Origin of the sequence: Bacteroides sp. 2_2_4, from assembly GCF_000157055.1 — a bacterium.
In the GTDB taxonomy this organism is placed as follows: domain Bacteria; phylum Bacteroidota; class Bacteroidia; order Bacteroidales; family Bacteroidaceae; genus Bacteroides; species Bacteroides ovatus.
This window is the reverse complement of record NZ_EQ973364.1, coordinates 1-192,899: the sequence shown is the minus strand read 5'-3', so window position 1 is coordinate 192,899 and position 192,899 is coordinate 1. Positions and strand designations below refer to the sequence as shown.

Sequence of the window (192,899 nt, the reverse complement as noted above, 5' to 3'; positions counted from 1 at the left end):
CTACAATGACATATTCACCTGCTTTAGCTTCCAGTGCCACAGTCTCGTCCCACGTTACGGGAACTTGTGTGATGAAACGGGTACAATCTTCATTACGATAATAAAGAGTAGGATTATCCGCCAACATCTGCAGACCACTTTCAAAAACCACAAAGAGTGCCAACTGATAAGCGCGTGTTCCGATACTTGCAGCATTGGGACGTTCCGACCGATACACATTAGGCTGCATACTAATCATCGCTCCGGGAGTATAATCCATCGGACCGACAGCATTACGCATAAACGGTAAATATAGACTATTATCCGGATAACAACCGCCCATTTGTTCCATGCCACGCACTCCTTCGTAAGACAGCACATTCGGATATTTATATTCCAGTCCGGCAGGTTTGAAAGAGCCATGAAAATCGACAAACAAATGATGTTTGGCTGCTTCTCGGGCTACCCGTTCGTAAAAGTTGACCATCCACTGATCGCTTCTGTCCATGAAATCAATCTTAAGTCCTTTTACTCCCCATTCATTGAAAGTCTTGAAGAGATCAAAATTGTTTTCTACCGTCAACCACGTCAACCAAAGCACAATCCCTACATTTTTTTCTTTGCCATAACGGATCAACTCGTGCAAGTCTACTTTGGGATTAGGCGTATAAGGATCACGTGTACTTTTAGCCCAGCCTTCATCCATAATGATATATGGAATACCAAATTTAGAAGCAAAATCAATGTAATACTTATAAGTATCCAAGTTATAACCGGAAACAAAATTCACATCCGGTCCGTAAGGAGAAGCGTCATTCCACCATTCCCAGCTCACCTGTCCCGGCTTAATCCATGAAACATCCTGAAGTTGATTCTTTTCAGCCAGTTTATAAGTCATTGTATTCTCAATCAACTGCTTATCATTTTTACTTATCACAAAGTAACGCCAAGGATAATTTCTCGTACCTTTTGTTTTAGCAATGTAATCAGCTTCTTGAGTAATCTTCACACTACGATCACTGTTTTCGGCAAACGCAAGCGGAGCTTTAGGAAAAACAGAGATTGCTCCGTTCGTCCCCGTTCCTTTGAGAAACATACATGGATAATCAGCCAGATCCGACTCGCTGATTAATATTTTATAGTCTTTTTGTGTGTCAATCAATACCGGCAAAACAGCTATCCGTTCTTCAGGCTTCCACGCATTACTTTGAACATGTGTGTAAGGTTCCTCATAAGCTGTATGGAAGCCTCCCGGTTGTTGCAAGTGAAGAAGATAATCCGACGGGAAGTTGATAGCAAACTCTTCGTTCATTACTTCAACATCACCTTTTTGTGAGGTAATAAACCGGTAAGCAACTCCATCGTCAAAAGCACGGAATTCTACTGAATAATCTTTAAAGGTCAGTAGCAATTGATTATAACGATTATTGACTTTCGCATATTTCAAAGGAACAATAGGAGTTAATTGCTCGTCGACACTCGTACGTTTCTGACGGCGCAGTTTGGGATTTCGTCCCAACACCTGATTCCTCAATGTCAACTGAAGGGTATTGTCCTTCAACAATACATCTCCGTTATAATCTATACTATAATAGATTTTATCCGAGAGATTCAAGAACACTTTCAGCTCTCCATTGGGAGAAATTAACTCTAACTTATTCTGTGCACGAAGTAGTGATGCCAAGCACAAACACACAACTAACAGGAAATATCTTCTCATGGTTTAGATATTTAATTAATAATCGTTTTACAATGGCAAATGTAATAAAAACATCACTTCGTACTATCAAACGGACTGGGTAATACTCCTTCAAAAGTCATTTTCACTGGTTTGATATACCCGTTTTCATCAAATTAGCCTGATATTTCATTGTCTTTCCAGGCAACGACAAAGAAGGAGCTACTGCTTCATCTGATACCGCACGCTTATAGTTCGGTTTATTGCTCATGACAAAACGTAGTTTCACGCCATCACGTATATCCTCATATTTCAAATAAGATTTGTCATACTTCTTGCCATTCACATACAATTCCTTTACATACACATTCTTCGGCGACCAATTATCTGCTACCATTTCAATAACTTTTCCGTTGCTCATCCGAACTGTTATTGCCTCAACGCAAGGAGAACCGATGTTATACATATTGCTTGAAGGAGCCACCGGGTAAAAGCCAATGCAATTGAACATATACCAAGCCGACATCTGTCCGCAATCGTCATTGCCACTTAATGCATCCGGAGTATCGCCATAGAAACGGTCAACAATCGTACGGACCCACTTCTGACATTTCCAAGGTTCTTTCAAGTAATTATAAAGATACGCTACATGATGGCAAGGTTCATTTCCATGCCAATAGGCTCCGATACGGCCTTGAATATCATGTGCTCCCGGAATGTCATCCGGCAACTCTACTGTGAACAGTTCATCCAACCGGTTGCGGAACCAATCTTCGCCAGCTTCGTTCATATATCCTTGTACATCTTGTGGTACGTACCAGGTATATTGTACAGTAAAGCCTTCCGTAATATCCCCCCATCCATTTACAGATCCGGGTCCCTGATAAGCTACCGGAGTAAACGGTGTACGCCAGTTTCCCTGACTGTCCTTGCCACGCATATACTTCGTTTCCGGATCAATCAAAGTCTGATAAGAGAGTGCACGATTCAAGAAATAACGATAATCATCCTCTTTACCCAAAGCCTTGGCAGCCTGTGCCATGCAATAATCATCATACGCATATTCCAATGTCTTAGATACTGACTCCGCCTCTTTATCGAAAGGCACATATCCCATCATACGATATTCCGGCAAACAGTCATAATTCGGATTCATCGCCGTGGTCTTCATAGCCTCATACGCACGTTCGTAATCGAACCCTTTTACTCCCTTCACAATCATGTCAGCCAATACGGAAACTGCATGATAACCAATCATACACCAAGTCTCATTTCCATAAAACGACCAGATAGGCAGCATTTTCTCCACACTTTTATCATAATGAGCCAACATGGAATTGGCAATATTGGCATTCACTTCCTGTTGAACCAGATTGAACCAGGGATGCAAAGCCCGGTAGGTATCCCAAAGAGAGAATACCGTATAGTTGGTAAATCCTTCGGCTTTTTCTATATTTTTATCTAATCCTCGAAACTGCCCGTCTGCATCCTGAAAGATGAACGGATGCAAAGCCGCATGATAAGCCGACGTATAGAATGTTCTTTTCGTTTTACGGTCGGCAGTAAGGGTATATTTTCCAAGTTCTTTTTCCCATAGTGCTTCTCCTTTAGCTTTCAGGTCATCGAAAGCGAGTCCGGCAAGTTCCGCCATATTGTTTTTTGCCCCGTTTGTGCTGACCGATGAAATAGCAGTTTTTACAATCACTTCCTCTCCGGCTTTTGTATCAAAAGAGATGCAAGCCATCAGATTCTTTCCCCAAGCCTCATAGCTGCTACGAAACCGTGAGGTATTGTAAATCACTGGCTTCTTATTCTGCATAAAGCGCAAGCCGGTCAACTTTTTAGAGAAAGTAGCCGTGAAATAGATATGCCGTTCCGGTCCCCAGCCTTTTACCAGTTTATATCCGGTGATGGTAGAATCATTTTCCATGCGCAGATTCGCCCATTCACAAGATTGCCATAAAGTATGGTTCATATCGATCATAATAAAAGCTTTATCCGATTGAGGATAGGTGAAGCGAAACATACCACTACGTACCCCTGACGTCATTTCAGCCTTTACTTCATAATCTGCCAGTTCCACCGCATAATAATTAGGTGATGCCCATTCCTTTTCATGAGAATAACGTGAACGGTATCCCTTTTCCGGCTCCTCACGTGTCCCCGGATCCAGTTTCATCTCTCCTGTTCCGGGAATAAACAAGAAGTCTCCCAAATCAGGTATACCAGTCCCGCTTAAATGAGTCAGACTGAACCCCAACAAGGTGGAATGATTATATTTATAACCGGAAGCCGCATCATAGTATTTACTATCCGTGTCCGGACTCATCTGAATTCCTCCGAAAGGAATCTGCGCACCCGGATACACATTACCATAACCATCTGTTCCCACAAATGGATTCACATAATCAATCAGTTTCTCGGTTTGAGCCATGCCTGGCAAAATACTCACCAGACACGACCAAACCAAAAACAATCTCTTTTTACCCAATCTACTAGCCATATTTATTCTTATTGTGCTTGTACATCTCCTACCGCAACTTGATATTCATGCCACAGTTCATCAATATTATATTCGTCTCCCAAAACATGCTTGATAGCTCCATCAAACGACCAAGGGATAACCTCCAATGTACTCCGGTTAAACTTACGCAGGAATTCAGGATCTTTGTTGTCACGTAACCACACGAAGAAATAACCCGCCGTACGGTATCCATCCATATAATTTCCACCTTTCGGACGGGCATTCGGTCCGTCAAATCCTCCATTGGCAACCCGCACAGCATCTGCCATTCCCTCGATAAATGCCCAGAACACACGATTGGTTCCATAAGAGCCGATTCCCTGTGGCTCCAGCTGATATGCGTGCGTCAATTCATGCAAGAGCACCCCGCGTGTTTCAAAAAACAACTTCGCCGTATCATTCGCTGCAAAAGATTTTTCAATGTGACGTGTACTGTAGAAAATCGTCACATCACCATTACCACCACCTTTCGCAGAAATACCGTTGATATCTTCCAAAGTATAATGTATCTTGTGCACTGCGGGAATACTATCTTCCGGAGAATTGTAAAGAGTAGCTAATACAGTACGTGCCTGTTCCTTGATATACGATTCAGCATCGGGAATGATCCGGTGGTAAATGTCCGATCCCAGCGTTTCCGGTGCTTTATCCTCAAACAATACAGCACCTGTATTGTACTCTTTCCATACATCAGAATTATCCTTCACCTGTTTTTGCACACTTGCAGCACAAGCCCCCATACCTACCAGCAGGCAGGCTGCATAGATTAAATGTATCTTTTTCATACTCCTTTATTGATTATTCGTTGATTCCGTTAGTTAATGAATAAGGTTTATCCTCCGGTGATAATCCGCGACGTTTGTTAGGTGACGCCCCCATCTTGAATTCAAGCACGCCTCCTTTCAAAATGTCTTCATGTGTAATGTACATCTTGTCGTATACCTTACCGTTCAATTTCAGCGACTGCACGTAACGTTTCTTATCGCTGACACCCGGCGCTTTGATCTCCAATGTCTTTCCATTAGGAAGCGTCATCTTCAGATAAGGCAGGTAGGGCGCTCCCAATACATACTGGTCTGTACCAGGACAAACCGGATAGAAGCCCATCACGGAGAAAAGGTACCATGCTGACATCTGTCCGCAATCATCATTTCCACCCAATCCGTTAATATCATTCTTATACATCTTATTCAGAATCTCACGCAGCCAGTACTGTGATTTCCACGGCTGGGAAGTCCACGCATATAGATAAGGAACATGGTGGCTCGGTTCATTACCATGCACATATCCGCCGACCAAACATTCTTCCGTAATATCCTCATTATGCTCATAGTACTTCTCCGGCAGATGCATGGAGAACAGTTCATCCAGTTTCTGCACGAACGTCCCTTCTCCTCCCATCAAGTCGATCATGCCAAATACATCGTGCGGCACATGAAAAGAGAAATTCCATGAATTGCCTTCGATAAAACCTTCACCATAGGTTTGCAATACATCAAACTCTTTCTTGAAAGAACCGTCACTATAACGGGGACGTGCAAAACCAATACTTGTATCATAGATAGTACGATAATTGAGGGCACGCTTTCGGTAAGTCTCCGCTATTTCCTTGTTACCTGCCTTCAAAGCTGTCTGATAGATAGTCCAATCGTCGTATGCATACTCCAAAGTAGAAGAGGCTGCTGTACCACTTTTGTCAAGCGGAATATATCCCAGCTTCATATAATCAGCTATACCTTCATAATACGGAACGGTGGATGTACTGACCATTGCCGCCAATGCCTCATCCACATTCGAAAAGACGCCTTTGGTTATTGCATCCGCCAGTACAGACACAGCATGATAACCGCTCATACACCAGTTTTCATTTCCCATCAGACTCCATATCGGCAACATTCCGTGCACGCTTTGTTGCTCATGTTTAATCATAGATTCCACCATATCCGCATTGCGTCCCGGTTTCACCAGGTTCAGGAAAGGATGTTCCGCACGATAGGTATCCCAAAGGGAAAATATAGTATAGTTGGTGAATCCTTCCGCCCGGTGTATGTTATGATCCAGCCCACGATAGGAACCGTCTACATCCATATACACAGACGGATTAATCATGGTGTGGTAAAGAGAAGTATAGAACATTGCTTTCTGATCGGGCGTACCTTCGATCTCGAAATGCTCCAGTTCACTATTCCAATCTGTACGAGCAGCTTCCGCCAACTGTTCGAAACTCTTTCCGGAAGCCTCGGCATGCAGATTCTTAATGGCCCCTTCCGTACTGACTGCCGACAATGCCACTTTTACAACCAGTTCCGAATTGTTAGCGGTATCGAAGTTAAAGTAAGCCACGATTTTTCGACCTGTGATTTCGGGGAAGTTCTTTTCCAACTTAAAACGACGCCAAAAGCCATTGTACAATACTTTTTCCTTATCCTTATATCCGTAGTCTTTAATCGGCTGTGACAAAGAGATAGCAAAATAGGTATAATTCGTACGCGCCCATCCATTGGTGATACGATATCCGGTCAACAGAGTATCGTTTTCGACTCTCAAATTGGCCCATAGAACTTTGCCGTCATAATTATAAATACCATGCACCAGATCCAAAATCAAATGACCATCTTTTCCTTTCGGGAAGGTATATTTATGTATACCCGTCCGTTGTGTTGCTGTCAGTTGGGCCTTAATGCCATAATCGTCCAGTATCACTTCATAATATCCGGGAACAGCTTTTTCTGTAGCATGGTCAAAACGTGAACGGTATCCCTCTTCCGGATAATCCGCCCGACCGGGATTTAACTTCACATCGCCAACAGCAGGCATCAACAAGATGTCTCCCAAGTCAGAATGTCCCGTACCACTAAGATGAGTGTGACTGAAGCCAACAATGGTCTTGTCCCTATATTGGTAACCAGCACAATACTCGTAGGCATTTTTCTGATAAGCTCCATTTATATTATGCGGAATTGTGTCTGTGTCCGGACTCAACTGTACCCATCCGAAAGGAGTGCAAGCACCGGGAAAAGTGTGCCCCATCCCATTGGTCCCGATAATCGGATTCACATAGTCTACCGGCTGTTGAGCTATGGCGGACAAAGTTACTGCCGCCATAGTCATCATCAATACTTTCTTTCTCAAATTATTCATATCAGCTTACTTTGCGTCACGAGAGAATGAATACGGGAAGTCTGATTCGTTGATACCTCTTCCCTTATTCGGTTTGTTATCCATATCAAACACCAGACGACCGCCTTTCAACAGATCGAAATGGTTCAGATAATTCTTTGTATAATTCTTGCCATTATAATTCAATGAACGAATATAACGATTATCATCGTTATTCTTCGGGGCGGAGATTTCCAATTTCTTGCCGTTCTCCAGTGTAATCGTTGCTTTCTTAAAGTAAGGAGCTCCCATCACATATTCATTGCTGCCCGGACATACCGGATAAAATCCCAATGCAGTAAATACATACCAAGCCGAAGTCTGACCGTTATCTTCATCTCCACAATAACCGTCCGGAGTAGGAAGATAGAGGCGGTTCATCGTCTCACGCAACCAATATTGGGCTTTCCACGGTTCGCCGGCATAGTTATACAAGTAGATCATGTGCTGGATAGGTTGGTTGCCATGTGCATAGTTACCCATGTTAGCAATTTCCATTTCACGAATCTCGTGAATCACTCCTCCATAATAGCTATCATCAAATACAGGAGGAAGATTGAATACAGAATCAAGCATACTGACAAACATCTTCTTGCCGCCCATCAGGTCAACCAGTCCTTGTACATCGTGGAATACCGACCATGTATAATGCCAACTATTTCCTTCCGTAAAGGCATCTCCCCATTTAAAAGGATTGAAAGGAGTCTGGAAAGTTCCGTCGGAATTCTTTCCCCGCATCAACTTAGTTTCCGGATCGAACAGATTACGGTAGTTCTGACTCCTTTTCTTATAAACATCCAGTTCTTCTGCCGGACGGCCTAATTTTTCACCCATACGGTAAATGCACCAGTCATCGTATGCATATTCCAATGTGCGTGCCGCATTCTCATTAATTTTCACATCGTATGGCACATAGCCCAGTTTGTTATAATATTCATATCCACGGCGTCCGGTAGTAGAAACTTTCGGATGTACGCTATTGGCCCCTTTCAGTAGGCCTTCGTACATTTTTTCTGCATCCGCTTTGGTTACATTCTTCATGAAGGCATCCGCCACTACAGAAGCTGAATTGTTCCCAACCATACAACCACGATGGCCCGGGCTTGCCCATTCAGGAAAGAATCCACTTTCAAGATAGGTATTCAACAGGCCTTCCTGCATCTTCTCACCCATTGAAGGATATATCAAATTAACAAATGGAAACAAGCAACGGAAAGTATCCCAGAATCCAGTGTCGGTAAACATATATCCCGAACGGATTTCACCATTATAGGGGCTGTAATGCACAGTTTCTCCCTTACCGTTTACCTCGTAAAACATACGGGGAAACAACACCGAACGATACAAGCAAGAGTAGAACGTACGCATACGGTTCTCATCGCTGTCTTCAACCTTGATACGCCCCAAGACATTGTTCCATGCCTTACGACCGGCCTCTTTTGTCTGTTCAAAAGTCTTATTACCAATTTCCTTCAAGTTCAGTTCCGCCTGTTCGGGGCTGATGAATGAGGATGCCACTTTTGCATGCACTTGTTCTCCTTTTTTCGTCGAAAATCCGATAGCAGCACCCACGTGATTGGATTGTAGTTCGAGATGTGTTTCAACCAAATGATAGTCTGCCCATACTTTATTGAAAGTAAAAGGCTTGTCGAACTCTATCACAAAGTAATTTTTAAAGTTTTGAGGAACACCGCCACTATTGCGTGTCGTATAACCAACTATTTTATTTTCTTCGGGAATCACCTTCACATACGAACCACGATCGAAAGCATCTATTACCACATAGGCATCGGAGGTTTCAGGGAAAGTGAAACGAAAATGTGCACAACGTTCTGTCGGAGCTATTTCAGTTGTCATGTCATACTCTGACAAATAAACACTATAATAATAAGGAGTGGCTTTCTCTGCTTTGTGAGAGAACCAGGAAGCACGACTATCCTGATCAATCTTCAACTGTTTAGTCATCGGCATGATTGAAAACTGACCGTAGTCATTGATCCACGGACTGGGCTGATGGGTTTGCTTGAAACCTCTGATTTTGTCGGATGCATAAGTGTAAGCCCAACCGTCACCCATCTTTCCGGTTTGTGGCATCCAAAAATTCATTCCCCAAGGCAACGCAATGGCGGGATATGTATTTCCATTGGATAGTGATATTTTCGAATCAGTCCCCATTAAAGGATTCACATAGTCTACCGGTTGCTTTTGTGCAAAGGTAGAGGAAACTCCCAATAGCAGGGCTATTGCGAAAGATAGTAGTTTCTTTTTGTTCATGGTCTACGAATTAAACTATTAATACTAGATTATCAAGTCTTTTTTATTTATGTTACAAATTAAAGCATCTTTCAGCAATTATCAGTCCTCTGATACGCCAAAATAAGAAAAAATAGCAGTATAGTCAACCAAAGGAAACGAGTGTCAACGAGAGTACAAGTTAAACAACTGAGAATCAAAACATAATATTTATGTGTATACAATGAGAGTACAACCGAAAGACTAACCGTTTAAGCAATAGAGAGAGGATAATTAGCCTTTACCCTCTCTCCAATTCTATCAGAAACAAATATTTATTATTACCTAATTAATTCCATCCCGGGTTCTGATGTCCTTCCAACGCAGGATTAGCCTGAATTTCATCTAACGGGATAGGCCATAACAAAGCATATTCAGGAATGGCACCGGCTCTTGTGCTTCCATCTGGCTTGTTTTGGATTTGAGCCGATGCAAGAGCAGTCCATTTCAATTTTCCTGATTCTGTAGATGCTTCCGGATACAAACGAGTACGGCGAATGTCGTCCCAAATCTTAAATTCCAACGGTAACTCATGTAAACGTTCAGTCAAAATCGATTGTATTAAATCATTTCCTGTAGCCGTCTCATCTGCCAATCCAGCACGTTTACGCACTTGATTGAGATAATATTTAGCTCCACCGACAGCATTATCTTCATGATTTGTACGTGCCAGACCTTCGGCCGCAATCAGCAAGACTTCCGCAAAACGGAATACCGGCATATTATAATCACCGTCGTGACCGCTAATCAAAGCATTTTCATCAAACCACGCCCAGTTGCCTGCATTGTTCAAAGTATAAGTCTTTCCTGCAGCATCGGTATATTTCTTAAAGAAGAACTGTTTCTCATGTCCTCGAATATCATTAGAGGCATAGCTGTTAAGCAACATATCACAGGGAAGGTATGCATTATACAGCACGTCTCCTCCCGGATGGAACACTCCCCATTGGAAAGCATCTGTACCAATAGAACGACAAGCATAAGAGTTACCTACACTATAATCACTATAATTATATTCTTTAGCATAAATGATTTCTGCAGAACTTTTCGTAGTCTTGATTACATTATATGCCGAGCTCAAATCATCAGTCGTTCCATTTGGATGAATAAGTTCGTGAGGACTATCATTGATCACTTTCAAAGCCATCTGCGCTGCTTTTCCATAATAGTCTGTTCCACCGTTTAACGGTGCACCAGCCCATTGCAAATAAACTTGTGCCAGCAAAGTCTGCGCCATTGCCCTAGTGACATAACAGCCATTATCATAAAACGTTTTATTCGGCAATGCATCCCCGTTGACAATATCCAGCAAGTCGGCTTCAATTTTCTTATAAACCTCTTCAGCAGAAAGACGTTCTTTGTACATACCTTCTGTAGATGTGTAAGGTTCTGAAATATAAGGAACACCACCAAATTCTTTGACCAGCCAGAAATATCCATATGCACGGAAGAATTTACCTTGAGCCACATAATTATTAATAGTAGCTTCATCCAGCACACCGGTCATTGTCGGAATATTGGCAATAACAAAGTTGGCACGTGAAATACCTTTATAAAACTCATGCCAGTATTTCATTGCAATATCATCAAAAGATTCAATATTGAAATTACACCCTTCGGATGCCGTAGTAAATGTTCTATCCTTACGCTTATCAACGTACAATCCGGACACAATACCACCCCACATTGTCGCTTTAGGAGTCCAGCCACCGCCTACATCAGTGTTGTGTAAATAAGGTACACCACCGAAATACAATGCGTTCACACCCGACTCCGCATCAGCTTTCGTCTTCCAGAATTGGTCAGATGACTTCATATCCAATGGTTCTTCTTTCAGGAAATCGTCGCATGAATTCAGCAACACAGAAAGTGAACACATACAAAATGCAGATATATATACTTTTAATAGTTTCATAATTCTTATAGTTTTTATAACGGTGAATTAAAATGCTACATTAAGACCGAACGTAAACGTTCTCGGACGCGGATAGGTGAAGAATTGGCGGTTAGCCCCCCATTTGTTGTCACCTAAACGAGATGAGTTATCCGGATCATATCCGTTATAGTCCTTAGAAGTAATCAGGAATGCGTTATTCACATTCGCATACAAACGCAATGAAGACAGACCGATCTTCTTAATCAGTGTCGGATTGAAGGTATATCCGAGCTGAATCATGTTACAACGCAAATAAGAACCATTGCAAACCCAGTCATCATCTGCCTGGTTATTAGCTCCCTGACCAAAGTTATTCAGACGAATTGCCTGTTCTTTACCCGACGGATTGAGAGTTGGATGCCATGCTTCCTTATAAAGACGGTCTATACCGTTAGTTAGGAAACGGGCTACAGTAGAGTGATAATATTCTTGCATCACGTCCACCCCCCATGTAAACTGGAAGTCTAAAGTCAAATCAAATCCTTTATAATTGAAGGTATTGATGAATGAGCCCATCCAGTCAGGTAATCCGTTACCGATAATTTCGCGTTTCTTATAAGTTACCTTTTCACCAATAGTGGAAGGTATGTTCATTGTCTCCGGATCCCAGTTAGACGGAATACCATCGTAAATACCGGCACGCTTATAACCATAGAAAGAGGAAAGCTCTTCACCTTCACGAATCAACATATCGTAACCCACAAAACCGTCGGTCGTAATCTGACGCTTACCGGTGACAGGATCAACAGATGCACTTTCATCCAACTTCTCTACACGGTTTTTGTTGAAACCTAAATTAAGAGTGGAAGTCCACTGGAAATCATGTGTCTGAATAGGATATGCTGTAACCAGAATATCTACACCACGATTGGAAACGGCTCCAATATTATCCATAATGGAAGAGTAACCTGTTGATTCAGGAACCGGACGGTCGAGCAACAAATCCGAAGTATACTTATAATAATAGGAAATATCGAAATTCAGTCTGTTATTGAATAAACCCAACTCGAATCCTAAGTCCCACTGTCCTGTCTTTTCCCATTTCAGGTCCGGATTAGGCATATTGTCCAGATAAGACACTACATGCAGAGCATCACCAATGATCGTATTCGACTGGCTCACCGTAGCCAATGATTTATATGTACCAATTTCCGAATTACCTGTCAGACCGTAAGAAGTATGTAATTTCAGCTTGCTGATCAATGAGTTATCTTTCAAAAAGTCTTCATTAGAAATCATCCAACCCAAGCCGACTGACGGGAAAAATGCATATTTATTGTTCTGTCCGAATTTGGAAGAGCCATCATAACGACCGGTTACGGTAGCCATATACTTGTTGTCATAAGAATATGCCAGACGCAAGAAATAAGAGTTCATCGCCCACTTGTCGTAATCATTGCCTACAGAAGGACGGTTCGTTCCGGAACCTAAATTATAATATCCGTAGAAGTCATCAATATACTTACTGTCGGAAGCTTCGAATTTGGTATAATTATACTCTTGCCAAGACATACCCGCCATTGCATTAATGTGATGTTTGTTTATATCTTTCACATAAGTCAAATAGGTTTCTTCCTGCCAATACAAAGAGTTGGAGTTATTTGCAGAAGCTGCTCCCTCGGAACTTTGATTAATCATCGGACGCGGAGTGAACGGCGTATAGTTAGCATCACGATTATTGTGGTAGTCGATACCGAACTGGGTCTTCAAATCCAATCCTTTCATGAGATGGAAAGTCAAAGCAGCATTACCAAAAATCTGCGTACGATATTGCATAGCCTGCATCCGTTCGAGCAACTCAACGGGATTACCTACACCTTCCGGGCTGAATCCTTGTTTTCCGCTATTAGGATCAGTCTGATTATTGAGAATAGAGCTTGTATTAATAATGTTCGTCTGCGTATATTCACCATCCAGCTTAACCGGTAAGAAAGGCAACTGTTCGATCATCGTACGCAATGCGCCTTGTCCGTAAGGGTTATCAGAAGTTCTATTACCCCAAGTATGATTTACTAATAAATTAGCGGAAGTAGACAGCCAATCAGTCGGTTTGTCATCATACGCCAATTTTGCATTGATACGTTTGAAGTAAGAATTCAACAAAATACCCTGTTGATCGGTATAATTGATGAATGCTCCGATAGAAGATCCTTCTCCTGTACGTTGGATACTGATCTGATGGTTATGAGAGATGGCAGTGCGGGATGCTTCATCCTGCCAGTTGGTATTATATTTCGGAGAACCGTCTGCATTGAACAAACGTTCGTCTGTGAATATCTGTGACAGATCAGTTGTGAAGTTCTTGCCTTGAAATTCGTTGGCATTTTCCAATCCCTGCTTGAAGGTAGACATCCATTCGTTAGCATCCATTACATCTATTTTTCTAGCCATCTTACCGATAGACAATGAACCATCATAGGAAACATGGACTCCTTTTCCTGCATTACCGCGCTTGGTAGTCACCATGATAACACCATTCGCACCACGGGCACCATAGATGGCAGCAGAGGAAGCATCTTTCAATACTTCGATAGATTCGATATCATTCGGATTAAGCAATTCGAAGTTTGACATCACCACTCCATCTACTACGTACAGCGGTGATGCCGACGCGTTGATAGTAGAAATACCACGAATGATGACACGCGATTCTCCACCCGGCTGACCGGTATTAGAGAAGATATTCACACCGGCCACTTTACCCTTCAATCCGTCAAGCGCATTGAATGATTGTGCTTTCAGCATGTCTTTACCTTTGGCTGTGGAAATGGAACCCGTCAAGTCTGATTTGCGCATGGTACCATAACCTACAACGACTACTTCGTCCAGTGCTTTCGTATCCGATTGCAGAACTACGTTCAGAACATTACTCTTTAATTCCGAGACTTTAAATTCTTGTGTGATATAACCAATATACGAAAACACCAAGGTGGCATTGGAAGGAACAGAGAGAGTGTATTTACCGTTAATGTCAGTGATTGTTCCTGTACTACCGTTTTTAACTTTCACCGTACCACTGATAACCGCCTCTCCCTGATCATCGGTTACCGTACCGGAGATTGATTTTACAGATTGAGCATTCATGCCCAAACTCAACATCATACCTATTACAAATAAGGTAAGATACTTTAGTTTTTCATTCATAATTCCTTTAAATTTGATTAGTAATAAGGTTAATTCCCTTTAAAAAGATTGTTGCAAATAAAGGCTATTCGAATAAAAGTCCAATGCTCTACCTTGCCAAAAAAACGGCAAAATAAAGACACATATCTAAAGCACAGAATGGTAAATTAGAGCACAGATTAACACACTAATAATCAATACAATAAAATCGACAAAAGGAATTTAGAGCACAAGGTTGTGACAAACAAATAAATAATAATGTTTCCCAACTAATCACCTATACGAAAGAATTTAACCTGACAATCAGCATACCTTTCGCTGTTCCCGATAATCTTTCGGTGTCATCCCGAACCGACGGGTAAACTCTTTATAAAAATAAGACCGGCTGGAAATACCGACCTCCATAATAACATCTTGAATAGAAAGTTCTTCATCAAGTAACAGGCGGGCTGCCTTTTCCATACGGTAACTCTTTATTAAATCACCGGGAGCAGTATTGGAAATTTCCTTGAATTTACGATAGAACTGACGGGAACTCATTGCCATACGATCAGCGATCAACGTTGAGCCCAGTTCTTCCTTGTCCAGGTTTTCTTCAATCACCTTTAACAATTTACGAATAAAATCAGCTTGTTCGGTAGTTGTACAGACAATCTGTCCCGCCAAATCTCCCAGTTCCTCCATATATATCTGCTTCGCTTCCCGCTTTCCATAAATAGCATTATGGACAACTTCCCGCAAGAATAATATATCATAAGGAAGTACAATATAAGAATCAGACCACAAGATCAGTTCCCGCTGAATGGCCGAACCAACTTTCCAGGTTAACAATGGAATAAAAGCTGTCTTTGAAAGCAGAGTACGATTCCGGCTAACATACTCCATAAAAGTACTTTCAGCATTGGCATACATTGTCATATCCACTAATAATAGAGCCGGAGCCGACCGACGAATTTCGTCAAAAGCAAGCTGCACACTCTTTACTTGATGAACCACGTATTCATCAGCCAGGAAATTACTAATCAACCAAGTCATTTCATCTCTGTCTTCCAACAAAAGCACAGTTTTTTTCCCTTGTTCACCTGCTACTGTCAAGACCGCCGGTTCAAAGATAATCGTCAACCGACTACCACTCTCATCATCATCATAACGAAGAACGGCATGAATACGTTCCAAAGCTGACCGTACAAAACCTAAAAGTAAATGCACAACAAACACATGATCGGAATCTTTCTCCGTCACTGAAGAAGCTTTATCTGAAAGATATTCATACAACGCTTTCGCAGTAGCATCTTTAGAAGAAAAATGTAGCTGCATCTTACCATCCTGTTCTGACATTTCTACTATTACGCCATGAGTACCCTTCATTTCAGTAATCCGGAGATAGCAGCAATAAAGAATACTGTATAACGCATTCTTGTAAACTGGAAATGTTAAGTGTTCCGGAATCATTGACGATATAGAAGAATGATCAATCCCTTGTTCTTCCAACGTACGCAACACCTCTTGAGAAACTCCCTGTATACTCATACGCGCAGAAACAATAAACCGATCCGGAAAGAATTGTTTAAGTTCTTCCAAAAACAGAGCGTCAGGATTAAGAAGTGCGCTCATCACAGTTTCGCGTATCAGTGACACTTTCTCAAGACATTGCTCATAAGAAAGATTCTCTGCACGCAATTGGTCACAATAATTATAAATAAGAGTAAAATCTTCAAGCATCCTACGGTTTGTATATACAGTCTCGGATTTCCGGCAACTTTCTGTCCCCATCAGTGTTTTCATCATCCGTTCCTGAAGGTAGTTTTTACGTAGCAAATATATCACGTACCCTAACAACAACAAAAAAATGATCAAATAAACAAAATAAGCCGCCACCGATCGATACCAGGGAGAAAGGATATATACCGGAATAGAAAAATGCCGATATTCTGTATCAAATACATCCCTCTTATAGCGTACCTTAAAGATATAATCACCTGCCGGCACTCCTGTATATGAGGCTTCATTAATACTACTAAAAGAGGTCCAATCCTTATCATATCCTTCCAACTGGTAAGAATATTCTATATCTTCTCCTGATAAAAAATCCGGAACAACAAAAGAAAGTGCAAATGAAACCTCCGTCCCCTTCAACTGTAATGCCTTACCATCGTCTGTATAGTAATCTCCATCCCCCTGAACCACTTGCGTATGTCCAACAGTCAACTTACGTAACAAAATATCCGGATAAAATTCCGGAGCAGCCTGCACCTCTTTATCCAAATAAAGCAACCCGTCAATCCCACCGAAAAAAAGCTCCTGTGTATATGGACACATGTAATAAGCATCATCACTAAACTCACCGATTTGAACACCTGCACTGTAAAAGTAGGCATGTGATGAGCCATTTATCGGATTATATTTAATCAGCCCCCGATTCGTACCAAGCCATAAGAGTCCGTTCTCATCTTCAAGTACACCATGAATCATATCATTGAGCAAACCTTGCTCCCGTCCGATATAGGTAGCTTTCATCTGTTTGCCATTAGAATTCAAACATACCAATCCTGATGTTGTCCCTACATATAACAACCCTTCTTTGGTCCGATACAGGCTGAGCACATCGTCTACCGACTTATGAAGCATTTCTTTCAAAGAAATCACTTTATATTCTTCAGTCCGCTTATCAAACCGTACGAGTCCTTTCTCCCGACTGCCAAGCCACAAAATAGAATCCCCTTCGGGCAACATTGGATAGAACATCGTAATTTCTCGCTGACCGTGAAAAAAATGATAACTTTTCTGCGACTTGAAACGAATGGTACCTGCCTGCTTCTCAAGTATTAATTTATGAAAACCGGAACCGGCTGTCACCACATAAAGTACACTATCATTTTCCTCATAAATGCCATGTATCTCGGTGGGTTGTGCCGGCAGATTCTCCACAGAATGCAAAGCTTTGTCTTCAAAAGAATAGTAAAATAGTCCCGGATCTCCAGATCCTATCCAAAAGCCATCCATATAACGGCTTTGAACCAATTTATAAACAGGAAATTCTTTATTCCATCGTATATAAGACACAACATTTTGCTTTCCTTCAGGAGAGTAAACTGTAACGGCAGAAGCCTCCTCATTCTCACGATAATCCGGTATATGCAGCAGTCCATCACCTTTCGTCCCGAACCATAGTCCACCACTATCGTCTGTCATAACAGAACGTACCTGCCTGCTTAAGTTAGATGACAGTTGATTGAGCATCAAATTGGTGGCAATAGAATATTTCTTAGCATACATAATCGTTCCTTGTCCGTCCGAAGCAACCCATAAGACATTCTGATGAGGATCTCGATAAATACTATATATACGTACATTCCGGTCGACCACTTCTTCTTTATATTTTTGTGAAGTACGGAGACGGACTAACCCATTCGTTCGAAAACCAATAATAATATCTTCATAGAAAAGGGCTATTCCTGCAATAGTTCCATTCTTCTGCACTAATGAAGAAAGGTTACGAATATAAATTTTAGATTGTCGGGAAATATCATAAACATAAAGATCATGCTCACTATCGATAAAACAAAGAACGCCATTCTGATAAAAGACATCTTCAATAGGTTTCGCATGAAAATCAGTAGATGAAACAGTTGAATGAATTGATAATGTGTCACAATCAAAAGCATCCTGCGAAACCTGTAACAGCTCCCCTGTTTGTTGAGTGAAAATCCACAAAACACCATCATCCGTTACGAATGCCCGTTTATCCATATCTTCTACGGGTACTTTCAGATTCTTAATCTGTACAAATCGTTTATAAGATGTATTATAGTAGAAAATTCCACCATGACTCACCACCCATGTGTTTCCTTTAGAATTGGAATGTAGATAATAATCATCTGTAAAGTCATAATATCCGACAACTTGCCGCGAATCCTGTGAAAGACGATTGATACCCAAATGTGTAGAAATCCACAAACAATTATTATCTGCCTGCTGAATAGAATGGATTACATTATTACTCAAAGCTTTGGGGGCTGAAAAATCAGAACGAAAAACTTCCATGTTTCGGCCATCATAACAATTGACACCATCGTATGTACCAAACCACATCAACCCTGTATTGTCTTGAAAAAGACAAAGCACAGCACTATTGGATAATCCTTGCTGATAATCTACTTTCCGGAAGATATATGAATCTTTACCGCCATCTGCTTGACAGACCAATGAATAAATCAATAAAACAAAAGACAAAATCAAGCGTATTTTCATTGTGTTAATCATTAATATCATCTATTAAATATCAGGCAATCGCTTATATGTTCTGTTTCGTAGTGCGAAAGAAAATAGCCATTAATAATCGATGTCTTTAATTCTCTTTACACAAAGATACGTTTTTATACGGAAAATGCAACTCTATTTTATCAAGTACCTCTATTTTTCAGCAACTACTTCACTACTAATTCGCACAATCCAAGGATTCCGCCTCTTTCATTCTTGCCAATTCCCATCCGCGAAACAGCCAATCTTTGCCTCCGTCTCACCACCCCACACCGGAAAAAAATCCTGCCAATTAAAATTATCTGATACAAGAATCCATCGGCTGTTTGAACAACGAACACTGAACCATAATCTACTTTTGGAAAGAAATAAGTATCATTATCAGCTACGGCAGCCAACGATCCCATCATTATAAATAATGCAATCAGTTTTATTTTCATGTCGTACGTTTATCAATAAGCTGTTCAAAACCTGTTAGGTCTCTTGCTGATACTGTTACGGACATTAGCAACATTACTGGCAACACTTGTACTGTTTGTATGTTTTTCAATTTATTAGTTCCTTCCTAGTCTCAACAGAAGTGTATACACAAAAGAAGCGCGAGACCGCTAAACTTATATCCAAGTGCAGGTTCTGAACTACCTCTGTGTTGGATACAAGCAAAAACAGCTCACGCCCTTGACTGTATATCAGTACCTAGATGCAACATACAAACCAAAGGAAGAACGTTTTGTTTATTTCCTCAACACAGCTCGAATTGTCCAGATTCGCACTTGAGAAAAAGCACTAAACGCTTCCTTAATAATAAAGACGCCTCAAAGAACAGTACAAATATACTACAATTTTCCCTCAATTGTGCTTTTCATATATCAATTCTGTATAATTAAGCCATGTGTTTATCATTGATATAAGACCTATAAAGTTTTGTATATCAATTGATATTCTTGTGGCGTATCTATTCTAACGAAGTAGAGAAGTAAGCTATATAGATTAGTTTCCTCTCAATACTGCTTACTTCTCATGTAATCTATTAATAGAAAAGTTGCTCTTGATTAAGTCCAAACTTTCTTTTTATTAACAGTAAAGTTGCTTTTCATCCCTTCCAATCTATAAATGCAAGCTTCATTTATAAAAACAAAGGTTCCGTTTTTAAAAACAAAACTTGCATTTATAAAAATGAAGCTTGCATTTTAAGTTTGTAAATAACAAAAGAGAAGTTTACTATTGGACGAAAGGAAGTTTAGACTTAATCAAAAGAAACTTTATTGTTAATACTCAAGGAGAAGAGTAACTATCATTATTCAGTGGATATCATCCTAATAAAAAGTCTCGTATATCAATGAGACAACTTATTCAGTTATCTTTATGATATACGAGACTCAAATGTTATAAATAAAATCCTATTTTACAGGATATTATTTTGCTAATTCATTAATCACATCCATTATCTTCTGACCGATTTCCTCGGCAGCTTCCATAGTAGAAGCTTCACTATACACACGGATGATCGGTTCTGTATTACTCTTGCGCAAATGCACCCATTTGTCGGCAAAGTCTATTTTCACACCGTCGATATCGTTGATTTCTTCGTTCTTATAGATTTCCTTCACTTTGGCAAGGATAGCATCTACATCGATTTCCGGAGTCAAGTCTACACGGTTTTTAGCAATGAAGTAAGGAGGATAAGTAGCACGGAGCTCGCTAACCTTTTTTCCTTCGTGAGCCAGATGGCTAAGGAATAATGCGATGCCTACCAATGCATCACGTCCGTAGTGACTAGCAGGATAAATTACTCCACCATTTCCCTCACCGCCGATAACGGCATTGGTTGCTTTCATCTTCGTTACAACATTTACTTCGCCTACGGCAGAAGCGCTGTATTCCATTCCATACTTGCGAGTTACATCACGCAAAGCACGAGTAGAGCTCAAATTAGAAACAGTGTTACCGGGGGTATGTTTCAGTACATAGTCGGCAACAGTAACCAGTGTATATTCTTCACCGTACATTACGCCATTCTCGCAGATCATTGCCAGACGGTCAACATCGGGGTCTACAACAAAAGCTACATCGGCCTTTCCACCTTTCATTAAGTTCATGATGTCACCGAGGTTCTTTTCAAGCGGTTCGGGGTTGTGTTGGAAATTGCCGGTAGGTTCACAGTAGAGTTTTTCTACATGTTTCACACCCAAACGTTCAAGAAGTTCAGGGAGAATGATACCGCCTACAGAGTTCACACAGTCAATCGCTACACGGAAATTGGCTTTCTTGATAGCTTCTACATCTACCAGGTCGAGAGCCAATACACTGTCGATATGTTTCTGATTATAAGTCAGGTCTTTGCGGTAAGATCCCAGATGGTCGACATCGGCATAGTCAAATTCTTCAGCTTCAGCAATACGAAGTACTTCGTTGCCTTCGGCTGCATTCAGAAATTCACCATGTTCATTCAGCAATTTCAGTGCGTTCCACTGTTTCGGGTTATGAGAAGCTGTCAGGATAATACCGCCACAGGCGCCTTCCATTGTTACAGCAAGTTCTGTGGTCGGGGTAGAAGCAAGATCAATGTCTACTACATCCCAGCCCATTCCCATCAATGTGCCGACTACTACGTTTTTTACCATTTCACCGGAAATGCGGGCATCACGTCCCACAACAATCTTATTACTCTTTGCCTTGCAAGTTCTACGAATCAAAGTAGCATAAGCCGAGGTGAATTTTACAATGTCAAGCGGGTTCAGTCCTTCTCCCGCTCCTCCGCCGATAGTTCCGCGGATTCCAGAGATAGATTTGATTAGAGTCATAGGTTCTTTAGTTAAAGATTTGATTTATCTAATGTTAGTGCTTTAGCTTTTTGCTTTCTCGAACTTCCGGATATCATAGAAATAAGGATTGACATATTGTTGTGCAGTTGTATGTCCCATCTTAGAAGGCACAATCAGGCGTACATGCGCATTATTACGCAAATAAGGTAAGGCAATCAGCCATCCGGATGGAATTGCAGTTCCATAACCTTTACTATTCCATAATAAATCGTAATCCAAACTACCGGATAAAACGATTCCATAAACAGTAGACGTGTTTTGCACATAACGGAATGTTAATGGAAACTTATAATAATCAGGAACATCCATCCATCTTTCCAAAGGAACATTGAAACATGTAGTATCTCCTGTCATCATATCCTGTTCTACATAGCGGGTACAAATGACATTATTGTTAGCAAAAGTATCTATCTCATTAATAACTTCAACTCCATTCTTATCCTCTTTTCCTCCACGATCTACGATCTGCATATATACGCCATTGGAGAAAGCAACGTATTCGTCATATCCATTCCCCGCTTCTTTAGAAGCTGTAATCGTATCCCGTTCAAACTCTTCCAATGAAATGACACGAATATCATTATCTTTGATGAACTTATTCACCGCATTTTTCTCGTCTTCCAGCATTTCTGCATAAGTCTTCGAATTGTCGCATGCCTGGAACAGACTTCCGGCGGTTAACAAAGAGAGAAATAAAAATACAAGTTTTTTCATTATCTGTTATTTAGCTATATTCCGCACAAATGTATCTCAAAATCATTAAAAGTTGAAAGGGGGAAGTTGAAAGTTCGTATCTTTTAACCTTTCCATATTCACTTTTAACCTTCCATCTTTAGCTTTTCGCTGTTAGTAAAGGTTTATATTTCTCAAGCGCCTTTTCAAAGACCGCTTTTGCCTCTTCCATCGTTCCGAAAAATTCACCGCCTGAAGCATTCAAGTGACCTCCTCCATGGAAGAATTCGGCAGCTAACTGATTGCATGGGAAGGTTCCTACTGAACGAAGGGATATTTTAATCATCGGTTTCTCGGTATCTTCCCTCAAAAAGCAAGAGAAACAGACATTTTTAATGGAAAGAGGAATATTAACAAAGCCTTCGCTATCGCCTTTTATATAGTTGAATTTACTTTGCTCTGCTTTTGTCAGGGTGATTAAAGCCGAATTATAATCCGAATACACAGTCATGTTCGATAATACATATCCCATCAAACGTAAACGGCTCTCCGAATAGGTGTTGTACACCTTACGATAAATATCATCTTTATCGATTCCTTTAGAAAGGAGTTCGCTAATGATAAAATAAATCTCCCGGTTGTTCGAGTTATAGGTGAACCCACCGGTATCTGTCATCATCCCTGTGTAGATACATTCTGCGCCTTCCTTAGAGATATCACTGAAATATCCCATACGGCAGATGAGACGGAATATCAGTTCGGAAGTAGAAGATATTTTGGGATAGGACATTACTATCTTACAGAAATCTTCGGGATATAAATGATGATCGATCATTATTTTACGTGCCGGAGAAGCGGCCACAGCATCTGCCATATCGTCGATACGCTTCAGTGCATTGAAATCGAGGCAACAGATGACGTCTGCTTCGGCGATCAATTTATCTGCAAAGTCTTTGTAACGGTCATACAACAGGATATCCTTACTGCCCGGCATCCACCGCAGAAAATCGGGAAAAGCATTCGGCACAATTACGTTTACTGTTTTCTCTTGTGAATCTAAAAAATGATATAATCCCAATGAAGAACCGATAGCATCGCCGTCAGGAGAAACATGAGATACAATTACTATTTTGTCAGCTCGTTCAAACCATTTGGTAAAATGGTCTATTTTGGCTTGTTCAATTACTTTCGTCAACATACTCTTATACTTTATCAAGGTGCAAATGTACGATAAATCTTTGTACTTAGAGCAAAAAGCGGACAGAACCTTCGTCGGATAGCGAGATAAACCGCAGACCGGATTGCTTGCATTCGCTTTCAAGGAGGTGTCTGCGGTATTCCGAGAGAGATGCGTCCAATATGACGTAAGAGAAAGAAAAGATTCGGGTGAGCTCTTCCAGATGTCCGTCATATCCTTTGCATAAGTAAAGATACTGAATATATAACGGAGAAACGGTGGTTTTGTTCCGCCAATGGTTATCATTTATTACACAAATATGACAGCCATGATAGGATATAATCTGCTGCTGACGATTAAGTACCATATACCGGCAATCGCCAGTTATTTCTTTGGGAGGCAGAAGGTGATGATGCTTCCAATAGTTAGCAGTCATGCGTTTCAGACGTTTTTCATTGGGGATAGTATCTACATAGTTTATCCAGGAACGTCCATCGCTCTCAATGCAATGTACTGCAGGGCAACCGCGCACGTTATAGAAGACCAGACTTGTCCGGGGACGATCTAGCCAATATAATGTTGCATGATAAGTCCCTAGTAATAAGATAGTAAAAAGACAAATCAATAAATTCCGGTATCGACGGTTCATGAAATAATAGGTTAACAAAAAGCCAACGATATAGATACCCAATATTTCTGACTGATAAAGCCAGATTCCATCTATAGAAGCGTAAGGAAGCTGTTCCACCCATCGGACGAAGAAATTAAGTCCTTCCAATAGTTTCTTAACACCTTCGGCCACTACGATCTGAAGCCACGAAAGAGGAGTCAGAAGAAGCATAATGACAGCAGCATACAGGATAATCGTAATGAAAGGAATAACAACCAAGTTCGTCAATAGAAAATGTACAGAAAACCGGGAGAAATAAAACATGACAAGCGGAGCTGTTCCTATTTGTGCAGCAACAGACACACTTATCAGTCCCCAAATATATTTTCCTATTCTACCTTTCACCGTAATCAGGTGATAGATTGGCTTTTGAATCAATAGGATGGAAGCAACAGCAAGGAAAGAGAGCTGGAAACCAACATCAAACAACCATGCCGGATTGCAGAATAACATCAACCATGCAGCTGCCGCCAATGTATTTAAAGATAGCGGTTGGCGACCAACCATATCTGCCATTGCTAAAATCGAAAACATACTGACCGAGCGTACTACCGAAGGAGAAAGTCCTGTGAAAAAGGCAAAAGCCCATAATAGGATAAGAAGAAGAACAGAACGTATAACTCTACCTATATTTCCTCTTCGGGCAATAGGTTTCAGTATGAAAAAAAGCAATGTATATAAAAGCCCGATATGCAAACCGGATAGAGCTAGAATATGACTTGCACCGGCCACCGAATAACTTTCACGAACCGAATCACTTAATTCCGTTTTGTCTCCTATGGTCAGTGCTGAAAGTACAGCCAGTTCATCGCCGGAAAACCCTAGTTTCTGATAAAGTGAAATCATCTTTCTTCGGCAAGAGCTGGCTATACTTTTGAGATCAAGGTTATTCATTCCGTCCTGTTTTGTCCATTTCCCGGATGCAACATATCCTGTTCCACTGATTCCTTTCCGCATCAGGAAGCGGGCATAATCAAATTCATCAAAGTTGCGATTGTTGAGAGGGGGAGAAATACGGGCAGAAATCAGCAGTTCATCTCCACTTTTCAACCGGGTGACGGCCGAATCTTGCTGTAGATAAAGGATTGCAGTACGTTCTATCGGATATGTGCCGGCAGTATCACGACGTTCCTTTAATAATGTCTGGCAGAGGTAGGTATGTTCTTTCGCTTGAGGTGCATCCGTTATTAAAACCCGATACACTGTTTCTTCTTCCGGAAAAGAGTAGACAGCGTGTTGTAATTGCCAAGTTATTCCAAGCCATCCTCCTATAAAACAAAGGATAGAGACTGCTAATCCAAAACACCATCGCAAAGAATGGCGTTTCAGGAAATAAAGCACAAATAATAAAGCAATACAAAGTCCAAGGGCTAGAATACTCCAAAAAAGTTCCCATGAACGGTCAAAAAAATGATCTCCACAAAAAACGCCTGTTATCCAAGGGATAATCAGGCGTATATAGGGATATCGATGGATGTAAAAAGTACTCAACTGATGAGTTACAGTTCGTGCAACTGACTAATCATCGCTTCCGGATCGGGTGCCGCAAAGACAGCATTTCCAGCCACCAGCGCATCGGCTCCCGCCTCAACCAAGCGGGCACCTGTTTCCAGATTCACCCCACCGTCTACTTCAATGAGCGCTTTCGAACCTGTCCGTTCAATCAGGGCACGCAGCTCACGAACTTTTTCTACTGAATGTTCGATAAACTTCTGTCCGCCAAATCCCGGATTCACGCTCATGATAAGCACCATATATACATCCCGGATAATATCTTGTAAAAGAGCTACAGGAGTGGCTGGATTGATAGTTACAGCAGGCTGCATCCCAGCTTCTCTGATTTGTTGAATCACCCGATACAGATGCGGGCAAGCTTCATAATGTACATTCATCGTATGAGCGCCCAACGCTTTTACCTCCGGAATAAACTTTTCCGGATTCACAATCATCAAATGCACATCCAGCGGTTTCTGGCTTAACTTCGCCACATATTTCAGTACCGGAAAGCCAAATGAAATGTTCGGAACAAATACTCCGTCCATAATATCAATATGTACCCACTCCGCTTCACTGCGGTTTACCATTTCAATGTCCTTTGCCAAATATCCAAAATCGGCAGAAAGAATGGAAGGAGCGATAATCGGTTTCATAATTCTTTTATTTTAGGTTCTAGCCGTCTCTTATTCGGGACGTTTTATTCTATTTATAATCTAATGGCTTGCTCGTTTTATTCTGCTCATCCGATTAATTACTTCATCAGACAACCATCTTCCAGGTGATATCCACGAAGCAATTCATCTATTTTCAGACGTTTTTTACCGGGAAGCTGTAAAGAAAGAATAGATACAAATCCATCCGGTACAGCTACTTTCATGAATTTTTTTCCATCGGTCACAATTGTTCCTGTAGCTAATTGATGTGATTCATAAATCTTCTCGCTTTCAAATATCTTCACGACCACTGCTGCTCCTTCTTCAGAAGTAATCAGTTCACTCCAGGCAGCAGGATAAGGTGATAATCCACGGATAAAATCATATATCTTCTTCACCGGCTGATTCCAGTCAATCCGACAGGTTTCTTTAAAGATCTTCGGAGCAGGACGAAGTTCACCGACAACCGCCATTTCTTCTTGAGGAATCGGTTTTACCGTTCCATTCAATATAGCGTCTACCGTTTCAAGAACCAGTTTTCCTCCCAGTACCATCAACTTATCATGTACCACTTCCACATTATCCGTATCTGCAATAGGTACATGTACTTGCTGAATGACTTCTCCGGTGTCTATCTCGTGTTTCAAAAAGAAAGTAGTAATTCCTGTTTCCGTATCACCATTGATAACCGCCCAATTAATGGGCGCAGCTCCACGGTATTGAGGAAGCAAAGAAGCATGAAGATTGAACGTACCCAGTCGTGGCATATTCCATACCACTTCCGGCAACATACGAAAAGCAACTACAATCTGCAAGTCCGCCTTCCATTCACGCAATGCTTCTACAAAAACCTCATCTTTTAACCTTTCCGGTTGAAGTAACGGTAAATTTTGTTCAAGCGCATATTGCTTTACAGGAGAATACTGAATCTTATGTCCGCGTCCGGCAGGCTTATCGGGCATTGTAATCACACCCACTACATTATAACCGCCTTCTACTAATTGACGCAGGGCCTCTACCGCAAAATCGGGAGTCCCCATATATACTATTCTTAAATCTTCTTTTTTCATAATCGTCTTATAATCTGCATAGCAACCTGTTATCTGCATAACCCCGGCTCCGGCATCTTGCCGATTGTCGGTTAGTCTTCAGAGAAATGTACCAAAACTTGCCGGTATGAATTAAATATCTTCGATTTAGAAACAAATCCCTGATATCGCCCTTCTTCATCCACTACCGGAAGATTCCAGGCTTTCGTATCATCAAACGTCTGCATCACCTGCTCCATTCCATCCGTATCGAATATCTTGGCAGGGGCAGATGTCATTAATTTATTAACAGTGAAACGGTGATAAAGTTCTTGCCGGAACATAATGTTACGAATGTCGTCAAGAAGTACAATACCTAACAATTCACCTGTTTTTTTATCTGTCACCGGGAAGACATTTCGATGGGAAGCAGCAATTGCTTTCACTAATTCGCCCAAATCCATTTCCGGATGTACGACAACGAAATCTTTCTCCACCACATTCTCCATCTTCATCAACGTCAACACAGCTTTATCCTTATGGTGTGTAAGCAACTGTCCCTTCTTAGCTAAACGCATCGAATAGATACTATGAGGTTCGAAAGCTATAATGGTCAGATATGAACTTACAGATACAATCATCAACGGAAGAAATAAATCATATCCCCCTGTCAATTCAGCGATCAGGAACACTCCTGTCAACGGAGCATGCATAACGCCACTCATCACTCCCGCCATCCCCATCAATGCAAAATTCTTTTCCGGCAAATAAGCGGAGAAAGCAAAGTCATTGCTAAAATGAGAAAAGACAAACCCGGCGATACATCCCAGATAAAGCGAAGGTGCAAAGATACCACCACAACCACCGCCACCATTCGTTGCACTGGAAGCAAAGACCTTCAGCAGAATAATCAGCATCAGATAAACCAGCAGCAAATTGCCATAACCATAAAACATAGAATTGTTCATGACCGTATCCCACTCTGCCGCAGACGTTCCATTCAGCAAAAGATTAATGGTATCATATCCTTCACCATAAAGAGGCGGGAAAAGGAAGATCAATATACTCAACATCACACCACCGAAAGCCAGTTTCTTATAAGGGTTGTTGAGTTTACCAAAGACACCTTCCACCGAATTCATGGCACGCGTAAAGTACAATGAAATCAGTCCGCAAAAAATTCCCAGTAAAATAACGAAAGGAATACGTTCCAGTTCGAATGCCTGATCTAAATGAAACTTAAACATAGCCTCCGTACCGGTGATTATATATGAAACGGTTGCCGCTGTCACGGCAGAAATCAGCAGGGGAAGTAAAGAGGACATGGTCAAGTCGATCATCAAGACTTCCAATGTAAATACCAATCCCGCAATCGGAGCTTTAAAAATGCCGGCAATCGCACCTGCCGCGCCACAGCCGACGAGCAACATCAGCGTGCGGTGCTCCATCTTGAATACACTCCCTAAATTGGAACCGATTGCCGAACCTGTCAGTACAATCGGCGCCTCTGCTCCAACCGATCCACCAAACCCGATGGTGATCGCACTGGCAATGGTAGAGGACCAGATATTATGTCGCTTGATACGTCCCTGTCTACGGGAAATAGCATATAGAATTTTGGTGACTCCATGACTGATGTCATCCTTAACAATGTTACGAACAAACCAACCTGCAAGAAAAATCCCGACTACCGGATATACCAAATACAGGTAGTTAGCTTCCGTTGCATTAAAATTATCAGTTAGGAAATTCTGTATCTGATGGATAAAGAATTTCAATATTAATGCGGCAAACGCTGTGAAAATTCCGACCAGGAAACTTAATATCAGAATAAATTGCTTCTCCTTTATATTCGCTTCCCGCCATTTGATGCAACGCTGTAATAAACTAAGTTTTTCTCCCTTCATTTATTCGCGAATTATCTTTATCACTCCACCTTTTTCCAACTTAATAATACTTGAGGGTCTCGGCCGGCTCATATCGTCCTGGCGAAAGCCAACGATATAATCTACCGCCGATTTGATTTCATCACTGATTTCGCTAAAATTAGCCGCACCCGGCTGCCCGCTGACATTAGCCGAAGTAGAAACGATTGCTTTACGGAACTGCTGACAGAGTCGTCTGGAAAAATCTTCATTCGTCACCCGAATCCCTACACTACCATCCTCGGCCAGCAAATTCGATGCTAAGTTACGTGCTCCGGAATAAATAATCGTCAACGGCTTGTCGGCAACTTCAATCAAATCCCATGCAACATCAGGCACATCCTGTACATAAAAATCTACTTTAACCGGAGAGTCTACCAAGACCAGCATAGCCTTGCTGTCAGCGCGCTTCTTAATCTCATACACGCGGCGTACAGCCTCTTCATTAGTCGCATCACAGCCTATACCCCATACGGTATCGGTGGGATAAAGGATCACTCCTCCTTCATTCATCACCTGACAGGCTTTTTTAATATCTTCTATCATTTCTTGATTAATTTCCGTTAAGAACAAGATGCAAAAATAACACTTTTATTCCATTTAGTGAAATCTAGCCCGACGTTTTTAAATTCCCCTTTCAAATCAGCTATTCGCACACAAGACAAGAGTTTAACTATCGAACAATGATATAGGTTGATACCACAAGCCATACAAAAAGAAAGAACGATGTAATCCATTGTGAGAATCTACATCGTTCTATAAAAAACAGATCATTCAATAAGTCATACTAAATACTGTCAGTTTTTCCAACTGTTATCCAGGTTCGGATTTAAAATCACGTCTTCATAAGGATAAGGAACATACATCTTACTGTCATCCCAAGTTCCTGTGACTGCTACAGCTTCTTTCCTGAAAACATCGTGCGCCACCTCAATAGGCTCATTTAGCTTACGGGATTCAAAATGATCCTTATAACGGTACATTCTAAACATATCCCTGGCTCTGCTGGCGATTCCTCCCCAATAGTATCCCGCCATTTCCCAGCCATGTTCATCGTAAGCCGCTTCCGCCAGTTTATCAGGAGACATATCCGTCGTATATTTATCAGTATCTTCACCATCTGCCCTGTTGCGTACCTCGTTTAGAACTTTGACCGCCTGATCATTGATCTCTCCCGCACGCCCTGTCGCTTCGGCATACCAGCAATATACTTGCGAAAGACGTAACAACTGGAATGTTTTCTCACCCGACGCATTGACTACGGTAGGATTTGTATAATCAAATTCTGTTCCACGCACCGCTCCTTCTGCAGTTTTCATAAAGACGGGGGCGACTACTTCACGAGAAGCAGGATCGGTATCATACCACCAATCATATAGTTTCCCGTCGCTAAACATGATTTTAGGGAAATACGTAGCATCTTTACGAGGGCCTTCAGGAAAGTTCTTCCAAAATTTGATTTCCCCATTCGTATCTCCCCAACCGGCCTGTTTCATATCCTGAAGGAAATCAGTTAAAGGAGCGGCCTGCCCCATCGCATCCCTGTTATAGTAGATACCTAACAGCAGCTCCGTATTCTTATTATTGTACTCCCACGAATATACCTGACTATATTCCGGTAGCAGTTTATAATAATAAGTGCCATTATCTGCACCGTCTATCACTTCTTTGGCTTTAGCGGCAGCCAGTTTATAATATTCAACTCCTTTATTAAGCGGCCACCCCGCCATACACATATAAACATAAGCCATTGTTGCTTTCACAGCTCCTTCACTTACGGCAATATTCATTCCGTTTCTGGCATAAGGTTCTTTTGTATACATTGCGGGACAACCGGTTTCGGCTATTTTCAGGTCAGACAGGATCAGTTCGTACACTTCTTCCTCTGTCTTTAAGGGAGCATTATAATCTATTTCTTCTTTCAGCATAATGGGAACTCGTCCCCAAGTCGTCACCAGATAAAAATAAGAGTAGGCTCTCCAATAATGCGCCTGTGCAATAGCCACCTTAATATCCTCTTTCGACACCTCCGGCGTACGCTCCGCATTATTAATGATAAAATTAGCGGCCTTGATAACTTTGAAACGCTGTTCCCACATACTGGACAACCACGAGTTATTGTCTTTCACATCAAACTGATCATGCTCACGGAGAGGCTGCTTATTACTTGAAGGATGAGTGGAAATATCGTCTCCCACCAAGAAGTTCGTACCACAAAGGTTATTACTAGCCTGTGAACTTGCTATCACGGAATAGAGAGCCGTCAGTGAAGCATCCAAATCTTCCTTGTTGCTGAAATAGGTATCCGAAGGCAATTGTCCTTTCGGATCTTCTTCCAGGAAATCACTACACGAAGTCCAACACAAAGCTGCCAGAAGAGCAGGCAAAACTTTCATTATAAAGGTATATGTTATTTTCATACGGTTATTGTCTTAATAGGTGGTTTAAAATCTGATTTTAGCACCGAAAGTAATCGTCCGCGGAATCGGATAAGCGCCATAGTCCAGTCCGTCATAACTGGTATACACTTCGGGATCCATTCCTTTATAGCGGGTGATCGTAAAGAGATCCTGTGCGCTGACAGACAATTGTACACTTGCAAACTTTAATACACGGCGAGGAATGCGGTACGAGAGACTGATATTCTTCAACTTAATAAAAGAAGCATCTTCAAGCCAAAAATCTGAATTGGCATAACTCTTGTTATCGGTGTTAGTGAGACTCGGATAAAGGGCGTCAGCTTTGTTAGCAACATGATCCCAGCCTTTGAAGTAGGCATCGCGCAAGGTAATAAAACGAGAGACTCCAGTCATGGATGCCGCCATAAAACGACTGATATTCAGCCGGTCATATCCTGTGGCAGCATTGAAAAAGACATTCAGCGTCCAGTTTTTCCAAGTAACAGTGTTATTCCAACCTACTGTCCATTTGGGACTTGCCTGTCCTTTCACGACCAGATCATCGGAAGTCGGATTCGTTGTCAGACTACCATCTGCTTTCTGATAAAGATTGGCGCCTTTATCATCGAATCCTTTCCACTGATAAACATAGAAAGATCCCATAGGATAACCGGGCTTCATAATCTGCAGAGGACCTCCCAAATCGCTATAGTTAGCAGTGAGTACAAAGTCATCTCCTGCGAGGTCTGCTACTTCATTCTTCACATAAGAAGCATTCAGACTGGTTTCCCATGTCACAGCCCCCTTTACAGGGAAAGTGGTAAGGGATAATTCGACTCCGGTATTGTTCAGTTTTCCTTGATTCACCCAATAAGTACCACCTCCGTTATATTTAGGCACCTGTTTCTGAAAAAGCAGATCTTTCGTTTGTTTCTTGAACCAGTCCACTGTAATATTAAAGCCTCCGATACTCATATCCAATCCCAAATCATATTGGTAAGTTTTTTCCCAGGTAATGCCGGGTGTAGCAAACTGATATCCCCAATATCCCGTAGAGGAAGTGGAAGTTCCCCAGCCGTAAGATGCCCCCGACAACATACCTAATGTGCTGTAAGCAGCAATATCCTGATTTCCGGTGACACCAAAGCTGGCACGCAGCTTCAGCTGATCGAGCACGTGCTGGTTGCTCATGAAAGATTCTTGTGCAATATCCCAAGCCACAGCTGCGGAAGGGAAATATCCCCATTTGTTGTCTCCCTGAAATTTAGAAGAACCGTCAGCTCTTAATGCAGCAGTAATAAAATATCGTTTCTTATAATCGTAATTAGCACGCACGATGCCGGAAGCCAAAGAAAATTCCGTATATGAATTGCTCGCATCTCTGATAGCAGCATTGCCAAGATTCCAGTACCCAACACTTTCATTGTTCAGATTGGAACCGGTTCCCTTTAGTTGTGAGTCCCACGAACGACTTATTTCCCATACACCCATGGCAGTGAAGCTATGATCTCCGAATTGCTTTTGCCAGGTCAGATTGTTAGTATTCTGCCAATAGTTATGCAATGCGTTGGTATTGCTTGCGCTATTGATAGCACCCGGTGAATCCAGTTTCGACCGGAAAGAATAAGAAGGACTATTATCGTAGTCATAACCTCCCTGAACGGAAAGCGTCAGTCCTTTCATGATCTTAAACAGCAATGTCAGGTTGGCGTTTAAATTATAGCTATAGCTATCGCTATTGTTCACTATCATTTCACCGTAAGGGCTGGAACCGATCATATTATACGGGTCTGTATTGTACACGCCGGTTTCGGGATCTTTCAGCTCCATGGTAGGCGAAAAGTTAGTGACATGCAACCAGTTCGCCCCACCTTCATTGTGTTTGTGAAGACTGGATGCGTTTAATTTTGCAGAGATTGTCAACCAGGGTTTCACTTCCGAGTCGATGTTTGCCCGAATTCCATAGCGTTTATAATCGGACATGATCGTGATGGCTTCCTGATCAAGCACATTTCCCGAAATAAGGTATTTCACTTTTTCATTTCCTCCGGATATGGCAAGCCGATAATCCTGAGTGATACCTGTACGAGTCAGAAGATCAGTCCAGTTGATTCCTTTCGTTCCATTTTTATAAGCCTCAAGGTCTTCGGCAGAGATAGTGGACGATCCGCGAATATCATTCAGTGCAGTTGCATATTCATAGGCGTTCAGCAGGTCATACTGTTTTCTGACAGTCGAAAGCCCGATCGATGCATCGAATGTTACCTGTGCTTTTCCCTCACTACCCTGTTTGGTGGTTATCAGGATAACGCCATTCGAACCACGGGAACCGTAAATGGCAGTGGAGGAAGCGTCTTTCAATATTTCCATCGACTGGATATCAGAAGGGTTAATACCGTCCAAGCCACTGGAAGAGATGATACCGTCAATCACATATAAAGGATCACTGCTTTTATTAATAGAGGTAGTTCCACGAACGCGCACCTTCATACTTGCTCCGGGCATACCACTCGTAGCAGTGACTTCTACACCGGGAGTACGACCCTGGAGTATATTTTCAACCCGTTGTACTGGTTGATTTTTGTATTGTCTGTTGGATACACCGGACACAGCACCCGTAAGGTCACTCTTTTTGACGGTTCCGTATCCTACCACTACCACTTCATCCAATAACTGATTGTCTTCTTTCAACACAACACGAAGAAGAGATCTCTTTCTGACTTTCACTTCCTGCGTATGATAGCCGATGTAAGAGATCACTAAAATCGCTCCTTCCGGAGCTTCGAGAGTAAACCTACCATCCATATCACTGGTAGTTCCGGTGTCTTCACCTTTGATAATGACGGAAGCACCAATGATTGTCTCTCCCTGTTCGTCGTTAATCACTCCTTTGATTGTCTTTCCAGCATCCCCGTCGGTATTAGTATCGCTGTTTGTCGTAACTTCATTGTTATTTTCCGGGGCTTCCTGTGTTTCTGTCTTCTGTTTTTCAAGAGGAGGAGCAACCTGCGCGAATAATCCGAAAGGCAGAAACAGCATTAAAAGAATGCATAATAGCCATTTGTTTTTCATTATTACTTCCATTATTGTTCTAAAATTAGAATAGTTATTAGGATAGATTACCATCAATATTGGGCAATTTATGTGCCAAAAGCATAACAAAAGACTGATACAACGAGACTTATCAAGTTTAACAAAAGAGATTATATCACTAATTTTCAAATACATAAACAATTTGCAATAAAGAAAAAAAGCATTAATAACCAGATTAAGTTTCAAGCACGATCCTGTGCAAAAATTCCACAGAAATGTGGACATATTCCACAAGATAATAAGTTAAGAATAATCCGTATTTAAAAGTTCCTTTCCATCCTTCTGATTGTTTCCACATATCAGAAGTCAGAATAAACGTTCCAAAACTCCAGTTTAAACGATTATTAACTAATTTCTCCCCCGTCTCCGAGAACAGAATCATCAGAAATATCTATCTTTGCCCCAATTTCAAGCAAGAAAGCAAAAGTGCTATTTTTGTGTCGAATTTAAAACGTTTAAGAGAAAACAATGGAAGAAATCGTATTTCATCACACATTACCTATCCAATTGCGATTCAATGATGTAGACAAATTTGGTCACGTCAACAACACAGTTTACTTCTCCTTTTACGACTTGGGAAAGACTGAATACTTCGGTTCGGTATGTCCGGGAGTAGATTGGGAAAAGATTGGCATTGTCGTTGTTCATATTGAAGCGAATTTCGTTAAGCAAATTTTCGCATCGGACCACATCGCTGTACAAACCGCCGTCTCTAAGATAGGTACCAAAAGCTTTCATCTGGTTCAACAAGTCATTGACACGAAAACCAATGAGGTGAAATGTGTTTGCAAGTCCATCATGGTTACTTTCAATCTTGAAAGACATGAGTCCATGCCACTAACCAAGGAATGGATAGAAGCGATCTGCAAGTATGAAGGACGGGATTTGCAAAAAGCATAGATTGATTCCCCCCCACCGATGAAGACACCCTCCGGCACCAATGAAAGCATCGAGCGGTACCGGGGAACAAATCTCCCACGAATAAGAAACAAAACAAGCAAAACCAATTCCTTAGAAAAAGTTTTATCCTGATTCATGTCCGCTATATAACAGAAATTGCCTATTTTTGCACCTTATTATTAAGGTATAAAATATCTAGTACAGAAAATGATAGCTGACAAAAGTATAAATTTAGATACCCTTCATAAAGTATTGTTTGATAATGAGAAGCTGGAACTCTCTGAAGAATGTATTCGAAAAGTAGAGGAAAGCTTCGATTTTCTGCAATCCTTTTCCAGCGATAAGATTATTTATGGTATCAATACGGGGTTCGGCCCAATGGCACAATACAGAATAGAAGATCAGTCATTGATCGACCTTCAGTATAATATCATCCGAAGCCATTCCACCGGTGCCGGCAAACCGCTTCCCGAACTTTATGTAAAAGCAGCTATGATTGCCCGTTTGTACACTTTTCTACAAGGGAAGTCAGGAGTGCATCTGGAACTGGTTTCTCTCCTCTGTGAATTTATCAACCGCGGAATTTATCCGTTCATACCCGAACACGGAAGTGTAGGTGCCAGCGGCGATCTCGTACAACTGGCCCATATCGCCCTGACGTTAATAGGGGAAGGGGAAGTTTTTTATCAGGGTAAATTGTGTAACGCAGCTACGGTGCTTCAGGAAAACGGCCTGAAACCTTTTTCCATGCGTATTCGTGAAGGTTTATCCGTTACAAACGGTACTTCTGTAATGACAGGCATCGGTATTGTCAATCTGATTTATGCAAAAAAACTACTCCGTTGGTCGGTGGCTGCCTCTGTAATGATGAATGAGATTGCCGCCTCTTATGATGATTTTATGGCACAGTCATTAAACGAGGCCAAGCATCATAAAGGTCAACAAGAGATAGCTGCTATGATGAGAGAATGGGTGGCAGGCAGTAAATGCGTGCTTCAAAGAGAGAACGAGCTATACAACCAGGTGCATAAAGAGAAAATCTTCGAACACAAAGTACAGCCCTATTATTCCTTGCGATGTGTTCCGCAAATACTCGGTCCTATTTACGATGAACTGGAGAATGCGGAAGAAGTATTAATAAACGAAATAAATTCCGCCTGTGACAATCCGATTGTCGATCCGGATACACAAAATATTTATCATGGCGGCAACTTCCACGGAGATTACATTTCTTTCGAAATGGACAAGTTGAAAATTGCCGTGACCAAGCTGACTATGCTTTGCGAAAGACAGATTAACTATCTGTTCCACGACCGTATCAATGGCATCCTGCCTCCGTTTGTAAATTTGGGAGTGCTTGGATTGAACTATGGTTTACAGGCTTCACAATTCACTGCAACCTCCACCACAGCGGAATGTCAGACATTATCAAATCCGATGTATGTACACAGTATCCCCAACAACAATGATAATCAGGATATTGTCAGCATGGGAACCAACTCGGCTCTATTAGCAAAAACAGTCATTGAGAATTCTTATCAGGTGATGGCTATCCAGTTTATGGGAATGGCACAAGCTATCGACTACCTGAAAATACAGGATCGCCTAAGTTCCAAAAGCAGGCAGGTTTATGAAGAAATACGCAGTTTCTTCCCTGTATTTACCAATGACACACCTAAATATAAAGAGATAGAAATGATGATAGACTATCTCAAAAAAGAAGATAAATAAAATGAAATATGCATTAGTAACCGGAGGAAGCCGAGGTATCGGCCGTGCTGTCAGTTGTAAACTGGCGGAAATGGGCTACTTTATACTGATAAATTATCAGAATAATGACGCAGAAGCGGAGAAAACGTTGCAGTTAGTACAGGAAAAAGGAAGTAATGGCGAGTTGATGAAGTTCGATGTGACCGACCCTGCCGCTATCACCCTTGCTTTGGGCAACTGGGCTTCCCAACACCCTGACGAATATATCGAGGTACTGATAAACAATGCAGGTATCCGCAAAGACAACCTGATGCTCTGGATGACAGGAGAAGAATGGAGCAAAGTGCTCGATATCAGCCTGAACGGATTCTTCAACGTGACACAGCCTTTATTGAAGAATATGCTGGTCAAACGTTATGGACGTATCGTAAATATCGTGTCATTGTCGGGCATTCAGGGAATGCCCGGCCAAGCCAATTACTCCGCAGCCAAAGGTGGCGTAATAGCTGCTACCAAAGCACTGGCACAGGAAGTTGCCAAGAAGAAAGTAACAGTCAATGCAGTAGCTCCGGGATTCATCCGTACGGATATGACGGAAGGAATTGATGAGAACGAATGGAAGAAACATATTCCCGCGGGACGTTTCGGCACTCCGGAAGAGGTTGCCGACCTGGTCGGTTTCCTGGCATCTCCAGCCTCATCCTACATCACAGGAGAAGTGATTTCCATCAACGGAGGACTATATACTTAAAATAAAAGCATAGAATAGACAAAATAATGAAAAGAGTTGTTATCACGGGAATGGGGATTTACTCTTGCATCGGCAAGAATCTGGATGAAGTAAAAGACTCACTATATAATGGGAAATCGGGAATTGGCATAGACCCAGTACGGAAAGAATTGGGTTATTTTTCTGCATTAACGGGGATATTGGAACGTCCCGACTTGAAGAAGTTGTTGGACCGCCGTAAACGTCTCTGTCTACCGGAGCAGGGAGAATATGCTTATCTCGCTACATTAGAAGCTTTCCGTAATGCCGGTATTAATGAGGATTTTCTCGAAGCCAATGAAGTGGGTATTTTGTATGGCAATGATAGTAGTGCCGCTCCTGTTATTAATGCAGTGGACATCATTCGTGAAAAGAAAAACACTGCACTGGTAGGTTCCGGTTCTATTTTCCAGTCGATGAATTCCACCGTGACAATGAACCTGTCAGTTATTTTCAAACTAAGAGGGGTCAACTTCACCATTGCCGGAGCCTGTGCAAGCGGTTCTCACGCTATTGGTATGGGTTACCTGCTTATAAAATCGGGATTACAGGATTGTATTCTTTGCGGTGGCGCACAAGAAGTCAATCCTTATGCAGTAGGAAGTTTCGACGGACTAAGCGCATTTTCCACCCAGGAAGCAGCCCCCGAGAAAGCCTCGAAACCTTTTGATAAACGACGTGACGGACTGATTCCGAGTGGAGGAGCCGCCAGTCTGGTATTAGAGAGTTATGAATCGGCTGTAAAAAGAGGAGCTCCCATTTTGGCCGAAGTCATCGGTTACGGTTTTTCATCCAATGGAGATCACATCTCCGTGCCTAATGTGGACGGTCCGAAACGTTCTCTTCAAATGGCTATCAAAGATGCAGGGATTGCACTCGAACAGATCAATTATATCAATGCACACGCCACTTCAACTCCGGTAGGTGACTTGAACGAAGCGAAAGCCATTGCGGAAGTATTTGAAGGGCATCACCCGTATGTGACCTCCACAAAGTCTATGACAGGACATGAAATGTGGATGGCCGGTGCCAGTGAAGTGATCTATTCCACCCTCATGATGAACAACGGTTTCATCGCTCCCAACCTCAATTTCGAGGAACCGGACGAGGCCTCTGCACAATTAAATATACCTACCCAACGGGTAAACCTGGAATTTGATACGTTCCTTTCCAACTCATTCGGATTCGGAGGAACCAATTCCACGCTAATCATACGTAAAATCAATCCATAATTTACTAAAGAAATCAGATATATGACAAATGAAGAAATCATCGAGAAGATAAGAACCACTCTGGCAGAAGAGTTTGAAGTAGACATCGACGTCATCCAGCCGGATGCACCGTTAATGGAAACTCTTGAACTGGACAGCCTGGACTTGGTCGATATGGTGGTACTGGTAGAAAAGAACTTCGGCTTCAACGTAACCGGACAAGATTTTGCGGGTATCAAAACCTTCCAGGACTTCTACGATCTCGTTATCACCCGTATGCAGGAAGCCAAGTAAATATGTCGACGTGGAAAGGCAAAACCCGGGGAGGAACATTCGGATACTTATTCTTTATTTACCTGATTAAGTATCTGGGCATTACTGCCGCTTATATATTTCTAAGTCTGGTAGTATTGTACTTCGTACCGTTTGCTCCGAAAGCCACTAAAAGCACCTGGTTTTATGCCCGCCACATTCTGAAATACAACCGAATACGCTCTTTGGGTATGTTGCTGCGCAACTATTACCGGTTAGGGCAAATCCTGATTGACAAAGTAGCTATTGGTAACGGAAAAGTCGATCAATACCGGTTTGAGTTCGAACGGTATCCGGAATTTCTGCAATTGCTGAACAGCGAACAGGGAGTAATTATGATTGGTGCCCATGTGGGAAACTGGGAAATAGGCGTTCCTTTCTTCGACGATTACGGAAAGAAAATCAATATCGTGATGTATGATGCCGAACATCGTAGAATCAAAGAGATATTGGAGAAAAATGGTCAGGACAAGGATTTTAAGATTATCCCCGTCAACGAAGATAACCTGACACACGTTTTCCGTATTACCGAGGCGTTAAACAAGAAAGAATATGTATGCTTCCAGGGCGACCGTTATCTGAATAAAGAGAAACTGCTGACAGGAACACTCCTGGGACAGAAAGCTCCTTTCCCTGCCGGTCCTTTCTTGCTTGGTTCGCGAATGAAAGTTCCGGTGGTATTCTACTTTGCCATGAGAGAGCCGGGCAGAACCTACCGTTTTCATTTTATAAGGACGGAACCAGTCATACGAACCAAAGAAAAGAAAGCAGAGATCGCTCTGCTCGAACAATATACGGCCGCTTTGGACCAAATACTGAAACGCCATCCGGAACAATGGTTCAACTATTACTCATTCTGGAAAACCACGAGTGACGGTTCGCCCTCCAAAGGATTGAAATAAAGATATAACAAAATAAAGATGCAACAGAATCAATATGATAAGGAACCGTTGACCGCGGTAGAGGCACAACGCTTGGCACAAGAAATAGCTTTCGGGCCCATCGTGTTTCAGGTATCACGCCTTATGCTCAAATTCGGTATTTTCCAGTTACTAGCCGACGAACGTGCAGGCATGACACAAGAAGAAATCAGCAAGGCTTGTGGCCTGTCTTCTTATGCAACACAAGTTTTGCTGGAAGCCTCATTAACGATCGGTACCGTATTGCGGCACGAAAACCTTTACCGCCTTGCCAAAGCCGGATGGTTCCTGCTCAACGACAGGATGGTACGTGTCAATATGGATTTCAACCACGATGTCAACTATCTGGGAATGTTCCATCTCGAAGAGGCTCTCACCAACGGACGTCCCGGAGGGCTGAAAGTATTCGGCGAATGGAGCACTATCTATGAAGGGCTGTCAAGCTTGCCCTCACAGGTACAAAAGAGCTGGTTCGGTTTCGATCATTATTACTCGGATTGCTCGTTTGACGAAGCTTTGGCAATTGTTTTCGCCCGTCATCCCAAGACTTTACTGGATGTGGGAGGTAATACCGGTCGATGGGCGACCAAATGCGTAAGCTATGACGATGCAGTGGAAGTAACTATTATGGACCTTCCGCAACAATTGGAGATGATGCGTCAACAAACTAAAGACCTACCCGGAGCAATGCGTATTCACGGGTATGGCGCCAATCTGCTCGATCCCGAAGTACCTTTCCCGACAGGGTTCGATGCTATCTGGATGAGCCAGTTCCTTGATTGTTTCTCGGAAGAAGAAGTAACCAGCATACTGACCCGTGCAGCCCGTTCTATGAGTGGGGAGAGTCGCCTCTATATCATGGAAACTTTCTGGAACCGGCAAAAGTTTGACACAGCCGCTTATTGCCTGACACAAATCAGTCTTTATTTCACAGCCATGGCAAATGGTAACAGCAAAATGTATCATTCGGATGATATGGAACGGTGCATCAAAGCAGCGGGATTGGAAGTTGAAAAGATAGATGACCATTTAGGAATGGGACACAGCATTGTACAATGCAGATTGAAATGAACAACAGGGAAGTTATCATACAAGGAGAAGGAATACTCAATTTGATTCCACAGCGTCCGCCCATCGTGATGGTGGACAGTTTCTTTGGTATCGAAAAGAATCATTCTTATTCCGGACTGACTGTTACTGCTGATAATATTTTCTACGAAACCGGAAAACTGCAAGAGGCAGGAATTATTGAACACATCGCTCAATCAGCAGCGGCACGTATCGGATTTCTTTATACCCGGCAGGGTGAAAAAGTACCGTTAGGGTTTATCGGCTCGGTAGACAAACTTAAAATCTACGATTTGCCAAAGAACGGGATGAAACTATTTACGGAGATTACCGTTGTACAGGAGGTATTCGACATTACATTGATTTCTGCACAAGTGAAAGTGGAAGACAAGCTGATAGCTGAATGCAGGATGAAAATATTTATAAAAAAAAGAATGAAACGGAAAACGAATCAACAGGTTGCAGCTTTGACTAACCGGACTACCTTCAGAGTGCGGTTCAGCGAAATAGACTCCATGCAGATTGTATGGCATGGTGAGTATGTGCGCTATTTTGAAGATGGAAGAGAAGCTTTTGGCAAACAGTATGGTTTGGATTATATGAGTATTTACCGGGAGGGATACATGGTTCCTATCGTGGATTTAACCTGTCAGTTCAAACAATCACTATCTTTTGGTGAAGAAGCGATTGTCGAAACGCGCTATATTGCCTGTGAAGCAGCCAAGATAAAATTTGAATACATTATCTACCGGGCTACCGACCAGAGTATAGTAGCCACCGGAAGCACCATACAAGTGTTCCTGAACCTGAATAAAGAATTGGAGCTTATGAATCCTCCGTTTTATCTGGAATGGAAAAAGAAATGGAATATCCTTTAAATATATACATCACAGCCCATACGCTGATTAGTTCGTTAGGTTTCGGCATCCCGGAAAACCTGGAGGCCATCCATAACTACCGAAGCGGAATCCGTATGCAAGAAGCCGGCCTAATTTCCGATCATCCCCTATTGGCGGGAATGATTGATTCTGTGGAATTGGAAAAACGGGCGAAGCTGATGCAGATTACGGATTATACCCGAATGGAGCAATTATTCATACTGGCTATCCAAGAGGTTATTTCTCAATCGGGAGCCGACTTGCGGGAGCCGGATTGTACCTTGTTATTATCTACCACTAAAGGAAATATAGATTTATTGAGTGAATTACCTGCTGACAGTCCGGTTTTTCTTTGGAAAATGGCGGAACGAATCGGAGATTTCTTTGGAGCGACAAATCAGGTAGAGGTCATCTCCAATGCCTGTATATCAGGAGTCTCGGCACTAATCGTCGCTAAGAGATGGATAGAATCAGGACGTTACAAACGAGTGATTGTGGCAGGTGGGGATATTCTTTCTCATTTCATTACCAGCGGCTTTCTATCGTTTCGATCTGTCAGCGCACACCTTTGCCGACCATACGATATACAACGGGATGGATTAAGTCTGGGCGAAGCCTGTGGAGCTGTTCTTTTAGAAACTCAAGGAAACGCGAATCATATTATTCTCTCCGGAGGAGCAATCAGCAATGACGCCAACCATATATCCGGTCCTTCCCGAACAGGGGACGGTTTAGCTCTAGCCATTAATCAGGCAATGGAAGAAGCCGGAGCACTCCCCGAAGACATTAGCTTTATCAATGCACACGGAACAGCTACGGTTTACAATGATGAAATGGAATCCAAAGCCATACATCTGGCGGGATTAGCTGCAGTTCCGGTGAATAGCCTCAAGCCCTATTTCGGTCATACATTAGGAGCTTCGGGCATTATCGAAACCATACTTTGCATAGAGCAACTAAAAGAAGGAAGATACTACGGAACTTTAGGGTATGAAACACTCGGTGTTCCCATGCCTATCACTGTCTATACCACTCATCAGCCGATGCCGATGAAATGCTGCATCAAAACCGCTTCCGGTTTCGGAGGCTGTAATGCCGCACTGGTATTATCCCTCCCCGATGCTCACCTGAAACAGAAAGTAAACTTGCAGGCAACCGACAAAGCGAGTGCTCCGTCAGTTTGCAAAGCAGTGGTGGAATCGGGCAACATGGTCACAATCAGGCCAGGAGCAGTAGAAAGTAAAGGAACAACTGTATTCAGCTCTTCGGAAACTGACTTTGCACCGTTCATCCGGGAAGCATACAAGCATCTGGGAGAAAACAATATGAAGTTCTATAAGATGGACAACCTCTGTAAGCTGGGATATGTAGCTGCCGAATATTTACTGAAAAATACACACCACCGTCCGGAAGAGATTGGAATCATTCTTGCCAATGCTTCTTCCTCTCTGGATACGGACTGCAAACATCAGGCAATCATCAGTAAAGAAGGGGACAAAGCAGCCAGTCCTGCCGTGTTTGTCTACACTCTCCCCAATGTAGTATTGGGAGAAATCTGTATCCGGCACAAGATTCAGGGAGAGAATACATTCTTTGTCCGTCGGCAATCCGATGCTGCCTCATTAGAGGATTATGCAAGGATTGTGATGGCAAAAGGCAAGTTACGCACCTGTATCATAGGCTGGTGCGAACTACTGGACGGACATTATCAAGCAGAATTTAAACAACTTAATAATATATCAACGATTTATGGATAATTTAGATCAAACCAAAAGAGAACTGATGGACGAAGTGAAAGGGAAACTAATCGAAGAGTTGAACCTTGAAGAAATCACTCCGGAAGATATTGACAATGAAGCCCCTCTGTTTGGCGACGAAGGTCTTGGCCTTGACTCCATTGACGCACTCGAAATCATCCTGATTCTGGAACGCGAATACGGTATAAAGATAGAGAACCCCAGTGAAGGAAAACAAATCTTCTACTCGGTACGTACACTGGCAGACTACATCATTGCTAATCGCAAAGCTTAACCGATGAAGATATACGTCACCGGATTGGGAGTTGTTTCGGGCATCGGTATCGGAGTTTCCGAAAATATAGAAGCGTTGAGACAAAGAAAGCATGGCATCGGAAAAGTAACTCTTTTTCCGACTGCTCTCGATGTGCCCGTATCCGAAGTGAAACGTAGCAATGAGGAACTAAAGCAACTGATCTCTTTACCTCCGCAACGCACTGTATCACGTACGGCCTTGTTGGGAATGATAGCAGCCAAAGAAGCAATGAAAGATGCGGGACTCACACCACCATTACGTATCGGTTTTATTTCCGCCACTTCCGTTGGCGGCATGGATTTGAGCGAGCACTTCTATGAATCTTTCAAGAAAAACCCGGGACAGGGACGGTTACGGGAAGTAATTTCACACGACTGCGGAGCCAGTACAGAATTGATTGCTTCGTATTTGGGTATCAATGATTTTATAACCACCATCAGTACAGCCTGCTCGTCAGCAGCCAATGCCATCATGCTGGGAGCAAGAATGATTAAACACGGGCTACTGGATGCTGCTATCGTGGGAGGTACGGATGCACTTTGCCGGTTTACGCTCAATGGATTCAACTCCCTGATGATTTTGGACAAAACACATTGCCGTCCCTTTGACCGCTCACGTACCGGATTAAATCTGGGAGAAGGTGCCGGTTACTTAGTGCTTCAATCGGAAAGTTCACTCCAAAGAACTCCTTATTGCGAACTTAGCGGTTACGCCAATACGAATGAGGCTTATCATCAAACAGGAAGTTCTCCTGAAGGGGACGGTGCCTTTCTGTCAATGAGTGAAGCTATCGCTTCCAGTGGTATTTCCCTTGAAAAAATCGATTATATCAATGTACATGGAACAGGTACTCCCGGCAATGATGCGTCAGAAGGCATGGCGCTCCGAAGAATCTTTGGAGAACACGTTCCGCCATTTAGTTCGGTAAAAGCTTTTATCGGACATACCTTAGGAGCTTCCGAAGGAATTGAAGCTGTTTACTCCGTTCTTTCAATAGATAAAGGGCTGATTTATCCCAACCTGAACTTTACGGATGCGATGCCGGAAACAGGACTGATACCGGAAACCTCTTTTCAAGAAGGAATCCCCATCCGACATGTGTTATCCAACTCTTTCGGTTTCGGAGGAAACGATTCATCGCTCCTCTTTTCCGCAACGAATTTTCCAGCATAAACGCACCTTTAAGTATTTAAGCCTATGCAGCCAGTTTATATTCAACGCATCGCTTCCATTCATCCGCCAAAGGATCATTCACCAGGAAATAATCGCCCTTATCTTCAGGCTTGCGAACCCGATTATAAGGATATTATCACCAATGCGACCTTGCGCAGACGCATGAGCCGTATCGTAAAAATGGGGGTGGCTTGCGGATTGGAATGTATGGGTGAACTATCTCCTGAAAAGATACAAGGAATCATCACAGCAACAGGATTGGGCTGCTTGACAGATACGGAAAAATTCCTGAACAACCTATTGGATAATGAAGAGCGGATGCTGAATCCTACTCCTTTTATCCAGTCGACATTCAATACAATCGGTGCACAAATAGCTCTGATTCATCAAATACATGCCTACAACATGACTTATGTCCACCGTGGACTTAGTTTTGAAAGTGCTTTATTGGACGCTATGATGAAAATAGAAGAAGGAAGCGAGAATATACTTGTGGGAGCCATCGATGAAATGACAGAAACCTGTTACACGATTCAGCAACGGCTGGGAATGCTGAAAGGGATAGCAGCCGGAGAAGGTGCTCAATTCTTTCTGTTAAGTCGGGAAGCCGGAGAGCATCCGTTGGCTGAAATACAGGGAATCGAAACTTTCATCAGGAAACAGACTACAGAAGAAATCAGCTCCCGAATCATCCGTTTTTTGCAACGAAATGGTTTAGAATGTCAGGATATTCAGTGGTTGGTTACCGGGAAAAACAAGAAGCCACACAATCAAGATGACTCTCACGAGCAAACTGTCGACAATGGCAACTCTATTTATGAAGAGCTTGAAACAAACCTTTTCCCGGAAAGTGTTCATCTTAGTTTTAAGAATGAATGTGGTGAATATCCTACCGCAACATCGTATGCGGTATGGAAAGCAGTGAACGAATCGGTCAACTGCACTACCTCGACCCATATATTGATTTACAATCATCACCACTCCATCAATCATTCATTGATTCTAATCCGGAAAAGCGTATGATAATCGTTTGCCTCCTTCTTTGCTTGCTCTTGCTCCTGTCTTTTCTCGTTTATGCCTCTTATAGCATTCAATCGGGAATTTACCTCCGGTCATTTTGCAAAAAGCATACTGCGGAAAAGATTGTCGCCCTGACTTTTGATGACGGCCCCGACTCCCTACAGACTCCCAAAGTTCTTCAGGTACTAAAAGAATATCAGGTAACCGCCTGTTTCTTCTGTATCGGTCATAAGGTAAAAGGGAATGAAGCAATCTTGCAAAAAATGGTGGCAGAAGGTCATCTGATTGGAAATCATTCGCATACCCATTCCGGTTTATTCCCGCTATACGGGCTCTCCAAGATGAAAAAAGACTTGCAAACTTGTCAGTGTGAACTAGAACGAGTAACTTCGCAGCCGGTTAGTTTGTTTCGTCCGCCGTTCGGTGTCACTAATCCAACGATTGCGAAAGCCGTTCGACAGTTAGGATATACCCCTATAGGATGGAGCATCCGTACACTGGATACACAACAAGCACCGGATAAAGTCCTTGCCAGGATTCGGAAACGTCTTGAACCGGGAGCCATTATTCTGTTGCACGACCGGATGCCGGACAGCGACCAGCTAGTGAAACAAATCTTGGATTTGCTGAAAGAACAAGGATATACCGTTGTCCGTCCGGACAAACTATTGGCATAAAATAAAAAAAGGTATGAGAACTTTATTAATATATTTATCGCTTTTCTTCTTGTCAATAGCCTCTACCCATGCCCAGGGCATGAAAAAGATGGCGCAAAAGACAGAGTTTGAAAGCCGCCTGGCAAAGGAGGCGCAAACCGTAGAGTCCATCGAAAGCGATTTCACCCAAGTGAAATATCTCGATGTATTCGATGAGAAGGTTACTTCCAAAGGGAAGTTCTACTACCAGAAGACCCATAAAATCTGCATGGAATATTTCCGCCCGATGGATTATCTCATCGTGATAAATGGCAGTAAGCTCAAAATCGTTTCGGATGGCAAGAAAAGCATCATGAATCTTAGTTCGAACAAAATGATGGCACAGATGCAGGATATGCTGACCGCGTGTATGATAGGCGACCTGTCTAAAATGTCGTCCAACTACCTGCTGGAGTATTTTGAAGACGCACGATACTATCTGGTTAAAATAAAACCGACCAACAAAGCGGTACAAGCCTATATTGCCGGTATAGAAATCTATCTGGACAAGAAAGATATGTCGGTACACAAACTCCGTCTGTCCGAAACAGCCACAAACTATACAGAATACGAATTCTATAATAAAAAGTTCAACTCCCTGAAGAATGAGACGAAGTTTGCGATTCGTTAGTCTGATGGTTCTGCTGTTCTTATGGATACAGATCCAGACTTCCTGCTCTCCACGGATGAGCGGGGAAGGAAGTACTGTGCTCCCCGCTATCGAACTAACACAAGGAGAAAGCTCGCAAAAATACAATATCCAACTGGATTTCATGAAACATCACATGAGCGGTATGCTAATAGTACGCCGTATGCCTGATAACGAAATCCGGATCGTAGCGTCTACCTACTTCGGACTAAGCCTTTTCGATTTTTCTCTTCGCAACGATCAGTTTACTGTCAACAGTTGCATTGAACCCATGAAAAAGGAAAAGGTGCTGAAACTTCTGGAGATGGATTTCAGACGTCTGTTCTTAAGTGGGAAAGATATTCGTGTGAAAACGACTAAAGACAGTGCTACTGAAAAAAGAACCAGTGGAAAAGGCTTTGGAAAGTCAGTGGTCTACATCATTGGCAATACTCCGGGCGATCCCGCACAAATAAAAATCAAACATCCGTGGATTCGGTTAACGATCCGTCTGGACAAACTATCTAAAGAGATTTAATATATGCTACTTGATAACTTCTATACCATCCTTTCCTCCGAATCATCGGACTCAACGATCTGGACTATCCAGGTAAAGTTGAATCCCGGGCATCCTGTTTATCAGGGACATTTCCCCGGACATCCGGTAGTTCCGGGAGTTTGCCTGTTACAACTTATCAAGGAATGTGTAGAAGACATTCGCCAGCAAAAATTGCAAGTAACACAAGTGTCTTCCTGCAAGTTTCTTTCGGCTATCAATCCTATAGAAACACCGCATATTTCGGTGGCACTGACTTTTAAAGAGACAGAAGAAGGTACACTTCAGTTGCAAGCGGAAGGGACTATAAAGAAGGAAGCTGTAAAAAAGAGTACTGTGAAAGAGAGCACTGTAGAGGAAAATACCGTAAAGAACGAATGTTTCATCAAACTAAAAGCTGCACTTACCCCGACAGTATGAAGGAACAAATAAGTACAGCCTATTGGCACGAGAAGTTGAAACAATTAGGGATCATCGTTATCATCCCAAGTTACAACAATGGAAAGACACTGGCGGACGTCATAGAAAGTGTACGTTTCTACGCCCCCGATATCCTTGTTGTCAACGACGGTTCTACAGATGAAACTGCCGAAATACTTAGCCGGGAATCTAACTTACATACCATCACCCACCCTGTCAATCAAGGAAAAGGAGTAGCTTTGAGACATGGACTATCCTTTGCCAAAAAGCAAGGATTCCGGTATGCTATCACCATTGATTCTGACGGACAGCATTTCGCTTCGGATATCCCTGCATTGATCGAAGCCATAGAAAAGGAACCGGACACATTATTGGTAGGTGCCCGTAACCTCGCCTCGGACAATATGCCGGGAAAGAATACATTTGCCAATAAGTTTTCCAACTTCTGGTTTACCCTCGAAACAGGTATCAAACTGCAAGATACTCAATCCGGCTACCGCCTGTACCCCATCCAACGAATGAATGTGGACAAGTGGTATTACACCGCCAAATACGAATTTGAGTTGGAAGCACTTGTCTTTGCTGCCTGGGGAGGCATTACCGTTAAAAACATTCCGGTACATGTTTATTATCCGCCACAGGAAGAGCGAGTTTCTCATTTCCGACCGTTCCGCGATTTCACCCGTATCAGTATCCTGAACACAGTACTGGTGCTCGTCACTTTCCTTTGGATCATCCCCCGGAACTTCTTCCGTAAACTGACCTGGAAGAACTGCAAGCAGTTTTTCTCGGATCATGTCACCCACTCCCCCGAATCTAATCTGCGGATCACGGCTGCCATCACACTCGGCGTATTCATGGGGATCGTTCCGGTATGGGGATATCAAATGCTAATCACGTTATTTCTGGCACATTTGTTCAGACTGAATAAAGTCATAGCTATTGTAGCAGCCAATATCAGTATCCCTCCGATGATTCCATTTTTGCTGTACGGCAGTTACGTAACCGGTTGCAAAGTGCTGGGAGATCCTGTCAATCTGCATTTAAACGAACTTTCTTTTGAAAATGTAAAATCAGTCATAGAGCAATATTTAATAGGAAGTGTTATCTTTGCAGTCGGTTGCAGCATACTGGCAGGAACCATCGCGTTCATTCTGCTCACGGCGTGTAGGAAAAAAAAGATATGACCCAGTTTTTTATCGGACTATATGATTATTTCGAGAGGCACAAGATTCTGTTCTATTTGTCACTCATCAGTTGTGTCCTGTTAATGGGATTCTTTGCCCTGCAAGTAAGGTTCGAAGAGAACATCACACAATTTTTCCCCGACACTAAAGATTCCCAGAACACAATCAAAGTATTCGACAATCTCAAGATTAAGGATAAGATTATCATTATGTTATCCTCGGCAGATACCTGCCACCGCGTAGAACCCGACTCCCTGATAGAAGCAGCCGGACAACTGCAACAAACCCTGACTGAAAAAGCCGGAGGAAAACTGATTAAAGGAATTCTCGCACAGGTAGACCAAAGCCTCATCCAAGGAGCCACAGACTTCGTTTATGAACATCTTCCGCTTTTCCTGACAGATACGGACTATCAACGCTTCGATTCCTTACTGACGGATAAAGGGATACAGGCTGTCATGCAAAAGAATTATACCAATCTCCTCTCTCCTGCCGGAATTGCATTAAGAAGCTATATTCTCCGGGACCCGCTCGGACTGGGAAGCGAAACCCTGAAACATTTGCAAGATTTCCAGTTGGAAGCCAACTACGAGATTTATGACGAACATATCTTCTCCAAAGACGGTTCCACCTTACTTATGTTCATTACCCCGGTATTCAGTACAGGCAGCACCGGAAAGAACGACGAACTGATAAAGATACTCGAAGAAGAGCTCAAGCACGTACAGGGAGAATCTCCTACCATTCGAGCTGAATACTTCGGCGGTCCCTCCGTGGGAGTCTACAACGCCCGTCAGATTAAGAAAGATACCATCCTGACCTCCTCTCTGGCACTGCTTATCATCATTGTATTCATCTCACTCGTTTTTAAACGAAAGAGATCGATACCGTTGATTATTACTCCAGTACTGTTCGGAGGATTATTTGCCCTGTTTCTCATTTTCTTTATCAAAGGAAGTATCTCCGCCATTGCAGTGGGAGCTGGTTCGGCAGTGATGGGTATTGCACTAAGCTATTCCATTCACATGCTGGCACACCAGAACCATGTTTCCACCGTTCAACAACTTATTAAAGAGATAGCCTATCCGCTTACGGTAGGTAGTTTCACCACTATCGGCGCATTTCTGGGATTGATATTCACCAGTTCCGATCTGTTACGCGACTTCGGATTGTTTGCCTCTCTGGCATTGGTGGGCACCACCCTCTTCTGTCTCATTTACCTGCCTCATTTTCTGAAAGGACAGGCAGACGTCAAACAGGGACGCATACTACGCATCATCGAGAAAATAAATGCTTATTCTTACGAAAAGAATAAATGGCTGGTAGGCGGCATCCTCCTCATTACAGTGATCTGTTTGTTTACTTCGCAAAAGGTAGGCTTCAACAACGATATGATGAGTCTCAACTATGAGCCCCGCCATCTCCAACAATCGGAAGAAAAATTACTGCAACTCTTCGACAACGACGAAAAGACCGTGCTTTTTGTCAGTGTGGGCAAAGACATGAATCAGGCTACCGAAATTTATGCAACGACCAATCAGAAGTTATCGGCACTGAAAGAGCAGGGACTCATCAAAGAGTATGCCTCCGCCTCACAGTTTCTGATCTCTCCGCAAGAGCAGCAAAAACGCCTGAAGAAATGGAAAGATTACTGGACGGATGAAAAACAGCAACAAGTCCGTGAACAGTTGGAAACAGTTGCCGCCGAATATCGTTTCCGCCCGGGAAGCTTCGAACCTTTTTATCAATGGATGAACCAGCCTTTCGGTGAATATCATTACACCGCGCAAGAAGACGATTTATCCGGCAAGCTATTGAATGAATGGCAAACCTCTGCCGATTCCATCACCATGCTTATCAGCCAGATACGGATCAGCGAACCGAATAAGGAAGCTGTGTACCAGAACTTTAATAAAGACCCGAATGTAGTCATCTTCGACCGTTCCTATTTTGCCAACAAATGGGTATCGGCCATCAATGACGACTTTTACCTGATTCTGTACATCTCTTCTTTCCTCATATTCTTTGCACTATGGTTCTCCTACGGACGTATCGAACTTACCCTGATGAGCTTTCTCCCAATGCTAATCAGCTGGGTAATCATCTTGGGATTGATGGGAATTCTGGGGATTGAGTTCAATATTATCAACATCATCCTGTCCACCTTTATCTTTGGCATTGGAGATGACTTCAGTATCTTCATTATGGACGGGCTACAAAACAAATACCGTACAGGTCAGAAGGTGTTGAATTCCCATAAAACAGCCATCTTCTTCTCCGCCTTCACCACAGTGGTCGGTATGGGAGCACTTGTGTTTGCCAAACACCCGGCTTTGCAATCCATTTCCCTGATTTCCATTCTGGGTATGATAGCAGTGGTACTGGTGGCTTATACCATTCAGCCACTCATTTTCCGGTTCTTCATCGCAGGCCCCGCTTCCAAAGGATTACCGCCTTATACGCTTATCGGATTGATACGTACCGTGTTGCTCTTCCTGCTTTTCTTTATCGGCTGCATCGTCCTCCGTATATTGATTATCCTGCTTTATCCGGTGCCTGTGCGCAAAAGCAGCAAGCAGCGTTTGGTGTGCCGCCTGATACAAATCACCTGCAAAGGAATTTTGCTACTGGCCACCGCCGTCAAAAAAGAACATATCAACAAAGCCAACGAACGCTTCCGGCATCCGGCAATTATCATTGCCAACCACCAGTCGTTCATCGACATTCTGGTATTGCTGTCTCTTTCATCTAAAATCCTGATGGTAACCAACCATTGGGTATGGCACTCTCCTTTCTTCGGAGCCATCATTCGTTATGTCGACTTCTATTATATAGGCGAAGGATACGAGCAATATATGGAACGGATGCGGAAAAAAGTGAAGGAGGGCTACTCCATCGCCATTTTCCCGGAAGGCACACGTACCTATAACGGAAAGATGAAACGTTTCCACAAAGGAGCATTCTATCTGGCAGAAGCATTGAAACTGGATATTCTGCCGATCCTGCTTTACGGTAATAACAAAATCATTGCCAAAGCACAGCCTTTCAATATCCGGAAAGGAATCATCTATACAGAAATACTTCCCCGTATACCACTAGACGATCTGTCTTTCGGAAGTACTTATCAGGAGCGTACCAAACGCATATCCGCTTACATGAAAGAGGTTTATGCCCGTATCTGCCGTGAACAGAACACGACGGACAATCCGGCGTTCTACGAAGCTCTTATCCAGAACTATATCTATAAAGGTCCCGTCGTAGAATGGTATATCCGTATTAAAGTAAAGATGGAAAAGAATTACCGGCTATTCAACCGGTTGATTCCCGTCCAAGGGCAAATCACAGACATCGGTTGCGGCTTCGGCCCGTTATGCTATATGCTGTCTCTGCTTTCCGAGGACCGGGAAATCCTGGGTATTGATTACGATGAAGACAAGATAGCGCTGGCGCAGCACGGATGGTTACGCAACGAGCATCTCCAGTTCAAGCATGGCAATGCATTGGAATATCCCCTGCCGGAAAGTGATGTCTTTATCCTGAACGACATGCTTCACTATATGAGCTACGAACATCAACAAACCCTATTGTTGAAATGTGCCGGTCGCTTGCGTTCACAAGGAATGATTATCATACGCGACGGAAATTCAGCCAACGCTTCCAAGCACCGGTTAACCCGGTTCACGGAATTACTATCCACCCGTATCTTCAACTTCAACCGGACAACCGGAGAGCTGTATTTCACCACTGAAACCCAATTACGGGAAATAGCAGTCGCCTGTGGAATGGCTGTCGAAATCATTCCTAATGACAAATATACATCAAACACCATTTACATATTTAGAAAACCGAACTAGTATGAGCAAATATGACATCATCATTATCGGCAGCGGCCTTGGCGGACTGGAATGCGGAGCGATTCTTAGCAAAGAGGGATTCAACGTATGCGTAGTAGAAAAAAATGCGCAATTCGGCGGATGCTTCCAGACTTACCAACGAAAAGGGCATCTGTTGGATACGGGTATTCATTATGTAGGAAGCCTGGATGAGGGTCAAGTGATGAACCAGTATTTCCGCTATTTCGGTATCATGGACAAGCTGAAAATAAAACGCTTGGACGATGCTGCTTTTGATACGATCTACTATAAAGGAAAAACATACGATTATGCAATGGGATACCCGCAGTTTATTGAAACCATCTGCCGTTCCTTCCCGCATGAGAAAGAAAACTTGAAATGCTATGCCGAACAGCTTCAGGCTGTCGGAAACCTGATTAGCGTAGACCACCTGAAACAAGGCACACTCGCTTTGGAGGGTATGAAATACTTTTGTACCTCTGCCGCCCATCTGATTGCGGATATCACTCCGGACCCCGCCTTACGAAATGTACTGGCAGGTTCAGCTTTACTCTACGGAGGTTTGAAAGATGTCTCCACTTTCTACCAGCATGCCATGATTAATCACTCCTATATTGAAGGCGCCTACCGTTTTGTAGACGGAAGTATGCAAGTCAGTCTGGAGCTAATCAATGTAATCCGGGCAAACGGAGGGACCGTGCTCAATAACAGTGAAGCCACCCGCATCATCGTTGAAAACGAAAAGGTACAAGGGGTTATCATCAATGGAGAAGAGCGACTGGAAAGCGACTTCGTCATCTCCAATATGCATCCCCAACGGACATTGGAGATACTGGATAAAAACCGTAGCATCAAGAATGCCTATATTTCCCGCATCCGTTCGTTGGAAAATACCTACGGCATTTTTACGCTCTACCTGGTAATGAAGAAAAAAAGCACTCCTTATCAGAACCGCAACCTGTATCTGCATGCGAACAATAAAGTGTGGTATGACAAACTGCTCTATCCGGGACGGACCACCAACTGTATGATTTCCATGCAAGCGTCTTCCGAGGACAGTCAATATGCCAGTGTCATTTCCATCCTGACACCTATGTATATAGATGAACTGTCTGCCTGGAAGGACACGACTCCCGAACATCGGGGAGAAGACTACCAATCCTTCAAAAAGGAGAAAGCAGAACAGATTCTCCGCTTCATCCGAGGACATGGCATTGACCTTTTAGAAAACATAGAAGAGATGTATGACACTACTCCATTAAGCTATCGGGACTATACAGGAACAGTGGATGGTTCCGCGTATGGGATCATCAAAGATTATAAATGTCCGCAAATTGGTTTCGTATCTACAAGAAGCCGCTTGGGAAATCTCTTTTTCACCGGGCAAAACCTGAATGTGCATGGTGCATTAGGGGTAACACTAACTGCCATGCTGACTTGTGCGGAGTTTGTAGGACAAGAATATCTGGCTAAAAAAGTAGGAAATGCATAGAATAGTCAAAAAGACACTCCAATACACGGGCTTCCTTTTCCTGTCGCTCATCGTTCTATTGATAGCCGGAATCAGCTATCTCTACTTTTCTGCGGATATGCAAACGCCCAAACATGAGCAAAGCATGACCACAGACAAAGTGATTGATATAGACAGTCTCCACCTCCGGTATTATGGAGATAACTTTCTCCGGCACAGCGACAGCGGCTTATGGGAATTATTTGTGAAAGGGGATGCTTTCCAGAGAGGAGAAGCTATCGGGCAACTGTCTTCCGACCTGCTCCACTATCAAGAGAAAGTGTTCGTGGATCAGATTCGTGAGATTGTTCCTTCAGACAGTTATCTGAAATTCCTCCGGTTCTTCATTGTATTATTCAACCGTAATCTGGGTGAGAACGTCCTCGAAGAATACCGCGACGAGATCTACGGAATCTCGCTATCATGTACGCATGAATACGACTTCATCGGCACTCCTTACGAACGCCAGTTGAATTACCATTCGGCACACGACCTGGGACATGCCATGCAAGATTATATGTTAGTGGGATGCAGTTCGTTCGCCACTTGGGGAACACAAAGTGCAGATTCATCCCTGCTGATCGGACGTAACTTCGATTTCTACGTAGGAGATGCCTTCGCAGAGAACAAGCAGGTGGCTTTTTATGTACCGGAGCAAGGATACAGGTTTGCTTCCGTGGGATGGCCGGGTATGATAGGAGTGTTATCCGGCATGAACGAGACAGGTCTTACCGTGACAATTAATGCTGCCAAATCTGCTGTCCCGACAGGTTCCGCTACCCCCATTTCCATCCTGACCAGAGAGATTCTGCAATATGCAGCCACTATTGATGAAGCCTTTGCCATCGCCCAAAAACGGGAAACATTCGTCTCCGAATCCATATTGATAGGTTCTGCCAAAGACGGCAAGACCGCGATTATCGAGAAATCTCCGGAGAAAACTGTGCTTTTCACCGGAAAAGAAGCCAATCGGCTCATCTGCACCAACCATTACCAATCGGAAGAATTCAGCAAGGACGAACGAAACATGGAAAATATCCGCACTTCCGACAGCCCATACCGTTTTGCACGATTAACGGAACTCATTAATGAGAATCTTCCGATCAATGTCTCCAAAGCCGCCTCTATCCTGCGTGACCACAAAGGCCTGCAAAACACAGACCTGGGACTGGCCAACGAAATGGCCATCAATCAGTTTATTGCCCATCATTCCGTCATCTTCCAACCGGAGAAACGGCTGATGTGGGTATCGACCTCTCCTTGGCAATGTGGGAAATACGTAGCCTATGACCTGAATAAGATATTCAAGGACACGATTGATTGGCAACACGAAATATACAGTTCCGACCTGACCATTCCGGAAGATAAATTCATCGACACACCGGAGTTCCAGCATCTTCTCACGTATAAGAAACTGACTCCGCTTTTATTGAAGAAAATCAGAAAAAAGGAAAAGATAGAAGAATCTGTTTTAAAAACATACCAAGCCTCCAATCCTTCCCTATACTATGTATATGAAGTAATAGGAGATTACTACGAGGGCATGCAGCAACCTCAACAAGCTATTGCATACTGGCAACAGGCATTGAAGAGACCTATTCCCAAGTTGCAAGAGAAAGAACGTATCCAACAGAAAATTCAAAAACAATCCAAAGATGGAAAAGAATCCTGAAATTCAGTTCCGCTCACCGGAAGATATCAAAAGCTATCAGGAAGAACAGTTAGCCAAAGCGTTAGCCTACCTGCAAGCACATTCCAAGTTCTATCAACAGATGTTTGCCGAACATCACATTGATATCAATCAAATAAAGACGATTGAAGACTTGCAACAGATCCCCGTCACTACCAAGACGGACCTGCAACTCCATAACGATGATTTCATCTGCGTAGACAAAGAGAAAATTATCGACTATGTGACGACTTCGGGCACATTGGGAGATCCGGTCACTTTCGTTCTCACCTCTGAAGACCTGGACCGTCTTTCTTACAACGAATACTTATCTTTCACCACCACCGGATGCACCAAGCAAGATATTCTTCAATTGATGACTACCATCGACCGCCGTTTCATGGCAGGCTTGGCATATTATATGGGAGCCCGCGAACTGGGTATGGGAGTGATCCGTGTAGGCAACGGCATCCCGGAACTGCAATGGGACACAATTCGACGGATACATCCGACTTGTGGAATGGTAGTCCCCTCTTTCCTTATCAAACTGATAGAGTTTGCCGAAAAGAATCATATCAGCCATAATACCTGTTCCATGCAGAAGTGCATCTGTATCGGAGAAGCATTGCGCAATCAGGAATTCCAGTTGAATACGCTCGGACAGAAAATACACGATAAATGGCCTGCCTTGCAGTTGTATTCCACTTATGCCTCCACCGAAATGCAGTCGTCCTTTACCGAGTGTAATGAATTCCACGGAGGGCATTTGCAACCGGAACTTATCATTGTAGAGTTTCTGGATGATAACAATCGTCCTGTGGAAGAGGGAGAAGCAGGGGAAGTGACGATCACGACGCTCGGAGTCAAAGGTATGCCGTTGCTCCGTTTCAAAACAGGTGATATTTGTTACCACCACACCGATCCCTGTGGTTGCGGGAGAAATACCATCCGCCTAAGCTCCATCCTCGGCCGGAAAGGACAAATGATTAAATACAAAGGAACGACGTTGTATCCGCCTGCATTATTCGACATTCTGGATAATATACCTTCGGTAAAAAACTATATCATTGAAGTTTATACCAATGAATTGGGAACGGATGAGATTCTGATTCGTATCGGAGGCGAGAACCGTAGCGAAGCCTTTGCCAAAGAGATTAAAGATCTGTTCCGTTCGAAAGTCAGAGTGGCGCCAAGCATCAATTTTGAATCGGCAGAGTACATAGCCAAGATACAAATGCCTCCGATGAGTCGAAAAACGATAAAATTCATTGATTTACGATAATTATTTTCTACTTTTGGAAGTTAGTAACCAACTATATCACTTTAACATTAACGTATATGAAAAAACTTATTCTATTCTTATTCTTGAGCACGAGCCTGTTCTGTTTCGGACAAGGCAAGAGTGCATTGAAAGACATTCAGTCTATTAAGTTCTATGGGGTAGACTACTCCCAAGTAAAAATTTTCGGTGCAGATGAATCACCGGCACAATTCAAAGATGCTTTCAGACGTATCAATGAACTGTTCATCACAGAAGCTAAGAAGTATAACGTAGGAAAACAATTGAAAAAAGAAGTGACAGAGATTTCACTGGATGCCGTTAATCAGGTGAACGAAAACATCGACCTGGCCGAGCTAATGACTGCTAAAAGAGAATATACTCTTAGTAAAGAGCAAATCAAAGCAGCCATCAACGCATTGCCTATCCAGAAAACACCCGGAGTAGGTATGGTGTTTATCGCACAGTTCCTGGACAAATCAAACAATAGAGGTACGTATGAAGTCGTATTCTTCAATACCGAAACAAAGGAAATCATTGAAGAATGGATTACCGACGGCAAGGCACGTGGTTTCGGATTGCGCAACTATTGGGCAGGCTCTATCTATAGCGCACTCAAGAAACTATAAACAATAAAAATACAAGTATGAGAAAACTACTATTAGTACTGACCTTATTATTAAGTATCAGTACGTATGTCGCAGCACAGAATTACACAGAAGTAGTGTATTTAAAGAATGGCAGCATTATTAAAGGAGTAATCATTGAACAAGTGCCCAATGTCTCTTTAAAAATCAAAACAGGTGATGGCAGCCTCATCATCTGTCAGATGAGTGATGTGACTAAAATCACAAAAGAAGAGCGGTACACAAGAGATTATCGTAAGGATACCAACGACCGCAAAGCCGCAAGAAATACATTAAAAGGCTATAAGGGTTTCGTAGACTTTGCATATATTGGCGATGTGAGCGACTACAATGCCTCTAAAATTGAATTATCAACCACACATGGTTATCAATTCAACAATTATTTCTTTGTAGGTGGTGGCGTTGCTTTCAACTACTATACCGATGCAGATCTTTATGCAGCCCCCATCTATGCTAACTTCAGAGCTAACTTCATCAACAAAAAAGTGACTCCGTTCGCCGACGTAAAAGCCGGATATGCTGTAGGAGACATAGAAGGAGCGTATGCTTCAATAGGAGTAGGAGTACGTTTTTCTTTAAAAGGGAAAAAGGCCTTGAATTTAGCTTTGATGTATAACTTCCAAGATTATGACGCCACAACAGATTATAGTTACAGCTATGGAGGGCATTATTATCATAACAGTTGGAATGATACATGGGAGTTACATGGAGTAGGAGCGAGATTCGGATTTGAATTCTAAGCCTGTTTGCAATACAGATAAATTTCTTACCCTACTATTGCTTTTCACTAATTAATTTTGTATCTTTAGTAATTTTCATCCTTTTGAGGATAGCTAGTCACCTTATAGAATGATAAATGTCACCCTATAAGGTGACATTCGTCTTTTTATAAAGTGCCCATTGTCCCGTTACAACAGGACGACTACCCGACTGCATAAAAAGTCACTAGTTTCTGCACTGAAAAGTCTTAATCTATGCACTGAAAGACCTTAAATACAATGAAGAATAATGGAAACGTTATTGATGCGTTATATAAAGAATATTAGGAACTTTCCGTTCTCCGGCATGGTCAAACCGCCCATTGTCACAAGGATAATTAACGACTCCATTATCTGATGCACCAGACAACCAAAGAGTAGTAGATCCACCTCCATCCAAATTTAATGCATCCTCACCTCCTAAAACCCGGATCAGATGTGCCAATTCCGGAATATTCACTCCTCCTGCTTGTTCAGGAAAACGCCCGTCTACCGTTATCAACAGTATTTTTCCATCCTTAGTAGTAGCAACAGCACTACGAGGGTGCTTCGTCCGGATAAAATTCGGTTCACACGAGTTCCAATCACAAACCTGTCCGTCTTTCAACATTAACGGACCGGAAGCTAGTATCGTACCTGCTTTGCCTTTATAATTCTTTTCTATCTGTTTGTTCCAAGGAATTAATTTCATTCCCCTTTTGCGCACACTAATGGCTCCTGTGACACGCTGTTTAAACTCACTCTGCAGCGTTGTATCAATAACTTGGCGATCCGTCTTCAGGAAACAGACCGAGTTTCCCCGTTTCATGTCAAAATAGGAGCCATTAATGGCTGCAATGGCGTTATATTCAGAAGCAATCTTACTTGTTTCTTTCATTTTATCCGAAACGGCAACATCAACTTTCAAGCCCGCACCGGGATCAACTTCTATCAGACTAACAGACTGGGGTCCCTGATACAATCGGGGGATAGAAGCATACTTATAAATGAGTCCTTTTTGAGGACTTTCCACCTTCCATTGGGCAGATACGATTGCCAAAGAATCGGATGCGGTTTGCCCTTTCAATGTTCCGATAGAACATAAAATCAAGATAGCAATTAACAAGTTTCTTTTTATCATAGATAGAGAAATGAATCATTTAGGCCGCTAAAGCTAGTTAATAATCGCCATTCATCCAAAAATCCCTGTAACTTTCCGCTCGCTCCATTTTCTCTACCTCCCTTTTTTACTATCCAGATAATCCATATCTTCTGACTGCATCTAATTCAGAGTGAGCAACAGAGCTTTAAGTCAACTTTTAATAGCTTCTTATTTTTGATATTGCAGAGTTTTTCCTATCTTTGTTTTCGGAAGGTAATACAAATGAAGAAAGGAGAACCATGATGTCTCGCATAGAGAAAAACAAATTGAATTTTACTGTAGCTTTAATCGCAGAGTTCGCAGCGACTTATCAAATCAAGCAAAAACAGGCATTCAACTATTTGAATCGTTTTAAAGGCCTTGTTTTTTTACAAAAACACTATGAAGTAATGCACACACAATCTTTCGAAGATTCTATTGAAGCTTTATCAATGGTATGCCGTAGAAATGGAGGACAACTGTAATGAAGCTATACCATGGTTCAAATATGGAAATAGACAAGCCGGACCTATCTCGTTCAAAGCCCTTCAAAGACTTTGGCCAAGGATTTTATCTTTCTCCCGGTTATGAACAGGCACATGCCTTAGCCAAACAAAAAACCGATCAATTACAATCCGGAGAGCCATGTGTGACCATCTTCGAACTGGAAGATCAAATAATAAAGACTTCAGATCTGCAAATAAAAATATTCGATGATTACTGTGAAGAATGGGCACAGTTCGTTTTACTCAACCGCGACCGTAGCCATACACATCCTGCACACACTTACGATATAGTCATTGGTCCTATTGCCGACGACGGAGTAACCTATCAGTTACGTCGTTACAGCATGGGAGACATTTCAATGAGCAGATTGATTGAAGAACTAAAATATGCCAAAGGGTTGACCATACAATATTACTTCGGCACTGAACATGCCCTTTCATACCTAAAGAAACTATGAAGCTGACGAATACACAAATAGAATGTATGATTGAAGATTTAAGTAGTGAAATCATACGGATACTCATGGAGGAATGGCAGTATAATATGACGCAAGCAATGGAAATCTACTACAATTCCGACACCTTTGAGCGTTTGAGTGATCCGACTACGGGACTTTATTACCAAAGTGCCGGTTACGTGTACGACTTTCTAAAAAAAGAACTGACCACAGGACAAGTTAGTTAGAATAGAGTTTCACACTTGCTTGTCAGCATCCCATATCTTTCACAAGTAAAAAAGCTACCTTTATCAAACCTCTGTTTTCTACAGCCTTGAAATATTTTCGTCTTATCTACTATACACTTCCGCTTTTTTTCGTACTTTTACCCCTTGTTGGAAAGAAGTGCCTTTTCAACCCTTGAGAACAGAAAAAGAAAAAACAATATATAAAATGAATCACAAATGGAATTATCGACCCATTACACCCGAACAGGCAGAGACAAGCCAGACATTGGCCCAGGAACTAGGGATTAGCCCGATACTTGGACAACTTTTGGTGCAGCGGGGAATTACAAAGGCAGCAGATGCCAAGAAGTTTTTCCGCCCGCAATTGCCCGACCTGCATGATCCGTTCCTGATGAAGGATATGGATATTGCAGTAGAACGTCTGAACAGGGCGATGGGAAAGAAAGAACGTATTCTAATTTATGGAGATTATGACGTAGACGGTACTACTGCCGTAGCATTGGTCTACAAGTTTATTCAACAGTTCTATTCGAACCTTGATTATTACATACCCGACCGATACAATGAAGGGTATGGCATTTCTAAAAAAGGAGTGGACTACGCCGCAGAAACCGGTGTAGGACTGATTATTGTACTCGATTGTGGAATTAAAGCAGTAGAAGAAATCACTTATGCCAAAGAGAAAGGGATTGATTTCATCATCTGCGATCATCATGTACCGGATGATGTGCTTCCGCCTGCCGTAGCTATTCTGAACGCCAAACGCCTGGACAATACGTACCCGTACACTCACCTTTCCGGTTGTGGAGTCGGTTTCAAGTTTATGCAGGCATTCGCTATCAGTAACGGTATCGAGTTCCACCACCTGATTCCTTTGCTGGATATTGTAGCTGTGAGTATTGCATCGGACATCGTTCCGATTATGGGTGAAAACCGTATCCTCGCCTACCACGGTCTGAAGCAACTGAACAGTAACCCGAGCATTGGTATGAAGGCTATTATCGACGTATGCGGACTTTCTGAAAAGGAAATCACCGTCAGCGATATTGTGTTTAAAATCGGACCGCGCATCAATGCATCAGGACGTATTCAAAACGGAAAAGAAGCCGTAGACCTGCTGACGGAAAAAGATTTCTCGGTAGCACTTGAGAAAGCCGGACAAATCAACCAGTACAACGAAACCCGGAAAGACCTCGACAAGAGTATGACGGAAGAGGCAAACAACATCGTTGCCAATCTGGAAGGATTAGCGGATCGCCGCTCCATCGTGCTCTACAACGAAGAATGGCACAAAGGCGTGATCGGCATCGTAGCTTCCCGTCTGACAGAAGTGTACTACCGCCCTGCCGTGGTACTGACCCGGACGGATGATATGGCAACAGGTTCCGCACGTTCAGTTTCCGGCTTCGACGTATATAAAGCAATCGAGCATTGCCGCGACCTGCTGGAAAACTTCGGGGGACATACATACGCCGCCGGACTGTCGATGAAAGTGGAAAACGTGAATGCCTTTACCAAACGATTCGAAGAATACGTTTCACAGCATATCTTACCGGAACAAACCAGTGCCGTTATCGAGATTGATGCTGAAATAGATTTCAGGGATATTTCATCCAAGTTCTTCAGCGACCTGAAAAAGTTTAATCCTTTCGGTCCTGATAACACGAAACCTATTTTCTGCACTCATCATGTTTATGATTACGGAACAAGTAAAGTGGTGGGACGCGATCAGGAACATATCAAACTCGAACTGGTCGATAATAAATCGAATAATGTAATGAACGGTATCGCGTTCGGACAGAGCTCACACGTACGTTATATCAAAACGAAACGCTCGTTCGACATCTGTTACACCATTGAAGAAAACACGCACAAGCGTGGTGAAGTACAACTTCAAATCGAGGATATAAAGCCGATTGAATAAGTATCAGGAGATATTAAAGCAATATTGGGGATATGACTCCTTCCGCGACTTGCAGGAGGAGATCATCACCAGTATCGGCGAAGGCAAAGATACACTGGGACTTATGCCGACCGGAGGCGGTAAGTCCATCACTTTTCAAGTGCCTGCTCTCGCCCAGGAAGGGATTTGCATTGTCATTACTCCTCTCATCGCCCTGATGAAAGATCAGGTGCAAAACCTGCGTAAACGCGGCATCAAGGCGCTTGCCATCTATTCAGGCATGACACGGCAGGAGATTCTCACTGCTCTTGAGAATTGCATCTTCGGTAATTATAAATTCCTCTATATTTCTCCAGAACGTCTGGACACGGACATATTCCGTACCAAACTGCGATCAATGAAAGTCTCCATGATTACGGTCGACGAAAGTCACTGTATCTCACAATGGGGATATGACTTCCGTCCTGCTTACCTGAAAATTGCCGAAATACGGACATTGCTACCGGGAATTCCGGTACTGGCACTTACGGCGACCGCCACTCCGGAAGTAGTGAAGGATATTCAAGCTCGCCTGGATTTCCGTGAAGAGAATGTTTTCCGCATGAGTTTCGAACGGAAAAACCTGGCATATATCGTCCGGCAAACGGATAACAAAACTCAAGAGCTGTTGCATATCTTACGAAAGATACCCGGCAGTGCCATTATCTATGTCCGCAACAGACGACGCACCAAAGAAATCACCGAGTTACTGGTAAACGAAGATATTACCGCCGACTTCTATCACGCCGGACTGGATAATGCCGTAAAAGACCTCCGGCAAAAACGCTGGCAAAGCGGAGAAGTTCGTGTAATGGTAGCGACAAACGCCTTTGGAATGGGGATTGATAAACCCGACGTGCGCATCGTATTGCATCTCGATCTCCCCGACTCTCTCGAAGCTTACTTCCAGGAGGCCGGTCGTGCAGGAAGAGACGGTGAAAAAGCGTATGCTGTGATCTTATACACCAAAACGGACAGAACGACGCTGCACAGGCGCGTTGTGGATACTTTTCCCGACAAAGAGTATATTCTCAATGTCTACGAACATCTGCAGTATTACTATCAGATGGCAATGGGCGACGGTTTCCAATGTGTCCGCGAATTTAATCTGGAAGAGTTTTGCCGGAAGTTCAAATACTTCCCGGTTCCGGTGGACAGTGCACTGAAAATACTGACTCAAGCCGGTTATCTGGAATATACGGACGAACAGGATAATGCCTCCCGTATTCTTTTCACGATTCGCCGGGACGAACTATACAAATTGCGGGAAATGGGAACGGAAGCCGAAGTACTGATACAGACGATTCTCCGCTCTTACACCGGAGTATTCACCGACTATGCCTATATCAGCGAAGCAACCCTGTCCATACGTACCGGACTGACCCGTGAACAAATTTACAATATACTGGTCACGCTTACCAAACGTCGCATCGTGGATTACATCCCGCACAAAAAGACACCTTATATTATATACACCCGCGAACGGCAGGAACTTCGTTTTGTGCATATTCCTCCTTCCGTCTACGAAGAACGCAAAGCCCGGTATGAAGCCCGCATCAAAGCGATGGAAGAGTATGTCACTTCGGAGAATGTGTGCCGGAGCCGGATGCTGCTCCGTTACTTCGGAGAGAAGAACGAGCACAACTGCGGACAATGCGATGTTTGTCTTAGTCACCGTGCAACTGGTGCCCTGACCGAGAATTCTTTCGATTTCGAGGAACTGAAAAAGAAAATATCAGAATTACTTACCCAGAAACCGCTGACACCGGTAGAAATAGCCGATAAGATAGAAGCGGAGAAAGAGAGCATCAGCGAAGTCATCCAATATTTATTGGAGGAAGGTGAATGGAAGATGCAGGATGGAATGATACATATTTCAAAATAAGTTACTACCTTTGCAAGGTAACTCAAAAATAACACACCATGCCGAACTTTTTTAAATCTTTCTTCTCCGGTAAGTCGGAAACTCCGGAAAGTGAAAAACAGAAAAACGATCAGAAAAATTTCGAGATCTTCAAATACGACGGTTTACGTGCGCAACGCATGGGACGTCCGGATTATGCAGTAAAATGTTTTATTGAAGCTCTTGCCATCAAGGAAGAGTTTGAAACAATGGGCTATCTTAGCCAACTCTATATCCAGATGGGGGAAATGGCAAAGGCCCGCGAATTATTGGAAAAGATGGCTGCTATGGAACCTGATGTCACAAGTACTTTCCTGACACTGGCCAATGTATGCTTCATCCAAGAAGATTATCAGGCAATGGAAGAAGCTGCCAATAAAGCGATTGCCATCGAAGAAGGAAATGCCGTGGCTCATTATCTGTTAGGGAAGGCCCGCAAGGGACAGGATGACGACCTGATGACTATTGCCCATCTCACCAAAGCAATCACTTTGAAAGATGATTTCATTGAAGCTCGCCTATTACGTGCGGAAGCATTGATGAACCTGAAACAGTATAAAGATATGATGGAAGATATAGATGCTGTGCTCGCCCAGAATCCGGAAGAAGAGACAGCCATGCTCCTGCGCGGAAAAGTGAAAGAAGCAGACGGCAAGGACGAAGAGGCAGAAGAGGACTACAAACTGGTGACGGAAATAAACCCGTTCAACGAACAGGCATACCTTTATTTAGGGCAACTTTATATCAACCAGAAAAAACTGACGGAAGCTATCGGCCTGTTTGATGAAGCCATCGAGCTGAATCCGAACTTTGCGGAAGCCTACAAAGAACGCGGACGTGCTAAATTACTGAATGGTGATAAGGACGGTTCGGTAGAGGACATGAAGAAATCTCTGGAATTGAATCCGAAAGAGGAAGCTGGTCTGAACGGAGAATTCAAGAACCTGGGACCAAAGCCTGAAGCACTTCCCGGCATCTTTTAAGTATCCTTTTCATCTATTTTAGGCAAGAAAACAAAAAAAGTATCGTTTTTTGTTTGCATCTAACAGAAAATTATTACTTTTGCCCCAGAATTAAAAACCAAAGCAAAAAAGATAGATTCGAATGAAATCATTTACTTATGCATATTACTTCTTTTTTTACTTTTACTTTAGCAACAAAGTAGAGCGGGAGTTTGTATGTATCAAGTGACAGTGATGCTTAAGGACTGAATAGAGAAATCAATCATATGAATCCCGCTCCAATATGGACGCGGGATTTTTTTATATAATACATTTAGAACAATGAAAAAGATAGCAATTCAAGGAACACTCGGCTCATATCATGATATCGCCGCACACAAGTACTTCGAGGGAGAAGAAATAGAGTTAATCTGTTGTGCCAACTTCGAAGACGTGTTTACTTCGATACGGAAAGACAGCCAGGTCATCGGAATGCTAGCCATCGAGAATACGATTGCGGGAAGTTTGTTGCACAACAATGAATTGTTGAGACAAAGCGGCACACAGATTATCGGTGAATACAAACTGCGCATTTCACACAGCTTTGTCTGTCTCCCCGATGAGAACTGGGAAGATCTGACAGAAGTCAACTCCCACCCTATCGCCCTGATGCAGTGTCGCGAATTTCTGAATCAACATCCGCAGTTGAAAGTGGTGGAAGGTGAAGATACGGCCCGCAGCGCAGAAATCATCAAGAATGAAAATCTGAAAGGACACGCTGCCATCTGCTCCAAAGCAGCAGCTGAACGTTACGGTATGAAAGTCCTTCAGGAAGGTATTGAAACAAACAAGCACAACTTCACCCGTTTTCTGGTTGTTGCCGATCCCTGGCAAGTAGACGAACTCCGTCAACATCATGCCAATGCAACCAACAAGGCAAGTATCGTATTCACTCTTCCACATACGGAAGGCAGCCTGTCACAGGTTTTATCCATTCTATCGTTCTATAATATCAATCTGACAAAAATTCAATCGTTGCCTATCATCGGACGGGAATGGGAATACCAGTTTTACGTAGATGTAGCTTTCAACGATTATCTAAGATACAAGCAGTCTATTGCTGCAATCACTCCATTAACCAAAGAACTTAAATTATTAGGCGAATATGCAGAAGGAAAGTCAAACGTATAAAATCGCTCCTGCCGACAGATTGGCAAGTGTTAGCGAATACTACTTCTCAAAGAAGCTAAAAGAGGTAGCACAGATGAATGCAGAGGGAAAGGATGTTATCAGCCTCGGTATCGGAAGCCCTGATATGCCTCCCTCAAGGGAAACCATCGAAACATTGTGCAACAATGCTCATGATCCCAACGGACACGGTTACCAACCGTATGTAGGTATCCCCGAACTGCGCAAAGGCTTTGCTGCCTGGTATCAACGCTGGTATGGAGTGGAACTGAATCCGAATACGGAGATACAGCCTTTAATCGGCTCTAAAGAAGGAATTCTCCATGTTACGCTGGCATTCGTCAATCCGGGTGAGCAGGTGCTAGTCCCGAATCCGGGATACCCTACCTATACTTCTTTGAGTAAAATACTCGGAGCGGAAGTTATCAACTACGACCTGAAAGAAGAGGATGGCTGGATGCCTGACTTCGAGGCACTGGAAAAAATGGATCTTAGCCGTGTAAAACTGATGTGGACCAATTATCCCAACATGCCGACGGGAGCCAATGCAACTCCGGAAATCTATGAACGTCTCGTTGACTTTGCCCGTCGTAAGAATATCGTAATTGTGAATGATAATCCGTACAGCTTTATCCTGAACGATAAGCCTATCAGTATCCTAAGTGTACCGGGAGCCAAAGACTGTTGCATCGAGTTTAACTCTATGAGCAAGAGCCACAATATGCCCGGCTGGCGTATCGGCATGCTGGCGTCAAACGCGGAATTCGTGCAATGGATACTGAAAGTGAAAAGTAATATCGACAGTGGTATGTTCCGTGCTATGCAACTGGCTGCAGCAACTGCTCTTGAAGCCGAAGCGGACTGGTATGAAGGCAATAACGAGAATTACCGCAACCGTCGTCACCTCGCCGGTGAGATTATGAAAACATTGGGATGCACCTACGACGAAAAACAAGTAGGAATGTTCCTTTGGGGAAAGATTCCCGCTTCCTGCAAAGATGTAGAGGAACTGACAGAAAAGGTGCTGCATGAAGCAAGAGTGTTTATCACTCCGGGATTTATCTTCGGCAGTAACGGAGCAAGGTATATCCGTATCTCACTTTGTTGCAAGGACAATAAGCTGGCAGAAGCTCTGGAAAGAATTAAAAGAATCTAACCTCTCCCAAAGAGAGAACGACAGTAGAATGAGACAGAACAATTTCAATGAAAACAAGTTATTAAAAGAATAAAAACAAATAAGAATATGGAACTCGAATCAATTTTATTACCGGGCGTTGAAGCTAAAAGACCGATTGTCATTGCCGGCCCGTGTAGCGCAGAAACGGAAGAACAAGTAATGGATACAGCCAAACAACTGGCTGCTAAAGGACAAAAAATATATCGTGCCGGAATCTGGAAGCCGCGTACCAAACCGGGAGGTTTCGAAGGTATCGGTGTAGAAGGTCTTGCCTGGTTGAAAGAGGTGAAGAAAGAAACTGGAATGTATGTTTCTACGGAGGTAGCAACAGCCAAACACGTTTACGAATGTCTGAAAGCGGGAATCGATATTCTTTGGGTAGGTGCACGCACCACTGCCAATCCTTTCGCCGTACAGGAAATCGCTGACGCACTGAAAGGGGTTGATATCCCTGTATTGGTTAAGAACCCGGTGAACCCGGATCTCGAATTATGGATCGGAGCACTGGAACGTATCAACAACGCTGGTTTGAAGCGTCTGGGTGCTATCCACCGAGGTTTCAGCAGTTATGACAAAAAGATCTATCGAAATCTTCCCCAATGGCATATTCCTATCGAACTACGCCGCCGTATCCCTAATCTTCCGATTTTCTGTGATCCGAGCCATATCGGTGGAAAACGTGAGTTGGTAGCACCGCTTTGCCAACAGGCTATGGACTTGAATTTCGACGGTCTGATTGTAGAAAGCCACTGCAACCCGGATTGCGCATGGAGCGATGCTTCTCAACAAGTTACTCCGGACGTACTCGACTATATCCTCAATCTGTTGGTAATCCGTACGGAAACACAGTCTACCGAAAGTCTGGCACAGCTCCGTAAACAGATTGACGAATGTGACGACAATATCATTCAGGAATTAGCAAAAAGAATGCGTGTGGCACGTGAAATCGGTACTTACAAAAAAGAGCACGGAATCACAGTCCTTCAAGCCGGACGTTACAATGAGATTCTGGAAAAACGTGGCGCGCAGGGCGAACAATGCGGTATGGACAGCGAGTTTATGAAGAAGATTTTCGAAGCCATCCACGAAGAATCAGTTCGTCAACAGATGGAAATTATTAATAAGTAGTTAGAGTAGTCAAGTAGTATCTACTACTTACTACTTGACTACTAAATAATAAACATTATGAGAATATTAATCCTTGGAGCTGGTAAAATGGGCTCCTTCTTTACTGATATTTTGAGCTTTCAACACGAGACGGCCGTGTTCGACGTCAACCCGCACCAGTTGCGTTTCGTCTATAACACGTATCGTTTCACTACATTGGAGGAGATTAAGGAATTTGAACCGGAACTGGTTATTAATGCTGTTACAGTGAAGTACACGTTGGATGCCTTTCGCAAAATACTGCCTGTATTACCGAAAGACTGTATCATTAGTGACATTGCCTCTGTAAAAACAGGATTGAAGAAGTTCTATGAAGAAAGTGGTTTCCGCTACGTTTCCAGTCACCCTATGTTTGGCCCGACTTTCGCAAGTCTTAGCAATCTAAGCAGCGAAAATGCCATCATCATCAGTGAAGGCGACCACCTGGGAAAAATATTCTTCAAAGACCTCTACCAGACATTACGGTTGAACATCTTCGAATATACATTTGATGAGCACGACGAAACAGTAGCCTACTCGCTTTCTATTCCGTTCGTATCGACGTTCGTATTTGCTGCCGTAATGAAACATCAGGAAGCCCCGGGAACTACGTTCAAAAAGCACATGGCAATCGCCAAAGGGCTGCTAAGCGAAGATGATTACCTGCTTCAGGAAATACTGTTCAACCCACGCACTCCGGGACAAGTGACTAATATCCGGACAGAGTTGAAAAACCTTCTCGAAATCATCGAAAACAAGGATGCGGAAGGTATGAAAAAGTATCTGACGAAGATCCGGGAAAAGATTAAATAATCAATACCGGTGCCAAGATTTAACGATCCCCTGCAAAAAAGTTCTTTGCAGGGGATTTTTTTATGTGTACCTTTGTATCCGCAAAAACGGATTCACAGGAGAAAGAATGATAGATCAAATTACCATAGACCGGATATTGGACGCGGCACAAATTATGGATGTCGTTTCGGATTTTGTCACCCTGCGCAAACGTGGTGTCAATTATGTCGGTTTATGTCCGTTCCACAGTGATAAAACCCCTTCTTTTTATGTCTCTCCTGCTAAAGGATTATGCAAATGTTTTGCTTGTGGAAAAGGTGGAAATGCCGTGCATTTCATTATGGAACACGAGCAGATGTCTTATCCGGAAGCATTGAAGTACCTTGCCAAGAAATATAATATTGAAATCAAGGAGCGGGAATTAAGCGATGAAGAGAAGTTTGTGCAAAGCGAACGCGAAAGTCTGTTTATCGTTAATAACTTTGCACGCGACTATTTCCAGAATATACTAAAAAATCATGTAGACGGGCGTAGCATCGGTATGGCCTATTTCCGCAACCGTGGCTTTCGCGACGACATCATTGAGAAATTCCAATTAGGTTACTGCACTGAAGCCCACGATGCATTCGCCAAAGAAGCAATCCAAAAAGGATATAAGAAAGAGTACTTGGTAAAAACAGGACTTTGCTACGAAACGGACGACCACCGGTTACGGGATCGTTTTTGGGGACGTGTTATTTTCCCTGTACATACGCTTTCCGGCAAAGTGGTGGCTTTTGGCGGACGTGTACTTGCCAGTGCAACGAAAGGGGTTAAAGTCAAATACGTCAATTCGCCCGAATCGGAAATTTACCACAAAAGTAACGAGTTATACGGTATATATTTTGCCAAACAGGCTATTGTAAAACAAGACCGTTGCTTTTTGGTTGAAGGCTACACGGACGTAATCTCCATGCATCAATCCGGCATAGAGAATGTGGTTGCTTCCTCGGGAACAGCCCTTACACCGGGACAAATCCGTATGATTCACCGGTTTACCAACAACATGACTGTGCTTTACGACGGCGACGCAGCAGGTATCAAGGCTTCTATCCGGGGAATTGACATGTTATTGGAGGAAGGTATGAATATCAAAGTCTGTCTTCTTCCCGATGGGGACGACCCGGACTCTTTTGCCCGCAAGCACAACTCAACGGAATTTCAGACTTTTATCTCGGAACATGAAACGGACTTTATCCGCTTCAAAACGAACTTGCTACTGGAGGATGCAGGAAAAGATCCCATCAAGCGTGCGGAACTGATTGGTAATCTGGTGCAAAGTATTTCTGTCATCCCTGAAGCAATTGTCAGAGACGTCTATATCAAAGAATGCGCACAGCTACTTCATGTAGAAGATAAGCTGCTAGTATCAGAAGTTGCCAAAAGGCGAGAAACTCAAGCAGAGAAGCGAGCTGAACAAACGGAACGGGAACGCCGGATGGCTGAAAGAACGGCTATGATGTCACAGGGCAGCACATCTCCTGAAGATGTTCCAATACCTAATGGAGATATTCCGTTACCTCCTGAAGTGGATGGCGGATATACAGATGTTCCTCCTGCTCTGCAGGAAGACAGTTATGCCTCCTTTATTCCACAGGAAGGAAAGGAAGGGCAGGAATTCTACAAATTCGAGCGACTGATATTACAGGCGGTAGTTCGTTATGGAGAGAAAATCATGTGTAACCTGACCGATGAAGAAGGAAACGAAATTCCGGTAACCGTCATAGAGTATGTGGTTAATGATTTGAAAGAGGACGAGTTAGCCTTCCATAATCCGCTGCACCGCCAAATGTTATCGGAAGCTGCTGCACACATGCACGATTCCAACTTCATTGCCGAACGTTATTTCCTGGCACATCCTGATCCGGTAATCAGTAAATTGAGTGTAGACTTGATTAATGTGCGTTATCAGCTTAGTAAGTATCACTCCAAGTCCCAAAAGATTGTGACGGATGAAGAGCGGCTCTATGAAATGGTTCCGATGTTAATGATTAACTTCAAGTATGCAATCGTAACAGAGGAATTGAAGCACATGCTTTATGCCCTCCAAGATCCTGCTCTTGCCCATGATAATGAGAAATGCGACTCACTTATGCAACGCTATAATGAGTTGAGAACCGTACAAAGCATCATGGCAAAGCGGTTGGGAGATCGCGTCGTTTTACGATAAACTTATTTGTTTAGTGAGCAGAAAATAGATTATACTCTTCCGTGTTGAATCAGATTCATAAACTCTTCACGAGTCTTTGCCTGATTGAAAGCTCCGGTAAAGTCAGAAGTAGTAGTAATAGAGTTTTGTTTTTCTACACCACGCATCTGCATACACATGTGTTTGGCTTCCACCACCACCATTACTCCCAGTGGATTCAGCGTTTCCTGAATGCACTCTTTGATTTGCAGTGTCATGCGTTCCTGCACTTGCAGACGATGAGAGAATATATCGACTACACGGGCAATCTTACTCAACCCTGTGATATAGCCATTAGGAATATAAGCCACGTGCGCCTTTCCGTAGAACGGCAACATGTGATGTTCACAAAGAGAGAAGAAATCGATATCTTTCACAATCACCATCTGGCTATATTCTTCCTGGAATTTAGCGGAGCGAAGCACTTCGTGAGGGTCCATGTGATACCCTTTCGTCAAGCTTAACATCGCCTTAGCCACCCGTTCCGGAGTTTTCAATAACCCTTCCCTTTCGGCATCTTCACCCAACAAAGTTATAATACTACGATAATGACTCTTTAACTCCTCCAGATTCGGAGAAACAATTTCTTCTTTTTCTAACATGATACAATTATAAAGGAATATTGATCTGGTCTCTTACAATAGAAACCTCTTTAAACACACCGGTAGCTTTCAACCGACGCATCATTGCGTCCGCTTCTTCAATGCTACGGAAATCACCTACACGACAAAGCCAACGAGGCGGATTGAACGAAGTATATACCGTCAATTCAGGAAAATACTCTTTCACACGCGATGCTACATGATAAGCATCATTCTTCGCCTGACGAGTATTGTTACCGGCATACGCCTGGATTCTGAATCCGGAAGTCTTTATTACTTTCTGTTCACCTGTTGCAGGACGTTCCATACCTATCAGAGCCTCGATGCGGGGATCTTGATGGATAGTCACCTTTCCTTGCCCCGGAATGTTACGTTCCAGACTCTTGATAATACTTTGCGCTTGCGCAAAAGTAGCTGTCAAAACAAACAATAGGGTAAGTAAAACTTTCATTATTAAACAGTTGATTGTTGATAAATGATAAATGACAGTTAGAGAATGACAGTCGGAAAATGATAGTTGAAAAGATAAACGATAGTCGATAGCAGGCTATAGTACATAGCAACTATCAACTATCATTTATCAACTATCATTTAATTGAAGGCATCAATGATACCTTTGAAATCAGATACTTTCAAAGCAGCACCACCAATCAAACCACCATCAACGTCCGGGTTAGCGAACAGTTCTTTAGCGTTAGAAGGTTTGCAACTACCACCGTAAAGGATAGAAGTATTGTCTGCGATTTCTTTACCATACTTGTTAGCTACGATAGAACGGATGAAAGCATGGATTTCCTGTGCTTGTTCAGGAGAAGCAGTTTTACCTGTACCGATAGCCCAAACCGGTTCGTAAGCCAATACAATCTTAGAGAAGTCTTCAGCAGACAGAGAGAATACAGATTCCATCTGTGCAGCTACCACTTCGTTCTGCTTGTTAGCTTCGCGTTCTTCCAACACTTCACCGATACAGAAAATCGGAGTCAGACCGTTAGCCAAAGCCAATTTTACTTTTTCTTCCAGGATAGCAACTGTTTCACCGTAGTATGCACGACGTTCAGAGTGTCCCAGAATTACATATTTTGCACCTGTAGAAGCAACCATTTCAGCTGAAACTTCACCTGTATATGCACCTGAAGCTTTGTCTGCACAGTTTTCAGCACCTACACCGATCTTTGCAGCGTCTACCAACGGAGTAACAGAAGCCAGGTGGATAAACGGAGTACAGATGATTACATCACAGTTAGGCTTTTCGTTAGCCAATGCTTCGTTCAATTCTTTAGCCAAAGCGATACCCTCTTGAAGGGTTTTGTTCATTTTCCAGTTTCCTGCAACAATGTTCTTTCTCATTTTGTTTTTTATTTTAAAGGGTTAATAAATTTACGATTTCACGATTGACAATTGAACGATCGGAATTAGCGTTCGTTACAGAGGCCGCTCGTTATCATTTATTTTTTTTATTCTTGTTCTTCTATTTTCGGATTCTCCGTTTTTAATTCTTTGCTTTTCATCTCTTCCTCTTGTTGCTTCCGCTTCGCGTTTTTCCGTTCTCTGCGGCGAACGACCAAAACATCCACCCCAAGCACTAACAACAATGGAATAACAAACCATAAGAATACATATCCTACCGTATGAGTGTCACTGCTCACCTTCTGCTTTCCTAACGGCAGATTTTCCAGTTTGTCCGTCAGCACATATTCATCCGGTATATCCTCATCGCTCCATTTATTCAAAATTGTTCCGTTCTTAATCAGTATCAATCCCGGATTGGAACGAACCATCGTCTTTAATGTAATATCATCCATCTGACAGAAAGGATATTCGGCTCCCGTCTTGTCCTTCCACAATTCGATCTGTTCTTCCGGTGAAGAAGTGAGGCAATAAAACTTATAGCCATGCTCCACCGAATAGTCATATATCTCATTAATCAAATCAATGTTACTATCATCCGCCTCTTCAATCCGATGGGCAACCAACAGGAAGGTGTATCCTATATCCGTCAATACATCGTCTGTTATATCCTCGCCCGTATTCAGATCAATCATAGAGAAATCGTGAATAGCCGGTTCATATCCTTTTTCCTTCAGGATTGTCCGTGTGTCGACAAATGTCCAGGTACTATCCGGATAGTTATCCAACGTAAATTCTTTCTTCTCTCCGTTCTTTTCCAAGATAAAGATGCTTTCATATACACTCGGTTTCGCTCCTTCGGGCATTGTCATTCCTTCCAGAATATTCTTTCCGATCTTGTAAGGACGAAAGTCTAAAACAGGCAGACGGTCCAGACAATAGAACGACAAAGTAAATACAAAGAACAACGTATAGAGAGAAACCAGCCACTCCATTTTCACACTGATAAAACGAACCAGCATCCTTCTGTGACGGAAAGCCATCATTGCTGCAAACAGCAGAACTATATTCTTACCGAATGTCTCCCAGTTCGTCAACACCCAGGCATCTCCAAAACAGCCACAGTCCGAAACCGGATCAAAGATGGCAAGATACAAGGTCAGTGGTGTCATGAAAATCATCAGCATCAAAGCCAACGAAGTAGCCAATGTTCTTCTGGTTGCAAAAAATAAGGAGATACCGATAAAAAACTCAACGGCTGACAAGATGATGCCTCCCAATAAAGGGAAGAATGAAGGGAACCAGGAAGCCATTCCGAATGCGGTCAGATAATCCTGGATCTTATACTGGAACCCCAGTGGATCAACTGCCTTTACAAATCCGGAAAAGATGAACGATGCCGCCAAAAGAAAGCGACACGTATTCGCCACTACCTCCTGAATGATATGTAAGTTCTTATCCTTCAAATTCTATCTTAATCAGTCCGAAAACAGAGTAATTAATCATATCCATATAATTGGCATCAATTCCCTCTGACACCAATGTGTTGCCGGCCAGGCTCTCAATCTGCTTGGTACGGTAAATCTTCATCAAGATCAAGTCTGTGTAAGAGCTGACACGCATGCTCCGCCAGGCTTCATCATAATCATGGTTTTTGGCAAGCATCAGGTCTAATGCCTCTTTTGCATACTTATCGTATAAAGCCATCGCTTCTTCATTGCTGATGTCGGCAGACTCGGCATAACCCAGTTCCAACTGGATGAGCCCGACAATGCCATAATTGACAATCGCAATAAATTCAGCACGGATTCCCTCATCAATCAAGGTCACTCCTTTGGTTTCAATACTACGAATCCGATTGGCTTTAATAAAAATCTGGTCAGTCACCGAAGCCGGACGCAGGATACGCCATGCAGGCCCGTAATCGTGCAGCTTCTTGGAAAATAAGTCACGGCACAAAGCGATGACATGTTCAAATTGTTGCTTGGTATCTTTCATCTTCTTCCAAATAGTGCGCAAAGGTAACAATAATTAAGTAAAAACAGAAAGAGGGCACTCTAAATTATATTAAAGTGCCCTCTCCTAAAGATATTGTATTACTGTTTTATAAGCTATATTTTTTATGAACAACGCAAAACCTGTCCGATACGCAAAGTAGTGGTCGGTTTGATACGGTTCAGTTTGCAAAGCGTGCTGACTGATACGCCACGCAATTTAGCAATGCGGGACAATGTATCGCCACTCTTCACCTTATGATAACGGATAGTACCGTCAGCCACTTGGGTATCATGAGAGCCTGCACGTTTCACACCTTTTGTTTTGCGGAACGTATAAGTATCGGCAACGATATCCTGTTTTGGAAAGTCAAACATATAAATCGGATTAATTGCAATTCCCAGGAAGCGGGTTTCGAAATGAAGATGCGAACCTGTAGAACGTCCGGTGTTACCACCCAACCCGATCGGTTCACCAGCTTTTACCAACTGATTTTCTTCAACCAACTGCTTAGACAAGTGTCCATATATAGTTTCCAATCCATTATCGTGACGAATGACTACATATTTACCGTACCCTCTGCGTTCATATTTCACAATACGTACCTTACCATCAAAAGCAGAAACAATCGTATCACCGATATTAACTTTTAAATCAAGGCCATTATGCATTCTTCTCCAACGCGGGCCAAAAGGCGAAGTTATTTTTGTACTCGGAGTCGGCATACGAAAACCCGTCAGGTCAATTGTATATGTTTCCGGAATAATCGCATTTCCATAAGAATGCGCATATTGATTATTCCAATTCGGATAAAGACTTAAAGCGGGATATTCGGATTGTTCGGCACGGATTTGCTTCTGCAATGCCAAAGAATCTACTGATTTTAATTTTTTGTCTATCGGTGCCTGGCGGGCAATCAGGTCTTGTGAGAAAGAGCTCAAGCTGACCATAGCCGCAACAGCGACCAATCCTGTTTTAATAATGCAATTGAAATTCATTCCTTTTTTATCAATTCTATTTAATATTCGTCATTTGCATACAGGTAGTTAAATATCGCCTGCTTGTAATCGAATATTTCTTCCGGTTTAAAAAATCTCTTTAATTCAATAGCCGCAGTCTCCGGAGAATCAGAAGCATGAACTATATTTTCCTGAAAGCTCATGCTGTAATCCCCACGAATGGTACCCGGGGCAGCCAGACGTCCATTAGTTGGTCCCGCCAACGTACGGACTGTTTGAATAGCATCCACACCTTCGAAACAACAAACAATGACAGGAGCTGTCATCATCGAATCTTTCACACGCTGAAAGAAGGATTTGCCGCTAAGGTGGGCATAATGTTCGCTCAACAATTCATCAGTCAGTTGCATCATCTTCATGCCAGCCAACCGTAATCCTTTACGCTCAAAGCGATGAGTAATCTCACCAACCAATCCCCGTTGAAGGGTACACGGTTTTAAAATGACCAGCGTTTTTTCAAGCATAATACTCGACTTTGCAAATGGTTAAACAATACATTTACTAAAAAAATTCTTCCAAAGATAGTGTTTTCCTACGAAATGGCAAGGAAGTTATTAACTATTTTTCAGAAGCTTAGAACGAAAAGGAAGAGGAATCAGGTCGTTAAACTCCTATAAATAGGGAGAATAGAGCCGAAATATGTTTTGCAACACATTTACGCAAATAAACTGCATGTTTAACCGTTTTTCAGCTTATGGCAGCCCAGTTAACATTCGTTTTCCGTAAGGCTTTAAGCTGTCGCCATAAGATTTCGTTCTCCGGACTTTGTGCTGCAGGGTCTTGTTCTACAATACTTTCAGCTATAGCACGAACGTATTGCAACAGTTGACCGTCGCGGACAATATCCGCGATCTTCAAATCGAAAGCGATACCGCTTTGCTGTGTACCTTCAAGATCACCGGGACCACGCAGTTTCAAATCGGCCTCCGCTATTTCAAAACCATCATTGGTGCGCACCATGATTTCCAATCGTTTCCGGGTATCCTCCGTCAACTTGTAATTCGTCACCAGAATACAATAAGACTGTTCCGCTCCACGTCCTACCCGGCCACGCAACTGATGCAACTGCGAAAGCCCGAAACGTTCTGCATTTTCAATAATCATCACCGAAGCATTCGGGACGTTCACTCCGACTTCAATGACGGTAGTAGCCACCATGATCTGCGCTTTGCCCGAAACAAAAAGCTGCATTTGCTCATCCTTCTCGGCTGGTTTCATTTTGCCATGCACTTTACAAACCGTACATTTGGGAAACTCTTCCAGAACATGTTGATATCCTTCTTCAAGGTTCTTCAAATCAATCTTTTCGCTTTCTTTAATCAGCGGATAGACAATGTAGACCTGACGTCCTTCTTCAATTTGTTTGCGCACCGAACGGTACATACTTTCCCGACGGTTATCAAATTGGTGAATGGTAGTAATCGGTTTCCTTCCGGGTGGAAGCTCGTCGATAACAGACACGTCCAAATCACCATACAATGTCATTGCCAAAGTGCGTGGGATCGGGGTAGCAGTCATCACGAGCACATGTGGAGGTTGAACATTCTTACTCCAAAGGCGGGCGCGTTGTGCCACGCCAAAGCGATGCTGTTCGTCGATAACAACGAAACCTAAAGAAGAGAAATTGACAGTATCTTCAATAACGGCATGCGTTCCTATTAATATCTTCACATCTCCGGTCAGCAATCCGGTCAGAATCGCTTCCCGCCTTTTGCCTTTAATAGAGCCTGTCAGCAGTTCGACACGGATATCCATACCAAAGAGCAGTTCTTTGATCGTTTCATAATGCTGGTTCGCCAAGATTTCGGTGGGTGCCATCATGCAAGCCTGATAACCGTTATCCAACGCCAACAACATACTCATCAAAGCAACCAGTGTTTTCCCGCTTCCTACATCTCCCTGCAAGAGGCGGTTCATCTGCCTGCCACTGCCGACATCGTTCCGTATTTCCTTCAATACCCGCTTCTGTGCACCTGTCAGTTGAAAAGGAAGATTCTTTGTATAAAATGTATTGAACACATCTCCCACTTTCTCAAAGATATATCCACGATATCTTTTTTGTCTATCTTTGGCATAGCGGAGGATATTCAGTTGAACATAAAACAGTTCTTCGAACTTAAGGCGATATTGCGCCCTGCGAAGCACATCGGGATTGGTCGGGAAGTGGATATTCCGGAGAGCTTCCGTCAAAGGCATCAGATGATGTTCCGCCAGCAATTTGGAAGAAAGTGTTTCAGGCAGAGGCTCCTGTATTTGTTGAATCACCGTTGCCATCATCTTCTCAATCGCGTGAGAGTTGAGGAAACTGCGCTTCATCTTCTCTGTCGTATTATAATAAGGTTGCAATCCCACCGAAGAAAGTTTCAAATCTTCCGGCTTGTCTACATCGGGATGCGCCACATTGATACGTCCGTTGAAAACAGTCGGTTTGCCGAAGATGATATATTCCTCGTGCAGTTTATACTTACCTAAGATATACTTAATGCCTTGAAACCACACCAAATCCACGACTCCCGTACCATCCGAAAAGTGCGCCGTCAAACGACGTTGACGTCCTTCGCCAATGGTTTCGAAACCGAGAATTTCTCCTTTCAACTGGATATACGGCATATTGCCATCTATTTCGTGAATGTAATAGATGCGGCTCCGGTCAATATATTTATAAGGGAAATAATAAATTAAATCGTGCAAGGAGTAGATTTCCAACTCCTTATTTAATACAGCGGCTTTTTGAGGGCCTACACCGGAGATAAATTTTATGTCGCGTGTGGCTAAATCGAACATTTATAAAAGAGCACTCCCTACTTTTAAATCGAAAGGAGTCGTTATTTTTATATTTTCACGGTTACCTTCCGCCAGATACACAGGTATTCCCATTGCTTCGACAACGGAAGCGTCATCTGTAAAGAAGGGAGTAAATTCTTGTGCATAGGCTTGTTTCAACAACTCTACATCGAAAACCTGCGGTGTTTGCACCAGCTTGTAATCATTCCGGCTGACCGTTTCACTTCCGGCATCTGTCAGATGGCGAAGTGTCTCTACCACATCCACCACAGGAATCACTGCTTTCTGCACTTTTGCCAAGTCATAACAACGGCGAATCACTTCTACCGACACAAACGGACGTACTCCATCATGCACCCCTACCAGTCCCGGCTCCTGCACCAGTGCCAGACCGTTCTTTACAGAGTGAAAACGTGTTTCGCCTCCATCGGCAAGGGTATGTTCCACCGCAAAGCTGTGTTTTTGGCAAAGTTGCTTCCAAAAGTCCTGCTGTTCCCGTGGAAGCACTACTATGATTTGAAGTGTTTCGTCATATCTCCTGAATACTTTCAGGGTATGCATCAACACAGGTTTATCACCCATGGGAAGGAATTGTTTCGGGAGGTCACTTCCCATTCGCAAGCCCTTTCCACCGGCGACAATGATTACATATTTCTTCATGGACGGTTTAGCGTTTAACACACATCGCTTCTACCAGTTCGTCTACTTTTTCTTTACCTACCAACAGGTCAACGATTGTCAAAGCAAATTCCATGGCAGCACCCGGTCCCATACCGGTAATGATGTTTCCATCACGTACGACGGGTTCATTTACACATTCTGCACCATCCAGATATTGTTCAAAACTCGGATAACAGGTAGCTTTCTTTCCTTTCAGCAGTCCCAGTTTACCCAATACCATCGGAGCAGCACAAATGGCCGCAATAGGTTTACCTTTTGCGGCAAAATCAAGAATCAATTTACGCAACCCTTCGTGCTTGTCAAGTGTGGCAGCTCCCGGCATTCCTCCCGGTAACAACAACAGTTCAGCATCGAAGAAATCGCAATTCTCGAAGTTGATATCGCAAAGGACGGATACGTCATGTGCTCCCACTACAATTTCATCCGGTGTAACGGATACGATTTCTACATTAAGTCCGGCACGTCTCAACGTGTCAATAGCAGTAAAGGCTTCAATTTCTTCAAAACCATCTGCAAAAAAAGCGTATACAGTTCCCATAATCCTTTATATATTTGGTTAATGATACTATCTCAAGTTAAAATAATAGGTGATTGTCCCTGTCTGGTTATTCACCCCATCTATCGTATTAAAACGGGCTTTCTTCGCTGCGTCCTCCGCTGCCTTACGCAAAGTGGAATTTACCGTATTCGTTTGAGGGCTAATACTGGTCGATATCACTTGCCCTGCAGGATTCACGGTGATATTCACCACTACACGTCCTTCTTCCTGCACATTATATACAGGCTTCGGCAAACTGCCCGTACCTAAAGAACGTCCGCCAAGGTCAAATGTTCCATAACCTCCGGTTCCGGTCTTCGCTCCGGTAGAAGAGTTTCCCTCCTTGCTACCTTCGGTTCCCGTACCACTAGCCGCTGTTCCTTTATTTCCTGTCATTTGCGCTCCCTTTCCAAACGCACCGGACACCCTCTTTCTGGCAGCTTCTTCGGCAGCCTTACGTTCACGTTCCGCTTTTTCTTCTGCCAGCCGTTTCGCTTCCGCAGCTTTTTCGGCTTCCGTTTTCTCCGGCTTCTTCACCGGTTCTTTCGGCTTGACCACCTCTTTAGGTTTCACCGTTTCTTTTTTCGGTTCTTCCGTCTTAGGTTTCAGAGTTACTGTTTCCTCTTCAGTCTGCGTCAATAAATCCTGTTCCGAAGGAAGTTCCGGTGCTGTTTCCGCGGGTGCTGCCGCATCTTCATCCATGATATCCACGTCTACCAGAGAGGGATCATCGAAGCCACTCGCTGCGTCTACATTTCCCATCATTACAGGCACTCCGCCTGCATCTTCATCCGGTTGAGGGACAGTAAAGCTCACCAGAATCAAAAGAGCAATCACTGCCACATGCACCAACAGTGCACCCAGCGCTCCTATGTATTCACCCTTTTTTCTTCTGTCCATTGTTTCTTATTTATTTTCAGGCGGGCGTGTAGCCAACACCATCTTAAAATGATTCTCGTTTGCAATGTTCAATACCCTTACGATCTCACGGTAAGGTACCGATTCATCTGCATACAATGCCACGTACATTTCCGGCTCCTTCTCTGCGCAACTCTGCAAGAATGAAGTCAGATCGTTCAGCGCCACCGGCTGCTCTTTTTCATTGCCGAAAGCGGCATAGAAATTCAAGTCTTTATCGATAACCACTCTTGTCAGCGGTTTGGTCGAAGTCTGCTGCTTGCCTTGCGGCAACAGGACTTTGATAGCATTGGGCGACACCACCGTAGAGGTTATCATAAAGAATATCAGCAACAGGAAGATGACGTCCGTCATGGAAGCCATGCTAAAATTGGGCGATACTCTATTTCTTCTTTTTAATCCCATCAGCCTATTATTTTGCCGGCTCGTTCAACAAGTCCATGAACTCCATTGTACGAGACTCCATTTTATTTACCACACGGTCTACCAGCATCACCAGATAATTGTAGGCAAACATAGCAATGATACCGACAATCAGACCACCGACCGTAGTAATCATAGCTTCATAGATACCACCAGAAAGCAAAGTGATATCAATGTTTCCGCTTCCGGCATTCGCCATTTCGTAGAATGCACGTACCATACCGGTCACCGTACCGAGGAATCCGAGCATCGGAGCACCTCCGGAAATAGTTGCCATTACAGTCAATCCTTTTTCCAGCTTTGCCACTTCAATATTACCTACATTCTCAATAGCTACCTGTACATCGTTAATAGGACGTCCTAAACGGCTGATCCCTTTTTCTATCATACGTGCCGAAGGGGTGTTTATCGTACGGCAATAGTTAATAGCCGCTTTGATCTCACCGCTATGAATATAGTCTTTAATCCGCTCCATAAACATCGGGTCCTCTTTTCCTGCCTTACGAATCATGTAGTTACGTTCAAACAGGATATAGAAACAGACAACCGACAATACACCCAGCACAATCATAATCCATCCACCCTTGATAGCCATATCAAGCATGTTCATTTCAGGAGCATTCACCTCCGTCAATACGGGGTTGGCAGTAGCCAGCGAGTCGGCCATATTCATAGCCCCTTGGGCTAACAAGATCATTGCATTCATGAGCGTAGACAGTTTTTATATTCCTGAATGGTACGTTCGAGTCCCAGATACAACGCATCGCTAATCAACGCATGTCCGATGGAGACTTCATCCACCCAAGGAATGTTTTTATAGAAATAATTTAAATTAACCAGACTCAAGTCGTGTCCGGCGTTCAATCCGATACCCAGTTTACGGGCAGTCTTTGCGGCTTCGATAAAAGGAGCGATGGCAGCTTCCGGATTCTTCGGATAGTTCGTTGCGTATGGTTCGGTATACAGTTCGACACGATCCGCTCCCGCTTTTGCCGCATATTCCACCATTTCAGGATCGGCTGCCACAAAAACGGAAGTACGAATACCGGCGCTGTTAAACTGATCGAGCACTTCAGTCAGGAATTCCAGATTTGCTTTGGTGTCCCAACCGGAATTAGAAGTAATCTGTGAAGGATCGTCGGGAACCAAAGTTACTTGATGAGGTTTGACTTTCAACACCAGGTCAATAAATTCCGGAGCGGGATAACCTTCGATATTAAATTCCGTGCGCAACAAAGGGCGCAAATCATATACATCTGAACGACGAATGTGGCGTTCATCGGGACGAGGATGAACAGTGATACCGTCTGCACCAAAAGATTCACAATCAAGCGCTACCTTTACTACATCGGGAACATTTCCTCCGCGAGCATTCCTTAGCGTAGCAATCTTGTTTATGTTTACACTTAATTTAGTCATAGTTCTACGTTATATTTGCCGCAAAAATACAAATATTATTATTAGTTGCCTAATAATACGAAACGCATTATGGGTTCTTTTTTGGTTATTTAAAGTAGAAATCCAAGAAAAAATGCCAAATTTGCATCCTGAACTAATGATATTGCTTATGAAATTCGCCATTTTCGGAAATACTTATCAGGCTAAAAAGTCCTCTCATGCTGTCACCTTGTTTAAACTTTTAAAGAAACAGGGAGCAGAGATTGGTATGTGCAGGGAATTTTATCAATTCCTAGTTTCTGAAAATATGGATATTAAAGCAGATCAATTATTTGATGGTGATGATTTTACTGCCGATATGGTAATCAGCATCGGAGGCGACGGAACATTTCTGAAAGCTGCCCGCCGCGTAGGAAGAAAAGGGATTCCTATTTTGGGAATTAACACAGGACGTTTAGGATTTCTGGCAGATATTTCGCCGGAGGAAATGGAGGAAACATTTGATGAAATCCAAAACGGCAGATATAGTGTGGAGGAACGGAGCGTACTTCAGTTGATCTGCAACGACAAACATCTCCAAGATTCTCCTTATGCCCTCAACGAAATAGCTATTCTCAAACGAGACAGCTCCTCAATGATTAGTATCCGGACAGCTATTAATGGCGCGTATCTGAATACTTATCAAGCTGACGGGTTAGTAATTGCCACTCCAACAGGTTCCACAGCCTACTCTTTGAGTGTAGGAGGCCCGATCATCGTCCCTCATTCCAACACTATTGCCATCACTCCGGTGGCTCCACATAGTCTCAACGTCCGTCCTATCGTTATTCGGGATGACTGGGAGATTACATTAGATGTAGAAAGCAGAAGTCACAACTTCCTCGTCGCCATCGACGGGAGGAGCGAGACTTGCAAAGAAACGACTCAACTAACCATCCGTCGGGCAGATTACAGCATAAAGGTAGTGAAACGTTTTAATCACATTTTTTTCGATACACTCCGCAGCAAGATGATGTGGGGAGCTGACGGAAGACGGTAAGCAGTTCACATTATGCAACCGTTATTCCTCATCACCCGATTCAACTATACGGTACTTAAAAATAGAACTTCTAAAAAAAGGGACATTCAAGTTGTTGGGAATGCAACAAATTGGGTATAGATTCCAACTAAAGAGAAAAAGGGCCGGGATTTACTATCTTCAGAAATTAGATTAACATGATTTCCCCTTATATTTACTCAATAAGATTAAAATTATACTGATTGCATTTACAAATCATTCTTTTATAGACAACAGTCCTTCATTTTATCAATTTCTCCTTATCTTTATTCGCATACAAACTAGAGAGAAAAACTGCTTCCAATCATTCCCATATGAGTTCCTCACCGAGAAAAGAGTTGTCCCTCACCGAAGAACTTATCCTTCCTCGGCGAGGGACATCTCGTTGATTTTAATCCAACGAAGGCTTCTACGATTAAAAAGCCGCATATTGTATGCAAATTCATGCTACATTCACCCTATTTTCTGTATATTATTGCAATTATTTATGCAGTTCTTTCCCCAGTTCATCCATAAAAGAACAGCTGTTACCCGAAGAAATATTAAAAACAGACCATCGGGTTAGTTAATATAGAAGAAAATTAAAATATCGGTAGAGAAAAATAATACCCCGATATTAATTTAATGTAAACGACTGCGAACCAATCAGGTTCCCGCCTTCAAAAATATCTACCCGGTAATTTCCGGCATATAGAAACTCTTCTACATCCCAAAACACATTGATATTCTGTTCTTCTCCGTTATACTCAATATACTTCTTAATTGAATAAACCAATGTACGGTTTTCATAAGGGAAAGTATTGGATGCACTCTTGGTCAGTACATCATTATCGGGTTTGGTAATACGTATATAAATGGTACGTTCACCGTTTTCAGCAGTTATATTCTTCACGACCGTGAAACTGATAGCCAATTTCACCACATCTTTCACCTTCTTCGCCACTTTACCGCGTTTATTGCGTGGTTCGATACGAATATTAGTTGCATCGAGTTGTGCGGCTAACGTCACCTTCTTATCCAGATTTTTCTTTTCTTCGGAAAGGTTACTGATTTGTTGTGAAGCCTGATTATATTTTTGTGTTACTTCTGCAATGACCTGTTTCTGCTGTGCAGCCAGTTTATTTAGTGAATCAATCTGATTAATATAACCAACCATTACTTTACGTAAAGTAGCCAATTCTTTCTTTAAACGACGAATCTCTGTTGCATTCGAACTCTTCACAGTACGAAGTTCTTCTAATAGACGTTGGGTCTTTAACTGTTCCTGTTCTAACAATACTCCTAATGAGTCATTAGTAACCTTAAACTTCAATTCATCATATTCTTGCACAAAACGACTATATTCGTTTTCCAGATCTTCCTTATCCAATTGGAATTCCTGCACTAACTCCCGATTAGCTTTTTTTTCGGTAAACAATAAATAAGTAATACCAATAATAGCTATCACCAAGATAGCCACGGCCGCAATAAGAAGGCTTTTTTTACTCATAGTTTCAGTTGTGAATTGATAACGTGCGCAAAAGTAATCATTTCGCAACAGAAGTCAAGCAGAAAAGCAGAGAGTTTTTTGATAACCCTCTGCTAATCCATACAATTTTAACTTATTTGCTTGCTAACTTATTCAGTTCAGCAGGTGTTACTACTGTAACTAATAAACATCTTGCAACTTTTTCTTAAAAGAATGAAAGACAAGTCCCGGAATATTATTCGTTACTAGTTTAAGATCACCCATATTTAAATACAATGCATTCTTACATTGAGTCTGATATTGTTTTACCCCAATCTGTTCCACTATATTCTGTACAACCTCTTCACAAGGAGAATTTATTCCATCGGATAGGTTCCACAATTCTTCCACATTATCTTTGCGCTTAGTAACAAACCGAAATCCCCTTTTCTTTAGTTCCTGCACCAACTCTCCTTTCCCGATACGTGCATTCACATGTACGGTTTTATTCTCTAGGAGAATACCTTTTTCATAAACATCCACCACTTTCTGTATATCACGTTTTATCCTGTCGATCGTTGATACAGGAGGGACAAACTGCCAAAACAATAATGGAATATATCCTTGAGTCAACTCATACAAAGGTTGTGATATTAAATATTCATTTAGATAAGTCCCCTGTACGGAAACCTTTGTTTGCTCCCGATTCTTATACATAAAATACATACCCATATTTGCACCGAGATTATACATATCCATCATATCATGAGTAGCAATCAAAGAATAAACTTGTGCCGGAGTATGTTCACAAATACCTTTTGATATATTATCAATCTGCCTGTTGACAACACCGCTCTCCCAATCGGCCAAGTCCTTACCTTTTTCAAGAGATAACGTATCATAGTCCACGACATTTCTTGATATCGTTTTGATGTCATGCTCTGAACCGGATTGGGTATATAAAATATAAAGAGAGCCGTCTGCATACTCCTGACCATCCACTCCGGTTTTATTAAGTTTCCGACAATAAGATTCACTTTTCACGTCTTCCCCTATGCCTGCGATAATTACATTTTCTACTTCATGTTCTATTATAAACTTCCGATATTCATCAGGCAAAGCCAATAATTTTATCCAGGCAACTCCGACATCATCCATGGAAGCATCATATCCCAATGTCGCATAACAGGGTACTCCAGCTTGCGAGGAATATTCTAATATGGAAGAAACTTCTTTGGTAGAATTGACAGAAACCAAAAAATGTAATGGCAATACGGGAGCCTCCATAGCTGCAGAAAGATAAGGTACCGCCGGTACTCCCGTAGCTATTATCACAGTTTTAAGTTTCTTCGACTTACCCAAATACTCATTATATAAATCTACTGTATGCTGAACGGATTGTTGAAGGAAATCAGGTGTCCCCCATACCGGTTTGGGACCTCCTCCCGGACCAATCTGCCATGTATGGCTCACACCTGCCGTCAGATTAGCTAAAGATTTTTGGACAGCATATTCCGCACTCATTCCACCATCGAGCATAAACACATTCAAACCTTTATATTCCTCTTTAGCAATCTGATAGGTAGTCAACATTCCGGGAGTTACCACCCTAAAATAAGAAGAATATGTCAACTGTCCCTCCTCTTTTTGATAAACACCTACGGCTGCAGGCGTAAATTCTGAAGGAACTTCCCAAACAAATGGTTCTCCGCCAATCTCCGCAAGAACCGGTTCTCCTTTCTTGGAGAGATATTTCAGTATAATCGTTTTACCTTCTGACTTCCCATCAAAAGTAAACACAACCTTCTCCCCTTGTGAATAAACGAATTTATCCGTCAGCACACGAGCTCCAATCTCTCCTCCTGCCAATAGTGCAATGAAGAAAGTTACCATCAATTGTTTTATATTCATTTCGTTAGTTTAAATCTTAAATCCGATGTTATATCAATGTTCTACTAATCTCATATTTCCAACCTGTGCACAAATAGTACGAAGCTCCTCCAATGTCAGGTACTCCATCGACTTAACCGTATTCCGATACTTCTGCACTCCAATACGTTCAATTATATCATAAGCAAATTCTTCAGCCGAACCTATTTTATGATTAATGCGTCCCAAATACTCTTCCGTTTCTCCATCATCTTCCGGATTCCATTTATCTACACTCTGCCTAATTCTAATATTCTCCGAAGTGACACCTCTTGCTATCAGCTCGTCATAAAACTCATAGCGTCTCATATTAGAATTCAGATAGAAAGATCCCTCATACAGATGATCGACAACATCAGGAAAATACCCGGCAATAGCTGGCTTCAGATAACCATCAATACGTTCTACTGTAGAAGCCGCCGAATTAAATTGCCAATATAATAAAGGTACATATCCAACAAACGCTTCATATTGAGGGTGATTCGTAAGATACTCGTTAAAAATAACTCCATTCACAAAAGGTGCCTGCAACTTGCTTTGATTCTTTTTTATATATTGAAGCGTCAGGAAAGAAGATATATTGTACAAAGCCATCATATCATCAGTCTCAATCGTATAAGCTTTCACATTTGCCATCGCTTGCGCAGAGCCGGATATATTGGCTATCTGATCATCGACAATTCCACTTTCCCAATCAGAGATATACTGTCCTTCACCCAATTTTAACTGATTATAGTCATACAACCGATGTTTCAGTGCGTCAATATCGGCATCCGAACCAAAGTTAGTATACAATATATATAAAGAACCAGGCGCATATTCATCGGTAATTGTATTCTGCGTCAAAACCCTTCGGGAATAAGACTCTCCATGTCCTTCCTGACCTACTCCATAAATATAAACTTCTTCCACCTGATGATCTTTTATAAATTGCTTATATTCTTCCGGCAAATCCAATAATTTTATCCAGGCAACTCCCACTCCGGGCATAGAACCGTCATAACCCAATGTGGCATAAGAGGCATATCCATTTTGATTGGAATAATCGAGTATAGCTTGTACTTCAGAAGCAGAATTAGCCGATACCAGATAATGAATAGGTAAATAGGCTGCCCCCATCATTGTTGCAAAGTAAGAAACAGATGCGATCCCCGTTCCAACCACCACTCTCTTTATCTTTGTGGCAGCCCCGATCTCCGAATTGTAAAGCTCAACAGTTTTGCGAACGGAACGTTGCAAAAACTCCGGAGTAGGCGCAACCGGATAAGTACCACCCTGCGGAGCCTCCTCCATGGTGGCAGCCATTCCTTGATCGAAAGCAACCATCGTTTTTAACACACCGAACCCGGCACTCATATCTCCTATCTGACGATAAACAGGAAGTCCCTGATAATCTAACTTTTGAATATCGTAAGTCAACAGCGACTGCTCGTTGACAGCTCTGAAAGATGTTCCGTCAATTGTAGTGGTTATCCCATCTTCAAAATCTAACAGGAACTTGACAGCACAAAAGGAAGAAGGCTTTAATGCAGCTGGAAGGGTATACAGTGTCCCGGCATCCACAGGAACAGATTGTCCCGGTTCTATTTGAATATGGGAAGCAACAGACTTTTCTGTCAATACACACCCTCCATCATCCAAGTTCTGAATCACCACTTTTACTTCACGAATATCCATCGGATAGTTCGTTTCATTTTTCAAGGTAAAAGAGCAATTTACAGGATCTCCCGGCCAATAGGCAACTTTATTTAATTTCACATCAGAGGCTTTAGCCATTGTTGTACGAAAGCCGTCATCAACAACTTCCGAATCTTTGCATCCGCTCATGATAGCCAATGCAGAAAAAGTGATGATTATACTTGAAATATAACTAATTATTCTCATTGTGTTTTTCTTTTAAAATTGAATCCTTGTATTTATTCATCAATAAAGTAGCAATCTCAACAGCATTACTAACCGGTTCGGAAGGATAACGTTCATGTGACTTGACCCAGTCAATTTCAAACTGCGTCACTCTTTGATGAAAAGCATCAGCATTAAACGGCTGCTTGTTAGAAACAGAGCGAATAACTTCATCTATAAACATTTCCCAACGAGGCGCATAATATCCCGATACCAAACCTCCCCAAGTACGATTTGCATAATCGTTTAAACTTTGATCTTTATCTCCCCAGGTTGAAACGATAGTACGGGCATTTTCTTCGTAATAATTTTTAGAGGCTTCGTCTATACCTAATGAACGGGCATCTTCAATCCATTTTCCCAGTAAAAAAGAAGATTGTGTACTTAATAAAGTATCAACATCACGCAGTAGTTGTTTCATTTCAGCTCCTTTTTGTTTTAATAGCGGTAATTGCTTCCGGGAATAAGCTTCCGCAAATTCATCGCGAAGCTTCCCGAAATAATTCCCCAGCACTTGCCTTCCTATATTAACAACATCATATTCATAAGCAGAATGTCGATGTTCTCCGGCTTTCAACAACATCTCCCATACCTCAAACAAAGTTTCATTGGAATACGCTACCGTAGACGTAGTCGTCCAATTGCCATTTCCTTTTAAACAAGGACGCGCATTCATCAATGTCCCCTGTCCCAAAGCAGCTGGTGCTGTATAAATACTGTCATAAAGCAATTTCCATGCCCGACGCATTTGTTGGTTTCTCAAGCCAATTCGCCTGTCTGCCAGTTGTTCTATCCATACAGAGTCCGGCAGATTACAATCCCATGCTTTACTGAAAACATATTCATACATGAAAGGATTTACATCAAACCCCTCCAAAGTAGAACCCAGTCCCGAAAAGTTTTCTCCACCATTGGTATATACATTTTCGATTCGTTTCCCCACTTCTTTGGTGTTTCCGGCAAGCATTGTATTTCCTCCGAAATTTCCTAAATAGCACCATAAATATGGTTGCCCGAAATACCGATCTGTCTGCTTCCAGACTTCAGTATTCTCACAATAATAGTCCAGTAGCAACAGTTTATCTTGAGGGACTGCTTTCAAGAAAGCTTCTACCCGTTCGTTTGTCCATAAATGTCGGTCAATATAGAATAACCATGTCATTTGTAACCAAGTAGCATCCGGATCGACATGCGTCATCGATTGATAAATATGCTTCGAGCAATTGGCTAAAAATTCCGGTTCCCAACTTGGAGGGGCTACTTCATTAAAAGGATCTGCCCCATAAATATGGTCTGTTCCGAACAACTTAGTTTGCTCTTCCAGAAACTCTTTCTGTATGGTTGCAAACAATGGGTCAAGCGGATCCAGAAAGTGGCTTCTGTATTTATCCTCGAAACCTCCCCAAGAGCTCATCCGGCTAATCTTAGCTTCCGGATAGATTCTTTTAAGTTCCGACGGTACATGTCCGGCAAATGCAGGAAGTATGGGGCGCATATTAAATTGACGTTCACGGGCTACGATTTGTTTCTGCAATGCTTCTTGTGTATCCAGCCATTCTTTAGGCAGAGGCCCCTGCCAATAATCCAGGTTAGACATACGATGCCAAGGCAAGTGAGCAGGCCCTGTGAAATAGTTCCGTATTTCCTCATCCGTCAATCCTAATTTCGTCCATACGCGATACCAGACAGATTCTTGTCCGGTGATTGCCAAAGGCATATTGATTCCATTTAAAGCCATCCAGTCTATCAACCGTTCCCAATCCTTCCATGTCCACCATGGCATTGTATAACCGAAGGTACAGTAATTAAGAAAGAATCGGTTCTTGCAACGGGCAGTCGAAGTTATTTTTGCCGGTGGCATGGGTAATACTTCCGGCATCTCCACCGTATCATTCACATACCAGGAAACAGAGGTAAGGCAGTAATGATTCAGATAATAGTTCAGCCCTACAGCCATCGAATTTGCGTTATTTCCCCGTATTCGTACTGTTCCTCCTTGCGCTTCTATTTCATACCAATCTTTATCAATCTTTTCCGATTGTTCAAAACTAAATTGGGAAGCATACTCCGGAAATAAACGTTCCACCATCTGTTGCATCGCTTTTTCATCTTCTGTACTTTCTTTGCAGGAAGAACACAATACGATCAACATCAGTAGAAATAAACATTTAATCTTACACATACTATTTATATTTTCATTTATATATTTCTTTAAAAAAACGAATGTATCCGATGTTACCCACTAGACACATTCGCTTGTCAAAGGGAGTAGTGTGATTACCGACCTAGTTGGTAATCGTCAGATGTGTAAGTCCCGCATCATCAAAATTCTTTTTAGTAAGCGGCACATCCGGTCCTATAATAACTGTGTTAAGTTTCTTCAGTTTCTTCAGAACTGTCAGGTCAACTTTCGGATTAATCGTTTTATCCACCGAGAAACCTTTACCCTTTATGATAGAAAGTGTTTCCAGATTAACAAAAGGTAAAATATCAACCAACGTTTGTATTTCTCCCTGAATCGTCAGTGATTTAAAGTTCTCTATATCCTGGCAAGCAGGCATACGGTCGGCAAATCCTATCAACCATGTGTCCCACCAATCGAAATATTCAAAACGTAAATCGGTAGTGGACCAGTCTTCGCCGATTGTAGGACCATATATCAATGCCCATTCACCGGATAATGATTTTTTAAATTCCGAATCATTGTAGAAAGGAACATTTTCCGGACGAGTGTTTGAGGCAGGTACATATTTATCCGTCAAAGATTTAGTCTGTATTTCAATCGTTTGTTCCGGACCGGCAACTCCTTTCGCCAGAAGTTGTACTTTGATTGTACTCTTTTGATTATGAGGTAAATTGGCAACGTATGAATAATCCGTAGGTTTAAATTTATCCATCACCTCTTCACCATCCCGATCCGTATAAGAAACCTTTATCTCGTCAACAACGGGAGGAAATGCCCACTGCAAAACAGCAGAAGTGGCACTACTTACTCCGACAGCGGCTTCAATCGGTAAGGAAGACAAATCAATATCTGCCGTATTAATCACAGTCTGTTCTGAATAATTCCAGTAATCTCCTGCTGATTCCGTACGTCCCAAAGCTCTTAGATAATATGTGCTGTTAGGGTTTAAGAACAGAGTCTCCGTAAATTCTCCCGACAATTCTGTCAAATTCTTCTTTATTCGTTTGTAAGTATGTGAACCGCTTTCGCTTTCATTCATAGCCGTACGTTGTCCGGGATATTGCTCTTTGCCATATACCAATCCTATTTCCTGATTCTTGGAGCGTTCGTCATTTACCTGATAAGTAAAAGTGACGTTCGCTGTAATGCCGTACAACACTTCCACCTTCTTAATTTTCAATGTTACGTTGGGGGTAACAATCAAGTCCATTTTCTTAAAACTACGAATATCACCATAAATGGTATCCAACTCAAAGAACGGTCCGTTCGCCCATACTTTATAGCGGGAAGGGTATACTTTGGTATTGCGATATGTTCCTTCAGGAAGTGTGTTATACTCCAAGGGAACCGCTACATTTCCATACTCCAGATCAAGTAACTTTAATTTAGCTCCATAATATTCGGTAGCCACCTTTTCACCGGTCAGCCTGTCAATAAAAGCGCCTTCGTAGCCACCGGTCAAGTCATCCACACGTTCGTCAAGTTCACACCCTGACAGATTCAGTGTTAACACTGCTAAAAGTAACAGTTTGATATTTATATATAATCTAGCTCTATTCATATTCTTTTCTTTTAGGGTTATCAATTCCAACCGTCATTCTGCACGATACCCGGGCTTTTGCTTAAAGGAAGCGGACAATAATAGTCTCTTTCCTCGAACCATTTCACTCTCGTAGCCAAATCCGGTGCTTCTACTTTCTCCAACGTATAATAAACGGAGGCAGGAGAAGTTGTTTCATCGATATGAAGAATGGGATAGAGAGCCTTCAACGTTTTATTGTGCATCTTTTCTTCCCCAATGCGCCAACGCTTCAAGTCCCAATAACGGAATCCTTCATACATCAAGTCTATCCGGCGTTCATGCCGTACAACCTCCAAGTCCATCGTTTTGGCAGGCAATCCTCCATGTATACTACGCAATAGGTCAAAAGCGACTTGGGCAACCGCTAAATAGTCATTCACTCCATAGGTTGAAAGCTCAACGGCAGCTTCAGCCAAATTTAAAATAACCTCGCCATACCGAATAACGACAGCATCCTGATCGTTTTCTTGTATAAGATAATCATCCAACCTCTTCACTCCATACAGTGTTTTTTTCAGAAAAAATCCCCAGTTAGTAGTTCCTGCGGCGGAAAGGTTCAAGAAGATACCATCTGCTCCACTTTTCATGTATTTTTCGTGACCGGGCACTTTCCCCGCTCCCATCCAATCTTCAGATTTTTCATAAGAATATTCTTCAGTAGTTCCATCTGTCCTTTTTACGAGTGTTTTCCGGTAAATAGAGAAACGTTCTCCCAAGAACTCTCCTCCCGGATAAATAACAGTGGCATCCAGACGTTTATCACGATTTGCAAAAAAATCTTCGGGATTATTCTTTGAAGCGGCATAATCCAATGGCTGAATCTTACCGTCTAATGTTTCAAATTGTTCGACAACATCTAAAGGAGGAACCATAAAGGCACAGTAACCGGCCCGTTTAATACGATAAGACTGATACCAGTAATCCTCATATACAGCCACTCCTGTCTTGGCAACATTAGCAAAACGGAAAATTATCTCATTATTATTTTCATCTTTTCCATTAAACAAATCGCCAAATTCAGTAGAGAGCGCATACTTACCATCATCAACGATTTCCTTTGCTGCTTTTGCCGCTTCCAATAAATATGTTTTCGCCATTTCTTTGCGGATTCCCTGGAAACTATTATTTGAAACTTTTCCATACTTAGCAATAGTCCCCGCATACAACATAGCCCTCGACTTCAACGCCAAAGCTGTATACCGATTGGCACGGTCACGATCTTCTGATGCAATACGCTGTACTTTCGGAAGCAATACAAGAGCCGAGTCCAAGTTATCTTTTATATAATCCCAGGATTTTTCCTCTGTAGAACGATTGTTGATGGAGCTTACATCATCCAACGGACTTGAATACAAAGGCACGCCCCCATATCGTTTCACCATCTCAAAATACAGATAAGCACGAATAAAATAAGCCTCACCGACTGTACTCAACACCCCTTCATTATCCGAATTCTTATAAGTGGCGATAAACTTATTAACAATGTTGATTGTCTTATAATTCCATACCGCCTCAAATATTTCACCTTTGCTTTGAGAAAAGACTCCTCCAAAAACAGTACCCGGAGTGTTATTTCTCATAACCCCATTCTCGTACGTAATATTGCTCGCTCCATCATCGGTAAAAGCATCCAGATGATGTTGCCTGTACGACATTGCTCCGTCACCGATACAATGGATTGATTTACGTAATTCCGCATAATTGGATAAGAACTGTGCTTCTGCCAGTTCGGGATATTTGGCAATGTCCTCTTCACTAAGAATGGTTTTCGAATCGACAGTAAGCCAATCGCTACATCCACAGCACAAGCTCAATGCCAATACCATATATATGATAGATTTTACTTTCATAACCTGTTAGAATTTAAGATTTATACCTACATTAAATGACATGATTTGCGGATAGCTGGCAAACGAATACTGACTTTCAAGCTGTTCCGGATCAAAGAATTTCTGTGAGGAGAAGGTCAGGCAGTTATAAAGATTCGCATAAATCCTCAACTGTTTGATATTAGCTTTCTGGGTAATTCGTTGTGGCAAAGTATATCCCAACTCCACGTTTTTCAGACGAATGTAACTTCCATTCCACATCCAAAAATTAGAACTTAGACGATTGATCGTTACTGATGTAAAATCTCGGACTGCCGGAAAATACCCGGGTATCCATTCAGAATTCGGATCAGTATAATCGGCACGATGCCAACGATCGCCAAAATATTCCCAAGTGTTCAAGTTAGTAGCTCCTTCCTGGAAAGCATCCATATCGAAAGCACCGATCTGGAAGTCCGACAATGCCCCTCCCTGCCAGAACATGGAGAAATCAACTCCCTTCCAGGAAAGTCCCAGATTAATACCATATACCAACTCCGGATAAGCATTTCTTCCGATAGGACGTTGATCATAATTGTCAATATAGCCATCGCCATTCCAGTCTTCATACTTTAAGTCACCCGGCAATATGGCACTGTTATTATTCGAATTATTATGCATGGGTGCATTGGCTATTTCTCCATACGACTGATAACGTCCAATACAGTTATATCCCCAACGTACGTTATTCCAATGTCCTTCAGTGTTCCATTTCCATTCGTCATAACCGCTTGTAAATCTTCCGTGCTCAATGTTCCCTTTCCGGGTTCTGGACCACGACATGTTTCCTCCGACAAAATAGTTGACTTCTCCTATTTTATATTGATGATTCAATGAGAACTCAAAACCGCGGGTGTTGTCATGGTCTAAGTTATACCAAGTAGCCAATGCTCCTGCATTATCATTGGCCTTTTGTGCCGGAAGTCCCTTACGCTGACGATAGAACACATCTGCCGATCCGCTAAGCAAGCCATTCCACAACTTAAAATCAACACCCGCATTTATCATTGACGAGGTAGCCCATGTAAAATCAGGATTAGGATTCAAGGTGGGATTTAATCCATAAATGGTGCGGTCACCAAAATTCATCGGAGTACCCGGATATTGATAGCCGCTTTGAAAATAGTATTGCTCATTATTAGCATAATATTGACTGGCAGCCGACAAGTCACCCAATTCTCCCCAGGAGGCACGAATTTTAAACTCATTCAAGACTTTCTTCAACGGGTTCATAAACTCTTCGTTTGTCAGCATCCATCCTACAGAGGCAGAGGGAAAGAAACCCCACTTATCGGCAAAATACTGGGCACCATCATATCGGAAGTTGAAATCGACAAAATACTTGGAACGGTAATCATAAGAGAAACGACCGATGAAAGAAGCCGTCCTGTATTTACGGAAAACTTCACTATTTGTCACTTGTTTATTGGCAATTCCACCCGCCATCATATCCAACACAGTAGAAGGAAATTCTCCACGAGACGTAACAGTAGAACGGTTTTCCGCATCCGAAAATTCAAAGACCAGTCCGCTGTTTATATTATGATTCCCGAACGAACGGATATAATTGATAAAACCTTGTCCGGTTATATTATAGGAAAAACCATCTTCCAAACTCAAACTTGCTTTATTGGCATTAGAGGCGGAAGCACTCTCATAATATTCCTGCGCATCCTCCCGATAGCCCATATAAACGATATTCATATTCCAGTTCTTATTCCACGAATCAGATTGCGTATATCCCATCGTAGCCTTCAAAGAAAGCCCCTCTACAAAGGGAACCTTATACTCTAAAGAAAAATCCACATTCAGATTCTTGGCTATTTTCTTGGAATATCCGGATGCCTCTTTATCCGCCAATGCCATCGGATTCACCGTACCTTCCCCACCAAAGGCATAATAGTCGTCATGCCCCGGCCACTTCACCGGAATATTTGGCGCCATATCTTTCATTTTGCGGGCTATCTCATACGAAGCGGATCTCGGATAATTCAGACTGTTAATGACAGCTCCCACTCCGACAGATAACTTCAAGTTTTTCAGTATATCCGCATCCAAATTACTACGGAAATTGAAACGATTCTTATCAGTAGAATTTGTTGACCAAATACCTCCCTGATATAAATAGCCGGCTGAAATAAAATAACTGACTTTATCTGTGCCTCCCGAAATATTGATATTGGACTGGGTGATGGGAGCGTTCTTTATCATTTCCTCATACCAATTGGTATTATAAGCATAGTCACGTGTAGCCATATCAGCGGGAGTAATTACCGCGTTCTTATCATTAATCAATTTCATATTAGCATAATATTCACCAACTAATGTCTGCCACAGCGGGGTTGATGCAGGCTGTGGATAGTTATGAGGCATTTGCAATCCGAAGCGCGTATTGATATCCAATGTCGTCGGTTTGTTTTTTCCTCCTCTTTTAGTCGTTACAAGAATAACTCCATTTGCTCCCTGCATCCCATAAACAGCGGCAGCCGATGCATCTTTCAATACGGAAACGGACTCAATTTCGGAAGGATCGATATCACTGTAATTTCTTCCCGGAATACCATCTACTACCACCAAAGCAGAACCAAAACCGCGAATTTTCAAATCGGCACCATCTGAACCCGGTTCAGCACTAGTCTGACGGGAAAAGACTCCGGACACACGCCCTGTCAACGCATTCTCCAGATTGGGGACTGTGGACTTGACTAATTCCTGATTGTTTATAGTCGAGACGGAACTGATTAATTTCTCACGTGTACGGGTCGTATATCCTACCACAACCACTTCATCAATTGTTTTTGTATCTTCAACCAACACTACTTCTGACAGCTTATTCATTTCTTTTGCCGAATAAGTCACAGGAGCGAAACCTATATAGGAGAAAATAATCTTCGAATCATCCGAAGGCACATGAATGGAATAAGCTCCATTAAGATCACTGACGGTCCCGATATTAGTACCTTGCACTACAATACTAACTCCGGGCAACGGTTCACGAGACTGGTCGAATACCACTCCTTTTACAATAGAGCTTTGACCTTCTTTCTTCGTTTTTTCCTGCAATACTTTCTTTTTAATAGTTATCTGTTTTTTATTAATGCTATAGGCAAGCTCCATGTTAGCAAAAACTTTATCCAGAATTTGCTCTACTGTCATGTTTTTGAAACGTGCAGGAACCTTCACATCCTTATCTATCAATACGTCATAGTAGAAAAAGACATAATCACTCTTTTCTTCTATCTTCTTAAAAAGTTCCATTAGTCCCAACTCTTTATAGTCCAAAGTAATTGTTTTCTTCTGGGCATACAATTCAGTAGGAAAAGCGGATAGCAGAAACACACCCAATGCTAGAAAAAAGCATATAAAGGGCCTTCTCACACTTAGGCAAGTGTGATTCTTTTTTTGATGTTTTTCATTCATCTGTTTAAGAATTAAAATTATACTTCAATATTTTAAGGCTATTCTATTACGAATAAAACTGGCTGGTATCCTTTCCCTCTCAAAAGGATAAATTAGAGTATGGTTTTTCACATATTAATCATAGGCTATTTTTTCTTTATTGTTACTTTATAAACATTGTTTTCCTTACTTATTACCACAGGAGCCGTTTCTGTGATAGTATTCAATATCTGTTCGATCGTATCGTCCAAATTCAGTTTTCCGCTACAAGTGATTTGTTGTTGTTTATCATAATCAATTCTTACGTTATAGTATCTGGACAGTTGTTTGAGTATTCCGCCAAGCTCTGTGTTTTTAAACGATAATCGTCCCTCCTTCCACGACACATAATCCTCCACATTCACTTTATCTACCACATATTTATCAGTGGATTGCCTGAACCGGTCATTGGGTAAAATACGTACAGATTCTCCATTAGATGCTGTTACCTCCACTTTACCTGTAACCAGCACAACACTTTTCTCTACATCTTCCCGATAAGCCGAAACATTGAAAGAAGTCCCCAACACTTTTACTCCCATATCCGACGTCTTAATAATAAAAGGTTTCTCCGGATTAGGAGTCACGTCAATATATATTTCTCCATCTACATATATTTCACGCTTCTTATCCTCAAAATGTGTTGGATATAGAAGCACCGTTCCTGCATTCGCCCATATTTTCGTACCATCGCAAAGAGTGACACGGGCACGTTTGCCATACGAAACAACTAATTTATTAAATTCCCCTTCACCAGCATCTGTCGCCATTTGATCGTAAGCCAAATCCGGATTACCTTCAAAAGTTTCTTTCAACTGATCGTCAACAAAAAGCTGCGTTTTACCACTCATAAACACAGAGTCATTCACTTGCAACAAAGCTAGATAATCAATTGCCGGAGCACTTTTCCAAATAACCTCTACCGAAACAAACAGGATAAGAATAGCTGCCGCAACTGAAGCGCTCCACCATCTCATCTTATACAATCGATATTTACGTTGAGACATTTTCCGATTTTGAATGGCTTGTTCCAGTTTCAAACAAGCATTATCCACTTCTTTTGGGGGTAAAACCGGCTTTTCCCACTTTAACGCCGCCAGTCTCTCCATCGCTTCTTTTAAATACGGCTCACGATCGGGACAATCGGCAATGATTTTTCGATAATAATCTCCTTCTCCGGAATAATACCAGAAAAGAAATAAATCATCGTTCAAAAAATCAGCTGTAGTATATGATGAATATTCTTTCATTATTTATTTCAATTAAAGACCTGTTTACTATATATACGAGATTCGTATGCCTTTCATCTCCTTTTTTCCTCAAAAAAATAAATAAAAAAGCAGAGAGGTATAGGTTTACGCTCCCCGCCTTCCGTATACAATACTCTTTTTCAATTATTTAAAGACAGAAACGCCATGCAGGTATAAGATAAGAAAAAACAGAAAATAATCTTTTGAATCCAGTTTTCTTAATTTCTCCATCGCTTTAAAGACTTGTCCGCGCACCGTTTGAATTTTCATATCCAGCATTACCGCAATCTCTTCATAAGGCATTTCCTCTATAAAATGTAAATAGACTATTTCCCGCTGATGATCTGTCAGCAAATCAAGAATTCTATTCACCCTTTTTTTCAGTAATAAGTCTTCTTCATCAGAAATAAAGCTTTCTTCAACGGATACGGATAATTTAAAACTCCTTTCCTCTTCTTCTATAGAAGATGTATCTTTCTTTGTACGCTCCCAATCAATCAGCTGATTCCTAACCGAACGCAACAAATAAAATTTTATTTTCTTCTCATCAATACACAGGCGCTCATTGAAATACAATTTTAGATATACTTCTTGAATTGCATCTTTCACATCTTCGGTATTGAACCCCAAACTCACTCCATAAGCATACAAATCTTGATAGTAGAATTTGTAAAGTGCAATAAATTGCATATCCCCTTCCTGAACAGATTGATGATTTGATTCCCAGAACTTCATTTTGATATTTTCGATATTTTCAGCAGTTCATTAAACTTTCAATTAACAGATTGGCACAAAGATAATAAGCTTTCGGACTTTATTCGTTCATTATTTAAAAAACTTGCCAGGTTCCCTGCCACTTTAATTGGTATCTTCTTTTTCCATACAAAAATGAATCAAGCATACGGTTGAAAGGTATTGCCAAAAATTCTCCATCAAGATACTATCGTTATTTCTTTCTCTGCCTAATATTATTAATCTCATTGCTTATTATTACTTCGTTCTACTATAGTTACTCTTGCGTTCCACTATAGTTATCCGTAAGGGACACTATAGTTATTCTTGCGGAACACTATAGTGGAACGAAGTAACAGTAACTAACGAAGTAACTCCGAATAGGCAAGCAATTATAAAAAAATAGCTGAATGAATCATTTGCCATAATAGTACATTCTTACGCAGCTACATTCTGTATATAACCATGCAAAAAGCAGCTTCTTCCACTCAAACTTTTTATCATACCTATATATTATCGGGAACTTCGACCTTTAACTAAAATTATTACGGAAAAATTTCTTTAATTAGGATTATCGTTGTAATTTTGTCGCGCTAAAAGATAAAGCAAATTATCAACTTTTTAAATATATAGTATTATGTCAAAAGTAACCGTAGTAGGCGCAGGTAACGTAGGTGCTACATGTGCAAATGTACTTGCTTTTAATGAAGTAGCAGACGAAGTAGTAATGCTGGACGTTAAAGAAGGCGTTTCAGAAGGTAAAGCAATGGATATGATGCAGACAGCTCAATTGTTGGGTTTCGACACTACATTGGTAGGCTGCACTAACGACTATGCTCAAACTGCTAACTCTGACGTTGTTGTGATTACTTCAGGTATTCCTCGTAAACCGGGTATGACTCGTGAAGAACTGATCGGTGTGAACGCTGGTATCGTTAAATCGGTAGCAGAAAACCTATTGAAATATTCTCCTAACGCTATCATCGTTGTTATCTCCAACCCAATGGATACAATGACTTATTTGGCATTGAAAGCTCTGGGCTTACCGAAAAACCGTGTTATCGGTATGGGTGGTGCTCTGGATAGCTCTCGTTTCAAATATTTCTTGTCTCAAGCTATCGGTTGCAACGCTAACGAAGTAGAAGGTATGGTTATCGGTGGTCACGGTGATACTACGATGATTCCTTTGACTCGTTTCGCTACTTACAAAGGTATGCCTGTAGCTAATTTCATCTCTGCAGAGAAATTGGAAGAAGTTGCTGCTGCTACTATGGTAGGTGGTGCTACGCTGACTAAATTGCTAGGTACTTCTGCATGGTATGCACCGGGTGCAGCAGGAGCATTCGTAGTTGAATCTATCCTTCACGACCAAAAGAAGATGGTTCCTTGTTCTGTATTATTGGAAGGTGAATACGGCGAATCAGATCTTTGCATCGGTGTTCCTGTAATCCTTGGCAAGAATGGTATCGAAAAGATCGTTGAACTGAACCTGAACGAAGACGAAAAAGCTAAGTTCGCAGCTAGCGCAAAAGCTGTTCACGGAACTAACGCTGCTTTGAAAGAAGTAGGTGCTCTGTAATTAAAATCCCCTTACTTTATATATCAAGAAAGGCTGTTCCTCGCCATGAGGAATAGCCTTCTTTCTTTTCAACAGAATCCTACCCCACTATATTTTAAAAAAAGCTAATTCATTTTGCACTTTCAAGTAAAGCTCATACATTTGCATCGTTGTTTATGCAATTATTGTTTAAGTAAACAAGTTCAAAAAAACAGACTACTTCAATAAACAAATTACATAAGAACCGGGTTATTAAATATAGAAGTATCACCTTATTAATATGCAAGATGCGATGAAAAAAGTATTTCTTCTGACAATTCTGCTAAGTCTCACTTTCATAGGAAAAGCGCAGAACTTTCTAAGTCTGGATAGTTGCCGCGCATTAGCTCTTGCCAACAACAAAGATTTGTTGATAAGCAATGAGAAGATAAATGCTGCTCATTATCAACGGAAAGCTGCATTTACGAATTATCTTCCCAATTTCTCGGCAACCGGAGCTTACATGAGAAACCAGAAAGAGTTTTCATTATTAAACAACGACCAGAAAGCTGCGCTTTCAGGACTAGGAACTAATCTGGCAGGCCCTATCCAACAGGCTGCAACCGAGATTGCAACAGCACATCCTGAATTAAAACCACTTATTGCTTCCTTAAGCGGAAAACTAGGAGCGGCTCTGCCTGCTCTCGACCAAGCGGGAAACTCTTTAGTGGATGCGCTCCGCACAGACACCAGGAATGTCTATGCAGGTGCTCTTACATTGACACAGCCTTTATATATGGGTGGAAAAATCCGGGCGTACAACAAAATAACAAAGTATGCCGAAGAGTTGGCTCAAGAACAACACCACGGTGGCATGCAGGAAGTAATCATGAGTACAGACCAGGCTTATTGGCAAGTTATTTCGCTGGTTAATAAGAAGAAGTTGGCGGAAGGTTATTTAAAGCTCTTGCAACAGCTGGACGGTGATGTGGAAAAAATGATTAATGAAGGAGTAGCCACCAAAGCGGATGGCTTGTCTGTACGCGTCAAGGTGAATGAAGCAGAAATGACACTCACCAAAGTGGAAGATGGATTGAGCCTTGCCCGAATGTTGCTGTGCCAACTATGCGGTATTGATCTTAGCTCCCCCATCACGCTAGCAGATGAAAATATGGAAGATATTCCATTACTGACAACAGACCCTCATTTCGATTTATCTACCGCTTATGAGAATCGTCCGGAAATACGTAGTCTCGAATTAGCGACACAGATTTATAAACAGAAAGTAAACGTAACCCGTGCCGAACATCTTCCTTCTATCGCATTGATGGGGAATTATATGGTAACCAACCCTTCTGTCTTCAACAGCTTTGAAAACAAATTCAAAGGCATGTGGAATGTGGGAGTGATGGTACAGATACCTATATGGCACTGGGGAGAAGGTATTTATAAAACGAGAGCGGCAAAAGCCGAAGCCCGCATTGCACAATACCAGCTTCAGGACGCACGCGAAAAAATAGAGTTGCAAGTCAATCAAGCCGCTTTCAAGGTAAAAGAAGCAGGTAAGAAACTGGTTATGTCTTCCAAAAACATGGAAAAAGCGGAAGAGAATCTGCGCTATGCAACGCTTGGTTTTAAAGAGGGAGTGATTGCCACAAGTAATGTTCTTGAAGCACAAACGGCATGGCTGTCCGCTCATTCAGAAAAGATTGACGCACAAATAGATGTGAAGTTAACAGAAATCTATCTGAAGAAATCTCTGGGAACACTGAAATAAATAAAAAGCAGAAAAATAAAGTAAAGAACCCAATCAGAAACAACCCAATCCCTAACCAACTCACAATCCATAAAACATAAATCATAATTCATAAATCATATGGCACCTATAAAATCACAAAACAGCAATATGCTGCTTGCATTCCTTACTCTACTTGGAGTTATTGCAATCGTTGCAGTCGTTGGCTTCTTCATGCTTCGCAAAGGTCCTGAAATTATACAGGGACAGGCTGAAGTTACCGAGTATCGCGTTTCGAGCAAAGTTCCGGGACGTATATTGGAATTTCGCGTGAAAGAAGGACAAAGTGTCAATGCCGGAGATACGCTGGCTATTTTGGAAGCTCCTGACGTAGTGGCAAAAATGGAACAGGCACGTGCTGCCGAAGCTGCCGCACAGGCACAAAACGCAAAAGCAATCAAAGGCGCGCGTGAGGAACAAATCCAGGCAGCATACGAAATGTGGCAAAAAGCCCAAGCAGGCGTCACCATTGCCGAAAAATCATATCAACGTGTAAAGAACCTCTATGAGCAGGGAGTAATGCCTGCACAGAAATTGGATGAAGTCACTGCGCAACGGGATGCAAGCATTGCTACAGAGAAAGCAGCCAAAGCGCAATATACTATGGCAAAGAACGGAGCGGAACGTGAAGACAAGATGGCCGCGGAAGCTTTGGTAAACCGGGCAAAAGGTGCTGTTGCCGAAGTAGAATCGTACATAAAGGAGACTTATCTCATAGCTCCGGCTGCCGGAGAAGTTTCAGAGATTTTCCCGAAGGTAGGCGAATTGGTAGGTACTGGTGCTCCCATCATGAATATCGCTGAACTCAACGATATGTGGGTAACATTCAATGTACGCGAAGATTTGCTCAAGAACCTGACGATGGGGTCGGAGTTCGAAGCTATCATTCCTGCTCTGGATAATAAAAAGATCCAGCTCAAAGTATATTATCTGAAAGACTTAGGCACTTATGCTGCCTGGAAAGCAACCAAAACGACCGGACAATTTGATCTGAAAACATTCGAGGTGAAAGCTTCTCCGGTAGAGAAAGTGGAAAATCTCCGTCCGGGTATGTCTGTTATCATTGACAAGTAACCATGAAAGAGAGAGAAAAGAAATATATAGCTTTGTGGCAGGTTATGCAAAGAGAGTGCCGGCGATTGGTATCACGCCCGCTCTATCTCTTCTGTATGGTCATTGCCCCGCTGTTTTGTTATATATTCTTCACCACTTTAATGGATTCGGGGCTTCCCAAGGATCTTCCTGCGGGAGTGGTGGACATGGATGATTCGTCTACTTCCCGTAATATTGTCCGCAATCTGGATGCTTTTTCGCAGACAGGGGTTGTAGCTCATTACAGCAATGTAACAGATGCGCGTATTGCCATGCAGGAGGGAAAAATCTACGGGTTCTTCTATCTCCCCAAGGGTTTATCGGCAGAGGCACAAAGCCAACGGCAGCCAACGATCTCTTTCTATACCAATTACTCATACCTGATTGCAGGCTCTCTATTGTTCAGGGATATGAAAATGATGGGAGAACTCACCTCCGGAGCTGCAGCCCGGACGATGCTGTATGCCAAAGGTGCGACAGAGGATCAGGCTATGGCTTATCTGCAACCGATCGTAATTGATACACACCCACTAAATAATCCGTGGCTGAACTATTCAGTATACTTATGTAATACACTGATACCGGGAGTACTCATGCTATTAATATTTATGGTTACCGTTTATTCAATCGGTGTGGAAATCAAGGATCGCACTGCCCGCGAATGGCTACGAATGAGTAACAACTCCATTTACATTGCATTGGCAGGAAAACTGCTTCCCCACACAATAGTCTTTTTCATTATGGGTATATTTTATAATGTATACCTGTATGGATTTCTGCATTTTCCTTGCAATAGCGGCATATTCCCGATGATATTCGCCACACTGTGTCTCGTACTAGCATCTCAATGTTGTGGTATTGTTATGATAGGAACTCTGCCGACTCTACGACTCGGATTAAGTTTTGCTTCCCTGTGGGGAGTCATATCGTTCTCCATTTCCGGTTTTTCATTCCCGGTCATGGCTATGCATCCTGTTCTACAGGCTTTGAGTAATCTATTCCCGTTGCGGCATTATTTCCTGATTTACGTCGATCAAGCACTCAACGGATATAGTATGGCTTACTCATGGACCAACTATATGGCACTATTAATATTTATGATGCTCCCCTTCTTTGTGGTTCATCGCCTGAAGGAAGCATTGGTTTACTATAAATATATACCCTAAATGAAAGATATAAAATTAAAAGACAAGATAGCCCAAGGCATCAATGACCTGTTTTATATCTGGAAGCGGGAGTTTCAGACAACTTTCCGCGACCAGGGGGTGCTGATATTTTTCATACTCGTCCCATTAGGTTATCCGTTGTTGTATAGTTTCATTTATGACAACGAAGTAGTGCGTGAAGTTCCTGCCGTTGTTGTAGACGATTCACATTCATCTCTTAGTCGTGAATATCTCCGTAAGGTAGATGCCACACCCGATATTCAAATCGTCTCTTACTGTGCTGATATGGAAGAAGCCAAACAAATGCTAAAGAACCGGCGTGCGTATGGTATCATTTATATCCCTTCGGATTTCAGCGACAATATTGCCAAAGGAAAACAGACACAAGTCAGTATCTATTGCGACATGAGCGGATTGTTATACTATAAATCGATGCTTCTTGCCAACACTGCCGTTTCTCTGGATATGAACAGGGATATCAAAATTGCACGTAGCGGAAACACGACCGACCGTCAGGATGAAATCACTGCTTATCCGATAGAATATGAAGAAATCTCCATCTTCAACCCCACTGCCGGGTTCGCCGCTTTCCTGATTCCTGCTGTATTGGTATTGATTATCCAACAGACATTATTGCTCGGCATCGGTCTCGCTGCAGGAACTGCTCGTGAGAACAACAGATTTAAGGATCTTGTACCTATTAATCGTCACTATAACGGGACGTTACGAATTGTATTAGGAAAAGGATTGAGTTATTTCCTAGTTTATATATTGGTAGCTTTCTACGTACTTTATGTCGTTCCAAGATTGTTTAGCCTCAACCAAATTGGGCAACCCAGTTCATTAATATTATTCGTTGTCCCCTATCTTGCGGCTTGTATCTTCTTTGCGATGACAGCTTCTATTGCCATTCGCAATCGGGAAACGTGTATGCTGATTTTTGTATTCACATCAGTCCCCCTGTTATTTATTTCAGGAATTTCCTGGCCGGGAGCAGCTATTCCTCCGTTTTGGAAGTATGTATCCTACATCTTCCCCTCAACGTTTGGAATTAACGGCTTTGTAAAAATCAACAATATGGGAGCCACTCTTAGTGAAGTAGCTTTTGAATATAAGGCTTTGTGGTTGCAAGCCGGCATTTATTTCCTGACCACCTGTTGGGTATACCGCTGGCAAATACTGATGAGTCGCAAACATGCAATAGAGAGATACAAAGAATTAAAAGAGAAAGCAAACTTATCCAAGCAGATAAGTGATTAATGAGTAAGAATTACAAGAGAGAGAATTAACGGTGTATCCTTTCAATGGGATATGCCGTTTTTTTCAAATAAGAACATGAAAATCCCCCGTTCCAAGAGAGTATAGAACGAGGGATTTTAGAGATATTATAAAGAGAGTATAATAAGTTTAGAACTTGTAACCTACACCGATAGAGAAGTTCATGTTCTTCGGTGCACCGTCACCATCAGCCAATTTAGCCAAACCAAATTCTCCTGATAAGTCAATAAAGAATTTATTAATTTCATAAGCAACGCCTACACCGAGACCTGCATCAAATCTTTTTGCTCCAAATTGATCATCACCGTCACCAAAGAAATCAATTTTTTCATCACCAATTTTACACTTACCAGCAATACCAAATGCAAAATAAGGACCAGCTTTCACTACAATATTCTGGTTATCAGCAATTGCAAATCTTGCAGCAGCCAATACCGGAATCTCCAAATACATTGGATTCATTTTCACTTCATCCTGTTTAGCACCTTTTTGAGTGAACATCAACGAAGGTTGAATAGACCACATATCAGAGAACTGATATTCCATGCCAACGCCTACATTGAATCCAATCCTCATGTCAGTATCCATATCCCCAGTAAAGTTACTCATGTTCATACCAACTTTGGCATTCCAAGAAATCTGAGAATAAGAAACGATAGAAACAAGTGCAAATAGCACAAAAATCAAACCTTTTTTCATATCATTCATTTTTTAGTTTGCCTTCCTCTTCCCTTTGGTTGGCATTGTTAGTTAATAGTTCTGTTTGAAGTGTGGGGAATTATTCGCAACCGATTAAAGTATTGAAACACACCCTTCCGTATTTAACGTATGTTTTGTAGCCGCAAATATATTTCATTTATTTTATATAAAAAAATCCTTGATAGTCTATTTTTTGCATAAAGGTTATTAAAGAGTGACTATATAGAAAAAAATAATGTTCATCCGGTCTTTTTTTATGCTTAAATAATTTCCGAATAACAATGCAATTAAAATATTCTTGCAAGATTTATACATTTACAATTATTAACCGACTAGCTATTGCTCATTTACGAAATATTCGTAGATTTGCGAAGTATTCGTAATTAAACAACATCTCCATGGAAAAGTTAACTATACAAGAAGAAGAAGTAATGATCTACATTTGGGAGTTACAATGCTGTTTCGTAAAAGACATTGTTGCAAAGTATACGCAACCGGCACCTCCTTATACCACAGTAGCATCTATCGTAAAGAATCTCGAGCGGAAAGGATATGTCACACCGAAACGTGTGGGTAATACCTACCAATATACTCCTGCCATTCGCGAAAATGAATATAAACGCCATTTTATGAGTGGCGTAGTTCGTAACTACTTTGAGAACTCTTACAAAGAAATGGTTTCTTTCTTTGCCAAAGACCAGAAAATTTCGACCGATGATCTCAAAGATATTATCGAACTCATTGAAAAAGGAAAAGAAAATTAATAGAAAACATTCATCACCATGACTCCGGAACTAGCTTATTTTCTAAAGATAAATGTAGCGATAGCTCTGTTCTATGCATTCTATCGGTTGTTTTTCCATAAAGACACCTTCTTCCATTGGCGTAGGATGGCTTTGCTATGTTTCTTTGCCATCTCCATGCTTTATCCTTTACTGAATATTCAGGGATGGATAAAAGCTCACGAACCAATGGTGGCAATGGCAGATCTTTATGCAACCATCATCCTTCCGGAGCAAGTAGTTACTCCTTTACAAGAGCCTGCAATGAACTGGCAAGAGTTTATCATGCAGCTCGCGAAAGTTATCTATTGGAGCGGAATGTTATTACTAGCCACACGTTTCTTTGTACAACTGGGCAGCATCATCCGGTTACACTTCCAATGCTCAAAAAGCAAGATACAAGGAGTACGCGTACATCTATTAAAGAAAAAAACCGGCCCTTTTTCTTTCTTCCACTGGATATTCATACACCCACAATCACATACGGAATCTGAAATCAGTGAAATTATTACTCATGAAGAGACCCACGCCCGTCAATACCATTCGGTAGACGTGCTTATCAGCGAGATAATGTGTATCTTTTGCTGGTTCAATCCATTTATCTGGCTGATGAAACGGGAAGTCAGAAGAAACCTCGAATACATGGCAGATCACCGTGTATTAGAGACGGGGCATGATAGTAAATCATACCAGTACCATTTGTTGGGACTGGCACATCACAAGGCTGCAGCAAATTTATCAAATAGTTTCAATGTTTTACCACTCAAAAATCGTATTAAAATGATGAATAAACGAAGAACGAAAGAAATAGGAAGGACAAAATATCTGATGTTTCTTCCCTTGGCTGCTATCTTAATGATTGTCAGTAACATCGAAATGGTAGCACGTACCACTGAAAAATTTGCCAAAGAAATGATGGGACAAGCAACAAAAGAAGTTGCCATGCAAGCTGAAACTACGGATATTCCGGAACTTCCTACAGAAGATATTCAAGGAACTACACTTCCACGGGATAAGCAAGAAAAGGAAATGGTGGAAACTCAAATCAAAAGTGTACCAGATTCCGTTGTCTTCCAGGTTGTAGAAGAAATGCCGGATTTTCCGGGAGGAGTACAGGCACTGATGGACTACTTATCGAAGAACGTCAGATATCCGGCTGAAGCACATGCAATCGGTGCACAAGGACGTGTGATTGTAAGCTTTACTGTCAAAAAGGACGGAAGCATAGCCGATACGAAAGTGGAGCGAAGTGTCAATCCGTATCTCGACAAGGAAGCCATGCGTGTAATTGCCGCCATGCCCAAATGGAAACCCGGCAAACAAAGGGGGGAAGCAGTGAACGTGAAATTTACAGTTCCTGTTGCTTTCCGGCTATCTGGTCCTGAACTTCCCAAAGCAGAAGAAGTAAAGCAGTCCGACATGGATGAAGTAGTGGTGGTGGGCTATGCTGCAAAAGATGATCCAACTCCAGAGGGAGGCAGTGTAAAAGGAGAAAATGAAGACGAAGTATTCACCATGGTAGAAGTAATGCCTAAATTTCCGGGAGGACAAGCCGGTCTGTTCCAATATCTGGCTAGAAGTATCAAATATCCCGTCATCGCTCAAAAAAGTAAGGAGCAAGGCAGAGTCATCATACAGATGGTTATTAGTAAAGACGGAAGTTTGTCGAATATCAAAGTCTTACGCAGTGTATCTCCGTCACTGGATGCAGAAGCCGTACGCGTAGTGGGTAATATGCCTAAATGGGAACCAGGAATGCAAAAAGGACAACCTGTTTCTGTCAAGTATACCATTCCTATCGTATTCAGGTTACAGTAATTTCTCTCTCCGGTGCCGCCCCCTTTCCTCATCGGTGAGGAACGGGGCGTTCATCGGTGGGAAACACCTTTCTCCCCGGAGCCGGATATATCCTTCTCCAGTACAAAAAAATCATTTCTTTTTTAGTTTTTTACAAGGATAGTTATAAAAAGATCCTTATATTTGTTCGTGTAATAAAACATTATTCACATGAAAAGATTCGTATGGATTATCGGTTTGATATTCTGCATAACCTGCACCATACAAGCCAAAGACAGAGTGATCGAGCGTCCTCCTTTTCTTGCATGGAGTTCCAATAGTATTGAGGTCGATAAAATTGTCATGAGTGATACAGTGACAACAGTGTATATAAAGGCTTTCTATCATCCTAAATATTGGATAAAAATAGCTACGGGCAGTTTCCTGAAAGACAACAATGGAATGCTTTATCCCATTCGAAGAGGAGTTGGAATCACATTAGATAAAGAGTTCTGGATGCCGGAATCAGGAGAAGCGGAATTCCAATTACAATTTCCTCCCATACCCGAAAATGTAACCAGTCTGGACTTCTCGGAAGGGGATTTTGACGGAGCATATAAGATATGGGGCATACAACTGGATAAGGACGCATTCTATAAACAGAAACTTCCCAAAGAAGCAGTCGTGCACAAAATAAATAAGAAAGCGATATTGCCGACTCCTAAGTTAGTCTATGGAACTGCCACCCTTAAAGGAAAAATACTAGACTATCAAAAAGAGATGATAAAGCAAGTGAAGATGCACATAGAAAGTCCTGCACTGAATATCCACAACGAACAGAATATCATAAAAATCAAGGAGGACGGCACTTTCCTGGCGGAAGTAAAGGTTGCATCTGTCACAAGCGTAGCATTGGAATTTCCTTTTGGTTGGATTGAATGTCTGATAGCTCCCAATGAAGAGACATCACTCATTATAAATACAAAGGAACTTTGCCGCAGACAAGCACATCTACAAAGAAAAGATAAAACGTATGGAGAGCCTGTATACTTCAATGGTTATCTGGCTAGCCTACAACAAGAATTAGCTTCAGTAGATATAGATATTGTATTAAAAAGCGTTTATTACATGGATATGTACAATGACATTGTCGGGAAAAGTGCAGATGAATATAAAGCTTATGTACTTGAGCGCCTTCCATCCGTTCGAAAAGAAATTGCGCAATCCCCATACAGCAATGCGTGCAAAGAGCTATTAAATATCCTGGTAGATCTGGAAGCGACTGGCAAAATCGCCATGACAGAGAGAGAACTAAAATCTGCATATATTGCTGTTAACAAACTGAATAGAGAACAGACAGACGATTATTTTTATAATACCCACATCGATACTCCCAAAGGCTACTATGACATACTGAAGGAATTCAGTTCTATCAACACTCTTAAAGCTTTATACGGCAAATATTACGCGTCAACGATATATTTAATAAACTTTCTGCCGAATTCTTTAGATGTACTTAAAGAGACACTAAGAACGGGACAGGGACCTCTATTCGATAACATTAAATTTAATAAGCTATATCAATCCATTAAGGATTTTACCCCGTTAACAGCAGAACAGAATGTTGAATTAAAGACTTTTTCTTCCCCGGTATATGCAGAGATGCTTACTCAAGTTAACAAAGAGATAATAAAAAAGATAGAATTAAACAAAAGAAAGACAGGCTTCACTGTTAACGAGACTGGACAAGTCTCCAATGAAGATTTATTCCCATCCATTATCTCTAAATTCCGGGGACACACACTGTTAGTTGATTTTTGGGCAACATGGTGTGGCCCTTGTCGCACAGCTAATAAAGCCATCACCCCAATGAAAGAGGAATTAAAAGACAAGGATATTATCTACCTCTACATCACAGGCGAAACTTCCCCCAAAGGTACCTGGGAGAACATGATTACCGATATTCATGGTGAGCATTTCCGTGTGACAAATGAGCAATGGAGCTTTCTAATGTCCAACTTCAATATCCGAGGAGTTCCCACTTATTTTGTTGTTGATCCGGAGGGTAATATCACCTTCAAACAAACTGGATTTCCCGGAGTAGACACCATGAAAAAAGAACTCATGAAAGCTTTGAATAAATAATTCAAACGTAAAAAATAGATCAAGCAGAAATCGTTGTTGATATACGCCATAAATAAATGCAAGACCCCTGATTGATATAGAAAAAATAGTGACGGTATATGCTTAGGATAGTGACGGTATCGTTGTCATATACCGTCACTATTTATATTGGATAGCGTCACTATTTTGTAGAAGAGAATCCGCCAACAACGGATTCTATATGATCCTAATAAATAAACGAGCCTCCATAGTCTTTGAAAAGACTACAGAGGCTCGCTCTATATCCTATGGATAACTTACTGCAAAGCTATCCAACTCCAGATTCCATTTATTTATGCATTTCCACGATTTGAGTCGGAGCCATCTCTACATTCCGGCGATCTACCTGACGAACAACACTGGCAGCCAGGGATAAGAAAGCGCGTCCGGTCACGGAGTCTTCATCCAACGCAACGGGAGTACCATTATCTCCTCCTTCACAGATGCTTTGCACGATAGGAATCTGCCCCAACAAAGGAACATTCATTTCTTCAGCCAGTTTCTTGGCACCTTCTTTACCAAAGATATAGTATTTATTCTCGGGTAGTTCAGCGGGAGTAAACCAAGCCATATTCTCAACCAAACCGAGAATAGGTACATTTACCTTATCGTTGGTGAACATATTGATTCCCTTACGGGCATCTGCCAAAGCAACCGCTTGCGGAGTGCTGACAACAATCGCTCCTGTCATGGCTAATGTTTGAACAACCGTCAAATGAATGTCACTGGTTCCGGGAGGAAGGTCTATCAGGAAATAATCCAAATCTCCCCAGGCTGCATCAGCTATCAACTGTTTCAACGCATTACTTGCCATTCCGCCACGCCACAAAGTTGCCTGATCCGGATCGACAAAGAAACCGATAGACAATAATTTCACGCCATACTTCTCTACCGGAATAATCATGTCACGACCATCTATACGTTCAGCATAGGGGCGTGCATCCTCCACCTGAAACATCTTAGGCATGGAAGGACCGAAAATATCAGCATCGAGCAAGCCAACCTTATAGCCTAATTTAGCCAAAGCAACTGCCAAGTTCGCAGACACCGTAGACTTACCTACTCCACCTTTACCGGAAGATATACCGACTATATTCTTCACTTGTGGAAGGAGCTTGCCAACTTCCGGACGAGCGGCTTGCTTACTCTCTGCTGTGATTGTTACCTGCACATCAGGAGAGACATACGTATGAATAGCTGTTTCCGCAGCTTTCAACATTGATTTCATAAACGGATCAGTCGGTTTCTCAAAGATCAATGAAAAGCTGACAGTCATACCATCAATACGGAGATTATCGGCAACCATCTCCGCTTCCACCAAATTCTTTCCCGTACCGGGATAACGCACCGTTGCCAATGCATCCAATATCAATTTAGGATAGAGAGTCATTTTATTTACTATTTGACGATTTACAAATTACTATTTAAAGTCACTATTCAGATGGCTGCCGGTTCACTTTAGGGTGATTGTCCCAGCAAGCTATTTGCTTGTACTTAGACCGCTACGCTTGCTGCGGTTGTAGCTACGATAGGGATCAAGCTCTATTTCTACATCCGGCTCTTGCAGTTTACCTTCCTGCGGAAGCCGGAATTTGATATACTTTATATCTAAACCACGATCCAGCCATTGTTGTTCATAATAGGTTTTAATACCGAGAATATTATCTACCAGATCAGAATGATATAAATCTTCAGTCATAAACTCAACCGGAAGTTTGTTCGCCTCAATCATGTATTTTGTATAGGTAAACATAAAGTTGCTGTCCGTTTTCAGGTGGATAATACCATTCGGTTGCAAAAATTTGCGATACCTTTCCATAAAATAGGTAGAAGTCAGTCGCTTGGTTGCTTTCTTCATTTGCGGGTCAGAGAAGGTAAGCCATATTTCACTCACTTCGCCTTCAGCAAAAAAACGCTCGATGATTTCAATATTGGTACGCAGGAAAGCGACATTCTTCATTCCGACCTGTAATGACTCCGTTGCTCCCGTCCACATACGGGCGCCTTTTATATCCACTGCTATAAAGTTCTTTTCGGGAAACATCTTACCCAGGCCAACAGTATACTCACCACGTCCGCAACCCAACTCGAGCACAATCGGATGATCGTTTTTAAAAAACTCCTTGTGCCATTTCCCTTTCATGCCAAAAGGCACGTTATCTACCGCCGAATAAGGATATTCGAACACGTGCGGATAACTCGCCATATCGGCAAACTTTTCTAATTTATTCTTTCCCATATCAATCCTGATTAGGTCGCAAAGGTACTGATTTTGAAGCAACCGACAAAAAGAAATGGAGCACAGATTTCTCTATGCTCCATTCTTCTATAGTACCGAATGATTCGTCTTATCAAATCTCAACATTCACTTCAACGTTTACCTCTACACTTCCACCTTGTTGGGCTTTCAAATCTTCATAGAAAGCTGCACGCGAAATAGCAACATACGGTTGCAGGAAAAGAAGTCCAATACCCAAAGTGAAAATACAAAGGATAGCCCAGCCAATGAAACTTAAATCAAGCATGAACAGCTTCATCTTGTTCCCTTCCATCATAGCCATACTTTTCTCAATAGCTGCATTGTTTTTCATTTCCGGTTCATCTTTCAAGATAAAAGATGTCATTGCATAAGAATAAGACTTAATGATACCCGGTATAACCAGCAACAGTGACCACAAAATTGTATAGACAGCCTGAAGCAACATAGTTACAAAAATACGTCCATAATCCTGAAAGCCTTCGAACAAAACACCAAAATCAATGTCTTTGCCTCTACATACGCCAAGCATTACAATAGTAAAGCCGTATGCAACCGGAAGTCCAACAAACAATGAACATAATCCGCCAATCACAGGAATAGCAGATAATCCACCGGCAATTGCTGAATAAATAAGTGCAGCAACGGCTGCCATAGGCCACTTTCCTCGAAGTGCCTCACGCGCCTGCGCACGTAGTTCTGAGTTTAGTTTTAACATAGTGAATAATATTAATTGATAAATGTGTTATTTCATAATATACAATTACTCTACAATCGTCACCCAACCATGTGTATCCGGTTCGTCGCCATACTGGATTCCACGCAACTTATTGTACAATTTCGTACAGATAGGTCCCGGCTTGCCGTCTTTAGAAATCACATAAGATTTTCCATTTTCCAAATCATCGATACGCTGAATCGGGCTGATTACTGCGGCAGTACCACAAGCACCAGCTTCTTCAAATGTTTCCAGTTCTTCTTCCGGTATCGGACGGCGTTCCACTTTGATACCCATGTCTTCTGCCAACTGCATCAAGCTCTTATTGGTAATAGAAGGTAAGATAGAAGATGATTTCGGAGTGATATAAGTATTATCCTTAATACCGAAGAAGTTGGCAGCACCACATTCATCAATATATTTTTTTTCTTTTGCATCAAGGTAGAACTCGCAGGAATAGCCCAGATCATGTGCCTTCTTGTTAGCACGAAGACTGGCTGCATAGTTACCACCCACTTTATAAATACCTGTTCCATGAGGAGCGGCACGATCGAACTCACGAATGATAACGTACGGATTGGTAGAGAAACCACCTTTGAAGTACGGACCTACCGGAGTTACGAACACTACAAACATATACTCTTCAGCAGGATGTACACCTACCTGGGCACTTGTTCCGATCAACAGCGGACGGATGTAAAGAGAAGCACCAGTTTCATAAGGAGGGATAAAACGTTCATTCAGTTTTACGACTTTCAAGATTGCTTCTTTAAACCGTTCTGTCGGAAGTTCTGCCATCAGGATTCCCTGGCAAGTAGATTGCAGACGGGCAGCGTTTTCTTCCAAACGGAAAATACGTACTTTACCATCTTTTCCACGGAATGCTTTCAGTCCTTCAAAAGCTTCCTGACCATAATGTAAACAGGTTGCCGCCATGTGCAAATTAAGGTGTTCTTCACTGCTTACCTCCAGTTCTCCCCATGCACCATTACGGAAATTGATTCTCACATTGTAATCTGTCTTCATATATCCGAACGACAGATTCGCCCAGTCTATTTCTTTCATATTGTTATGTATTAGTTTATTTTCTATGCATTGAAACGCAAAAATAACTTTTATTCTTCAGATTGCCTCTTTTCTTGCAATAATTTTTCGACTTCCCGGTCGGCTTTTGTCAGTTTATCCTTGCAAAAGGCAATAATTTCATTGGCTTCTTTTATTTTCTCACTCAAAATGTCGATATCCAGTTCGTTATTATCTATCTGGCGAACGATCTTTTCAAGACGTTCCATCGCTTGGGAATATGTTTCTTTTTTTGCTGCCACGATGATTGATATTTAATGGTTAATAATGAATGTTTTTACAAATACACGTTTGACGGATAGCTACTTTTCTACTACCGATCGAACTTCTCCTTTCGATAGCCGGGTTATCAAATGCTCTCCCGGCTTCAGTGAAGAAGCATCCGTCACCGCTTTCCCATCCTTTATCGTAATACTATATCCCCGACTCAAGAGTTTATCCGGAGAAGCGTCCGCTATTCGTTGTTGCAAAAGTTCCAACCGGTGAGATTGACGGGCCACTAATGCTTTCGTCACCTGTGACAAATCTTTCTTTGCTGCCAGCAAAGAAAAACGGGCGTCCGCAAGTTTGCGATGAACAAGATTGGGAATACGGGTTTGAAGGGTTTCCAACCTCCGTCGTTCCAGATCAAGAAGCATATAAGCTCCCTGTTGAATCCGCATAGATAATTCTTCCAGATGCTCCGCGACTTCCGCCACCTGATGAATCAGGAGTTCGGCAGCAGCCGTAGGAGTTTTCACCCGGGTATGAGCCACGGAATCAAGCACTGTATCATCGCGTTCATGCCCAATACCGGTAATAATAGGTAATGGAAATTGCGCACATGCAGCTGCCAATAGATAAGTATCAAAGCCGGACAAATCGGAAGTAGCTCCACCGCCACGAATGATGACTACTACGTCAAATTCATTGATGCGGGCATTAATACGATCCAAAGCAGCCAACACGGATTCCTCCACCTGATTTCCCTGCATTAAAGCCGGAAAAAGCTCCGTATAGAAAAAGAACCTGCCCGAATTGTGCTGCAACTGATGACAGAAATCTCCATATCCGGCCGCAGTAGCCGAAGAAATGACAGCAATACGCTGGGGAAGAATCGGTATCTCAAGCTCTTTATTCAGCGTCAACACTCCCTCCTCTTCCAACTGCAATAATATTTCCCGACGGCGACGAGCCATATCTCCCAATGTATAAGCAGGATCAATATCAAGTACCGTCAGACTATAACCGTATAGCTCATGAAACTGAACTGTTACTTTCACCAACACCTTAATGCCGGAAGTAAATAGCTGCCCTGTGGTTTCCTCAAAATAAGGTTTCAACAAGCGGTAGATATTATTCCAAATCATACCGCGTGCCTTGGCTACGAGATTGTTGCTGCGAGGATCTTTCTGCACGAATTCCAGATAACAATGCCCTGTCGTATTGGAACGGACATCGCTCAACTCTGCCTGTATCCAATATTCATCGGGCAGGCATTGCTCCAGACTACGGCGCACGAGTGCATTCAGTTCTAAAAGAGAAAGCCTCTCCCCACCCTCTCCCAAAGAGGGTGAGTCAGATTGCTTCAACTTGTTTATAGCGTTTATCATACAACAGTCACCTTATTTCTTTTCCTTGGAAGAAGAGTTTAGATAAGCCTTCCACAAATCAGGAATACCATATCCATATATGTTATCCGGGAAATCGGCTCTATCCCCCGATTGACGTACCAAATCAATAATCTGCTTCGCTGTCAGCTTCGGACAAGCCTGCCACAGACAAGCTACCATACCGCACATAATCGGAGAAGAAAAAGAAGTTCCGTTGGCACGGCGAAGATTACCATCCGTTCCCATCACATCCGAATTCAGACCGACAGCCACTACATCCGGTTTCACACGTCCGTCAGCCGTATTCCCAACAGAAGAAAACGGCGCCAATTCTCCCCTTTTATTGACAGCTCCTACCGTTATTATATTCTCTGCGTCTCCCGGAGGAGTAATCTTCTTCCACGAACCTGCACCCGAATTTCCAGCGCTACAAACAACGACCATTCCTTTATCGGCTGCCTTCGCAGCTTCACGAGACATCAACGCATAATGACCATTCAAGTCACGATATCTATAATTCTTCGCAGGATCATCAAATGAGTAATATCCAAGCGATGTATTCACCAAATCCACTCCTACACTATCCGCAAACTCAATGGCTGCCGCCCAGTAATCCTGTTCTACCAGATTCTCCGAATATTCGTCCTCGCTACGCAACAACCAATAAGAAGCTTCAGGAGCTGTGCCAATCATCACATGCGGCTGATTCATGGCCATACAGGACAATACAGACATTCCATGACTGCTTTCCGCATAAATATCTGCCTCCGGATTCACAAAGTCACGCACCCCGAGAATATGAATATTTTTCATGGCGTCAATCTTATCTACATTATGGAATCCGGCATCAATCACGGCAATGGTCATTCCCTGTCCCTTAAAGCCCGCATCATGCAGAAGATCAACACGACTCATTGCCGCCTGTGTTATTGCAGGACCGTAAAGGCTATCGGTACGTACCGGTTTATTTATTAGCGAATCTCTTTGAAAGGCTCTTTGTGTGATACCTTTCCACACTCTTTCCGTGGAATGTACAAAAGGTAACTTTGCTATTTCGTCAATCAGAGTACTATCATTACAAGAAACAGTAACAAAATTATCCCATTTCCCCGTCACAAGTACATGAACCCCCGTCTTCCGTATAGCATCTACATATTTCTTGCAGACCGGCAAATCAGTGGAATCAATGGGTAATCCTTGTTTCTTTCTCCGTTCTATAGATTTCTTAGACAAATACTTTTCCGGTTTCTGCAAAGAATAGTCCGTAGCCGCTTTGTCTTTCAGACTAATCCGGTATTTTAAGGTATCTCCCGGAGTAAACTGGGCAAACACACCCAAATACATATTTAAAGCGAGAATCAATACTATAAACTTCTTCATAAGTTATCTTTCTATTTTAATCAATCATAATTCTTCATTTTCCATAATCACCAGCCCGATTCCTCTTTGGGAAGCAATGAAAGCTCCTCCCAGCACCCGTTTTCCATCATAAAACACAGCTGATTGTCCGGGAGCAATGGCCGAAGCTATTTCAAGGAAACGTATCAACAAACGTCCGTCTTCCAATCTTTTCACCCGGCAAGGAATCGGACGACTGCGATAACGAATCCGTACCGTCAGATTCTCACATCCGAACAATTCCCGTTCATCCACCATTTTATCCTGCTCCGCCAACATGTATTCAGTTTCCAGTTGGTCGGCATTTCCAAGCATCACCGTATTTTTCTGCGGATTGATTTTCAACACATAAGCAGGCTTTCCTAAAGCGATCTCCAATCCTTTTCGTTGCCCAATCGTATAATAAGGTGCTCCTTTATGCTTCCCAAGCTTCACTCCTTCAGAGTTGACAAACCATCCCGGTCCAATTTCACTATCCAGTTCGGGGCACTGCTCACGAAGAAATTCACGGTAATCCCCCTTGATAAAGCAGACTTCCATACTTTCTCCTTCTTTCGACTTTGCTTCATATCCTTTCTCTGCAAGATACTCACGAACCTTCACCTTCGTATAATCTCCCAATGGGAAAATACAACGTTTCAGCACATCCTGCCCCAATCTCCAGAGAAAATACGACTGGTCTTTCTTATCATCGTCTCCGGCTACTATATAAATATTTCCGTTTTTCTCTTCCAATCGTGAATAATGTCCGGTAGCCACCCATGCACAATTCAACTTATCCGCCCACTCCGTCAAAACACGGAACTTAAACAACGGATTACACATCACGCACGGATTCGGTGTACGCCCCTGCTTATATTCGTCTATGAAGTTTTTTACGATGGTTTCTTTAAAAGGAATACGTTCATCTGCTACATAATGTTCGATCCCCATTCGTTCAGCCAACTCCCTGGCATCCTGTGGTTCATCTCCCCACACGCGCATGGTAACCCCTACAATCTCGTATCCTTGTTCCTGCAGCATCAAGCAAGTAGCGGTGCTGTCTATGCCACCACTCATACCTACCAATACTCTCTTATTTCGTTCTTCCATTCGAATTTTGAAAATTTACATGGATACAAATGTACGAGATTTCAAAGAGAAAAGTTGCTTTTCTGAAAGAAAATCCTTATATTTGAAATATACCAAAAGCGAGAACAATTATGGCTAACCCCAGATTACCGGGCATTTCCGAAAACGAGCAAGCCTTATTGTATGCCAAATTGAATGAGTACAACCGAGGCAGAGCCTCTTTTAAAGAGGTAGGAGTCTACCTGGTGGTGTTGCCCCGACCGGGGAAACCAAATTATTCCCTTTGGCTGTACTCTCCCCTGCTCGAAAAGCAATCCATTCTTTATATACATGACCTGTCACCAGACATCAACGAATCCCTGCGGATGGCCAGCACGATGTTTTATTATTCGAAGCGTTGCATCATCCTGGTAGATTACAATGAGAAAAGAATGCAGAGTAACGGTGACGATCTTATCTTCTTCGGAAAATACCGGGGACATTTTCTACATGAAATCCTCAAAATAGATCCCGCCTACCTAAGTTGGGTAGCATACAAATTCATTCCCAAAATACCGAAACAGGAACGTTTCGTCAAAATAGCACAAGCTTATCATTCCATACACCTGGATATAATGATAAGAAAATCAAGGGAGAAGCGTTCATCCAGCCGTTATCTGGGAGAATTAGGAGAAAAGCTGACAGACTTAAAATTAAAAGTCACCCGGGTAAGATTGGAAGACGATCCGTACAAAACAAGAGTGAACGGCACTACCCCACAGTTTTTTGTCAAGCAGGTACTGACTTTGACCGATGCCAGTGGAAATTTAGTCACCATGAGTATTCCATCAAAAAATCCCAGTGCGGTTTCATGCACTCTATCCGGGATAGAACATGAATACCGACTGGGAGATATTATCTACGTTGCATCGGCGAAAGTATCGCGCCGATACGAAAGCTATGGTTCAAAATACACGCGCCTTAGCCATGTGAAGTTCGCAAGCCTCAACGTTTAGTCCAATCGTCTTTGACAAAACTTGCCGGATAAGAGATTTTATCCACCACACCGTCTTTCTGACGAATCCAGGATGTGAATGTACGGGCACCCTCATCCAATACGATGATACGCGCACCATTCGGCAAATGGTTATATTCCGTATTTCCACCGGTAAAGCGTCCATAAGCCAGAAGGATATCTTTCCACATCACTGCATAGTCATTATCGTGGTCGTGTCCTACAAACATACCCATCACATCACCAGCTTCTTTCATCGCTGCAAACATTCCTGTATTCAATTTAGGCGCACAGGCTTCCTCCATACGAGTTCCACGAAGAATTGCATTTTCGCTACGGGCAGCTTCATTGTATTCAGGAAGAGGAATATGGAAAAAAGCAAGAGCCGGCAGAGGCTGTCCGCCGTTTTGCACTTTATAAGCCGCACTCTGTTGACGATACCAATTTATCTGGTCGAATGTAAGCCATGCATACCCCTTCACATCTTTCAAAGGAGAATAAGAATGAGAATCCATGCAATATAGCAAAGCAGCATCCTTCTTTAGATTGGAAGACGATTTCACTGTCAATACATAATCCGGCGATAAAACTGTTCCGCGATCAGGCAATAAATTGCTGGGAACTTGACGGATGATATCATATAACTGTTCCCGTGTCATTCCCTGTTCATTGTCATGGTTACCAAAAGTGACCACAAAAGGTAGTTTACGTTTAACTACCGGTTCCAGTACCTGCAACATTCCGGAATCCGCCGGAGCAGAATAAACAACATCACCGGTAAATATCACCAAATCCGGACGTTCGTCATCAAGCACCTGATTAATACGTTCCAGAGCTATATCTGAAGCCCGATTTCCATATTTAAAATGCACATCGGTAAATTGCACAATCTTGAATTTACCATCTTTGCTAAATTTCAGTTCACTCTTCTGAGCCATACAAAAAGTCGTTACCAATAAGAAGGCAAGTGTTAAGTAAATTTTAAAAAGACGAATCATAATTATTTGTTTTAGGGGGTTAAGAAATCTTCTCTATCAGCACAGTAGCATAAGCCGATATACCTTCTTCACGACCTGTAAAACCGAGTTTCTCGGTAGTAGTCGCCTTAATGGAAATATCATCCATATCAATCCCCATAACAGTTGCCATCGTCTCCTGCATCAAAGGAATGTGCGCTTTTAACTTCGGGCGTTCGGCACAAATAGTTGCATCGATATTGCCCACTTTATATCCTTTGGTAGCAATCAACTCCACTGTTTTTTTCAGCAGTATCTTGCTATCTATATTCTTAAATTCTCCTGCCGTATCGGGGAAATGATAGCCAATATCACGCATATTCGCCGCCCCCAACAGAGCATCGCAAACAGCATGCAATAATACATCAGCATCCGAATGCCCCAGCAATCCTTTTGTGTGTTCCAAAAGAATGCCACCCAGCCATAACTCACGACCTTCGACCAACTGATGTACGTCGAAACCAAAGCCTACTCTTATCTTCATATTTTATATAACAAATGAGTACTAATGAATAAAAAAAGATCAACGAATATAGAAATCCAGCAGTTTTTCTCCCTCCAGATAACCTTGCAAACGCTGTCCGATACTAACAGGACCTACACCCACAGGAGTCCCAGTAAAGAGCAAGTCACCAATTTTCAAAGTTACAAACTGGCTTACATAAGCGATTATATCATCTATCTTGAAAAGCATATCTGCCGTACAACCGCGCTGCACTTCCTTACCGTCGATCAACAAATGAAAGTCAAGATTCTGAATATCCTTATAGTGCTCCACCGGAACAAAAGTTCCAATAGCAGCCGACGAATCAAAACCTTTGCAAAGCTCCCAGGGATTACCCTGCTCACGGAACTTTCGCTGAAGGTCACGAGCCGTAAAGTCGATCCCTACAGTCACTGCATCATAATAACGGTTAGCAAAGCGGGGAGCTATATTTTTCCCCAATCGATTAATACGAACCACCAGCTCCGTTTCATAATGTATCTCTTTAGAAAAGTCGGGAATGAAAAACGGTTTGCCATCCTTCAGAATAGCAGAATCAGGCTTCATAAAAATCACCGGCTCCGTATTTACTAGTGTATGTCCCAGTTCTTTGTTATGCTGGGCGTAGTTCATTCCTACTGCAATAATCTTCATTATTTCTCGTTAAAATTCAATCGGTTAAACATAACAGCCAAATGAGCATATAGAGACGTATTCTGCACCACTATATTCTCGGGTACACGGATTCGGAAAGGAGTAAAGTTCCATACGGCTTTTATGCCTCCGTCTACCATCTTATCTGTAATTTCCTGAGCAATATTAATAGGTACGGTCAATACACCGATATTTACATCGTATTCTTTCATCTTTGCTTCAAAGTCATCGGAATGAAAAATAGGAATACCATTCAGGTCTTTCCCCACCAGTTCCGGATTCACATCAAAAGCAGCCACAATCTCCAGTCCGAAATGATGCAAACCAGAATCCCGAAGCAAAGCAGCCCCCAGGCTACCTACACCAAACAAGAAGGCTTTGTGCATATTGGTAAATCCAAGAAAACTCTCTAACACCTCAATCAGCGCATCAATATTGTATCCCACTCTCGTACGCCCCGAGATATTGACGTATGACAAATCCTTGGCGATTTGGGAAGCGTCAATATTTATTTCCTTAGAGATTTGTGTAGAAGAGACATACTGCTCCCCTTTTTCTTTCATTAGTTTTATATTGGACAGATACCAGGGAAGTCTGCGCAAGGTAGGCTCCGGCACTTTATCCGCCTCTTTTCGTATATAAGTGCTCATACTTCTTACAAAATTTGGTATTTTGCAAAAGTACATTATTTTTTGAGACTGACAACCCTATAACAGAAAACCTTAATAGAGATTAAACAAAACGATGAAAAGAGACTCAAATTTTGCTCTTTTCGATAAGTTTAATACTTTTGAAAAGGATTAAAAATGACAAGTATGAAAAATAATGATTGGAAAGATAGATTGAACGTTGTGTACTCCACGAATCCTGACTTCGGTTATGAAATGGATAACGATGAAGAACAGGTTACCCTCGACAAAGACAAGCAAAACCTGCGAGTTTCCATTGACAAAAAGAACCGGGGTGGTAAAGTGGTAACATTAATTACCGGATTTGTGGGTACGGATAATGATTTGAAAGAGCTAGGCAAGTTACTGAAAAGCAAATGTGGAGTAGGCGGTTCAGCTAAAGACGGAGAGATAATGGTACAAGGAGATTTCAAGACCAAGATCATAGATCTACTCATCAAAGAAGGATATACTAAAACCAAAGGTATAGGAGGTTAAATTAAATAATACAAGAAATGAGAAAAGTAATATTATTCTGTGCGGCAACACTATTCTCACTGTTGTCATTCGCACAAGAAAGTGATGCGGATATTGTAAAGGTAGGTGACAATATACCTGCCTTCACCCTTCATTCAACAGCAAACGGCACCATAAACTCTGCAGATCTAAAAGGGAAAGTTGTATTAATCAATATTTTCGCTACCTGGTGCGGCCCTTGCCAAAGCGAACTGGCTGAAGTTCAGAAAATACTCTGGCCTAAATATAAAAACAACAAGGATTTCTGTATGTTAGTGATCGGTCGCGAGCATACAGACGACCAATTAGCGGAATACAATAAAAGAAAAGGGTTTACATTTCCCCTCTACCCGGATCCCAAACGGGAAGTTACAGGTAAATTTGCCACCAAAATGATTCCCAGAAGTTATTTAATAGACAAAGAAGGAAAAGTAATATCAGCTACTACCGGCTATGAAAATGGAGCCATAAATACGCTGATGAAGCAAATAGATAAAGCATTGAAGTAGTCCCTATCCTAAGATATGCCTTAAAGAAAAAAGAGTCCGGTGCAATACCGAACCCTTTTCCCAAATTTTACATATAATAAATCTGACTTTGTAAGTAGTACTTAACAAGATTTGAATCAGATTATTCAGCTTTCAAAGTGAAACGCTTGAAGTCAACAATCTTCAGTTCAGGATCAGCAGCAGCCAACACTTCTCTTACAGTCTTCTTAGCGTCCATGATATCTTCCTGGTTCAGCAGGCAAACTTCTTTCAAGAACTTAGCCAGACGACCCTTAGCGATGTTCTGAATCATTTGTTCAGGCAAATGTGCAGCCTTTTCAGCAGAAACAGTAGCAATGATTTCTTTTGCTTTCGCTACATCTTCAGCTGTAATCCAACCTTTAGCCATATTGCTTTCCATGTGATCTTCGCTGTCTACATGAGCCGGGTTGATGTTAGCCTTCTTCAGAGCAGCTTCTACAGCCTTCTGTACCTGTTCAGCCTTTGTCTTTTCGATAGCTACTTCGATTTCTTTTTGCTTCACTTCTTCAGAAACACCATCCTCATCAATAGCGATCGGATTCATAGCAGCAATCTGCATAGCTACTTGCTTAGCCAACTGCTCGTCAACGTTCTTGTTAAAAGCAACAATCGTACAAAGACCATTTCTGTTCATGTGGTTGTAAACAGCAGTGCTTGCGCCTTCTACAGTCATGTAACCATCAAGTTCCATTTTCTCACCTGTGATACCGCTACGGTCAGTCACTGCATCCTGTACAGTACCGTTACCCATCGGCAATGCTTTTACTTCGTCCAATGTCTTGCATTTGTTAGCCACAGCAAGATCAAGAATATCCTGAGTCAGTTTCACAAAGTCAGCATTCTGAGCTACGAAGTCAGTTTCGCACTTCAAAGCAATGACAACGGCATAGTCACCAGTAGTCTTAGCCAAAACGCAACCTTCAGAAGCCTCACGTTCAGAACGCTTAGCAGCAACAGCTTGTCCTTTCTTACGGATAATCTCCATTGCCTTGTCGTAATCGCCATCAGCCTCTGTTAATGCATTCTTGCAATCCATCATACCAGCTCCGGTCATTTTGCGCAGCTTGGTAATATCAGCCATAGTTACAGCCATAATAATTTCCTTTATTTAAATGAATAATAATTTTCGAAACAAAAAATGTGCCAATCTGCCAATCAAGATGCAAGTGTATAACAATACCCTTGCACATTAGCAAATTGGCACATTTTATATATTAAGCCTCTTCGTCTTCCTTGATGAAAGCAGCAGCTTTAGCTGCGTTGATAGCTTCTTCGTCAGACTTGTCGAGTCTAGCTTTTACTGATTTCTTCTTGCCTTTGTTAGCAGGAGCTTCACCAGCTGCTTCCATGTCGATCTTTTCAGCTTTTCTTTCTTCCAAACCTTCGATCATTGCAGCGCAACAAGCATCCAGGATAACTTCTATTGATTTAGTAGCGTCATCATTAGCAGGAATTACGAAATCCACGTTTGAAGGATCAGAGTTAGTATCAACGATACCAAATACAGGGATACCCAAACGGTTAGCTTCGCGAACTGCGATATTTTCTTTCATTACGTCGATTACGAACAATGCAGACGGCAGACGAGTCAGATCAGCGATAGATCCCAAAGTCTTGTCTAATTTTGCACGTTGACGAGAAATCTGAAGAACTTCTCTCTTAGAAAGGTTAGAGTAAGTACCATCGTTAGTCAATTTATCGATAGTAGCCATTTTCTTCACAGCCTTACGGATAGTCGGGAAGTTAGTCAACATACCACCCGGCCAGCGTTCGATTACATAAGGCATATTAACAGATTGAGCTTTCTCAGCTACAACTTGTTTAGCTTGTTTTTTAGTAGCAACAAAAAGAACTTTTTTGCCAGATTTGGCAATCTGTTTCAAAGCTTCAGCAGCTTCGTCTACTTTTGCAACTGTTTTGTGGAGGTCAATGATATGAATACCATTGCGTTCCATGAAAATATAAGGAGCCATTGCAGGGTTCCACTTTCTCTTAAGGTGTCCGAAGTGGCAACCAGCCTCCAATAATGTATCAAAATTTGTTCTTGACATCTTGTTTTTTCTTTAAATCGTTTACTTTCTTTTTTGTTTTTTCTTAAACCAACCGCTGGGTAGTCTATGAGCAGAGTCCCAGTAGTTTAGATACTAAACATATTCCTCTATCAGGCAGCACATTAACGCTTGCTGAACTGGAATCTTCTACGAGCTTTCGGCTGTCCCGGTTTCTTACGTTCAACAGAACGAGGGTCACGAGTCATGAAGCCTTCTGCACGAAGAGCGGCTTTATCTTCAGCGTTCATCTTAACCAGTGCACGAGCGATTGCCAAACGCAATGCCTGAGACTGACCAGTGAAACCACCACCACACAAGTTCACCTTGATGTCATACTTCTCAGCAGCACCCAGCTTGTTCAATGGTTGTTTTACAACATACTGAAGAATAGTTGATGGAAAGTACTCTGCAAGGTCTCTCTTGTTAATAGTAATCTTTCCTGTACCTTCGCTTACGAATATGCGTGCAATAGCACGTTTACGTCTGCCTAATGCATTTACTACTTCCATTATATCTTATTTATATGAATTAATATCAATCATTTTCGGGTTCTGAGCAGCCTGTTTGTGTTCGCTACCAGCGTAAACATACAAGTTATTCAGCAATTTAGCTCCCAGGATATTCTTAGGAAGCATGCCCTTCACTACTTTTTTCAGTAATCTCTCTTCACCGTTCGGTTTTGTGATCAAACGGGCAGGAGTCATTTCTCTCTGACCACCAGGATAACCTGTATATGACAAATAAACTCTGTCATTCCATTTGTTACCAGTCAGTTTTACTTTGTCTGCATTGATGATGATAACGTTATCACCGCAGTCTACGTGAGGAGTAAAGTTTGGTTTGTACTTTCCTCTCAGCAATTTTGCAACTTTTGCTCCCAGACGGCCTAATGTTTGGTCTGTAGCGTCAACGATAACCCATTCTTTGGTTACAGTCGCTTTGTTTGCAGAAATGGTCTTGTAACTTAAAGTATCCACTCTAATTTTGTTTTTTAAATGTTACTACTAAAAATTTCTTCACCACTCATTAGTCTTCCCCGGACAAAGGAATACTAACTTGCTATGAATTAATCTCTTATCATTTTGTGATAATAATCGGCTTGCAAAAGTACGGCTTTTCTTTGAATTGGCAAACTATTTTTGTATATTTTTCCAGTCGCCTATTCTATTGAGAGTCTTCTCAATACCCGTTATTATTCATTCCATTGAGTTTCGGATTACTTTGTATCTCTTTCAGAGGGATAGGGAAAAGTTCATGTTTACCCTCCGTAAAATTCCGGTAAGCCGGATATGGTTTGTTCTCTTTCTGATTGACGGAACTGATCTCACCAAACAGTTTCAGAGCCTTTCCCAACACTCCCCAACGTATCAGATCATATTTGCGCTGTCCTTCAAAAGCCAGTTCAAAGCCGCGTTCCCAGTAGAGAGCCGTCCGGAACTTTCCTTCCGGTGTAGAGTCGTCAATGAAAGTCAGGTTATGTGTCTTTTTCCGTATGCTCATCATTTCATCATAATTCGCTTCTGTAATAGAAGTCGCTTCAGCACGTGTACGTACGCTATTCAACAAATCCCATGCTTTCTGTCTGTCCGTTCCTGTTTCATTATACGCTTCGGCAGCCATCAATACCACATCAGCATAACGCAAAGGACAATAGTTTACATCCGCATAATTGATATTCTTGTTCCATGACTCTTTCGGCATCCATTCCCGGCGCCATTTTCCCACATACCAGCTACCTGCACTTCTTTCTTCTTTTACATGCTCTTTTTTAGTACCATTCCAGGTATAACGATAGGTGCAAATAGCGACATCACGACGTTTATCGCTCGCTTCGAAGAAGTTACGCCATTCGGGGACTACTATAAAGAAACCGTTGGCACGTCCCATATACTGATTTGATTCAGATGCAGAAACTCCGGTAGGTTCCGCCACCTGCGGACCATTATAAATTCCCCATGCTCCACCGTTACGACGTCCTTGCGAATGATAGAAAGCAATCTCCCAAAGGCTCTCCTTATTATTCAGTACCCCCTGCGAGTAGCTTTTAAAGAGTGCCTCATAACCACCGTCATAAAAATCATGGTATCCTTTCTTTTCAAAAGCCTCCCACTCTTTTATCACTGCATCGAAATATTCCATCCGCTTACTTTCCTCCGGACGTTTCAACTGTCCATTCGACTGAAGGCTGTATCCTGCACGCTGCAAATATACACGCATCAGCAATGCACGGGCAGCTCCCTGTGTCACCCGTTCGGGACTGGAAGAAGCTGTGGCCCAATCCAGATTGTTCTTAGCGAAAGTAAGGTCGGATATAATCACGTCATAAATCACATCCCTGTCCACACGTTCACCAAAAGCAGATTCGTAGGATGATGAATAAGATGTTTTGAAAGGCACATCTCCCCAATATCTCACCAAATCAAATGCGAGGAAAGCACGCAGAAAGCGAGCTTCCGCTTCCAATGCTTTCAGACGGGTATTTTCTGCGTATCCTATCATGCCACAAATTCCGTCAATGGTGAGGTTAGCCCGGTCGATTCCCTCATATTTCAGTTTCCAGATACTTTCAATCCACGTATTCGTGGAGTTTAGCTGATAATGTGCAATATCGTGAACCTGATTGTCAGACTGCGTACGAGCCGTATAATAGGTATCATCCGATGCGGGAGAAGCCATTTCGTACCAACCGTAATGATTAAAGTCCGACAATGAACTATATATTCCCATCACTGCCATTTCCGCTTTATCTTCCGAATCGAAATAGCGGTCCCGGTCATATTTTGAGTTAGGTTCTTCCGTCAGCAAATCCTCGCAAGAAGAAAATCCTGTTGCCAATAGGGCGAATACGGCATATAATAGATGTATCTTTTTCATGATTACTATGTATTTAAAGAATTAAAATGCTACGTTGAGACCAAAAATAAAAGAACGGCTAAGCGGATATGCCCCAAAGTCAACACCCGGTGTCAAACCGCTTTTCATCGTAGAGACTTCTGGATCGAAACCTGAATACTTAGTCCAAGTCAAGAGATTATTACCGGTGGCATACAAACGCAAGTTCTTCAATCCTACCCTTGCAATCAGGTTTTTAGGGAATGTATATCCCAAAGTCACATTACTTAGTTTCAAATAGGAAGCATCCTCCACTGCCCATGAATGAATATAATTGTCTCCTTGTTGAGCATCATGATAAGCAGCTACGGTTTTACCAGCATTCAAAGCAGCCAGTTCTCCGGGATCTGTCACTTTCTGTCCATCCGAATTGATAGTCATCCAGCGATTAGAGCTATTCATCACATCCAATGCGTTGTAGTTCAAGCTACCCACCTTACTGGTAACCAGTTTGGTCGCATTCAGTACTTCATTGCCATAGCTGAAAGTCAGGAATATACTCAAATCAAATCCTTTGTAAGTAAAAGAGTTGTTCAATCCTCCGTAGAATTTCGGTTGAGCGTTACCAATGACCGTTTTATCATTTTCATCAATCACATTATCATCTCCGGTCAAGTTCTTAAACTTCCACATACCCGGACGAATCTGCCCTTTATCACCATGATAAGATACTCCATCTTTTAATGTATAAGTCTGCGTAGAAGCATCATAATTGAAATCATCTACCTGATACAGGCCCTCGGTGATGTAACCATAAAACTGTCCTAATGGTTCTCCGACAGCAATACGATGGGTATTTTGATTAAAGCCGAACTTGGCTTCATAGAGTTGTACCGCCTCACCGGTCAATGCTTTCACGGAATTTTTATTGTGCGACAGCGTCAGTGTAGTATTCCAACTAAACTTCTTTGTAGAGAAATTCACTGTATTCACAGTCAGTTCCACACCTACATTCTTCGTTTCTCCGGCATTAATCAACATACTCTGATAACCGGAAGAATAAGGCAACTGGGCGTTAAGCAGCAAATTACTACTCCTATTTATATAGAATTCGGGTGAAACAGTGATGCGTTGATTCAGAAATCCTAAATCGACCCCCATATTAAAAGTCTTGTTCGCTTCCCACTTCAGATCGGGATTCGGTATCTGCTTGGAAGCATAACCGGGAGTAAGCTGATCTCCCATAGCTGTGATGATGGAAGACATCAAAGCAAGGCTGTTATAGCTACCGATTCTGTTGTTACCCGCCAAACCGTATCCGATACGGAATTTCAAGTCGGAGAAAACATTCAGTTTCTTTATAAAATCCTCTTCACTCACACGCCAGGCTGCCGATACGGCAGGAAAATATCCCCATTTATTATTCTTTCCGAATTTAGAAGAGCCATCCGCACGGAACGTCGCGGAAAACAAATACTTATCGGTAAAGTCATAGTTGAGACGAGCGAAGAAAGAGAGCAGATTATCATCATAGTTTTCATCGGACGAAGCAACGGATGGAGTACCCAGACTCATATCTCCCAAAATGAACTCATCGGTAGGCAACCCACTGACACCGGATTCGAGCACACGAGTCCAGCGTTTTACAAATTCCTGCCCCAATTGCACTACCACTTTATGCTTCTTCTGAAAACGTTTGTCATAAGTCAGAACGTTAGAGGTCTGAAAACTTCCGGTCTCCGTATTCCTGATAGAGCCGTAAATACCGCTGCGTCTTCCCATAATAGATTGGTCGCCATAGAAAAGCTCCCGGCGGTAAAGCTGATAACGCATACCCGTATTGTTGCGGAAGGTCAATCCTTTGATGATTTTGAAAGTCAGTCCGCCATTGGCTTGCAAAGTACGTGTTTCCTTATTATCCTTTTCTTCAGCGGCGGCAATCAATGGGTTCTGCATCACGTTTCCGTCTGCATCGCTTAATACAGGGTCTTCTCCTGCCAACAAATCCGAGTCATTGCCACGTATACCAATGGTAGGACGGTATTGCAAAATCTGAACCATTTTATTAAACTTTGCATCTACATTACTTCCGCCTTCATTCGTACCGTTTCCGGCAACACCTGCTCCATACACTTTCAGATAATCGAAGTTGATACGTCCTGTAACGGAGAGCCGCTTATTCACTTCGCTTTTCACGCTAAGCGCAATATTATGTTTGTCGCTGCCGCTATATACCATCGCACCTTCATCCTTGAAGTAACCATAAGACATATTGTAGTTCAACTTATCATTACCACCGTTGACGCCTACCCGGTAATTTTGCGTAACGGTAGTGCGTCCCATCGTACGGTCCAGCCAGTCGATACCTTTACGGTTACCATAGTTTTCATGAAGATCGACAAAACCACCATAACGGTTTTGCCATGACCGCATACTTTCCTCGGGATCAGTAGCATCTCCTAATGTTCTTTCATAATCCGCCAACACAAATTCCTCTACACTTAATACATCCAACCGCTTGGCAAGCGTACGCACACCAACATAAGAATCGAAAGTAAGAGTCGCTTTCCCTTCACTTTTCGCACCGCTTTTGGTGGTAATTACCACTACGCCATTCGCTCCCCGGGCACCGTAGATGGCTGTTGCCGAAGCGTCTTTCAACACGTCGATACTTTCAATATCGGCAGGATCAAGGCTGGACATGCCATCTTCTGTCGGAAATCCGTCGATAATATAAAGCGGCTCGTTGCTTTGCGTAATTGATATACCGCCACGAACACGCACTGACATCGTAGCACCAGGCTGACCGTCTGTCTGTATAATCTGCACACCTGCCATACGTCCCGCTAAAGCCTGGGTTACATCAGACGAAGGAACTTTGAGCAAATCGTCGCTTCTCACAGAAGCCACGGAACCGGTCAGGTCTTTACGCTTTACCGTTGCATAACCGATAGCTACCACCTCATCCAACAATACCGACGCAGCCTTCATGGTCACATCAATCTGTTTCCTTCCTTTCACGGCTACTTCCATATTTTCCAATCCGATAAAAGAGAAGACCAAAACATCTTTCTGCGGATCACTAACGGTAATGGTGTATTTACCATTGATATCGGTAATGGTACCCGTGTTTTGTTTTCCTTTCACGGTTACATTTCCTCCAATCACTTCCAAGCCTTCGTTGTCCACCACCTTACCGGTAACGGTCAAACTCTGGGCATAAATGCCGGATGCACCGACAAGAAGCAACAAAATGCAAATAATTCTACTTTTCATCATATTCTGTTTGTTATTTATATTCACTATATTTCATTGTTTATCATTGATTTACTACCCGGGTAGATATAGGACTCCGGTCGGTCATTTCTACCACCTGATAAGCCCCGTCTATCTCGTCGTAAAGCAACGAAGAACCCGTATATTGTCGAGAGTAAAAATTGCCATTCAACGCAGGATTGTCTGTTCCATAACTAAATACCGCCTGTTCGGTGCGATGACTCACTACAAGTTCGGGTGCTTTGGAAGCATCCAAAACCGCTTTAATCGTCCAGTCGCCTACGTTAAAGGTATCACCGTCACGGTTGATAATAGGGACAGCCTCATCTCCTACCTGGATAATAGCCAGGAAACGGGTGGCAGAACAACCGCCAACCCGTGCAGTCAAGTGCCACTGGTTAGGATACTCCGCTCCGGTGATGGCGGGCGGCACTACGAAACGGTCCGTTTGAGACAGCGTAAAAACATGTCCTCCAAACAGTTGCGTCACTGCCACCCATCCTTTGGTTTTATTATTTGTAGACAACGTTTTCTTTGTTACATCCATCTTAAATTCCGTAGGACTATGCAACAACCACTCCCAGCGGACAGCTTCCGAAGCCTCCAGTTCATCATACACAATCACCGTATGAGGATGAAGCATCAACACATGCCGGCGGTATTTAGTCAACGGGGTGGCACCGAATCCATTTTCCGGTGTCTGCTCAATACCTGCCTGCTTAAAGTAGCCAACCCACATCGGGTCATTGCTGATACCTCTGTAAGCATGTGAAGCATCTCCCAAACAGTAACTGATATGCTGTCCGCCCATAGCACGCGTCACACTGCCATAACCTTCGGTAGAATAAGGTTGCCCGATGCCGTTTACCAACAGTGAATTATGCGCCCTCGTATGGCGATAGGACATCAGATTATGAGCATCGCTGAAATTCTGATAATAACCCGTACTGCGATACACATCGACACCTTTATACAACAGGTTAAAAGCATTCTGACTGGCAGTAGTGTGACTGCCGGACCCGAATGTACTGGAACGGAACGAGAGTGCAAGATCCTTTCCCGTATCTTCCGGAGCACTGTGCATGGCTACTTCACCAGCGTCTTTATACCATACCATTTTATCAGCCCTGGCAGGAAAAGTTGTATTGTAATCCTGCTCGGTGCACATCCGGTAAAGACGCAATTCATAATCCCGGCGCAACAGCTCCCGACATTCTCCGGCATACCATCCGGCATAGGAATCACCCGTTTCACACGCCAGATAATCAGCAAAGGCAGCAACCAAACGGTTGGGTTCACTCCCCTTTTCACTACTGTCACCAAAGCCGTTGCTTTTCGATCCCGGCGGGCAAGTATAAACCAACGAACGTCCGGCATTCTGATACCACGGATGTGATAGAAAATCGTACCGACTGATAAATGAAAGAAGAGACGGCATATACGCCAAAGTCAATATATTGGCACTGAAATAACCGGTACCATTGTGCCATATACCGTCGCGATTGAACCCGGAGGCAGGAGCGCGGGCTGTCCATAATTCGTAATAATACTCCATCATGGGCAGCACTTCGGAAGAATAAGCCGGTTTGTCGTAAAGCGACAAAGCCACTTGAAAGAGGACACGCATATTCTGCTGCCAAAAATGATTATCAAAGAGATGGTTTTCCTGAAAACCGCAATTTACCTTGTAATAGTAACGTGCCACACGCATCATCAGTTCTTCGGCAGCAGTACGATCGGAAGCAAACAAGTTATTATAAAGCAGATCGTAGGCTGCAACAAGACACCATGCGATGTTGCTAGCAGTAAAGTTGGATGCAAAAAGTTGTCCATCAGCAGGGGGAGCGACAATCAACGCTTCGAGAAGCTGACGTAACTTTTCGGCATAAATTTCTTTTTGGGTTAAATGATAGGCCTGATAAAGATAAGTGGCATGTTGCCGGAGCTCTTCTGCACGGCTATATAAATCAGTCATTCCGGTGTATTCGGCTTTCAATGCCTGTGAAGCACGACTTTGTAGTTCTGCATATTCAGGGTGTGAAGTGACACGGTTACGAGCCTCTCCGATACGGTCGTCTAAAAAACAGTAAATACGAGGATGCAGACGGGGAGCATTTGCTAAGAATGTTTGAAAAGGAGGTGTTATGAATTTCGGTGTATCATTCTTTATTTCAAAACGATAGGTAGAGCTCCATTCACCGGGCGTAGTTCCATTAAGATTAGTGGAACGAAAACGCCAATACCATGTGCCGACCTCCAAGCGGCGATGAAGATTATACATACACCATTCCTGCGGTTCGGTAAGTAGTGTTTCGGAACTGCTGAAATCTTCAGTACGTGAAAGAGAAAATTGCAGTCTTTCGCCCGTCTTCATGGCTTGAGGGACAATAAGGGGAGCAGGATTCAGACACAATTCATTATCTGCTTTGGGATAAGGTTGCGTCCGTATCTTATCCTGATAGGCATCGGGAGTTCCGGCTGGCGTTTCAGGCTGTGTATGGTCCGGTTCGGGCATCGAGTCAGATGTACAGCTACAGAACAACTGTACCATGAACAAAAGAAAAACCGATAGGCGAAATGTGGTGTGCATATTATTTTCTTTTCTTGGTATAAGATTAGAGGGCTATTTTCAAAAGTTTCAATGTAAGAAGAAGGTAAAGCGGGACGGGGGGATCCCACTTTCCTTGAACTTCTATTGAGTAAGGTCGAATATTCAGTGACTATTTAAAGATTGTAATCATCGGGCGGCAAAGAGCTTGTTGGTTAGCAGCTGTTTTAACAGCAATACCCGCTTCTTGTGCATTAGTTACGGCACTACTGGCCACATTAATACGTACACCAGAAACATTACCTTGGTTATTGATAGTACTGGAAGCATAGTTTACCGTAGCAATCGGTTCTCTATCAAACATTTTACCATTGACAAACTCAAACTCCGGCATGTTTCTAAAGTCCTCACTACCAGTAGCAGGTACCTCTTTCATAGTAAACAATGTACCCATAAACGCACTCAATTGCGACAATGTAGGAATATACCATGCACTCAAATTCTCACTAACAGGAGCATGTTCTCCCACCCATTTTTCATAAGTTGTTTTAAACGCAACGTCTCCAAGACTTGTTAACAACACCTCCGTAATCTGTGTTCCATTAGTCATACTTGCTGCTGTCTCAACCAGATTTGTTAACACACCGTCAGGATTAAGAGATTGACGACCAGTCGCCACATTTTCAATCGCTACTGCATATCCAGCAATTGTCTTACCTTGAAGTGCTACAGGATAATTAGCCGGCACATCACTACCAATAGTCTCCATCGTGAAAACAATACCAACAGCATCCGCCGCATCACGTACCACTTTACCTTCGGCATTGATATAACTACCAACTTTCATTTCCAATGCTTCATAATCCGGATCCACTCCTACTTCAATGTCAAAGTTTCCATCTCCGATTTCAAATTTAGCCATAACCTGCATATTAGCATCCAAAGGTAATGTATTTGCCGGTATTTTAATCTCTTTACTATATCCGCTACTCAATGCCATAGTTATTTCTTCTGTAAATTTACCTACATTTGAAGGAGCAAAAAAGAAATTAGCGAACCAATTGCCATCCGCAGAAGCAAAACCTGCATTTGTATAAGTCACAGGAGTTGTAGCAGAACATTTACCCTCTAAAATATCATATCCGCTCAAAGCGTTATATTTTATTTCCAGTTTATTAGCTGCCGCAGCTACTTCCGGTTTTTTCGGTTTTACGCTTACATTAGCAAACGGGCGTTTCAATGTCACACTGGCATTACCAATCGTTTCCAATTTTCCGCAGAAAGCGTCGCTGACTGCCATCAACGCATCATTTGTCAGATCGAATGATGCAGTATTATATCCTACTGCTCTCAAATCAGCAGTGTTATATACTTTATTAGCGGCACCACTTTCTGGTACGTATTCAGCCCAAAACAATGCCTTCGACACTTCTTTTTGTTCATCTACGGAAATGGTGAAAGATACCTTACCATCCGTAATCGGTTTAATTACCTGATCGCCTATCTTATTGCCATCAGCATTCAGTAATTGCATGATACATTGCATCGTATAACCGGTAGGGATGGTAACACCCGCACGGCTAAAGACGTTATTTACAGGAGCCTGTACAGAGATAGTAACAGGAGCATTGATTTCTGTTCCGTTATCCGAAACGATTTCTTCTTGTCCACAGGATGCGAAAAGCACTACGAACAAAGCCATTAGCGAATAAAATAAGTTCTTTTTCATGATCTTAATTGTTTTATGGTTAAGCTATTTTTAATTGATTTGTCTATTTTATAATTCTCCAAGATCTACCTCCAGATCACCGTCATAATCGGGGTCGATCCCTATTCCTCCATTGGCATCGGAAGTCAGGAAGTTACCACGTGCCGTTGTGTTTTTGCCCCGTTCACAAGGAATACGGAAAGCTGTACGTGCCAGCACTTCATTCTTCTCATTCAAGATTTCGAGTTCTACAGGAATAGAAACGGTTTCTCCGGCATCGGTTAATACATAGTCGAATCCCAGTATCAGTTCTTTCGTACCATCAGCAGGGCGTTCAAAGGCCACTTTATATTCCATGTACATGAGCGAGTTCTTGGGTACATCGTCCCACAAATTGTAGCCGGTAGGCAAATAATCACTGTACTTCACACGAGCGGTAAAACTTTCACCTTTCAGTCCGCCTGTGGACAGTTTATTGAGAAACGTAGCCACATCTTTAGCCACCAGTTCATAGCGTGCTACAGGACGATACAGTTCAACGTCAAGACTTGTTTCAGCTCCCCAATGATTGCGGAAAGAAGTCAGATCCGCCATAGCAGAAGCAGCAAGAACATCTTTATAACGGCTATTCCCTATATACTTTCCGGCAGGAAGGATAAAAGCCAGATTCTTGGCATCGTAAACAAGTCCCTGTTCAGGTGTCTCCGCATTCACATAATCGGTCCACACCAGGATGCGGTAATTACGGGTGTGCAGCTTCATACTAACAGACAGACTGGCACGGTTAAAATCCTCTTCATATACCGTTTGCCGTGCCGCCACCTGTCTATCCAGATAGGCTTCTACGATGAAACGACGCAGATAGTTGGTTTCCGACGCACGGGTGATGGTCACCGGTGCTCTTTCTGCCAAACTTAGATTCATTGCCAGATTAAGGTTGAGTGTTACAGCTGTCGGGTCCACTCCCAATTCTCCTTCGGGAGTCATTTCCGGTTCTTCGTGCAGGCTGCATCCATTCACCAGCAGGGTGCTGAACAACAAGAAAGTGCACTGTGCCAGTATATATAAATTTCTTCTCATATTGTTATCTTATTTATATGTATGTTCCTATCTAAGGTTAGAAGCGGTAGACCAACGATGCTCCCACACGGGTTATCCCCCAGTAATGACGGACACGCGTATCCAGCTGTGCTCCGTTGTCTACATTATAATAGGTGTTATACTTCATGTTGGCATATCCCACTCCCAGATTAAATTCCGCTCCCCAGTGTTTGGAAAGAGGGAGTTTGTAACCGTAGCTTATTCCGGCTCCCAACAGCGGGCGATCCGTATCTTGATAACGGTCATCGTTCCACTTCACGTTAAACCATGCCACGTGGGCGTGCAGTCCGACAAAGTGTCCCCGTCCTGTTTCATTTCCTATCCACCAGCGGGCTTCAGGTTGCAATGCTACCGTACGCACGCCGTGCTTATCCCCCAAGTCCCACAAACTGCAAGTCAACGGCAACTCTACCGTGATCTTTTTATGCACCTGCATTTCCACGGCAAGGTTCAGCAAAGCACAAGCATCATATACTACATTCGTTTTCAGTGCCAGATAGCGTTGACCATCAAAGGCAGCCGCTTTCTTTCCTGCATTCTCTTTGCCGGATTGGCGTTTATCCTCCTTTTCTGAAGAAGTCGCAACTGCTGTTTCCTGCTTTTTCCCGCCGGGCTTGTAAACCGTAGTTTCCTCCGGAGCTGCCGAAGTCTGTACACGGGGTTTACCGGGAGTCTGTGCCGACAAGACGGTTATGCCCGATAATGCAGCCAACAGACATATAGTTCTCATATTAAAAGTAGAGTGTCTCATATATTCGTATCTTTCATGTTCATTGATCAGATTTCCAGTTCGGGCACTGTATCCCTCATTACCGTTTCGTACCCATCCTCATTGATGACAGTAGCTTCACCTTTATAAGTGATATTCACCTTCTCTTGAGTGCTGCGGATAAAGAATGAAGGAGCACCGTCGGATTTCAGGTTAACACTGATTAGCCATCCGCCCACTTTGATACGTCCGTCGGACAAGATTTCGGGATCTTTGGCAGGATATTTCAGTGCATGTGTATTGATGACAGTGGCAAAACGATATACTTGTGCCTTTTCCGATGTAGCGGTGAAATGCCAGTGATTAGGATACTTCTTGAACACCCCTTTGTCATCAGCACGTAGCCAGTTGACTGCCGGATAGAAAAAACGGCTCGTCGTATCAGTCTGCAATGTTCCGGTGGAGAAAAGATAAGCGTCTGATGCTCCTCCGCGGTTCGTGGCTTGAATATGCACGAAGCGATGATTCGATTGATCCACTGTCATGGGATTTTCTGTGGTATGCAGCAAATAACTCCAGTTTACAGGTTCGTCTGCCACGAGTTCGTCATAGATAAAGATGAGTCCAGTCTTTCCCAAATTGACAATGTGACGGCGGAAAGTTTTCACATGGTTCTCATCCCAGCCATTTTCGGGCGTATAATGCACCTCCGACTGTTCGCCGCGTGTCAGCCAAAGCGGTGAAATCACTTTTCCGTAAGCATTGGAAGCATCACCCAGCACATAACCAATCTTCTCGCTGGCATAATAACGGGGAATCCATCCATATCCTTCCGTACCGATACGTTGTCCCATACCGTTCACCAAAATTGTATTGTGAGCACGCGTGGCACGATGGCACAACATACTATGTACGTCGGTAAACTCAATATGGTGTCCGCTACTGTAAAATAATGGTTTTCCACCATAGAACGTATTGAAAGCATTCTGATTGGCAAGTGCATGAGAGGTAGAACCATAAGGGCTTGACCGGAAACTCCACATCGCATTTCCACCTACTCTGTCCCAGTTCGTCTGGAAAGAGGCAAGTCCTGTTGCGGGGAAGACGTATCCTGCAGGGAGTGCTGTCAATCCTTCACCTTCCGGCAGAGGTTTATCACATTGCAGGCGAAACCAGGCCAGATCACCGGGCTTACTCAACAAGGCTTTCTTCATATAATCCGGTTCCACTTTCAATGTACGGCGTACGAAATCAGCGGCATACGTGTTTCCAGTAAGGCGTGCCAAGGCATCCAAATATCCTATACGGATACTGTTTGGACGTCCCACATTCTGATGCGAACTTCCGTTTCCTCCGGATTTGGAAAAAGGAGGTTGCTGGAAGATGGTATACATGATATTTCCCTGATACCAAGGATCGGAAAAGAAGTCGTAACCGGTCAGTTTGCTATAATAGTAAGGCACTTCTACTAATGTACGGGTGTTGACCGTAAAGTAAGAATCGCCATTGTGCCAGCCACCGTCTTTGTTCAATCCGGGGAAACGTGCCAACCATACGTTATAACAGTAATCCACCCATGTATCGGCTTCGGGCAGATCGCCATACACACTGAATGCCGCCATTGTAAGGATGCGAAGTGTCATCTGCCACACATGATTGTCGGCGATGTGGTTCTCCATCCGGTTATTAAAGTTCTCATACATTTCACCACCTTTATTTTTGATGGCTTCCAGCAATGCTTTCTTTTGTGATGTATTCAACCGGTCGTAGAAAGAATCATAAGCCATAGAGCAGAGAGACAATAAGCTAGAAGCATTAAAATCTCCTTTCACATTCTTATCTTTATCCCAGTCGGCCATGATAAATACCCGTTTGATGGCTTCGTCAGCATATTTAGTATCCTGCGTCAGCAACCAGGCCCGTATCAATGCTTCGGTATTTCCCTCTTCCGCATCGATGATGCGACGGCTTTCACGAGTGAGGTATGAATTTATCTGCATCTCGTTCTTCAGATTCTTCACCTGCGAGACATTAATATCTTTCACTGATTTCATTGGAGTCTGAAGTACCTGATCTGCACGTTCAAGATACCATTGCCTTTCTGCCTTTTGTTTGCTGTGATTTATAAAGTCCTTCCATTCGTTCTTCATGATCCACACACGCGGATGGTCGGCAGGTAGTTTTGCCAACACTGTTTTCAATGAAGGCGGACAGAATTTGCCCGAACGATCTTCTACGGTGACTTGCTGGGTGCTTCCCCAAGTCACTTGTCCGTTTTCTACATAACCGAACTGCCAGTACCATACACCCGGCGCAAGCGGTTGTCCGGATTATAGAACGGCCAGCGAGTTTCCACCTGAACAACTCCCGACTTCAATCCGGCATCTTGTGAATAACGTAACTGATAGGTAATCTTTGTTTTATCTACCTTCTTTACTTTGTGTTCAAATCCATCCAGCGGGCTACCCTGGGAATTCATGTCCGAACGGAGCGGCCACTGAAAAGAAACCGCGCGATCATTTACCACCGCTTTGTCGAGGGGAGAAGGAGTGGCACGCATTTCGTGCATCAATGTCGTCTCCGTCAGCTTGATGACTGCTTGCTTTTGCGCATGTGTCATTTGTACAGCCGCAGATAAGATTGCAAATGAAATCAATACTATTTTTCTCATGATATCAAATAATTGGTTTTTCTGTAGGCAAATGTAGGTAAACTGTCCGAAACAGGACTTTCAATTCATTTCTTCCTTCTCTGATACTGTCTAACAGAACTTTGTTTTCGTTCATTTCAACTTAAAATTCGTCCAATACAAGCGTTACAGGAGGCTACAAAGAGGGTAAAAGGGTAAAATAGCCCCAAAACGGAATGATTGAAACTGATAGAAAAATGAAGGTAATTAGTCCTTGTTTAGTTCCTTTTTATACGGTTTTCACCACAGAGGACACGGAGGACACAGAGGTGAATTTGTTTTATGACTTACGGTTGTGACCCTAATTTTGATGCGTAATCCTCCTACTATAAAATTGAAAAACATAAAAACATCTGCCACCTGCAACGAAACGCGTGTAATGCACTAGTTAATAAATAGTTGGAGCGTGGCAGATACTGTTGCAGATAGGTTGCAGATCAAAGTATCTGCAACACAGTATAAACCTTGCATAAGCCAATTCTCCAGGAGGGCAAAAGTTTATTGTATGCATTAACTTCCCGTTTCCAGGCGGGGAACTGTCGTTTCCGGCATTAGAAATTACAGTTTCCACGGCAGGACACGAGAGTTTCTAAGGCGGGACACGAGAGTTTCTACGTAAGGATACTGCCGTTTCCCCGTAGAGACACCACAAATTCTCCATAGAGTCATCCCAATTATCCCATAGCTTTGCACAAAGGAATCAAGGCTTTTTCTTTGATTATATAACGCGTTGCAGATACTTTATCTGCAACCTATCTGCCACAGTATCTGCAACGCTCCAACTATTTGTCAATTAGTGCATTACACGCGTTTCGTTGCAGGTGGCAGATGTTTTTATGTTTTTCAACTTTATAGTAGACAAAAAACTCTCATTCATTTCTGCACCTGCTTGAACAAGATTCACCTCTGTGTCCTCCGCGTCCTCTGTGGTGAACAAATGCATAACCGCAAAGCAATTACTTAGTATGCTGCTTCACATACTCCGATGGCAGACAACCGACATACTTCTTGAAACTGGTAGAGAAGTAAGAAGAAGATCCGAAGCCTACCATTCCGCTAATCTCCGAAATGGAGTAGCGCCCTTCAAGCAACAATTTACACGCCTTATTAAAACGGATACGCCGGATAAAGTTGGCAGGCGGTTCACCGGATATGGAATTCATCTTGAGATACAGTGACGAACGGCTCATACAAAGCTGACTTGCCAACTCATCAGAGGTGAAGTCTTCATTACTGATATTTTCTTCTACTACCTGAATAGCTTTGCTCATGAATTCCTCATCCAGATTATTCGAAGTCATTTTAGCAGTATCTATATCAATCGTATTCGAATAATAGTGTTTCAACCGCTGGCGTGCTTTCAGTTGATTAGCTATTTTTCCTTTCAATAAATGAATCGAGAACGGTTTGGCAATGTAATCATCCGCTCCAGCCTGAATACCCTCCGTCTGTGCATCAACACTTCCTTTGGCAGACAACAGCAAGACGGGAATGTGGCAGGTTTGCAGATTTCGTTTAATAAGCTGGCAAAGTTTGATACCGTCAATACCCGGCATCATCACGTCGGAAAGAACAATATCCACACGATGCTCTTTCATAATAGCCAATGCTTCTTCGCCGTTTCCGGCGGTCAGCGTCACATAGTTCTGCCGGAAATTATCTTTCAGGTAATCCACCATCTCTTTATTGTCATCTACCAACAAGATAGTAGGACGCTCTTCCTCACTGCCGGCTTCTATCTGATCACCGTCCGATAGTTCTTCTGCAACTATAGCCGACGCATCACCAGAGAAATATTCATCAGCCACCGGAAGCTCCCGGAGAGAAGCAGATGTTTCGACTTCATGTGCCGGCAATTCACATTCTTTCTCCGTGAAGGCAGCCATATCAGCAGGTAGCGTGACTTTAAATTCGGTATATTGAGCAGGTTCGCTTGCTACCATAATAGTGCCGTGATGCTTTTCTACAAGCATCTTCACCAATGACAGCCCGATACCCGTCCCCTTTCGCTGACCGTCTACCTGATAGAAACGTTCGAAAATGTGGGTTAGCTGTTCCGGAGACATACCGATTCCGCTATCTCTTACCGTGAAGCCATAGGTATCTCCCTCTGTCCATAAGGAAAGCGAAATACTTCCGCCGTCCGGTGTAAACTTAAAGGCGTTAGACAACAGGTTCATCAAGATAGTCTCTACATACGTCCGGTCCGCCGGAAACAATCGTCCTTCCAGATCGGATTTTATATGAAAGCTGATAGCACGCTTCTGCGCATTTTCTTTAAACAGGGCAAAAGCATCTTGCAACAGTTCTTCTACATCCACCTGCGCAACATGAATAGGCATTGCACCTGCTTCGGCTTTACGGAAATCCAGCAACTGGTTGACAATGTGCAACAACTTACGACCGTTCTTATAAACGTAATCCAGCTTCTGTTGTACCGGAGTACCTTTCAGATTGCTCTGCCCCAAGAGTTCCTCCAACGGAGCCAGTATCAGACTCAACGGAGTACGCAACTCATGAGACATATTCATGTAAAAACGTACTTTCTCCTGACTGATTTCTTCTATCTTGTTTCGTTCTATCTGTTCGATCCGGACTTGCATCTTCATTTTGGCACGGGCAATAAAGAAATAGATCACAAAGACGAGAAGCCCTACAGAAAAGAAGATGAAAAGTGTCTTTGCCCACCAGGTCTGATACCACATCGGAATGATATGCACAAAAAATTCAGTGGTCGCCTCGCTCCACTTTCCATTGTTGTTACATGCCTTCACCTTGAATACATACTCACCGGGCGGGAGATTGGAATAACTCGCCCGTGCAAAGGAAACATGACGGGAGTAGTTCCACTCGGTTTCAAAGCCTTCCAATTTGTAAACGAACTGGTTCCGTTTGCCAGCCAAATAGTTGATAACGGCAAACCGGATATTAAAAAGTTTCTGATCGGAAGGGAACGACATACCCAGCATCCGCCCTTGCTCGTCCTGATAATAACGTACCCGTTCACTTTTCATATCCGTAATCACCTGATTTAAGACAACGGCTCCTGTCACTACCGCATCCGGGGAATATGGATTATCACCCAATTCGTATGGCTTGAAATAGGCAACGCCCCCAAGAGACCCCAGAAAGAATGTACCATCGTGCGCTTTGCAAGCTCCGAAATAGTTAAACTGATCGTGAGGCAATCCGTCCTGCTTCGTATAGTTGAGGAAAGTACCCTCCTCCGTATTGAAGCAAGCCAGTCCCTTGTTAGTTGTCAACCATAAACGCCCCCGTTCATCTTCCAGTATATTATAAATAAAGTCGTTTGGCAAACCGTCTTTCATCGTATAGTGTTTCCAGGCAGTCGGTGCTCCTTCCTTATAGCAATATAATCCTGTGGAAGAACCGATCCAGATTTCATGACGGCTATCCTCCTGTACACAGAAAGCCTGTATCAACCCATGCAGATAAGCCGAAGAAGAAAGATGCAGTTCTTCCAGTTTCCCGCCGGCATACAAAAACAGGCTCTCTTCCGTACCAATCCAGATTCTTCCTTTTGAATCGCGAAACAAGGTATATATCAATACATTCTCTAACTTTTTATGCTTTTTAGCCAACGGATGCTGTGAAAGTTCGCCGGTCTGTTTGTCGAAAAGGTAAAGCCCGCTCATGCCGCCTACCCAAAGCGTTCCATCCGTTCCGTCCAATAAGGAGTAACAACTGTTAGTCAGGGAAGTAGAATGGGGAAAGGAATATGTTTCTATCCTGCCACTCCGGTGATGCAGACGACTCATTCCCCCTCCATGAGTGCCGATATAGACACTTCCATCCTTGCCCGTCCATATACATTTTATATTGTCCGACTTTAAAGCGTTGGCGGAAGTACTCGTCCGGTAATATGAAAAGACTCCGGTTTTCCGGTTATAATAATTTAATCCGCCGTCGTTCGTGCCAATCCAGAGATTGCCATTATCCGGGTCTTCGGCAATACAACTCACTGTGTTATCACTTAACGAATTCCTCCAGGCGGAATGTTGCAAGCGTCCGAATGCCGGAGCGAGAGGATGATAATAATTAAGCCCGCCGTAAAATGTACCGATCCACATTCCCCCTTGATTATCTTTCAAGATAGAACGGATGGAATTATGGCCCAAGGTAGTCGGATCTTCAGGAGAAAAACGACAGATCCGGAACGTTTCCGTCTCCGGTTCAAGGATAAGCAAACCTTCCATGGTTCCTATCCAAACCCTTCCTTTATCATCTCCGGACAATGTCCTGACCGAGTTCGTAAGGAAATAAGCAGGAGTATTTTGCTTGTTATAATGATGTTTTATTTGAAAGTTGTTATCCACACAATACACCCCGTTTGTCAATGAAGCCAGCCAACAGTTGCCGGTTTTGTCGTCATAGAGCATATCGGAGATGGTTTCTCCTTTCAATTGGAGAAGAAGCGGGGTCACGTTTTCGTTGCGTACATAATAGAAATAGACACCTTCCGAAGTTCCCAACAGGAAACCGTCATTCATCCGGCAAACAGAATAGATTGTTTTTCCGGCAAGTTCCGGCTGCACTTTCATCCGCCCGGTCTTTTTATCAAAAACCACCAGACCGATATTGGTAGCAAGCAAAAGCCGGTCGCCTTCCTCCGGTTCTCCGATAGCCAATACTTGCATCGGCTGATTGTCCGGTGAAGAATAATTGGTGAAATTATTCCCTACTATATTATAACGGGATAAACCGACCTGTGTACCTACCCATACCGTACCTTTCGAATCGGTATGAAGTGAATAAACATGATTGTTTGCCAGACTAGTCGTATCATCCGGCGCTTTATAATACGAAACGAAACGGGAACCTTCATACCAGTTCAGTCCGTCTATGGTTCCTACCCAAAGCTTATTATTATGATCTTGTGTCAGAGCAAGCACAGTATTTTGCGACAGCCCGTCATCCACGGATAATCGCTTAAAATGAATGAAGCTGTCGGCGGCCGATACAGCCAAAGGAAAAAATAAGATGCAAACGGTTAATCCGAATAGGTACTTAAATAGCAAATGCCGGTCTTTCATGAGCTAATATTGAAGAATTTATCGTAAAGATAAGTATTTTCAATTCAATCTGATAAATGAATCCCGTTTTTTAACTCATATAAAGGACCGGTATCGGCTCAAAACAGGACAACCGCGCCAAAGTCCGACAGTTATGAATTCATATTTTAGACGCGGTTGCCCTGAACTTTAATTTTTTTTACGGTTTCTCTTCAAGTTAGTAAGACGGATTTTCTGATTTTTCTTTCAGATCTTTATAACGTTTCAAGGCTTCCAGATAATAATAATCGGCATAATTGAGCGGAGTATCAATTTCACTGTCGTGCGGGAAACTACCAACCGAATGTAACAGGACGAAACCATGATTTTCTCCTTCTTGGGCCAAATAATCATCAGAGGATAACTGTTTCAGGATATGCTCCGCATAACGGAAATATTCTTCCTCTTGTTTCTTGTCGCCATAACCACTCAACTCCAGTAATGCAGAAGCTGTTACGGCAGCCGCAGAAGCATCCCGCGGTTCATTCGGAATATTAGGAGCATCATAATCCCAATAAGGTACATAGTCATTTTCGGACGGGCGGTGATCGATAATGAACCGCGCTATTTTATGAGCGGCATCCAGATAGTTCTGCTGCTTGGTGAAGCGATAACACATGGTATATCCATACACTCCCCAAGCCTGTCCACGCGCCCAAGCGGAAGAATCGGCATATCCCTGAAAGGTTCCTTTCGACTCTACTTCACCGCTATCCGCCAGATAACTTACCACATGATAGGAAGTCATGTCCTCCCGGAAGTGATTCTTCAACGTTTTGTTAGCATGAGAGATGGCTATTTCACGATATTTCGGATTATTGGTTTGCTCCGAAGCCCAGAACAACATTTCAAGGTTCATCATATTATCAATAATCACCGGATAGCTCCATTCACCGAAATCCCACGAACGAATCAGTCCGACTTCCGGACGAAAACGGGAGCACAAGCTTTCTGAAGAATGAATCAGAATCAAACTGTCCGTTGGCTCCGGTTTCAAACGGATGCCCTGCCCATAACTGCAAAACATCATAAAACCCAAATCGTGATTACCCGTATAATATTGCATATCCTGCAGACGGTTCGTATATTTACGCGCCTCTTTTGCGAGAGCCTCATCACCGGTCAACTCGTATGCCAGCCACATGGAACCGGGATAGAAACCACTCGTCCAATCTGTGGGGTGCTCCAGTCTGTACTTTCCTTCTTTGATAGAACGGGGAAAACAGGCGGTATCCGGTTCATTCTTCAATTGTTCTGCCATATAGAGCAACTGATGTCCCGCTGTTTTCACTGCATGGTCGAACCATTCCATCTCATTTCCTTTTGAAGCATCGCAAGCAGTCAGGAGCGCCATACTCCCTACCGCCAGTAAAAGTTTGTTTTTCATTGTTCCACTTTATTTTGTTACTGTATTCTATTACTGGCAACAAAGTTAGAACAAGTCGCGGACAGACCCTTTGCAAATCTATTTTTTCATTTTTGTTTCTATTTCTACGAACTTTGATTTTGTCCAAAAGTGCTTTGTTTTTATCTTTTATAGAAAAACAAGCACGGATTTTACCAAATAAGCTGTTGTCAGGCATAACCAAACAACTATGCAGCCTTTTGCAAAATCCGTGCCTCCACTAAAAAGTACACGCTCTTTTATCTCACAATATCTTCCGGGAATTTAGCCGGCATCTCCACCCTCTTCCAGGTTTCATAATACCAGGTGTTCAACTCATTTCCATTCAAATCATTCTTGATAAAATATTTCAGATGGAGATAATCATTATCTTTAATCTCAAATTCCAAAATATTGTCCTGATTGTCCAGCATCGGGAGATGAATGTTCTTCTCGATACTTTCCTTATAAGAATCGTCCGTGAGTTGTTTATAAGTACCATATCCAGTAATAATCGCATCCGCACCGGGAATAATGGTAAAGTTAACGATTTGTCCGTCATCACTCAATACTTTAAATGTATTACTGGGTTTCAACGCTCCCGGAACATCGGGAGACTCGGATACATAATGGCAGAGCTGCCAAATACCTTTCAAATCGGCCGCTTTGAATTTGGTTTTCTTCTGGGCCGTCGCACCTGTTACCGCTAACAACATTATTGAAAGCATGGTAAAGAAATAGAGCTTTTTCATTGTTGTATTATTTTAGTTAACACTCTCGAATGCGTATTTCCAAATATAAAGATTTATTTTGAGAATACAGCAATTCAGAGCATAAAAAAACTCGCATAACCTGAAGATTATGCGAGTTTTACATAAATATACCGAAATATTAGAAATCAGCATTTCTTGGTGTACGCGGGAACGGTATCACGTCACGGATATTCGCCATACCTGTTACAAACAATAACAGACGTTCGAACCCTAATCCGAAACCGGAATGAGGACAAGTACCGAACTTACGGGTATCCAGATACCACCACATATCCTTCATCGGGATATGCATTTCTTCAATACGGGTCATCAGCTTGTTATAGTCGGCTTCACGTTCGGAACCACCGATAATTTCACCAATTTTCGGGAAAAGAACGTCCATGGCACGTACAGTCTTACCGTCTTCGTTCTGCTTCATATAGAAGGCCTTGATTTCCTTCGGATAATCAGTCAGAATCACCGGACGTTTGAAGTGTTCTTCCACTAAGAAACGTTCGTGTTCGGAAGCCAGGTCCACGCCCCAGTAAACCGGGAATTCGAACTTATGTCCTTTCGCAACTGCTTCTTCAAGAATCTTGATGCCGTCTGTATAAGGTAAACGTACAAAATCATCTTTCAATACACCTTGCAGACGTTCAATCAAGCCTTTGTCGAACATATCGTTCAGGAACTTCACATCATCCGCACAGTTATCCAACGCCCATTTCACACAATATTTGATGAACTCTTCTGCCAAGTCCATGTTGTCTGTAATGTCGTTGAAAGCCACTTCCGGCTCAATCATCCAGAACTCTGCCAAGTGGCGGGGAGTGTTGGAGTTTTCGGCACGGAACGTAGGACCGAATGTGTAGATAGCTCCCAAAGCAGTAGCTGCCAACTCACCTTCCAGCTGACCGGAAACAGTCAGACTTGCCTGCTTACCGAAGAAATCATCTTCATAAGAGATAGAACCTCTCTCGTCTTTCTTCAAGTCATACAGGTTCATCGTAGTCACCTGGAACATCTGTCCGGCACCTTCACAATCGGAAGCCGTAATGATCGGCGTATGGAAATAGAAGAAGCCCTTTTCATGGAAGAACTTGTGAATAGCAATCGCCATGTTGTGACGGATGCGGAACACTGCACCGAATGTATTGGTACGCGGACGCAAGTGAGCAATCTCGCGCAAGAATTCCATAGAGTGGCCTTTCTTCTGTAATGGATATGTATTATCGCAAGTACCCAGCACTTCGATTTCACGAGCCTGTACTTCCACTTTCTGTCCGGAACCCACTGATTCTACCATTTCTCCGTTCACGCTGATACAAGCCCCGGTAGTAATCAGTTTCAGCATCTCTTCATCGAAACCAGCCAAATCTACTACGATCTGCAAATTATTTATTGTAGAACCGTCATTCAGTGCGATAAAGTTTACTTGTTTGCTACCTCTACGGGTGCGAACCCATCCTTTCACATTGACCATAGCGCCAATATCTGTGCGCTTCAACAGGTCAACAATTTTTGTTCTACCAATCTTTTCCATTTAACTTTTTCTTTTTAGATACAAGAAGACGAGGTTTCAAATGCAGGATGAATTCTTTCCTGCTTTCTTTCCCCGTCCTCTGTCAAGTTGTTATTTATTGACTTATTACTCAAACGAACCCATGCGGAGGTAGTTTACTTCTGCTTCCGACAGGTAACGCCAGTCTCCGCGACGCAGACCTTTTTTGGTCAGTCCGGCGAAGAACACACGGTCGAGTTTTACTACTTTATAACCCAGTGATTCGAAAATGCGGCGAACGATACGGTTCTTACCGGAGTGAATTTCGATACCTACCTGGTCTTTCTTGAAATCATCTGTATAGCTGATCGCATCTGCATGGATTTCGCCATCTTCCAACTGGATACCGGCTGCAATCTGATCCATATCTGCTTTGGTCAGGTTCTTGTCCAGATGAACATGATAAATTTTCTTCTTCAGGAATTTCGGGTGTGTCAGCTTGGAAGCCAAATCACCGTCATTCGTCAGCAACAGTACACCAGTCGTATTACGGTCAAGGCGTCCTACCGGATAAATACGTTCGTTGCAAGCGCCTTTCACCAAATCCATTACTGTACGGCGTTCCTGCGGATCGTCCGATGTAGTAACCGTATCTTTCGGCTTATTCAACAATACATATACCTTACGTTCGATGCTTACCGGTTCGTCGTGGAACTTAACCACATCCGAACGTTTGATCTTCGTACCCAATTCCGTTACCACTTCACCGTTTACAGAAACCACACCTGCTGTGATAAATTCATCAGCCTCACGACGGGAGCAAACACCTGCGTTAGCCAAGAACTTATTCAGACGAATCGGTTCATTCGGATCAACGAACTGTTCCTTGTACTCGATCTGTTTCTTTACGCTATACTTAGCGTTCGGATCATAATCGCCGGTACGCGGACGAGGACGATATCCTCCTTGTGAACGGTCATTGTTGTATCTCGGACGGTAACCTCCCCCACCGCCGTTATTGCTGCGATAGCCGCCACCTTCGCCGTTATTAAAACGGGGACGATACGGACGGTCACCACCTTCACGGTTGTAAGAAGGACGTTGAGGACGGTCGCCACCTTCGCCGTTATTAAAGCGGGGACGGTAAGGACGGTCGCCACCTTCACGGTTGTAAGAAGGACGTTGAGGACGATCACCACCTTCGCCGCTATTGAAACGGGGACGTTGAGGACGGTCATAAAAACCACCTTCACGATTGTAGGAAGGACGTTGAGGACGATCATAAGAACCACCTTCGCGGTTGTAAGGACGCTGCGGGCGTTCGCCTCCTTCGTTATTGTTATTGAAGCGAGGACGATACGGACGATCGCCACCTTCACGATTGTAAGAAGGACGTTGAGGACGATCGCCATAAGAGCGGTCACCATACGAACGCTGCGGGCGTTCACCTCCTTCATTATTGGCATTAAATCGCGGGCGATACGGGCGATCCCCGCCTTCACGGTTGTAAGAAGGACGATACGGACGTTCTCCACCTTCTCTGTTGTAAGACCTGTTACCATCACGGCCGGCACCTGTATTCTCTTCATTGAAAGAATTTTCGCGCCATTCTTCGTTTTCTGTGCTCATTTTTTTATTCGAATAAAATTAGACTTTGGCCTCACGGCCTATTTAAAAACACGTTTATTATATAAGTAAACAATTAAAGCCCCGTATATGTATGGGGAGTGATTGCTCTTAACTCTTTTTTAATATCTTCGCTTACATTCAATTCTTCGATAAACTCTTTAATAGAACTTTCTGTAATAGCTTGGTTGGTGCGGGTTAGCGCTTTCAAAGCTTCATACGGATGCGGATAAGCCTCACGGCGCAGGATGGTCTGAATAGCTTCTGCCACTACACTCCAACAATTATCCAAATCACGATAAATAGCCGGTTCGTTCAATAACAGTTTGCGTAATCCTTTCAAAGAACTCTGGATGGCAATCACGATATGACCGAAAGGTACACCGACATTACGCAACACCGTTGAATCTGTCAAGTCACGCTGCAAACGGGAAACAGGAAGCTTCACAGCCAAATGTTCCAGAATAGACGTTGCTATGCCCAAGTTACCTTCCGCATTTTCAAAGTCAATCGGATTCACTTTATGCGGCATGGCGCTCGAACCTACTTCTCCGGCTTTGATCTTCTGCTTGAAGTACTCCATAGAGATGTACTGCCAGAAGTCACGATTCATATCCACCATGATAGTATTGATACGCTTCATAGCATCAAAAACAGCAGAGAGGTTATCATAGTTCGAAATCTGCGTTGTATATTCTTCGCGTTCCAATCCCAGTTTTTCTGCAACAAACCGATTGCCGAATTGTTTCCAGTCATATTGAGGATAAGCCACGTGATGCGCATTGTAGTTTCCGGTAGCACCGCCAAACTTGGCGGTAAGAGGACATGCTTTCAACATAGCCAACTGACGTTCGAGACGGTAAACAAATACCATCACTTCTTTACCCAGACGGGTAGGAGAAGCCGGCTGACCGTGAGTTTTGGCAAGCATCGGAATGTTAGCCCATTCTGTCGCATAGGTTTTCAACTGTGCAATCAGCTCTTCAATCAACGGGTAATAAACCCGCTCCAATGCCTCTTTGATAGAAAGAGGAACAGACGTATTGTTAATATCCTGAGAAGTCAGTCCGAAGTGGATAAACTCTTTGTAGTCATCCATTCCGCCCATTTTGTCAAACTCTTCTTTCAGGAAGTATTCTACGGCTTTCACGTCGTGGTTAGTTACACTTTCGATATCTTTAATGCGCTGTGCGTCTGCTTCAGAGAAGTTACGGTAGATATTCCGTAAAGTTTCGTACACATTGCTATTGATTCCTTTTAATTGCGGCAAAGGGAGTTCGCACAAGGTGATAAAGTATTCCACCTCTACCTGTACACGGTATTTAATCAGTGCAAATTCAGAGAAATAAGCTGCCAAAGCTTTAGTTTTGCCTCTATATCGACCATCAATCGGAGATATGGCCGTTAATACATCAAGTTCCATACGTTTTCTTAGATAATTATCAGACTGCAAAATTAACTCTTTTTCCTGAGTTATAGAGCAAAAGGATAGAGAAAGTTTGTATAAAAGCGGTAAGAAATAAAAAAAGCCTCACGAATTTCTTCGTAAGACTCTGTTTTATAGTGGGCGTTGACGGATTCGAACCGCCGACCCTCTGCTTGTAAGGCAGATGCTCTGAACCAGCTGAGCTAAACGCCCTTGTTAATGAGCCGGAAGTGTTTCGTTTTTTGTGTGGGCGTTGACGGATTCGAACCGCCGACCCTCTGCTTGTAAGGCAGATGCTCTGAACCAGCTGAGCTAAACGCCCGTACACTTCCGTTTCAAAAGCGATGCAAAGGTACGGCATTTTTTGAATTCTGCAAACATTTCATGTATTATTTTTCAAGAAAGTTTTTGCGCAATAAAGAAAAGCTCTGATTATCAACAAATAATACAAAAAAGTTTTTTTTCTCACAACTTTCACTTCGTCCAGTCTGTCTACCAGATAAAGCAACTTATTTACGAATCACCCGTGCCGGATTCCCGACTGCAACACTGTCGTCGGGAATATCTTTCGTCACAACACTCCCCGCTCCTATCACACAACGATTACCAATCGTCACACCGGGACAGATAATAGCGCCGCCACCAATCCAGCAGTCTTCGCCAATCGTCACCGGATAAGCATATTCCTTAGAGCCTCTTCTTTCCTGATAATCCATCGGATGATGAGGCGTATAAATCTGCACACAAGGACCGACCAGTGTATGAGCACCAATTGTGATATATCCTCCATCCAGGAAAGTGCAATTGGCATTAACAAACACATGTTCACCCAACTTGATTCCGTCTCCGTGATCACAATGGAAAGGCGGGCATATAATGGAAGTTTCAGGAATCCCCGGTACCAACTTATCCAATAATTCCCTATAACCCTCATCGTACGTACTCATTCCCCGCATACGTGCCAATAGTTTTTTGGCATGTTCAAAACGTACCTGCAACTCCGGTGCAGACATATCAGCCAACTGGCTACTACGCATCTTCTCAACTTCCGTCATACCTTATATTTCTTTGCCGTTAGTAAATACAAACTTCTTTTCGTTCGAAAGAGATTCGTTAAATTCAAACCCTTCCCAAGAGAAGCTTTTCAGATCCTCCGGATTTTCAATTCGATTCTTCAGAATGAACCGTGTCATTTCACCACGGGACATTTTGATATATATTACTATCGAAGCCAATTTTCCATTCTTCCATACTTGAAATTCGGGAGTGATGACATGCACCTCTTTTTCCACCCGCTTCCAATCAAACAAGCTTTTCATCTCGTCACTGGCCAAATTGCAAAGTATGCCGCCGGCTTTCTTGATGTCTTCAATGAACACATCCGTCAAACGGGACTGCCAATAAGAAAACATCGTCTGATTACCCAGTTCAGGCAGCACTACATCTCCTTCCAACCGACAGGAACGAATAACGTCCAAAGGCCTCAACAGTCCATAACAAAAAGAAGTCAGCCGCAAGTGTTCCTGCGCATATTCAAATTCTACTTTCGAGAAATCTTTTGCATTCAACCGTTTGAACACAATTCCGGTATAAGCCAATAAAGCAGGCAGTTCCGGTGTACCCTCCGCATGAAAAGCCTGATAACGCTTGTAATTTTCCACAGCTATTTTAGCATTCACACGCAACAGGCGTTCCAGTTCGTCCACCGAAAACTGTGACATCTGCAAAGCAATCCCGGAAGCTTCTTTTTGAAATCGTGGAACCGTTTTCAAAGGAACTTTCACCTTTGAAGTTTCACTCATAGTCTTGGCACAAGATAGAAGTACTAACATTGTTAAATCTGATTTTATCTTTTCGAAAAACAAAAATAAAAAATAAATCGCTTCTCTTGCTGGCTAATAGACAGATTATCCCTAAATTCAGCCAATAATTAACTTTAATCATTTATTAATAACAAAAACACCCCCATTATGACACACACTAATCCCCCTGAAAGTGTTATGCTTATTGACAATCTTCTGTTTGTATGGCAGTTTATCCTATGCCAGCGTAAACTCTAAACCTTTTGTTGTCCCCGAACTCAAACAATGGACAGGAAAAGATGGTAATTTCACTCCGGGAACAAATGCGAAGATAGTATGCACCTCTGCAAATCCAGAATTGCTGAGAATAGCCCAAATGTTTGCCGACGATTACCAGCAAATGTTCGGAAAAACATTAAGCGTAACTCAAGGCAAAGCCACACCCGGAGACTTCATCCTATCACTGTCAGCTGACAAAAAGCTGGGAGAAGAGGGTTATGAAATCAAGATTACCGATCGGATCACGACTTCTGCTCCCACCCCGACAGGGCTTTACTGGAGCACACGTACCCTCTTGCAAATAGCAGAACAAAGCCAGGAGCACTCATTTCCCAAAGGAATAATCCGCGACTATCCCGACTACTCCATCCGGGGATTCATGATAGACTGCGGTCGTAAATTCATTCCGATGAGCTATCTTCAGGATCTGGTAAAAATAATGGCTTATTACAAGATGAATACCCTGCAAGTCCATCTGAATGATAATGGATTCAAGCAATATTTTGATAACAACTGGGACAAGACTTATGCTGCTTTCCGTCTGGAGTCCGAAACTTATCCGGGACTCACAGCCCGCGACGGTTCTTATTCTAAAAAAGAATTTATTGATTTTCAGAAACAAGCTGCAACCAACTTTGTAGAGATTATACCGGAAATTGATATTCCGGCACATTCATTAGCATTCACTCATTACAAACCGGAAATTGGGAGCAAGGAGTACGGAATGGATCATCTTGACTTATTCAAACCGGAAACCTATCAATTTGCAGACGATCTGTTCAAAGAATACCTGAAAGGTGACGACCCTGTATTCGTGGGCAAGCGTGTGCATATCGGTACCGACGAATACTCGAATGCCAAGAAAGAGGTAGTAGAAAAATTCCGGGCTTTCACCGACCATTATATCCGGCTGGTAGAAGGCTTTGGCAAACAAGCCGTGATATGGGGCGCTCTCACTCATGCTAAAGGAGACACCCCTGTCAAATCAGAAAATATCATTATGAATGCCTGGTATAACGGATATGCCGACCCAGCAACCATGATAAAAGACGGCTACCAGCTAATCAGCATTCCGGATGCAATGGTTTACATTGTTCCATTAGCCGGTTACTATCAGGATTATCTTAACGAGGTATTTTTATATAAAGAATGGACACCGGCACATATCGGGAAAGCCGTATTCGAAGAAAAGCACCCTGCTATTCTCGGTGGCATGTTTGCCATCTGGAACGACCATGCAGGTAATGGAATTTCCGTGAAAGACATTCATCACCGTGTATTCCCTGCGTTACAAACTCTAGCAGTAAAGACATGGACAGGGAAAGAAACCAGTCTGCCATTCGAAGTGTATAATGAAAAGCGTAGTGCTATCAGTGAAGCCCCCGGAGTCAATCAATTGGGAAGAATCGGCAAGAGTCCGGCATTGGTATATGAGCGTTCTACCGTTGCTCCCGGCAGCACTTCCACTTACCCGGAAATCGGCTATAATTATACAGTCAGTTTCGACATTACCGGAGCACCAGAGAAAAGCGGAACAGAATTGTTCCGTTCACCCAATGCCGTATTCTATCTAGCAGATCCAATTCGAGGGATGATGGGTTTTGCACGCGATGGTTATTTGAATACGTTCCCATATAAAGTGAATCCGGGAGAGAAAGCGACCATTCAGATTGAAGGCGATCATCGTAGTACCACACTCAGAGTAAACGGAAAGGTTGTTGAAGAAATGAACATACAGAAATGTTATTTCAATGCAGGAAAAGATTCTATGAGTTATATACGCACATTGGTTTTCCCGCTCGAGAAAGCCGGAAACTTCAATAGCCGGATAGAGAATCTGAAAGTACACAATTATCGTGTAAGCAAATAACAGAAAACATCTATTCGCAACAAGACAACTTAAACAAAAAACTCCCCCTTTGGCATTCCAAAGAGGGAGTTCTTTTTATTTTGATAAACAGCTAAAGCAGTTTATTTATATTCCTGCCAGCTCTTGATCTGAATATCACCCAATTTCAATTCACAGAATGCTTCGATAAAGGCACTTGCCAGACGAGCATTTGTAATCAATGGAATGTTGTGATCGATTGCACCACGACGGATACGATAGCCATTCGTTAATTCACGTTTGCTATGATTCTTCGGAATGTTTACGATCAGGTCAAACTTATGGTCAGCGATCATCTTCATTACATTATTCTCTGCACCTGGTTTCTCATCCGGCCAGTAAACCGGAGTCGCGTCTACTCCATGAGCATTCAGGAATGCAGCAGTTCCGGCAGTAGCATAAATCTGATATCCCTTAGCAAACAGCATACGGCTGGCATCCAGCAAATCCACTTTCGACTTCATAGCACCGGAAGAGAACATTACTGCTCTTTCAGGAATCTTGAATCCGGTAGCGATCATTGCATTCAGCAATGCTTCAGAGAAATCATCACCGATACATCCAACTTCACCTGTAGAAGACATATCCACACCCAATACCGGGTCAGCCTTGTGCAGACGAGAGAAAGAGAACTGAGATGCTTTTACACCAATCCAGTCGATATCAAATGCAGATTTATCCGGACGTGAGTACGGAGCATCCAACATGATGCGGGTAGCTGTTTCGATGAAGTTACGTTTCAGTACTTTAGAAACAAACGGGAAACTACGAGAAGCACGCAAGTTACATTCGATTACTTTCACTTCGTTGTTACGAGCCAGGAACTGGATATTGAACGGACCGGAGATATTAAGTTCTTTAGCAATCTGACGGCTGATTTTCTTGATACGGCGTGCCGTTGCAAAGTAAATCTTCTGTGCCGGGAATACCAGTGTAGCGTCACCGGAGTGAACACCGGCAAATTCCACATGTTCAGAAATTGCGTATTCCACCACTTCACCATTCTGGGCAACAGCATCAAATTCAATTTCTTTTGTATTTTCAAGGAATTGAGAAACAACTACCGGGTATTCTTTAGAAACTTCGGCAGCCATCTTCAGGAAGTTTTCCAATTCTTCGTCATCGTAGCAAACATTCATAGCAGCTCCCGAAAGAACGTAAGAAGGACGAACCAATACCGGATAGCCTACTTTTTCTACGAATCCTTTCACCTCTTCGAGACTGGTAAGTTCCATCCATGCCGGCTGGTCGATACCCAGTTGGTCAAGCATAGCAGAGAACTTGTTACGGTTTTCAGCACGGTCGATAGAGATCGGAGAAGTACCCAATACAGGAACCGACTGGCGGTAAAGTTTCATAGCCAGGTTGTTCGGAATCTGTCCACCTACAGAGACAATCACACCGCGAGGTTGTTCCAGATCGATTACGTCGAGTACACGTTCGAACGAAAGCTCGTCGAAGTACAGACGGTCGCACATATCATAGTCAGTAGAAACCGTTTCAGGGTTGTAGTTAATCATGATAGATTTGTAACCCAATTTGCGGGCTGTCTGAACGGCATTTACCGAACACCAGTCAAATTCTACAGAGCTACCGATACGGTAAGCACCCGAACCCAGTACGACTACTGATTTTTCATTCTTATAATAGTTTACATCATAACCTTCCACTGCATAAGTCATATACAGATAGTTAGTCAGTTCCGGATGTTCGGAAGCAACTGTATTAATACGTTTTACAGCCGGGAGGATACCCATAGATTTACGATGAGCACGCACTGCCAGGTTTTCTTTCTCCATGTTTCCGGTTGGATTCAGTACGAAACGAGCAATCTGGAAGTCAGAGAAACCTAATACTTTCGCTTCACGCATTACATCGGCAGGTATATCTTCTACCTTATTATAGGTAGACAGTTTCGCTTTGTAGTCTACGATATTTTTCAGTTTGCCAAGGAACCATGGGTCAATCTTTGTCAGGTCATGAATACGTTCGATGGTATAACCTTCTTCCATTGCTTGTGCGATAGCGAAAACACGCAAGTCTGTCGGACGAGAAAGCTCTTTATCAAGATCGTCAAAGTGCAGTTCGTCGTTACCTACGAAACCGTGCATACCCTGACCAATCATACGAAGACCTTTCTGGATGATTTCTTCGAAAGAACGGCCGATAGACATGATTTCACCTACCGATTTCATGCTTGAACCGATTTCACGGGATACACCGGCAAACTTCGTCAAGTCCCAACGAGGGATTTTACAGATATAGTAGTCAAGTTGCGGAGCTACGTATGCAGAATTCGGAGTCCCCATCTCACCAATCTGGTCGAGTGTATAGCCGAGTGCTACTTTAGCAGCAACGAATGCCAACGGATAACCGGTAGCTTTAGACGCCAATGCAGAAGAACGGCTCAAACGGGCATTTACTTCAATCACACGGTAGTCGTCCGTATCAGAGTTGAAAGCATACTGAATGTTACACTCACCCACGATACCGAGGTGACGGATACATTTAGTAGAAAGTTCCTTCAACAGAGTCAATTCTTTATCATCCAGTGAACAGGTAGGAGCCACTACGATGGATTCACCGGTATGGATACCCAGCGGGTCAAAGTTTTCCATGCTGGCTACTGTGAAGCAATGGTCGTTAGCGTCACGGATCACTTCAAATTCGATTTCTTTCCAGCCTTTCAACGATTCTTCTACCAGAATCTGTTTAGAGAAAGCAAAGGAGCTTTCAGCCAATTTCAGGAATTCTTCTTCGTCGGCACAGATACCGCTACCAAGACCACCCAATGCATAAGCAGAACGTACCATGACAGGATAACCGATTCTGCGTGCAGCAGCAATGGCATCTTCCATGTTTTCTACTGCCTGGCTAACCGGAGTCTTCATCTCGATTTCGTTCAGTTTCTTCACGAACAAATCACGGTCTTCTGTATACATGATAGCTTCTACCGATGTACCAAGCACCTTTACTCCGTATTTATCAAGAATACCCTGTGTGTAGAGTTCCGCACCGCAGTTCAACGCAGTCTGTCCGCCGAATGCCAGCAAGATACCATCAGGACGTTCTTTCTTGATAATTTCTTCTACAAAATAAGTATTTACGGGAAGGAAATACACTTTATCGGCAATACCTTCAGAAGTCTGAATGGTTGCGATGTTCGGGTTTACCAATACTGAGCTGATACCTTCTTCTTTCAAAGCTTTCAGTGCTTGTGAACCAGAGTAGTCGAACTCTCCGGCTTGTCCGATTTTGAGTGCTCCAGAACCCAAAACGAGAACTTTCTTGATTTCCTTTTCCATTTCTTTTGTTGTTATAATAAGTTGTTATTTCTAAGTTCGTCCATAAAAAAAAATGCGTTACCCTCAAAAAAGGATTAACGCATTACCAAAGAACTAAAATATCGTTTTTGGAGAAAAGAGAAGAAGTCTGCCGTTTCCGGGTGCAAAACATCCGAATGTAGATAATACTTACTTCTGATTTCCTGTTGATTCATTGTTAATATCAAAATTTGTGCAAAGTAACGACATATTTTGCAAATGACAAAAAGAAACATTCATTTTTTACTGAAATAGTTTACCGCGTCAATGAAACGGTTGTTTTTTCCGTTAGCTTTTTAATGAATACTTTTTTATCATAGTAAGCACAAATCATGAAGTAACTACATTTTGATGTATCTTTCAGTTTTTATCCTTATCTTTGTCGCCATTATATAATAAGGTAATAAAATATGGGAAAAGAAAAAATCATATTGACGGGCGACCGTCCTACCGGAAGACTTCATATCGGTCACTATGTAGGCTCGTTGAAACGCAGAGTTGACCTGCAAAATGCAGGTGATTATAGCAAGATGTTTATCTTCATTGCCGATTCGCAGGCATTGACAGACAATATAGACAATCCGGAGAAGGTGCGTCAGAATGTAATTGAAGTAGCCCTTGACTATCTGGCTTGTGGCATAGATCCGTCTAAAGCTACCATCTTCATACAGTCGCAAATTCCGGAATTATGCGAGCTTAGTTTCTATTATATGGACCTTGTAAGCGTATCTCGCCTGCAACGTAACCCGACTGTGAAATCGGAAATCCAGATGCGCAACTTTGAAGCAAGTATTCCTGTAGGTTTCTTCACTTATCCTATCAGCCAGGCAGCGGACATCACAGCATTCCGTGCAACAACTGTCCCTGTGGGTGAAGACCAGGAACCAATGCTTGAACAGGCTCGTGAAATCGTTCGCCGTTTCAACTATATATATGGTGAGACATTGGTAGAACCGGAAATCCTGTTGCCGGACAATGCAGCCTGCCTGCGTCTTCCGGGAACTGACGGTAAAGCTAAAATGAGTAAATCACTCGGAAACTGTATCTACCTTTCGGAAGAACCGGAAGAAATCCAGAAGAAGATCATGAGTATGTATACCGATCCGGGACATCTCCGTGTACAAGACCCGGGAAAGATTGAAGGTAACACCGTATTCACTTACCTTGACGCCTTCTGCCTCCCCGAACATTTCGAACGCTACTTACCGGATTATCCGAATCTGGCAGAATTGAAAGCACATTATCAACGCGGCGGACTGGGCGACGTAAAAGTGAAACGTTTCCTGAATTCTATTATGCAAGAAATACTCGAACCGATTCGTAATCGTCGTAAAGAGTTCAGCAAAGATATTCCGGCTATCTATGACATGCTTCAGCAAGGATGCGAAGTAGCCAGAGCTGCTGCTGCCGAGACTTTGGCAGATGTGAAAAAAGCAATGAAGATTAATTATTTCGATGACAAGGAGTTAATCGAGGAACAGGTAAAACGTTTCTCACAGGAATAAGGAAGTTTGCATAAAAACGTATCATATAAAGTAAAGGCTGCCTACTCTAAGAAAGAATGGCAGCCTTTATTATAATATATAATTTAAGATTTAGCTAACTTCATCTTCATCATTCTTGAATAATACATCCTTTAATTTCTGATAAAGGAATGAAAGTATCAGTAATATCAGTCCGAGAATGATGAATACAATGATCTTACCGATAGTAGGCATTGCCCACAAATCATCAAATACAAGTTTAAGCAGAACGATTCCAAAAGTCGAAAGGCTTATCATGCGCATGACTTTCTGATGCAAACGCATCCCTAGTCCCATCTGAACAAATCCGGCAATACTTAATGAAAGCGAAAGTCCGGCACTGAAATCATCCACTCCTACCTGCCAGAGGAAAGAGCGTACCATTGTCACCCAAAGAAGAGTGACCAGAATATTGAGATAAATAGTGAAACGACTCTTGATGCCGATTAATAGATAGTATTGGCGTGCCACATAGCATATATTCGCTATTACAAATGCTGCCGTGAACCATCGTAGTACAACAGGCACAAAAGCCATGTTCTCCCATTGATCTCCCCATATATTTATGATATATACAAGCGTATTTATCCCAATAGCTAACATATAGAAAGTCAGACATTGGGTGATCGGGAATCGTTTTCTAAAAGCATAACAAACACTCGAAATGGCAATGGCAGTAAACAAGAACATTGCTCCGCTCCTCGTAGCTCCCTCAAAATGCAGGTGAAACTCCATCATAAATGTATAATAAAGTATGGCTACAGAGACAAAAAGCATGAAAGGATTCCAGAAACCATATTTCAGTTGACGGGCTGTAGAGAAGAATGGTCTATAATACCCCATCAACAGAGCAAATGCTCCCATAGCCAGCCCTACAAACAAAGAGGTGGCAAATGAACTGTTCAGGAAAATAGTGCTGACAGCATGATGCTCATGCATTACTACACTATATATATCCATCAGGTAAGAAATAAAGGTGAGTCCCACCAGTATCTTTGCCGCATATTCATATACCCGGATTCTCGACTTGATATAAAGCCATAATAATAACACCATTTCTGACGCCCAAACTAATGTTATACAGTTTCCATCCAACTGAATCGGAACGGTAATAGAGACAAATGTCAACACAAGCCCCAGAGTGGTATACACCAGGAATTTATAGTCTTTCCGGCTCTTCCATAACCAAAGCACCAGTCCTAAATTAACAAGAGCAATGAACAGGCTCAACAAACCGCTTGCTTTAAAAGACCATCCCATATTCCGCAAGAACAAAGCTCCCGAAAGCAGATAAATAAAGTTATTCGTTATAATGACGAATACCAGCCCCCGACTCATTGTTCGCATATCTTCCCCACGAAGAATAGAGAACACCGGAAGTAGAAAGATAAAATAAAACAGAGTGGTAAACAAAAACAAGTGCCCCGAAATAACTGTAGAACTGGAGGTATAGCTAAATAAAAGAAAGATTCCCATTATCAGCCAGGTAAAGACAAATGAGATCATCGGAAGCTCACCCCACTTCTTATAAATGGAAAGTCCGAACATACCGAGATTCAGGATACTTACATAAGTGAACAGTACCAGATAACTTCCCTCTCCACTGCTTACGATGAAAGGTGCAAGAAATCCTCCGACAAGTGAAATGATGGCCAGTTCGCGCCGATTGTATACCACAGACAAAACAGACATAAATACAGTGACGCCTATCAGAATGATAAACGCCATAGTCTGCGAGAAGATATGATAATAATGGAATGCAATGGCAACCGTAAGATAGAATACAGCAAAAGCGCCACCCGCAAGTAACGAGCTAAATGTACGATATTTCTTTTGCAACCGTTCGGCAACGGCCAGCAATACAGCTCCCGTCAGGAAACCAAGTACGGTACGGAAAGTCTCATTGATCCAATTCTTATCAATAGCATACTTCACAAAGAAACCTACACCGATGACGAATATAAGGATACCGATCTTTCCGAAGAGATTCTCACCGATGAACTTCTCATAGTTCACTTGTTTCTTTTGTCTTGGAACAGCCTCAACACAAACATCTTCCAATTCTGTTTCAACCGTCTTTTCAGGTGTTTCTTCCAGTGTCTCACGGATAACTGTTTCAACAACCGGCTTCTGTTTTTCCGGTACAGTTTCTTTTTGCTGTTTAGTCTCTAGTGTCGAAGTTTTTTCTATTATTTGAGGTGATGCAGAGATATCTTCGTTTTCCTTTTTCAATGCTTCTCCTTCAGGCTTTACCTTTTCAGTAACCCCTCTTTGCTGAACTTTGAGATAATCATCCATCCGTTTTTTTATCTCGTTCAGTTCTCTTTCTATCTTCCCAAAACGATTATCCAGCCTACTCAATAAAACAAAAAACATAATTAAAACGAGTAGTGCGTATACGGTATTTATATCGTCCATAATATTTTAGATTTGAGTTCCATATCACAAATATATAAAATATTGCTACACAGAGCGATTATTCCAGTAAGAATGATTCAAATCAAGAGTGAATTAACAGAGATTCAAGCCCTTTCACTTTGCTTTGTATGTAATTTCATTATAGCTAATCAGAATATCATTATAGCTAAAAGGAAGATGCTAATAGCAAAAACAAATATGCTAATAGATTTATTTTTTTCATTGGGATGATTAAAAAAAACATTGCAGTGTTTGCCACAATTAATGCAATGACTTTAGAAAGCACTGTAATGACATTTTTCGATATGTAATGTGATGAATACGGTAATGAGAAGCCCTCCCTTCACCCGCAAACAGTTTATTCATCGAGAGTTCAGAAGAAAGGTGAAGAGGATTGAAAAAAATAGCTATTTGCAGGGGAAGTGTGGAGTACCTCTTATTCCCCCTCTAAAGCGTAGCTTTAGGTAGGCAAAAGTTATGCTTTACGTTCCCTAAAGCTATGCTTCTTCAAGGTAAAACAACCTACATTTATAATCAGTGTAAGCGCTTCCATATACCTCAAACTCATAATCAAAAGCCCAGGCAAGTATTAATGGTCCTAAAATAAGAAAAGAAAAGGCAGCTGAAAGCGAAAATACCTTATTTCAGGATTCGCTTTCAGCCGCCTTCTCTCTTTCAGCAGGCGATCACAAAGAATCGCCGAATACTGAAATTATATGATTACTGTGCTGATTCGACCAATACTACACGGTTCAGAATCGGTTGACCGAATTTGTCAACACCACCACCGGCTGCAACTTTCAATCTATCGGCAGAGATGCCGTACTTCTTAACGAGCAGGTCTTTAACAACTTGTGCACGTTCCAAACTCAACTTCTGGTTGAAAGCCGGAGTACCTGTTGCAGAGTCTGCATATCCGTTGATTGTGTATGTAGCGTTCGGAGATTCTTTTATCTTGCTGGCAAGATATGACAAGTTCATTTCTTCCTGCGGAGATAATTTATCAGAACCGATCTTGAAGAATACAGTACGCGGAGCAATGTTAGTATCTGTTATAACAACTTCTTCAGTATCTTCTACTTCAACCGGTTGTTGTGCATTTGCCAACTGCTGTTGTAATTGCATATTAGCTGCTGCCATTGCATTCATCTGGTTACGCATCTGGTTCAATTCAAGTTCAGAGATAATCTGTGGAACCGGACGTTGGAATCCGCGAGTCGGGAAATAATAAGTCACCCCGATGGTAGCACCTAAAATACCATCATAATCGGGTTTACCTCCATGTTCTCCGTCAAACTTGCCTTCCAGACCTGTTGCACTCAACTCCAGATTTAAGTCAACAGCATTCGACAAACGGAAACGGTTGATAATACCTGCATTGAAAGTAGCGGAGTTAGTGTGAGGACGAGAATAAGCATGAGCCCAACCGGCACCAATATAAGGGATAATTTCATATACACGGTTCGGATTGTATCCACCGAAAAGTGCATTCAGGTTAATCATCAAATCACCATGCAAGTTCATGTAGTCCCATCTTTGTTTGTAAGAACCATCTTCTCTCGGACCGCCAACCACATAATTAGCATTTTCGCTGGTGGTAAATCCTTTGGCTTGTAATCCGCTGTACTGCAAACGCAATCCGAATCCCGGAGTTACCCATTTACCAACAGACACGTTAAATGTGGGAGCTACACGATCTCTGAACTTACCGATATGGTCATTGTTTCCATACAATACCTGGGCACCTCCTCCTACAGAGAAGAACCAGTTACTCCAGAAAGGATTAGTTATTACTTGATATTTATCTTGCACCTGAATCACTTCGTATTCAGTTACAGTCATTGTCTGCTGCGCAGAAGCGACAGACGCAACGCCGGCAAATGCCAGCAACATCAGAATCTTTTTCATATACCTAATAGTTAAGTGGTTATTTAAATCTTTTTCTTTGTTGAACTATTTAAATAACACGAACTGAACTAAAAGGTTTTAGGAAAAGATGAATTTATTTGTTTTATTTGAATAATCTTTCGATGTCCTCCTCCTTAATGGTTGTCAAAACGGTTTTCCCATCGGGTGTGTAATTCGGTGAGGGACAGGCAAAAAGGTTGTCTACAAGGCTTACCATTTCTTCATTACTCAACACCTGTCCGTAGACAATAGCCGCTGCCCGCGCCAATGTTAATGCCAGAATATTTTGGATTTCTTCCTTAACGTCATTCCCTTTTTCCATCGCTGTATGTAGCATATTACGCACCAGTTCGACCGGATTCAGTCCTTCAATACCCGAAGGGATGCCATTGATGGCATAGCTACCGCCTCCCAGATTGCTCAAATCGAAGCCGACTGCCGACAAATCATCCATAATGCTTTGAAGAACAGCAGCTTCTGAAGCCGGTAATTGTAATATTTCCGGGAAGAGAACGCCTTGAGATACTCCCTGTTTCTGTTGAATCTGTACCATATAGCGATCAAAAAGCACCCGTATATGTGCCCGGTGTTGATCGATTAGCATCAGACCCGATTTAACTGAAGTCAAAATAAACCGCCCTTTAAACTGCAAATGCTGATTTCCTTTTTCCATCACCGGTTCGTTGGCATACAAAGTAGAAGAAGCGGCGGATGTCACCGTCTCTATCTTTTCTTCCACGAAGGCCGGTTCGCCTCCAATAGAAGAATCCTCCCAATCCATTTCGGGTTCCGGCTGCGGATTATTCATCTTACTGGCTTTTGTCAGCCCTCCGTACAAATCCTCCCATTCTACTTTCGAACGACTATACGATCCGCCACCACCGCCACCGGCAGAGACTTTAAACGGATTATAATCTGTATTATAATGTACCTTCGGAGGTTCGGAAGATATCTTTTCCTCAAATGCCGGAATATCAGGCATATCCTCCGTATCAAAATCAATGGAAGGGATAGCACTGAACTTACCCAACGATTCCTTAACGGATGCTGAAAGTATCTGCCAGATGGCCTGCTCATTCTCAAACTTGATCTCGGTCTTTGTCGGGTGAATATTCACATCAATATTAGCCGGATCTACATCAAAATAGATAAAATAGGAAATCTGTTCACCGGCGGGAATCAACTGCTCATAAGCCTCCATGACTGCCTTATGAAAATAAGGATGGCGCATATAACGTCCGTTGACAAAGAAATACTGATGGGCTCCTTTCTTACGGGCAGTCTCCGGTTTGGCTACGTATCCGGAGATTTTCACCATGGTAGTGTTCACGTCTATATTCAGTAATTGCTGGTTGAGCTTCTTACCGAAAATAGCAAGAATACGCTGACGTAACTGTGATACCGGAAGATTGAACAGTTCCGAATCATTACTATAAAGCGAAAAGGCAACTTCCGGATGCACCAAAGCGATACGCTCAAATTCGGCAAGGATATTGCTCAATTCAGTGGAATTAGCCTTTAGAAATTTACGACGGGCAGGCACATTAAAGAACAGGTTCTTTATAGAGAAGTTACTTCCTTTAGAACAGGATATAGCCTCCTGGCTCTCCACTTGAGAACCCGCAATCACCAGTTTCGTTCCCAATTCTTCCGATTCCGGACGCGTCTTCAGTTCTACCTGCGCCACTGCTGCGATGGATGCCAATGCTTCCCCACGAAATCCCATGGTACGCAAAGCAAACAAGTCCGCAGCTTCCCGTATCTTGGAAGTAGCATGCCGCTCAAAAGAGAGACGGGCATCCGTTTCGGACATTCCTTTTCCATCATCAATCACCTGAATACAGGTTTTACCCGCATCAGTCACTAACACATGTATATTTTGCGCATCTGCATCAATCGCATTCTCCACTAGCTCCTTGATAACAGATGCCGGACGTTGTATCACTTCACCAGCAGCAATCTGGTTAGCTACCGAATCAGGTAACAAATGAATGATATCGCTCATACTTCGTAAATTAACAATTAAAAATTCCAGCTTCCTGTTGCTAAATAATGCCACAGATAAAGAAGGAAGGCAATGATTATCAGTATGATTCCGAAAGAGACCGGTTTGCGGCCACTTGCTTTTCTTCTTTTCAAATGTGTAGTACCTTCGACGAATTTACCGCGAATATCTTCCGGATTAAATTCTTTCTCCGGCAACATCCCCAAGTCACGTTTGGCGTTCTCCTCCATCTTAGCGAGCTTTTCTTTCCGCTCGTCTACATAAATGTATTGATGATTAAAGCCTCGGGGCTTTCTCATTGAGTTAAACATTCCCATACTACTTCATATTTATTAAGTTTCGCTTTTCTGTCTTTGGTCGCCGGTCGGTAGTCGGCTTCAATGTTTCTCCCGCACGCTTGCTGCGCCAGTTGAAAATATCGTCCTTATTTAGCGGACGGACATAGTCGAACCAGGCAAAAGTGGGAAGACGCAGTTTATCAGGTGGTATCTGGTCCATCGGATACATCGTTCCGTTGGATTTACCGATAAAAAGTCCTTTTTCCATTCTCTTATCCTTCATATAAAGATGCAGCATACTACCTTCCAGACAATTAAATCCGGTCATCGTACTGTCTTTCTCTTCAGGATAAAAAGCTGTCAGCACATTACCGATCACTTCAATATGGCGCATATCTCCATTAACGAAATAGGCTTTCATCTCCTTGCCGGACACTTGATTATAGTGAATAGAGTCTTTCATCTCCACTGTCAACGCCTGGTTGATAATGTGCGCCCAGTCAATCGTGCTGTCATTCATATAAATCTTGATCTGCTCACCAAGCAGTTGCTGTCCGTCATTCCAAAGAATAGGGTCAGTATACATGGTCATACAAGAATCTTTCGAATTATAGACCAGTGAGTCACATACTCCCTGAACATCTGTACGATACATACGTACTTTATGGTAAGCCTTCATCAACCGGTACAAAGAATCGGTATTCAGATTATAGGACACCATCTGCAAAGTATCCCCATGCATATAAAGACTGTCTCCCTGTGAATAATCGATAGCAACAGCACGTTTTGTTGCAAACGCGGAGTCCGTCAATTCATTATAGAAACAATAATCGCCCGTTAGCATATTCTTATTGATGGAGTCTGTCATCTTCACATTATCGAATGCTTCTCCGTAACCGATTACCCGGTCATAGAACAGACTGTCGCCTACAAGTTTCTTCCCCTGATTGGTCAGGACCGAACGGTCCAACAATTCCGCTTGTTCGGTCAATGTGTTATAGAATCCCCGTTCCGAATAGATATGATTATTATCACTGACAATATTGGAAGGTCCGAGAATCACTGCTATTTTGTTTTCGGTATTATACCTCAATGTATCGGAGGTCAACACAAACTTAGGGTTCACCAACTTCACATCATGGTTGAATACCGACTGTTTTGTTGCAGGGCTATATTCGCCCCAGTCAGAAGTCAGTACATTCTCTTCATCCATCAAAGTTCCCCCCTCGAAATAATATCCGAGATCATAGAGACGGTCGTAGTTCAAACTGTCCGTCAGCAGGGTCGTGTTCCGGTTAATCATCTTCACATTTTCACGAAGTTGCGCAATTTGCGTCATTCCGTCATAATAAAGATAATCACCATAGATGAACAAGGTGTCTCCCTGTTCCATACGCACATTGCTGAAGGCTTCTACGGAGTTGGTTTTCTCAAAAATCAGTGCACTGTCACAGTACATATACATACTGTCATGGCGCAACTTCACGTTACCAATCAACACCTGCACATCCGGACGTGCCAGCTTATCCGCCTGTCCTTCGTCAGCATGGAGCAAGTAAACTTTGGTCTTTTTATTCTCCGGTTGCTTCTTGTTGTCCGATTGTTTCTTATTACCCGCCGGCGTTTTGGTTTTGGGAGCCGTCTTAGACGTATCCGCAGTCGATTTTGTCGAAGCCCCTGCCGTGGGTTTCTGTCCCGTCGGCCTCACTTGTGCCACAAGACATACACCAAACAGGCATAGAAAGCCTATAAGGAGCCATCTATGCCTGTCTTGTTGTTTATTTTTCTTATTCTTTTTCAGCATATAAAGTCAAAGCAAGGTTATATCAGTCATTCTTGACCCAACCCGGATACTTGAAGTCACACTTCTGCCAGTTTTCGTTGATGCGTACATAAGTGTGTTTTTGCTTGTTCAGAATCCATTTCTGCAACACCTCTTCGCGACGCTTATCCATTACGATTTCTTTCAGATCCTGATAGTCTTCCGCGATGGTTGCTTTATGACCATTGATTTTAGTTTTCAATTTCACGATAGCGCATACTTCTTTTCCATCTTTCTCATTAATCATTGTAAAAGCTTTGGAAATCTCGCCAACATTCATCTTATCCACTACCTTAGCAACGTCTTGAGGAAGATCCTGCATCTGGAACTTAGAAGTAGTGATACCAGAATGTTCATTGATGTTCACCATGATACCGTGATTGTTGCGGGTATCCTTATCTTGTGAGATAACGGCAGCGGCATCATCAAATGTGAATTTGTTAGCACGAATATCATCTGCAATAGAATCCAGACGGGCACAAGCCTCGGTCAGTTCTTTTTCCGAGACTTTCGGACGCAACAGGATATGGCGGGTATTAACACGGTCACCACGCTTCTCAATCAACTGGATAATATGGAAACCAAATTCCGATTCTACAATTTTGGAAACTTTCTTCGGGTCCTGCAAGCTGAATGCCACATTCGCATAAGCGGGGTCCATCATACCACGTCCCATAAATCCACATTCACCACCTTTAATGGCAGAAGCCTTATCTTCAGAATACAAACGGGCCAATGTAGAGAAGTCGATTTCTCCTTTTGTCACACGATCCGTATAATCACGCAGTGTCCTCTTTACATCCTCGATTTCCGAAACGGGTATTTTGGGTTGCAAAGTAATAATCTGCACTTCCACCTGTGTAGGAATGTAAGGGATACTATCCTGTGGAAGATCTTTGAAGTAACGGCGTACTTCTGCCGGAGTCACTTTGATATCTCCTGCCAGTTTCTGCTGCATCTTCTGAACCGTCAATCCGTCACGTGCATTATCACGCAAAGTTTCACGAATCTGGGTGGATGTTTTATTGAAATACTCCTCCATTTTCTCTCTGGAACCGATCTGCTGGATGTACATATTGGTCATCATATCCACACGCTGGATGATTTCCGCTTCGGAAACCTCGATACTGTCCAACTTTGCCTGATGCAGGAATAACTTCTGCACAGCAATCTCTTCAGGAATTACACAATAAGGATCGCCTTCGAATCTGCGTCCATTATACAAGGCATCCATACGGGCCTCTTCTACATCTGATTTTAAAATAGCTTCGTCACCTACTACCCAAACTACTTCATCAACCACATTATCTTGTGCATAGGTTGCCACATTAGCAAATATTGCCAGGACAAGGGTAACAACAAATCTAAAGTTCACAAACTTCTTCATTCTTTGTATTTAATAATTATATATAATCTTCTTCTTACTTACCGCCTGCTGATACAAGTCGTTCTTTACCTGTTCCATAAAGCTCACCCGTTTCTGATTTACCAGTAAGTCTTTCACTTCCGAGCGGGCAAATTCATACGGTTTCTCCTCACCAACTCCGCGATAATCGCTCACATTCAGGAAATAATAATAAGCCGTATCTTTCAATTCTACCTGACGGTGTTTGTTTACGTACTCTTCCGGTGCCTCTACTTTCAACGGAATCATGTCCAGGACATCGGTCACGGACACCCATTTATCATAGAAATATTCATATTTCACCGCATTCTGCAAACTATATTTTTCCAGGCTCTCGATAGCATCCTGTTTTTCCGACTTATACCATCTGCGCACATTGTTCAACTGGGGAGCTGTCAACGGCACTTTAATAAACAATCCCTTAATCAACGGACCTTCCAGTTTAAACAATTCCTTGTTTTTGCCGTAATACTCTGCTATCTCGTGTTCGGAAATATCATTCGCCAACTTCTGGCTAATCAACTCCTGCTGATAAGTATGCATTATCAACGCTTTCCGATAATTCTCCACCAGCTTGTCTACATCCACATTATCGGGGATATTGTTCGCAGCTTTCTCATACAATAAAATCTCTTCCGCCCAACTACGAATATAGTGCTCGGTGAAGAGAATGCTATCATCTTTTGACAATCCGACCGGAAGCACGGACATCAAATCTTCTTTATATAAAAAATTACCGTCCACCTCTACCAAAGGAGTCTTTCCTTTGTGGTCGTGCTGTTCCTTGCACGCTCCACAACCAAGAAGGGTAATCAGTAAGAGGACTAATATTCGCATCGGCAACTAAAATCTACTTATTTAAGGTACGAAGATAGTGAATAATCGGTTACATCAGTTATTATTAACTGTTTTTAAAACCTCTTGGTTTATTTCAACCTTACCGGACTCACTCAATTCCCGCATCCAGCACGTGTCAAGATAGCTTCGATAATCCTTTCGAACCCGATCAATTACTTCCCGATAATCATCCGGACCTTTCATTTTTTCGCCTACTACAATAGTAAAAGGATAAGACATCAAAGGATCAAAATCACCCTTCCTAAAAACCAGTTTATCTATATATTTATTGTCTCCGTCGGCAAAAATTCCTTGTTCAACTTGTATCTTTTCCTCCCCGGATGTATTAAAAGTTTGCCGAAGCTTGTCCGCCCACTCTTTTTCTGGCACTTTCTTCAGCATTTTTTTGGCTTGCTTTGCCGTCTTTTTATCAACGCAATGAAGTACGACTCCTCTATACCGGGGGCTCTCCCACCGATAATCCGACGAATGAAATTTAAAATAAGTAGCCAATCCCGCCCAGTCATTAGCTGCGGGCAAATCTATTTTCTGACGTGTTATCTCTTCCACCAAATAGTTTTCATCAGATTCCCGCAAGGCATAAGGAATTTCCGGATGCTTTTTATCGATATTCCGGCTTTCATAATCCAGCAATGACTTAGCTATAAATCCTTCCAACTGCCGTTTGACAGCTTGAGGATGAGAAGAGGCAAAATGCGTGAACATAGTTCCGGTGTATGCTTGTCCGTCAATCGTAAACAGGGTTTGTTCTGTACGGCCTTTCGCCAGCAGTTCTTCCATTGCCGCCTGATTGGGAGCATACTGCCATGCTTTTTTCAAGCGTTCGAGCACCGCGCCTGTACCTTTGTCCAAAATCTCCTTGCGCCGTAACCGTTCCATTAACCTGGCACTGACATTTTCGTAAGCAGCTGTTTCCTCCCGATCCATCACTTTCAAGATATGAATCCCTTCAGGAGTGAAAAAGGGCTGCGATGCCATACCTTTTGCCAGAGAGAAAGCAACATTCTCAAACTCGCTCGTTGTTTCCAGACATTCGATCCATCTACTTTGCTTATCATCCGAGTATATTTCGACCAAACGGTTAAAGTTCAAATCCGGCTGATTCTGTATCATCCGGTATATAGAATCCATCCGCGTTTTTTCTTCTTCTAAATGCCGGGAAGTGATTGTCTGTGGCAAACGTTTGAAAATCTGCATCACCTGTACCCTGCCGCTACGTGCTTTCAATCCCATCTTCTGATAGATAGCACGGGCACAACTATCCATCACTTGCCTGTCTATCAGATAAGATTCCACCAACTCGGTCCGGCATTTCTCCTGTTGTTTACGAAAAACAGAGGTCGTATCAAGTCCGGCAGCCCTGGCTGCTTCCACTTTCAACTTCGATTGAGCGAAAAGTGCCGCATACTCTTTGGACGAAAGTCTGGCATTTGAACGTTCCGCATAACGGCGGTATGCATATTCAAATTCCGAACGGAGTATCTCTCTTCCGTTAACACGTATCAATACCGGATCTTCCTGTGCAAAGACCGCGACTACAAAGAGAGAAATACATCCCAACAACAGGCTTCTTTTCATCATCAATTTTTATTTTTCAAACAACAAACGGTGAGCAGTGAACACCCTGCTGATTATACAGCCTGTTCACCGTTCACCGTTAATAGTTCACCGTATCTATCTATTATTCCGGACGGCTATAGTTAGGCGATTCACTGGTAATCGTCACGTCGTGCGGATGACTTTCCATTACACCTGCATTGGTAATGCGGGTAAACTTAGCGTCATGAAGTTTCTCAATGTTAGCAGCGCCACAGTATCCCATACCTGCACGCAAACCACCAGTCAGCTGATACACAACTTCGAAAAGCGTACCTTTATAAGGAACACGGGCAGCGATTCCTTCGGGAACAAGCTTCTTCACATCAGCCGTTCCACTCTGGAAGTAGCGGTCTTTCGAACCGTTCTCCATTGCTTCCAATGAACCCATACCACGATAGGATTTGAATTTACGACCATTGAAGATAATAGTGTCACCCGGAGATTCTTCTGTTCCGGCAACCAATGATCCGATCATTACGCAATATCCTCCGGCAGCCAATGCTTTCACCACGTCGCCCGAATAACGCAAACCACCATCGGCAATCAAAGGAATACCTGTACCCTTCAACGCTTTTGCTACATCATAGACAGCCGATAACTGTGGAACACCTACACCGGCAACCACCCGAGTGGTACAGATAGAACCCGGGCCGATACCTACTTTCACAGCATCCGCACCAGCTTCCACCAAAGCTTTGGCAGCTTCTCCGGTAGCAATGTTACCTACCACAATATCAATATTCGGGAAGCGTTTCTTTGCTTCTTTCAGTTTTTCAATCACAAACTTAGAGTGTCCGTGAGCTGTATCAATCACGATTGCATCTGCACCGGCATCCACCAATGCCTGCATACGTTCCAGCGTATCGGCAGTAACACCTACACCGGCAGCTACACGCAGACGCCCTTTGGCGTCTTTGCAAGCCATCGGTTTATCTTTTGCTTTTGTAATATCTTTATAAGTGACAAGACCGATCAACTTTCCGTCCATTCCGACAATCGGAAGTTTCTCAATCTTATGTTTCTGAAGAATCTGTGCAGCAGATTCCAAGTCAGTAGACTGGTTAGTAGTCACCAATCTTTCTTTCGGAGTCATGACAAGATCAATATGTTTTGCCATGTCTCTTTCGAAACGCAAATCTCTGTTGGTTACAATACCCACCAAATAACCTTCATCATCTACCACAGGGATACCACCGATTTTATATTCCGCCATGATGTCCAGTGCATCCTGAACAGTAGAACCTCTTTTAATCGTTACAGGGTCATAAATCATACCATTTTCGGCACGCTTTACGATAGCAACTTGTCTTGCCTGTTCTTCGATAGACATATTTTTGTGAATCACACCGATACCACCTTCACGAGCAATGGCAATCGCCATTTTCGCTTCGGTAACCGTATCCATGGCAGCCGTCACAAAAGGTATTTTTAACTCAATGTTTTTTGAAAACTTAGTCGAGAGATCGACAGTGCGCGGTAAAACTTCAGAATAAGCGGGGATCAACAATACGTCGTCGTAAGTCAACCCATCCATTACAATCTTATCAGCAATAAATGACATAGGGCTATGCGTTTAAAAATTATTGCGTGCAAATATACGGTTTTTATTCAAAACCGCATACCTGCACGCCTATTTTTTTCGCTTTTTTAATTAGCCATTTCAGAGATGAACTTAATACGTACCAAACGAACTTCCTCTTCCGTGAAGTCATCGCCTAATTCGTCAAGCGCATCATCAATCTTATCAGTGGTAGATTCCTTGAAATAATCGTAGATATCAAGCAAATGATCTTCATCCATGATTTCTTCCAGGAAGTAATCTATATTCAGTTTGGTTCCCGAATAAACGATCGCTTCTACCTCGTCCAGCAGTTCACCAAATTCAATCCCTTTGGAAAGAGCGATATCATCTAACGCCACTTTACGGTCAATTGCCTGAATGATAGCTACCTTCATCTTTGATTTATTGGCAACCGTACGTACCCGCAAGTCTTCAGGACGTTCTATTTCATTCTCTTCACAGTGGCGTTTGATTAATTTACAGAACTCTTCACCGTAACGTTTTGCTTTTCCAGCTCCTACGCCCGGTATATTCTGCAACTCGTCCAATGTCACCGGATAAATGGTAGCCATTGCTTCCAAAGACGGGTCCTGGAAGATCACATAAGGCGGTACTTCCAGTTTCTTCGAGAGTTTCTTCCGCAAGTCCTTCAACATGGAATAAAGAGCCGGATCTACTGCACAGGAGCCACCGCCGCGTGCCGGAACTTCTTCTTCCGTCTCTTCGAAATCGTTGTCCTCGGTAATCTTGAATGACTTCGGTCTCTTCAGGAACTTGTGTCCTTCCTCCGTCACTTTCAGGAGTCCGTAATGCTCCACATCTTTGCTCAAGTAACCTGCAATCAGCGCCTGACGAATCACTGCGTTCCATGTCTTATCCTCTTCACCCATACCGGAGCCGAAGACTTCGAGGTCTTCATGCAAATGCGCCTGTACTTCGGAAGTTTCTTTACCTTGTAGTATGTCTATAATATAATCTGCCTTAAAATTTTCTTTCACCGCGATAATCGCTTCAATCACGGCACACAATAACTCTTGAGCCTCCACTTGTTTTTTAGGGTTTAAACAGTTGTCACAATTTCCACAATTTTCTTCCGTATATTCTTCACCGAAATAATGCAGCAACGTCTTGCGTCGGCATACGGAAGATTCGGCATAAGCAGCGGTTTCCAACAGAAGCTGCTTGCCAATTTCCTGCTCTGCCACAGGTTTTCCTTGCATGAACTTTTCCAGTTTCTGCAAGTCTTTGTTTGTATAAAAGGTTATGCACTGACCTTCACCGCCATCTCTACCGGCGCGCCCGGTCTCCTGGTAATACCCTTCCAGACTCTTTGGAATATCGTAGTGAATCACGAACCTCACATCCGGCTTGTCAATTCCCATACCGAAAGCGATAGTTGCTACAATAACGTCCACTTTTTCCATCAGGAAATCATCCTGATTCTTGGTCCTGGTCAACGAATCCATTCCAGCATGATAAGGACGCGCATTGATACCGTTTGCCTGCAGGATTTCAGCAAGTTCCTCCACTTTTTTCCGGCTAAGGCAATAGATAATGCCCGATTTCTCCGGATTGTTTTTGATAAACTTGATAATATCCCTGTCAATATTAGCGGTCTTCGCACGTACCTCATAATAAAGGTTCGGACGGTTGAACGAAGATTTGAAGACTTGAGCATCCACCATTCCCAGATTTTTCTGGATATCATGCTGCACCTTCGGTGTCGCCGTTGCGGTAAGCGCAATCAACGGAGCTTTACCTATTTCATTGATAATAGGGCGAATCCGCCGGTATTCCGGTCGAAAGTCATGGCCCCATTCAGAAATACAGTGAGCTTCATCCACTGCATAGAACGAAATCTTTACCGAACGCAAAAACTCTACGTTTTCTTCTTTCGTCAGCGACTCCGGCGCTACATATAGCAATTTTGTCTTTCCGGCAAGGATGTCCGACCTCACTTGGTCTATCGCGCCTTTATTTAATGAAGAATTGATAAAATGGGCGACGCCATCTTCTTCACTGAAATTGCGCATTGCATCCACTTGATTCTTCATCAACGCAATGAGCGGAGAAATTACGATTGCCGTACCTTCCATCAAGACCGAAGGTAGCTGATAGCATAAAGATTTCCCGCCACCGGTAGGCATCAGTACAAAGGTATCTTTACCATCGAGCAAGTTATTAATGATCGCTTCCTGGTTTCCCTTGAACTTATTAAATCCGAAATACTTTTTCAGTTCATCTGTTAAATTAATCTTCCCTGCCATCTTAACTAAGGTTGTTTTATTCAGTTCATGGTTTAACTTTAAGTATGTTCTCTTCTTCAAGAGAGCCAAACAAAGTTATAAACAACTTCGTAATTACCAAGCAAAATGCGACTAATATTTTCAAGAAAATACAGTTACGATCATTTTCTGTAGCCTTACTCTTTGATTTTAAGCGGTTTGTAGTCGTGCCATATTCGCTTTTTCCAGTTGCATCTTTGCATAATCCAGCGTCACCTTATACTCTTTTTTGTTCTCTGAAGGGATTTCAAACATGACATCCATCATAATTGTTTCCACAATAGAGCGCAATCCGCGGGCACCTAGCTTATATTCTACCGCCTTGTCGACGATATATTCGAAGACATCATCTTCAAATGTCAGCTTGATACCATCCATTTCAAACAGTTTGATGTACTGTTTGATGATTGAGTTTTTCGGTTCGGTAAGGATCGCACGAAGCGCATCCCGGTCCAGCGGATTCAAATAAGTCAATACCGGAAGACGTCCGATAATTTCGGGAATCAGTCCGAATGACTTCAAATCCTGTGGAGCGATGTACTGCATCATGTTATTCTTGTCTACCGTCGCTGTTTTCTGCGATGCCGTATAACCTACGACATGGGTGTTCAACCGTTGGGCGATCTTCTTCTCGATACCGTCGAACGCACCGCCGCAGATAAAGAGAATATTCTTGGTATTTACCGGAATCATCTTCTGGTCCGGATGCTTACGGCCTCCCTGGGGAGGTACGTTCACCACAGAGCCTTCGAGCAATTTCAGTAATCCCTGCTGTACGCCTTCACCGCTCACGTCGCGAGTGATGGAAGGATTATCTCCTTTACGGGCAATTTTGTCGATCTCGTCGATAAACACGATACCCTGTTCAGCTTCAGGTACATTATAATCTGCCACCTGAAGCAAACGGGTTAAAATACTTTCGATATCTTCGCCCACATAACCGGCCTCCGTCAGCACTGTAGCGTCTACAATAGTAAACGGCACGTGCAGTAACTTAGCAATCGTGCGTGCGAGCAACGTTTTCCCGGTTCCGGTACTACCCACCATAATAATGTTCGACTTTTCAATCTCCACATCATCACCGCTGTCTTTTTGCAACAAACGTTTATAATGGTTATAGACCGATACGGAAAGGAAGCGTTTCGCATCATCCTGCCCGATCACATACTGGTCGAGGAATTTCTTGATTTCTACCGGTTTGGGCAGTTCTTTTAAGTTGAGCTTGGTAGCTCCTGCACTTTTCTTGCCTTCTCCCAATGCTTCCTGAGTGATCTCATAAGCCTGGGTAGCACAGCTGTCGCAGATGTAACCGTTCATTCCCGTAATCAGGAATCCGACTTCATTCTCCGACCGTCCACAGAAGCTACACCTTTTCTTTGTTTTTGAATCAGCCATTTTTATTTCTTAATCAATACCTCATCAATCATACCGTACTCTTTCGCTTCCTGAGCTGTCATCCAGTAGTCACGGTCAGAGTCCGCCCATACTTTATCGAAATCAGTATGCGAATGATCGGCGATAATCGTATAAAGTTCTTTCTTCAATTTCTGAATCTCACGAGCTGTGATTTCAATGTCCGATGCTTGTCCCTGCGCACCACCCATCGGCTGATGAATCATCACACGTGAGTGAGGCAATGCAGAACGTTTGCCTTCAGCACCGGCAACCAGCAATACGGCTGCCATTGAAGCTGCCATACCTGTACAGATGGTAGCAACATCGCTTGAAATAAACTGCATCGTATCATAAATGCCCAGTCCGGCATATACACTTCCGCCCGGAGAGTTGATATAGATAGAGATATCCTTACCCGGATCCACAGAATCCAGATACAACAACTGTGCCTGGAGCGTATTAGCTGTATAGTCATCAACTTGTGTACCAAGGAAAATGATGCGGTCCATCATCAAACGGGAGAAAACGTCGAGTTGAGTTACGTTCAACTGTCTTTCTTCCAGAATATAGGGATTCAAATACCCGGCCTGCGACTTAATCACATCATCCAATACCATGCCATTCATTCCTAAATGCTTGGTTGCGTATTTTCTAAAATCATCCATGTTAATTGTTCCTTTCTTATAAATTAAAAATAAACGTAAGTACAAAGAAACGAAAAAGAATACAGAGACACAAAAAAACACAGAGTTATAATTTTATAAAAACTCTGTGTTTCTGTGACTTTATATTTTATTCAACCGAATGATTACTCAAACATTTTATTGAATTCTTCGATCGAAACGTTCTTGTTCTCCAAAGTAACCTGTGCTTTCAAAGCAGCAGCAAGCTTCACTTCTACCACACGACTTACCAAATTATTGATAGTTTCTTTCTTCTTCAACATTTCCTGTGCATAGTTGTCAAGCACATCGTCAGGAATAGACAACATACCGTATTGAGCAAACTGTGCCTTTGTTGTTTCTCTAGCCATCTTCAGAACATCTTCCTGTTCTACTTTGATATCGTTTGCTTCAACCAACTGTTCCTTAATCAGGTGCCAAGTCAGTTCTTCAATGCTCTTATCATAGTTTTCAGCAACATATTCTTCTCCCTTTTCTTCGTTGTTCAGCAACATGATACGTTTCAGCAGGGCATCAGAGAATTCCAGTTTACCTACTTTTTCCATCATCACCTTGCGAATGTCGATCAGGAATTTATAATCGCTGTCAGCCACAAATCTAGCTGCGATTTCTTCTTTAATCTTAGCGCGGAATTCTTCTTCAGTCTTCACAACACCTTCGCCGAATGCCTGGTCGAATACTTCCTGAGTCAATTCACCCGGAACAAAACGAGTGATTTCTTCTACCTGGAAGCTGAAATCAGACTTCACGTCTTTTGCAATTTCCTTGTCAATCTTCAACAAAGAACCCAGTTCAGCAGCATGTCCGTCATAAGCCACATTCGGATTGAACACCAATACATCATTTACTTTTGCATTAGCAAAAATAGCTTTCTGATCGTCGTTCTTCATGTAAGCAGGCATCAATACTGCAGCTTCTACCTGGATACCACCTTCTTTTGTGTTGCCTTCTTCGTCCAACTGTGCCAGCAGACCTTTCAGCATATCATTATCTTCGTAAGCGTCTACCTTATCATACTTGCCAGTGCGTTGAGTATACATCTTCACCTGGTTGTCGATCATTTCGTCAGAAACTTCGATAGCATAATAATCTACTTTATCTTTAGCACTTACTTCTGCTTTAAATTCAGGTGCCAAAGCGATGTCGAATACGAAATCGAATTCTTCCATTGTATCGAAATCAATATTCTGTTGCTTTTCCTCGTTAGGCAACGGCTCGCCCAACATATTCACCTTATTTTCTTTAATATAATTGTAAACAGCTTCTTGCAGTGCCTTATTCACAACCTCTGCAATTACCGACTTACCATACATCTTTTTAATAAGACTTGTCGGAACCATACCTTTACGGAATCCCGGAATCTGTGCCTTCTGACGGAGTGATTTCAACTCTTTGTCTACTTTCTCCTGATAATCGGCTTTCTCAAGCTTTACAGTAAGCTCTGCGCTTACTTTGTCAATGTTTTGTAATGAAACGTTCATTCTGACAATTATTTATTTGATTTATACTTTGTTCTATACTCAAAGAGGGTGCAAAATTAGTGCTAATCTTTCAAATTTCAAAAGACATTGCAGATTTATTTCAGCAACGCCACCCATCTTTCACACATCTTTTATCGATATTTCACTGATATTCCATCTATAAACAAGATAAAATCACCATCAACACCCACCCCGCCAGGTTCCCCCGGCCTACTTTTTTTCTGATAATCCGCAAATTAACTTTCCAAAAAGATGGTTAATCCAAAAATTATTCTTTTCTTTGTTGCGGATTGATGGACCATTAGTTTTTCGATTTGATTACAAGGTTTTTACTTCCGTTACCAAAACGCATTTGTAAACTCTCTGTCGTTTTAATCTTTTTATTAGTAACCATCTATCCAGAGAGTTTTATTCATTTATTTATTTTTTATCATTTTCATTATGAACATTTATGTTGGAAACCTTAACTACCGTGTTAAGGAAGGAGATCTGCAACAAGTGATGGAAGATTACGGAGCAGTATCATCAGTTAAAGTTGTTATGGACCGTGAAACCGGTAAATCCAAAGGATTCGCTTTCATCGAAATGGAAGACGACGCTGCAGCTGCAAAAGCTATTGCTGAATTGAACGGAGCTGAATACATGGGCCGTACAATGGTAGTTAAAGAAGCTAGACCTAGAGCTTAATTGCCGACGCTAACATAGCTAAGAAAAAAAGAAACTTCTGTCACCCGATGACAGAAGTTTTTTTATTACCCTTCCATTCCCTGCACTTCCACGTCCTTCACCTTACGGAGCAAGTCGGAAGCAAAGATAAAGTTATTCAGTCGCTCATTGGTAGAAGTAAAGATATCATCTTTCGTACCTTCCCACTCTTTATGTCCCTCATAAATATAAATCACCTTCTCACCAATTCCCAATACAGAGTTCATATCATGCGTATTGATAATGGTCGTCATGTTATATTCCTGCGTAATATCGTGGATCAGATCATCAATCACCAATGACGTTTTCGGGTCCAGCCCCGAGTTCGGCTCATCGCAAAACAGATATTGCGGATTCAAGGCAATCGCACGCGCAATAGCCACACGCTTCTGCATACCACCACTGATTTCTCCCGGAAACTTATCTTTCGCTTCCCCCAGATTCACACGATCCAGACAGAACATCGCCCGTTTGATCCGGTCACGCAAGATATCGTTGCTAAACATATTCAGTGGAAACATCACATTATCAAATACGGTCATAGAGTCAAAAAGAGCCGCACTCTGGAAAATCATTCCCATTTCCTTGCGAAGCATCTTCTTCTCCTTCTTCCCCATCAGGACAAGGTTACGTCCGTCATACAAGACTTCCCCTTTCTCCGGAGTTAGCAATCCTACAATACATTTCATCAACACCGTCTTACCGGAACCACTCTGACCGATAATCAAGTTTGTCTTTCCATTTGCAAAGTCAGCATTGATATCACTCAATACTGTCTTGTCATCAAATGATTTATAAAGTCCTTTAATCTCAATCATCCCATCAAAAGTTTAGTTAATATCAAGTCTGAAAACAGAATCAATACACTGCTGGATACTACGGCATCCGTAGAAGCCTTTCCTACAGCAATCGAACCTCCCTCTACCGTGTATCCGAAGAAAGCGGACACACTTGCAATGATAAACGCAAAAAAGAGGGATTTGATGATACCCGCCCAGATAAACCATTCGTTAAACATATACTGCAAACCATATTCGAGATCGACAGCATTCATAACCCCGGCAAACCAACACGTGCAAAAGGCACCGATGATTCCGGCAAAGATACTAAACGTCACTAGAATAGGAATAACAGTCACCATCGCCGTAATCTTAGGCAAAATCAGGTAGTTCGCCGAATTGATACCCATAATTTCGAGCGCATCAATCTGTTGCGTCACCCGCATCGTTCCTAATTCCGAAGCGATATTCGACCCGACTTTTCCGGCAAGAATCAAACACATGATGGAAGAAGAAAATTCCAGCAACATAATTTCACGTGTCACATATCCCACTGTCCAGCGGGGCATCCATGGACTTTCGATATTCAACTTAATCTGAATGGTAATCACTGCGCCGATGAAAAACGAAATCAACAGCACAATACCGATGGAGTTCACACCTAGCTGCTCCAACTCGTTAAGGTATTGCCGGAAGAACATACGCATACGTTCGGGGCGGGAAAAAGTCCGACCCATCAGCATGAAATATCTCCCGACGGTTCTCAATGCTTTTATCATAACTCACACTATTTGTCTGCAAATGTACATTATTTCAGCTTATTTTTACTACATTTGCCGCAAAATAACTAGAATATGGAAGAAAGCAAGATGGTGCTCCGCACGGAAGACCTGGTTAAGAAGTACGGTAAACGAACCGTTGTAAGCCACGTTTCCATCAATGTGAAGCAAGGTGAGATTGTAGGTTTGCTGGGACCGAACGGTGCCGGTAAGACGACTTCATTCTATATGACTGTAGGGCTGATTACTCCTAATGAAGGACGTATTTTCCTCGATGACCTGGAGATTACCAAATATCCGGTTTACAAACGCGCACAAACGGGAATCGGCTACCTTGCACAGGAAGCTTCCGTTTTCCGCCAGATGAGCGTGGAAGATAATATCGCCTCTGTACTGGAAATGACCAACAAGCCCAAAGAATATCAAAAAGAGAAACTCGAAAGCCTGATTGCAGAGTTCCGTCTGCAAAAGGTACGCAAAAATAAAGGTAACCAGTTGTCGGGAGGTGAGCGCCGCCGTACAGAGATTGCCCGTTGTCTTGCCATCGACCCCAAATTCATCATGCTTGACGAACCTTTTGCCGGTGTCGACCCGATTGCCGTAGAAGATATCCAGCAAATTGTATGGAAACTGAAAGACAAGAATATCGGAATCCTGATTACCGACCACAACGTACAGGAAACGCTTAGTATCACAGACCGCGCCTATCTGCTGTTCGAAGGAAAGATCCTTTTCCAGGGAACACCGGAAGAATTATCGGAAAATCAGATTGTACGTGAAAAATACTTGAGTAACAGCTTCGTGTTACGCCGAAAAGATTTCCAGTTGGAAAAATAAGTCTACTACAAAGTAATACAAGATCTCACAGAGATATATTTATAAAAAGACACGGATTGTCTCAATTATATAGAATATATATATAGACAATCCGTGTCTTTTTTATTTATTTCTGTCGAATATAAATATTAACCGGAGTACCTGTCAGATTCCATTTCTCACGCATCTTATTTTCGAGGAAACGTTTGTATGGCTCTTTCACATACTGCGGTAAGTTGGCGAAATATACAAATGAAGGCACCTGTGTATTCGGCAACTGTGTGATATATTTAATTTTGATATACTTACCTTTATTTGAAGGAGGCGGATAAGCCTCGATCAACGGAAGCATTTCTTCATTCAAACGTGCGGTCGGGATTTTTGTCGTCCGGTTCTCATACACACTACGTGCTTCTTCAAGCACTTTCAGAATACGTTGCTTAGTCAGTGCAGAAGCAAAGATGATCGGGAAATCGACAAACGGAGCAAAACGCGAGCGAACAGCTTCCTCAAACGCTTTCTGTACTTTCACAGATTTATCTTCCACCAAATCCCACTTATTTATAACAACTACCAGACCTTTCTGATTCTTCTGAATCAGAGAAAAGATATTCAAGTCCTGCCCCTCAACACCTCTTGTAGCATCCAACATCAGAATACAAACATCCGAACCTTCGATAGAACGAATCGAACGAACGACTGAATAATATTCCAAGTCTTCATTTACCTTGTTTTTCTTACGGATACCCGCTGTATCCACCAGGTAAAAATCAAATCCGAATTTATTGTAACGAGTATAGATAGAGTCGCGGGTAGTTCCGGCAATCTCTGTTACGATATTACGTTCTTCCCCAATAAATGCATTTACAATGGAAGACTTTCCGGCGTTCGGACGTCCTACCACAGCAAAACGGGGAATATCATCATCCAGGATTTCTGATGATTCTTTCTTGAAATTGCTGACAATCAAGTCCATCAAATCACCCGTACCACTTCCTGTCATGGCAGAAACGCAATACGGATCGCCCAATCCCAGTTTATAGAATTCGGGAGCGTTATATTGCAAATCGTGATTATCCGTTTTATTGGCAACCATAATCACCGGACTATTAGCACGACGCAGAATAGCAGCTACCTGCATATCCAAGTCAGTCACTCCATTCATCACATCCACTACAAACAGAATGACATCCGCTTCTTCCACAGCCAATAATACCTGCTTACGGATTTCCTCTTCAAAGACATCATCCGAGTTGACCACCCATCCACCGGTGTCAACCACAGAGAATTCACGGCCCAGCCACTCAGACTTGCCATATTGTCTGTCGCGGGTTGTACCCGCTTCTTCATTCACAATAGCCTGACGAGTCTTCGTCAGACGGTTAAATAAGGTAGACTTGCCCACATTCGGGCGTCCTACAATTGCAACTAAATTACCCATAGTTCAATACCTTGTTTTTTCACGACTATCACAGTCGCATGAATACTCTTAATCTAACTGATAACCAAAATTGCGGAGTTCCTTATCCGAACTACGCCAATCCTTATCCACTTTCACATACGTTTCGAGGAAAATAGTCTTTCCAAAGAAACGTTCCAGTTCACGGCGAGCCTCGGTAGCCACCTTCTTCAACGCCTTTCCCTGTTTACCGATAATGATTCCTTTCTGCGAATCACGTTCCACGTTAATCACCGCCCGAATATGAATCTTCTTCGGTTCTTCCTTAAACTCTTCCACGACAACCTCCACCGAATAGGGAATCTCTTTATCGTAGTAGAGCAGAATCTTTTCCCGGATAATCTCATTCACGAAGAAACGGGCAGGCTTATCCGTCCACTGATCCTTTCCAAAATAAGGAGGAGAATCGGGCAGCAGTTCTTTGATCCGCTTCATCACATAGTCTACATTGAACTTTGATGTAGCAGAAATCGGAATAATTTCGGCTTGGGGAAGCAACTCTTTCCATTCTTCCACCAGCTTTACCAGTTTTTCCTGATCTGTAAGATCTATCTTATTGATGAGCAAGAGAACAGGCACCGTCATCTGACGCACCTTTTCCATAAACTCATTATTCTTATCCGGCGTCTCCACCACGTCCGTTACATAAAGCAAGATATCCGCATCCGTCAATGCCGAAGTAGAAAAATTCAGCATAGACTCCTGTAGCTTATAATTGGGCTTCAACACACCCGGAGTATCAGAAAAAACAATCTGCATCTCATCCGTATTATAGATTCCCATAATCCGGTGACGAGTAGTCTGCGCTTTGAAGGTAGCGATCGAAATACGTTCGCCCACCAAGACATTCATCAATGTCGACTTTCCGACATTCGGATTTCCTACGATGTTTACAAAACCTGCTTTATGCATTTCTCTTTATTTTATTGGTTGAGACAAAAAAACGCATCGAATCGAAATAGGATGCGTTTTTGAGTGTTATAATTCAGTAACTTACGTTACGATTCCTTCTTTCCATCATAACCCCATTTCACGTACACTGCGCCCCAAGTAAATCCGGCACCGAATGCAGTGAAAATGATGTTATCGCCTTTCTTGAGTTTATCTTCATAATCCCAGATACACAGAGGAAGTGTAGCGGCACTCGTGTTACCGTAATGCTCAATATTTACCAACACTTTATCCATTGGCACATCCATACGGTGAGCCACAGCCTCGATAATACGGACATTCGCCTGATGCGGAACAATCCAGTTGATACTATCTTTCGTCAGACCATTCTTTTCTGCGATTGCAGCAGAGACATCCGACATGTTGGATACAGCATATTTAAATACTGTTCTTCCTTCCTGAAACAGATAGTGCATTTTATTGTCTACTGTGAAATAAGACGGAGGACAAACCGAACCACCAGCTTTCATGTGGAGGAAAGGCAAACCTTTGCCATCTGTTCTCAGTATCGAATCCATGATTCCGTAATCTTCCGTAGTGGGCTCCACCATAAAGGCAGCAGCACCGTCACCGAAAATAGGGCATGTAGCACGATCTGTATAGTTAACCATTGACGACATCTTATCGGCACCGACAATGATAATTTTCTTATATCTTCCCGAACGGATGAAATTAGCAGCTGTCTCCATCAAATACAGGAATCCGCTACAAGCAGCCTGCAAGTCGAAGGCAAAAGCATTCTTTAGTCCGAGTTTATCACAAAGAATAGAAGCTGTAGAAGGGAAGTGATAGTCAGGAGTAGTGGTAGCAACAACAACCAAATCGATATCATCAGGATTAGCACCAGTCTTCTTCATCAACTGTTTGGCAGCTTTGCGCGCCATGTATGAACTACCTAATCCTTCCTCATTCAGAATATGTCTTTCCTTTACTCCGATACGAGTCATAATCCATTCGTCGTTGGTATCCACCATTTTTGATATCTCGTCGTTAGTCAAGATATAATCGGGAACGTACCCGCCGACTCCTGTGATTACTGCATTTATTTTTTCCATCAAACCTATTTTAAATTAGCAATACTATAATACTTAAAGCAGCCGGAGAGTTTCACCCCCAGGCTGTTTTCAGTATAACTGTACTAATTATACAGCTGCTTCTTTCTCAATAGCGAGCTTGCCTCTGTAATAGCCACAAGCACCACATACAGTGTGGTAAACGTGCCATTCACCGCAATTCGGACAAATAGCCAATGTAGGAGCTACTGCCTTATCATGAGTTCTTCTCTTCGCTTGTCTCGTACTTGATTGTCTTCTCTTAGGATGTGCCATTTTCTTAAAACTTTAATTATTATCTAATATTTTTTTTAATTCATTCCAGCGGGGATCAATTTGTTCCTCCACTTCTTCCTCAATTACGATGTCATCTCCACCTGTGTCGAAAGTATCATCGCTATCCTCATTCGCATTTGTTTTCAAATGCTTGTTCAATTTACCAGTCATCGCTTTATTGCACTTACCGGGAGCATGTACATGCTTCATGGGTACAGAGAGCGCAACAAACTCATACATGAACCATGCAACGTTGATTTCCCCTTCTTCTTCGGGAATCACAATCAGGTTGTCACCTTCTTCTGCATATTCATGTCCAAACTTTACCATCAGTTTATCAGAAGAACTGATAGGTAGCTCCATATCATCCAGACAACGGTCACATGGTACTGATACCATTCCCTCAGTCTGAAAACTCAGCTCGAAAGCACGAGAGGTTCTTTTCACGGTCAATGTAACATTCACCTTTCCTTTCTGAACTTCAGGACCATCAATGTGAGCGAAGTAAAGGTTATCCAATACAAACTCATACTTAGCAGAGTCTGTTTGCATTCCTTTCAAGTCAATTTTGTATTTATCAAACTTTCCCAAAGCTTCTCTCTTTTTTAAATCGTTAGCTTACAATTCGGGCGACAAAGATACAAATAAATATCCTCATAACATACAAATTATCAGTAAATATTCACTTTTTTAATAGGTATTATGAGGTTTGTATCTGTTAAAAACGGCGATATAAATACCAAAGTAATAAAAAACAGAAAGCCTCGCCCGTCCAATAGACAAGCGAGGCTTCTTAA

Annotated in this window: 145 protein-coding genes, 2 tRNA genes and 2 pseudogenes; 51 read left to right on the top strand and 98 right to left on the bottom strand. The window is 42.5% G+C overall.

Annotated features, from left to right (window positions below; all coding sequences use genetic code 11):
- From BSCG_RS0127655 to BSCG_RS07545, 19 genes are all read right to left on the bottom strand, one after another.
- A partial coding sequence (locus tag BSCG_RS0127655; protein WP_032849648.1) for a glycoside hydrolase family 97 catalytic domain-containing protein occupies positions 1–1,699 on the bottom strand: 1,699 nt, incomplete at its 3' end.
- A gap of 103 nt (positions 1,700–1,802) precedes the next feature.
- Positions 1,803–4,160, bottom strand: coding sequence for a GH92 family glycosyl hydrolase (locus BSCG_RS07460; protein ID WP_008776740.1), 2,358 nt, complete (start codon positions 4,158–4,160; stop codon positions 1,803–1,805).
- 8 nt (positions 4,161–4,168) lie between these two features.
- Complete coding sequence (locus BSCG_RS07465) at positions 4,169–4,966, bottom strand: basic secretory family protein (RefSeq protein ID WP_008776739.1); 798 nt, start codon at positions 4,964–4,966, stop codon at positions 4,169–4,171.
- Positions 4,967–4,979: 13 nt separating this feature from the next.
- Entirely contained in the window at positions 4,980–7,322 is a 2,343-nt protein-coding gene (locus tag BSCG_RS07470) for a GH92 family glycosyl hydrolase (protein WP_008776738.1), read from the bottom strand.
- A gap of 6 nt (positions 7,323–7,328) precedes the next feature.
- The gene (locus tag BSCG_RS07475; RefSeq protein WP_008776737.1) at positions 7,329–9,614 is read right to left on the bottom strand and encodes a GH92 family glycosyl hydrolase; all 2,286 of its coding nucleotides are present in this window, start codon (positions 9,612–9,614) and stop codon (positions 7,329–7,331) included.
- Between the two features lie 307 nt (positions 9,615–9,921).
- Positions 9,922–11,547 (bottom strand): RagB/SusD family nutrient uptake outer membrane protein, encoded by a 1,626-nt coding sequence (locus tag BSCG_RS07480; RefSeq protein WP_004311031.1) that lies wholly within the window; start codon positions 11,545–11,547, stop codon positions 9,922–9,924.
- A gap of 27 nt (positions 11,548–11,574) precedes the next feature.
- Positions 11,575–14,712 carry a SusC/RagA family TonB-linked outer membrane protein gene (locus BSCG_RS07485; protein WP_004311032.1) on the bottom strand — a complete coding sequence of 1,046 codons (3,138 nt, stop codon included), beginning with the start codon at positions 14,710–14,712 and terminating at the stop codon, positions 11,575–11,577.
- Between the two features lie 282 nt (positions 14,713–14,994).
- Entirely contained in the window at positions 14,995–18,954 is a 3,960-nt protein-coding gene (locus tag BSCG_RS07490) for a helix-turn-helix domain-containing protein (RefSeq protein ID WP_004311033.1), read from the bottom strand.
- A gap of 164 nt (positions 18,955–19,118) precedes the next feature.
- Positions 19,119–19,391 (bottom strand): hypothetical protein, encoded by a 273-nt coding sequence (locus BSCG_RS07495; RefSeq protein ID WP_008776735.1) that lies wholly within the window; start codon positions 19,389–19,391, stop codon positions 19,119–19,121.
- Between the two features lie 975 nt (positions 19,392–20,366).
- Positions 20,367–21,755, bottom strand: coding sequence for a phosphoglucosamine mutase (gene glmM, locus BSCG_RS07500; protein ID WP_004305440.1), 1,389 nt, complete (start codon positions 21,753–21,755; stop codon positions 20,367–20,369).
- Positions 21,756–21,797: 42 nt separating this feature from the next.
- Complete coding sequence (locus tag BSCG_RS07505; RefSeq protein ID WP_008776734.1) at positions 21,798–22,490, bottom strand: DUF4827 domain-containing protein; 693 nt, start codon at positions 22,488–22,490, stop codon at positions 21,798–21,800.
- A 118-nt stretch (positions 22,491–22,608) separates the two neighbouring features.
- Positions 22,609–23,646 (bottom strand): DHH family phosphoesterase, encoded by a 1,038-nt coding sequence (locus tag BSCG_RS07510; RefSeq protein WP_004311034.1) that lies wholly within the window; start codon positions 23,644–23,646, stop codon positions 22,609–22,611.
- A 46-nt stretch (positions 23,647–23,692) separates the two neighbouring features.
- The gene (locus tag BSCG_RS07515; protein WP_032849647.1) at positions 23,693–25,786 is read right to left on the bottom strand and encodes a ComEC/Rec2 family competence protein; all 2,094 of its coding nucleotides are present in this window, start codon (positions 25,784–25,786) and stop codon (positions 23,693–23,695) included.
- 8 nt (positions 25,787–25,794) lie between these two features.
- Positions 25,795–26,445 (bottom strand): ribulose-phosphate 3-epimerase, encoded by a 651-nt coding sequence (rpe, locus tag BSCG_RS07520; RefSeq protein WP_008776732.1) that lies wholly within the window; start codon positions 26,443–26,445, stop codon positions 25,795–25,797.
- Positions 26,446–26,543: 98 nt separating this feature from the next.
- A complete protein-coding gene (gene fmt, locus BSCG_RS07525) occupies positions 26,544–27,515 on the bottom strand; it encodes a methionyl-tRNA formyltransferase (protein WP_008776731.1) in 972 nt (323 codons plus the stop codon).
- 71 nt (positions 27,516–27,586) lie between these two features.
- Positions 27,587–29,380 (bottom strand): chloride channel protein, encoded by a 1,794-nt coding sequence (locus BSCG_RS07530; protein WP_004297305.1) that lies wholly within the window; start codon positions 29,378–29,380, stop codon positions 27,587–27,589.
- Positions 29,381–29,944: an L-threonylcarbamoyladenylate synthase gene (locus tag BSCG_RS07535; protein ID WP_004297304.1), complete on the bottom strand. Its 564-nt coding sequence runs from the start codon at positions 29,942–29,944 to the stop codon at positions 29,381–29,383.
- Positions 29,945–30,195: 251 nt separating this feature from the next.
- The gene (locus BSCG_RS07540) at positions 30,196–31,818 is read right to left on the bottom strand and encodes a RagB/SusD family nutrient uptake outer membrane protein (RefSeq protein ID WP_004305446.1); all 1,623 of its coding nucleotides are present in this window, start codon (positions 31,816–31,818) and stop codon (positions 30,196–30,198) included.
- A 24-nt stretch (positions 31,819–31,842) separates the two neighbouring features.
- On the bottom strand, positions 31,843–34,869 hold the full coding sequence (locus BSCG_RS07545) for a SusC/RagA family TonB-linked outer membrane protein (RefSeq protein ID WP_022200050.1): 3,027 nt from the start codon (positions 34,867–34,869) through the stop codon (positions 31,843–31,845).
- Positions 34,870–35,358: 489 nt separating this feature from the next.
- On the opposite strand from BSCG_RS07545, the gene BSCG_RS07555 reads away from it, so the two are divergent.
- The 24 genes and pseudogenes from BSCG_RS07555 (at position 35,359) to BSCG_RS07660 (ending at position 60,088) form a co-directional block, all read left to right on the top strand.
- Positions 35,359–35,790 (top strand): acyl-CoA thioesterase, encoded by a 432-nt coding sequence (locus tag BSCG_RS07555; protein WP_004297299.1) that lies wholly within the window; start codon positions 35,359–35,361, stop codon positions 35,788–35,790.
- Positions 35,791–35,997: 207 nt separating this feature from the next.
- A complete protein-coding gene (gene hutH / locus BSCG_RS07560; protein WP_004305448.1) occupies positions 35,998–37,521 on the top strand; it encodes a histidine ammonia-lyase in 1,524 nt (507 codons plus the stop codon).
- Position 37,522: 1 nt separating this feature from the next.
- The gene (gene fabG, locus BSCG_RS07565; RefSeq protein WP_004297297.1) at positions 37,523–38,251 is read left to right on the top strand and encodes a 3-oxoacyl-ACP reductase FabG; all 729 of its coding nucleotides are present in this window, start codon (positions 37,523–37,525) and stop codon (positions 38,249–38,251) included.
- 26 nt (positions 38,252–38,277) lie between these two features.
- Positions 38,278–39,501, top strand: coding sequence for a beta-ketoacyl-[acyl-carrier-protein] synthase family protein (locus BSCG_RS07570; protein WP_004305449.1), 1,224 nt, complete (start codon positions 38,278–38,280; stop codon positions 39,499–39,501).
- 21 nt (positions 39,502–39,522) lie between these two features.
- A complete protein-coding gene (locus BSCG_RS07575) occupies positions 39,523–39,774 on the top strand; it encodes an acyl carrier protein (RefSeq protein WP_004305450.1) in 252 nt (83 codons plus the stop codon).
- A 2-nt stretch (positions 39,775–39,776) separates the two neighbouring features.
- A complete protein-coding gene (locus tag BSCG_RS07580; protein WP_004305451.1) occupies positions 39,777–40,694 on the top strand; it encodes an acyltransferase in 918 nt (305 codons plus the stop codon).
- An 18-nt stretch (positions 40,695–40,712) separates the two neighbouring features.
- Entirely contained in the window at positions 40,713–41,783 is a 1,071-nt protein-coding gene (locus BSCG_RS07585) for a class I SAM-dependent methyltransferase (protein ID WP_004311039.1), read from the top strand.
- Positions 41,780–42,211: pseudogene (locus tag BSCG_RS0127650) on the top strand (hydroxymyristoyl-ACP dehydratase); the annotation flags it as partial. The gene BSCG_RS07585 and the pseudogene BSCG_RS0127650, both read left to right, overlap by 4 nt.
- Before the next feature lie 3 nt (positions 42,212–42,214).
- On the top strand, positions 42,215–42,658 hold the full coding sequence (locus BSCG_RS0127645) for an acyl-CoA thioesterase (protein ID WP_004324733.1): 444 nt from the start codon (positions 42,215–42,217) through the stop codon (positions 42,656–42,658).
- Entirely contained in the window at positions 42,643–44,415 is a 1,773-nt protein-coding gene (locus tag BSCG_RS07590; RefSeq protein ID WP_004311041.1) for a beta-ketoacyl-[acyl-carrier-protein] synthase family protein, read from the top strand. Before BSCG_RS0127645 ends, BSCG_RS07590 begins: the two co-directional genes overlap by 16 nt.
- Entirely contained in the window at positions 44,408–44,689 is a 282-nt protein-coding gene (locus BSCG_RS07595; RefSeq protein ID WP_004297289.1) for a phosphopantetheine-binding protein, read from the top strand. Before BSCG_RS07590 ends, BSCG_RS07595 begins: the two co-directional genes overlap by 8 nt.
- Before the next feature lie 3 nt (positions 44,690–44,692).
- Positions 44,693–45,883: a beta-ketoacyl-[acyl-carrier-protein] synthase family protein gene (locus tag BSCG_RS07600; protein ID WP_004311043.1), complete on the top strand. Its 1,191-nt coding sequence runs from the start codon at positions 44,693–44,695 to the stop codon at positions 45,881–45,883.
- A 24-nt stretch (positions 45,884–45,907) separates the two neighbouring features.
- On the top strand, positions 45,908–46,906 hold the full coding sequence (locus BSCG_RS07605) for a beta-ketoacyl synthase chain length factor (RefSeq protein ID WP_008776727.1): 999 nt from the start codon (positions 45,908–45,910) through the stop codon (positions 46,904–46,906).
- A complete protein-coding gene (locus tag BSCG_RS07610) occupies positions 46,903–47,580 on the top strand; it encodes a polysaccharide deacetylase family protein (RefSeq protein ID WP_004324729.1) in 678 nt (225 codons plus the stop codon). Before BSCG_RS07605 ends, BSCG_RS07610 begins: the two co-directional genes overlap by 4 nt.
- Before the next feature lie 13 nt (positions 47,581–47,593).
- Entirely contained in the window at positions 47,594–48,229 is a 636-nt protein-coding gene (locus tag BSCG_RS07615; RefSeq protein WP_004305460.1) for a LolA family protein, read from the top strand.
- A complete protein-coding gene (locus BSCG_RS07620) occupies positions 48,204–48,764 on the top strand; it encodes a hypothetical protein (RefSeq protein ID WP_004305461.1) in 561 nt (186 codons plus the stop codon). Before BSCG_RS07615 ends, BSCG_RS07620 begins: the two co-directional genes overlap by 26 nt.
- 3 nt (positions 48,765–48,767) lie before the next feature.
- Positions 48,768–49,202, top strand: a complete 435-nt coding sequence (locus tag BSCG_RS07625) for a 3-hydroxylacyl-ACP dehydratase (RefSeq protein WP_004311046.1) — start codon at positions 48,768–48,770, stop codon at positions 49,200–49,202.
- Complete coding sequence (locus BSCG_RS07630) at positions 49,199–50,389, top strand: DUF2062 domain-containing protein (protein WP_008776725.1); 1,191 nt, start codon at positions 49,199–49,201, stop codon at positions 50,387–50,389. Before BSCG_RS07625 ends, BSCG_RS07630 begins: the two co-directional genes overlap by 4 nt.
- Positions 50,386–54,243, top strand: coding sequence for a trifunctional MMPL family transporter/lysophospholipid acyltransferase/class I SAM-dependent methyltransferase (locus BSCG_RS07635; RefSeq protein WP_004311048.1), 3,858 nt, complete (start codon positions 50,386–50,388; stop codon positions 54,241–54,243). Before BSCG_RS07630 ends, BSCG_RS07635 begins: the two co-directional genes overlap by 4 nt.
- A gap of 1 nt (position 54,244) precedes the next feature.
- Complete coding sequence (locus tag BSCG_RS07640) at positions 54,245–55,735, top strand: phytoene desaturase family protein (RefSeq protein WP_032849646.1); 1,491 nt, start codon at positions 54,245–54,247, stop codon at positions 55,733–55,735.
- A complete protein-coding gene (locus tag BSCG_RS07645; RefSeq protein WP_008650502.1) occupies positions 55,728–57,425 on the top strand; it encodes a C45 family autoproteolytic acyltransferase/hydolase in 1,698 nt (565 codons plus the stop codon). Before BSCG_RS07640 ends, BSCG_RS07645 begins: the two co-directional genes overlap by 8 nt.
- Positions 57,409–58,704, top strand: a complete 1,296-nt coding sequence (locus tag BSCG_RS07650; RefSeq protein ID WP_008776723.1) for a phenylacetate--CoA ligase family protein — start codon at positions 57,409–57,411, stop codon at positions 58,702–58,704. The genes BSCG_RS07645 and BSCG_RS07650 overlap by 17 nt, the downstream gene beginning before the upstream one ends.
- A 56-nt stretch (positions 58,705–58,760) precedes the next feature.
- Positions 58,761–59,330 carry a hypothetical protein gene (locus tag BSCG_RS07655; protein ID WP_004305468.1) on the top strand — a complete coding sequence of 190 codons (570 nt, stop codon included), beginning with the start codon at positions 58,761–58,763 and terminating at the stop codon, positions 59,328–59,330.
- Positions 59,331–59,347: 17 nt separating this feature from the next.
- Complete coding sequence (locus BSCG_RS07660; RefSeq protein ID WP_004323596.1) at positions 59,348–60,088, top strand: hypothetical protein; 741 nt, start codon at positions 59,348–59,350, stop codon at positions 60,086–60,088.
- 277 nt (positions 60,089–60,365) lie between these two features.
- On the opposite strand, the gene BSCG_RS07665 is transcribed toward BSCG_RS07660, so the two are convergent.
- Positions 60,366–61,226: a phosphodiester glycosidase family protein gene (locus BSCG_RS07665; RefSeq protein ID WP_004297274.1), complete on the bottom strand. Its 861-nt coding sequence runs from the start codon at positions 61,224–61,226 to the stop codon at positions 60,366–60,368.
- A 263-nt stretch (positions 61,227–61,489) separates the two neighbouring features.
- Between BSCG_RS07665 and BSCG_RS07670 the strand changes: the two genes are divergently transcribed.
- The 11 genes from BSCG_RS07670 to dnaG all read left to right on the top strand — a co-directional run bounded on the left by BSCG_RS07670 (position 61,490) and on the right by dnaG (position 73,715).
- Positions 61,490–61,711, top strand: coding sequence for a DUF3791 domain-containing protein (locus tag BSCG_RS07670; protein WP_004305471.1), 222 nt, complete (start codon positions 61,490–61,492; stop codon positions 61,709–61,711).
- The gene (locus tag BSCG_RS07675; protein WP_008776722.1) at positions 61,711–62,190 is read left to right on the top strand and encodes a DUF3990 domain-containing protein; all 480 of its coding nucleotides are present in this window, start codon (positions 61,711–61,713) and stop codon (positions 62,188–62,190) included. Before BSCG_RS07670 ends, BSCG_RS07675 begins: the two co-directional genes overlap by 1 nt.
- Positions 62,187–62,417 carry a hypothetical protein gene (locus BSCG_RS07680; protein WP_004297270.1) on the top strand — a complete coding sequence of 77 codons (231 nt, stop codon included), beginning with the start codon at positions 62,187–62,189 and terminating at the stop codon, positions 62,415–62,417. The genes BSCG_RS07675 and BSCG_RS07680 overlap by 4 nt, the downstream gene beginning before the upstream one ends.
- Before the next feature lie 205 nt (positions 62,418–62,622).
- On the top strand, positions 62,623–64,341 hold the full coding sequence (recJ, locus tag BSCG_RS07685; protein WP_008776721.1) for a single-stranded-DNA-specific exonuclease RecJ: 1,719 nt from the start codon (positions 62,623–62,625) through the stop codon (positions 64,339–64,341).
- Positions 64,334–66,244 carry an ATP-dependent DNA helicase RecQ gene (locus BSCG_RS07690; RefSeq protein WP_008776720.1) on the top strand — a complete coding sequence of 637 codons (1,911 nt, stop codon included), beginning with the start codon at positions 64,334–64,336 and terminating at the stop codon, positions 66,242–66,244. The genes recJ and BSCG_RS07690 overlap by 8 nt, the downstream gene beginning before the upstream one ends.
- 38 nt (positions 66,245–66,282) lie before the next feature.
- Entirely contained in the window at positions 66,283–67,245 is a 963-nt protein-coding gene (locus BSCG_RS07695) for a tetratricopeptide repeat protein (RefSeq protein ID WP_008776719.1), read from the top strand.
- A 300-nt stretch (positions 67,246–67,545) separates the two neighbouring features.
- Entirely contained in the window at positions 67,546–68,394 is an 849-nt protein-coding gene (locus BSCG_RS07700; protein WP_004297266.1) for a prephenate dehydratase, read from the top strand.
- Entirely contained in the window at positions 68,369–69,547 is a 1,179-nt protein-coding gene (locus BSCG_RS07705; protein ID WP_004297265.1) for a pyridoxal phosphate-dependent aminotransferase, read from the top strand. The genes BSCG_RS07700 and BSCG_RS07705 overlap by 26 nt, the downstream gene beginning before the upstream one ends.
- Before the next feature lie 87 nt (positions 69,548–69,634).
- Positions 69,635–70,696: a bifunctional 3-deoxy-7-phosphoheptulonate synthase/chorismate mutase type II gene (locus tag BSCG_RS07710; protein WP_004297264.1), complete on the top strand. Its 1,062-nt coding sequence runs from the start codon at positions 69,635–69,637 to the stop codon at positions 70,694–70,696.
- A gap of 57 nt (positions 70,697–70,753) precedes the next feature.
- Positions 70,754–71,527, top strand: coding sequence for a prephenate dehydrogenase (locus BSCG_RS07715; protein ID WP_004297263.1), 774 nt, complete (start codon positions 70,754–70,756; stop codon positions 71,525–71,527).
- Positions 71,528–71,633: 106 nt separating this feature from the next.
- On the top strand, positions 71,634–73,715 hold the full coding sequence (dnaG, locus tag BSCG_RS07720; RefSeq protein WP_004315469.1) for a DNA primase: 2,082 nt from the start codon (positions 71,634–71,636) through the stop codon (positions 73,713–73,715).
- A gap of 29 nt (positions 73,716–73,744) precedes the next feature.
- Here dnaG and folE read toward each other — a convergent pair whose 3' ends face one another.
- The 14 genes from folE to BSCG_RS07790 all read right to left on the bottom strand — a co-directional run bounded on the left by folE (position 73,745) and on the right by BSCG_RS07790 (position 85,459).
- On the bottom strand, positions 73,745–74,335 hold the full coding sequence (folE, locus tag BSCG_RS07725) for a GTP cyclohydrolase I FolE (protein ID WP_004297261.1): 591 nt from the start codon (positions 74,333–74,335) through the stop codon (positions 73,745–73,747).
- A gap of 7 nt (positions 74,336–74,342) precedes the next feature.
- Complete coding sequence (locus BSCG_RS07730; protein ID WP_004297260.1) at positions 74,343–74,786, bottom strand: SPOR domain-containing protein; 444 nt, start codon at positions 74,784–74,786, stop codon at positions 74,343–74,345.
- A 140-nt stretch (positions 74,787–74,926) separates the two neighbouring features.
- Entirely contained in the window at positions 74,927–75,682 is a 756-nt protein-coding gene (gene tpiA / locus BSCG_RS07735) for a triose-phosphate isomerase (RefSeq protein ID WP_004297259.1), read from the bottom strand.
- A 107-nt stretch (positions 75,683–75,789) separates the two neighbouring features.
- Positions 75,790–77,148, bottom strand: coding sequence for a BT_3928 family protein (locus tag BSCG_RS07740; protein WP_004315468.1), 1,359 nt, complete (start codon positions 77,146–77,148; stop codon positions 75,790–75,792).
- Positions 77,138–77,680, bottom strand: coding sequence for a DUF1599 domain-containing protein (locus tag BSCG_RS07745; protein ID WP_004297257.1), 543 nt, complete (start codon positions 77,678–77,680; stop codon positions 77,138–77,140). The genes BSCG_RS07740 and BSCG_RS07745 overlap by 11 nt, the downstream gene beginning before the upstream one ends.
- Before the next feature lie 122 nt (positions 77,681–77,802).
- Complete coding sequence (locus tag BSCG_RS07750) at positions 77,803–78,675, bottom strand: peptidoglycan DD-metalloendopeptidase family protein (protein ID WP_004297256.1); 873 nt, start codon at positions 78,673–78,675, stop codon at positions 77,803–77,805.
- Between the two features lie 20 nt (positions 78,676–78,695).
- Positions 78,696–79,160: a nucleoside-diphosphate kinase gene (ndk, locus tag BSCG_RS07755; RefSeq protein WP_008776717.1), complete on the bottom strand. Its 465-nt coding sequence runs from the start codon at positions 79,158–79,160 to the stop codon at positions 78,696–78,698.
- 223 nt (positions 79,161–79,383) lie between these two features.
- The gene (recG, locus tag BSCG_RS07760; protein WP_008776716.1) at positions 79,384–81,480 is read right to left on the bottom strand and encodes an ATP-dependent DNA helicase RecG; all 2,097 of its coding nucleotides are present in this window, start codon (positions 81,478–81,480) and stop codon (positions 79,384–79,386) included.
- Entirely contained in the window at positions 81,481–82,140 is a 660-nt protein-coding gene (locus BSCG_RS07765; protein ID WP_008776715.1) for a 2-C-methyl-D-erythritol 4-phosphate cytidylyltransferase, read from the bottom strand.
- Positions 82,141–82,147: 7 nt separating this feature from the next.
- On the bottom strand, positions 82,148–82,699 hold the full coding sequence (locus BSCG_RS07770) for a DJ-1 family glyoxalase III (RefSeq protein WP_008020485.1): 552 nt from the start codon (positions 82,697–82,699) through the stop codon (positions 82,148–82,150).
- 27 nt (positions 82,700–82,726) lie between these two features.
- Positions 82,727–83,599: a cell envelope integrity protein TolA gene (locus BSCG_RS07775; RefSeq protein ID WP_008020484.1), complete on the bottom strand. Its 873-nt coding sequence runs from the start codon at positions 83,597–83,599 to the stop codon at positions 82,727–82,729.
- 6 nt (positions 83,600–83,605) lie between these two features.
- The gene (locus BSCG_RS07780; protein ID WP_008776714.1) at positions 83,606–84,022 is read right to left on the bottom strand and encodes an ExbD/TolR family protein; all 417 of its coding nucleotides are present in this window, start codon (positions 84,020–84,022) and stop codon (positions 83,606–83,608) included.
- 7 nt (positions 84,023–84,029) lie between these two features.
- Positions 84,030–84,746 carry a MotA/TolQ/ExbB proton channel family protein gene (locus tag BSCG_RS07785; RefSeq protein WP_004307838.1) on the bottom strand — a complete coding sequence of 239 codons (717 nt, stop codon included), beginning with the start codon at positions 84,744–84,746 and terminating at the stop codon, positions 84,030–84,032.
- Complete coding sequence (locus tag BSCG_RS07790) at positions 84,743–85,459, bottom strand: pyridoxine 5'-phosphate synthase (RefSeq protein WP_004307837.1); 717 nt, start codon at positions 85,457–85,459, stop codon at positions 84,743–84,745. The genes BSCG_RS07785 and BSCG_RS07790 overlap by 4 nt, the downstream gene beginning before the upstream one ends.
- A gap of 148 nt (positions 85,460–85,607) precedes the next feature.
- Here BSCG_RS07790 and BSCG_RS07795 point away from each other — a divergent pair, with 148 nt between their 5' ends.
- A complete protein-coding gene (locus tag BSCG_RS07795) occupies positions 85,608–86,477 on the top strand; it encodes an NAD kinase (protein WP_004307836.1) in 870 nt (289 codons plus the stop codon).
- Positions 86,478–87,111: 634 nt separating this feature from the next.
- Here BSCG_RS07795 and BSCG_RS07800 read toward each other — a convergent pair.
- From BSCG_RS07800 to BSCG_RS07840, 9 genes are all read right to left on the bottom strand, one after another.
- Complete coding sequence (locus BSCG_RS07800) at positions 87,112–87,984, bottom strand: hypothetical protein (RefSeq protein ID WP_008776712.1); 873 nt, start codon at positions 87,982–87,984, stop codon at positions 87,112–87,114.
- Between the two features lie 159 nt (positions 87,985–88,143).
- Positions 88,144–89,853 carry a hypothetical protein gene (locus BSCG_RS07805; protein ID WP_032849645.1) on the bottom strand — a complete coding sequence of 570 codons (1,710 nt, stop codon included), beginning with the start codon at positions 89,851–89,853 and terminating at the stop codon, positions 88,144–88,146.
- 33 nt (positions 89,854–89,886) lie between these two features.
- Complete coding sequence (locus BSCG_RS07810; RefSeq protein WP_008776710.1) at positions 89,887–91,755, bottom strand: hypothetical protein; 1,869 nt, start codon at positions 91,753–91,755, stop codon at positions 89,887–89,889.
- Positions 91,742–93,955 (bottom strand): alpha-N-acetylglucosaminidase, encoded by a 2,214-nt coding sequence (locus BSCG_RS07815; protein WP_008776709.1) that lies wholly within the window; start codon positions 93,953–93,955, stop codon positions 91,742–91,744. Before BSCG_RS07815 ends, BSCG_RS07810 begins: the two co-directional genes overlap by 14 nt.
- A gap of 103 nt (positions 93,956–94,058) precedes the next feature.
- Positions 94,059–95,519 carry a DUF3823 domain-containing protein gene (locus BSCG_RS07820; protein WP_032849656.1) on the bottom strand — a complete coding sequence of 487 codons (1,461 nt, stop codon included), beginning with the start codon at positions 95,517–95,519 and terminating at the stop codon, positions 94,059–94,061.
- Between the two features lie 20 nt (positions 95,520–95,539).
- Entirely contained in the window at positions 95,540–97,390 is a 1,851-nt protein-coding gene (locus tag BSCG_RS07825; protein ID WP_008776707.1) for a RagB/SusD family nutrient uptake outer membrane protein, read from the bottom strand.
- Between the two features lie 6 nt (positions 97,391–97,396).
- Positions 97,397–100,666, bottom strand: a complete 3,270-nt coding sequence (locus tag BSCG_RS07830) for a TonB-dependent receptor (RefSeq protein ID WP_224440821.1) — start codon at positions 100,664–100,666, stop codon at positions 97,397–97,399.
- A gap of 287 nt (positions 100,667–100,953) precedes the next feature.
- Complete coding sequence (locus tag BSCG_RS07835; RefSeq protein ID WP_008776705.1) at positions 100,954–102,096, bottom strand: FecR family protein; 1,143 nt, start codon at positions 102,094–102,096, stop codon at positions 100,954–100,956.
- Positions 102,097–102,240: 144 nt separating this feature from the next.
- Positions 102,241–102,831, bottom strand: coding sequence for an RNA polymerase sigma factor (locus BSCG_RS07840; RefSeq protein WP_004297236.1), 591 nt, complete (start codon positions 102,829–102,831; stop codon positions 102,241–102,243).
- Positions 102,832–103,465: 634 nt separating this feature from the next.
- Between BSCG_RS07840 and mdh the strand changes: the two genes are divergently transcribed.
- The 5 genes from mdh to BSCG_RS07865 all read left to right on the top strand — a co-directional run bounded on the left by mdh (position 103,466) and on the right by BSCG_RS07865 (position 109,678).
- Complete coding sequence (gene mdh, locus BSCG_RS07845; RefSeq protein ID WP_004297234.1) at positions 103,466–104,407, top strand: malate dehydrogenase; 942 nt, start codon at positions 103,466–103,468, stop codon at positions 104,405–104,407.
- A gap of 271 nt (positions 104,408–104,678) precedes the next feature.
- Positions 104,679–106,142, top strand: a complete 1,464-nt coding sequence (locus BSCG_RS07850) for a TolC family protein (protein WP_008776704.1) — start codon at positions 104,679–104,681, stop codon at positions 106,140–106,142.
- 99 nt (positions 106,143–106,241) lie between these two features.
- Complete coding sequence (locus BSCG_RS07855; RefSeq protein ID WP_008776703.1) at positions 106,242–107,234, top strand: HlyD family secretion protein; 993 nt, start codon at positions 106,242–106,244, stop codon at positions 107,232–107,234.
- A 2-nt stretch (positions 107,235–107,236) separates the two neighbouring features.
- A complete protein-coding gene (locus BSCG_RS07860; protein WP_004297230.1) occupies positions 107,237–108,418 on the top strand; it encodes an ABC transporter permease in 1,182 nt (393 codons plus the stop codon).
- The gene (locus tag BSCG_RS07865; RefSeq protein WP_004297229.1) at positions 108,419–109,678 is read left to right on the top strand and encodes an ABC transporter permease; all 1,260 of its coding nucleotides are present in this window, start codon (positions 108,419–108,421) and stop codon (positions 109,676–109,678) included.
- A 147-nt stretch (positions 109,679–109,825) separates the two neighbouring features.
- On the opposite strand, the gene BSCG_RS07870 is transcribed toward BSCG_RS07865, so the two are convergent.
- Entirely contained in the window at positions 109,826–110,395 is a 570-nt protein-coding gene (locus tag BSCG_RS07870) for a porin family protein (protein ID WP_004314733.1), read from the bottom strand.
- 398 nt (positions 110,396–110,793) lie between these two features.
- Here BSCG_RS07870 and BSCG_RS07875 point away from each other — a divergent pair, with 398 nt between their 5' ends.
- The 3 genes from BSCG_RS07875 to BSCG_RS07885 all read left to right on the top strand — a co-directional run bounded on the left by BSCG_RS07875 (position 110,794) and on the right by BSCG_RS07885 (position 115,098).
- Positions 110,794–111,159: a BlaI/MecI/CopY family transcriptional regulator gene (locus BSCG_RS07875; protein WP_004305524.1), complete on the top strand. Its 366-nt coding sequence runs from the start codon at positions 110,794–110,796 to the stop codon at positions 111,157–111,159.
- An 18-nt stretch (positions 111,160–111,177) separates the two neighbouring features.
- Complete coding sequence (locus BSCG_RS07880; RefSeq protein ID WP_008776702.1) at positions 111,178–112,995, top strand: M56 family metallopeptidase; 1,818 nt, start codon at positions 111,178–111,180, stop codon at positions 112,993–112,995.
- Between the two features lie 189 nt (positions 112,996–113,184).
- The gene (locus BSCG_RS07885; RefSeq protein WP_008776701.1) at positions 113,185–115,098 is read left to right on the top strand and encodes a TlpA family protein disulfide reductase; all 1,914 of its coding nucleotides are present in this window, start codon (positions 113,185–113,187) and stop codon (positions 115,096–115,098) included.
- A gap of 307 nt (positions 115,099–115,405) precedes the next feature.
- Here the strand turns inward: BSCG_RS07885 and BSCG_RS07890 are convergent, their stop codons facing one another.
- The 8 genes from BSCG_RS07890 to mnmA form a co-directional block, all read right to left on the bottom strand.
- Positions 115,406–116,506 carry an Mrp/NBP35 family ATP-binding protein gene (locus tag BSCG_RS07890; protein ID WP_004297220.1) on the bottom strand — a complete coding sequence of 367 codons (1,101 nt, stop codon included), beginning with the start codon at positions 116,504–116,506 and terminating at the stop codon, positions 115,406–115,408.
- A 90-nt stretch (positions 116,507–116,596) separates the two neighbouring features.
- Complete coding sequence (gene trmB, locus BSCG_RS07895; protein WP_008776700.1) at positions 116,597–117,355, bottom strand: tRNA (guanosine(46)-N7)-methyltransferase TrmB; 759 nt, start codon at positions 117,353–117,355, stop codon at positions 116,597–116,599.
- 112 nt (positions 117,356–117,467) lie between these two features.
- Entirely contained in the window at positions 117,468–118,091 is a 624-nt protein-coding gene (locus tag BSCG_RS07900) for a DUF975 family protein (protein ID WP_004297218.1), read from the bottom strand.
- Positions 118,092–118,136: 45 nt separating this feature from the next.
- Entirely contained in the window at positions 118,137–119,168 is a 1,032-nt protein-coding gene (locus BSCG_RS07905) for a branched-chain amino acid aminotransferase (protein WP_255299315.1), read from the bottom strand.
- A 38-nt stretch (positions 119,169–119,206) separates the two neighbouring features.
- Positions 119,207–119,416, bottom strand: a complete 210-nt coding sequence (gene xseB, locus BSCG_RS07910; protein WP_004297216.1) for an exodeoxyribonuclease VII small subunit — start codon at positions 119,414–119,416, stop codon at positions 119,207–119,209.
- Positions 119,417–119,476: 60 nt separating this feature from the next.
- Positions 119,477–120,766: an exodeoxyribonuclease VII large subunit gene (gene xseA / locus BSCG_RS07915; RefSeq protein WP_032849644.1), complete on the bottom strand. Its 1,290-nt coding sequence runs from the start codon at positions 120,764–120,766 to the stop codon at positions 119,477–119,479.
- A gap of 12 nt (positions 120,767–120,778) precedes the next feature.
- On the bottom strand, positions 120,779–122,146 hold the full coding sequence (locus tag BSCG_RS07920; RefSeq protein ID WP_008776698.1) for a S8 family peptidase: 1,368 nt from the start codon (positions 122,144–122,146) through the stop codon (positions 120,779–120,781).
- A 24-nt stretch (positions 122,147–122,170) separates the two neighbouring features.
- Positions 122,171–123,256, bottom strand: a complete 1,086-nt coding sequence (gene mnmA, locus BSCG_RS07925; RefSeq protein WP_008776697.1) for a tRNA 2-thiouridine(34) synthase MnmA — start codon at positions 123,254–123,256, stop codon at positions 122,171–122,173.
- Positions 123,257–123,366: 110 nt separating this feature from the next.
- Here mnmA and BSCG_RS07930 point away from each other — a divergent pair, with 110 nt between their 5' ends.
- Positions 123,367–124,230: a hypothetical protein gene (locus BSCG_RS07930; RefSeq protein WP_008776696.1), complete on the top strand. Its 864-nt coding sequence runs from the start codon at positions 123,367–123,369 to the stop codon at positions 124,228–124,230.
- Here BSCG_RS07930 and BSCG_RS07935 read toward each other — a convergent pair.
- From BSCG_RS07935 to BSCG_RS07950, 4 genes are read right to left on the bottom strand one after another with little or no spacing between them, the layout of a single operon-like run.
- Positions 124,220–125,227 carry a metallophosphoesterase family protein gene (locus tag BSCG_RS07935; RefSeq protein WP_008776695.1) on the bottom strand — a complete coding sequence of 336 codons (1,008 nt, stop codon included), beginning with the start codon at positions 125,225–125,227 and terminating at the stop codon, positions 124,220–124,222. The two genes, BSCG_RS07930 and BSCG_RS07935, sit on opposite strands and share 11 nt — an antisense overlap.
- Positions 125,228–125,246: 19 nt before the next feature.
- The gene (ispF, locus tag BSCG_RS07940) at positions 125,247–125,729 is read right to left on the bottom strand and encodes a 2-C-methyl-D-erythritol 2,4-cyclodiphosphate synthase (RefSeq protein WP_004297210.1); all 483 of its coding nucleotides are present in this window, start codon (positions 125,727–125,729) and stop codon (positions 125,247–125,249) included.
- A 39-nt stretch (positions 125,730–125,768) separates the two neighbouring features.
- Complete coding sequence (locus tag BSCG_RS07945; protein ID WP_008776694.1) at positions 125,769–126,383, bottom strand: fumarylacetoacetate hydrolase family protein; 615 nt, start codon at positions 126,381–126,383, stop codon at positions 125,769–125,771.
- Positions 126,383–127,033, bottom strand: coding sequence for a redox-sensing transcriptional repressor Rex (locus BSCG_RS07950; protein WP_008650453.1), 651 nt, complete (start codon positions 127,031–127,033; stop codon positions 126,383–126,385). The genes BSCG_RS07945 and BSCG_RS07950 overlap by 1 nt, the downstream gene beginning before the upstream one ends.
- A 165-nt stretch (positions 127,034–127,198) precedes the next feature.
- On the opposite strand from BSCG_RS07950, the gene BSCG_RS07955 reads away from it, so the two are divergent.
- Positions 127,199–127,549 (top strand): translation initiation factor, encoded by a 351-nt coding sequence (locus BSCG_RS07955; protein ID WP_004305562.1) that lies wholly within the window; start codon positions 127,199–127,201, stop codon positions 127,547–127,549.
- A 17-nt stretch (positions 127,550–127,566) separates the two neighbouring features.
- Positions 127,567–128,076: a TlpA family protein disulfide reductase gene (locus tag BSCG_RS07960; protein ID WP_008776693.1), complete on the top strand. Its 510-nt coding sequence runs from the start codon at positions 127,567–127,569 to the stop codon at positions 128,074–128,076.
- Between the two features lie 121 nt (positions 128,077–128,197).
- Here the strand turns inward: BSCG_RS07960 and tsf are convergent, their stop codons facing one another.
- The 21 genes and pseudogenes from tsf to yaaA all read right to left on the bottom strand — a co-directional run bounded on the left by tsf (position 128,198) and on the right by yaaA (position 158,604).
- The gene (tsf, locus tag BSCG_RS07965; protein WP_004305564.1) at positions 128,198–129,190 is read right to left on the bottom strand and encodes a translation elongation factor Ts; all 993 of its coding nucleotides are present in this window, start codon (positions 129,188–129,190) and stop codon (positions 128,198–128,200) included.
- A gap of 121 nt (positions 129,191–129,311) precedes the next feature.
- Positions 129,312–130,148 carry a 30S ribosomal protein S2 gene (gene rpsB / locus BSCG_RS07970; protein WP_004305566.1) on the bottom strand — a complete coding sequence of 279 codons (837 nt, stop codon included), beginning with the start codon at positions 130,146–130,148 and terminating at the stop codon, positions 129,312–129,314.
- Positions 130,149–130,270: 122 nt separating this feature from the next.
- The gene (rpsI, locus tag BSCG_RS07975; protein WP_004297203.1) at positions 130,271–130,657 is read right to left on the bottom strand and encodes a 30S ribosomal protein S9; all 387 of its coding nucleotides are present in this window, start codon (positions 130,655–130,657) and stop codon (positions 130,271–130,273) included.
- 6 nt (positions 130,658–130,663) lie between these two features.
- A complete protein-coding gene (rplM, locus tag BSCG_RS07980) occupies positions 130,664–131,125 on the bottom strand; it encodes a 50S ribosomal protein L13 (RefSeq protein ID WP_004297202.1) in 462 nt (153 codons plus the stop codon).
- Between the two features lie 202 nt (positions 131,126–131,327).
- Positions 131,328–133,022 (bottom strand): RagB/SusD family nutrient uptake outer membrane protein, encoded by a 1,695-nt coding sequence (locus tag BSCG_RS07985; RefSeq protein WP_008776692.1) that lies wholly within the window; start codon positions 133,020–133,022, stop codon positions 131,328–131,330.
- Between the two features lie 21 nt (positions 133,023–133,043).
- Positions 133,044–136,259, bottom strand: a complete 3,216-nt coding sequence (locus BSCG_RS07990) for a SusC/RagA family TonB-linked outer membrane protein (RefSeq protein WP_032849643.1) — start codon at positions 136,257–136,259, stop codon at positions 133,044–133,046.
- Positions 136,260–136,299: 40 nt separating this feature from the next.
- Complete coding sequence (locus tag BSCG_RS07995) at positions 136,300–138,846, bottom strand: DUF4962 domain-containing protein (RefSeq protein ID WP_008776690.1); 2,547 nt, start codon at positions 138,844–138,846, stop codon at positions 136,300–136,302.
- 130 nt (positions 138,847–138,976) lie between these two features.
- Positions 138,977–140,533, bottom strand: coding sequence for a hypothetical protein (locus BSCG_RS08000; RefSeq protein ID WP_008776689.1), 1,557 nt, complete (start codon positions 140,531–140,533; stop codon positions 138,977–138,979).
- Between the two features lie 48 nt (positions 140,534–140,581).
- The gene (locus BSCG_RS08005; protein ID WP_008776688.1) at positions 140,582–141,592 is read right to left on the bottom strand and encodes a DUF6562 domain-containing protein; all 1,011 of its coding nucleotides are present in this window, start codon (positions 141,590–141,592) and stop codon (positions 140,582–140,584) included.
- 37 nt (positions 141,593–141,629) lie between these two features.
- Positions 141,630–142,364, bottom strand: a complete 735-nt coding sequence (locus BSCG_RS08010; RefSeq protein WP_032849642.1) for a DUF3575 domain-containing protein — start codon at positions 142,362–142,364, stop codon at positions 141,630–141,632.
- A gap of 26 nt (positions 142,365–142,390) precedes the next feature.
- Positions 142,391–144,993 (bottom strand): annotated as a pseudogene (locus BSCG_RS08015) (DUF4962 domain-containing protein).
- Between the two features lie 974 nt (positions 144,994–145,967).
- Complete coding sequence (locus tag BSCG_RS08020; protein WP_032849641.1) at positions 145,968–150,065, bottom strand: hybrid sensor histidine kinase/response regulator transcription factor; 4,098 nt, start codon at positions 150,063–150,065, stop codon at positions 145,968–145,970.
- Positions 150,066–150,261: 196 nt separating this feature from the next.
- Positions 150,262–151,470 carry a glycoside hydrolase family 88 protein gene (locus tag BSCG_RS08025; RefSeq protein ID WP_008776682.1) on the bottom strand — a complete coding sequence of 403 codons (1,209 nt, stop codon included), beginning with the start codon at positions 151,468–151,470 and terminating at the stop codon, positions 150,262–150,264.
- 257 nt (positions 151,471–151,727) lie between these two features.
- Entirely contained in the window at positions 151,728–152,219 is a 492-nt protein-coding gene (locus BSCG_RS08030; RefSeq protein WP_004305582.1) for a DUF4488 domain-containing protein, read from the bottom strand.
- Positions 152,220–152,358: 139 nt separating this feature from the next.
- Positions 152,359–153,762, bottom strand: coding sequence for an asparagine--tRNA ligase (gene asnS, locus BSCG_RS08035; RefSeq protein ID WP_008776681.1), 1,404 nt, complete (start codon positions 153,760–153,762; stop codon positions 152,359–152,361).
- A gap of 105 nt (positions 153,763–153,867) precedes the next feature.
- Positions 153,868–155,349, bottom strand: a complete 1,482-nt coding sequence (locus BSCG_RS08040) for a pseudouridine synthase (protein ID WP_008776680.1) — start codon at positions 155,347–155,349, stop codon at positions 153,868–153,870.
- Positions 155,350–155,422: 73 nt separating this feature from the next.
- Complete coding sequence (purB, locus tag BSCG_RS08045) at positions 155,423–156,769, bottom strand: adenylosuccinate lyase (protein ID WP_008776679.1); 1,347 nt, start codon at positions 156,767–156,769, stop codon at positions 155,423–155,425.
- 141 nt (positions 156,770–156,910) lie between these two features.
- Positions 156,911–156,985 (bottom strand) — tRNA-Val (locus BSCG_RS08050).
- A gap of 34 nt (positions 156,986–157,019) precedes the next feature.
- Positions 157,020–157,094, bottom strand: a tRNA-Val gene (locus tag BSCG_RS08055).
- A 187-nt stretch (positions 157,095–157,281) separates the two neighbouring features.
- On the bottom strand, positions 157,282–157,827 hold the full coding sequence (locus BSCG_RS08060) for a sugar O-acetyltransferase (protein ID WP_004305590.1): 546 nt from the start codon (positions 157,825–157,827) through the stop codon (positions 157,282–157,284).
- Positions 157,828–157,830: 3 nt separating this feature from the next.
- Positions 157,831–158,604 (bottom strand): peroxide stress protein YaaA, encoded by a 774-nt coding sequence (gene yaaA, locus BSCG_RS08065; RefSeq protein ID WP_008776678.1) that lies wholly within the window; start codon positions 158,602–158,604, stop codon positions 157,831–157,833.
- Positions 158,605–158,755: 151 nt separating this feature from the next.
- Between yaaA and BSCG_RS08070 the strand changes: the two genes are divergently transcribed.
- Positions 158,756–160,723, top strand: coding sequence for a family 20 glycosylhydrolase (locus tag BSCG_RS08070; RefSeq protein ID WP_032849640.1), 1,968 nt, complete (start codon positions 158,756–158,758; stop codon positions 160,721–160,723).
- Between the two features lie 101 nt (positions 160,724–160,824).
- Here the strand turns inward: BSCG_RS08070 and carB are convergent, their stop codons facing one another.
- Positions 160,825–164,046, bottom strand: a complete 3,222-nt coding sequence (gene carB, locus BSCG_RS08075) for a carbamoyl-phosphate synthase (glutamine-hydrolyzing) large subunit (protein WP_004297184.1) — start codon at positions 164,044–164,046, stop codon at positions 160,825–160,827.
- Between the two features lie 428 nt (positions 164,047–164,474).
- Here carB and trpS point away from each other — a divergent pair, with 428 nt between their 5' ends.
- A complete protein-coding gene (trpS, locus tag BSCG_RS08080) occupies positions 164,475–165,569 on the top strand; it encodes a tryptophan--tRNA ligase (protein ID WP_004297181.1) in 1,095 nt (364 codons plus the stop codon).
- 90 nt (positions 165,570–165,659) lie between these two features.
- Here the strand turns inward: trpS and BSCG_RS08085 are convergent, their stop codons facing one another.
- From BSCG_RS08085 to tig, 13 genes are all read right to left on the bottom strand, one after another.
- Entirely contained in the window at positions 165,660–168,005 is a 2,346-nt protein-coding gene (locus BSCG_RS08085) for a DUF2339 domain-containing protein (RefSeq protein WP_032849639.1), read from the bottom strand.
- A gap of 720 nt (positions 168,006–168,725) precedes the next feature.
- Positions 168,726–169,913 carry an OmpA family protein gene (locus tag BSCG_RS08090; RefSeq protein WP_008776673.1) on the bottom strand — a complete coding sequence of 396 codons (1,188 nt, stop codon included), beginning with the start codon at positions 169,911–169,913 and terminating at the stop codon, positions 168,726–168,728.
- A gap of 103 nt (positions 169,914–170,016) precedes the next feature.
- The gene (mutL, locus tag BSCG_RS08095) at positions 170,017–171,918 is read right to left on the bottom strand and encodes a DNA mismatch repair endonuclease MutL (RefSeq protein ID WP_008776672.1); all 1,902 of its coding nucleotides are present in this window, start codon (positions 171,916–171,918) and stop codon (positions 170,017–170,019) included.
- A gap of 17 nt (positions 171,919–171,935) precedes the next feature.
- Positions 171,936–172,235, bottom strand: coding sequence for a hypothetical protein (locus BSCG_RS08100; protein WP_008776671.1), 300 nt, complete (start codon positions 172,233–172,235; stop codon positions 171,936–171,938).
- A gap of 1 nt (position 172,236) precedes the next feature.
- A complete protein-coding gene (locus tag BSCG_RS08105; protein WP_032849638.1) occupies positions 172,237–174,000 on the bottom strand; it encodes an OstA-like protein in 1,764 nt (587 codons plus the stop codon).
- Between the two features lie 22 nt (positions 174,001–174,022).
- Positions 174,023–175,405 (bottom strand): peptidylprolyl isomerase, encoded by a 1,383-nt coding sequence (locus tag BSCG_RS08110; RefSeq protein WP_004297172.1) that lies wholly within the window; start codon positions 175,403–175,405, stop codon positions 174,023–174,025.
- 9 nt (positions 175,406–175,414) lie between these two features.
- Positions 175,415–176,260: a hypothetical protein gene (locus tag BSCG_RS08115; RefSeq protein ID WP_004308632.1), complete on the bottom strand. Its 846-nt coding sequence runs from the start codon at positions 176,258–176,260 to the stop codon at positions 175,415–175,417.
- A 54-nt stretch (positions 176,261–176,314) separates the two neighbouring features.
- Complete coding sequence (locus BSCG_RS08120; protein WP_008776669.1) at positions 176,315–177,859, bottom strand: peptidylprolyl isomerase; 1,545 nt, start codon at positions 177,857–177,859, stop codon at positions 176,315–176,317.
- A gap of 103 nt (positions 177,860–177,962) precedes the next feature.
- Complete coding sequence (gene guaB / locus BSCG_RS08125; protein ID WP_004297169.1) at positions 177,963–179,441, bottom strand: IMP dehydrogenase; 1,479 nt, start codon at positions 179,439–179,441, stop codon at positions 177,963–177,965.
- Positions 179,442–179,527: 86 nt separating this feature from the next.
- Positions 179,528–181,708 (bottom strand): DNA helicase RecQ, encoded by a 2,181-nt coding sequence (recQ, locus tag BSCG_RS08130; protein ID WP_004305598.1) that lies wholly within the window; start codon positions 181,706–181,708, stop codon positions 179,528–179,530.
- A 168-nt stretch (positions 181,709–181,876) separates the two neighbouring features.
- Entirely contained in the window at positions 181,877–183,121 is a 1,245-nt protein-coding gene (clpX, locus tag BSCG_RS08135) for an ATP-dependent Clp protease ATP-binding subunit ClpX (RefSeq protein WP_004297166.1), read from the bottom strand.
- Between the two features lie 2 nt (positions 183,122–183,123).
- Positions 183,124–183,786 carry an ATP-dependent Clp endopeptidase proteolytic subunit ClpP gene (gene clpP, locus BSCG_RS08140; RefSeq protein ID WP_004297164.1) on the bottom strand — a complete coding sequence of 221 codons (663 nt, stop codon included), beginning with the start codon at positions 183,784–183,786 and terminating at the stop codon, positions 183,124–183,126.
- Between the two features lie 143 nt (positions 183,787–183,929).
- On the bottom strand, positions 183,930–185,285 hold the full coding sequence (gene tig / locus BSCG_RS08145; RefSeq protein WP_008776668.1) for a trigger factor: 1,356 nt from the start codon (positions 185,283–185,285) through the stop codon (positions 183,930–183,932).
- Between the two features lie 441 nt (positions 185,286–185,726).
- Here tig and BSCG_RS08150 point away from each other — a divergent pair, with 441 nt between their 5' ends.
- Positions 185,727–185,972, top strand: coding sequence for an RNA recognition motif domain-containing protein (locus BSCG_RS08150; RefSeq protein WP_004297160.1), 246 nt, complete (start codon positions 185,727–185,729; stop codon positions 185,970–185,972).
- 65 nt (positions 185,973–186,037) lie between these two features.
- Here BSCG_RS08150 and BSCG_RS08155 read toward each other — a convergent pair whose 3' ends face one another.
- Together BSCG_RS08155 and BSCG_RS08160 are read right to left on the bottom strand one after the other, a co-directional pair.
- Positions 186,038–186,808, bottom strand: coding sequence for an ABC transporter ATP-binding protein (locus BSCG_RS08155; RefSeq protein WP_004324648.1), 771 nt, complete (start codon positions 186,806–186,808; stop codon positions 186,038–186,040).
- Entirely contained in the window at positions 186,805–187,548 is a 744-nt protein-coding gene (locus BSCG_RS08160; protein WP_004297154.1) for an MlaE family ABC transporter permease, read from the bottom strand. The genes BSCG_RS08155 and BSCG_RS08160 overlap by 4 nt, the downstream gene beginning before the upstream one ends.
- Positions 187,549–187,623: 75 nt before the next feature.
- Between BSCG_RS08160 and lptB the strand changes: the two genes are divergently transcribed.
- Positions 187,624–188,385, top strand: coding sequence for an LPS export ABC transporter ATP-binding protein (gene lptB / locus BSCG_RS08165; protein ID WP_004297152.1), 762 nt, complete (start codon positions 187,624–187,626; stop codon positions 188,383–188,385).
- A 106-nt stretch (positions 188,386–188,491) separates the two neighbouring features.
- Here the strand turns inward: lptB and der are convergent, their stop codons facing one another.
- From der to BSCG_RS08185, 5 genes are all read right to left on the bottom strand, one after another.
- On the bottom strand, positions 188,492–189,805 hold the full coding sequence (gene der, locus BSCG_RS08170) for a ribosome biogenesis GTPase Der (RefSeq protein ID WP_004297149.1): 1,314 nt from the start codon (positions 189,803–189,805) through the stop codon (positions 188,492–188,494).
- A 48-nt stretch (positions 189,806–189,853) separates the two neighbouring features.
- Positions 189,854–190,735, bottom strand: coding sequence for a GTPase Era (gene era, locus BSCG_RS08175; protein WP_004297147.1), 882 nt, complete (start codon positions 190,733–190,735; stop codon positions 189,854–189,856).
- A gap of 86 nt (positions 190,736–190,821) precedes the next feature.
- Positions 190,822–191,829: a beta-ketoacyl-ACP synthase III gene (locus BSCG_RS08180; protein WP_004297146.1), complete on the bottom strand. Its 1,008-nt coding sequence runs from the start codon at positions 191,827–191,829 to the stop codon at positions 190,822–190,824.
- Between the two features lie 87 nt (positions 191,830–191,916).
- Positions 191,917–192,102 (bottom strand): 50S ribosomal protein L32, encoded by a 186-nt coding sequence (gene rpmF / locus BSCG_RS0127640; RefSeq protein WP_004296852.1) that lies wholly within the window; start codon positions 192,100–192,102, stop codon positions 191,917–191,919.
- 12 nt (positions 192,103–192,114) lie between these two features.
- Positions 192,115–192,693: a YceD family protein gene (locus BSCG_RS08185; RefSeq protein ID WP_004297143.1), complete on the bottom strand. Its 579-nt coding sequence runs from the start codon at positions 192,691–192,693 to the stop codon at positions 192,115–192,117.
- Positions 192,694–192,899: the final 206 nt, after the last annotated feature.

What these genes read in the sequence shown, in the direction of transcription:
- BSCG_RS07460 (WP_008776740.1), bottom strand. Translation starts at nt 4,160, where the DNA reads ATGGCTAGTAGATTGGGTAAAAAGAGATTGTTTTTGGTTTGGTCGTGT.
- BSCG_RS07465 (WP_008776739.1), bottom strand. Translation starts at nt 4,966, where the DNA reads ATGAAAAAGATACATTTAATCTATGCAGCCTGCCTGCTGGTAGGTATG.
- BSCG_RS07470 (WP_008776738.1), bottom strand. Translation starts at nt 7,322, where the DNA reads ATGAATAATTTGAGAAAGAAAGTATTGATGATGACTATGGCGGCAGTA.
- BSCG_RS07475 (WP_008776737.1), bottom strand. Translation starts at nt 9,614, where the DNA reads ATGAACAAAAAGAAACTACTATCTTTCGCAATAGCCCTGCTATTGGGA.
- BSCG_RS07480 (WP_004311031.1), bottom strand. Translation starts at nt 11,547, where the DNA reads ATGAAACTATTAAAAGTATATATATCTGCATTTTGTATGTGTTCACTT.
- BSCG_RS07485 (WP_004311032.1), bottom strand. Translation starts at nt 14,712, where the DNA reads ATGAATGAAAAACTAAAGTATCTTACCTTATTTGTAATAGGTATGATG.
- BSCG_RS07490 (WP_004311033.1), bottom strand. Translation starts at nt 18,954, where the DNA reads ATGATTAACACAATGAAAATACGCTTGATTTTGTCTTTTGTTTTATTG.
- BSCG_RS07495 (WP_008776735.1), bottom strand. Translation starts at nt 19,391, where the DNA reads ATGAAAATAAAACTGATTGCATTATTTATAATGATGGGATCGTTGGCT.
- glmM (WP_004305440.1), bottom strand. Translation starts at nt 21,755, where the DNA reads ATGACTCTAATCAAATCTATCTCTGGAATCCGCGGAACTATCGGCGGA.
- BSCG_RS07505 (WP_008776734.1), bottom strand. Translation starts at nt 22,490, where the DNA reads ATGAAAAAACTTGTATTTTTATTTCTCTCTTTGTTAACCGCCGGAAGT.
- BSCG_RS07510 (WP_004311034.1), bottom strand. Translation starts at nt 23,646, where the DNA reads ATGTTGACGAAAGTAATTGAACAAGCCAAAATAGACCATTTTACCAAA.
- rpe (WP_008776732.1), bottom strand. Translation starts at nt 26,445, where the DNA reads ATGAAACCGATTATCGCTCCTTCCATTCTTTCTGCCGATTTTGGATAT.
- fmt (WP_008776731.1), bottom strand. Translation starts at nt 27,515, where the DNA reads ATGAAAAAAGAAGATTTAAGAATAGTATATATGGGGACTCCCGATTTT.
- BSCG_RS07530 (WP_004297305.1), bottom strand. Translation starts at nt 29,380, where the DNA reads ATGAAGGGAGAAAAACTTAGTTTATTACAGCGTTGCATCAAATGGCGG.
- BSCG_RS07535 (WP_004297304.1), bottom strand. Translation starts at nt 29,944, where the DNA reads ATGATAGAAGATATTAAAAAAGCCTGTCAGGTGATGAATGAAGGAGGA.
- BSCG_RS07540 (WP_004305446.1), bottom strand. Translation starts at nt 31,818, where the DNA reads ATGAAAATAACATATACCTTTATAATGAAAGTTTTGCCTGCTCTTCTG.
- BSCG_RS07545 (WP_022200050.1), bottom strand. Translation starts at nt 34,869, where the DNA reads ATGAAAAACAAATGGCTATTATGCATTCTTTTAATGCTGTTTCTGCCT.
- BSCG_RS07555 (WP_004297299.1), top strand. Translation starts at nt 35,359, where the DNA reads ATGGAAGAAATCGTATTTCATCACACATTACCTATCCAATTGCGATTC.
- hutH (WP_004305448.1), top strand. Translation starts at nt 35,998, where the DNA reads ATGATAGCTGACAAAAGTATAAATTTAGATACCCTTCATAAAGTATTG.
- fabG (WP_004297297.1), top strand. Translation starts at nt 37,523, where the DNA reads ATGAAATATGCATTAGTAACCGGAGGAAGCCGAGGTATCGGCCGTGCT.
- BSCG_RS07570 (WP_004305449.1), top strand. Translation starts at nt 38,278, where the DNA reads ATGAAAAGAGTTGTTATCACGGGAATGGGGATTTACTCTTGCATCGGC.
- BSCG_RS07575 (WP_004305450.1), top strand. Translation starts at nt 39,523, where the DNA reads ATGACAAATGAAGAAATCATCGAGAAGATAAGAACCACTCTGGCAGAA.
- BSCG_RS07580 (WP_004305451.1), top strand. Translation starts at nt 39,777, where the DNA reads ATGTCGACGTGGAAAGGCAAAACCCGGGGAGGAACATTCGGATACTTA.
- BSCG_RS07585 (WP_004311039.1), top strand. Translation starts at nt 40,713, where the DNA reads ATGCAACAGAATCAATATGATAAGGAACCGTTGACCGCGGTAGAGGCA.
- BSCG_RS0127645 (WP_004324733.1), top strand. Translation starts at nt 42,215, where the DNA reads ATGAAACGGAAAACGAATCAACAGGTTGCAGCTTTGACTAACCGGACT.
- BSCG_RS07590 (WP_004311041.1), top strand. Translation starts at nt 42,643, where the DNA reads ATGGAATATCCTTTAAATATATACATCACAGCCCATACGCTGATTAGT.
- BSCG_RS07595 (WP_004297289.1), top strand. Translation starts at nt 44,408, where the DNA reads ATGGATAATTTAGATCAAACCAAAAGAGAACTGATGGACGAAGTGAAA.
- BSCG_RS07600 (WP_004311043.1), top strand. Translation starts at nt 44,693, where the DNA reads ATGAAGATATACGTCACCGGATTGGGAGTTGTTTCGGGCATCGGTATC.
- BSCG_RS07605 (WP_008776727.1), top strand. Translation starts at nt 45,908, where the DNA reads ATGCAGCCAGTTTATATTCAACGCATCGCTTCCATTCATCCGCCAAAG.
- BSCG_RS07610 (WP_004324729.1), top strand. Translation starts at nt 46,903, where the DNA reads ATGATAATCGTTTGCCTCCTTCTTTGCTTGCTCTTGCTCCTGTCTTTT.
- BSCG_RS07615 (WP_004305460.1), top strand. Translation starts at nt 47,594, where the DNA reads ATGAGAACTTTATTAATATATTTATCGCTTTTCTTCTTGTCAATAGCC.
- BSCG_RS07620 (WP_004305461.1), top strand. Translation starts at nt 48,204, where the DNA reads ATGAGACGAAGTTTGCGATTCGTTAGTCTGATGGTTCTGCTGTTCTTA.
- BSCG_RS07625 (WP_004311046.1), top strand. Translation starts at nt 48,768, where the DNA reads ATGCTACTTGATAACTTCTATACCATCCTTTCCTCCGAATCATCGGAC.
- BSCG_RS07630 (WP_008776725.1), top strand. Translation starts at nt 49,199, where the DNA reads ATGAAGGAACAAATAAGTACAGCCTATTGGCACGAGAAGTTGAAACAA.
- BSCG_RS07635 (WP_004311048.1), top strand. Translation starts at nt 50,386, where the DNA reads ATGACCCAGTTTTTTATCGGACTATATGATTATTTCGAGAGGCACAAG.
- BSCG_RS07640 (WP_032849646.1), top strand. Translation starts at nt 54,245, where the DNA reads ATGAGCAAATATGACATCATCATTATCGGCAGCGGCCTTGGCGGACTG.
- BSCG_RS07645 (WP_008650502.1), top strand. Translation starts at nt 55,728, where the DNA reads ATGCATAGAATAGTCAAAAAGACACTCCAATACACGGGCTTCCTTTTC.
- BSCG_RS07650 (WP_008776723.1), top strand. Translation starts at nt 57,409, where the DNA reads ATGGAAAAGAATCCTGAAATTCAGTTCCGCTCACCGGAAGATATCAAA.
- BSCG_RS07655 (WP_004305468.1), top strand. Translation starts at nt 58,761, where the DNA reads ATGAAAAAACTTATTCTATTCTTATTCTTGAGCACGAGCCTGTTCTGT.
- BSCG_RS07660 (WP_004323596.1), top strand. Translation starts at nt 59,348, where the DNA reads ATGAGAAAACTACTATTAGTACTGACCTTATTATTAAGTATCAGTACG.
- BSCG_RS07665 (WP_004297274.1), bottom strand. Translation starts at nt 61,226, where the DNA reads ATGATAAAAAGAAACTTGTTAATTGCTATCTTGATTTTATGTTCTATC.
- BSCG_RS07670 (WP_004305471.1), top strand. Translation starts at nt 61,490, where the DNA reads ATGTCTCGCATAGAGAAAAACAAATTGAATTTTACTGTAGCTTTAATC.
- BSCG_RS07675 (WP_008776722.1), top strand. Translation starts at nt 61,711, where the DNA reads ATGAAGCTATACCATGGTTCAAATATGGAAATAGACAAGCCGGACCTA.
- BSCG_RS07680 (WP_004297270.1), top strand. Translation starts at nt 62,187, where the DNA reads ATGAAGCTGACGAATACACAAATAGAATGTATGATTGAAGATTTAAGT.
- recJ (WP_008776721.1), top strand. Translation starts at nt 62,623, where the DNA reads ATGAATCACAAATGGAATTATCGACCCATTACACCCGAACAGGCAGAG.
- BSCG_RS07695 (WP_008776719.1), top strand. Translation starts at nt 66,283, where the DNA reads ATGCCGAACTTTTTTAAATCTTTCTTCTCCGGTAAGTCGGAAACTCCG.
- BSCG_RS07700 (WP_004297266.1), top strand. Translation starts at nt 67,546, where the DNA reads ATGAAAAAGATAGCAATTCAAGGAACACTCGGCTCATATCATGATATC.
- BSCG_RS07705 (WP_004297265.1), top strand. Translation starts at nt 68,369, where the DNA reads ATGCAGAAGGAAAGTCAAACGTATAAAATCGCTCCTGCCGACAGATTG.
- BSCG_RS07710 (WP_004297264.1), top strand. Translation starts at nt 69,635, where the DNA reads ATGGAACTCGAATCAATTTTATTACCGGGCGTTGAAGCTAAAAGACCG.
- BSCG_RS07715 (WP_004297263.1), top strand. Translation starts at nt 70,754, where the DNA reads ATGAGAATATTAATCCTTGGAGCTGGTAAAATGGGCTCCTTCTTTACT.
- dnaG (WP_004315469.1), top strand. Translation starts at nt 71,634, where the DNA reads ATGATAGATCAAATTACCATAGACCGGATATTGGACGCGGCACAAATT.
- folE (WP_004297261.1), bottom strand. Translation starts at nt 74,335, where the DNA reads ATGTTAGAAAAAGAAGAAATTGTTTCTCCGAATCTGGAGGAGTTAAAG.
- BSCG_RS07730 (WP_004297260.1), bottom strand. Translation starts at nt 74,786, where the DNA reads ATGAAAGTTTTACTTACCCTATTGTTTGTTTTGACAGCTACTTTTGCG.
- tpiA (WP_004297259.1), bottom strand. Translation starts at nt 75,682, where the DNA reads ATGAGAAAGAACATTGTTGCAGGAAACTGGAAAATGAACAAAACCCTT.
- BSCG_RS07745 (WP_004297257.1), bottom strand. Translation starts at nt 77,680, where the DNA reads ATGAAAGATACCAAGCAACAATTTGAACATGTCATCGCTTTGTGCCGT.
- BSCG_RS07750 (WP_004297256.1), bottom strand. Translation starts at nt 78,675, where the DNA reads ATGAATTTCAATTGCATTATTAAAACAGGATTGGTCGCTGTTGCGGCT.
- ndk (WP_008776717.1), bottom strand. Translation starts at nt 79,160, where the DNA reads ATGCTTGAAAAAACGCTGGTCATTTTAAAACCGTGTACCCTTCAACGG.
- recG (WP_008776716.1), bottom strand. Translation starts at nt 81,480, where the DNA reads ATGTTCGATTTAGCCACACGCGACATAAAATTTATCTCCGGTGTAGGC.
- BSCG_RS07765 (WP_008776715.1), bottom strand. Translation starts at nt 82,140, where the DNA reads ATGAAGAAATATGTAATCATTGTCGCCGGTGGAAAGGGCTTGCGAATG.
- BSCG_RS07770 (WP_008020485.1), bottom strand. Translation starts at nt 82,699, where the DNA reads ATGGGAACTGTATACGCTTTTTTTGCAGATGGTTTTGAAGAAATTGAA.
- BSCG_RS07775 (WP_008020484.1), bottom strand. Translation starts at nt 83,599, where the DNA reads ATGGACAGAAGAAAAAAGGGTGAATACATAGGAGCGCTGGGTGCACTG.
- BSCG_RS07780 (WP_008776714.1), bottom strand. Translation starts at nt 84,022, where the DNA reads ATGGGATTAAAAAGAAGAAATAGAGTATCGCCCAATTTTAGCATGGCT.
- BSCG_RS07785 (WP_004307838.1), bottom strand. Translation starts at nt 84,746, where the DNA reads ATGAATGCAATGATCTTGTTAGCCCAAGGGGCTATGAATATGGCCGAC.
- BSCG_RS07790 (WP_004307837.1), bottom strand. Translation starts at nt 85,459, where the DNA reads ATGACTAAATTAAGTGTAAACATAAACAAGATTGCTACGCTAAGGAAT.
- BSCG_RS07795 (WP_004307836.1), top strand. Translation starts at nt 85,608, where the DNA reads ATGAAATTCGCCATTTTCGGAAATACTTATCAGGCTAAAAAGTCCTCT.
- BSCG_RS07800 (WP_008776712.1), bottom strand. Translation starts at nt 87,984, where the DNA reads ATGAGTAAAAAAAGCCTTCTTATTGCGGCCGTGGCTATCTTGGTGATA.
- BSCG_RS07805 (WP_032849645.1), bottom strand. Translation starts at nt 89,853, where the DNA reads ATGAATATAAAACAATTGATGGTAACTTTCTTCATTGCACTATTGGCA.
- BSCG_RS07810 (WP_008776710.1), bottom strand. Translation starts at nt 91,755, where the DNA reads ATGAGAATAATTAGTTATATTTCAAGTATAATCATCACTTTTTCTGCA.
- BSCG_RS07815 (WP_008776709.1), bottom strand. Translation starts at nt 93,955, where the DNA reads ATGTGTAAGATTAAATGTTTATTTCTACTGATGTTGATCGTATTGTGT.
- BSCG_RS07820 (WP_032849656.1), bottom strand. Translation starts at nt 95,519, where the DNA reads ATGAATAGAGCTAGATTATATATAAATATCAAACTGTTACTTTTAGCA.
- BSCG_RS07825 (WP_008776707.1), bottom strand. Translation starts at nt 97,390, where the DNA reads ATGAAAGTAAAATCTATCATATATATGGTATTGGCATTGAGCTTGTGC.
- BSCG_RS07830 (WP_224440821.1), bottom strand. Translation starts at nt 100,666, where the DNA reads ATGGAACTTTTTAAGAAGATAGAAGAAAAGAGTGATTATGTCTTTTTC.
- BSCG_RS07835 (WP_008776705.1), bottom strand. Translation starts at nt 102,096, where the DNA reads ATGAAAGAATATTCATCATATACTACAGCTGATTTTTTGAACGATGAT.
- BSCG_RS07840 (WP_004297236.1), bottom strand. Translation starts at nt 102,831, where the DNA reads ATGAAGTTCTGGGAATCAAATCATCAATCTGTTCAGGAAGGGGATATG.
- mdh (WP_004297234.1), top strand. Translation starts at nt 103,466, where the DNA reads ATGTCAAAAGTAACCGTAGTAGGCGCAGGTAACGTAGGTGCTACATGT.
- BSCG_RS07850 (WP_008776704.1), top strand. Translation starts at nt 104,679, where the DNA reads ATGAAAAAAGTATTTCTTCTGACAATTCTGCTAAGTCTCACTTTCATA.
- BSCG_RS07855 (WP_008776703.1), top strand. Translation starts at nt 106,242, where the DNA reads ATGGCACCTATAAAATCACAAAACAGCAATATGCTGCTTGCATTCCTT.
- BSCG_RS07860 (WP_004297230.1), top strand. Translation starts at nt 107,237, where the DNA reads ATGAAAGAGAGAGAAAAGAAATATATAGCTTTGTGGCAGGTTATGCAA.
- BSCG_RS07865 (WP_004297229.1), top strand. Translation starts at nt 108,419, where the DNA reads ATGAAAGATATAAAATTAAAAGACAAGATAGCCCAAGGCATCAATGAC.
- BSCG_RS07870 (WP_004314733.1), bottom strand. Translation starts at nt 110,395, where the DNA reads ATGAAAAAAGGTTTGATTTTTGTGCTATTTGCACTTGTTTCTATCGTT.
- BSCG_RS07875 (WP_004305524.1), top strand. Translation starts at nt 110,794, where the DNA reads ATGGAAAAGTTAACTATACAAGAAGAAGAAGTAATGATCTACATTTGG.
- BSCG_RS07880 (WP_008776702.1), top strand. Translation starts at nt 111,178, where the DNA reads ATGACTCCGGAACTAGCTTATTTTCTAAAGATAAATGTAGCGATAGCT.
- BSCG_RS07885 (WP_008776701.1), top strand. Translation starts at nt 113,185, where the DNA reads ATGAAAAGATTCGTATGGATTATCGGTTTGATATTCTGCATAACCTGC.
- BSCG_RS07890 (WP_004297220.1), bottom strand. Translation starts at nt 116,506, where the DNA reads ATGACTCTCTATCCTAAATTGATATTGGATGCATTGGCAACGGTGCGT.
- trmB (WP_008776700.1), bottom strand. Translation starts at nt 117,355, where the DNA reads ATGGGAAAGAATAAATTAGAAAAGTTTGCCGATATGGCGAGTTATCCG.
- BSCG_RS07900 (WP_004297218.1), bottom strand. Translation starts at nt 118,091, where the DNA reads ATGTTAAAACTAAACTCAGAACTACGTGCGCAGGCGCGTGAGGCACTT.
- xseA (WP_032849644.1), bottom strand. Translation starts at nt 120,766, where the DNA reads ATGATAAACGCTATAAACAAGTTGAAGCAATCTGACTCACCCTCTTTG.
- BSCG_RS07920 (WP_008776698.1), bottom strand. Translation starts at nt 122,146, where the DNA reads ATGAAGAAGTTTATAGTATTGATTCTCGCTTTAAATATGTATTTGGGT.
- mnmA (WP_008776697.1), bottom strand. Translation starts at nt 123,256, where the DNA reads ATGGAAGAACGAAATAAGAGAGTATTGGTAGGTATGAGTGGTGGCATA.
- BSCG_RS07930 (WP_008776696.1), top strand. Translation starts at nt 123,367, where the DNA reads ATGGCTAACCCCAGATTACCGGGCATTTCCGAAAACGAGCAAGCCTTA.
- BSCG_RS07935 (WP_008776695.1), bottom strand. Translation starts at nt 125,227, where the DNA reads ATGATTCGTCTTTTTAAAATTTACTTAACACTTGCCTTCTTATTGGTA.
- ispF (WP_004297210.1), bottom strand. Translation starts at nt 125,729, where the DNA reads ATGAAGATAAGAGTAGGCTTTGGTTTCGACGTACATCAGTTGGTCGAA.
- BSCG_RS07945 (WP_008776694.1), bottom strand. Translation starts at nt 126,383, where the DNA reads ATGAAGATTATTGCAGTAGGAATGAACTACGCCCAGCATAACAAAGAA.
- BSCG_RS07950 (WP_008650453.1), bottom strand. Translation starts at nt 127,033, where the DNA reads ATGAGCACTTATATACGAAAAGAGGCGGATAAAGTGCCGGAGCCTACC.
- BSCG_RS07955 (WP_004305562.1), top strand. Translation starts at nt 127,199, where the DNA reads ATGAAAAATAATGATTGGAAAGATAGATTGAACGTTGTGTACTCCACG.
- BSCG_RS07960 (WP_008776693.1), top strand. Translation starts at nt 127,567, where the DNA reads ATGAGAAAAGTAATATTATTCTGTGCGGCAACACTATTCTCACTGTTG.
- tsf (WP_004305564.1), bottom strand. Translation starts at nt 129,190, where the DNA reads ATGGCTGTAACTATGGCTGATATTACCAAGCTGCGCAAAATGACCGGA.
- rpsB (WP_004305566.1), bottom strand. Translation starts at nt 130,148, where the DNA reads ATGTCAAGAACAAATTTTGATACATTATTGGAGGCTGGTTGCCACTTC.
- rpsI (WP_004297203.1), bottom strand. Translation starts at nt 130,657, where the DNA reads ATGGAAGTAGTAAATGCATTAGGCAGACGTAAACGTGCTATTGCACGC.
- BSCG_RS07985 (WP_008776692.1), bottom strand. Translation starts at nt 133,022, where the DNA reads ATGAAAAAGATACATCTATTATATGCCGTATTCGCCCTATTGGCAACA.
- BSCG_RS07990 (WP_032849643.1), bottom strand. Translation starts at nt 136,259, where the DNA reads ATGATGAAAAGTAGAATTATTTGCATTTTGTTGCTTCTTGTCGGTGCA.
- BSCG_RS07995 (WP_008776690.1), bottom strand. Translation starts at nt 138,846, where the DNA reads ATGCACACCACATTTCGCCTATCGGTTTTTCTTTTGTTCATGGTACAG.
- BSCG_RS08000 (WP_008776689.1), bottom strand. Translation starts at nt 140,533, where the DNA reads ATGAAAAAGAACTTATTTTATTCGCTAATGGCTTTGTTCGTAGTGCTT.
- BSCG_RS08005 (WP_008776688.1), bottom strand. Translation starts at nt 141,592, where the DNA reads ATGAGAAGAAATTTATATATACTGGCACAGTGCACTTTCTTGTTGTTC.
- BSCG_RS08010 (WP_032849642.1), bottom strand. Translation starts at nt 142,364, where the DNA reads ATGAGACACTCTACTTTTAATATGAGAACTATATGTCTGTTGGCTGCA.
- BSCG_RS08020 (WP_032849641.1), bottom strand. Translation starts at nt 150,065, where the DNA reads ATGAAAGACCGGCATTTGCTATTTAAGTACCTATTCGGATTAACCGTT.
- BSCG_RS08025 (WP_008776682.1), bottom strand. Translation starts at nt 151,470, where the DNA reads ATGAAAAACAAACTTTTACTGGCGGTAGGGAGTATGGCGCTCCTGACT.
- BSCG_RS08030 (WP_004305582.1), bottom strand. Translation starts at nt 152,219, where the DNA reads ATGAAAAAGCTCTATTTCTTTACCATGCTTTCAATAATGTTGTTAGCG.
- asnS (WP_008776681.1), bottom strand. Translation starts at nt 153,762, where the DNA reads ATGGAAAAGATTGGTAGAACAAAAATTGTTGACCTGTTGAAGCGCACA.
- BSCG_RS08040 (WP_008776680.1), bottom strand. Translation starts at nt 155,349, where the DNA reads ATGAGCACAGAAAACGAAGAATGGCGCGAAAATTCTTTCAATGAAGAG.
- purB (WP_008776679.1), bottom strand. Translation starts at nt 156,769, where the DNA reads ATGGAACTTGATGTATTAACGGCCATATCTCCGATTGATGGTCGATAT.
- BSCG_RS08060 (WP_004305590.1), bottom strand. Translation starts at nt 157,827, where the DNA reads ATGACGGAAGTTGAGAAGATGCGTAGTAGCCAGTTGGCTGATATGTCT.
- yaaA (WP_008776678.1), bottom strand. Translation starts at nt 158,604, where the DNA reads ATGTTAGTACTTCTATCTTGTGCCAAGACTATGAGTGAAACTTCAAAG.
- carB (WP_004297184.1), bottom strand. Translation starts at nt 164,046, where the DNA reads ATGGAAAAGGAAATCAAGAAAGTTCTCGTTTTGGGTTCTGGAGCACTC.
- trpS (WP_004297181.1), top strand. Translation starts at nt 164,475, where the DNA reads ATGGGAAAAGAAAAAATCATATTGACGGGCGACCGTCCTACCGGAAGA.
- BSCG_RS08085 (WP_032849639.1), bottom strand. Translation starts at nt 168,005, where the DNA reads ATGGACGATATAAATACCGTATACGCACTACTCGTTTTAATTATGTTT.
- BSCG_RS08090 (WP_008776673.1), bottom strand. Translation starts at nt 169,913, where the DNA reads ATGAAAAAGATTCTGATGTTGCTGGCATTTGCCGGCGTTGCGTCTGTC.
- mutL (WP_008776672.1), bottom strand. Translation starts at nt 171,918, where the DNA reads ATGAGCGATATCATTCATTTGTTACCTGATTCGGTAGCTAACCAGATT.
- BSCG_RS08100 (WP_008776671.1), bottom strand. Translation starts at nt 172,235, where the DNA reads ATGGGAATGTTTAACTCAATGAGAAAGCCCCGAGGCTTTAATCATCAA.
- BSCG_RS08105 (WP_032849638.1), bottom strand. Translation starts at nt 174,000, where the DNA reads ATGCTGAAAAAGAATAAGAAAAATAAACAACAAGACAGGCATAGATGG.
- BSCG_RS08110 (WP_004297172.1), bottom strand. Translation starts at nt 175,405, where the DNA reads ATGAAGAAGTTTGTGAACTTTAGATTTGTTGTTACCCTTGTCCTGGCA.
- BSCG_RS08115 (WP_004308632.1), bottom strand. Translation starts at nt 176,260, where the DNA reads ATGCGAATATTAGTCCTCTTACTGATTACCCTTCTTGGTTGTGGAGCG.
- BSCG_RS08120 (WP_008776669.1), bottom strand. Translation starts at nt 177,859, where the DNA reads ATGAAAAGAAGCCTGTTGTTGGGATGTATTTCTCTCTTTGTAGTCGCG.
- guaB (WP_004297169.1), bottom strand. Translation starts at nt 179,441, where the DNA reads ATGTCATTTATTGCTGATAAGATTGTAATGGATGGGTTGACTTACGAC.
- recQ (WP_004305598.1), bottom strand. Translation starts at nt 181,708, where the DNA reads ATGGCAGGGAAGATTAATTTAACAGATGAACTGAAAAAGTATTTCGGA.
- clpX (WP_004297166.1), bottom strand. Translation starts at nt 183,121, where the DNA reads ATGGCTGATTCAAAAACAAAGAAAAGGTGTAGCTTCTGTGGACGGTCG.
- clpP (WP_004297164.1), bottom strand. Translation starts at nt 183,786, where the DNA reads ATGGATGATTTTAGAAAATACGCAACCAAGCATTTAGGAATGAATGGC.
- tig (WP_008776668.1), bottom strand. Translation starts at nt 185,285, where the DNA reads ATGAACGTTTCATTACAAAACATTGACAAAGTAAGCGCAGAGCTTACT.
- BSCG_RS08150 (WP_004297160.1), top strand. Translation starts at nt 185,727, where the DNA reads ATGAACATTTATGTTGGAAACCTTAACTACCGTGTTAAGGAAGGAGAT.
- BSCG_RS08155 (WP_004324648.1), bottom strand. Translation starts at nt 186,808, where the DNA reads ATGATTGAGATTAAAGGACTTTATAAATCATTTGATGACAAGACAGTA.
- BSCG_RS08160 (WP_004297154.1), bottom strand. Translation starts at nt 187,548, where the DNA reads ATGATAAAAGCATTGAGAACCGTCGGGAGATATTTCATGCTGATGGGT.
- lptB (WP_004297152.1), top strand. Translation starts at nt 187,624, where the DNA reads ATGGAAGAAAGCAAGATGGTGCTCCGCACGGAAGACCTGGTTAAGAAG.
- der (WP_004297149.1), bottom strand. Translation starts at nt 189,805, where the DNA reads ATGGGTAATTTAGTTGCAATTGTAGGACGCCCGAATGTGGGCAAGTCT.
- era (WP_004297147.1), bottom strand. Translation starts at nt 190,735, where the DNA reads ATGCATAAAGCAGGTTTTGTAAACATCGTAGGAAATCCGAATGTCGGA.
- BSCG_RS08180 (WP_004297146.1), bottom strand. Translation starts at nt 191,829, where the DNA reads ATGGAAAAAATAAATGCAGTAATCACAGGAGTCGGCGGGTACGTTCCC.
- rpmF (WP_004296852.1), bottom strand. Translation starts at nt 192,102, where the DNA reads ATGGCACATCCTAAGAGAAGACAATCAAGTACGAGACAAGCGAAGAGA.